The 213,159-nt window shown below is 69.2% G+C and carries 205 protein-coding genes, 1 tRNA gene and 1 pseudogene (1 of these 207 running past the window's edge); 111 read left to right on the top strand and 96 right to left on the bottom strand.

The genetic code is table 11. The features are described 5' to 3' along the window. Window positions 1-143 (bottom strand): transposase (locus ACT53Q_RS06130; protein ID WP_476185785.1); only part of this gene is annotated, 143 nt, incomplete at its 3' end. 91 nt (window positions 144-234) lie between these two features. Here ACT53Q_RS06130 and ACT53Q_RS06125 point away from each other — a divergent pair. After that, window positions 235-990, top strand: coding sequence for a hypothetical protein (locus ACT53Q_RS06125; protein WP_476185773.1), 756 nt, complete (start codon window positions 235-237; stop codon window positions 988-990). A 419-nt stretch (window positions 991-1,409) separates the two neighbouring features. On the opposite strand, the gene ACT53Q_RS06120 is transcribed toward ACT53Q_RS06125, so the two are convergent. Then, window positions 1,410-3,395 (bottom strand): multicopper oxidase family protein, encoded by a 1,986-nt coding sequence (locus ACT53Q_RS06120; RefSeq protein ID WP_476185772.1) that lies wholly within the window; start codon window positions 3,393-3,395, stop codon window positions 1,410-1,412. Window positions 3,396-3,729: 334 nt separating this feature from the next. Between ACT53Q_RS06120 and ACT53Q_RS06115 the strand changes: the two genes are divergently transcribed. From ACT53Q_RS06115 to ACT53Q_RS06095, 5 genes are read left to right on the top strand one after another with little or no spacing between them, the layout of a single operon-like run. Next, a complete protein-coding gene (locus tag ACT53Q_RS06115) occupies window positions 3,730-5,271 on the top strand; it encodes a GH3 family acyl-acid amido synthetase (RefSeq protein WP_476185771.1) in 1,542 nt (513 codons plus the stop codon). Next, complete coding sequence (locus tag ACT53Q_RS06110) at window positions 5,268-5,912, top strand: hypothetical protein (RefSeq protein ID WP_476185770.1); 645 nt, start codon at window positions 5,268-5,270, stop codon at window positions 5,910-5,912. The genes ACT53Q_RS06115 and ACT53Q_RS06110 overlap by 4 nt, the downstream gene beginning before the upstream one ends. Before the next feature lie 7 nt (window positions 5,913-5,919). Next, entirely contained in the window at window positions 5,920-6,492 is a 573-nt protein-coding gene (locus ACT53Q_RS06105; protein WP_476185769.1) for a hypothetical protein, read from the top strand. Then, window positions 6,489-7,595 (top strand): hypothetical protein, encoded by a 1,107-nt coding sequence (locus tag ACT53Q_RS06100; RefSeq protein WP_476185768.1) that lies wholly within the window; start codon window positions 6,489-6,491, stop codon window positions 7,593-7,595. Before ACT53Q_RS06105 ends, ACT53Q_RS06100 begins: the two co-directional genes overlap by 4 nt. Further along, the gene (locus tag ACT53Q_RS06095; protein ID WP_476185767.1) at window positions 7,592-8,251 is read left to right on the top strand and encodes a DUF6182 family protein; all 660 of its coding nucleotides are present in this window, start codon (window positions 7,592-7,594) and stop codon (window positions 8,249-8,251) included. Before ACT53Q_RS06100 ends, ACT53Q_RS06095 begins: the two co-directional genes overlap by 4 nt. Window positions 8,252-8,287: 36 nt before the next feature. On the opposite strand, the gene ACT53Q_RS06090 is transcribed toward ACT53Q_RS06095, so the two are convergent. The 3 genes from ACT53Q_RS06090 to ACT53Q_RS06080 form a co-directional block, all read right to left on the bottom strand. Continuing rightward, window positions 8,288-9,538 (bottom strand): hypothetical protein, encoded by a 1,251-nt coding sequence (locus ACT53Q_RS06090; protein WP_476185766.1) that lies wholly within the window; start codon window positions 9,536-9,538, stop codon window positions 8,288-8,290. Window positions 9,539-9,601: 63 nt separating this feature from the next. After that, window positions 9,602-13,108 (bottom strand): Dyp-type peroxidase, encoded by a 3,507-nt coding sequence (locus tag ACT53Q_RS06085; RefSeq protein WP_476185765.1) that lies wholly within the window; start codon window positions 13,106-13,108, stop codon window positions 9,602-9,604. A 250-nt stretch (window positions 13,109-13,358) separates the two neighbouring features. After that, on the bottom strand, window positions 13,359-13,820 hold the full coding sequence (locus ACT53Q_RS06080) for a metallophosphoesterase family protein (RefSeq protein ID WP_476185764.1): 462 nt from the start codon (window positions 13,818-13,820) through the stop codon (window positions 13,359-13,361). A 312-nt stretch (window positions 13,821-14,132) separates the two neighbouring features. Between ACT53Q_RS06080 and ACT53Q_RS06075 the strand changes: the two genes are divergently transcribed. The 5 genes from ACT53Q_RS06075 to ACT53Q_RS06055 all read left to right on the top strand — a co-directional run bounded on the left by ACT53Q_RS06075 (window position 14,133) and on the right by ACT53Q_RS06055 (window position 21,164). Further along, the gene (locus tag ACT53Q_RS06075; RefSeq protein WP_476185763.1) at window positions 14,133-15,224 is read left to right on the top strand and encodes a DUF4238 domain-containing protein; all 1,092 of its coding nucleotides are present in this window, start codon (window positions 14,133-14,135) and stop codon (window positions 15,222-15,224) included. A gap of 597 nt (window positions 15,225-15,821) precedes the next feature. Continuing rightward, entirely contained in the window at window positions 15,822-16,076 is a 255-nt protein-coding gene (locus ACT53Q_RS06070; protein WP_476185762.1) for a SymE family type I addiction module toxin, read from the top strand. Window positions 16,077-16,412: 336 nt separating this feature from the next. Then, complete coding sequence (locus tag ACT53Q_RS06065) at window positions 16,413-16,718, top strand: hypothetical protein (RefSeq protein ID WP_476185761.1); 306 nt, start codon at window positions 16,413-16,415, stop codon at window positions 16,716-16,718. Between the two features lie 652 nt (window positions 16,719-17,370). After that, complete coding sequence (locus tag ACT53Q_RS06060) at window positions 17,371-19,458, top strand: alkaline phosphatase D family protein (protein WP_476185760.1); 2,088 nt, start codon at window positions 17,371-17,373, stop codon at window positions 19,456-19,458. A gap of 455 nt (window positions 19,459-19,913) precedes the next feature. Next, window positions 19,914-21,164, top strand: coding sequence for a cation:proton antiporter (locus ACT53Q_RS06055; protein ID WP_476185759.1), 1,251 nt, complete (start codon window positions 19,914-19,916; stop codon window positions 21,162-21,164). A gap of 640 nt (window positions 21,165-21,804) precedes the next feature. On the opposite strand, the gene gap is transcribed toward ACT53Q_RS06055, so the two are convergent. After that, the gene (gap, locus tag ACT53Q_RS06050) at window positions 21,805-22,809 is read right to left on the bottom strand and encodes a type I glyceraldehyde-3-phosphate dehydrogenase (protein WP_476185758.1); all 1,005 of its coding nucleotides are present in this window, start codon (window positions 22,807-22,809) and stop codon (window positions 21,805-21,807) included. Window positions 22,810-23,056: 247 nt separating this feature from the next. On the opposite strand from gap, the gene ACT53Q_RS06045 reads away from it, so the two are divergent. From ACT53Q_RS06045 to ACT53Q_RS06035, 3 genes are all read left to right on the top strand, one after another. Then, window positions 23,057-23,677 (top strand): OmpW/AlkL family protein, encoded by a 621-nt coding sequence (locus tag ACT53Q_RS06045; RefSeq protein ID WP_476185757.1) that lies wholly within the window; start codon window positions 23,057-23,059, stop codon window positions 23,675-23,677. Window positions 23,678-23,835: 158 nt separating this feature from the next. Next, on the top strand, window positions 23,836-24,648 hold the full coding sequence (locus tag ACT53Q_RS06040; RefSeq protein ID WP_476185756.1) for a S1/P1 nuclease: 813 nt from the start codon (window positions 23,836-23,838) through the stop codon (window positions 24,646-24,648). A 44-nt stretch (window positions 24,649-24,692) separates the two neighbouring features. Beyond that, window positions 24,693-24,833: a hypothetical protein gene (locus ACT53Q_RS06035; protein ID WP_476185755.1), complete on the top strand. Its 141-nt coding sequence runs from the start codon at window positions 24,693-24,695 to the stop codon at window positions 24,831-24,833. Window positions 24,834-24,936: 103 nt separating this feature from the next. Here the strand turns inward: ACT53Q_RS06035 and ACT53Q_RS06030 are convergent, their stop codons facing one another. Together ACT53Q_RS06030 and ACT53Q_RS06025 are read right to left on the bottom strand one after the other, a co-directional pair. Then, window positions 24,937-26,424 (bottom strand): M56 family metallopeptidase, encoded by a 1,488-nt coding sequence (locus ACT53Q_RS06030; protein WP_476185754.1) that lies wholly within the window; start codon window positions 26,422-26,424, stop codon window positions 24,937-24,939. Continuing rightward, on the bottom strand, window positions 26,411-26,827 hold the full coding sequence (locus tag ACT53Q_RS06025; RefSeq protein ID WP_476185753.1) for a BlaI/MecI/CopY family transcriptional regulator: 417 nt from the start codon (window positions 26,825-26,827) through the stop codon (window positions 26,411-26,413). The genes ACT53Q_RS06030 and ACT53Q_RS06025 overlap by 14 nt, the downstream gene beginning before the upstream one ends. Window positions 26,828-27,340: 513 nt before the next feature. Here ACT53Q_RS06025 and ACT53Q_RS06020 point away from each other — a divergent pair. After that, entirely contained in the window at window positions 27,341-29,311 is a 1,971-nt protein-coding gene (locus tag ACT53Q_RS06020) for an acetyl-CoA hydrolase/transferase C-terminal domain-containing protein (protein WP_476185752.1), read from the top strand. A gap of 15 nt (window positions 29,312-29,326) precedes the next feature. Here ACT53Q_RS06020 and ACT53Q_RS06015 read toward each other — a convergent pair whose 3' ends face one another. Both ACT53Q_RS06015 and ACT53Q_RS06010 read right to left on the bottom strand, forming a co-directional pair. Then, complete coding sequence (locus ACT53Q_RS06015) at window positions 29,327-29,779, bottom strand: hypothetical protein (RefSeq protein WP_476185751.1); 453 nt, start codon at window positions 29,777-29,779, stop codon at window positions 29,327-29,329. 158 nt (window positions 29,780-29,937) lie between these two features. Then, window positions 29,938-30,651 carry a hypothetical protein gene (locus ACT53Q_RS06010; protein ID WP_476185750.1) on the bottom strand — a complete coding sequence of 238 codons (714 nt, stop codon included), beginning with the start codon at window positions 30,649-30,651 and terminating at the stop codon, window positions 29,938-29,940. A 277-nt stretch (window positions 30,652-30,928) separates the two neighbouring features. Between ACT53Q_RS06010 and ACT53Q_RS06005 the strand changes: the two genes are divergently transcribed. Continuing rightward, a complete protein-coding gene (locus tag ACT53Q_RS06005; protein ID WP_476185749.1) occupies window positions 30,929-31,561 on the top strand; it encodes a hypothetical protein in 633 nt (210 codons plus the stop codon). Between the two features lie 13 nt (window positions 31,562-31,574). Here ACT53Q_RS06005 and ACT53Q_RS06000 read toward each other — a convergent pair whose 3' ends face one another. The 5 genes from ACT53Q_RS06000 to ACT53Q_RS05980 all read right to left on the bottom strand — a co-directional run bounded on the left by ACT53Q_RS06000 (window position 31,575) and on the right by ACT53Q_RS05980 (window position 35,714). Further along, window positions 31,575-33,683: a tetratricopeptide repeat protein gene (locus ACT53Q_RS06000; protein WP_476185748.1), complete on the bottom strand. Its 2,109-nt coding sequence runs from the start codon at window positions 33,681-33,683 to the stop codon at window positions 31,575-31,577. 112 nt (window positions 33,684-33,795) lie between these two features. Then, entirely contained in the window at window positions 33,796-34,131 is a 336-nt protein-coding gene (locus tag ACT53Q_RS05995; protein ID WP_476185747.1) for a hypothetical protein, read from the bottom strand. A gap of 139 nt (window positions 34,132-34,270) precedes the next feature. Next, window positions 34,271-34,672 (bottom strand): hypothetical protein, encoded by a 402-nt coding sequence (locus tag ACT53Q_RS05990; RefSeq protein ID WP_476185746.1) that lies wholly within the window; start codon window positions 34,670-34,672, stop codon window positions 34,271-34,273. A gap of 146 nt (window positions 34,673-34,818) precedes the next feature. Then, the gene (locus ACT53Q_RS05985; protein ID WP_476185745.1) at window positions 34,819-35,124 is read right to left on the bottom strand and encodes a hypothetical protein; all 306 of its coding nucleotides are present in this window, start codon (window positions 35,122-35,124) and stop codon (window positions 34,819-34,821) included. A gap of 107 nt (window positions 35,125-35,231) precedes the next feature. Beyond that, entirely contained in the window at window positions 35,232-35,714 is a 483-nt protein-coding gene (locus ACT53Q_RS05980) for a hypothetical protein (RefSeq protein ID WP_476185744.1), read from the bottom strand. Between the two features lie 318 nt (window positions 35,715-36,032). On the opposite strand from ACT53Q_RS05980, the gene ACT53Q_RS05975 reads away from it, so the two are divergent. Beyond that, window positions 36,033-36,506, top strand: a complete 474-nt coding sequence (locus tag ACT53Q_RS05975) for a hypothetical protein (RefSeq protein ID WP_476185743.1) — start codon at window positions 36,033-36,035, stop codon at window positions 36,504-36,506. A 22-nt stretch (window positions 36,507-36,528) separates the two neighbouring features. On the opposite strand, the gene ACT53Q_RS05970 is transcribed toward ACT53Q_RS05975, so the two are convergent. Both ACT53Q_RS05970 and tkt read right to left on the bottom strand, forming a co-directional pair. Further along, complete coding sequence (locus tag ACT53Q_RS05970) at window positions 36,529-38,712, bottom strand: tetratricopeptide repeat protein (RefSeq protein ID WP_476185742.1); 2,184 nt, start codon at window positions 38,710-38,712, stop codon at window positions 36,529-36,531. 23 nt (window positions 38,713-38,735) lie between these two features. Continuing rightward, on the bottom strand, window positions 38,736-40,727 hold the full coding sequence (gene tkt / locus ACT53Q_RS05965) for a transketolase (RefSeq protein WP_476185741.1): 1,992 nt from the start codon (window positions 40,725-40,727) through the stop codon (window positions 38,736-38,738). Between the two features lie 162 nt (window positions 40,728-40,889). On the opposite strand from tkt, the gene ACT53Q_RS05960 reads away from it, so the two are divergent. Continuing rightward, window positions 40,890-41,546: a phosphatase PAP2 family protein gene (locus ACT53Q_RS05960; RefSeq protein WP_476185740.1), complete on the top strand. Its 657-nt coding sequence runs from the start codon at window positions 40,890-40,892 to the stop codon at window positions 41,544-41,546. A gap of 95 nt (window positions 41,547-41,641) precedes the next feature. On the opposite strand, the gene ACT53Q_RS05955 is transcribed toward ACT53Q_RS05960, so the two are convergent. The 13 genes from ACT53Q_RS05955 to ACT53Q_RS05895 all read right to left on the bottom strand — a co-directional run bounded on the left by ACT53Q_RS05955 (window position 41,642) and on the right by ACT53Q_RS05895 (window position 56,181). Next, window positions 41,642-42,091: a hypothetical protein gene (locus ACT53Q_RS05955; RefSeq protein WP_476185739.1), complete on the bottom strand. Its 450-nt coding sequence runs from the start codon at window positions 42,089-42,091 to the stop codon at window positions 41,642-41,644. A 124-nt stretch (window positions 42,092-42,215) separates the two neighbouring features. After that, window positions 42,216-43,583, bottom strand: coding sequence for a dicarboxylate/amino acid:cation symporter (locus ACT53Q_RS05950; protein ID WP_476185738.1), 1,368 nt, complete (start codon window positions 43,581-43,583; stop codon window positions 42,216-42,218). Between the two features lie 126 nt (window positions 43,584-43,709). Further along, the gene (locus ACT53Q_RS05945) at window positions 43,710-45,452 is read right to left on the bottom strand and encodes a BatD family protein (RefSeq protein WP_476185737.1); all 1,743 of its coding nucleotides are present in this window, start codon (window positions 45,450-45,452) and stop codon (window positions 43,710-43,712) included. Continuing rightward, window positions 45,452-47,281, bottom strand: coding sequence for a vWA domain-containing protein (locus ACT53Q_RS05940; RefSeq protein ID WP_476185736.1), 1,830 nt, complete (start codon window positions 47,279-47,281; stop codon window positions 45,452-45,454). The genes ACT53Q_RS05945 and ACT53Q_RS05940 overlap by 1 nt, the downstream gene beginning before the upstream one ends. Continuing rightward, the gene (locus ACT53Q_RS05935; RefSeq protein WP_476185735.1) at window positions 47,278-48,297 is read right to left on the bottom strand and encodes a VWA domain-containing protein; all 1,020 of its coding nucleotides are present in this window, start codon (window positions 48,295-48,297) and stop codon (window positions 47,278-47,280) included. The genes ACT53Q_RS05940 and ACT53Q_RS05935 overlap by 4 nt, the downstream gene beginning before the upstream one ends. After that, complete coding sequence (locus tag ACT53Q_RS05930; RefSeq protein WP_476185734.1) at window positions 48,294-48,824, bottom strand: DUF4381 family protein; 531 nt, start codon at window positions 48,822-48,824, stop codon at window positions 48,294-48,296. Before ACT53Q_RS05930 ends, ACT53Q_RS05935 begins: the two co-directional genes overlap by 4 nt. Beyond that, window positions 48,821-49,732: a DUF58 domain-containing protein gene (locus ACT53Q_RS05925; protein ID WP_476185733.1), complete on the bottom strand. Its 912-nt coding sequence runs from the start codon at window positions 49,730-49,732 to the stop codon at window positions 48,821-48,823. Before ACT53Q_RS05925 ends, ACT53Q_RS05930 begins: the two co-directional genes overlap by 4 nt. 28 nt (window positions 49,733-49,760) lie before the next feature. Beyond that, window positions 49,761-50,762 carry an AAA family ATPase gene (locus ACT53Q_RS05920; RefSeq protein ID WP_476185732.1) on the bottom strand — a complete coding sequence of 334 codons (1,002 nt, stop codon included), beginning with the start codon at window positions 50,760-50,762 and terminating at the stop codon, window positions 49,761-49,763. 215 nt (window positions 50,763-50,977) lie between these two features. Beyond that, the gene (locus ACT53Q_RS05915; RefSeq protein WP_476185731.1) at window positions 50,978-52,972 is read right to left on the bottom strand and encodes a type IV pilus secretin PilQ; all 1,995 of its coding nucleotides are present in this window, start codon (window positions 52,970-52,972) and stop codon (window positions 50,978-50,980) included. A gap of 17 nt (window positions 52,973-52,989) precedes the next feature. Beyond that, window positions 52,990-53,532 carry a pilus assembly protein PilP gene (locus tag ACT53Q_RS05910; RefSeq protein ID WP_476185730.1) on the bottom strand — a complete coding sequence of 181 codons (543 nt, stop codon included), beginning with the start codon at window positions 53,530-53,532 and terminating at the stop codon, window positions 52,990-52,992. Next, entirely contained in the window at window positions 53,532-54,308 is a 777-nt protein-coding gene (locus ACT53Q_RS05905) for a type IV pilus inner membrane component PilO (RefSeq protein WP_476185729.1), read from the bottom strand. Before ACT53Q_RS05905 ends, ACT53Q_RS05910 begins: the two co-directional genes overlap by 1 nt. Next, complete coding sequence (locus tag ACT53Q_RS05900; protein WP_476185728.1) at window positions 54,305-55,123, bottom strand: PilN domain-containing protein; 819 nt, start codon at window positions 55,121-55,123, stop codon at window positions 54,305-54,307. Before ACT53Q_RS05900 ends, ACT53Q_RS05905 begins: the two co-directional genes overlap by 4 nt. Next, complete coding sequence (locus ACT53Q_RS05895) at window positions 55,123-56,181, bottom strand: pilus assembly protein PilM (RefSeq protein ID WP_476185727.1); 1,059 nt, start codon at window positions 56,179-56,181, stop codon at window positions 55,123-55,125. Before ACT53Q_RS05895 ends, ACT53Q_RS05900 begins: the two co-directional genes overlap by 1 nt. A gap of 239 nt (window positions 56,182-56,420) precedes the next feature. On the opposite strand from ACT53Q_RS05895, the gene ACT53Q_RS05890 reads away from it, so the two are divergent. The 7 genes from ACT53Q_RS05890 to ACT53Q_RS05860 all read left to right on the top strand — a co-directional run bounded on the left by ACT53Q_RS05890 (window position 56,421) and on the right by ACT53Q_RS05860 (window position 63,429). Further along, window positions 56,421-58,967: a penicillin-binding protein 1A gene (locus tag ACT53Q_RS05890; RefSeq protein WP_476185726.1), complete on the top strand. Its 2,547-nt coding sequence runs from the start codon at window positions 56,421-56,423 to the stop codon at window positions 58,965-58,967. Between the two features lie 121 nt (window positions 58,968-59,088). Then, on the top strand, window positions 59,089-59,739 hold the full coding sequence (locus ACT53Q_RS05885; protein WP_476185725.1) for a hypothetical protein: 651 nt from the start codon (window positions 59,089-59,091) through the stop codon (window positions 59,737-59,739). A 125-nt stretch (window positions 59,740-59,864) separates the two neighbouring features. Further along, complete coding sequence (locus ACT53Q_RS05880; protein WP_476185724.1) at window positions 59,865-60,293, top strand: hypothetical protein; 429 nt, start codon at window positions 59,865-59,867, stop codon at window positions 60,291-60,293. A 171-nt stretch (window positions 60,294-60,464) separates the two neighbouring features. Further along, the gene (locus ACT53Q_RS05875; protein WP_476185784.1) at window positions 60,465-60,683 is read left to right on the top strand and encodes an ATP-grasp domain-containing protein; all 219 of its coding nucleotides are present in this window, start codon (window positions 60,465-60,467) and stop codon (window positions 60,681-60,683) included. A gap of 209 nt (window positions 60,684-60,892) precedes the next feature. Next, complete coding sequence (locus ACT53Q_RS05870) at window positions 60,893-62,233, top strand: PQQ-dependent sugar dehydrogenase (protein ID WP_476185723.1); 1,341 nt, start codon at window positions 60,893-60,895, stop codon at window positions 62,231-62,233. 84 nt (window positions 62,234-62,317) lie between these two features. Beyond that, complete coding sequence (locus ACT53Q_RS05865; protein WP_476185722.1) at window positions 62,318-63,013, top strand: DUF1294 domain-containing protein; 696 nt, start codon at window positions 62,318-62,320, stop codon at window positions 63,011-63,013. 149 nt (window positions 63,014-63,162) lie between these two features. Then, complete coding sequence (locus ACT53Q_RS05860) at window positions 63,163-63,429, top strand: hypothetical protein (RefSeq protein WP_476185721.1); 267 nt, start codon at window positions 63,163-63,165, stop codon at window positions 63,427-63,429. Between the two features lie 55 nt (window positions 63,430-63,484). Here ACT53Q_RS05860 and pip read toward each other — a convergent pair whose 3' ends face one another. The 3 genes from pip to prmC are packed head-to-tail and all read right to left on the bottom strand — an operon-like array spanning window position 63,485 to window position 65,704. Further along, on the bottom strand, window positions 63,485-64,429 hold the full coding sequence (gene pip / locus ACT53Q_RS05855) for a prolyl aminopeptidase (RefSeq protein WP_476185720.1): 945 nt from the start codon (window positions 64,427-64,429) through the stop codon (window positions 63,485-63,487). A gap of 56 nt (window positions 64,430-64,485) precedes the next feature. Continuing rightward, the gene (locus ACT53Q_RS05850; protein ID WP_476185719.1) at window positions 64,486-64,824 is read right to left on the bottom strand and encodes a DUF5713 family protein; all 339 of its coding nucleotides are present in this window, start codon (window positions 64,822-64,824) and stop codon (window positions 64,486-64,488) included. Window positions 64,825-64,870: 46 nt separating this feature from the next. Beyond that, the gene (gene prmC, locus ACT53Q_RS05845; protein WP_476185718.1) at window positions 64,871-65,704 is read right to left on the bottom strand and encodes a peptide chain release factor N(5)-glutamine methyltransferase; all 834 of its coding nucleotides are present in this window, start codon (window positions 65,702-65,704) and stop codon (window positions 64,871-64,873) included. A 224-nt stretch (window positions 65,705-65,928) separates the two neighbouring features. Here prmC and ahpC point away from each other — a divergent pair, with 224 nt between their 5' ends. The 7 genes from ahpC (at window position 65,929) to ACT53Q_RS05810 (ending at window position 71,747) form a co-directional block, all read left to right on the top strand. Next, entirely contained in the window at window positions 65,929-66,492 is a 564-nt protein-coding gene (gene ahpC, locus ACT53Q_RS05840) for an alkyl hydroperoxide reductase subunit C (protein WP_476185717.1), read from the top strand. A 386-nt stretch (window positions 66,493-66,878) separates the two neighbouring features. Next, a complete protein-coding gene (ahpF, locus tag ACT53Q_RS05835) occupies window positions 66,879-68,483 on the top strand; it encodes an alkyl hydroperoxide reductase subunit F (protein WP_476185716.1) in 1,605 nt (534 codons plus the stop codon). 254 nt (window positions 68,484-68,737) lie between these two features. Beyond that, on the top strand, window positions 68,738-69,658 hold the full coding sequence (gene oxyR / locus ACT53Q_RS05830; protein ID WP_476185715.1) for a DNA-binding transcriptional regulator OxyR: 921 nt from the start codon (window positions 68,738-68,740) through the stop codon (window positions 69,656-69,658). A 167-nt stretch (window positions 69,659-69,825) separates the two neighbouring features. Then, window positions 69,826-70,260, top strand: coding sequence for a rubrerythrin family protein (locus ACT53Q_RS05825; RefSeq protein ID WP_476185714.1), 435 nt, complete (start codon window positions 69,826-69,828; stop codon window positions 70,258-70,260). Continuing rightward, window positions 70,257-70,838: a DUF3501 family protein gene (locus ACT53Q_RS05820; RefSeq protein WP_476185713.1), complete on the top strand. Its 582-nt coding sequence runs from the start codon at window positions 70,257-70,259 to the stop codon at window positions 70,836-70,838. The genes ACT53Q_RS05825 and ACT53Q_RS05820 overlap by 4 nt, the downstream gene beginning before the upstream one ends. Next, on the top strand, window positions 70,835-71,053 hold the full coding sequence (locus tag ACT53Q_RS05815) for a hypothetical protein (protein WP_476185712.1): 219 nt from the start codon (window positions 70,835-70,837) through the stop codon (window positions 71,051-71,053). Before ACT53Q_RS05820 ends, ACT53Q_RS05815 begins: the two co-directional genes overlap by 4 nt. A 46-nt stretch (window positions 71,054-71,099) precedes the next feature. After that, window positions 71,100-71,747, top strand: coding sequence for a hypothetical protein (locus ACT53Q_RS05810; protein WP_476185711.1), 648 nt, complete (start codon window positions 71,100-71,102; stop codon window positions 71,745-71,747). 188 nt (window positions 71,748-71,935) lie between these two features. On the opposite strand, the gene msrA is transcribed toward ACT53Q_RS05810, so the two are convergent. Next, window positions 71,936-72,592 (bottom strand): peptide-methionine (S)-S-oxide reductase MsrA, encoded by a 657-nt coding sequence (gene msrA / locus ACT53Q_RS05805; RefSeq protein WP_476185783.1) that lies wholly within the window; start codon window positions 72,590-72,592, stop codon window positions 71,936-71,938. A 145-nt stretch (window positions 72,593-72,737) separates the two neighbouring features. Beyond that, window positions 72,738-74,921 (bottom strand): diguanylate cyclase, encoded by a 2,184-nt coding sequence (locus ACT53Q_RS05800; protein WP_476185710.1) that lies wholly within the window; start codon window positions 74,919-74,921, stop codon window positions 72,738-72,740. A 512-nt stretch (window positions 74,922-75,433) separates the two neighbouring features. Between ACT53Q_RS05800 and ACT53Q_RS05795 the strand changes: the two genes are divergently transcribed. The 12 genes from ACT53Q_RS05795 to ACT53Q_RS05740 all read left to right on the top strand — a co-directional run bounded on the left by ACT53Q_RS05795 (window position 75,434) and on the right by ACT53Q_RS05740 (window position 85,603). After that, entirely contained in the window at window positions 75,434-77,185 is a 1,752-nt protein-coding gene (locus ACT53Q_RS05795; protein ID WP_476185709.1) for a glutamine--tRNA ligase/YqeY domain fusion protein, read from the top strand. Between the two features lie 31 nt (window positions 77,186-77,216). Further along, the gene (locus ACT53Q_RS05790; RefSeq protein ID WP_476185708.1) at window positions 77,217-77,648 is read left to right on the top strand and encodes a hypothetical protein; all 432 of its coding nucleotides are present in this window, start codon (window positions 77,217-77,219) and stop codon (window positions 77,646-77,648) included. Further along, window positions 77,648-78,223: a nucleoside deaminase gene (locus ACT53Q_RS05785; RefSeq protein WP_476185707.1), complete on the top strand. Its 576-nt coding sequence runs from the start codon at window positions 77,648-77,650 to the stop codon at window positions 78,221-78,223. The genes ACT53Q_RS05790 and ACT53Q_RS05785 overlap by 1 nt, the downstream gene beginning before the upstream one ends. Window positions 78,224-78,361: 138 nt before the next feature. Further along, on the top strand, window positions 78,362-78,640 hold the full coding sequence (locus ACT53Q_RS05780) for a hypothetical protein (protein ID WP_476185706.1): 279 nt from the start codon (window positions 78,362-78,364) through the stop codon (window positions 78,638-78,640). Between the two features lie 118 nt (window positions 78,641-78,758). Beyond that, a complete protein-coding gene (gene rlmM, locus ACT53Q_RS05775; protein ID WP_476185705.1) occupies window positions 78,759-79,955 on the top strand; it encodes a 23S rRNA (cytidine(2498)-2'-O)-methyltransferase RlmM in 1,197 nt (398 codons plus the stop codon). Window positions 79,956-80,039: 84 nt separating this feature from the next. After that, complete coding sequence (locus ACT53Q_RS05770) at window positions 80,040-80,999, top strand: hypothetical protein (RefSeq protein ID WP_476185704.1); 960 nt, start codon at window positions 80,040-80,042, stop codon at window positions 80,997-80,999. 2 nt (window positions 81,000-81,001) lie between these two features. Continuing rightward, window positions 81,002-81,763 (top strand): endonuclease/exonuclease/phosphatase family protein, encoded by a 762-nt coding sequence (locus ACT53Q_RS05765; protein ID WP_476185703.1) that lies wholly within the window; start codon window positions 81,002-81,004, stop codon window positions 81,761-81,763. Window positions 81,764-81,932: 169 nt separating this feature from the next. Then, entirely contained in the window at window positions 81,933-82,325 is a 393-nt protein-coding gene (locus ACT53Q_RS05760) for a PTS sugar transporter subunit IIA (protein WP_476185702.1), read from the top strand. A 27-nt stretch (window positions 82,326-82,352) separates the two neighbouring features. Further along, window positions 82,353-82,622 carry an HPr family phosphocarrier protein gene (locus ACT53Q_RS05755; RefSeq protein ID WP_476172101.1) on the top strand — a complete coding sequence of 90 codons (270 nt, stop codon included), beginning with the start codon at window positions 82,353-82,355 and terminating at the stop codon, window positions 82,620-82,622. Window positions 82,623-82,627: 5 nt separating this feature from the next. Beyond that, window positions 82,628-84,361: a phosphoenolpyruvate--protein phosphotransferase gene (gene ptsP / locus ACT53Q_RS05750; protein WP_476185701.1), complete on the top strand. Its 1,734-nt coding sequence runs from the start codon at window positions 82,628-82,630 to the stop codon at window positions 84,359-84,361. Further along, window positions 84,358-84,720 (top strand): hypothetical protein, encoded by a 363-nt coding sequence (locus tag ACT53Q_RS05745; RefSeq protein ID WP_476185700.1) that lies wholly within the window; start codon window positions 84,358-84,360, stop codon window positions 84,718-84,720. Before ptsP ends, ACT53Q_RS05745 begins: the two co-directional genes overlap by 4 nt. 178 nt (window positions 84,721-84,898) lie before the next feature. Beyond that, entirely contained in the window at window positions 84,899-85,603 is a 705-nt protein-coding gene (locus ACT53Q_RS05740; RefSeq protein WP_476185699.1) for a class I SAM-dependent methyltransferase, read from the top strand. A 42-nt stretch (window positions 85,604-85,645) separates the two neighbouring features. Here ACT53Q_RS05740 and purL read toward each other — a convergent pair whose 3' ends face one another. The 3 genes from purL to xerD form a co-directional block, all read right to left on the bottom strand. Then, window positions 85,646-89,638: a phosphoribosylformylglycinamidine synthase gene (gene purL, locus ACT53Q_RS05735; protein WP_476185698.1), complete on the bottom strand. Its 3,993-nt coding sequence runs from the start codon at window positions 89,636-89,638 to the stop codon at window positions 85,646-85,648. Window positions 89,639-89,746: 108 nt separating this feature from the next. Further along, window positions 89,747-90,568, bottom strand: coding sequence for a thioredoxin fold domain-containing protein (locus ACT53Q_RS05730; RefSeq protein WP_476185697.1), 822 nt, complete (start codon window positions 90,566-90,568; stop codon window positions 89,747-89,749). Between the two features lie 183 nt (window positions 90,569-90,751). After that, complete coding sequence (xerD, locus tag ACT53Q_RS05725) at window positions 90,752-91,705, bottom strand: site-specific tyrosine recombinase XerD (RefSeq protein ID WP_476185696.1); 954 nt, start codon at window positions 91,703-91,705, stop codon at window positions 90,752-90,754. Between the two features lie 42 nt (window positions 91,706-91,747). Between xerD and ACT53Q_RS05720 the strand changes: the two genes are divergently transcribed. Further along, a complete protein-coding gene (locus ACT53Q_RS05720; protein ID WP_476185695.1) occupies window positions 91,748-92,221 on the top strand; it encodes an RDD family protein in 474 nt (157 codons plus the stop codon). Window positions 92,222-92,251: 30 nt separating this feature from the next. Here ACT53Q_RS05720 and lptG read toward each other — a convergent pair whose 3' ends face one another. Further along, window positions 92,252-93,364, bottom strand: coding sequence for an LPS export ABC transporter permease LptG (lptG, locus tag ACT53Q_RS05715; RefSeq protein ID WP_476185694.1), 1,113 nt, complete (start codon window positions 93,362-93,364; stop codon window positions 92,252-92,254). Further along, complete coding sequence (gene lptF / locus ACT53Q_RS05710; protein ID WP_476185693.1) at window positions 93,361-94,464, bottom strand: LPS export ABC transporter permease LptF; 1,104 nt, start codon at window positions 94,462-94,464, stop codon at window positions 93,361-93,363. The genes lptG and lptF overlap by 4 nt, the downstream gene beginning before the upstream one ends. 256 nt (window positions 94,465-94,720) lie before the next feature. On the opposite strand from lptF, the gene ACT53Q_RS05705 reads away from it, so the two are divergent. The 5 genes from ACT53Q_RS05705 (at window position 94,721) to ACT53Q_RS05685 (ending at window position 100,900) form a co-directional block, all read left to right on the top strand. Continuing rightward, entirely contained in the window at window positions 94,721-96,226 is a 1,506-nt protein-coding gene (locus ACT53Q_RS05705) for a leucyl aminopeptidase (RefSeq protein WP_476185692.1), read from the top strand. A 2-nt stretch (window positions 96,227-96,228) separates the two neighbouring features. After that, window positions 96,229-96,654: a DNA polymerase III subunit chi gene (locus ACT53Q_RS05700; protein ID WP_476185691.1), complete on the top strand. Its 426-nt coding sequence runs from the start codon at window positions 96,229-96,231 to the stop codon at window positions 96,652-96,654. Window positions 96,655-96,778: 124 nt separating this feature from the next. Continuing rightward, the gene (locus ACT53Q_RS05695) at window positions 96,779-99,865 is read left to right on the top strand and encodes a valine--tRNA ligase (protein WP_476185690.1); all 3,087 of its coding nucleotides are present in this window, start codon (window positions 96,779-96,781) and stop codon (window positions 99,863-99,865) included. Next, on the top strand, window positions 99,862-100,227 hold the full coding sequence (locus ACT53Q_RS05690) for a hypothetical protein (RefSeq protein ID WP_476185689.1): 366 nt from the start codon (window positions 99,862-99,864) through the stop codon (window positions 100,225-100,227). The genes ACT53Q_RS05695 and ACT53Q_RS05690 overlap by 4 nt, the downstream gene beginning before the upstream one ends. A 400-nt stretch (window positions 100,228-100,627) precedes the next feature. Further along, on the top strand, window positions 100,628-100,900 hold the full coding sequence (locus ACT53Q_RS05685) for a hypothetical protein (protein ID WP_476185688.1): 273 nt from the start codon (window positions 100,628-100,630) through the stop codon (window positions 100,898-100,900). Between the two features lie 35 nt (window positions 100,901-100,935). On the opposite strand, the gene rimI is transcribed toward ACT53Q_RS05685, so the two are convergent. The 3 genes from rimI to pssA are packed head-to-tail and all read right to left on the bottom strand — an operon-like array spanning window position 100,936 to window position 102,526. Further along, window positions 100,936-101,367: a ribosomal protein S18-alanine N-acetyltransferase gene (rimI, locus tag ACT53Q_RS05680; protein ID WP_476185687.1), complete on the bottom strand. Its 432-nt coding sequence runs from the start codon at window positions 101,365-101,367 to the stop codon at window positions 100,936-100,938. Between the two features lie 56 nt (window positions 101,368-101,423). Next, window positions 101,424-101,756: a hypothetical protein gene (locus ACT53Q_RS05675; RefSeq protein WP_476185686.1), complete on the bottom strand. Its 333-nt coding sequence runs from the start codon at window positions 101,754-101,756 to the stop codon at window positions 101,424-101,426. Then, window positions 101,753-102,526: a CDP-diacylglycerol--serine O-phosphatidyltransferase gene (pssA, locus tag ACT53Q_RS05670; protein WP_476185685.1), complete on the bottom strand. Its 774-nt coding sequence runs from the start codon at window positions 102,524-102,526 to the stop codon at window positions 101,753-101,755. The genes ACT53Q_RS05675 and pssA overlap by 4 nt, the downstream gene beginning before the upstream one ends. A gap of 148 nt (window positions 102,527-102,674) precedes the next feature. On the opposite strand from pssA, the gene ACT53Q_RS05665 reads away from it, so the two are divergent. The 3 genes and pseudogenes from ACT53Q_RS05665 to ACT53Q_RS05655 form a co-directional block, all read left to right on the top strand. Then, complete coding sequence (locus ACT53Q_RS05665) at window positions 102,675-103,070, top strand: DUF4124 domain-containing protein (protein ID WP_476185684.1); 396 nt, start codon at window positions 102,675-102,677, stop codon at window positions 103,068-103,070. A gap of 88 nt (window positions 103,071-103,158) precedes the next feature. After that, window positions 103,159-104,898, top strand: coding sequence for a proline--tRNA ligase (locus ACT53Q_RS05660; RefSeq protein WP_476185683.1), 1,740 nt, complete (start codon window positions 103,159-103,161; stop codon window positions 104,896-104,898). A 170-nt stretch (window positions 104,899-105,068) separates the two neighbouring features. Beyond that, a pseudogene (locus tag ACT53Q_RS05655) lies at window positions 105,069-105,422 on the top strand (H-NS histone family protein); the annotation flags it as partial. A gap of 135 nt (window positions 105,423-105,557) precedes the next feature. Here the strand turns inward: ACT53Q_RS05655 and ACT53Q_RS05650 are convergent. Both ACT53Q_RS05650 and ACT53Q_RS05645 read right to left on the bottom strand, forming a co-directional pair. After that, window positions 105,558-106,796, bottom strand: a complete 1,239-nt coding sequence (locus tag ACT53Q_RS05650; RefSeq protein ID WP_476185682.1) for a threonine/serine exporter family protein — start codon at window positions 106,794-106,796, stop codon at window positions 105,558-105,560. Window positions 106,797-106,868: 72 nt separating this feature from the next. Then, complete coding sequence (locus ACT53Q_RS05645; protein WP_476185681.1) at window positions 106,869-107,780, bottom strand: ATP-grasp domain-containing protein; 912 nt, start codon at window positions 107,778-107,780, stop codon at window positions 106,869-106,871. 209 nt (window positions 107,781-107,989) lie between these two features. Between ACT53Q_RS05645 and ACT53Q_RS05640 the strand changes: the two genes are divergently transcribed. From ACT53Q_RS05640 to ACT53Q_RS05620, 5 genes are all read left to right on the top strand, one after another. Further along, entirely contained in the window at window positions 107,990-108,703 is a 714-nt protein-coding gene (locus ACT53Q_RS05640) for a CoA transferase subunit A (protein ID WP_476185680.1), read from the top strand. Next, window positions 108,703-109,332 carry a CoA transferase subunit B gene (locus ACT53Q_RS05635; protein ID WP_476185679.1) on the top strand — a complete coding sequence of 210 codons (630 nt, stop codon included), beginning with the start codon at window positions 108,703-108,705 and terminating at the stop codon, window positions 109,330-109,332. The genes ACT53Q_RS05640 and ACT53Q_RS05635 overlap by 1 nt, the downstream gene beginning before the upstream one ends. A gap of 108 nt (window positions 109,333-109,440) precedes the next feature. Beyond that, window positions 109,441-110,007 carry a YqgE/AlgH family protein gene (locus ACT53Q_RS05630; RefSeq protein ID WP_476185678.1) on the top strand — a complete coding sequence of 189 codons (567 nt, stop codon included), beginning with the start codon at window positions 109,441-109,443 and terminating at the stop codon, window positions 110,005-110,007. Then, on the top strand, window positions 110,000-110,464 hold the full coding sequence (gene ruvX, locus ACT53Q_RS05625; RefSeq protein WP_476185677.1) for a Holliday junction resolvase RuvX: 465 nt from the start codon (window positions 110,000-110,002) through the stop codon (window positions 110,462-110,464). Before ACT53Q_RS05630 ends, ruvX begins: the two co-directional genes overlap by 8 nt. 5 nt (window positions 110,465-110,469) lie before the next feature. After that, window positions 110,470-111,477: an aspartate carbamoyltransferase catalytic subunit gene (locus tag ACT53Q_RS05620; RefSeq protein WP_476185676.1), complete on the top strand. Its 1,008-nt coding sequence runs from the start codon at window positions 110,470-110,472 to the stop codon at window positions 111,475-111,477. A gap of 37 nt (window positions 111,478-111,514) precedes the next feature. On the opposite strand, the gene ACT53Q_RS05615 is transcribed toward ACT53Q_RS05620, so the two are convergent. Next, complete coding sequence (locus ACT53Q_RS05615; RefSeq protein WP_476185675.1) at window positions 111,515-112,657, bottom strand: fatty acid desaturase family protein; 1,143 nt, start codon at window positions 112,655-112,657, stop codon at window positions 111,515-111,517. Window positions 112,658-112,680: 23 nt separating this feature from the next. Next, window positions 112,681-113,796, bottom strand: coding sequence for a ferredoxin reductase (locus ACT53Q_RS05610; RefSeq protein WP_476185674.1), 1,116 nt, complete (start codon window positions 113,794-113,796; stop codon window positions 112,681-112,683). 95 nt (window positions 113,797-113,891) lie between these two features. On the opposite strand from ACT53Q_RS05610, the gene fabR reads away from it, so the two are divergent. Next, window positions 113,892-114,572 (top strand): HTH-type transcriptional repressor FabR, encoded by a 681-nt coding sequence (gene fabR / locus ACT53Q_RS05605; RefSeq protein WP_476185673.1) that lies wholly within the window; start codon window positions 113,892-113,894, stop codon window positions 114,570-114,572. Window positions 114,573-114,675: 103 nt separating this feature from the next. Here the strand turns inward: fabR and ACT53Q_RS05600 are convergent, their stop codons facing one another. The 5 genes from ACT53Q_RS05600 to mgtE form a co-directional block, all read right to left on the bottom strand. Beyond that, window positions 114,676-115,950: a hypothetical protein gene (locus ACT53Q_RS05600; RefSeq protein ID WP_476185672.1), complete on the bottom strand. Its 1,275-nt coding sequence runs from the start codon at window positions 115,948-115,950 to the stop codon at window positions 114,676-114,678. 43 nt (window positions 115,951-115,993) lie between these two features. Then, window positions 115,994-116,824 (bottom strand): carboxylesterase family protein, encoded by an 831-nt coding sequence (locus tag ACT53Q_RS05595; RefSeq protein WP_476185671.1) that lies wholly within the window; start codon window positions 116,822-116,824, stop codon window positions 115,994-115,996. Then, window positions 116,770-118,224 carry an alpha-amylase family glycosyl hydrolase gene (locus ACT53Q_RS05590; RefSeq protein WP_476185670.1) on the bottom strand — a complete coding sequence of 485 codons (1,455 nt, stop codon included), beginning with the start codon at window positions 118,222-118,224 and terminating at the stop codon, window positions 116,770-116,772. Before ACT53Q_RS05590 ends, ACT53Q_RS05595 begins: the two co-directional genes overlap by 55 nt. Before the next feature lie 109 nt (window positions 118,225-118,333). After that, the gene (locus tag ACT53Q_RS05585) at window positions 118,334-118,786 is read right to left on the bottom strand and encodes a hypothetical protein (RefSeq protein ID WP_476185669.1); all 453 of its coding nucleotides are present in this window, start codon (window positions 118,784-118,786) and stop codon (window positions 118,334-118,336) included. Window positions 118,787-118,790: 4 nt separating this feature from the next. Beyond that, window positions 118,791-120,152 (bottom strand): magnesium transporter, encoded by a 1,362-nt coding sequence (gene mgtE / locus ACT53Q_RS05580; RefSeq protein WP_476185668.1) that lies wholly within the window; start codon window positions 120,150-120,152, stop codon window positions 118,791-118,793. A gap of 321 nt (window positions 120,153-120,473) precedes the next feature. Here mgtE and ACT53Q_RS05575 point away from each other — a divergent pair, with 321 nt between their 5' ends. Continuing rightward, window positions 120,474-121,571, top strand: coding sequence for a DUF4238 domain-containing protein (locus ACT53Q_RS05575; protein ID WP_476185667.1), 1,098 nt, complete (start codon window positions 120,474-120,476; stop codon window positions 121,569-121,571). A gap of 166 nt (window positions 121,572-121,737) precedes the next feature. Here the strand turns inward: ACT53Q_RS05575 and ACT53Q_RS05570 are convergent, their stop codons facing one another. From ACT53Q_RS05570 to ACT53Q_RS05545, 6 genes are all read right to left on the bottom strand, one after another. Further along, window positions 121,738-122,466, bottom strand: a complete 729-nt coding sequence (locus ACT53Q_RS05570; protein ID WP_476185666.1) for a haloacid dehalogenase-like hydrolase — start codon at window positions 122,464-122,466, stop codon at window positions 121,738-121,740. Next, window positions 122,463-123,311 (bottom strand): indole-3-glycerol phosphate synthase TrpC, encoded by an 849-nt coding sequence (trpC, locus tag ACT53Q_RS05565; RefSeq protein WP_476185665.1) that lies wholly within the window; start codon window positions 123,309-123,311, stop codon window positions 122,463-122,465. The genes ACT53Q_RS05570 and trpC overlap by 4 nt, the downstream gene beginning before the upstream one ends. Further along, entirely contained in the window at window positions 123,308-123,658 is a 351-nt protein-coding gene (locus ACT53Q_RS05560; RefSeq protein WP_476185664.1) for an antibiotic biosynthesis monooxygenase family protein, read from the bottom strand. The genes trpC and ACT53Q_RS05560 overlap by 4 nt, the downstream gene beginning before the upstream one ends. A 9-nt stretch (window positions 123,659-123,667) precedes the next feature. After that, the gene (gene trpD / locus ACT53Q_RS05555) at window positions 123,668-124,699 is read right to left on the bottom strand and encodes an anthranilate phosphoribosyltransferase (protein ID WP_476185663.1); all 1,032 of its coding nucleotides are present in this window, start codon (window positions 124,697-124,699) and stop codon (window positions 123,668-123,670) included. 37 nt (window positions 124,700-124,736) lie between these two features. Continuing rightward, complete coding sequence (locus ACT53Q_RS05550; protein ID WP_476185662.1) at window positions 124,737-125,321, bottom strand: anthranilate synthase component II; 585 nt, start codon at window positions 125,319-125,321, stop codon at window positions 124,737-124,739. A 98-nt stretch (window positions 125,322-125,419) separates the two neighbouring features. Next, window positions 125,420-127,009 (bottom strand): metallopeptidase domain-containing protein, encoded by a 1,590-nt coding sequence (locus ACT53Q_RS05545; protein ID WP_476185661.1) that lies wholly within the window; start codon window positions 127,007-127,009, stop codon window positions 125,420-125,422. A 124-nt stretch (window positions 127,010-127,133) separates the two neighbouring features. On the opposite strand from ACT53Q_RS05545, the gene prmA reads away from it, so the two are divergent. From prmA to purD, 8 genes are all read left to right on the top strand, one after another. Continuing rightward, window positions 127,134-128,060, top strand: coding sequence for a 50S ribosomal protein L11 methyltransferase (prmA, locus tag ACT53Q_RS05540; protein ID WP_476185660.1), 927 nt, complete (start codon window positions 127,134-127,136; stop codon window positions 128,058-128,060). Between the two features lie 24 nt (window positions 128,061-128,084). Then, entirely contained in the window at window positions 128,085-128,927 is an 843-nt protein-coding gene (locus tag ACT53Q_RS05535) for a DUF3426 domain-containing protein (protein WP_476185659.1), read from the top strand. Window positions 128,928-129,258: 331 nt separating this feature from the next. Continuing rightward, entirely contained in the window at window positions 129,259-129,528 is a 270-nt protein-coding gene (gene fis, locus ACT53Q_RS05530) for a DNA-binding transcriptional regulator Fis (protein ID WP_476172061.1), read from the top strand. A 77-nt stretch (window positions 129,529-129,605) separates the two neighbouring features. Continuing rightward, window positions 129,606-131,195: a bifunctional phosphoribosylaminoimidazolecarboxamide formyltransferase/IMP cyclohydrolase gene (gene purH / locus ACT53Q_RS05525; RefSeq protein WP_476185658.1), complete on the top strand. Its 1,590-nt coding sequence runs from the start codon at window positions 129,606-129,608 to the stop codon at window positions 131,193-131,195. 85 nt (window positions 131,196-131,280) lie between these two features. Beyond that, a complete protein-coding gene (locus ACT53Q_RS05520) occupies window positions 131,281-131,826 on the top strand; it encodes a hypothetical protein (protein WP_476185657.1) in 546 nt (181 codons plus the stop codon). Between the two features lie 112 nt (window positions 131,827-131,938). Then, on the top strand, window positions 131,939-132,787 hold the full coding sequence (locus ACT53Q_RS05515) for a hypothetical protein (RefSeq protein WP_476185656.1): 849 nt from the start codon (window positions 131,939-131,941) through the stop codon (window positions 132,785-132,787). 222 nt (window positions 132,788-133,009) lie between these two features. Continuing rightward, the gene (locus ACT53Q_RS05510; RefSeq protein ID WP_476185655.1) at window positions 133,010-133,165 is read left to right on the top strand and encodes a hypothetical protein; all 156 of its coding nucleotides are present in this window, start codon (window positions 133,010-133,012) and stop codon (window positions 133,163-133,165) included. Window positions 133,166-133,178: 13 nt separating this feature from the next. After that, window positions 133,179-134,468 (top strand): phosphoribosylamine--glycine ligase, encoded by a 1,290-nt coding sequence (gene purD / locus ACT53Q_RS05505; RefSeq protein ID WP_476185654.1) that lies wholly within the window; start codon window positions 133,179-133,181, stop codon window positions 134,466-134,468. 1 nt (window position 134,469) lies between these two features. On the opposite strand, the gene ACT53Q_RS05500 is transcribed toward purD, so the two are convergent. From ACT53Q_RS05500 to ACT53Q_RS05490, 3 genes are all read right to left on the bottom strand, one after another. Beyond that, entirely contained in the window at window positions 134,470-134,946 is a 477-nt protein-coding gene (locus ACT53Q_RS05500) for a macro domain-containing protein (RefSeq protein ID WP_476185653.1), read from the bottom strand. Window positions 134,947-134,954: 8 nt separating this feature from the next. Beyond that, window positions 134,955-135,356 (bottom strand): helix-turn-helix domain-containing protein, encoded by a 402-nt coding sequence (locus ACT53Q_RS05495; RefSeq protein ID WP_476172056.1) that lies wholly within the window; start codon window positions 135,354-135,356, stop codon window positions 134,955-134,957. A gap of 131 nt (window positions 135,357-135,487) precedes the next feature. After that, window positions 135,488-135,880, bottom strand: a complete 393-nt coding sequence (locus ACT53Q_RS05490; RefSeq protein ID WP_476185652.1) for a helix-turn-helix domain-containing protein — start codon at window positions 135,878-135,880, stop codon at window positions 135,488-135,490. 105 nt (window positions 135,881-135,985) lie between these two features. Between ACT53Q_RS05490 and ACT53Q_RS05485 the strand changes: the two genes are divergently transcribed. From ACT53Q_RS05485 to ACT53Q_RS05445, 9 genes are all read left to right on the top strand, one after another. Then, entirely contained in the window at window positions 135,986-138,127 is a 2,142-nt protein-coding gene (locus ACT53Q_RS05485; protein ID WP_476185651.1) for a hypothetical protein, read from the top strand. A gap of 67 nt (window positions 138,128-138,194) precedes the next feature. Further along, window positions 138,195-140,120 (top strand): MFS transporter, encoded by a 1,926-nt coding sequence (locus ACT53Q_RS05480; protein ID WP_476185650.1) that lies wholly within the window; start codon window positions 138,195-138,197, stop codon window positions 140,118-140,120. A gap of 134 nt (window positions 140,121-140,254) precedes the next feature. After that, window positions 140,255-140,569 (top strand): CD225/dispanin family protein, encoded by a 315-nt coding sequence (locus ACT53Q_RS05475; RefSeq protein WP_476185649.1) that lies wholly within the window; start codon window positions 140,255-140,257, stop codon window positions 140,567-140,569. 7 nt (window positions 140,570-140,576) lie between these two features. Beyond that, window positions 140,577-140,990 (top strand): DUF2752 domain-containing protein, encoded by a 414-nt coding sequence (locus ACT53Q_RS05470; RefSeq protein WP_476185648.1) that lies wholly within the window; start codon window positions 140,577-140,579, stop codon window positions 140,988-140,990. 34 nt (window positions 140,991-141,024) lie between these two features. Next, entirely contained in the window at window positions 141,025-141,315 is a 291-nt protein-coding gene (locus tag ACT53Q_RS05465; RefSeq protein ID WP_476185647.1) for a CD225/dispanin family protein, read from the top strand. Window positions 141,316-141,391: 76 nt separating this feature from the next. Continuing rightward, the gene (locus ACT53Q_RS05460) at window positions 141,392-142,057 is read left to right on the top strand and encodes a hypothetical protein (protein WP_476185646.1); all 666 of its coding nucleotides are present in this window, start codon (window positions 141,392-141,394) and stop codon (window positions 142,055-142,057) included. Between the two features lie 223 nt (window positions 142,058-142,280). Continuing rightward, complete coding sequence (locus tag ACT53Q_RS05455; protein ID WP_476185645.1) at window positions 142,281-143,558, top strand: M12 family metallo-peptidase; 1,278 nt, start codon at window positions 142,281-142,283, stop codon at window positions 143,556-143,558. Window positions 143,559-143,802: 244 nt separating this feature from the next. After that, entirely contained in the window at window positions 143,803-144,720 is a 918-nt protein-coding gene (locus tag ACT53Q_RS05450) for a branched-chain amino acid transaminase (RefSeq protein ID WP_476185644.1), read from the top strand. Between the two features lie 22 nt (window positions 144,721-144,742). Next, complete coding sequence (locus ACT53Q_RS05445; RefSeq protein WP_476185643.1) at window positions 144,743-146,044, top strand: C40 family peptidase; 1,302 nt, start codon at window positions 144,743-144,745, stop codon at window positions 146,042-146,044. Window positions 146,045-146,144: 100 nt separating this feature from the next. Here the strand turns inward: ACT53Q_RS05445 and ACT53Q_RS05440 are convergent, their stop codons facing one another. The 11 genes from ACT53Q_RS05440 to ACT53Q_RS05390 all read right to left on the bottom strand — a co-directional run bounded on the left by ACT53Q_RS05440 (window position 146,145) and on the right by ACT53Q_RS05390 (window position 159,169). Beyond that, a complete protein-coding gene (locus tag ACT53Q_RS05440) occupies window positions 146,145-147,461 on the bottom strand; it encodes a sensor histidine kinase (protein WP_476185642.1) in 1,317 nt (438 codons plus the stop codon). After that, the gene (locus tag ACT53Q_RS05435) at window positions 147,448-148,131 is read right to left on the bottom strand and encodes a response regulator transcription factor (RefSeq protein WP_476185641.1); all 684 of its coding nucleotides are present in this window, start codon (window positions 148,129-148,131) and stop codon (window positions 147,448-147,450) included. Before ACT53Q_RS05435 ends, ACT53Q_RS05440 begins: the two co-directional genes overlap by 14 nt. 294 nt (window positions 148,132-148,425) lie before the next feature. Then, window positions 148,426-149,367, bottom strand: a complete 942-nt coding sequence (gene rimK, locus ACT53Q_RS05430) for a 30S ribosomal protein S6--L-glutamate ligase (RefSeq protein WP_476185640.1) — start codon at window positions 149,365-149,367, stop codon at window positions 148,426-148,428. 528 nt (window positions 149,368-149,895) lie between these two features. Next, complete coding sequence (gene hxsA, locus ACT53Q_RS05425) at window positions 149,896-150,558, bottom strand: His-Xaa-Ser repeat protein HxsA (protein WP_476185639.1); 663 nt, start codon at window positions 150,556-150,558, stop codon at window positions 149,896-149,898. After that, window positions 150,543-151,730, bottom strand: a complete 1,188-nt coding sequence (gene hxsC, locus ACT53Q_RS05420; protein WP_476185638.1) for a His-Xaa-Ser system radical SAM maturase HxsC — start codon at window positions 151,728-151,730, stop codon at window positions 150,543-150,545. Before hxsC ends, hxsA begins: the two co-directional genes overlap by 16 nt. After that, window positions 151,730-153,229 carry a His-Xaa-Ser system radical SAM maturase HxsB gene (gene hxsB / locus ACT53Q_RS05415; RefSeq protein WP_476185637.1) on the bottom strand — a complete coding sequence of 500 codons (1,500 nt, stop codon included), beginning with the start codon at window positions 153,227-153,229 and terminating at the stop codon, window positions 151,730-151,732. Before hxsB ends, hxsC begins: the two co-directional genes overlap by 1 nt. Continuing rightward, window positions 153,226-153,528, bottom strand: coding sequence for a hypothetical protein (locus ACT53Q_RS05410; protein ID WP_476185636.1), 303 nt, complete (start codon window positions 153,526-153,528; stop codon window positions 153,226-153,228). The genes hxsB and ACT53Q_RS05410 overlap by 4 nt, the downstream gene beginning before the upstream one ends. Window positions 153,529-153,730: 202 nt before the next feature. Continuing rightward, complete coding sequence (locus ACT53Q_RS05405; RefSeq protein WP_476185635.1) at window positions 153,731-156,430, bottom strand: XVIPCD domain-containing protein; 2,700 nt, start codon at window positions 156,428-156,430, stop codon at window positions 153,731-153,733. A gap of 74 nt (window positions 156,431-156,504) precedes the next feature. Next, the gene (locus tag ACT53Q_RS05400; protein WP_476185634.1) at window positions 156,505-156,963 is read right to left on the bottom strand and encodes a hypothetical protein; all 459 of its coding nucleotides are present in this window, start codon (window positions 156,961-156,963) and stop codon (window positions 156,505-156,507) included. Window positions 156,964-157,225: 262 nt separating this feature from the next. Further along, window positions 157,226-157,299, bottom strand: a tRNA-Gly gene (locus ACT53Q_RS05395). Between the two features lie 70 nt (window positions 157,300-157,369). Further along, the gene (locus ACT53Q_RS05390) at window positions 157,370-159,169 is read right to left on the bottom strand and encodes an autotransporter domain-containing protein (protein WP_476185782.1); all 1,800 of its coding nucleotides are present in this window, start codon (window positions 159,167-159,169) and stop codon (window positions 157,370-157,372) included. A gap of 228 nt (window positions 159,170-159,397) precedes the next feature. Between ACT53Q_RS05390 and thiS the strand changes: the two genes are divergently transcribed. From thiS to ACT53Q_RS05325, 13 genes are all read left to right on the top strand, one after another. Then, window positions 159,398-159,598 carry a sulfur carrier protein ThiS gene (gene thiS, locus ACT53Q_RS05385; protein WP_476185633.1) on the top strand — a complete coding sequence of 67 codons (201 nt, stop codon included), beginning with the start codon at window positions 159,398-159,400 and terminating at the stop codon, window positions 159,596-159,598. A 72-nt stretch (window positions 159,599-159,670) separates the two neighbouring features. Beyond that, entirely contained in the window at window positions 159,671-160,468 is a 798-nt protein-coding gene (locus tag ACT53Q_RS05380) for a thiazole synthase (protein ID WP_476185632.1), read from the top strand. After that, window positions 160,465-161,280 carry a tRNA (guanosine(46)-N7)-methyltransferase TrmB gene (gene trmB, locus ACT53Q_RS05375; protein WP_476185631.1) on the top strand — a complete coding sequence of 272 codons (816 nt, stop codon included), beginning with the start codon at window positions 160,465-160,467 and terminating at the stop codon, window positions 161,278-161,280. The genes ACT53Q_RS05380 and trmB overlap by 4 nt, the downstream gene beginning before the upstream one ends. Beyond that, window positions 161,277-161,735 carry a hypothetical protein gene (locus tag ACT53Q_RS05370; RefSeq protein ID WP_476185630.1) on the top strand — a complete coding sequence of 153 codons (459 nt, stop codon included), beginning with the start codon at window positions 161,277-161,279 and terminating at the stop codon, window positions 161,733-161,735. The genes trmB and ACT53Q_RS05370 overlap by 4 nt, the downstream gene beginning before the upstream one ends. A gap of 2 nt (window positions 161,736-161,737) precedes the next feature. Further along, window positions 161,738-163,579, top strand: coding sequence for an SLC13 family permease (locus ACT53Q_RS05365; protein ID WP_476185629.1), 1,842 nt, complete (start codon window positions 161,738-161,740; stop codon window positions 163,577-163,579). Window positions 163,580-163,750: 171 nt separating this feature from the next. Continuing rightward, window positions 163,751-164,287: a hypothetical protein gene (locus ACT53Q_RS05360; protein WP_476185628.1), complete on the top strand. Its 537-nt coding sequence runs from the start codon at window positions 163,751-163,753 to the stop codon at window positions 164,285-164,287. After that, window positions 164,280-165,710: an XVIPCD domain-containing protein gene (locus ACT53Q_RS05355; protein WP_476185627.1), complete on the top strand. Its 1,431-nt coding sequence runs from the start codon at window positions 164,280-164,282 to the stop codon at window positions 165,708-165,710. Before ACT53Q_RS05360 ends, ACT53Q_RS05355 begins: the two co-directional genes overlap by 8 nt. Window positions 165,711-165,857: 147 nt before the next feature. After that, window positions 165,858-166,346, top strand: a complete 489-nt coding sequence (locus ACT53Q_RS05350; protein ID WP_476185626.1) for a hypothetical protein — start codon at window positions 165,858-165,860, stop codon at window positions 166,344-166,346. Window positions 166,347-166,357: 11 nt separating this feature from the next. Beyond that, window positions 166,358-167,689: an XVIPCD domain-containing protein gene (locus ACT53Q_RS05345; protein ID WP_476185625.1), complete on the top strand. Its 1,332-nt coding sequence runs from the start codon at window positions 166,358-166,360 to the stop codon at window positions 167,687-167,689. Window positions 167,690-167,749: 60 nt separating this feature from the next. Beyond that, the gene (locus ACT53Q_RS05340; RefSeq protein ID WP_476185624.1) at window positions 167,750-168,259 is read left to right on the top strand and encodes an ArsR/SmtB family transcription factor; all 510 of its coding nucleotides are present in this window, start codon (window positions 167,750-167,752) and stop codon (window positions 168,257-168,259) included. Then, window positions 168,256-168,786 carry an SRPBCC family protein gene (locus tag ACT53Q_RS05335; protein ID WP_476185623.1) on the top strand — a complete coding sequence of 177 codons (531 nt, stop codon included), beginning with the start codon at window positions 168,256-168,258 and terminating at the stop codon, window positions 168,784-168,786. Before ACT53Q_RS05340 ends, ACT53Q_RS05335 begins: the two co-directional genes overlap by 4 nt. A gap of 244 nt (window positions 168,787-169,030) precedes the next feature. Continuing rightward, entirely contained in the window at window positions 169,031-170,506 is a 1,476-nt protein-coding gene (locus ACT53Q_RS05330; protein ID WP_476185622.1) for a hypothetical protein, read from the top strand. 329 nt (window positions 170,507-170,835) lie between these two features. Continuing rightward, window positions 170,836-171,315, top strand: a complete 480-nt coding sequence (locus tag ACT53Q_RS05325; RefSeq protein ID WP_476185621.1) for a VOC family protein — start codon at window positions 170,836-170,838, stop codon at window positions 171,313-171,315. Between the two features lie 28 nt (window positions 171,316-171,343). Here the strand turns inward: ACT53Q_RS05325 and ACT53Q_RS05320 are convergent, their stop codons facing one another. Further along, on the bottom strand, window positions 171,344-171,916 hold the full coding sequence (locus ACT53Q_RS05320) for a hypothetical protein (protein ID WP_476185620.1): 573 nt from the start codon (window positions 171,914-171,916) through the stop codon (window positions 171,344-171,346). A gap of 164 nt (window positions 171,917-172,080) precedes the next feature. Between ACT53Q_RS05320 and ACT53Q_RS05315 the strand changes: the two genes are divergently transcribed. Beyond that, entirely contained in the window at window positions 172,081-172,473 is a 393-nt protein-coding gene (locus ACT53Q_RS05315) for an H-NS histone family protein (RefSeq protein WP_476185619.1), read from the top strand. 96 nt (window positions 172,474-172,569) lie between these two features. Here ACT53Q_RS05315 and ACT53Q_RS05310 read toward each other — a convergent pair whose 3' ends face one another. Both ACT53Q_RS05310 and ACT53Q_RS05305 read right to left on the bottom strand, forming a co-directional pair. Then, the gene (locus tag ACT53Q_RS05310; protein ID WP_476185618.1) at window positions 172,570-172,953 is read right to left on the bottom strand and encodes a hypothetical protein; all 384 of its coding nucleotides are present in this window, start codon (window positions 172,951-172,953) and stop codon (window positions 172,570-172,572) included. A 648-nt stretch (window positions 172,954-173,601) separates the two neighbouring features. Beyond that, entirely contained in the window at window positions 173,602-174,117 is a 516-nt protein-coding gene (locus ACT53Q_RS05305) for an REP-associated tyrosine transposase (protein ID WP_476185617.1), read from the bottom strand. A 437-nt stretch (window positions 174,118-174,554) separates the two neighbouring features. Here ACT53Q_RS05305 and ACT53Q_RS05300 point away from each other — a divergent pair, with 437 nt between their 5' ends. Then, entirely contained in the window at window positions 174,555-175,670 is a 1,116-nt protein-coding gene (locus tag ACT53Q_RS05300; protein ID WP_476185616.1) for a ligand-binding sensor domain-containing protein, read from the top strand. A 115-nt stretch (window positions 175,671-175,785) separates the two neighbouring features. Here the strand turns inward: ACT53Q_RS05300 and ACT53Q_RS05295 are convergent, their stop codons facing one another. From ACT53Q_RS05295 to ACT53Q_RS05255, 9 genes are all read right to left on the bottom strand, one after another. Beyond that, a complete protein-coding gene (locus ACT53Q_RS05295; RefSeq protein ID WP_476185615.1) occupies window positions 175,786-175,989 on the bottom strand; it encodes a hypothetical protein in 204 nt (67 codons plus the stop codon). A gap of 490 nt (window positions 175,990-176,479) precedes the next feature. Then, window positions 176,480-176,836 carry a hypothetical protein gene (locus ACT53Q_RS05290; RefSeq protein ID WP_476185614.1) on the bottom strand — a complete coding sequence of 119 codons (357 nt, stop codon included), beginning with the start codon at window positions 176,834-176,836 and terminating at the stop codon, window positions 176,480-176,482. 70 nt (window positions 176,837-176,906) lie between these two features. Further along, window positions 176,907-177,287 carry a hypothetical protein gene (locus ACT53Q_RS05285; protein WP_476185613.1) on the bottom strand — a complete coding sequence of 127 codons (381 nt, stop codon included), beginning with the start codon at window positions 177,285-177,287 and terminating at the stop codon, window positions 176,907-176,909. A gap of 57 nt (window positions 177,288-177,344) precedes the next feature. Continuing rightward, a complete protein-coding gene (locus ACT53Q_RS05280) occupies window positions 177,345-177,629 on the bottom strand; it encodes a hypothetical protein (protein WP_476185612.1) in 285 nt (94 codons plus the stop codon). 67 nt (window positions 177,630-177,696) lie between these two features. Further along, on the bottom strand, window positions 177,697-178,080 hold the full coding sequence (locus ACT53Q_RS05275) for a hypothetical protein (RefSeq protein WP_476185611.1): 384 nt from the start codon (window positions 178,078-178,080) through the stop codon (window positions 177,697-177,699). A gap of 198 nt (window positions 178,081-178,278) precedes the next feature. Next, window positions 178,279-179,784, bottom strand: a complete 1,506-nt coding sequence (gene trpE, locus ACT53Q_RS05270) for an anthranilate synthase component I (protein ID WP_476185610.1) — start codon at window positions 179,782-179,784, stop codon at window positions 178,279-178,281. Window positions 179,785-180,240: 456 nt separating this feature from the next. Continuing rightward, window positions 180,241-180,624: a YggL 50S ribosome-binding family protein gene (locus tag ACT53Q_RS05265; RefSeq protein WP_476185609.1), complete on the bottom strand. Its 384-nt coding sequence runs from the start codon at window positions 180,622-180,624 to the stop codon at window positions 180,241-180,243. A gap of 330 nt (window positions 180,625-180,954) precedes the next feature. After that, entirely contained in the window at window positions 180,955-181,638 is a 684-nt protein-coding gene (gene rpe / locus ACT53Q_RS05260; protein ID WP_476185608.1) for a ribulose-phosphate 3-epimerase, read from the bottom strand. A 38-nt stretch (window positions 181,639-181,676) separates the two neighbouring features. Then, a complete protein-coding gene (locus tag ACT53Q_RS05255) occupies window positions 181,677-182,018 on the bottom strand; it encodes a J domain-containing protein (protein WP_476185607.1) in 342 nt (113 codons plus the stop codon). Window positions 182,019-182,105: 87 nt separating this feature from the next. Here ACT53Q_RS05255 and ACT53Q_RS05250 point away from each other — a divergent pair, with 87 nt between their 5' ends. From ACT53Q_RS05250 to ACT53Q_RS05205, 10 genes are all read left to right on the top strand, one after another. Further along, window positions 182,106-183,035 (top strand): phosphoribosylaminoimidazolesuccinocarboxamide synthase, encoded by a 930-nt coding sequence (locus tag ACT53Q_RS05250; RefSeq protein WP_476185606.1) that lies wholly within the window; start codon window positions 182,106-182,108, stop codon window positions 183,033-183,035. A 51-nt stretch (window positions 183,036-183,086) separates the two neighbouring features. Next, window positions 183,087-183,623 (top strand): hypothetical protein, encoded by a 537-nt coding sequence (locus tag ACT53Q_RS05245; RefSeq protein WP_476185605.1) that lies wholly within the window; start codon window positions 183,087-183,089, stop codon window positions 183,621-183,623. Window positions 183,624-183,731: 108 nt separating this feature from the next. After that, window positions 183,732-184,223 carry a hypothetical protein gene (locus ACT53Q_RS05240; RefSeq protein ID WP_476185604.1) on the top strand — a complete coding sequence of 164 codons (492 nt, stop codon included), beginning with the start codon at window positions 183,732-183,734 and terminating at the stop codon, window positions 184,221-184,223. A gap of 32 nt (window positions 184,224-184,255) precedes the next feature. Continuing rightward, on the top strand, window positions 184,256-184,738 hold the full coding sequence (locus tag ACT53Q_RS05235) for an Mpo1 family 2-hydroxy fatty acid dioxygenase (RefSeq protein ID WP_476185603.1): 483 nt from the start codon (window positions 184,256-184,258) through the stop codon (window positions 184,736-184,738). A 31-nt stretch (window positions 184,739-184,769) separates the two neighbouring features. Next, window positions 184,770-185,684 (top strand): DMT family transporter, encoded by a 915-nt coding sequence (locus ACT53Q_RS05230; RefSeq protein ID WP_476185602.1) that lies wholly within the window; start codon window positions 184,770-184,772, stop codon window positions 185,682-185,684. Window positions 185,685-185,803: 119 nt separating this feature from the next. After that, window positions 185,804-186,619 carry a hypothetical protein gene (locus ACT53Q_RS05225; RefSeq protein WP_476185601.1) on the top strand — a complete coding sequence of 272 codons (816 nt, stop codon included), beginning with the start codon at window positions 185,804-185,806 and terminating at the stop codon, window positions 186,617-186,619. Window positions 186,620-186,679: 60 nt separating this feature from the next. Then, a complete protein-coding gene (locus tag ACT53Q_RS05220) occupies window positions 186,680-187,483 on the top strand; it encodes a hypothetical protein (protein ID WP_476185600.1) in 804 nt (267 codons plus the stop codon). Window positions 187,484-187,560: 77 nt separating this feature from the next. Further along, the gene (locus tag ACT53Q_RS05215; RefSeq protein ID WP_476185599.1) at window positions 187,561-188,196 is read left to right on the top strand and encodes a hypothetical protein; all 636 of its coding nucleotides are present in this window, start codon (window positions 187,561-187,563) and stop codon (window positions 188,194-188,196) included. A gap of 219 nt (window positions 188,197-188,415) precedes the next feature. Beyond that, entirely contained in the window at window positions 188,416-189,231 is an 816-nt protein-coding gene (locus ACT53Q_RS05210; RefSeq protein ID WP_476185598.1) for a hypothetical protein, read from the top strand. A gap of 34 nt (window positions 189,232-189,265) precedes the next feature. Next, entirely contained in the window at window positions 189,266-189,901 is a 636-nt protein-coding gene (locus tag ACT53Q_RS05205; RefSeq protein WP_476185597.1) for a hypothetical protein, read from the top strand. Between the two features lie 28 nt (window positions 189,902-189,929). On the opposite strand, the gene ACT53Q_RS05200 is transcribed toward ACT53Q_RS05205, so the two are convergent. The 8 genes from ACT53Q_RS05200 to hppD form a co-directional block, all read right to left on the bottom strand. Beyond that, complete coding sequence (locus tag ACT53Q_RS05200; RefSeq protein ID WP_476185596.1) at window positions 189,930-190,793, bottom strand: NAD-dependent epimerase/dehydratase family protein; 864 nt, start codon at window positions 190,791-190,793, stop codon at window positions 189,930-189,932. A 17-nt stretch (window positions 190,794-190,810) separates the two neighbouring features. Then, window positions 190,811-192,169, bottom strand: coding sequence for a sodium:proton antiporter NhaD (gene nhaD, locus ACT53Q_RS05195; RefSeq protein WP_476185595.1), 1,359 nt, complete (start codon window positions 192,167-192,169; stop codon window positions 190,811-190,813). Then, window positions 192,169-193,437: a Na+/H+ antiporter NhaA gene (nhaA, locus tag ACT53Q_RS05190; protein WP_476185594.1), complete on the bottom strand. Its 1,269-nt coding sequence runs from the start codon at window positions 193,435-193,437 to the stop codon at window positions 192,169-192,171. Before nhaA ends, nhaD begins: the two co-directional genes overlap by 1 nt. 7 nt (window positions 193,438-193,444) lie before the next feature. Next, complete coding sequence (locus tag ACT53Q_RS05185; RefSeq protein ID WP_476185593.1) at window positions 193,445-194,395, bottom strand: sodium:calcium antiporter; 951 nt, start codon at window positions 194,393-194,395, stop codon at window positions 193,445-193,447. Window positions 194,396-194,525: 130 nt separating this feature from the next. Then, complete coding sequence (locus tag ACT53Q_RS05180) at window positions 194,526-195,155, bottom strand: lectin (RefSeq protein ID WP_476185592.1); 630 nt, start codon at window positions 195,153-195,155, stop codon at window positions 194,526-194,528. A gap of 159 nt (window positions 195,156-195,314) precedes the next feature. Next, a complete protein-coding gene (hmgA, locus tag ACT53Q_RS05175; RefSeq protein WP_476185591.1) occupies window positions 195,315-196,619 on the bottom strand; it encodes a homogentisate 1,2-dioxygenase in 1,305 nt (434 codons plus the stop codon). A 72-nt stretch (window positions 196,620-196,691) separates the two neighbouring features. Beyond that, entirely contained in the window at window positions 196,692-197,186 is a 495-nt protein-coding gene (locus ACT53Q_RS05170) for a hypothetical protein (protein WP_476185590.1), read from the bottom strand. After that, a complete protein-coding gene (gene hppD, locus ACT53Q_RS05165; protein ID WP_476185589.1) occupies window positions 197,183-198,277 on the bottom strand; it encodes a 4-hydroxyphenylpyruvate dioxygenase in 1,095 nt (364 codons plus the stop codon). Before hppD ends, ACT53Q_RS05170 begins: the two co-directional genes overlap by 4 nt. A 100-nt stretch (window positions 198,278-198,377) precedes the next feature. On the opposite strand from hppD, the gene ACT53Q_RS05160 reads away from it, so the two are divergent. Next, complete coding sequence (locus ACT53Q_RS05160; protein ID WP_476185588.1) at window positions 198,378-198,845, top strand: MarR family winged helix-turn-helix transcriptional regulator; 468 nt, start codon at window positions 198,378-198,380, stop codon at window positions 198,843-198,845. A gap of 6 nt (window positions 198,846-198,851) precedes the next feature. Here the strand turns inward: ACT53Q_RS05160 and ACT53Q_RS05155 are convergent, their stop codons facing one another. The 4 genes from ACT53Q_RS05155 to ACT53Q_RS05140 form a co-directional block, all read right to left on the bottom strand. Further along, a complete protein-coding gene (locus ACT53Q_RS05155; RefSeq protein WP_476185587.1) occupies window positions 198,852-199,283 on the bottom strand; it encodes a hypothetical protein in 432 nt (143 codons plus the stop codon). Between the two features lie 175 nt (window positions 199,284-199,458). Then, complete coding sequence (locus ACT53Q_RS05150) at window positions 199,459-200,988, bottom strand: peptide MFS transporter (RefSeq protein WP_476185586.1); 1,530 nt, start codon at window positions 200,986-200,988, stop codon at window positions 199,459-199,461. A gap of 255 nt (window positions 200,989-201,243) precedes the next feature. After that, entirely contained in the window at window positions 201,244-201,891 is a 648-nt protein-coding gene (locus ACT53Q_RS05145; RefSeq protein ID WP_476171992.1) for an energy-coupling factor ABC transporter permease, read from the bottom strand. Window positions 201,892-201,898: 7 nt separating this feature from the next. Then, window positions 201,899-202,759: a tryptophan 2,3-dioxygenase gene (locus ACT53Q_RS05140; protein WP_476185585.1), complete on the bottom strand. Its 861-nt coding sequence runs from the start codon at window positions 202,757-202,759 to the stop codon at window positions 201,899-201,901. 282 nt (window positions 202,760-203,041) lie between these two features. Between ACT53Q_RS05140 and ACT53Q_RS05135 the strand changes: the two genes are divergently transcribed. The 8 genes from ACT53Q_RS05135 to ACT53Q_RS05100 form a co-directional block, all read left to right on the top strand. Next, window positions 203,042-207,868: a Calx-beta domain-containing protein gene (locus ACT53Q_RS05135; protein WP_476185584.1), complete on the top strand. Its 4,827-nt coding sequence runs from the start codon at window positions 203,042-203,044 to the stop codon at window positions 207,866-207,868. 189 nt (window positions 207,869-208,057) lie between these two features. Then, window positions 208,058-209,140, top strand: a complete 1,083-nt coding sequence (gene pdhA, locus ACT53Q_RS05130) for a pyruvate dehydrogenase (acetyl-transferring) E1 component subunit alpha (RefSeq protein ID WP_476185583.1) — start codon at window positions 208,058-208,060, stop codon at window positions 209,138-209,140. Further along, window positions 209,103-210,122 carry an alpha-ketoacid dehydrogenase subunit beta gene (locus ACT53Q_RS05125; RefSeq protein ID WP_476185582.1) on the top strand — a complete coding sequence of 340 codons (1,020 nt, stop codon included), beginning with the start codon at window positions 209,103-209,105 and terminating at the stop codon, window positions 210,120-210,122. Before pdhA ends, ACT53Q_RS05125 begins: the two co-directional genes overlap by 38 nt. Window positions 210,123-210,129: 7 nt before the next feature. Continuing rightward, window positions 210,130-210,477, top strand: coding sequence for an SH3 domain-containing protein (locus tag ACT53Q_RS05120; RefSeq protein WP_476185581.1), 348 nt, complete (start codon window positions 210,130-210,132; stop codon window positions 210,475-210,477). Continuing rightward, complete coding sequence (locus tag ACT53Q_RS05115; RefSeq protein WP_476185580.1) at window positions 210,474-210,839, top strand: DUF1801 domain-containing protein; 366 nt, start codon at window positions 210,474-210,476, stop codon at window positions 210,837-210,839. The genes ACT53Q_RS05120 and ACT53Q_RS05115 overlap by 4 nt, the downstream gene beginning before the upstream one ends. A gap of 37 nt (window positions 210,840-210,876) precedes the next feature. Continuing rightward, window positions 210,877-212,343, top strand: coding sequence for a dihydrolipoamide acetyltransferase family protein (locus ACT53Q_RS05110; RefSeq protein ID WP_476185579.1), 1,467 nt, complete (start codon window positions 210,877-210,879; stop codon window positions 212,341-212,343). Between the two features lie 7 nt (window positions 212,344-212,350). After that, window positions 212,351-212,791 carry a hypothetical protein gene (locus ACT53Q_RS05105; protein ID WP_476185578.1) on the top strand — a complete coding sequence of 147 codons (441 nt, stop codon included), beginning with the start codon at window positions 212,351-212,353 and terminating at the stop codon, window positions 212,789-212,791. Between the two features lie 24 nt (window positions 212,792-212,815). Next, window positions 212,816-213,159, top strand: partial view of a hypothetical protein gene (locus ACT53Q_RS05100; protein WP_476185577.1) — the 5' portion only. The gene runs 10 nt beyond the window's last position; the window shows 344 of its 354 coding nt (coding positions 1-344); it begins with the start codon at window positions 212,816-212,818; its stop codon lies off the right edge, out of view.

Genomic DNA, 213,159 nt, shown 5'->3' with positions numbered 1-213,159 from the left:
ATCCCGCCGAAGCGGTTGCGCCAGCGGAAGAACGTCTGCTCGCTGATGTTGTGCTTCTTGCACAGCGCCTTGATCGGTGCCGCGCCCGCTTCGGCTTCGCGCAGGATCGCGATGACCTGCTCGTCGGTGAAACGCTTCTTCATGAGTTCTCCTTGGTCTGTCGAGGGTAGAGAACTCACCTGCCGATCGGCTACATGATTCGTCTCAGGTCACGTGCTCGACGGCGGATTCTCGATGCGATGGCAGGTCGACACCCAGAACTTCAAGATCGGCCTGCTAAAGATTGCCTACGAGTTCGCAGTCGATTCGATCGAAGACTACTTCGAGACGCCCGACGCGATCGAAATCTCGCGGATCCTGCGCGAAGCCGACTACGAAGCGGTCAATCGCTTCGTAACCGTGGGATCAGGACTCCAACCCGAAGTCCTCGAGCCATTCAAAGACTATCTGGACCTCGACAGCAAGAAGCATTACCTCGTGCTGATCAACGCCGGCATGGATCTGATGGGCTGCGTCAAGCTGCATGGGCTGTTCTGCATTGGCGTCAAGCTTTCATCCAAACGACACATGGACAAAGGAGAAGCCATCTTCGGCATTAACGACATTGCGAATCACTCATTCCGTAAGCTCAGCCTCCAAGAACTCGTCGCCGAGTGCATGGGCCCCGTGCATAGTCGGCTCGGTTACTTTTTCGCCACAGAGGAGGAAGCTCGGTCCGCGGCCGCCGAGATCAACGCGCCAGGCTATCGGTATGTGTTCGACGGCAATGGCGACCCGCTATTCTTCCAAGGCGATGGTGGGCTTGATCCGCGGACACTTTCCGACATTGTTGCCCGCGGGCGAGCTGCAGATCGTCGGGAGGGCGGCTGGTTCAACACTCAAGTCGAGTTTCATCCAGCGGACGAGGTGTTCGTCCGGTCTGAGAGGACTGGCTGTCTGTATCGCGTAGTGGGTGTCGAGATCAGTCGGGAGCATCTGCGAAGGGTCTGATGGGCCGCGAGCGCGAGGCCGGTGTGGGAGCTAGCGCGACTGCTCCGGGTCGAAAGCAGCCACCACCTAATTGAACACGCTTTAAGGCTCTGCTCCCCTGTCATTTCAGACAGCAAGCCCTCTCAGCCTCACACACATGCAATCTTGCGGAGACTTATGCTCATCTCCCACCGACACGTGAAGCCAATAACTGGATCCCGGCGTACGCCGGGATGACGCCAGTGAGGGCGGAAAGCAGGTCCCTCGCCTTCGGCTCGGGATGACACACAGGGGAGGCGGCTTTTCGAAAAGAGAAATCTCCTACCGTCGCCTTCCAAAGCACGAAAGCGCCCGAAGGCGCTCCCATGCCACGACATTCCGCGAAAGCGCCGACACTCGTTCGCCGGCGCTCCCGCATGAGTACATCGTTCGCGATGCACTCAATGACTCCCATGCCCCCCATGCCCACCCGCCATCGCGCCACCCTGCCCATCCGGCAGCAGCACGCGGACGTTCTGCATCATGCCCTGGTCTTCGTGGTCGAGGATGTGGCAGTGGAGGACGTACTCGCCGATGTAGCGTTCGTAGCGGGTGCGCAGGATCACGCGCAGGCCTTTCTTGACGAAGATCGTGTCCTTCCACGTGCCCTGCATCGCGGCGTAGTCGGGGTCCGGGCTGCCGGGCAGACTGAGGTCGTTGCCCTGTGCGTCGAGCACTTTCACGATCTCGAACGGGTTGACGTGGATGTGGAACGGGTGACTGCCGGCGGCCGAGGTGATCGTCCATTCCTCGACGTTGCCCAGCACCAGGTCGCGATACGCCGCCGGGTCGTAGGGCTTGCCGTTGACCATGAAGACCGACGGTGAGCCGGAGATGTCGAACTCGACCTTCTGGCCGGTGCCGGGCGTGAGTTCGCCGTCGGTGATCTGCGCGTGAGGCACGAATGCGCCCGTGCGCAGGTCGGCCGTCAGGTCCGCGATCACGCGCGCCTTCACGTCGTCGGGCATCCAGCGCTCGGCGGCGGCGACGAGCTGGCGCTGCAGGTACGCGCCGATGTCACCGGTCACCGCGTCGCCCGGCGCCACGCGCACCGTGCCGAGCAGGCGGCGGCTTTCGGCGTCGCTCGACACCGAGCCGCTGGCCGGCACACTGTTGTCGATCACGCAGTAGTCGCCGGCGGACGGGAACACCATCAGCGAGTCGCTGCGGTAGCCGGGCTGCAGCACGACCTCGGTCTTGCGGATGACCTGCGCGTGGGTCAGGCCATCGGTGGCGATCTCCCACTGCGGCAGCGGGTCGCCGACGCAGTTCCGGCCGATCCACTTCGCATGGTCGTCGGCCTCGCGCAGCGACAGCGGATTCGCGTTCGCGCGCATCGGCACGAACTGCAGGCGGATGGAGTCGCGGATGCCCGCGTGCAGGTTGCGCCAGCGCTCGATGCGACCCGCCACCGCGCCATCGAAGCGCGGCAGGATGTCGCCGTTGATGCTGGTGTAGCGCCCGGACGGCGCCCACGTGCCGAAGCCGAGCTGGTCGGCGTAATCGGTGATCTCGCCGACGTCGTCCGGGCCGCAGGCCCAGGTGCCGTCGGGATTCGTCTTGATCTTGCCGTTCGCGTCGCGGCAGGCATACGGCACCTGCTGGAACAGCACCACGCGTTCGCGGAACGGCTGTCCGTCGTCGGCGCGCAGCAGCGTGTCGATGTCGCCGTTGCGCTGCGGCGTCGGCGCGCGCGCGCCGCGCACGATCAGCGCGCCGGCCATGCCGCTCGCGACCTGCAGCGCGGTCGAGCCGTGCAGGTGCGGGTGGTACCAGAACGTGCCGGCAGGATGCGTCGCGGGCAGGTTGTATTCGTACTCGAACGACACCTTCGGGCGGATCGTCAGCAGCACGTTGTCGCTGTTGCCGGCGGGGCTCACCCACAGGCCGTGCGAATGCAGGTTGGTGGAATTGAAGCAGTGCGGCGTGTTGATGTTCGGCGGCGTGCAGCCCGGCTGCGGGTCGAGGCGGTTGTTGAGCTTGATGCGCACGGTCTCGCCCGGCCGCACGGCGATCGTCGGTGCCACGAACGGCGTGTCCGGATCGGCCGCCTGGCCTTCGGGCACGTAGCTGCGCAGGCGCACGTGGTCGTAGCGGCCGGTCGCGGGGTTGTAGATGCGGCCGTCGGTGAGCCGGATGTCCAGCGACAGCGAGGCGTCGTGGTCGGGCACCGGCGCCAGCACCGCGGGCGGGGCCGCTTCGAGCATGCCCGACGGCGGCGGCGGCGCTCCGCGCAGGATCGGCACCAGCCGCGGACTCTCGACCACCTGGACGGCGGGCGGCGCCGCCGGCGTCGCGAACGACGGCAGCAGCAGGGCGACGGCGAGCGGCGCCACCAGGCGTCGACGCGGCGACGGGCGGCAGGTGGAAGACGAACGAACGCGCATGACGATCTCCTTGTCGGGCGGACACACGATGCGCACGTGTCGGGGCCTTCCCGGTCCCGCGGACGCGATGGCATCGTCGCCGTCGTCGCCGCCCTCCGACCAGCCGTCCCCTGCCACGTGTCGGTCACGGGGCTCGCGGCCCCGGTCCACACGTTACGCCAAAACCGCGCACCGGATGCATGCACGACGAAAAGCCGCGGCCGATCCCGCATCCGTCGCGCGATCCGACACGCGCCGCGCCGCTGTGTATAGTGCCCACGGCGCCACGCGCCGCCACGGCCTGGAACACCAGGGGGGAACCGGGCGACTCGTCCACTCAGCAGGGAAGCACGTCATGCATGACGCCGCCCGTCCGTCTCCGTATGCGCGTTTCGTCGAGGGCCTCGACGACGCGGTCCGCACCCAGCAGTCCCTGCTGTTCCGCTTCGTCGCGCTCGGCCGCGACACCGCGTTCGGCCGCGAACACGGCTTCGACCGCATCGACGGCCTCGATGCCTTCCGTCGCCGGGTGCCGCTGCGCAACTACGAAGCCTTCCGGCCCTACGTCGACCGCATCGTCGCCGGCGAACAGGACGTCCTCTTCTCCGGCGAGGTGTTCCGCTACATCTCCAGCAGCGGCAGCACGTCCGGCCGCGCGAAGGTGTTGCCGCTGCCGCGCGTGTATTTCGCGGAGACGTTCAACCCGTTCTACATGACGTACCTCGAAGGCACGATGCGCGCGCATCCGGGGCTGGCGGCCACGCGCGACCGCACGATCAACTTCAAGTGGGACCCGCTGCGCGACACCTCGACGCTCGCCAGCGGCGTGCCGCACGTCGGCCTGAGCCAGGTGAACCTCGCCAACGAATTCAGCAGCGAGGCGCTGATGGAGCCCGGCACGCAGGGGCCGTGGGCCTCGGTGCCGGCGGACATCCCCGCCGATCTCGATCGCCTCTACTTCCGCCTGCGGATGGCCGCGGCGCACGACATCCGCCAGTTCGTCGGCATCAATCCGGCGATCCTCGCGTCGATCCCGCACTTGCTCGAAGCATGCGCCGACCAGCTCTGCGCCGACCTCGCCGCCGGCACGTTCGCCGGCCGCCCCGTGGCCGAGCCCGATCCGGTGCTGGCCGACCACATCGCCGCGCGCCGCGCCGCACGCGGCCACCTGCTGCCGCGCGACGTGTGGCCGAACGTCGAGCGCCTGATCTGCTGGGACGAAGGCATCGCCGGCGTCTACCTGCCGCAGGTGCTCACCGATTACGGCGAACACGCCGTGATCGTGCCTGCGCCGCTGGCCGCGTCAGAAGCGCCGCTGGCGCTGCACCTGCTACCGCACGGACTGCGCGGCGTGATGGCCTACAACGCCGCGTTCTTCGAATTCCTCGACGTGCAGGCCGGCGACGACCAGGTGCCGCTGACCCTCGGCGAACTGCGCGCAGGCGCCAGCTACGCCGTGGTGGTCACGCAGGCCGGCGGCTTCTCGCGCTACGTGCTGGGCGACCTGCTCGAAGTCACCGGCCACGCCGGCCCGGTGCCACAGGTCGCCTATGCCGGGCGACTCGCGCCGGCGTCCGCAGCGCCGGAATCGTCGCTGCTCGCGTTCATGCGCCGCCTCGACGCCGCGCACAACCTGCGCCTGCGCAACTTCACCTTCGTGCCGGACGGGAACGGCGCGCTCGACCTGCTGTTCGCCGGCGATGGCGAAGGCGACGACACGTTCTCGGAAGCCGCGCTGCGCGACGCGTACGCCGCCGATCCGGCGCTGGCGACTGCACCGCTGGGCCGCGTGCAGCGCGTACCGCCCGACCACTTCACGCAACGATGGTGCGAGCGCGTGGCGAGCGGCCTGCGTCCGCCGCAGGTCAAGGACCGGATCGTGAGCCCCGCGCCGTGATCGCGTTCGTGCTGGGCATCCTCGCCTGCTTCGTGGTCGGCGATCTCCTGCACCGGTTCGGCACCACGGCGGAAGTCTCGCGCAAGTCGGTGCATGTCTGCAGTTGCCTGCTCATCGCCGCGTTCCCGCTGTTCGGCATCGGCGACCGCGAGCTGCTGCTCATCGCGATCGGCAGCGTCGTCGCGATCGCGCTGCTGCGCCGCACGGTGGTGATGCGCGCGATCATGTCGGTGGAACGCGCGTCGTGGGGCGACCTGATGCTGCCGCTGTCGGTCGCGATCATCGCGCCGATGCACGTGGCGTATCCGGTGTTCCTCGGCGCCTATCTCGTGCTCGGCATTTCCGACGCGCTGGCGAGCCTCGTCGGCCGCGCGTACGGCAAACACCGCTACACGCTGCTGGGCCACGCCAAGTCGTACATCGGCAGCAGCGCGTTCCTGTTATCGGCGTGGGCGATCCTCGCGCCCGTCGCGCACTTCGGCGGCCTGCCGCCAGCGACGGCGCTGCTCGTCGGCGGTATCGCCGCCGGCGCCCTGACCCTGGTCGAAGCGCTCTCGCACAAGGGCGTGGACAACCTGTCCATCCCGGTGGCCGCGGCGCTGCTCCTGCCGCCGCTGCTGCACATCCCGTTCCCCGCGTGAGGTCGTGATGCCCAAGATCCTGGTCGTGATCGGTCCCTCCGGCGTCGGCAAGAGCACGCTGTTCGCCCCGCTGCGGCAGGAAGGCGTGGTGCGCCTCGTGCCGACATGGACCACGCGCAAGCCGCGCCACTACGAAGACCCGGCGAACGCCGACCACGTCTTCGTCGACGACGCCGAATTCGACGCGCGCGAGGCGTCCGGCTTCTTCCTCGAAACCGTGCAGCTGTTCGGCCTGCAGGCGCGCTACGGCCTGCCGCGCGAGGCACTGGAAGCCGGCGACGGCAGCATCCGCGTGCTGATGCTGCGCGCGATGCTGCTGCAGAAGCTGCCGCGCTATTTCCCGTCGCACGTGGTCTACCAGATCGAGGCGCCGCACGCGCGGGTGGAGGCGCATCTGCAGACACGCGTCGCGCTGGACGGCGACATCGGCACGCGACTGGCGAACTTCGAGGACGAACTGCAGCTCGGGCGCCGCCTCGCGCACCGCATCATCGACAACGGCGTCGCACCGGAGCAGGCGCAGGCGCAGCTGCGCGCCTTCCTGCGTGAGGACTTCGCCCGCGTGGGCAACCCCGCATGAGCACGCTGTACGCCCCTGTCGGCATCACACCGACCAAGCCGCTCACGCCCTCGCACCTCAAGGGCGTGCTGATGCTCGACTTCATGCATCGCTTCGAAAGCCATTTCTCGCCCGGCACGCTCTGGCACAACCGCCGGCCGTGGGACATCTCGCTGCAGACGATCCGGTTCTGGGACTACCTCGACCGCACATGCGCCGGCACCGATTTCTCGGCGATGGGCGAAGGCGACATCGGCGCGCTCTACATCGCCTGCCACCGCGCCGGCGCGCTGCCGACCGCCGAGCGCGTGGCTGCGTACGCGCAGCGCATCGAGGCCGACGGCTACGTGCATCCGGCGTCGCAGCGCATCCTCGACCTGTGGGGCGACGTGTTCGACACGCTCGGCCTGCCGCGCGACGCGCTGGTCCACTCGACGCCCTTAGGCCTCGATGCGCCGACCGTGCTCGCGCGGCTCGACGCGCAGGGCCTGCTGCTGGACCAGCGCGGTTTCGGCGGCGGCGTGTATCTCGACCTCACCGACGAAGCGCGTCCGCTGCGCGTGCTGATGTCCGAACACGGGCTGCCGAACTACCTGCTGGCGATCCTGCGCGACCTGCTCGACGAAGCGCCGCGGCACGACACGCTCTGCCTGTACCACGATGCCGGCATCCAGCGCGATTACGAGGCGCTGACGCGCGTGTTCGAGCGGCTCGGCGTGCGCTGCCGCCGCGTCGCCTTCACCCGCGTGCCGGTCGAAGGCCTGGTGCTCAGCGCCAAGCAGGGCGGCTGGGAGCAGTACACCGGCGCGCGATTGCTGTCGCGCGTGGCGGGCGGCGCGACCACCGCCGAGATCCGCCTCGGCTTCCGCCTGTATTTCCTCCACGCGCTGGGACTGCGCCAGCCCGACGATTATTCCGACGCCGGTCTCGCCGCCTGCCTCGAACGCGCGCGCCGCATCCTCGCGACGCACGAGCCCGCCGCGCCGTCCGACGCCGACCGCAAGGTGCTGCAGGGGCTGATCAAGCGCGACGGCGGCGCGAACGTCTACGGCGCCCTCGCGGTGCTCGAACAGAAGAAGGCCTCCGCCGGCCTTCGCCACGCGATACTGCATTGCCTGCTATGACCACGTCCCTGCATGAAAGCCTGATGGCCCGTCGCCTCGACGCGGTGGCCCGCGCCGCCGACGTGGCCGGAGCGGAACGCCGCACGCTGTTCGTCGTCGTGCGAGAGCCCGACCTGCCCGCGCTCGCGCGCGGCCTCGCACGCACGATCGCGGACATGCCCGACCGCGAGCGCGTCGCGTGGCTCGCCAACTTCACCAAGGTGCGCCTGTTCGCCGGTCGACCGACGTCGGCCGGCATCGCGCCGCTGCTGACGCAGGTCGAAGGCGACGCGGTCGGCTTCGCGCTGCTGGATGCCGAGGCGCGGCATCCGCGCATCGCCGACCTGCTGGTGCCGCTGCGCAGCCGCGCCGGTCCCGCCGCGGGCGACACGATCGCGCTGCAGTGGGGCGATGGCGATGGCGACGGCAATCGCGAACTGGTGATCGACGTGCGCGACCTCGACTGGACGCGCTACCTCGTGCACGTGCTGCACTTGCTGGCCGAAGCCGCGATCTGCGACGCGGCGTTCGGCGGCCGCATCACGCTGCGACACATCGCCGAAGCACCGGTGTGCCGCGACGGCGTCGAGCAGCTGCGTCTCGACCTCGACGCGACGCCGCCGACATGCCGCGCGTTCCTGCGGCCCGCCCGCGCTGCCGTTACCGGCGGCGCGTGAGGCCGTTCCGCGTCGTCGCGATCGACGGCGCGAAAGTCACGGGAAGAACGCGGGGCAGGTGCTCGGCAGCGTGTCGGTGGCGATGCCTTCGCAGCTGTTGCGGAAGGTCAGCGTGCCGTCCCGGTCGGTCGACAGTTCCCACACCGTGTCGTAGTCGGTGTAGCTCCACGACGGCAGCTTCGCGGCGGCGGCGGGCTCGCGGTAGACCTCCGCGAGCAGGTATTTCACCGCCTTCTCGATGTGGTCGTGCTCCCAGCCGACCAGCAGCGTCTGCCCCGATGCGGGCCGCTTGAGATACGGCGAACTGCGATCGAACAGCGCCATCGCCAGATCGGACGCGTCCTCCCACTGGAACGGCGCCAGCGTCAGCGGCAGATCGTGCTGGATCGCGAACGGCGCGACGGTCAGCGACGGGCGGATGTACGAACACGCCTCGCCGCAATCGATAATGTCGACCGGGTCGGAAGTGTAGACGTAATCCGGACGGCGGCCGAGCTTCTCCAGCAGGATGCGGTTCGCGCCCAGCGCGCGCCACTGGCCCTGGCAGACGTAGTTGCCGTTCTCGAAGTTGCCGCCGGGATGCGCTTCGACGTGACGCACCAGCAGCGCCTTCTGCGACGTGTACGGCACCAGCCCGGCGGGCGGCCGCACGCGGATCGTCACCGGCGCCTGCGGACACGTCGCCGCACGCCGCGGCAGCGCAATGTCGGGATACTTCCCGTCGGGCACCACGCCGTCGCCGTAGGCCGCGACCTTCAGCGCGCCGGCCTGGCCGGACACGACGTAGTAGCGATGCTCCTCGATGCGCGGCTTCGTGCCGGTCAGGCCTTCGACGACGCCCGCGAGGATGTCGCGCGGCATCGCCATCACGTAGATCCCGCGCGGCTGGTTCGCCAGCAACTGCTGCATGAAATACGCCGGCGAGTTGTAGTCCGACGGGCCGCCCGGATTCAGATGCGCGACCTTCACCGCCTGGTAGTTCAGCAGCGCGTACGGCTGGATGCTTTCCAGCGGCGCCATGTCCGCGCTCTTCTCCGGCGAACTCATGGTGAACGCGTACACCTGCTGCAGCTGCGGCAGCTTGCCGGCGGTCAGCGACGTCAGCGTCTGGCCGAAACGCAGCGACGCGTTGAGCCCACCGACCGAGAGATTGTTGGCGCGGCCCTGCTCGAACGCCGGCACCAGCACGAAGTTCCAGTCGTTGGTGTTGAGCGGCGGATCGTCGGCCATCGCGACGGAACTGATCAGCAGGCCGAGCACGGCCCACAGGCTTGCGAAGCGTTTCATCGAACTCCCCTCCGTGGATGGGACGCGCGCTCCGCATCGGGGCGCGCGTCGTGGCGTGGCGGTTTACGGCGTGAAGAACTGCCGGCGCTGGTGCTGTTCCTGGTGCATCGGGAACATCACCGAATAGAACTCGGTCCAGCCGCCCATGCGCACGCGCACCAGGTTGTAGCGTTCGGGATCCTGCCCGGCCGCGGCATACGTCGCGGGGTCGGCGCAGGTCAGCGTGATCAGGTTCGAGCCGGTCTCGCCTTCGGCATACGCGCGGACGAAACGCTTGAGGTCGTCCAGCGGGAAGCCCTCGGTGATGTTCATGTCCACCGGCGACGCATTCGACAAGCCGTACTCGATCGCGTCCACGCGCCAGCTGCGCAGCGACTGGTAGATGTTGCGGAACGCGGGCGCCGATGGCAGGTCCTGCGGCGCAGGCACGGGCGAGAGGTCGGAGGCGATTGGCATGCCGTTGCGGCGGCCGTCGGCGCTGGCGCCGAACGACAGGCCGTCGCCGACGTAGCCCTCGAACGTGCCGATGCCGGGCGTCACCACGAACTCGAATTCGCCGTAGGTCTGCGCGATGCCGGCGAGCACGCCCTTCAGCGCCGGATGCGGCTGGCGGATCACGTCGACGCACAGGCCGACCAGCGCATCCATCAGCCATTGGCCCAGCGCGTCGACGTCGGGATCGCCGCTGCCCCACTTCGGCAACGCCAGCGCGGTCTGCCGCCATTCCTGGTACTTCAGCGTGCGCGCCGCGGCATCGGCCGGGCCCATCAGGTCGTTCTGGTAGGGCTCGATCAGCGTGTAGCCCCAGTCGTTGATCAGGCAGTCCAGCAGTTCCGGCAGCGTGGCGACGGCGGTCTCGCGGTCGTACACCAGCTTCTTGATCGCGTACAGCGAATCGATGGTGTTCGACACGCCCACGCACAGCGGCGCGAGCATGTGGAAGCGCGCACCCGCGGCGGTGAGATCGCGCCCGGATTCGACGCAGCCGTCGATCACCGTCGACAGCAGCGGGCTGGGGCAGATGCCGCCGAGGTTGCCGTAGTTGGCCAGCAGCACGTTGTAGGTCTGCACCACCAGCCATTCGAGCTGGTGCAGGAACTGCTGCTGCAGCGCCTCGAACGTGTCCAGCGTGGCCGCGTGCGGCGAGCGGAACGTCTGCTTCAGGCCACGGAGGTACACCGGTCCCGCCGAACCATACGTCGCGCCCTGGTTCAACGCCTGCTCCAGCGCGGCCAGCGGCGTGACGTTCGCGAACGCGAACTCGGTGGCGCCGGCCAGCATCGGCTCGTAGCAGCCGTCGGCCGCGTAGTCGCGCGCCCAGCACAGGCTGACCTCTTTTCCGGAGCGATGCAGCGCTTCGCACAACCTGTCGTCCTGGTAGAGGATCGGATGCGCACCGCCTGCAAGCAGCGATTCGGCCGCGGCGTCCAGCACCTCCTGCGGCATGTCCTTGTAGACGCGCAGCGACAGCGTGGGCGCGTTCACCGGGATGCGGCGCGCGGACTTCAGGCACAGCAGCGTGACCGGATTGACGCCGCCGGTCGGCGTCGCGTCGTCGTTGGCGACGTAGCCGCCGACGGTGATCTGCTGCACCCACTGGTTGATGCCGCCGCCCTGAGGGAAGTTGCCGCCCAGCCCGCACACGGCCGTCGTGCCGTAGTTGACGTAGTCGGTGATGTTCGCGCGGTTGACGAAGGCGTTCTCGCCGATCTTCACCCACAGGCAGTCGACGATCTCCTGCGCGCGGCGCTCGTCCATCGGATGGTCGCGCAGCAGCGGCCACAGGATCTGGTCGAGCCGGCCCAGCGACGTGAGTTCGCCCAGCAGGTGCAGGCAGCAGTGGAACGAGTAGATCAGCTGCACGCCGTCGTGGAAGTCGGCGGGCTTGTCGGTGACGAGGCGACGCAGGCGCTGCGCGACCTCGCGCATGTTCGCGGCGTCGTCCGCATCGCCGGCGCGTTCGGCCGCGGCATCGGCCAGCGTCGCCCAGTTCTGCAGGTAGGCCTGCACGCCTTCCAGCGACCACACCGTCGACTGGTAGAAATCGCGCTGCGCGTCGGTCAGCCCGGGCTGCGCGAGGCGCGCGCGCACGTCGTCGAGCAGTGCGCCCAGGCCACGCTCCACCAGTCGCTGGTAGTGCGGCACGATGTGGCCCATCGCCGACCATTCGTTGAGTTCGCCCTTCAGCCACGCGGAGACGGATTCGTCCTCGCCGAGGTACGGCACCACTTCCTTGCCGCGGCCCAGCGTGAAGTCGGGGATGATGCCGACCAGCAGTTCCTTCGCATGGATGCGCAGCAGCTGGCCCTGCTTCGCATACGCCGAATGCGGCGACGACAGCAGCGCGGCCAGCGTCTTCTTGTTCGCCAAGCCCTTGCGCTGCTGCGCGGAGGCCTGCAGCACCGGTCGTTCGTCGGGCGTGACCAGCGTCGACAGGTGCGGCAGGCGCGGGAACGGCTTGCGCTTCAGCCAGCCGTCGTTCCAGTGCGAGAACGCGCGGCTGAGCAGCGACAGCAGGCGCTCGCTCGGCGGATCGCCGGGGCGGTAGCGCCCGTCCGCCATCTGGTGCAGGTAGTCCTGCGAGTTGTAGAACATGTAGCCGTTCGCGCTGCGCACCTGCCAGTGCGGGTCTTCCTGCACCGCCGCGTCGTCGTCGACGGCGGGCACGTCCAGTTCGGCCGCCGCGGGCACGTACCAGTAACCGCCGGACACGCCCTGCACCAGCGACATCATCCGGTCGACCGGGCGATCGGGCATGTCGCCCATCAACCGGTGGAGGATCTTCTCGAAACGTTCCTGCTCGTTGCAGAACGCGACGAACATCAGCCCCTGCTCGCGCGCCGGATGTCCGGCCTGCTCGCCGAACGGCAGCGCCTGCCGCAGCAGTTTGCGGTTGTCGCCGTCCTCGTCCAGCAGGTGCGCGCGATGGATGTGCGCATCATTCGGCGCCTGCGGCAGCACCGCGCCGGCGGGATTGCGGCCCAGCGTCGCGTCCTCGGCATCCGGCGCCAGCGCCGCGATCGCCTTCCAGTCGAACAGGAACTGCTGGGTGAAGCCGAACGCCGCGCCGCGATACGGCCCGTCGATCAGGATGTCCTCGGCCATGCTCACCGGATCGGACGGATTGGTGATGCCGTCGAGATAGCGGCCGCCGATCACGCGGCCGTCCTCGCGCTTGCCGACGGACACGTACTCCACGCGCTCGGCCAACGCGTCGATCTGCGCGCGCACCGCATCGAAGATGCGCTCGGCTGTCGCGATGTCCGGCGTCTTCAGGTACAGGAACACGTCACCGTGCGTGTCGCGCAGTTTCGGCGAACCGTCCAGCACGCGCCGGCTCACCGGGATCTCGCGATGCTCCCAGCGGCCCCACAGTTCCGGCGAGAACGCCGCGACCAGCCCGCTCGGCTGCGGCGCGTCCGCGGCGGCACGCGTCAGCGCACGCACCAGCGCCAGCACCGCGTCGCGCGCGGCGTCATCGTGCGATTTCAGATGCAGCGTGGCGGTGCGGCCGAACAGCGCCCGCAGCGGAAGCCCGTACTGCGCGCCCTTGATGATGTCGATGAACATGTCGCGTCCTTCCCCTGGATGCCGATGTCGAGGCAGTGGACTCGACCGGCGCGCGCCCCGTGGCCGCGAACCCGGCTTCCCTGCCGCCTGCATGGACACGATGCATGGAAGGACGGCCGTCGTCGCGGCCGGATCATGCGCGTCACCGGGACGATCGATCGCCCCCGTCGCATGCCGCCGCAGCAGCCCCCTGCCCTGCCTCCGTCACCGGCGAAGCGTGCGCCCGCGGGCGGCGGTTTGTCCACTCCCGTCAGCGCGGGAACTCGACGATGCGCGCGTGCGCCTCGCCGCCTTCGATCACGAGTTCGGCAGCCGCGATCGGCAGGCTGAATCGACGCGGCCCGACGCTGCCCGGGTTCACGTACAGCACGCCGTCCCGGCGCTCGATGCGCGGCTTGTGCGAATGCCCGGACACCACGACGCCGATGCCCGCCGCAGCGGGATCGAGATCGAGCGTGGCGAGATCGTGCAGCACGTGGATGACGACATCGTCGACTGTGAAGGTGTCGGTCTCCGCCAGCGCCTCCGCCCACGGTCCGCGATCGTTGTTGCCCCGCACCACCGTCAACGGCGCGAGCGCGGACAACGCATCGAGGATCGCGGGATCGCCGATGTCGCCCGCATGCACGATCCGCGCACTGCCGCGTGCGAAGTCGACGACCTCCGGACGCAGCAGGCCGTGGGTGTCGGAGATGAGGGTGAGGCGGGGCATGGGGGGATGCGGGAGTTCGTGGACTGGGTGCTTTGCTCCCAGCTTCGGGGCGTGTTGGTGCTGGGTCAATGACCCCGCTTACGGCACTTTGCGTTTTGCGCTGGGTGTTGCGTGACAACGGCTTTCGGCCAGGAGCGGACCTAGAGCTTCGAAGTATCGGTATCTCCAAAGATGACAGATGACTCGACTATCTGCCCGGGGACGCGACTTCGACCGCTATCAGTTGCCTCCATGGTTTCTCTCTGGCACGTGCCGCTACTCGTCGGCCAAGCATTGCCCCGAAGAACCCGCGAACTGCATACTTCAGGTCCCATGCCTGCACTCAAGAATCAACATTTCGTGCCGCGCTGCCACCTGCGCCCCTTCACGCTCGACGGGGAAGGCTTGGCGATCAATCTGTTCAATCTCGCGCGCCACCGCGCCGTGCCTAATGCGCCGGTGAAGAATCAGTGTTCGGCCGATTACTTCTACGGCAAGGATCTTCACTACGAAAAGAAAATGCAGGTCATCGAAGGGCTGTATTCCACGGCCATTTCGCGGATCTCCGTGCCGGGTTACGCCTTGACCGAAGATGTCCGTGAGGTCTTTCGTGCGTTCTGGGCACTGCAGCACTTGAGAACCGAAGCTGCTTCGCGCGCGTTCGCGGCGATGTACGACGAAATAGTCGAAACGACAGGAGCGCCCGGGGAATCCCGGATGTCGATCGCGGAGACCGTGCAGTTGGTGATGCCTATGGTCCCCGAAATTGTTTCTGCTGTGAAGGATCTAAAGGTGTGCCTGGTGCGCAATCGGTCGCCCGTCAATTTCTTCACGAGTGACGACCCGGCTATTTACACGAACCGCTGGCACCTGCAGCCAGGACACGAACGACTCGGTGCGCCAGGCCTGGCAAACTCCGGGGCTATCTGCTTACTGCCAATCACACCGCGGTTCCTTTTTCTGGCATACGACGGGGATGCCTACTCGCTGCCAGTGACCAACGGTTGGGTCGACGCAAAGAGCGACAACGACGTGCGCATGCTCAACGAGCAACAACTGCTCGCCGCGATGGCGAACGTCTATTATCGCGAAATGTCTGAGGCCGCCTCGATCAGTCGCGAATACCACGAAGTAACGGCTAGGCGCCTCCCCTCCAAGCACCGCATTAACCACGCAGTCCTAGATTGGGATGACGGAGTGACAAAGCGATTTCGCGTCACGACCGCTGAAGAAGCTCGTGACCAGAATGCGCTCGTCCACTCGGAGAGGCTGTACCCGCGGCCGAGCGGCTGGCCTGACTTCATCCGATGGCGCGCCAGCGCCGCGACTTACTTCAACGGAACGGCCGTCGGCTACGTTCGCCGCGCGCATGCGGACTCGACGTTGTCGAAGCCATTCAGAAAGATCCGCCTCGATAGGATTTAGTTCTGAGCGCGCGTCGAATTCCCTCGAAGGGTGGACCTGAGTGGACATCGATAGTGATGGGAGTGCGGTGTGCCCTCGCCGCTTCCAAAACGTTGGAGGGCTGCGGCTGCGATCGTCGCGACTTCCGTCGCTCCCACAGGATGGGTTTTCCGCAGCGGTGGTCGCGCCTCCCGGCGCTCCTACAGGAACGCCTGCCGCCAGGTTAAGTCTGCCGCGGCGTTGTCGCGGCTCACGCCGCTCCCACAGGGACAGGGTTGCCGTCATGGTGGGTGGGGCGGGTTTACTCCCTCCCTTTCAAGGGGAAGGTCGGGGTGGGGATGGGGTGCGCATTGACCGGTCGCAGGGGCGGGACTAGAGTCGCGGCAGGTGCTGAACACACCTAGCTACTAGCGGTCGCCGCACTCGTGAGCCCTGCGGTTTTTTTGTGCCCGTCATTCGCCGTGCTGGCGAAGGGCACGCTTCTTCCGTGGCCGGGTGTCCGCAGCCATACAACACCCGCAAGGGGAAATCTGCGGGCCGTCTAGTAGCGGTGTTCAAGCACCCGGCCGCCCTCTCTGAACAAGGGGGCGAAGTGAACACTTCTACTAGGACATCGTCATGACCATCACCTCCCGTTCCACCGGCCGGCCGTCGCGCCGGTCGTCCGTGCCGTCGCCGCAGCACGACACGCGGCAGCTCACGCTCACCTATTCCAGTTACCAGCACCGTCGCGACGGGTTCTGGACGGGCAGTCGTCGTTTCCCGGTGCTGCGCCTGGGCGGCGTGTGGCTGGAGCGGGCGGGCTTCGCCCCGGGCCAGCGCGTGCAGGTGCGCGTGGATGCGGGGCGGCTGGTGATCGAACCGGCGGGCTGAGGGCACCCGGCGGTCGCCCTCGTTGTTTGTGGGAGCGGCGTATGCCGCGACAACGCCGCGGCAAGCCTTCCCTGCAGGAGCGCCGGGAGGCGCGATCACCGCCCCGGCAGGCGTCTCCTGTGGGAGCGACGGGAGTCGCGACGAACGCAGCGGCCGGTCTGTCTGGTTCCAACCCTCGACCCCATCCCCACCCAAACCCTCCCCTTGAAGGGGAGGGCTTCAACGCGGGGCTTCGGGAACGAGCCCGGCGGCTGGGGTGCCCGCGAGGGCAGCGTTGCCGCTCGAAGGGCCGCTGATGGCGAGAAAGCGGCATCGCTGGCGGTCGAAGGGGCAGCGTTGACCCTCGAAGCGTCATCGATGGCGGAAAAAGCGGCATCGGTGGCGATCGAAGGAGCAGCGTTGACCCTCAAAGGGGCGTCGATGGCGAAAAAAGCGGCAGCGATGACGGTCAAAGCGTCGGCGTTGACGCTCGAAGGGTCGGCGTTGCACCAAAAAGGGGCGTGCGTGCGGCTTCGAGGGCCGACGTTGCGGGTCCGAGGGGCATGCGTGGCGAAAAAAGCGGCAGAAGCTGAGTCGCGATCGGGGAACGTTGCCACTTCGAGGGGCAGCGGTGGCGAAAAAAGCGGCAACGGTGACCGTTGAAGGGGCAGCGTCGGCGCATCGAGGGGCAGCGTTGCACCAAATCGGTGCAACGGTGGGGATTGGCGGGGCGAGGGGTTGGCGGGAGGTCTGCCGGGGCGGCGGTCGCGCCTCCCGGCGCTCCTACAGGGGAGACCTGCCGCGACGGCTGTCGCGACTCCCGTCGCTCCCACAGGTATAGGGCTGCCGTCACGTTGGGCGACGCAGCTTTGCTCCCTCCCCTTCAAGGGGAGGGTCAGGGTGGGGATGGGGTTGCGGGGCGCTCGGCGACGGCGGGCACAAGGCCGTCATCCTCGCGCATGCGAGGACCCAAGCCTGACTGGCGCGGAAAGAGGGGTCCTCGCTTGCGCGAGGATGACGGTGAAGCATTGACCCGGTGCGGGTGACGGGAAGGTCTGCCGACTCGGTTGTCGCGACTCCCGTCGCTCCCACAGGAGGGGCTGGCCGCGGTTCGGGTCGCGCCTCCCGGCGCTCCCACAGGGGAGGTCTGCCGCGGCGGGGCGCGGCCATGGCAGGTGGGGCGGTGCATGCTGCTGTTTGCCGATTCGGGCGGGTTCGAAGGCGGCCGGTGATGCGCGGGACTTCCGGCACGTCCTGCGGTCGGAGGGCGGGTCTAGCGTGGCGGGCACATCGACTACGCATACGGTGGGTCGCGATGCCGACACTCCATCGCCGTCATTTCCTGAAACTCGCCGCGGGTCTGGGCGCGACGCTGGCCTGGGGGTGCGCGACGGTCCGGCCGTCGTCCAGCGGTTGGCGCGAGCGGCGCGATCTGTTCCCGCAGGGCGTCGCCTCGGGCGATCCTGATGCGCACAGCGTGCTGTTATGGACCCGGCGGCCCTTCAGCGATGGCCGCGCGCGCGCCACGCTGCTGGTCGAGGTGGCGGAGGATCAGGACTTCCGTCGCGTGATCGCGAGCACGGCGGCGCCGGTGCTGGCCGAGGCGGACTGGACCTGTCGCGTGCTGGTCGGCGATCTGCCGCCGGCCGGCGAGTTCTGGTATCGCTTCGTCGACGAGGACGGCAACGGCAGCCGCATCGGCCGCACGATGACGGCGCCTGCGCCGGACGATCCGCGCCCGGCGCGCTTCGCCTTCGTCAGCTGCCAGAGCCTGCCCGAGGGCGCGATGAACGCGTACCGCAGGATGATCTTCGAGGACGAACGCGCGGCGCCGGAGGACCGGCTCGGCTTCGTGCTGCACCTCGGCGATTTCATCTACGAGGTGATCCAGACCCCGGCGCAGGTGAAGGGCGGCAAGCGCTACGACCGCGTCATCACGTTCCCGGTGAAGTTCGAGCACGGCAGGGCCGTCGCCAACGATCGCTTCACGGTGCCCGGCTCGCTGGACGACTACCGCGCGCTCTACCGCGCCTATCTGCTCGACCCCGACCTGCAGGATGCGCGGGCGCGCTTCCCGTTCGTGGCGATGTGGGACAACCATGAATTCTCGTGGCAGGGCTGGCAGTCGATCCAGGAATTCCCGGGCGAAGGCCGCGTGCACGCGCAGACGCTGAAGGTCGCGGCGAACCAGGCGTGGTTCGAGTTCCAGCCGGCGCGGGTGATGGCGCCGGGCCGCTCGCTGGCGCGCTTCGAGGCGCCGCACGTGGTGGACGCGCCGGTGACGACGTTCGACGAGACCGGTCTGGGACGCGAACCCAACAACATCGCGGCGATCGAGAGCTTGATCGCCTACCGCGCGCTGCGCTGGGGCCGGCACATCGACCTGATCATCACCGACCAGCGCAGTTTCCGCGGGCCGGATCCGTCCAATCGCGACGAACTCGGTCCGCTGTTCGACAAGGTGCCGTACAGCTTCTTTCCCGAGGCCCTGTCGATGCAGTTGGACAGCGGCCGCGAGGTCGCCGGTGGTCATCCGCCGGAGAAGCTGGTGTTCGGCGACAAGGCCATCGCCAACTTCCGCGCCGGCGAACCCGCGCAGACGATGCTGGGCGCCAAGCAGAAGGCGTGGTTCCTCGACCGCCTGCGCGGCGCGACCGCGACCTGGAAGATCTGGGGCAATTCGCTGGGCACGCCCGACTGGCGCATCGATCCGCAGCACCTGCCGGCCGGGATGCTGCCCGCCGACTGGATGCCATGGACCGACGGCTACGCGGTGCTGGGCAACGGCGACTGGGGCGGTGTCTACCACGAACGCGCCGAGATCTTCGACGCGGTGCGCGACGCCGGCATCACCGGCTTCGCGATCGTGTCCGGCGATCGCCACAGTTTCTGGGCGGGCTACGCCGCGAAATCGCTGCCGCCCATGGCATTCGAGCCGGTGGGCGTCACGTTCGTGGGCGGCTCGATCATCTCGCCCGGCATGCAGGAAGCGTACGAGCACGGCAAGAAGGAGGGACCGCTGCGCCCACTGTTCATCGCCGATCGCGCCGGCGGCTCGATGGCGCCGACGATGAACCTGCTGCTCCGCCACGGCGTGCGTTCGGCGCTGGAATATGCGCGCAGCGGCGACCTCGCGAAGGCGCGCGCACTGCGCAATCCCGAGATGGCGCCGCACCTGGATTTCGTCGACATGGGCGGCCACGGCTACGCCACGGTGCGCGTCGACGCCACGACGATGGCCACCGACTTCGTCTGCATCCCGCGGCCGATCCAGCGCAGCCCCGGCGTGGACGGTGGCCCGCTGCGGTATCGCATCCGCCACACCGTGCCGCTGTGGCAGCCGGGCGAAGCGCCGCGCCTGCAGCAGATCGTGCTGGAAGGCGATCCGGGATTGTCGGTGTGAGGTGAACGGCCGCCATCGAGGGATGGCGCGGCATGCAGCAAGCGATGCAAGTCGATGCGCGGGCCGCTGCGGGTGTCGCGGCTCACGCCGCTCCCGCAGAAGGGATGGCGAGGGTCTGGCGTAGCAGTCGGCATGGTCGTCGGCGCTCCGCTTTGCTCCCTCCCCTTCAAGGGGAGGGCCGGGGTGGGGATGGGGTTGCCGAGTGCCTTGCCGGAGAGGCTGGCCGCCTCGTTTGTCGCGACTTGACCAGCCTTCGGCTGTTGAAAGCCGTCGCTCCCACAGGTGAGGCATGCCGCGGTTTTGGGTCGCGCCTCCCGGCGCTCCTACAAGGCGGGCTTGCCGCGATGGGTGTCGCGGCTCACGCCGCTCCCGCAGGCGGGCGTGCGGGCGGTGGCGATGTCGGGGGCGGGTACCATGCGGGAATGGCGCCCTGCGGTCGGGCGCGGGGACGGTCGATGTTCGAGATTGCAGTGGTATGTCTGGTGCTGACGGCGCTGTTCGCGTACGTGAACCACCGGTTCGTGGGGTTGCCGACGACGATCGGGGTGATGGCGGTGGCGCTGTTGCTGTCGCTGGGCTTGATCGCGCTGGATCGGCTGGGGTTCGGGGCGCTGCGCGACTACGAGGCGGCGATGCTGCGCTCGATCGATTTCTCGCAGGTGCTGATGGAGGGGATGCTGTCGCTGCTGCTGTTCGCCGGCGCGCTGCACATCGACCTGAGCGAGTTGCGGACGCATCGCTGGCAGGTCGGGTTGCTGGCGGTGGCGGGCACGGCGCTGTCGACGGCGATCGTGGGCTTCGGGCTGCATGCGCTGCTGCCGACGGTGGGGTTGTCGCTGTCGCTGGGCTACTGCCTGGTGTTCGGCGCGCTGATCTCGCCGACCGATCCGATCGCGGTGATCGGCATCCTGAAGTCCGCGGGCGCGCCGCGCAGCGTGAACCTGGTGGTGTCGGGCGAGTCGCTGTTCAACGACGGCGTGGGCGTGGTGCTGTTCTCGCTGCTGCTGGCGATGGCGACGCGCGGCGAGGCGCCGGGCGTGGGCGAAGGCGCGATGCTGTTGCTGCACGAGGCCGGCGGCGGGCTGCTGCTGGGCGCGGCGCTGGGCGGGGTGCTGTTCTACCTGCTGCGCAGCATCGACAACTACCAGGTCGAGGTGCTGCTGACACTGGCAGGCGTGCTGGGCGGCTACGAGCTGGCGAGCCTATGGCATGTGTCGGGCCCGCTGGCGATGGTGGTCGCGGGGCTGATCGTGGGCAACCAGGGCCGTGCGTATGCGATGTCGGACACGACGCGGCACCACGTCGACCTGTTCTGGGAACTGCTGGACGAGATCCTCAACGCGGTGCTGTTCGTGCTGCTGGGGCTGGAGATCGTGCTGATCGTGTTCGACGTGCAGACGCTGGCCGCCGCGGCGATGGCGATCGCGATCGCGCTGCTGGCGCGACTGCTGGCGGTGGGCGTGCCGGTGGCGGCGCTGCCGCGGGTGTTCCGGCTGCCGGCGGGCGCGTGGAAGGTGCTGACCTGGGGCGGCCTGCGCGGCGGCATCTCGGTGGCGCTGGTGCTGTCGCTGCCGGCCGGTCCGCAGCGCGAGCTGCTGCTGGCGCTGACCTACGCGGTGGTGGTGTTCTCGATCCTGGTGCAGGGGCTGACGATCAAGCGCGTGGTGATGCGCGGGTTGGCGGGCGGCGAGGCGGCGGAGGGGTAGGCGTTCGCGGCTGCGGCGGGATTTGCTGCGGCGCTGCTTTGCGCCCTCCCCTTCAAGGGAAAGGCTGGGGTGGGGATGGGGTTGCCGGGAGGCGGCGACGGCAGGCACGAGGCCATCATCCTCGCGCAGGCGAGGCCCCCTCTTTCCGCGCCAGTCCGGCTTGGGTCCTCGCGTGCGCGAGGATGACGGTGAAGCATTGCCCCGGTGCGGGTGACGGGAAGGTCTGCCGATTCGGTTGTCGCGACTTGACCAGCCTTCGGCTGTTGAAAGCCGGCGCTCCTACAAGGAGGCTTGCTGCGGCGGTGTCGCGGCTCACGCCGCTCCCACAAACAGCTCGGCGCGAGTTTGCTCCCTCCCCTTCAAGGGGAGGGTTGGGGTGGGGATGGGGTGAAGGTCGACCGCTTCGGTCGTCGCGACTTCCGTCGCTCCCACAGGAGAGGCATGCCGCGGCTGGGGTCGCGCCTCCCGGCGCTCCTACAGGCGGTTCGGGTCGCGGCTCGCACCGCTCCTACAAAGCGAAGCCTGCCGCGGCGTTGGTCGCGGCTTACGCCGCTCCCACAGGTAAGGGATCGCGGGCGCCGGAAAGCACGAAAGCGCCCGGAGGCGCTTTCGCGGGTGTCGCGGTGTGGTGCGTCGGCGCTTACTTGCCGGCGACGACCTTCACCATGTCGAGGCACTTGGTGGAGTAGCCCCATTCGTTGTCGTACCACGACACGATCTTGACGAAGGTGCCGTCGAGGGCGATGCCGGCGTCGGCGTCGAAGATCGAGGTGCGGGTGTCGCCGCGGAAGTCGGTGGCGACGACCTTGTCCTCGGTGTAGCCGAGCACGCCCTTGAGCGCGCCTTCGGACTGGGCCTTCATTTCGGCGCAGATCTCGGCATACGTGGCGCTGTTGTCGAGTTCGACGGTGAGGTCGACCACGGAGACGTCGGAGGTCGGCACGCGGAAGGCCATGCCGGTGAGCTTGCCCTTGAGCTGCGGCAGCACCACGCCCACGGCCTTCGCGGCGCCGGTGCTGGACGGGATGATGTTCTCGAGGATGCCGCGGCCGCCGCGCCAGTCCTTGTTGGACGGGCCGTCGACGGTCTTCTGGGTGGCGGTGGCGGCGTGCACGGTGGTCATCAGGCCGCGCTTGATGCCCCACTTGTCGTCCAGCACCTTGGCGATCGGCGCGAGGCAGTTCGTGGTGCAGGACGCGTTGGAGATGATGGCCTGGCCGGCGTAGGTGGCGTGGTTCACGCCGTAGACGAACATCGGCGTGTCGTCCTTCGACGGGGCCGACATGATGACCTTCTTCGCGCCGGCGGCGAGGTGCTTCTCGGCGCTGGCCTTGTCGAGGAACAGGCCGGTGGATTCGATGACGACTTCGGCACCGACTTCGTCCCACTTGAGGTTGGCGGGATCGCGTTCCTGGGTGAGGCGGATGCGCTTGCCGTTGACGATCAGGGTGTTGCCGTCGACCGAGACCTCGCCCTTGAAGCGGCCGTGGACCGAGTCGTAGCGGAGCATGTAGGCCAGGTACTCCGGCTCCAGCAGATCGTTGATGCCGACGATCTCGATGTCGTCGCCGAAGTTCTGGACCGCGGAACGCAGGACATTGCGGCCGATGCGGCCGAAACCATTGATGCCAACCTTGATCGCCATGGGCGGATCGCTCCTGAGCGGGGGATGAGGACGGGGAAGCCGCCCATTCTACTGGACCATCGGGCCGCCCCGGGCCGGGCGGAGGGTGCCGGGGCTCCGGGAACGGGACGTCGATCCCGGACCACACGGTACCGTCTGGTCATTCGTTAAAAAATTGATCATCCTCAAACGGCGCCCGGAAAGGCGCGCAGATACTGTCGCCCAACAAAGCGGCAATCCAACTTCAATGCCCAAGGAGGCAAATCCAATGATCCGTCGTTTCGCCCCGCTCGCCATCGCCCTCGCTTTCGGCGGCCTCGCCGCCCCGGCCTTCGCCCAGCAGGCTGGCGAGTGGACCTTCAGCGTCGGTGCCCACCAGGTCAACCCGAAGTCCGACAACGGCAGCCTGGCCGGCAACACGCTCGACGTCGAAGTCGGCAGCAACGTCCGTCCGACCGTCACCGCCGAATACTTCGTGCGCGACAACCTGGGCATCGAAGTCCTGGCCGCGCTTCCGTTCCAGCATGACGTCGACATCAAGGGCCTCGGCACCGTCGGCTCGGTCAAGCACCTGCCGCCGGTCGTGTCGCTGCAGTACCACTTCGGCGACGGCAAGGTGAAGCCGTTCATCGGCGCGGGCCTGAACTACACCTACATCTTCAGCGAAAGCACCACGGGCGCGCTCCGCGGCAGCAAGCTGCGTCTGGACAACTCGTGGGGCCTGGCCGCGCACGCCGGCGTCGACTTCAAGGTCAGCGACAAGGGTTCGATCCGCGTCGACGCCCGCTGGATCGACATCGACAGCGACGTGAAGCTCAACGGCGCCAACCTCGGCACCGTGAACATCGACCCGCTGGTCTACGGCGCCGCGTACGTCTTCCAGTTCTGATCGAGTCGTCCTGATCGAATCGTCCTGATCGAGTCATCCCGAGCAAGTCGCTTCATGCAACACCCGTCGCCGGCCGCAACGGCCGGCGATGGTCGCGTCGACGAGGACGCGAACAACACGTCTGCACCTTGCGGGTCATGTCGGCTACTCTCCTCCGCATGACCCGTTTTTGTTGCCTGATCGTCTGCGGTGCGCTCGCCGCACTGCCTGCCGCCGATGCATTCGCCTGGGGCGCCGTCGGGCACCGCATGGTCGGTGCGCTCGCCGCTCCCGAACTCGTGCCCGCCGCCCGCGCCGAAGTCGCGCGGCTGCTGCAGGGCGAAGCCGATCCCACGCTCGCCGGCGTCGCCAACTGGGCCGACGACCTGCGCGACCATCCGCCCGCGGACGATCCCGGCATCGGCAAGCGCACCTCGCACTGGCACTACGTCAACCTGCCCGATGAGGATTGCGGCTACGTGCCGCCGAAGCACTGCCCGGACGGCGACTGCGTGATCGAGGCGATCCGCCGCCAGCGCGACGTGCTGGCCGACAAAGGCCAACCCGATGCGGCACGCGCGCGGGCGCTGAAGTTCCTGGTGCATTTCGTCGGCGACGTGCACCAGCCGCTGCACGCCACCACGCGCGATCGCGGCGGCAACCTGTTCCAGCTGCAGGTCGGCGGCCGCGGCACCAACCTGCATTCGCTGTGGGACAGCGGACTGTTCGCGGGCATCGACGAACGCCCGCTGCTGGAGACCGTGCAGCACCTGCCGCTGCCGAAGGACGCCACGGGCGTCGGCGATGCACAGGCGTGGGCCGAGGCCTCGTGCCGGATCGTGCTGCGCGACGGCTTCTATCCGCCGGGCGCGAAACTGGCGCCGACCTACGTGCCGCAGTGGCGGCCGGTGGCGGAGGAACAACTGCGCATCGCCGGGCACCACCTCGCGGCATTGCTCAACGACGCGCTGAAGGCGCCGCCCGCGCGCTGACCCCGACGGCGTCCGCTGGGGCCTGCGCAACGACTCACCGCTTCGTGGCGGTGGCCGGTGCCGGTTCGGCGGCCGGTGCACTGATCGGCACCCAGTTGGGTCTGAAATGGCTGCTGGTGCGTGCGTTGCGCTACGCGCTGGGGGTGGTGCTGTTGATCACGGCGGGAAAGTTGCTGCTCGGTTGACGGGCCGACCGGCGCACGGGTTGATCGCGCGACTCTGGATCGTCGACTCGTTCTGATCAGCCGGCAACTCGCGTCGTCCGGCATGCCGGACGACGCGGGTCGATCAGCATTCGTCCTGAACCGGCTTGACGCCTTCAACGATCTGCCTCAACTCCATCAGACGCGGCATCGGAATCGTCTGAGAGGACAAGGCGGATGGCGCACGTGGCGCAGGAGCCGACGCCGTCGCTGGCGCGGGTGGGACAGGCGGGGGCACCGGTGCCGCCAAAGCGGGCGGCGGCGGAGGTGCAGGCGGCGAAGGCGGCGCCGGGGGCGCGGGCGGAGCCGGCGGCAGTGGGGTGTCGTCGACGCGCATCGCCAGTTCGATGCCGTCGAAATGGCCGTCGGCCTTCTGCTCGCCAACTTTGACCACGCCCGGCGTGTCGCGGGCGACGATCAGCCGCGGCCGGCTGACCACGACGTCGTTGCGGGTCAGCACGAGCGCGACATCGAACCGGTCCTTGCCGGCCTGGCGCACGGTGCCGTCGACGCCGATGTGGCTGCCGCGGCCGTCCTGGTACTTCAGGTCGAACTTCGAACCATAGCGGCCGCCGGCCTCGAAGTGCGCGGGCGGCTGGCCGTCGGACTTGAGATCAAGGGCGATGTGGTAGTCGCGGCCTTGGCCGGTGATGGCGGACGCGGATCGCGCGGGTTGCGCCGACCACACCGCGAAGCCGGCGCCGAACAGCAGCGTCGCGACCAGCGCGGCGCCGAATCGCCGGACCCGGGGGCGCGGCGGGGGAGTGACGAGATGCATGACTCTCTCCTTCAGGGGATGTGAGACGCCCCAGTGACAGCCCAGCGGCGCCTGCCGGTCGGCCATGAGGGTCTTGAGCATCGCTTCGCCGTACGCGCGTCGCGAATCGGGATGGGCCGCGACCACGGCCCGGTCGCAGGCCAGCTCCTGGTCGTGGCGGAAGCGGGCCGCGGCCAGCGGCAGCAGCGGGTGGAACCAGAACAGGCAGCGGAACACCGCGGCGGCGAGGTTCGCGAGATGGTCGCCGCGACGGCGATGCAGGCGTTCGTGCGCGAGCATCAGCCCGCGTTCGCGCGCGTCGTAGCGATGCTCGAAATCCTCGGGCAGCACGATGCGCGGACGCAGCGCGCCGACCAGCGCCGGCAGGCCCGCGCTCGCCTGCGCGCGCCACAGGCCGTCGTCATCGGGGGCGAGCGCACCAAGGCCGCGCTCGAACCGGCGCTGCGCGCGCCACAGCCACATCGCCGTCAGCAGCGCACCGGCCAGCCAGGCGAGCAGCCACCACGCCGAGTGATCCGCGGCCTGCGCGGGCGCCGCCAGTACCGGCTGCACGAGCGTGTGCAATGCGGGCGCGGGCGTCGTCGGCAGCGTCGGCAGCACCGTGCGCGCAGGCAACGCCAGCGCGACCAGCGACACCGGCAGCAGCCACCACGCGGCGTAGCCAACGTCGGCACCGAAGCGCGTGCGCAGCCAGCGCGGCAGCACCAGCAGCACGGCCAGCGCGAGGGTCGCGACCAGCGACATGCGCCACAACAGCGCCAGCAGATCGGGCGCGCCCAGCTCAGGGATGTCCATCGCGCGCCTCCGGGTTGGAGTCCGACTCCATCGCGTCATCGTGCGCATCGAGCGCGGCCACCAGCCGGCGCAGTTCGGCCACGTCGTCCGCACTCAGTTTGCGATGCCGGCTGAAGTGCGCCACCAGCGGCGCGACGCGGCCGTCGAACAGCCGCGCCAGCAGGCTCTCGCTTTCGTCCAGCACCCAGTCCTCGCGCCGCAGCAGCGGGCGGTAGAGGTAGCGGCGGCCGTCCTTGTCGGCGGCGATCGCGCCCTTGTTGAGCAGGCGGTTGAGCAGCGTCTTCACCGTCGCCTCCTGCCAGTCCTGGCGCGACGCCAGCGCGGCCACCACCTCTTCCGCGGCCAGCGGGCTGCGCTGCCAGAGGACGTCCATCACCACGGATTCCGCTTCGCTGATCTGCATGTCGCGCGCACTCGTTTACGTCCGTAATCGGATTTGAGATTACACCCGTAAACAATCGTGTCAAGTGCCCGATGGCCCGGCTACGAACCGCGGCCCTGCGGGGGGACCGACCCCATCCCCACCCCGGCCCTCCCCTTGAAGGGGAGGGAGAAAAACGCGGCGCTTTGAGGCCTCCCCTTCAAGGCAAGGGAGACAGGCGCGGCGCCTTGCAGCGCGAACGGGCGAACGGGCCAAGGGGCAAGAACGCGTTGCTTTGAAGCCCTCCCCTTCAAGGAGAGGGAGACAGGCGCGGCGCCTTGAAGCCCTCCCCTTCAAGGGGAGGGTTTGGGTGGGGATGGGGTCGATGAGACGGGATCGATACGGATGAGGCCGATGCGAGATGCCTTCGACTGCGCCTCGCCGATGCCGGGCCATCCCGCCCCGCCCTGCCCGCCCCGCCCTGCCCGCCCCGGACGCGCCGCCGAATTGCGTCGGGGCAAGACGCCAGCGGCCAAACTCCGCGATCATGCGCGCATGACCGAACCGACACGCCCGCACCGCCTCACACGTCTCGACGACGCGGTCGAGACCATCCTCGCCACCCTCGACGGCCCGCTGCACGTCGCCGCACCGCTGGGCATCGGCAAACCGCACCGGCTGCTCAACGCGCTCTACGCCCGGATCGAGCGCGAACCGTCGCGGCCGTTCCACCTCTACACCGCGCTGTCGCTGGACACGCCGACGGCGACCAGCGACCTGCAGCGACGCTTCCTCGATCCGTTCCTGTCGCGCCACTTCGGCGACGACTTCCCGCGCCTGGCCTACGTGCAGGCGGAGAAGCGCGACGCACTGCCGGCGCACGTGGAGATCGAGGAGTTCTACATGCAGTCCGGCGCGCTGCTGCGCTCGCGCCACGCGCAGCGCCGCTACGCCAGCCTCAACTACACCCACGTCGCGCGCACCGTCGCCGAGCGCGGCGTGAACTGCGTGGTGCAGAAGGTGGCCGCGAACGCCGACGGCACGCGGCTGTCGCTGTCGTCGAACACCGACCTCACCTTCGACCTGCTCGACGCCATCGCGCTGCGCGGCGCGCCGCGGCCGCTGCTGATCGCCGAGGTCGATCCGGAACTGCCGTGGATCGAGAGCGGCGCCGCGGTGGACGCGGATTTCTTCGACGTGGTGGTGACGCCGCCGGGGCCGCATCCGAAGCTGTTCGCGCTGCCGCGCCAACCGGTGGCCGACGCCGAATTCGCGATCGGCTTCTACGCCAGCGCGCTGGTGCGCGACGGCGGCACGCTGCAGATCGGCATCGGCGCGCTCGCCGACGCGCTGTGCCACGCGCTGGTGCTGCGCCACACGGACAACGCCGCGTACCGGCGCGTGCTGCACGCGCTGGATCCGGAGATCGAACGCCATCCGGCGGTGATCGCCAGCGGCGGACTCGGGCCGTTCGAGATCGGCCTGTACGGCTGCAGCGAAATGATCAACGAAGGCTTCCGCGCGCTGGTGCAGGCCGGCGTGCTGCGGCGTCGCGTGGTCGACGACGAAGCGCTGATGCGGCGCATCGCCGACGGCAGCGCCAGCGACGCCGACCATGCGCGCGTCGCGCGCGAGGGCGAGTTCCTGCACGGCGCGTTCTATCTCGGTTCGCACGAATTCTACGACTGGCTGCGCACGCTCGACGACGACGCGCGCAGCGGCATCGGCATGCGCCGCGTCGGCGAAGTCAACGAGCTTTACGGCGGTCGCGAATCGCTGGAGCGCGTGCAGCGCCGTGAGGCGCGCTTCTTCAACACCTGCATGATGGCGACGGTGCTGGGCGCCGCGGTCTCGGATGGATTGGAAGACGGCCGCGTGGTGTCCGGCGTGGGCGGGCAGTACAACTTCGTGGCGATGGCGCACGCGCTGCACGACGCGCGCTCGGTGCTGATGCTGCGCGCGGTGCGCGAGGAGCCGGGCCAGCCGGCGATCTCCAGCGTGGTGTCGAACTATGGCCACACCACGATCCCGCGCCACCTGCGCGACGTGTACGTCACCGAGTACGGCATCGCCGACCTGCGCGGTGCCTGCGACGAGGACTGCATCGCGGCGATGGCGGCGGTGGCCGACAGCCGCTTCCAGCACGCGCTGCTGTCGCGCGCGAACGCGGCCGGCAAGCTCGGCGACGGGCTGCTGCGCCTGCGCCTGTCGGGCCACAACACGCCCGAACGCCTGGCCGCGGCGCTGGCACCGTTCCGCGCCGACGGCACCCTGCCCGACTATCCGCTGGGCAGCGATTTCACGCCGGTCGAACAGCGCCTGGCGAAGGCGCTGCTGTGGCTGAAGGCGCACACCGCGACGAGTGGCGCGAAGCTGATGACGATCGCGCAGGCGCTGACGGCCGGTGCCGCCACGAACGACGACGAACGCGAAGCGCTGGCGCGGATGGGCTACGACGCGCCGGCCGGCTTCGCGGACAAGGTGTCCGCGAAGCTGGTGCTGCTGGGGCTGCGGCGCAGCGCTTGACGCGATCCGGCGGCGTTACTTCGCCGCCGGATCGAGGATCGCCCGCAAGCCTTCCTCGTAGGCATCGACCCGGTAGGTCTTGCGCAGTTGGCGGATCTGTTCCAGCACCTTCGAGGACAATACTGCCGAGTCGCGCGGCGTTGCGGCCCGGATCGGCAGGGCGTAATCCTGCCGATGGTCGTAGGCGTCCTGGCCACTCAGCGGCCCGCCGGTGTAGTGGCAGGGCACCACCTTCACCACGATGTAGCCGCGCTGGGTCGTGTCGTACTGGATCGTCGCGTTCAACTGCTGGTTGCATTCGTTCCAGGTCGGCCGCGGATAGATCCCGGCGGCACGGCCATCGGTGTAGAACACCTGGGCGTGGTAGCCGGCGCCGCCACCGTTGGGGACCGGGACCGCATCGGCGCGGCCGGACAGGACAGCCGCGGCGGCCATCAGGCCGAGCGCCAGCGTGGATTTCATGTTCATCGCGATTCCTTTTTTTCGAGAGAGGACGCCCGCCTCGGGACGGGCGGGGACACGCCGGGACACCGACGGGAGCGCAGCGGAACGGAACCAGGCCCCGCCCCCGTGCGGCATGCGTGCCCGGCGGCGTGCGAAGCCGGACACGCGGATGCGCGGGGGATTCAGGGGGCCTGTTCGCCCTTCTCCGGCTTGACCGGTTCCTTCGTGCAGCGGCCTTCGAGCACGGCGTTGAGGAACATGCCGGTGGGGCCGCTGATGTTGGTGACGTCGACGTTCAGCGTGTACACGCCGGGCAGCGTCACCGGCCAGGCGGCGAAGTTGTTCAACTGGTTGGCGGCGGTGAAGCAGTAGCCGCCAGCGGCGGTGCACGCCACCGGGCCGCCGCCGACCGGGCCGGTCAGGTACACCTTCTCGTAGTTGTCGCCGGCCGCCGCGAAGCCTTTCAGCACGATCGACTGCGGGATCGTGCATTTCTCGACCCGGAACTGCAGCGTGTAGTGGTACGTGGTGCCGTTGCCGCCGCTGCCCGCCGCATTCAGCGAGACCCACTTGGCGCCATGGGTGTTGGTGCTCCAGGCCGCGTTCACCGGCGACACCGGCACGGCGGGCTGGCCGTTGACCCGCCACGGGACGCCGGCGACGGTGCTCAGGTCGAGCTTGTTCTCGCCGCCGAGGCAATGGCAGCAGCCCAGCGTCGGCATCCGCCCGACGACCGCGGCGATGGGCAGCTCGCCGCGCGGTGGGCCGACCACGCGATCCTGCGCGCGGGCCGGCAGCGCGGCGGTGGACGACAGGCCGGCAACGATGGCGAGCGCGGCGGCGAGGACGGCGCGACGGGGGAAGACAGCGGGGAACAGCGGGGAAGACGACGACATGGCGAAGCTCCTGGCAAGGCCGCGGACGCGGCGCATGGGTGGGCCGGAGCACCGTCGTGCGGGAGGCAGGATGCGGTGCGATCCGGTCGGATCACCGTAGGCAGCGGCCCGCCGCGGGGTAAGGACGAGGCCGGGAACAAATCGCCGTCGCCATGACCCGCATCGATACGAATCAAGAGGTTGCCGGTTTTGTTCCCGGCTTCTGCCCGGCGTTCCGCTGGCGGGCGACGATCGTCTTCCCGAGACTGGCCCGACCCGACCACAAGGAGTGACTGCCATGAACACCGTGTTCCGACTGCTGCTGCCGTTGGCGCTGGGCCTGTCGATCGTCTTCCCGGCGCTGGCAGATCCGCCGGTCGCGCCGGCGGCCTGCAAGACGCCCGGCGCCCGGCGGATCACCATCGCCCACTTCCAGTTCAGTCCGGAAGATCTGAAGACCTTCGAGACGGAACATCCGCAGCCGCATGCCGTCAACGCGCGTCGCGGCCCGGTGCGGCGCGCGACGCTGGGCGAGGCGATCGCTGCGCTCCTGCCCGCCAGGCAGCAGGCAGCGCACGTGCCGACGTCCTCGGCCCGGCTCTCGGTCGGCGCGACCCACGCCACCATCGGCCCGCCGCGCGATCTCGGCGGCGATGCCACGTGCGGCGTGGTCGACTTCTGGCTGTACGCCGCCGTCGACGCCTATTCGTATTGCAACGCCGCGGACAAGGGGAACGGACAGGCGTACTTCCAGGTGACGTCCCCGACCTCGTTCAACGCCGTCGACCATCACGCGCAGTACGCCAGCTACGCGCAGGGGCTGGAAGGCACCTGCTACGTCTGCGTGCCGCCGCCGAGACTGAAGTCGGTTGAGCCGGCGGCAGCGCGCCGCGACGCCGTGCGCACCGTCCAGCCCGCGACCGGTCCGTGATCGCGCCGCGCGATCACACCAATGCACTGCGCCGGGTGTACGCGAGCACGCCGTCCACCCGGCGCTGCAGGTCGTCGCGCTCGGCGGCTTCGAGGCGGCATTCGCCCAGCACGTAGTAGGCCAGCCGCAGGACGTCGCGCCAGCGCGGGTTCTGCGGCAGGCGCGACAGGCTGAGGTAGCGTTCCATCGCCCGCGCACGCAGGCGGCCGTCGTCGATGTTGATGCGCCAGATGCGGCTGCGTTCGGCCAGTTCGATGCGGTTCCGGCCGGTGCTGCGTTCCCAGGCTTCGACCACCGCCAGCATCAGCTCGACCAGCGCGAGCCGGAAGGCGGCACGCGCCGCGTCTTCGTCGAGGACCGGTTCGGCGTCCGCCGCCACGGGCGACGGCATCGTGCCGGCCTCCGCCGCGGATGCTTCCGCGGGCGTCGACAGCCGCATCACCACGAGACCGTCGCCCTGTTCCCACGGCGTCAGTTCGACATGCAGCGCAGGGCGCGCATCGCCCGCGGCAAAGGCCAGCGTCTGCGAGGCGCTGTCTTCCATGCGTTCCAGCGCCGTCGCCAGCGCCGCGGCGTCTTCGGCGGACAGCCGGTCGGACAAGGGCTGCCCGGTCAGGCCATCGCGTGCAGCGCCCAGCAGCGGGCAGGCCGCGCGGTTGGCCGCGAGCACCGTGCCGTCGGCGTCGAGCAGGCACAGCGCATCGCCGCGACTGTCCAGCAGGCCCTGCAGCAGGTCGCGATCGTTGCCGAGCGCATCGGCCTCGCGCCGGTAGCGCGCCAGCATTTCCTCGTAGCGCGCGCGGTTCGCGGCTTCGACCAGACGCGCGCGCTGCTGGCGACGCAGGAACACGATCGACACCGCGAACAGCGCGGCCAGCGCGGACACCGCGATGAGCCACAGCACCAGCGTGCGCTGGCGCAGTTGGGCGATGGTGCGTCCGCGCTCGGAAATCACGCGCTCGCGCTCGGACACCTCGAAACGCGCGCGCAGCCAGCCGAACTGGCGATCGCTCTCGGCATCGCGTTGTTTGCGCTCGTCGTCGCGCGCCTTGCGCAGCATGACGAGGGCCTCCGCATCGCGCCCCGCCTTCTCCAGCGTGATCGCCAGTTCGTCCTCGAGCTTGGCGGCATCGAGCGCGCTGATCGGCGGTGACTTGAGCGCTTTGCGCAGGCGCGCCTCCGCCGCTGCGATCAGGCCACTCTCCCGGTCGACGCGCGCCGCCGCGCGTTGCAGTTCGGGCGGAAGCGGCAGATGGTGCTCATCGGCCAGCGACAGTCCGGCGGCGGCGTATCGGCGCGCGCGCTCGAACTCGCGTTCTTCGACGGCCGCCAGCGCCAGATCGGCGTGGATCCGCAGCTGATAGGGGACGTTGCCGAGCTCGTGAAAGGCGTCGCGCGCAGCTTCGAGGTCGGCGGTCGCGGTCTTCGTGTCGTGGCCGTCCAGCGCCAGCCTGCCCAGCCCGTGCAGCATGTGCGCGGCCTCGTCCTGGTTGCCGCGGCGACGGAATGCGGCCAGTGCCTGCCGGTAGTAGTCCGCGGCCTGCGCCGGATGGTCGGTCTCGCGGTACAACTCGGCGAGGTTGGCCAGCGCACCGCCGACATCGGGATCGCCATCGGCACGCTGCATGTCCAGCCCGCGCTGCAGCGTGCGCAGGGCGCCGTCGTAGTCCCCCATCCGGCGCAGCGCGCCGCCGACGTTCTTGAGCTGCTTCGCGATGGCGGCGCGATCGTGGCGGGCTTGCGCGATCGACAGCGCGCATTCGAAGTGCCCGAGCGCGATGTCGACTTTCTCGTCGCGATACGCGAGCACGCCGAGGCGCCGCACCCAGTCGTAGCGCGCCGCGGCATCGTGGCCGGACACAAGCCGCGCCGCGGCGCAGCCCAGCGCCGCCTTCGCCGTTTCGAGGTTGCCTTGCTTGATCCGTTCGTCGGCTTGCGCGTACAGCGCCTGCACGTCGGCCGACGCGAACAGGCGTTCGCAGGTCGCCGGCGCGGGCAGCGTGTGTACGTCGATCGCGGCGCAGGCGGGGATCGACGCGGCATCGGCGGTGGCCACGACGCAGGCCAGCGCGGTCGCCGGCAGCAGGCAGCTCCATCGCGTCCGCGTGCGTGTCCCTCGCAACGCCCCTCTCCCCTGCCGGTGCCCCGCACCGGCCCGGGGTCAATCTATCACCGGCGACGCAGCCGGGATGCGCCAGCGCACCTGGCGCTGGCGCAGTGCCGCATCGATGGCATCAGGGATGCCAGGTGCAGTAGAGGTCGTAGTCGACCTGCGCGGTGGGTTCGGCGGCGATCGCCGCGCTCAGGGCCGCGCTCAGGGCGGTGTTGCACGCCGCCTGCGTGCTGCCGCCGGCGGACTGGTAGGTGGTGTAGTCCGGCAGGAGGTCGTAGTAGTGGTGGACGATGCGGATGCGGCCTTCCCAGGTGCCGCGACCGACCGGCGGGACGATCTGGATGCCGCCGCTGCCGACCGAGGCCGCGGTGGCGATGACAGGGAACGCGACCGGGGCCGCGAGCGTGGCGGCCAGCAGTGCGGCGGAGAGGACGGACCGTGCGATGCCATGGGGCATGGTGGAACTCCTTGTGGAGGCGACCGGGACGGTCGCCGACGGGTGGCTGCGCGCAAGGCGCAGGAACGGCCCGGACGCCCGCTGCGGCGCAGCGACGTCCGGACGAAGTGCCTCCGATGCCTGTCCGACCCGGCGCGGCTCACCAGCCGCCGCCACTCCCGCCACCGGCACCACCGCCACTGCTGCCGGAGCCGGTGTCGCCACTGCTGCCGGAGCCGGTGTCGCCGCCGTTGCCGGAGCCGCTGCCGCTTACGGGCGAAGGCCGTTTGTGCCGGCTTCGCCCGGTGGACGGGTTGGCGTCATTCGGATCGGTGATGGCGGAGGCCGTCGGCTGGCAGGCTTCGATCACCTCGGCGCCGCGATACGGCGACAGTTGGGCGTAGCACTCGTCTTCCGTGGCGGCGACGATGCGGACGACCTGAAGTCCGCTGCCGTCGTCGACCGACAGGACGGCGGTCCAATCGGCGGCGAGCGCGGAGGAAGAGGCGGACAGCACGCCGAGCGCGAACGCGACGGCGGCGAATCGGGTGAAGTGGCGCATGGGGTGAACCTGCGTTTGGCGGTGAGGTTGGAAAGACGGCGCGCGGAAGCGGGCCGTTCGGAAGGAAGCGGACGCGTGTTCGACGTTCGGTCGAGGACACGACCGGCCGCGCAGTCGCGGCCGGTCGTCGTGCAGGACGGCGCGGATCAGTCGTAGGCGGCGTCGAACCAGCAGAAGGTCACGACCGAGACGCCGGGCGAGTTGGTCAGGCTGGCGAGCTGGCCTTCGCAGTACGCCTGCGTGTCGGCGGTGATGTCGATGTAGCTGAAGGTCGACACGGTGCCGTTGGGGTGCTTGACCGGATTGACGTAGCGGACCTTCGCGCGCCACACGCCGGGCACGTAGGGCGTCGGGCCGACGGGGCCGATGCCGCCGATCTGGGCAGCGGACGCGGGCGAGGAGGCGGCGGCGATGAGCAGGGCGAGGACGAAGGTGGACAGCAGGGACTTCATGGAGACTCCGGAATGGACGGGACGGATGGGGATCGATGGAACGGAGGCCGCCCGGACGGGAGGGCGGGCGGCATCGCGGGACACCGCGTCCGTGCGGACGGGGCGGATCAGCGGTCCTTCTGGTCCTTCTTGCGCAGCGGATCGGTGATGGCCGCGCGGGCGATGGCTTGCAGCGTGGCCTCGTACTGGTCGATGCCGAACGTCTTGCGCGCCGCGGCCACTTCGTCCAGCAGGACGTGGGCGATGCCGCCGGATTCCCCGGGCGAGTCCGCCAGCACGGCGAGCGTGTACGGCGCGGCTTCCATCTCCGGCACGCCGCCGCCGCTGAAGGCCCAATGGCCGATGCACGGCGAGACGCTCTCGATCTGGTAGCCCTGGTTGTTCACGGCGTTGTCGATCGCGGCGTTCAGGGCGGCCTGACATTCGGCGGCGTTCGCGTAGGGACCGACGGTCAACCCCGCCGAGCTGCCGGCGAACTCGGCGCTGCCGTAGTAGACGAACGTGCCCGTCGGCACCGCCGCGGCGCGGGCATGGCCCATGACGGACAGCGCCAGCAGCGCACCGAGGGACAGGGTCGGGATCAGTTTCATGCGGGTCAATCTCCGGATGGCGAGGCTCGTCCCCGCCGGACGACGGGGTGCGATCACGCTAGGCAGCGCCCCCGCGGGCGGCCAGTACGAAACCGGGACACGCCGGGACGATCCGGGACGAAACGGCGCCGCGCCCGGGCATCGGGACGGCCGCCACGACGCGCGCCGGCCTCCCCGGATGTCGCGGATGCGGCGACGCAGCACGGCCGTTCAATGGCTTGCGCGCGCTTTCGCCCGTTTTCTTCCCGCATGCACGATGGCCGCGGCAGGGCATCCGTCCCTAGACTGTCGACTGCTCCGTCTTCCGAAGTCATGCCCATGCGGACCACCGTCGCCCTGCCCCTCAGCCTCTGCCTGCTGGCCGTCGCGCCGGCGTTCGCCCACGACACCCGGCCGGCCAACTGGTGCCCCGCGGGTTACCAGCAGCAGGTGGTGGCGTCCTTCGATCTGTCGACGTCGGCCCTCATCGCCTATCGCGCCGAGCACGCCGACGACGACATGGTGCTGGGCAGCACCTGCAACACGCCCAAGTCCTGCGGCATCGTCGACGAGTGGTTCTGGGCCAACCAGGCGGCCACCGAGTCCTGCATCGGCCAGCAGGTCCGCAGCGGCAGCGGCCTGGTCGCGGTGCCGCACGTCGTGTCCCCGGATGCGTTCAACCACGACGAGGATGCGAACGGCGACGGCATCAGCGACCACCACCGCGACTATCGCTTCAAGTCCGGCCTCCACGGGGTCTGCGTGGTCTGCACCCCGCCGGCGAAGCCGGTGTCGAACGACCCGAGTTCGTGACGCGGGCGCCGGCAGTGGCGCCTCAGACCAGCGCGTCGCGGCGGGTGTAGGCCAGCACCGCGTCGACCCGGGCCTGGAGCGCGGCGCGGGCTTCGGGTTCCAGCGCGCACTGCCCCAGCACGTGGTAGGCGGTGCGCAGCACGTCGCGCCAGCGCGGATTGCGCGGCAGTTTCGACAGCGAGAGGTAGCGCTCCATCGCCCGCGTGCGCAGGCGGCCGTCGTCGATGGTGACGCGCCAGAGGCGGCTCTTCTCCGCCAGTTCCAGCCGCGACGTGCCGGTGCTGCGTTCCCAGGTGTCGACCGCGGCCAGCATCAGCTCGACCAGCGCCCGGCGGAAGTCGCCGAGGAGGTCTTCCGACCCGCCGTCGGCAGGCGGTGGCTCGCCGGCCTCCGGCGCGGGCGCGGTGTCCGTCGCCGCCGGCACGTCGGGCGCGTCATCCGCCGCGTCCCGCGGCGCCAGCGCCAGCACGACCAGGCCGTCGCCGCGTTCCCACGGCGACAGCTGCGCCTGCCACCGCCGGCCGTCGGCCGCGGTGACGGACAGCGTCTGCGCGACGGCGTCCTCCATGCGTTCCAGCGCCGCGGCCAGGGCGGCACGATCGTCCGCGGCCAGCCGGTCCGCCAGCGCCGGTCCGGCCGGATGCGCCGCGTCGACGCCGAGCAGCGCGCAGGCCGCGCGGTTCGCCGCCAGCAGGTGACCGTCGGCATCGAGCAGGCAGACGGCGTCGCTGCGGCTGTCCAGCAGCCCCTGCAGCAGGCTGCGGTCCTCGGCCAGCGCCTCGGCCTCGCGCCGGTAGCGCGCCAGTTCGGCCTCGTGCCGCACCTGCCGGGTCGCCGCCAGCAGGCGCTCGCGCTGCCGTCGCCGCTGCAGCCCGGTCCAGGCCAGCAGCGCGACGCTCGCCGCCACCGCCACCGTCAGCCACAGCAGCAGCGTGCGCTGGCGCAGCTCGGCGCGCCGCAGGCGGTTCTCGGTCGCCAGCGCGGCGATGGTGCGATCGCGCTCGGCGGTCTCGAAGTGCGTGCGCAGCCAGTCCAGCTGGCGGTCGTGCCGCGCCTGCGACAGGCGTTCGGCCTGCGCATGCGCCTCGCGCAGCGTGGCGAACGCGGCCGCATGCCGGCCCTGCGCATCCTCGGCTTCGGCCAGTGCCTCCAGCAGCGAGGCGCGGTCGGCGTCGTCCTCGGGCAGCGCCGCCAGCGCCTGCCGCAGCCGCGTTTCGGCCTCCGCGGGCCGTCCCAGCGCGCGATCGACGCGCGCGGCCTCGCGCTGCAGGTCCGCCGGCAGCGGCAGGCGCTGCGCATCGGCCACCGCGAGCGCGTCCGCGGCGAAGCGCTGCGCGGCGGCGGTGTCGCCTTCCAGCAGCGCGGTGCGGATCAGGCCCGCGTAGGTGCGCAGCATGTACGTGCGCGCATCGGCCGCGCGGTACGCGCGCAGCGCGGCTTCCAGCAGCGGTCGCGCGGTGCGCGCATCGTCGTGGTCCAGCGCGAGTTCCGCCAGCGTCTCGCGCACGTGCGCGGCGCCCTTCGGATCGCCGCGCTTTTCCATCAGCGCCAGCGTCTCGCGGTAATAGCCTTCCGCCTTGTCGCGCTCGCCGATCGCGCGGTAGACGTCGCCGAGGTTGTTGAGCACCGCGGGCTGCACCTCGCCGCCGGCCGCGCGCTGCATCTCCAGGCTGCGGGTCAGCGCCGCCAGCGCGCCGCGGTAATCGCCGAGGCGGCGCAGTGCGCTGCCCACGTTCTTGAGGTCGCGGGCGATGGCGGCGCGGTCCTCGCGCGCGGTCGAGCGCTGCAGGCCGCATTCGAAGCGCGACAGCGCCTGCGGGATGCGCTCGCGGTGGTAGTCCAGCACGCCGCGCTGGCGCAGCAGTTCCTCGCGGGCGAGCGCGTCGAGGCCGGGCTGCGCATCGAGGCAGTCGAGGACGGCCTCGGCTTCGTCGAAACGACCGGCCGCGTCGGCCGCCTTGGCGGCCTTCAGCAGGGCATCGGTCGTCGTCCGCCGCGCGGCGGCGGTGTCGTCGGCCGGCGCCGCGCCGAAGCGCGCCGCACACACCGCGGGCGCCGGCAACGGCCGGTGGCTGGCGTGTTCGAGCGCATCGCAACGGGGCGCGGCCGACGCGGCGGCGCCCGTCCCCGGCAGCGTCGCCAGCACCAGCGTCGCCAGCGCACGGGCGACGCGACGCGGGGCGTGCACGACACGAGGTGCGTGCATCGCCATGCCGGCGGGTCGGCGGATCAATCCAGCCCGTTCGCCGCCGCGACCACCGCGTCGACGGTGATGCCGAAATGCGGATACAGCTGCTCGGCCGGGGCCGAGGCGCCGTAGCCGTCCATGCCGATCACCGCGCCGTCGAGGCCGACGTACTTGCGCCAGAAATCGCGGGTCGCCGCTTCGATCGCGACGCGCTTGCGGCAGGCCTTCGGCAGCACGGACTCGCGGTACGCGGCGTCCTGGCGGTCGAACACGTCGGTCGAGGGCATCGACACCACGCGCACGCCGTCGCCGAGCTGCGCGGCGGCCTGCATCGCGAGGCCGACTTCCGAGCCGGTGGCGATCAGGATCAGCGTCGGCGCGCCGACGCTGTCCTTCAGCACGTAGCCGCCACGCGCAATCGCCGCGACCTGCGCGGCATCGCGCGCCTGGTGCGGCAGGTTCTGGCGCGAGAACACGAGGCAGCTCGGGCCGTCGCGGCGTTCGATCGCCGCGCGCCACGCCACCGCCGATTCCACCGCGTCGCACGGGCGCCACACGTCGTTGTCGGGGATGTAGCGCAGCGAGGCGAGATGCTCGACCGGCTGGTGGGTCGGGCCGTCTTCGCCGAGGCCGATCGAATCGTGCGTGTAGACGTGGATCGCGCGCGCGCCCATCAGCGCGCTCATGCGCACGGCGTTGCGCGCGTAGTCGCTGAACACCAGGAAGGTCGCGTCGTACGGCACGAAGCCACCATGCAGCGACAGGCCGTTCGAGATCGCGGTCATCGCGAACTCGCGCACGCCGTAGTAGACGTAGTTGGCGTCGGGATCGGTGCCCGCGACGCTCTTGCTGCCCTTCCACAGGGTGAGGTTGGAATGCGCGAGGTCGGCGGAGCCGCCGACCAGTTCCGGCAGCTGCGGCGCGAACGTCTCGATCGCCATCTGCGAGGCCTTGCGCGAGGCGACCACCGGGCCTTCGGCCTGCAGCTTCGCGATGTAGCCGTCGGCGTGCGCGGCGAAGTCCGCCGGCAGGTCGCCGCGCAGGCGGCGCTCGAACTCGGCGGCGAGGTCCGGATACTGCGCCGCATACGATTCCCACACGTGGGTCCAGCGCGTTTCCGCGGCGTGGCCCTTGCTGCGCGCATCCCACGCGGCGGCGACGTCGGCGGGGACCTCGAACGGGCCGTGTTCCCAGCCCAGCGCGGCGCGCGTGGCGGCGACTTCGTCCTTGCCCAGCGGCGCGCCGTGCGAGGACTCCTTGCCGGCCTTCGCGGGCGAGCCAAAACCGATCGTGGTGCGGCAGCAGATCAGCACCGGGCGGTCCTCGGACTTCAGCGCGGTGTCGATCGCGGTGCGGATCTCGTCGGGATCGTGGCCGTTCACGCCGCGGATCACCTGCCAACCGTAGGCCTCGAAGCGCGCCGGCGTGTCGTCGGTGAACCAGCCCTGCACTTGGCCGTCGATCGAGATGCTGTTGTCGTCCCAGAACGCGACCAGCTTGTTGAGCTTCCACGTGCCGGCCAGCGAGCAGGCCTCGTGCGAGATGCCTTCCATCAGGCAGCCGTCGCCCAGGAACACCCAGGTGCGGTGGTCGACGACGGCGTGGCCGTCGCGGTTGAAGCGCTGCGCCAGCAGCTTCTCGGCCAGCGCGAAACCGACCGCGTTGGCGACGCCCTGCCCCAGCGGGCCGGTGGTGGTCTCGATGCCGCCGGTGACGAAGTTCTCGGGGTGGCCGGGAGTCTTCGAGCCGAGCTGGCGGAAGCGCTTCAGCTCGTCGATCGACAGGTCGTAGCCGGCGAGGTGCAGCAGGCCGTACTGCAGCATCGAGCCATGGCCGTTCGACAGCACGAAGCGGTCGCGGTCGGCCCAGCCCGGGTTGGCCGGGTTGTGCTTGAGGTAGTCGTTCCACAGCACTTCGGCGATGTCGGCCATGCCCATGGGCATGCCCGGATGGCCGGAGTTGGCGGCCTGGACGGCGTCGATGGCGAGGAAACGGAGGGCGTTGGCGAGCGTGCGGCGGCTGGGCGTCGTCATGGGGCGGGGAAGGTCGGCGGCGCCCGGCGGACTGCGGGCCGCCCATTGTCCCATCCGTCCGCCGCTTTGTCCCGGACGCCTGCCCGGCCCGGCCGCGGCCGGCCTTCATGCAGTCCTAATCCGACGGGCGGAGGGTGGGGCCTCCCGGTCCCGGAGAAGCCCATGAACGCGTTCCCTCCGGCGCGGCGGGCCGGCCCCTGCAGCCTGCTGCTGATCGGACTCCTGGCCGGAGGCCTGCCGGCCGGCAGCGCCCTCGCCGGCGGCCCGCTCGGCATCGACCACCCCGTGGCCTACGACGACCGCGGGATCTGGAACCGCAACGTCCAGAAGGGCCTCGCCGCGGGCGTGGCCCTGACCACCGTCGGCGGCGCGGTCTTCGCCGACAGCGACACCCGCCTGGGCCGCACCTTCGACCAGTCCTTCGACGCGATGATGCTCAGCGCCGGCACCAGCCTGGTGCTGAAGCGCGCCTTCTCGCGCAGTCGCCCCAGCCAGAGCGACGACCCGAACGATTTCTTCCAAGGCGGCGGCGCGCAGAGCTTCCCCAGCGGCGAAGTGGCGGAGATGGCGTCGGTGGTGACGCCCTTCATCCTCGAATACCGCCAGGACCACCCCGCGGTCTACGCGCTGGCGCTGCTGCCGGCCTACGACGCGGTGGCGCGGGTGAAGACCCACGGCCACTGGCAGAGCGACGTGCTGGCCGGCGCGGCGGTGGGCATCGCCTTCGGCGTGTACGCGCACCACCACAAGCGGCCGATCTTCCTCGGCTTCACGCCCGACGGCAGCGGCGTGATGGTCGGCTACGCGAAGACGTTCTGACCGGCGCATCGCCGTCGGATGCAGGCCCGGAAACGCGAAACCCCGGCCGCTGCGGCGACCGGGGCTTCGTCATGGTGCGGAACGACGGCGACGACTCAGGGATTGCGCGCCGCGTCGATCACCGCGCAGATCGATTCGATCTGGAACTTGGTGCTGGTCGAATAACCGCCCGGCGTGGTCTTGGTGACGGTGATCTTCACGTCCTTCTTGCCCGCGGACTCGATGACGACGTTCCACGGCAGGTCGGCCGAGGTGCCACCCAGCGTGGAGCCGGCGTTCGGCTGCTCGAACGAGATCACGCCCGCCTTCTCGTCGCTGGAGGCGACGCGCAGGCCCGACTTGGTGCCTTCGGCGTAGATGCGCTTGAACGCGGTCGACACGCTCACGCCGGTCACCGTGTCGAAGCTGCTGAAGCGGCGACCGGTGATGAAGCGGCCCTCTTCCTTGAAGTTGGTCTTGCACGGCGGGTCGCCGGCCATCGCCGTCCCCGCGGCGGCCAGCAGCGTGACGGCCAGCAGCGCCGGCGTCGCGAACATCATGCGCATCTTGCGTTCTCCTTGTCTGCGTGACGCCCGGTGCGGGCGACTCGCGGCGATTCTGCCAGCCGCACGGCGACGGCCACAAGCGAAGCCGTCGCGGATCCGGCGGCGACGGGGCTCAGCGCACGATTCAGCGCACGATCTCGTCGAGATCGTCCGGCAGCGTGCCGCCGGGCGCGTCGCGCTCGCCGCTGCGGTGCGAGACCACGACCGCGGTCGCGAGATCGCCAGTCACGTTCAGCGACGTGCGGCACATGTCGAGGAAGGTGTTCACGCCGATGATGATGCCGATGCCCTGCGGCGGGATGTGCACGATGGTGCAGATCATCGCGATCACCGGCAGCGAGCCCGACGGGATGCCCGCGGTGCCGATGCCGCCGAGGATGCACAGCGCCAGCACCAGCACCTGCTGGTCGATCGGCATGTGCAGGCCGTAGACCTGCGCCAGGAACAGCACGGTGATGCCTTCGAACAGCGCGGTGCCGTGGTGGTTGGCCGAGGCACCGACGGTCAGCACGAAGCGCGAGACCTTGCGCGGCAGCTTCAGGTTTTCCTCGGCCACGCGCAGCGTCACCGGCAGCGTGGCCGTGGAGGAAGCGGTGGCGAACGCGGTGAGCATCGCCTCCTGCGCGCCGCGGAAGAACGCCAGCGGCGACATGCCGCCCATGAAGCGCACCCACAGCGGCAGCACCACGAAGCCGTGGATGAAGATCGCGATCAGCACCGTCGCCACGAACCAGAACAGGCTGACGATCACGTCCCAGCCGAGCTTCGCGCACAGGTTGAACATGAAGCAGGCCACCGCGTACGGCGCCAGCTTCACGAACATGCCGATCAGGTGCATGCAGATCTCGAACAGGCCGTGCAGCGCGTGCTTGAACGCCTGCGTGCCGGGCGTGGGCTTCATCACCAGGCCGATGCCGATCATCAGCGAGAAGAACACGATGCCCAGCTTCTTGCTGTCGTCGCCCATGGCGCCGACGATGTTGTGCGGCACGATGTTGACGATCAGGTCGCGGAAGCTCAGCGCCTCGCCCTTGGTGACGATGTCGCCGGCCTTCTGCAGGTTGCTCGACAGCGCGCTGTCCACCAGCTCGCGCGTGATGTGCAGGCCGGGCTGCAGCAGGTTCACCATCACCAGGCCGATCAGCACCGCGGCACCGGTGACGATCGCGGTGTAGAGCAGCGTCTTCCAGCCGAGGCGGCCGAGGCTGGCGATGTCGCCCAGTTCGGCCACGCCCAGCACCAGCGCCGAGAACATCAGCGGCACCACCAGCATGAACAGCAGGTTGAGGAAGATCTCGCCGAAGGGCTTGGTGGCGTTGTCGATGACCGACTGCAGCGTGGCCTCGTCCAGCGTGCCGGCCCACGCGCCCTTGGTCGCCACGTAGGCCAGCACGCCCAGCGCCACGCCGACCAGGAAACCGATCATCACCTTGACGTGCAGCGGGATGCCGCCGGGCTTCGCGGGCGACGGGGTGACGACGGCGTGGGCCATGGCGCGGCTCCTCTCGGACGAAAGGCGAGAGCGTACACCATGCCCCGCGGCGCCCTGCCCGCGGACGGGCGCGACGAACGAACGGGCGATCCCCCGGCCGCGGGCAGGCGAACCGGGCCGCGCGGCTCAGCGTTCTGGATACAGCGGCGGCAGCAGCGAAGGCGGCGCGCGGCGCGGGCGCGGCCACCAGCGCGGGCCCTGCGCGAACGCGGCACGCATCGCGGCCATCGCCGCGGCCGGATCGCCGCGGCCCCAGCGGGCGCGCTGCAAGGCGGCGACGGCCTCGCGCTGGGCCGGATCGGCCAGGCGCATGCGCACGCCGTCGAGATCGCGCACGCCCGCCATCGCGCACAGCGCGCGCTCCACCGCGGCGCGGTCGCCGCGCGCGAGCGCGGTCGCCAGCGCCTGGGGATCGGGCAGCACGGTCGCGGTCGCTGCAGCCCGACCCGGGGCCGCGGGCGGCGCCTTCGCGACCTGCCGTCGCTGCGACCAGAACCGGACACCCACGACCAGCGAGACCAGCCAGATCGCGCCGATCGGCAGCAGCGCGATCGCCCAGAGGTTGCCGGGCATCCAGTCACGCCACGAGAAACCGTCGTCGTCGCTGTCGTCCGCGCCGTCGCCGTCGCCGGCCAGCGGCTGCGTGCCGGGTCGCGCGGCTGCCACCGGCAGCACCAGGTCCGGCAGCGTGGCGGTGCGGGCGACCCCGGCCGCGGCGTCCCACCACGTGATCCGCGGCGCATGCACGCGCAGCGTGCCCGCGCGCGTCGGCAGCAGCGCGAACCGCCGCGTCGTCGTCGCCTGCGGGCGGCCGCCGACGAAATCCGCCGAGGTCTGCGCCGATTCCGGGAACACCTGCGCGCCGCCGTCCACCTGCAGGGAAAGGTCGGGCAACTGCGCGAGCACCGCGCCGTCGGCCACGACCTGCACGGTGACCAGCGCGGTCTCGCCGGCGCGCGCGCTGCGCGGCGTGTCGAGGTAGCGCAGCTGCAGCCCCGCCAGCGGCAGCCACGGCTGCGGCGCATCGGCCGGAATCGCCTTCACCTGGAGTTCGGGCGACGGCCCGAGGATGCGCATGTCGTCGCCGCCGCCCAGCGTGCCGAACGCGCCGCCGAAGCCGGTCGAGATGCGGCCGAGGAAACGCGGCGCCGGCATCGTCACCCGACCCGCGCGTTCGGGGATCAGCAGGAAGTGGCGCTCGACCACGTTGTACTGCGCGCCGCCGACCTGTTCGAGCGTTTCCTTGTCGTCGCCGACCTTCTGCAGGCTGGCGCCATCGGGCAGGTCCTGGTCCAGGCGGCCTTCCAGCAGTGTGCCGAGCTGGTAGTGGAGCCGCACGGTGTAACCGACGGTCTGCTGCACGTACGGCGCGAGGGTGTCGAGCTTGGTCTCGATGAACACCGGCCCGTTGCCGGCCCCGCGCTCGACGTCGGCGCCGGGCGCGGGCGTGTCCGCCGATACGCGCGGCGGCAGCACGGTCAGGTGCAGCGGCGGCGTGCGCGCGCCGCCGAACGACAAAGGCGGGATGTCGATCTCGCCCGGATGCGTCGGCGCCAGCTCCAGCTGGAGGCGGAACGTCATCTGGATGCTGCCGCCGTTCATCGACACCTGCTGCGACGTGGCCTGGTTCACGATCCGGAAGTCGTGGACCAGGCCGGTGAAATCGGGCATGCCGCCGCGGGCGACGGCGGAATCGATGTCGATGGTCAAGGTGACCGTTTCGCCCATCTCGATCCGCTGGCGGTCCAGCGTGGCGGGCAGCCGCTGCGCCAGCGCGGGCGGGGCGACGACGGCAAGCGCCACGACCAGCGCGAACCAGCGGAACAGGCGCGTGATCGCGCTCGGCGCGAGGCGCGGCACGGCGCGCATCAGCGGTCGCCCTCGCGCTTGCGGCGCTTCTGCTCCAGCCGGAATTTCTCGCGCAGCAGCTCGCCCGGATCGTCGGGCACGCGGCGCAGCCAGGCCTCGTTGGCCAGCCGCCGCTCACGCACCTCGCGGGTTTCCTTCGGCGGCGTGCCGGACTGCGGCGTGGTGCCGCCCGCGCGGGCGCGCGCCATGCGCTCGCGCTCGGCGCGATCGGCCGCGGCCTGTTCGGCCGCCTGTACCGGATCGACCGGTTTCGGCGGCTCGCCCGGCATCGGGCGTCCCTGCTGCTGCTTCTGCTGTCGTTCCTTCTCCTGCTGCTCGCGCCGCTGCCGTTCCTTCTCTTCCTGCTCCTTCTGCTGCTGTTGTTTCTGCTGCTGCTCGCGCTGCTGCCGCTCCTTCTCTTCCTGTTCCTTCTGCTGCTGGCCCTGCGACGGGTTCTGCTGCCCGTCCTTCTGTTGCTGGTCCTGCTGCTGGTTCTTCTGCTGCTGTTGCTGTTGCTTCTGTTCCTGCTGTTGCTGCTCTTTCTGCTGCTGCCGCTGGCGGGCCTGCTCCACCTTGCGGCGGTTCTCGATCGCGTCGGCCATGCCCGGCTGCTGGCGCAGCGCGCGGTCGTATTCGGCGATGGCCTCGTCGTAACGCTGCTGGCGCGCGAACGCGTTGCCGCGGTTGTAGGCAGCCTCGGCGCCGGGCAACCCGGCCCAGGCCGATTCGGCCGCCTTGAAATCGCCGCGACGGTAGGCCTCGACGCCCTGCGCCATCGCCTCGTGCTGGCGCTGGTCCTTGCGCTCCCACAGATCCGCGGCCGCGGCCGGTCGCCACGGCAGCCACAGCGCGATCACCAGCACCGCCAGCACGCCGCGGCGGAACGCCAGCAGGCCCAGCAGCAGCAGCGGCGGCAACAGCCAGAAACCTTCGTCGAGTGCGGCGGTGCCGCGCTTGTCCTGCGCCGTCGCCTGGTCGATGCGGCCGGCCCGCAGCACGCCCAGCGCGCGCAGGTCGGCGTCGCCCGGCGCGAACGCCGCGTAGCTGCCGCCGCCGGCCACCGCCAGCGCACGCAGCTCCGCGCCGTGCAGCCGCGCGGTATGCACCTCGCCGCGGGCATTGCGGTACTGCCCGCCGGTGAGCCCGCCCAGGCCCAGCACCGAGACGCGATAGCCGGCACCGCGCGCATCCAGCGCCGCGCTGTCGGCGCTGCCGCCGGCGCGATCGGTGACCAGCAGGATGTCGCCCTTGTGGAACCCGGCGCGCTTGAGCAGGCGCACCGACTCCTCGATCCCGCGATCGGCGCGGCTGCCGTCGCGCGGCATCACGTCCGGCGACAGCGCGTCGAGGAACAGCGCGACGTTGTTGCCGTCGTCGGTGAGCGGCGAGACGGTGAAGGCATCTTCGGCGAACGCCACCAGCGCGGTCTGCCCGCCGCCGCGTTCGCGCAGGATCTGCGCGATCTTCGCCCGCGCCTGCAGCAGCCGCGACGGCGGCACGTCGGCGGCGTTGGCGGCCGAGGACATGTCGACCGCGATCACCAGCGGCATGCGGTCCTGCCACAGCGGCTGCGGCAGCTCGCGCCAGCTCGGGCCGGCCAGCGCCAGCACCGCGAGCAGGCCCGCGCCCACGAACACGCCCTGCGCCAGGTGCGCGCGCCAGCCGGCGCGGCGGCCGCCCTCGGCCTCCAGCAGGTGCGGCAGCAGGTGCGCGTCGACCACGCCGCGCCAGATCTCGCCGCGCTGGCGGTGGCGGCGCATCCACAGCAGCAGCGGCGGCAGCGCCAGCAGGCCCAGCAGCCACAGCGGGCGCAGGAAGTGGAACGTGCCCATCACCGGCAGCTCGTTCATCGCACCGCTCCCGCCACGCGTCGCCGCAGCAGCAGCGCCAGCAGCGCGCAGGCGATGGCGCCGCCCAGCGGCCACGGATAGCGCTCGATCCGCGGCCGCAGCCGTTGGCCGGGCAGCTTCACCGGTTCCAGCCGGTCGATCTCGGCATAGATGCCGGCCAGCTGGTCGGCATCGCGCGCGGCATAGGCGCGGCCGCCGGTCAGTTCGGCGATCTTGCGCAGGCCGTCCTCGTCGGTGGTGTCGGCGGCGCTGGGCATGCGGATCGGCAGGCCGAACACCGACAGCCCCGCGCCGTAGCCGCCGAAGGCGATGGTGTGCACGCGCACGCCGGCATCGCGGGCGATGGCCGCGGCCTTCAGCGGATCCAGCGCGCCGGCGTTGCTCATGCCGTCGGTGAGCAGGATCAGCAGGCGCTGCTCCGCCGGCTGCGCCTGCAGGCGCTTGGTCGACAGCGCGATGGCGTCGCCGATCGCGGTGGCGCGGCCGGCGATGCCGGACACGGTGCCGTCGAGCTGCTCGCGCACGGTGTCGAGGTCGCGGGTCAGCGGCGTCAGCGCGAAGGCGCGCTCGCCGAAGATGATCAGGCCGACGCGGTCGCCGCGCCGGCGTTCGAGGAAGTCGGAAATCACCGCCTTCGCCGCGGTGAGGCGGGTGACGGTGCGCCCGCCCAGTTCGATGTCGCGCTCGTCCATGCTGCCGGAGAGGTCGAGCGCCAGCATCAGGTTGCGTGAGGCCTGCGGCGGCTGCACCACTTCGCCCAGTTGCTGCGGCCGCGCCGCGGCCACGCACAGCAGCGCCCACGCCAGCCACGGCAGCAGGCCGATCGGCGTCGCCCGCGCGGGGCCGACGCGGCCGCCGATCGCGGCCAGGCGGTCGCCCCACGGCACCCGCAGCGCCGCGGCCGCACCCGACGCCGGCGGCGTCAGCCGGCGCACCAGCCACGGCAGCGGTAGCGCCAGCAGCCACCACGGCCAGGCGAAGGTCTGCAGCAGCAGCTGGCGCAGGCTTTCGATCATGCGCGACGCCTCCGCAGCGTGCGCCACCACGGCCGCGGCCGCATCAGCTGCACGAACCGCGCCCGTGCCGCGATGCGCAGCGCCTCGCAGTCCGCGGCCGCCGTGTCCGGGCGGAACGGGCCGTCGAGCAGCGTGCGCGCGACCGCGCCGGTGAACGCGGGCGAGCGTTCGCCGGCATCGAGGAAGCGCAGCCAGGCCTCGCCGGCCAGGCGGTCGGCCGCGGGATCGCGCAGCCGCGAGGCGCGCCGCAACAGTTCGGAGATCGCGGCCACACGGGCCGTGGTCGACGGCGCGGCCTCGACGGTGGCGTCGAACAGCGCCTCAATGCCGCGCTGCCACTGGCGCCGCCGGTGCAGGCGCCAGGCGATGACGCCCAGCACCGCCAGCACCACGGCCAGCACCAGCCACCAGCCCGGGGCCGGCGGCCACAGCGGCGGCGCAGGCGGCAGGTGCACGTCGCGCAGCTGCAGCGGATCGGGCTCCGACGCCGCCGGGGTCTGCGCGAGCAGGGACAGGGGAAGCCTCATGCCGCGCGCGTGCCCTGGAACAGGTCGAGCCAGCTTTCGCTGGGCATGTCGGTCGACAGCGCGCGCGTGCGGATGCCGCTGCGTGCGAGCGTCTTCATCGCTTCGGCGATCGGCGCGGAGAACGCCGCCTGCCAGCGCGCGCGCTGCACGCTGCCGGCGAGGTCGAGTTCGATCCGCGTCGACGCGGTGGAGGTGGCGGGACGTTCGACGCGGAACGGCAGATTGGCCCGCGGCGGGTCGCGTTCGATCGGATCGCACAGCAGCAGAACGATCACCTCGCGGTGCTGCGCCAGCGTGGGCCAGCGCGACGGCGCCTGCGCCAGCACGCTGGCCGCATCGGCCAGCACCACCAGCCGCGAACCCGGGCGCAGCAGGCGGTCGGCGTGATCCAGCGCCACGCCCAGGCCGCCGTCTTCCTCGGGCGGTCGCGTGTACCAGCGCACCATCGCGTCGAGCACGCGCAGCGCGCCGCGCACGCCCGAGGCGGGGATCACCGGCGGCTCGCGCACGCTGCCGCGCAGCGCGGCGAGGCGGTCGCCGTCGCGCACCGCGGCCCACGCCGCGACCGCGCCGGCGCGCGCGGCCTGCACCGACTTGAAGCGCACGCGGGTGCCGAAATACAGCGCCGGTGCGGTGTCGGCGACGATCAGCGTCAACCGCTCGCGTTCGGCCTGGAACAGCTTGGTGTGCGGCTTGCCGGTGCGCGCGGTGAGCCGCCAGTCGATGTGGCGGGCGTCGTCGCCCTGGGTGTATTCGCGCGATTCGGCGTATTCCATGCCGCGGCCGCGCATCGGCGACGGCGCCTGGCCGCTCATGCCGTGGCGCCCGCGACGCGGCGGACGCCGGCCCGTGGCGGCGCGTCGCAGCGCCACCAGTTCGTCCAGTCCGGGAACGATGCCTTCGCTCATGTCGCCCTCGCGCGCTGCCGAGCCTCGCTCAGGGCAGCGGCACCTTGTCGATCAGCGCCTGCACCAGGCGCTCGCCGTCCCAGCCTTCGGCCACGGCCTCGTAGCTGGGCAGCACGCGATGGCGCAGCACGTCGTGGGCGATCGCGCGCACGTCCTCGGGCGTGACGAAATCGCGTCCCGCCAGCCAGGCGCGGGCGCGGGCGCAGCGTTCCAGCGCGATCGAGCCGCGCGGGCTGGCGCCCCAGCCGATCCGGCGCGCCAGCGCGGCGTCGTAGCGGCGCGCATCGCGCGAGGCCAGCACGAGTTCGATCATGTAGCGCTCGACCGGCGGCGCGAGGTGCAGGTCCAGCACGGCGTCGCGCGCGGCGAACACGTCCGCCTGCGACAGCCGCACCTGCGGCGAGGCCTCGAACGGCGTCGTCGGGGCGTCGCCTGCCCGTGCGCGCTCGCGCGCCAGGCGCAGGATCTCGGCTTCCATCGCCGCTTCGGGATACCCGATGCGCACGTACATCAGGAAGCGGTCGAGCTGCGCCTCGGGCAGCGGGAAGGTGCCTTCCTGCTCGATCGGGTTCTGCGTGGCCATCACCAGGAACAGCCGCGGCAGCGGATAGGTGCGGCGGCCCACGGTGACCTGGCGTTCGCCCATGGCCTCCAGCAGCGCCGACTGCACCTTCGCCGGCGCGCGGTTGATCTCGTCGGCCAGCAGCAGCGAATGGAAGATCGGCCCGGGCTGGAATTCGAAATGCCCGTCCTGCGGACGCCAGACCTCGGTGCCGGTGAGGTCCGCGGGCAGCAGGTCGGGCGTGAACTGGACGCGGGCGAAATCGGCTTCCAGGCGCGAGGCCAGCGCGCGGATCGCGGTGGTCTTGGCCAGGCCCGGCGCGCCTTCCACCAGCAGGTGGCCGTCGGCGAGCAGCGCGATGAGCAGGCGCTCGATCAGCGCGGACTGGCCGACGATCTCGGCGGAAAGCCGATCCCGCAACTGCGTGAACGCGGCGTGGAGTCGGGCGTTGGAAGCGGTGTCCGTCATGTGCGGCGGGCGTCCTTGAGGCGGGAGGCGACCCGCAGTTTGACCGATGTCCGGTCGAAATGTTCAGCCGGAAGATTCAGGAGGCGTCAGCGACCGAGCCGGGCGCCGCGCGGCCGTCATGCCGCCGTCCCCGGTGTCCGGCAGCGGTCGGCCGGACACGAAAACGGGGGCCGAAGCCCCCGTGTCCGCGGATCGATGTCCCGTGCGGGCCGCGCTCAGACGCGCGGGGCGACGGTCATCACCTTCGGCGTGACGAAGATCAGCAGCTCGGCCTTGCTCTTGCTGCGGCCCTTCTTCTTGAACAGGTTGCCCAGCACCGGCAGGTCGGCCAGGAACGGCACCTTCGCGGCCTGGCTGCGGTCGGAGAACTCGTACACGCCGCCGATCACGACGGTGTTGCCGTCCTCGACCAGCACCGCGGTGTTCACTTCGCGCTTGGCGATCAGCGGCACCGCGCCGCTCACCGTGTCGACGAAGTCCTCGAGCTCGTCCTTCTTCACCGCCATGTTCAGGAACACGCGGCCGTCGTTGGTGATGGTCGGGGTGACCTTCAGTTCCAGCACCACGTCCTTGAAGTTCACCGTCTGGGTGACGATGCCGCCCGAGGAGTTGGTGGTGACGTAGCCGATTTCCTTGCCCTGCTTGATCACCGCCTCGCGCTGGTTGCTGGTGACCACGCGCGGGTTGGAGATCACTTCGCCGCGGCCTTCTTCCTGCATCGCCGACAGCTCGATGTCGAGGTAGTAGCCGGCGTTGAGGATGGTGAAGGCGAGGCTGGCCGGGGTGTTGGTGATCAGGCTGCCGACGGTCGCGGGCAGGCTGACGTTCGGCCCCTTGGTGACGGTGTATGTTCCGGGCACTGGCTTGACACCAACGCGGCCTGCGGCCTCCCATTCGTTGAGCGCCTTCAGGTAATCCTGCTCCGCCTTGATCTGCGAATTGCGGGTCGCCGTCGTGCTGGAGATGCTGTCACCGAAGTTCACGTTGTTGCGCGAACCGTTGATGCCGAACTTGGCGCCCAGTTCGCGGGCGAAGTCTTCGGTCGCGATCACGATCTTGGCTTCGATCAGCACCTGGTCGACCGGCTTGTCGAGCTGGTTGACGAGGCGGCGGATCTCGGCGACGCGCGGCGGGATGTCGATCACCAGCAGGGTGTTGGTGCGACGGTCGAAGCTGAGGCTGCCGCGCTGCGACAGGAAGCCGCGGCTCTGCTGCTGGGTGCTGCCGCCACCGGCGGCGCCACCACCACCACCGGAGCTGTTGCCCTTGCTGTCGTCGGTGAGCAGCTTGGCGATGTCCTCGGCGTTGCCGTAGCTGACCGGGATGTACTCGGTGACGGTCTCGGTGCGGTTCTCGATCGCGATGCGGGCGTCTTCCTTGTCCTGCTCGAACTTCGCGATCTCGGACTGCGGGGCGACCCACACCACGTTGCCGCTGCGGCGCTTGTCGAGCTGCTTGGCCTGCAGGACGATGTCCAGCGCCTGGTCCCACGGCACGTTGATCAGGCGCAGGGTGACGTTGCCCTGGGTGGTGTCGCTGGCGACGATGTTGAGGTTGGACTCCTCGGCGATCAGCTGCAGCACCGTGCGGACCGGCACGTCCTGGAAGTTGAACGTCACCGGACGGCCGCTGTAGCGGGCGCCCGCCGCATTCGAGGCGGGCGTGGCCGCCGCCGTGGTGGTCGCGCGGGACGAGGCGGCGCCGACGGCGCGATCCGGCGCGGCGGCGCGCGGGACGAGTTCGACGATGTAGTCGCGGCCGGTCTGGTAGGCCAGCGACTCGAAGCCGCCCTTCGCGCTCACCGTGACCCGGGACTTGTCGCCCGAGGCACTGGACTGGACCTGCTGCGCCGGCGTGGCGAAGTCGGTGACGTCCAGCGTGCGCTGGAGGTTGGCGGCCATCGTGGCGTTGCCGATGTCCACGACCACGCCGTTGTCGCTGGTGCGCAGGTCGGGGATGGCGCCGTCGCCGTCGAAGTGCAGAATCAGCTTGCCGGAGCCGCCGTCGCCGCGCTTGAAGTCGATGCTGGTGACGGAGGCGATCGCCGGTGCCTGCTGGACCGCGGTCGCAGCCGGTGCGGGTGCGGGCGGCGGAGCGGCACCGACGGCGCTGAGCGCCGCGAGCAGCCCGGCAGCCAGGCCGAGAAGCGCGACTTTCACGGGTTTGGTGCGACGGCCCTGCTGCTGGCTATGCGCGTTGAGTACGATCATTTCGCTATCCCCTCGTCTTATTCGTCATCGAGCGAAACCGTCGCCGGCCGCTCCAGCCAACCGCCTGCACCATCGGACACCAGCTCGACGAGTTCGATGCGATCCTCGTAGACCCCGGTCACCCGTCCGTCGGACTGGCCCATGTAATTGCCCGGTACCACGCGCTGCGTCACCTTGTCGGGGCCCATCACCAGGGCCACCAGGGAACCGCGCGTACCGATCGTGCCCACCATCTTCAGCGAGTCGAGCGGGAACTGTTCCAGCGCCTGCTTCGGACGGCCGTCGTCGGGCCGCGGACCCGCGGCCGAGGAGCCCGGCGCGAACGCGGTGCTGAACGGGTCGCGCAGCGTCTGCGCGGAATATTCGAAGGTCTCGAACTGCTGCATCACCGGCAGCGGATCGAGCGGCGGCGCGGGCTTGGCCTTGATGCCAGCGACCCACTCCTGCAGGTTCGGCGCATCGCCTGGGGTGCTGGTGATGCTGCGCCCGCAGCCGGCGGCGGCCAGCGCGAGCGGCACCATCAGCGCGAAACGGGCGGCGTTGGGAATGGATCTGCGCATCAGCGGCTCCCTCCGGCCTGGTTGGCGGCAGCCTGGGTCTTCTGCATGCCCGAGGTGACGGCGGCGGCGCCCGGCACCGGCGGCGTGCCCGGCGCAGCGGCCGGCTTGCCGTTGGCCGTCGTCGAGTCACCGCCCTCGCTGTCCTCGTTGGGATCGCGGTAGCGGTAGGTCTTCACCGTGCCCTTGAGTTCGAGCACCGTGCCCGGGCCGATACTGGCGGGCTTCTTGCCCTTGTCGCCGCCCGACGCTTCGCGCGGCTTCAGCGAGATGTCGTGCATGGTCATGATGACCACGCGCGGCAGCGAGGCCACGCCGCTGACGAAGGCGCCGAACTGGTGGTACGTGCCCAGCATCTTCAGCTCGATCGGCTTCTCGGCGTAGAACTCCTGCGCGGTCTCGGCGCCCGGCTGGAACAGCTCGTTGGCGATGCCGGTGGCGAGCGCGGTCTGCGAGATGTCGACGATCAGGTCGGGCATCTCGGTCTTGCTCGGCAGCTGGCGCAGCATCTGCTGGAGCTGCTGCTCCATCTGCGCGAGCTGCTGCTTCAGCGGTTCGAGATTGGCGGCCTGGCCCTGCAGCTTCTCGAACTCGGCGCGCTTGGTGCTCTCTTCCCCTTCCAGTGCTTCCAGCGCCGCGCCCTTCGGACGCGTCAGGAAGTTCCAGAGCAGGAACAGGATCAGCAGGCCGAGGGCAAAGCAGAAGCCGAGCTGCCACTCGCGCGGCCAGGAGCCGGCGTTGTTGAAGTCGAGCTCCTTGAGCGACATCTTCTTTTTCATCGCGCGGCTCCTCCCGCAGACGGCTTGCCGCTGTTCGGGCTCGGGGGTGTCTTGGCCGGGGCCGGCGCGGCCGCAGGCGCGGCGGCCGAGGGCGCAGGCGCCGCGGCAGGCGCGGTCACGGCACCGCCGGCGGGCGCCGGGGCGGCACCGGCGGCACCGGCGGCAGGTGCGGGCTGGCCGGCGGGCACCAGCGGCTGCAGCGTCGTGGTCTGCGGCGCGGTCCCCGCGGCGGGCGCGGCACCGGCCGGCGTGCTGCCGTCTTCGGCCTTGGCGTTCGGGTTGGACAGCGTGACCGTCAGCTTGAAGGTGTGCGGCAGGCCGGTGATGTCGTCCTGCGCCTGGATCACCGACAGGTCAGGCTTCGTCATCCAGCCGGACGCGGCCAGGTTGTCCATGTAATTACTGACCCGCGCATACGACTGCGAGCGGCCTTCGAGCGTGAGCTTGTCGCCTTCCTGGTTCAGGCCGGTGAGGATCACGCCGTCGGGGATCGTGCGGACCAGCGCGTCGAACAGATGGACCATCTGCGAGCGGTTGGCCTGCAGTTCCTCGATCACCTGCTTGCGGCTGAGGAGGTTGCTCTTCTTCTTCTCGAGCTCCTCGATCTCGGTGATCTTCTGCTTGACCTCGGTGATCTGGCCGTCGAGGAACGCGTTGCGCTCCTGCTGGCCGGACACCTGCATGTCGTAATAGGTGTCCACGCCGAACCAGAGCGCGAACCCGGCGGCCGCGGAGAACGCCAGCATGATCAGGAACTGCTTCTTGCGCTCTTTCTGCCGTTCGGCGCGCCACGGGAGGAGGTTGATCCGTGCCATCAGTCGAAACTCCTCAGGGCGAGGCCGCAGGCGATCATCAGCGCGGGCGCGTCCTGCGCGAGCGCGTGGGCCTGCACGCGGGGGCCGAGCGTCATCTGGGCCAGCGGATTGGCGACCACGGTCTGCACGCCGAGCTGCTCCTCGACCATCGCGGCGATGCCGGCGATGGAGGCGCAGCCGCCGGCCAGCACGATCTGGTCGACCCGGTTGTACTCGCTGCCCGCGTAGAAGAACTGCAGCAGGCGGCCGATCTGCTGGGCCATGGCTTCCTTGAAGGGCTCCAGCACCTCGATTTCATAGCTTTCCGGCAGGCCGCCCTGGCGCTTGGCCAGGCCCGCCTCCTCGTAGCTCAGGCCGTAGCGGCGCATCACCTCGTCGGTGAGCTGCTTGCCGCCGAAGACCTGCTCGCGGCTGTAGATGTTGCGGCCGTTGCGCAGGATGCTGAGCGTGGTCATCGTGGCGCCGACGTCGACCAGCGCGACGATGCCGTCGTGCGGGACGTTCAGGCTGCCGGCGATGAGCGCGTAGGCGTTCTCGATCGCGAACGCCTCGACATCCATGACCTTCGCGGTCAGGCCGCCGATCTCCAGCGCCGAGGCCCGCATCTCCACGTTCTCGGAACGCGAGGCGGCCAGCAGCACCTGGTTCATCTCCGGGTTGCCGGGCATGGTGCCCAGCACCTCGAAGTCGAGGTTCACTTCCTCGATCGGGTACGGGATGTAGTTGACCGCCTCCAGCTCGATCTGCGACTCCATGTCGTCTTCGTCGAGCTCGGCGGGCATCGGGATGACCTTGGTGATCACCGCCGAGCCGGCCACCGCGGCGGCCGCGAACTTGGCCTTGCTGCCGGACCGGTTGAGCGCGCGCCGGATGGCCTCGCCCACCGCCTCGACCTCGACGATGTTCTTCTCGGCCACGGCGTTCGGCGGCAACGGCTCGACCGCGTAGTGTTCCACCCGATAGCGGTCGCCGGCCCGAGACAGCTGCAGGAGCTTGACGGCGGTCGAACTGATGTCGACACCCACCAGAGGTGACTGGTTTTTTGCGAACAGTCCCACTTTTTCCCCTTCCCACGCGCGCTTACGCGCGTTACGTGTCCCAATACATTAAATAACGGACTTTGCATCCCAAGGCAACTACCCCTTTGCTCGGGATCGCATGAGAGTGACCTCTGTCACGACCTGGAGGGGGGCCGGCCGACCCTGCCGGGGGCGCTCCGGGGGCCCCGGCCGCGGGGGCGGGCCGCCTATAATCCCTTCCCCGCCCGTCCGCCTCCGAAGCCAGGATCGCCCTGCCCATGTCCCGTCTCCGCCGCCTGCTGCGCTGGGCGCTGCTGCTTTCCGTCCTCGGCCTGCTGGCCGGCGGCGCCGCCTTCGGCCTTCTCTATGTGTCGGTGTCCTCGAAACTGCCCGACGTCGACACCCTGCGCCACGTCGAGCTGCAGGAACCTTTATATGTGTATGCCGCCGACGGCCGCCTGATGGGCCTGTTCGGCGAGACCCGGCGCTACCCGGTGAAGATCGCGCAGGTGCCCCGGCACGTGAAGGACGCCTTCATGGCGATCGAGGACGCCCGCTTCTACGAGCACGGCGGCGTGGACTACAAGGGCGTGGGCCGCGCGGTCTGGCAGCTGCTGACCTCGGACAAGGGCCGCGTGGCCGGCGGTTCGACCATCACCCAGCAGGTCGCGCGCCAGTTCTTCCTCAGCTCCGAGTACAGCTACAGCCGCAAATTCGCGGAAATGCTGCTGGCGCGGAAGATGGAGCAGGAACTGACCAAGGACCAGATCTTCGAGCTGTACCTCAACAAGAGCTTCTTCGGCAATCGCGCCTACGGCGTGGGCGCCGCGGCCGAGTTCTACTACGGCAAGCCGCTGGACCAGCTGACCCTCGACGAGATGGCCTCGCTGGCGGCGATCCCCAAGTTCCCGTCCACCGGCAACCCGCTCAACAACCCGGAACGCGCGAAGATCCGCCGCGACTACGTGCTGCAGCGCATGCGCGAGCTGAAGATGATCTCGCCGGCCGAGGAACAGGCCGCGCAGGCCGCGCCGATGCACGCCACCCCGCACGAGCGCCCGGTCGAGGTCTACGCGCCCTACGTGGCCGAGATGGTCCGCCAGGAGATGGTCGAGCGCTACGGCAAGGAAGCGCTGACCAAGGGCTACCACGTCACCACCACCATCGACCCGGTGCTGCAGGCCGCCGCCGATGCCGCGGTGCGCGACGGCCTGGGCACCTACGACCACCGCCACGGCTGGAACCCCAAGTCGATGCCGCACCTGGACCTGGCCGCCGGCGAGGACGCCAACGCCGCGTCCGTGCGCCTGCGCGCCTTCCCGAGCCAGGGCGAACTGCGCGCGGCGCTGGTGCTGGGCACCACCGCCACCAACGCCCAGGTGGTGCTGGCCGACGGCACCGTGCTGGACCTCGGCCCCGACGCCTCGCGCTGGACCGGCAAGCCGCCGGGCGCCCTGCTCAAGCGCGGCGACGTGACCCGGGTGCGCAAGATCGTGCCCGAGGCGAAGACCGCCGACGCCAAGCCGGGCGCGCCCGCCGCCGAGCCCGCCGGCCCGGTGACCTGGCGCCTCGACCAGATCCCGCGCGCCGAATCCGCGCTGGTCTCGCTGGACGCCGACACCGGCGCGCTGCGCGCCATCGTCGGCGGCTACAGCTTCGCCGGCAGCAAGTTCAACAACGCCACCCAGGCGCGCCGCCAGCCGGGCTCGTCGTTCAAGCCGTTCGTGTACGCCGCGGCATTCGAGCGCGGCTACAACCCGGCCTCCATCGTGCTGGACGCCCCGGTGGTGTTCCGCATGCGCGGCGGCAAGGTCTGGCGCCCGCAGAACGACGGCGGCGGCTTCGCCGGCCCGATCCGTGTGCGCCAGGCGCTGGTGCAGTCGCGCAACCTCGTCTCGGTGCGCATGCTCGATGCCATCGGCGTGGACTACGCCCGCAAATACATCACCCAGTTCGGCTTCAAGGAAGAGGAACTGCCGCCGAACCTGTCGATCGCGCTGGGCACGCCTTCGCTGACGCCGCTGTCGATCGCCCGAGGCTACGCCGCCTTCGCCAACGGCGGCTTCCGCATCGACCCGTGGTTCATCCGCGAAGTGAAGGACCGCGAGGGCAAGGTCATCTTCACGATGAAGCCCGCCATCGCCTGCCGCACCTGCGGCCAGGGCGCGGCCGGCCAGCCGCTGGCGCCGACCTCCACCGTGGTCGACGGCTTCGACCTGGGCCCCGCCGGCGCCGGCGCCGACAAGCCCGACCCCAAGGACAAGAAGGGCCCGAAGGTCACCACCGCCAAGCCCGCCGAAACGCCCGCGACGCTGCCGGCCGACGCCGTGCTGGCGCCGCGCGCCATCGACGAGCGCATCGCCTACCAGCTGATCTCGATGATGCGCGACGTGGTGCTGCACGGCACCGCCACCGACGCCCGCGTGATCGGCCGCGAGGACATCGCCGGCAAGACCGGCTCGACCAACGACCACCGCGACGCGTGGTTCTCCGGCACCGGCGGCAACCTCATCACCACGGTGTGGGTGGGCAAGAGCGACAACTCGTCGCTGGGCTACCGCGAATACGGCGGCAAGGCCGCGCTGCCGATCTGGATCGCCTACATGCAGAAGGCGCTGAAGGACGTGCCGATCGCGCCGAACGACCCGCCGCCGGGCATGGTCAAGGTCGCGGTCACCGCCGGCGGCCAGCTGCTGCCCACCAACGGCACCGGCGGCATCACCGAATACGTGAAGGTCGAAGACCTCGAGAAGATGGAGACCTACGTCGAGGACTACGGCGCCGAAGACGCCGTGCCCAGCGAGGAATCGTTCGACATCTTCTGATGCCGCACCCGCCCGCGCCGCTCCCGGCAGGAAGCGCGCGGGCACGGGCCGCCGGAGGCGACGCTTCTGGCGGTCACCGCTTTCCGTTACAGTCGAGCTTGGCCACGCCGGGACGCTGCCCATGCACCACGCCCGCCAGCACGCCGAAACGAAAGTCCGCGAGCGCCGCTACCGGCTCGCCCGCGAGGCCGCCCGGCTGATCGCCGAATCCGGCATCCACGATTTCCACCAGGCCAAGCTCAAGGCCGCCGCCCGCCTCGGCATCCACGACGACGCCTCGCTGCCGCGCAACCGCGAGATCGAGGAAGCCCTGCGCGAATACCAGCGCCTGTTCCAGGGCGACGCGCAGGCGTCCGAACTGCGCCGCCGCCGTGACGCCGCGCTGCGCGCGATGGAGTTCTTCGCCGGCTTCGACCCGCGCCTCGTCGGCCCCGTGCTGGACGGCACCGCCGACGCCAACGCGCCGGTGCACCTGCATCTCTACACCGACGACGCCGAGAGCGTGCCGCGCTTCCTCGACGACCACCGCATCCCCGCCGAACCGCGCAGCCGCCGCATCCGCCTCGACCGCGAACGCCCGCTCGACGCCCCGACCTGGCTGTTCTCCGCCGAAGACCTGAGCTTCGACCTCACCGTCCTGCCCCACGCCGCCCTGCGCCAGGCCCCGCTGTCGAACATCGACGAGAAGCCGATGCGGCGTGCGTCCGCAGCGCAATTGCGGGCGCTGCTGTTGGAGGAGGAGGTGGCGGGGTTTGAAGGCACCCAAGGATAAGTCTGGGCTTCCGTGGCAAGGCGCTTGTCGTCCCGCGCCACCGGCACTTCGACGCACGCGAGTCATGCCCGACCAGAAACCAACCCTGCACGCGCGATTTAATATTCAAAGCAGCAGAAAACACCGTGAACATCGAGAGTATTCAAGATATCGCGAGAAAAATGAGAAGCGCGATCGAGAAAACCGACAAGAAACTACTCCCGATAAGCTTCGAGCAGTTCCCACGGGGAAGCTGCGGAGACACAGCACTCATACTTGGAAGGCATCTGATAGAGAATGGAATCAACGGCTTTGATTACATTCTAGGCACCCGATGGGATCCAACCAATCATTCAGAAATTTCTCACGCCTGGCTTAAAAATGAAGAAACATTGATCGACATCACAGCCGATCAATTTGATGAATTTGAAGAAAGCGTATCTGTAGGTACCGCATCGAGTTTTCACTTGAGTTTTGAAATTGAAGATCAATTTGAGGCCGACTACATATCCTACGATACAAGCACCGTGACCACATTGGATCGAGCTTACAGAGAAATACTCAAGAACTACTGAAAACGCAGCACATCCAACCCACACGCCACAAGCGTCGCAGGGTGGCCCCAAGCCCACTATCGCGCCGCTTCCATGTGCGTCGCGCGCATGTCGGAGCGACTCGGCTCATCGTTGTTGGGTTGGTTCGGTCATGACGGTGGGCCAAGGGCCCACCCTACGCACTGGCATTAACTGGCGCCGTATCGCAGCGACCGTCTCGATGACGGGCTCGCCCTGGCCGCCAGCGTTGCGGCGCGCGTGCCGGTGCCGTTCCTCGTCGTCGACATCGCGATGACCGCGGACGGCCGCTGGATCATCATCGAATGCAACGACGCGCAGGAATCCGGACACGCCGGCATCCCGCCGCAGCGGCTGTGGCGCGCCATCCTCGATCACCTCCCCGCCGCGTAGGGTGGGCCCCAGGCCCACCGCCTTGACCGATCCGATGCGACGACAAGCATCGGCATCGCACCGCCATGCAAGCAACCACGCCAGCTCCGCGCATCGTGCGCAATCCCCTGCGCGGCATGCATCCTGCGGCGCGGCAACGCCGGCAACGGCATTCATCGACGCGCGCGTATACCTGCCCATCTCGACATGCGGAGGTCACGACGATGGACATGCGTTCGCCACATGGCGCCCTGCGTCGTCGTGCAGTCCAGTTGCTGGCGATCGCATCGATGGCGTCGCTGGCCGCCTGCAGCGAACACGCGAACCTCGCGGTCGCCGCAGGCACCGGGCCGACGCCGCAACTGCCCGAGCCGAACCCGACGCTCATTCCCACGATCGACATCGCACCGGCCGTCGGCTGGCCTGCGGGCACCACGCCGACGCCGGCGACAGGATTCCGGGTCGGTGCGTTCGCAACGGGGCTCGATCATCCGCGCTGGCTGTACGTCCTCCCGAACGGCGACGTGCTCGTCGCAGAGACCAACGCGCCGCCGAAGCCGGACGACGGCCGCGGCCTCAAGGGCGCGGTGATGAAGGCGGTGATGAAGCAGGCCGGCGCGGGCGTGCCCAGCGCGAACCGGATCAGCCTGCTGCGCGATGGCGACGGCGACGGCGTGGCCGAGCTGCGCACCATGCTGCTGGAAGGCCTGCATTCGCCGTTCGGCATGGCGCTGGTCGGCGACAAGCTCTACATCGCGGACACCGATGCGCTGCGCGTGGTGACCTACCGTGCGGGTGACACCCGGATCACCGCGACGCCCGCGCGCCTTGCGGCGCTGCCGGCCGGCCCGATCAACCATCACTGGACCAAGAACGTGCTGGCGAGCCGCGACGGCACGCGCCTCTACGTGACCGTCGGCTCCAACAGCAATGTCGGCGAGAACGGCATGGCGGTCGAGGAAGACCGCGCGCGGATCCTGGAAATCGATGCCCGCACCGGCCGTGCGCGCACGTTCGCGTCGGGGCTGCGCAATCCGAACGGGCTCGCGTGGCAGCCGGAGACGGGCGTGCTGTGGACCGTGGTCAACGAGCGCGACGAGATCGGCAGCGACCTCGTTCCGGATTACCTGACCTCGGTGCGCGACGGCGCGTTCTACGGCTGGCCGTACAGCTATTACGGGCCGCACGTCGACACCCGCGTCCGACCGCAGCGCCCCGATCTGGTCGCCCGCGCCGTCAAGCCCGACTACGCGCTGGGCCCGCACGTCGCCGCGCTCGGACTGGCCTTCTACGACGGCACGACCTTCCCCGCGCGCTACCGCGGCGGCGCGTTCATCGGCGAACACGGTTCGTGGAACCGCAAGCCGCGCAGCGGCTACAAGGTCGTGTTCGTGCCGTTCGCCGCGGGCAGACCGGCGGGCGATCCGGAAGACATCCTGACCGGCTTCGTCGACGACGACGGCAACGCACGCGGCCGACCCGTGGGCGTCGCGGTGGACGGTCGCGGCGCGCTGCTCGTGGCGGACGACGTCGGCAACACGGTGTGGCGGGTGATGCCGGCGCCGCGGTGATCCGGCGCGCGGGCCGGCCTGCACGCCCGCCATGTCGACGCACGATGCGGCACAATCGCGGCAACGCCACGCTTCACGCTCGCCATGCGCCTACAGGGACGGCTTTCGCACTGGAACGACGACAAGGGCTTCGGGTTCGTCACGCCGAACGGCGGCGGCGACCGCGCCTTCGTCCACATCAAGGCGTTCGAGCGCGCGGGACGGCGGCCGGTCGATGGCGACGTGCTGACCTACGCCACCGCGCGCGATGCGCGGGGCCGGCTGCAGGCGACGGCGATCCGTTTCGCGGATGAACCGATGCGACTGGAACCCGCGCCATCCCGCTCCGTGCGGCCACCACCGCCGGCACGCCCGACGGCGGCGAGAGCGACGCCCGCACGATCCACCGCGATGCGACGCGGCTCCACATCCGAAGCACCGTCGCGCGGCACGTTCGGCTACGTGCTCGTGGGCATATTCGCGCTGGCGCTCGCGGCATTGATCGCCACCGGGCGCCTGCCCGTGCATGCGGGGACGCTGTACGGCGTGATGAGTCTCGGCGCGCTGTGGGCCTACCGCAGCGACAAGCGCGCCGCCGCCGAAGACCGCTGGCGCACGCCGGAAAGCACGCTGCACCTGATCGCGCTATGCGGCGGCTGGCCCGGTGCGCTGCTCGCGCAGCGCTGGTTCCGGCACAAGTCGAAGAAGACCGAGTTCCTGTGGACGTTCTGGTTCACGGTGCTCGCGAACGTCGTCGTGCTGGCATGGTACGCGGGCACGCTGTCGAAGGACGCCGGCTGACGGCGCCGACGACCGGCGATGGACAACCCGCGGGATTCGCGGAACAGTAGGCATCGCGACGTCAATACCACTCCCGAGGGGCATGGAAGCACCCGCCGCGGTTCCATGCGCGAAGCCCTCCAATGGCGGCTCCTGCAAGGACGACCACGATGACACGCACGTTTTTCACCGGCCTGCTGGCGACCACGTTCGCGGTGCTGATGTCCGCGAGCACGCCGGCCAGCGCACAGCCCGATCCCGCCACCTGCACGGTCGATTCGCTCGGCGGTTTCACCTACGAGCTGGAACGCGCCTCGGTCAATTCGTTCTACAAGTACGTCTACCACTGCGAATGGACGTCGGACGGCGCGCAGTGGCTGTTCTACGACACGCAGTACTGCTACGGCAACAACACGACCAACTGCTACAGCCTGTGAGGCCGCGACCGCTTCCGGTGGCCCGCGCCACCCACCGGAAGCGGCGATCGCGTGATCAACCCGCGAACAGATCCGTCGCGCGCACCAGCGCGTCGGTGTTCTCGGCCTCGAAGGCGGAGTGACCGGCGGCGGGGCTGATGTGCAGGTCGGCCTTCGGCCAGGCCTTGTGCAGGTCCCAGGCGTTCTGGATCGGGCAGACCACGTCGTAGCGGCCGTGCACGATCACGCCGGGGATGTCGGCGATGCGGTGCGCGTCGCGCAGCAGCTGGTCATCGACCTCGAAGAAGCCGCCGTTGACGAAGTAGTGGTTCTCGATGCGCGCGAACGCCAGCGCGAAGTGCGCGTCCTCGTGGCCGGCGACGAAATCGTCGTCGACGTGCAGGAAGCTGGTCGCGCCTTCCCACACGCTCCAGGCGCGCGCGGCGGCGAGCCGGGTGGCTTCGTCGTCGCTGGTGAGGCGGCGGTGGAACGCGGAGATCAGGTCGTGGCGTTCGACCACCGGGATCGCGGCGAGGTAGTGGTCCCACGCATCCGGGAACAGGCGCGAGGCGCCTTCCTGGTAGAACCATTCCAGCTCCCAGCGTCGCAGCATGAAGATGCCGCGCAGCAGCAGTTCGGTCACGCGCTCGGGATGCGTCTCGGCGTAGGCGAGCGCGAGCGTGGAGCCCCACGAACCGCCGAACACCTGCCAGCGTTCGATGCCCAGCGTTTCGCGCAGCTTCTCGATGTCGGCGACGAGGTCCCAGGTGGTGTTGCCGACGAGATCGGCATGCGGCGTCGAGCGACCGGCGCCGCGCTGGTCGAACAACACGATGCGGTACTTCGCGGGATCGTGGAAACGCCGCATCTTCTCGCCGCAGCCGGCGCCGGGGCCGCCGTGCAGCATCACCACCGGCTTGCCGTGCGGGTTACCGCACTGTTCGTAGTACAGCACGTGACGATCGTCGACCCGCAGCGTGCCGGTGTCGAAGGGCGTGATCTCTGGATACAGCGTACGCATGCGGAAAACCCCGGGGGATGGTGTCGTGGGAGGCGGCGTCGGCCGCCGGTGCGGCATTACCAGTCGCGCGGTGCGATCAGTGCCTCGATGTCGGCGTCGAAGCCGTAGCGGGCGGCGATGAAGTCGAAGTCGCCGGCGATGTTCTCGCGCGCTGCGGTCTCGATCTCGCTGCCGGCGTCCTGCAAGGCGTCGTCCAGCGCGTTGAATTCCACGGTGGCGGCGTGCGTCAGCGCGTACAGCGCATCGAGGCTCGCGGGGACTTCCGCTTCGATCCGCGCGCACAGCCGCAGCAGGATGTCGCGGCCGCGATCGACCAGCGCATCGGGGAAGTAGTCGTCCTCGCCCATGTCTTCGAGGAAGGCATGCGCGAGGATCTTCGGATTCGTCACGGGCATCGGCCCTGCGCTCCGGCAGCGGGACGGGCGTCCAGTGTGCCAGAGCTCACAGGACCCGACGACCCAGCGTCACCCGGTCGCGGTCTTCGAGATCGCGATGCGTGGCGACATCGACGAACCCCGCGTCGCCCAGCAGCGCGCGCACCGCGTCGCCCTGCGTCCAGCCGTGCTCGAACAGCAGCCAGCCGCCGGGCACGAGATGCCGCGGCGCGTCGGCGACGATGCGGCGGATCGCCTCCAGGCCATCGACGCCGCAGGACAGCGCGGTCGCGGGCTCGAAGCGCAGGTCGCCTTCGTCGAGGTGCGGGTCGTCGTCGGCGAGGTACGGCGGATTGCTGGCGATGAGATCGAAGCGTTCGCCGGCGAGCGGCGCGCACCAGTCGCCGGCGCGGAAGTCGACGTTCGCCAGCCCCAGCGCCTGCGCGTTGCCGCGCGCGACCGCCAGCGCGTCGGTGCTGGCGTCGGTCGCGACCACCCGCGCCCGCGGGCGCTCGTGCGCCAGCGCGAGGGCGATCGCGCCGCTGCCGGTGCCGAGATCGGCGACCGCCAGCGGCGCGCCGGCGGGCAGGCGGTCGAGGGCGAGCTCGACCAGCAATTCGGTCTCCGGCCGCGGGATCAGCGTCGCCGGCGTCACCGCCAGGTCGAAGGACCAGAACCCGCGGCGGCCGGTCAGGTAGGCCACCGGCTCGCCGGCGGCCCGGCGGGCGACCAGCGCCCGGAAGCGTTCGGCGTCGGCGGGGGCAACGGCATCGTCGCGGTGGGCGTACAGCCAGCTGCGCGACCGGCCCAGGGCGTGGACGAGCAGCCATTCGGCGTCGATGGCGTCGATCCGGGCCGCGGCGTCCCGCAGCAGCGTCTGCACGGTAGGGGCGTCGGTCATCGGGAGGCGGTACCGTGCGGGGACATCGGCATGGGACGGGAGGCGGCCGGGCGGGACAGAATAGAAGCAAAGTCCGACGGCCTCATTTCGATAGTTGATGACTATCAAAACGATCCAATGGATTCATTGGACCGATCCAAGTCCCCTCCGTAGACTGTGCCCTGTCGCGAAGGCCGGGTCCGCCCGGCATCGCCCACCGACCACCACCCACAAGGAGCTTCCCCATGTCCCTGATCAACACCCAGGTCCAACCCTTCAAGGCCAACGCCTACCGCAACGGCGAATTCATCCAGGTCACCGACGAGACCCTCAAGGGCAAGTGGTCGGTCCTGATCTTCATGCCGGCCGCCTTCACCTTCAACTGCCCGACCGAAGTCGAGGACGCGGCGAACAACTACGCCGAGTTCCAGAAGGCCAACGCAGAGGTCTACATCGTCACCACCGACACGCATTTCGCGCACAAGATCTGGCACGACACCTCGCCGGCGGTCGGCAAGGCGCAGTTCCCGCTGGTCGGCGACCCGACCCACCAGCTGACCCGCGCGTTCGGCGTGCACATCGATGCGGAAGGCCTGGCGCTGCGCGGCACCTTCATCATCAACCCGGAAGGCGTGATCAAGACCCTCGAGATCCACGACAACGCGATCGCCCGCGACGTCAGCGAGACCCTGCGCAAGCTGAAGGCCGCGCAGTTCGTCGCCAGCCACCCGGGCGAAGTCTGCCCGGCCAAGTGGAAGGAAGGCGCCGAGACGCTGAAGCCGTCGCTCGACCTCGTCGGCAAGATCTGATCGAAGCGACCTGATCGAACTGATCGAACCCACGTCGACCGGCGACCGCGCCGGTCGACCGCAACACGAACAGGACCCCGGAGCGCGCGTGCACGCCCTCCGACGGTCGCGGCGGACCTCCGCACCGCAAGACCCTCCTGCGCGTCCCCTCGCGCATGCTCCACCGATCGCCGGCGTCGCGGGACGCGCCGCCGGCCTCGTCTCCGGTCGCCGTTCGCGACCGACGCTCCGTTCGCCGCAGCGGCCACGCTTCGACCGCATGCGCCGCGCATCGCGGATCGCCCTCACCCCCGATGCGCGACCGGCACGCCGTCCGGCGCCTGGCCGCTGCGGCGAACGACGCGAGTCCCTTCCCTCCCCTTTTCCTTCCCCGCGAGGACACGGCCATGCTCGATGCCGACCTGAAAGCCCAGTTGCAGGCCTATCTCCAGAAGCTCGTGCGCCCGGTGGAGCTGGTCGCCGCGCTCGATGACGGCGAAAAGTCGCGCGAGCTGCGCGAACTGCTGGTCGAACTGACCCAGCTGTCGTCGCAGGTCACGCTGCGCGAAGCGCGCGAGCCGGGCGACCGCGTGCCGTCGTTCGCCATCACGAGCCCGGGCCAGAGCATCGCGCTGCGCTTCGCCGGCATCCCGATGGGCCATGAATTCACCTCGCTGGTGCTGGCGCTGCTGCAGGTCGGCGGTCATCCGTCGAAGCTGGCGCAGGACGTCATCGACCGCATCCGCGAGCTCGAAGGCACCGGCCCCGACAGCGCGCTGCGCTTCGAGACCTACTTCTCGCTGAGCTGCCAGAACTGCCCCGACGTGGTGCAGGCGCTGAACCTGATGGCGGTGCTGAACCCGCGCATCGAGCACGTCGCCATCGACGGCGCGCTGTTCCAGGCCGAAGTCGAGGCGCGCGAGATCCTGTCGGTGCCGGCGGTGTTCCTCAACGGCGAATCGTTCGGTGCCGGGCGCATGGGCGTGGAAGAAATCCTCGCGAAGCTCGACACCGGCGCGCAGGCGCGCGAAGCCGAGAAGCTGGCGGCGAAGGACCCGTTCGACATGCTGATCGTCGGCGGCGGCCCGGCCGGCGCCGCGGCGGCGATCTACGCCGCGCGCAAGGGCATCCGCACGGGTCTGGCGGCGGAACGCTTCGGCGGCCAGGTGCTGGACACGATGGCGATCGAGAACTTCATCTCGGTGCCCGAGACCGAAGGCCCGAAGCTGGCCGCGGCGATGGAGCGCCACGTGCGCGAGTACGACGTCGACGTGATGCACCTGCAGCGCGCGGAGCAACTGCGCCCCGCAGGCGCCGACGGCCTGATCGAAGTGCAGCTGGCCAGCGGCGCGACGCTGAAGTCGAAGACCGTGATCCTCTCGACCGGCGCGCGCTGGCGGCAGATGAACGTGCCCGGCGAGCAGGAGTACCGCAACAAAGGCGTGGCCTATTGCCCGCACTGCGACGGCCCGCTGTTCAAGGGCAAGCGCGTGGCGGTGATCGGCGGCGGCAACTCGGGCGTGGAGGCGGCGATCGACCTCGCCGGCATCGTCGCCCACGTCACTTTGATCGAATTCGACGGCAAGCTGCGCGCCGACGAAGTGCTGCAGCGCAAGCTGCGCAGCCTGCCGAACGTGGACGTGGTCGTCTCGGCGCAGACCACCGAGGTGCAGGGCGACGGCCGCAAGGTCATCGGTCTGGTCTATCAGGATCGCGCGACGAAGGCGTCGCACACGCTGGCGCTGGACGGCGTGTTCGTGCAGATCGGCCTGCTGCCCAACACCGAGTGGCTGAAGGGCACGGTCGACCTGTCGCCGCGCGGCGAGATCGTCATCGACGACCGCGGCCAGACCTCGCTGCCGGGCGTGTTCGCCGCCGGCGACGCGACCACGGTGCCGTACAAGCAGATCGTGATCGCGATGAGCGAGGGCGCGAAGGCGGCGCTGGGCGCCTTCGACCATCTGATCCGGACCTCCGCGCCTGCCGAAGACGCGACCGTGCAAGCTGCATGAAGGCCACCGCGACCGGTCGTGAATGCCGGTCGCACCATGAATTCGACTGGCGGTTTTCGAGGATCGATCGCTTTTCGAAGCGAAACCTGTCAGAAGAGACAGGCAGCGTGAATCGTCCTATTCGCTGCATTTCGCGCTAAGTTCTCCCCGCAATCGTTGCGACATGTCGCCATCGTCGTCGTGATAGGTCATACATCACGACGCCACGGTGGCTCGGCGCTGCAACGCCATCCGTCGGGACAGGGAGCCTCGCCATGAATCTGCGCGATCTGAAATACCTCGTCGCCCTCGCCGACCACAGGCACTTCGGTCGCGCGGCAGCGGCCTGCTTCGTCAGCCAGCCCACGCTGTCGACCCAGATCCGCAAGCTGGAAGAGGAACTCGGCGTTGCGCTGGTGGAACGCGCACCGCGGCGCGTGATGCTGACGCCGGCCGGCCGCGATGCGGCCGAACGCGCGCGCCGGATCGTCGCCGACGTCGAGGAGATGCGCGAGGCGGCGCGGCGCAGCCGCAATCCGGAGGCCGGCACCGTGCGGCTGGGCATCTTCCCCACGCTCGGGCCCTATCTGCTGCCGCACGTGGTGCCGGGCGTGCGCGAGCGCTTCCCGGACCTGGAATTGCTGCTGTTCGAGGAAAAGACCGAGACCATCCTGCGCCAGCTGCGCGAGGGCCGGCTCGACGCCGGCGTGCTGGCGCTGCCGCTGCACGACGACCAGCTGCACCTGGAATTCCTGTTCGAGGAGCCGTTCGTGCTGGCGGTGCCGCACGGCCACGCGCTGGCGTCGGTGAATGCGCTGACGATGAGCGATCTCGCCGACCAGAGCCTGCTGCTGCTGGAGGACGGGCACTGCCTGCGCGACCAGGCGCTGGATGTCTGCCATCTGGCGGGCGCGAGCGAGAAATCCGGCTTCCGCGCGACGTCGCTGGAGACGCTGCGGCAGATGGTGGCGGCGAACGTCGGCATCACCCTGCTGCCGGTGCTGGCAGTGAAGCCGCCGGTGGCGTCGTCGCGCGAAGTGCGGCTCGTGCCGTTCCGCGCGCCGGCACCGAGCCGCCGCATCGCGCTGGTCTGGCGCCGCAGCTCGGCGATGTCGGAGTTCCTGGCCCGCTTCGCCGAGGTCTTCCGCGAACTGCCGCCGGGGCTGCTGTCCACCGCGGACCTGCCCGCCGGTTGATGCGGTCGCGGTGATGCGCGGCGCGTCACCGTGCCGCGCCGACGCGCGATCTTTCATCGGGGCCATCGATCGATCCGGCCGCGACGATCGATGATCGCCGGCATCGCATCGGCGTATGCTCGCGGCGGGACGCGCACCGCGCGTCGCCGCAGACCGGAGCGCACTGCATGGACCTGAAAGGGTCGAAGACCGAGCAACACCTGCGCGAGGCCTTCGCCGGCGAGTCGCAGGCGAACCGCCGCTACCTCTACTTCGCGCTGAAGGCCGACGTCGAAGGCCGCAGCGACATCGCCGCGGTGTTCCGCTCCACCGCCGAGGGCGAGACCGGCCACGCGCACGGGCATCTGGAATACCTGGAGTCGTGTGGCGACCCGGTCACCGGCCTGCCGTTCGGCGCCACCGCGGACAATCTCCGGTCCGCCATCGCCGGCGAAACCTTCGAGTACGCCGACCTCTATCCGGGCATGGCGAAGACCGCGCGCGAGGAAGGCTTCGACGAAATCGCCGACTGGTTCGAGACGCTGGCCAAGGCCGAGCGTTCGCACGCCAACCGCTTCCGGAAGGCGCTGGACGAACTCGACGCCACGCCGCCGGCGCTGTGACGTCCCTGACCCGCGCCGATCTGCTCACGCTGGAGGCCTACGCCGTCGAACGGCCGGCGTTCCGCGCCCGCGTCCTCGCGCACAAGCGCGCGCGCCGGGTCGCGCTGGGCGCGCATGCGACGCTGCTGTTCGAGGACCGCCTGACCGTGCAGTACCAGGTGCAGGAGATGCTGCGGATCGAGCGGATCTTCGAGCCGGCGGCGATCCAGGCCGAGCTGGACGCCTACACGCCGCTGATCCCCAGCGGCGACGATCTGCGCGCCACGCTGCTGCTGGAATATCCCGACGCCGCGCAACGGCGGGCCGCGCTGGCGGCGCTGGGCGGGATCGAACGCGCGGTGTACGCCGAAGTCGCCGGCCACGGCCGCGCGGCCACGCATGCCGACGAGGACCGCCCGCGCGGCAACGACACGCGGACGTCGGCGGTGCACTTCCTGCGTTTCGTCTTTTCGCCGGCGCAGATCGCCGCGCTGCGCGGCGGTGCCACGCTGGCCTTCGGCATCGACGACGCGCGGATGCCGGCGCGGGTCGACGCCTCGCCGGAGACGCACGCGGCACTGCTGGCGGACTTCGCATGAGGCGGCGACGCCTCGCCACGCTGATGGCCACGGCGGCAGTGGCCTACGTCGTCGCGTACGCCGGTTACCGGCAGACGCACGCCGAGCGCTGGTCGAAGGATGGTCGGACCTACGTGCTGTTCGGCTCGCGGGCGAGCTATCTGGCCTTCCGGCCGCTGAGCTACGTGGATCAGGCGCTCACCGGCACCGGCGCGCACCTCGGCCCGCATCGCTGAACCCGCCCCGGGTACACTGGCCCCGGTTCGCCGGGGGGCTCGTCGCATGCTGCGCTGGTTGCTGATCTTCATCGTCATCGCAGCCGCGGCCTGGTGGCTGGCGACGCCGTCGCGGCCGCCAGCGGGCGCCTATACCGGGCCGTCCACGCCCTCGCTCATCGCCAGCAACTGCACGCCGCCCGTGCAGCTGGCGGGCGACGACGGCACGGTGCAGACCGACACGCCGTCCGGCATGTCCCCGTTCGCGCTGGAAGGCGCGCAGGCGCAGCCGCTGGCCGGCTTCAGCGTGGCCGCGCGCGTGCTGTCGCGCGAGGACTACCGCATGGGCCGCGAGGCCGATTTCTCGCCGGTCGACCTCGCCCTGGGCTGGGGCCCGATGCGCGACGACGCGGTGCTGTCGCGGCTGGACATCTCGCAGTCCGGGCGCTGGTACCACTACGCCTGGAGCGGCGATCCGCCGCTGCCGGTGGACCAGATCGCGCGCAACAGCGCGAACATGCACATGATCCCGTCGGGCGCGTCGGTGGCGGCGGCGCTGGACAAGATCGACGCCGGCGACCGCGTGCGCATCGACGGCTGGCTGGTCGAAGTGAACACACCCGAAGGCTGGCACTGGCGCAGCTCGCTCAGCCGCGACGACACCGGCGGCGGCGCCTGCGAAGTGATCTACGTCTGCGCCGTGCGGAAGTTCTGACGGCCGCGCCCGCGTTGGTCGGTCGCGCAGGCGGTCGACGGAACGAGCGTTTGGTAGAGCGGCCTGACCCGCCATTCGGCGGTTGAACACCAGGCCGCTGCTCTTTGACGTTGCGCCGTTGATCCCGACAAAAGCAGCGGCCTGAAGGCCGCTCTACCGAGCCAACGGCGACGGCAGCGGTCGGGCGCTCAGCCGCCCACGCCCAGCCCCACCGGGCAGCTCACGCCGGTGCCGGCGAGGCCGCAGTAGCCGTCGGGGTGCTTCGACAGGTACTGCTGGTGCTCGTTCTCGGCGAAGTAGAAGTCCGGCGCGGACGGGGGGATGTCGGTGGTGATCGCCCCCAGCCCGGCGGCCGTCAGCCGCGCCTGGTAGGCGTCGCGGCTGGCCAGCGCGATCGCCAGCTGCGCCGGCGTGGTGCAGTGGATCGCCGAACGGTACTGGGTGCCGACGTCGTTGCCCTGGCGCATGCCCTGGGTGGGGTCGTGGCTTTCCCAGAACACCGCGAGCAGCTGTTCGAAGCCCACCTGCGCCGGGTCGAACACGACCTGCACCACTTCGGCGTGGCCGGTCTGGCCGCTGCAGACTTCGCGGTAGGTCGGGTTCGGCGTGTAGCCGCCGGCGTAGCCGGCCGCGGTGGTGAACACGCCCGGGATCGACCAGAACCGGCGCTCGGCGCCCCAGAAGCAGCCCATGCCGAAGCGCACCGTTTCCAGCCCCGGGAAGGCGTCGCGCAGCGGGCGGCCGTGGACGTGGTGGATGTTGCGCAGCGGCAGCGGCTCGGTGCGGCCGGGCAGCGCGCGTTCGGGGGTGGGCAGGCGCTGCTTCCAGGCCCCGATGCCGAGCAGGGATTCGAACATGACGGACTCCATGGCGGACGTGACGACTCCAGGACAGAGGCGCGCGGGGCTTCCGGCGGTGCGCGCCAGCGCAGGATATGCGGCGCGGCGGCGAAACGTTCAAGCCACCGTTCAGGCGGACATCAGACCGGCGTCAGGCCGTGGCGGGCCGCGCCACGAACACCGCCGGGGCCACGCTCACGCGGTTGCGGCCGGCGCGCTTGGCCGCGTACAGCGCCTTGTCGGCGCGTTCCACCGCCGGCTGCGGCATGGATTCCTGCGCCAGTTGCGTGGCGACGCCGATGCTGACGGTCAGGCGCAGGCTGCGGTCCTGGTAGTGCAGCTCGGCGGTCTCGATCGCCGCCCGGATCTGCTCGGCGATGGCCCGCGCCATCTCGGTCTGGCGGCCGGGCAGGATCACCAGGAATTCCTCGCCACCGTAGCGGCCGAACTGGTCTTCCTCGACCAGCTGGGCGCCGATCAGGCGGGCGATCTCGCGCAGGCACTGGTCGCCGGCGGCGTGGCCGAGGCGGTCGTTCACTGCCTTGAAGTGGTCGATGTCGACGAACAGCACCGACAGCGGCAGGCCCTTGCGGTGCGCGTGCTGGAAGGTCCGCGCCAGCGCCTGGTCGATGCTGCGGCGGTTGAGCGCGCCGGTGAGCCCATCGACCTCGGCGGTGTGGCGCAGGTGCAGCGCGGTGAACGCCTCGTCGATCTGCATCACCGCGATCCGCGCCAGTTCGCGCGCGATCGACAGTTCGTCCGGGTGGAACACGGTGGCGCCGTTGCGTTCGAGCACCAGCGCGCCCCACGACGGCGCGCGCACCGGCAGCGAGACCGCGGCCTCGACCGCCACCGGCACTTCCTCGCCGCTGCGCGAAACCGGCTGCTGCACGTCGATGTTGATCGCCAGTTGCTGGCGCAGGGCCGGCAGCCGCGGGGTGATGCGCTCCACCAGCGCGTCGAGCGCCGTGCCGGGGTGCGCGGCCAGGGTGTCGCGGCCGTGATAGCCGCGCAGCACCGCCAGCACGTTGTCCGCGGGGACGATCCGGCGCAGGTGGTCCAGCAGCAGGCGCATCGCCAGCGGCTGGATCTCCTCCTCGCTCACGCCGCGCAGCGCCATCTGCAGTGCGGTCAGCAGTTCGGTGCGCACCGCCTCGCGGTACATGCGGCGCTCGGAATCGGCGCGCGCGCGCTGTTCGCGGTCGCGCTGTTCGCGGTATTTGCTGATCCGGCTGATCAGGCCCACGCTGATCGCGGCCGTGGCGACCATCATCGCCACCTGGTGGCCGAAGCGCACCCACAGGCTGTCCGGCAGCAGGCCGTGCGCGCCCAGTTCCCACGCCGTGGCCGCGGCCGCCATGCCGACCACCGACAGCGTGACCAGCGACGAGAACGGCACCCGCCGCGCCCAGGCGTCCTTCATCAGGTACAGCGCGACGCTGCAGCCGCCCAGCCACAGCGCGGGCACCAGCCACGCGGTGATGGCATCGCCGTGCCGGCCCCAGGCGGCGATGGCGGCCGCCAGCGGCAGCAGGCCCACCGCCGCGCGGTGCACGCCCTGCGCCAGTTTCGGCCGGCTCTGCGCGGTGTCGGCATAGCGCAGCAGGATGACCAGCGACGAGGCCTCGAACACCAGCGACACCAGGTGCAGCCCGGCGCCGCCCAGCCGGCGGAACAGGCCGAAGGGATCGACCGCGTACAGGTGGCCGTTGGAGGCCAGCAGCAGCAGCGTCGAGGCGAGGCAGAACATGAACAGCGACAGGAAGCTCAGGTCGCGCGAGGCGACGAACAGCGCCAGCATCAGGCCGGCGACCGTCAGCAGGCTGGCGTAGGCCAGCGTGACCAGGATGGTCGCGCGCTGGGTTTCGTGCTCGGCCAGCGTGTCCGGCAGCAGTTCCGGGCGCAGGGTGGTGTCGCGCAGGGCGGTGGCGGCCAGCTCCAGCTGGATGTCGCCTTCCCAGGTCGAGGGCAGGCGGAACAGGAAACCGACCGGCATCGCGCCTTCCTCGGGTCCCGGCGCGAGGAAACTGCGCGGCCCGCTGTCCCAGGCCTCGCCCGCCCGCAACCGCACCGAGGCCACCGGCACCCGCGGCATCCAGATCACCCACTGCGGCGACTCGGGCGTGCGCGGCGGCAGCGAGAAGCGCAGCTCGGCCCGGGTTTCGTGGGCGGCCGAGGCCCGCACCGGCAGGGATCGGTTGTCCACGCCAAGCGCGGGCGCGATGCCGTCGATGTCCTCCAGCGGGACCAGCCGCATCGGCAGCGGCTTCGCCGTCGGCGCGGCGGCACGGCCGGGCGACAGGGCGTACAGACCCAGCAACAGGACGGCCACCATGCCGAGGACACGGAGCCAGACCTGGGGATCGTCCCGACGCGAAAACGCCATGATCAACCGCGCATCGTGGTCACTCGGATCTTCCTGATCCCGACCGGATGCAGGCAACGGGCGGCCGTGGCGCGATGCCGCACCCGTCCGCTCACGGCCGGGCGGACTGCCCCCGTGGTGGTTCCGTTTTCCGTCATCGCCGTTCGCACCCGCATGTCCCCGTGGGCGGCCTTTTTTTCTCGGTTGCCACACTACCATCCGCCACGGCTCCAGACACCGGCGCCCGGCCCGGCCCGGACGGACGGCATCGCCCCGGCCGGTCGGCGGCCGCACCCGGCCGGCGCCCGGCAGGCGCCCGGCAGGCCGTCCGCGAGCGCGAGCCGAGGCGCGCGCCGGAGCCAGAGCGGCCGCCCCGACAACATGCACCACGCCGGATCGCGCCCGCGGACAGTCTTCACGGCGCATGAAAAAGGCCATCACACGCTCTAGACTGGCGGTTTTCGCCGTTCCCGACCCCCTCGATGACCCCGGACCCCACCTCCGACGCCCTGCCCGCCGACGCCGAACGCCGCCAGGACTTCATCCGCCAGATCGTCCGCGACGACCTCGCCAGCGGCAAGCACGCGCAGATCCGCACCCGCTTCCCGCCGGAGCCCAACGGCTACCTGCACCTGGGGCACACCCGCGCGATCTGGACCGACTTCGGCATCGCCCGCGAGTTCGGCGGTCGCTGCAACCTGCGCCTGGACGACACCAACCCGGCGAAGGAAGACCCCGAGTACGTCCGCGCCATCCAGGACGACGTGCGCTGGCTGGGCTACGAGTGGGCGTCGTTGCGCCACGCGTCGGACTACTTCGAGGTGTTCTACCTCGCCGGCGAGCAGCTGATCCGCCAGGGCGACGCCTTCGTCTGCGACCTCACCGCCGACGAAGTGCGCGCCTACCGCGGCTCGCTGACCGAACCCGGCCGCCCCTCGCCGTACCGCGACCGCAGCGTCGAGGAGAACCTCGACCTGTTCCGGCGCATGCGCGCGGGCGAGTTCCCGGACGGCGCGCGCACGCTGCGCGCGAAGATCGACATGGCCAGCGGCAACATCAACCTGCGCGACCCGGCGCTGTACCGCATCAAGCACGTCGAGCACCAGAACACCGGCAACGCGTGGCCGATCTATCCGATGTACGACTACGCGCATTCGCTCAGCGACTCGGTGGAAGGCATCACCCACTCGCTGTGCACGCTGGAGTTCGAGGACCATCGCCCGCTGTACGACTGGTGCGTGCAGAAGGTCGACCTGCCGAAGCATCCCGAGCTGCTGGCGCCGCTGGCCGCGAAGGGCCTGCCGATCGAAGCCGCGATCCCGCGCCAGATCGAGTTCTCGCGGCTCAACCTCAACTACACGGTGATGAGCAAGCGCAAGCTGATGACGCTGGTCGAGGAAGGCCTGGTCGACGGCTGGGGCGACCCGCGCATGCCGACGCTGCAGGGCATCCGCCGCCGCGGCTACACGCCCGAGGCGCTGAAGCTGTTCGTCTCGCGCCTGGGCCTGTCGAAGCAGAACTCGCTGATCGACTACTCGGTGCTGGAGAACACGCTGCGCGAGGACCTCGACGCGCGTACGCCACGGCGCATGGCGGTGCTCGATCCGCTGAAGTTCGTGCTGACCAACCTGCCGGAAGGCCACGAGGAAACGCTCACGTTCTCCAACCACCCGAAGGACGAATCCTTCGGCACCCGCAGCGTGCCGTTCTCGCGCGAGTTGTGGATCGACCGCGACGACTTCGCCGAAGTGCCGCCGAAGGGCTGGAAGCGCCTCGTCCCCGGCGGTGAAGTGCGCCTGCGCGGCGCCGGCATCGTGAAGTGCGACGAGGTGGTGAAGAACGACGCCGGCGAGATCGTCGAACTGCGCGGCACGCTCGATCCCGAATCGCGCCCCGGCATGGCCGGCGCCGACCGCAAGATCAAGGGGACCATCCACTGGGTCAGCGCGGCGCACGCGGTCGAAGCCGAAGTGCGGCTGTACGACCGCCTCTTCACCGTGGCGAATCCCGACACCGACGAGGACGGCAAGAGCTACCGCGACTACCTCAACCCGGACTCGCGCCGCAGCGTCCGCGGCTACGTCGAACCCGCCGCCGCCGCGGCCGCGCCGGAGCAGGGCTTCCAGTTCGAGCGCACCGGCTACTTCGTCGCCGACCGCTTCGACCACACGCCCGAAGCGCCGGTGTTCAACCGCAGCGTCACGCTGCGCGACACGTGGGCGGCGGGCGGCTGATCCTGCCGCCACCGACCGCAAGGAGACCGCCATGCGCCTGCCTCGTTCGTTCGCCGCCCTGCTCGTCGCGCTGTCGCTGACCGCGTGCAGTGCGCCCGCACCCGCGCCGGAAACGCCGCAGGCCGCGACCTCGGCGCCTGCACCGGCCGCATCGACGACACCCGCATCGGCGGCGCCCGCCGCGCCGGCACCGGCACCGGTCGAACACGCAGGCAACGCGAATCCGATGTCGCCCGACCGCACCTGCAGGACCGACGCCGACTGCGCGGTGAAGGACGTCGGCAGCTGCTGCGGCACCTTCCCGCTGTGCGTGAACAAGGACGCGAAGGTCGATCCCGCCGCCGTGCGCGCGCAGTGCGCGAAGGACGGCATGGCCTCGATCTGCGGCTTCCAGCCGGTGAGCGGCTGCACCTGCACGAAAGGCCGCTGCGAGAACGTCGCCGGCGGCGCGCAGGTGATGTGATGCTGCTCGCCCAGGTCCACCTCACCCTGCCCGTCTGGGTCCACGACGCCGTCGATGCCTCGCGCGCCTACGCGAGCGACGCCGACAAGGTCGCGCTGGCGATCGCGCTCTCGCGCGGCAACGTCGAACACGGCAGCGGCGGCCCGTTCGGCGCCGTCGTCTTCGGCGCGGACGACCGCATCATCGCGGTCGGCGTGAACCGCGTGCTGCCGCAGACCTGCTCGGTCGCACACGCCGAGATGATGGCCTACATGCTCGCGCAGCAGCGCACCCAGCGCGCGCGGCTCAACCTCGACGACGCCGGCCGCGCCGTCGGCCCGATCACCCTCGCCACGTCCTCGCAGCCCTGCTGCCAGTGCTACGGCGCCACGATCTGGGCCGGCATCGACCGCCTGCTCATCGGCGCCCGCGCCGAGGACGTGATGGCGCTGACCCCCTTCGACGAAGGCCCGCTGCCCGCGGACTGGATCGGCGAACTGGAGAAACGCGGCATCGCGGTGACCCGCGACATCGAGCGCGATGCGGCCTGCGATGTACTGCGCGCGTATGGCAGCGGTGGTGGCGGGAAATACTGACGCTACCCGCCGTCATCCTCGCGCAAGCGAGGACCCCGCTTTGTCGTCGCGGAAACGTGGATCCCCGCTTGCGCGGGGATGACGGCCACTTCGGCAGGCAGGCATGATGTCCCGCCTTCATCGAACCTCGCCACTGCCATGGAACGGCTGCTCAGACTGTCGCTCGCGCTGATCGGGGCCCTCTTCGGGTTCGTCCTGGGCCTGTTTCTTGCGTTCCTCTGCGGCGCCCATGCGCATGCACCGGTCTTCACGTCTGCGGCGATTGTCGGTGCCCTGTGTTCGATGGGCGGCTTGAGCGTTGGTCGTCGTCTGACGCAGACCACCGGATACAGGAAGCACCTGCTTCTGTTGACGATCCTGTGCTGGCTCATCGCCGTCGTCGGATTCGTGGCGTTCGTGAACTTGGTTGCGCACTGATGCGTGGTGACGAACGGTAGGGCGGGCTCCCGGCTTGCGCCGGGACAGGCCTGTCCCGCCATTCCGACCGCTCTGGTCGGCTCGGACCATCATCGGAAACGTTTCGATCATTTCCACCATGCCCGGACAGGGTGCGATGGTGGGCCGGAGCCCACCCTACAATGGCGGCATGACTTCAGGCCTCCTCTGCTACTGCCGCGCCGGTTTCGAGCCCGAGCTCGCCGGTGAACTCACCGATCGCGCCGCGGAGGCGGGGCTCGCGGGCTACGCGCGCACCGAGCGCAACGCCGGCTACGCGCTGTTCCTGACAGGCGATGATCTCGGCGAAAGCGGTCAAGCGCTGTCGCAGGCGCTGCCCTTCGCCGAGCTGATCTTCGCGCGGCAGAAGCTGGTGCTGATCGCCGAGCTGCGCGACCTCGACCCGAAGGACCGCATCGCGCCGATGCTGGAGGCGCTGACCGCTTTTCGTAGGAGCGACGTGAGTCGCGACCCCGCGAGTGCCGGATCGGTGCCGGTGTCGCGACTCACGTCGCTCCTACAAACAGGGCGGTTCGGCACGCTCGTCGTCGAACACCCCGACTCCGACGACGCCAAGCCGCTCGCCGGCCTCGCGCGCAGCTTCGGCAACGCGCTGCGGCCGGCGCTGCGCAAGGCGGGGCTGCTGGCCGCGCAGGACGACGACCGCCTGCCGCGCCTGCACGTGTGCTTCGTCGCCGGCGACCACGCCTTCCTCGCCGCCGGCGACCCACGCGACAGCGCGCCGTGGCCGATGGGCGTGCCGCGGCTGAAGATGCACGCCGACGCGCCGTCGCGCTCGGCGCTCAAGCTCGAAGAGGCGCTGCTGACGCTGCTCACCGCCGACGAACGCACGCGCCTGCTGCGCGAGGGCATGCGCGCGGCCGACCTCGGTGCCGCGCCCGGCGGCTGGACGTGGGTGCTCACGCGCCACAAGCTGCATGTCACCGCCATCGACAACGGCCCGCTGCGTCCGCACGTGATGGAGACCGGCCTCGTCCAGCACCTGCGCGCCGACGGTTTCGCCTGGCATCCCGCGAAGCCGCTGGACTGGATGGTCTGCGACATGGTCGAGCAGCCGTCGCGCGTCGCCGCGCGCATGGCCGAGTGGTTCCGCGAAGGCTGGTGCCGGCACGCCGTGTTCAACCTCAAGCTGCCGATGAAGAAGCGCTGGCACGAGACCCGCCTCTGCCTCGACCGCTTCGCCTCCCAGGCCGGCAAACCGTTGACGATCCGCGCGAAGCAGCTGTACCACGACCGCGAGGAGATCACGGTGGCGGCGATCGGGGACGCCCGCTGACCAGCCAGGCGGGGTTGTCCAACCTTCGCGGCAGCAACTAGGATTCCCGCAGGGACGCACCCGGATCGCTTCAGGAGGAAGCCGATGAAAGCACTCTATCGCGCGCTGCTGGATGGCAGCTTCAGGGCCGAGATCGACTTCGAACGCCGGATCGAACGCATCGTCGTCCGCAACAACACCAACATCCCGGTCCAGCCGAAATTCTGGATGGAGGTGTTCTTCCGCGGGGCGACGCACCTGCCGGTGATGCCGCCCTACACCGACTTGACGCTGTCCACGGGGACGCACGGATGGCTCGGCACGTGTCCGGGCGACGTCGTCATCTTCACGTCCGCCAGCACCGGCGGCTTCATCGCGGCGCACGAGATCAGTCCGCTGCTGACCGCCGCCGCAGACGCGCCGCCCACGCTCCACGTGCTGCCGCGCCGGGAACGCACCTTCGAGCAGATCCTCGCGGAATTGCCGCACGCCGGCGCCGACTGGCGCGACCTTGTCGCCCCGAACGACATCGGTCCGCCCCCCGTCCCGACGGACGACATCCTGATTCCGCAGGACGGGCCGCGCATCGTGGTCGGCCTCGCGGCACGCACCCCCGACCAGGCGGGCACCTGGGACAACCTGATCCACGAGCAGTACTGGAAGCGCAGCGCATCGAGCTACAGCCTGGCACCGGGGGCGTCGCGCGTCATCACGGTCTCGCATGCCTCCGGCCGCGTGGACACCAGCAGCAGCGTCGAGAACGTCTCCGAGAGCCTCGGCACCAGCGTGAGCGCCGGCTGGGGCCCGATCTCCGCCAGCATCTCCGCGAACCTGTCGAAGTCGGAAACCACCTCGCGCTCGGTCACCCTGACCGAGAACAGCGAGAACACGTCGCAGGAATCCTTCGACAACGAGACCGGCTCGGACGAAACGATCCTCTACTGGCTGTTGATGGACGTGTACACCTGGATCAGCAACACCGGGATCACCACGGCGCAGCGTGCGGTCGTGGAAATGGCGCAGACGCCGCCGCTGACCCGGCGCTACTCCCGCAAGGCGGACTAGCGATGCCGTTGTTCACGGTGGCCACGTGGAACGCCCAGGGCAACGGGCTGGCGAAGAACAAGAAGGAAATCGGCGAGATCCTCGACGCGGGCCTCGTCGACCTCTTCTGCATCCAGGAAGTCAGCCAGGCCTACCAGGCCAGCGCGAAACAGCTCAAGGCCTACGCCGTCGAACAGCAGGACGCACAGGTCGTCCACGCAGGCACCGGCGCGACCGGAGGCCGCGGCTACTGCGTGATCTACAGGAAGTCGGTATTCGACAAGTTCTCGGCGAAGTACATGCCGCCCTTCCAGATCTCGCTGGGCACCGACGCAGCGAAACCCCAGAACGTCCACGCACCGCTGATCTGCAGGATGCGCCTGCAGCAAAGCCACCGCATCCGGCTGCTGAACTACCATGCCCCGAACGGTACCCAGAAGCTGGCGAGCTCCAAGAGCCTCTATGCCGCGGACGCGGCGCTGAGAGTGGTGAAGCTCGCAGAGATCACGGACATCACGGCCGCCGCGGCCCGCGACAGCAAGCAGGCGTGGTTCCTGATCGGGGACCTCAACGTCACGAGCAAGACGCTGGGCGACATCTTCCTCTCGAAGAAGCACTGGGCGAGGTCGCGTGCCCGTGAAGGCGTCCTCGACCACCTGGTCGGCCTGTATCGCGCGGACGCCGGGGAGATGCCGGAAATCCGCGCCGCGGGCGGGAAATTGGCGGAAAAGCTGAAGGCGCTGACCAGCGACCACGACGCGCGCGGTTTCTCGGTGCTGCTCTGAATCGCATGCCGGGGGTCGCGGCGGGGTGTCGCCATGGCCTGCACCGGCCGGGCAGCATCGGCTGCCGGCCGGGCATCGCGTCACGCGCCCGCGCGCAGCCGGTGACAGGACGCGCGGAAACACGACGGATCGCTTCCGGCCCCTCGCATCCGTCTGCTAAGTTGGGGGCATGGCCGTCGGCATCCTGCTCATCACCCATCCCGGCATCGGGACCGCGCTGGTCGCGGTCGCGACCCGGCTGCTGCGCCAGTTGCCGCTGAAGACCGAGGCGTTCGAGGTCCCGTTCGACCTCGACCTCGACGCCGCCCTGCCGCAGGCCAGCGCCGCGCTGCGCCGGGTGGACGGGGGCGACGGGGTGCTGGTGCTGACCGACCTGTACGGCGCCTCGCCCAGCAACCTGGCGGCGAAAGTGTCGCGGCTGGGCACGCCGGTGCGGCGGGTGGCCTCGCTCAACCTGCCGATGCTGCTGAGGGTGATGAACTACGCCGAGCTGCCGCTCGACGAACTGCCGGCGGTCGCGGCCGCCGGCGCGCGCAACGGGGCGATCTTCGATGACGCCTGACACCACGGGCCCCGGGGAGGCCACGCCATGATCGAACGCGAACTGCCGGTGCTCAACCGCCTCGGGTTGCATGCCCGCGCCACCGCCAAGCTGGTGCAGACGGTCTCGCCGTTCCGCTGCGGCGCCACCATCTCGGCCAAGGGCCGCGAGGTCAACGCCAAGAGCATCATGGGCGTGATGCTGCTGGCCGCCGGCCAGGGCAGCACGGTGATCGTGCGCACCGACGGCGACGACGAAGCCGCGGCGATGGACGCCATCGCGGCGCTGTTCGAACGCCGCTTCGACGAGGACAGCTGAGGCGCATGAGACGGGTCCTCTCCGGCCACGGCGCATCGCGCGGCGGCGCACTCGGACGGGCGCGCGTGCGCCTGCCGCATGCGCTGGAGGTCATCGAGGACCGGATCGAACCCGAACTGGTCGAGGCCGAGGTCGCGCGCATGCACGACGCAGTCGACGCGGTGCGCGCGGACATGCACCTGCTGCGCGACCGCCTGCACGGCGCGCTGGCGCACGAGGTCGGCGAGTTCCTCGACCTGCATGCGCTGCTGCTGGACGACCCCGAACTGCTGGCCGGCCTGGACGACATGATCCGCACCGGCCGCTACACCGCCGACTACGCCCTGCGCCTGCAGCGCGACCGCATCGCCGCGGTGTTCTCGGCCATGGACGACGCCTACCTGCGCAGCCGCATCGACGACATCGACCAGGTCGTCGGCCGCCTGCACGCCGCGCTGCACAAGCGCGAGGCCGACCTGCAGGGCATCGCCGGCGACATCCTCGTCACCGACACGGTCGCGCCCACCGAGCTGGCGCAACTGCATGCGCAGGGCGTGCTGGCGGTGGTCACCGCCGGCGGCAGCCCGCTGTCGCACACCGCCATCCTCGCCCGCAGCCTGCACGTGCCGCTGGTGATCGGCGCGGCGCAGGCGCTGCAGAAGATCAACGACGGCGACGTGCTGGCGGTCGACGGCGGCAGCGGCCTGGTCATCCTGGAGCCGAACGCCGACGACCTGCGCGAGCACCAGGCGCGGGTGCGCGAGTACGCGCGCGAGCGCAAGCAATTGCACCGCCTGCGGCGCGAGCCCACGCGCACGCTCGACGGCGTCGACGTCAGGCTCTGGGCCAACGCCGAATCGCGCGAGGACGTGGCCGAGGCGCATGCGCTCGGCGCCGCCGGCGTCGGCCTGTACCGCACCGAATTCCTGTTCATGCACCGCCCCGCCGAGCTGCGCCGCACGCTGCCCGACGAGGAGGAGCAGTTCCGCGCCTACCGCGATCTGGTGCTGGGCATGACCGGCCGCACCGTCACCATCCGCACGCTGGACATCGGCGCCGACAAGGCCGACGAGAGCGGGCTGGCGCTGACCGGCGAGCCGAATCCCGCGCTGGGCCTGCGCGGCGTGCGCCTGTCGCTGTCGCGCATCGACCTGTTCCGCACCCAGCTGCGCGCGATCCTGCGCGCCACCGGCTACGGCCCGGTGCGCATCCTCGTGCCGATGGTCAGCGGCCGCGAGGAAATGCTGGCCGTGCGCGCGCTGGTGCGCGACGTGCAGCGCGAACTGCGCGCCGAAGGCCAGGCGATCGCCGACCAGGTGCCGGTGGGCGCGATGATCGAAGTGCCGTCGGCCGCGATCGCGCTGCAGACCTTCATCGCCGACACCGATTTCCTGTCGATCGGCACCAACGACCTGGTGCAGTACCTGCTCGCCGCCGACCGCACCAACGAGGCGCTGGGCGAACTGTATTCGCCGCTGCACCCGGCGGTGCTGCGGCTGCTGTTCGAGGTCATCCGCGCCGCGCGCACGCACAAGAAACCGGTGGCGGTGTGCGGCGAGATCGCCGGCGACCCGCTGTTCGCGCCGGTGCTGCTGGCGCTGGGGCTGGAGGAATTCAGCCTGCACCCCGGCACGCTGCTGGAAGTGCGCCGCGCGATCCGCGCGCTCGACCTCTCTGCCCTGCGCGCCCGCGCCGCCGTGCTGCTGCGCGCCCGCGACCGCGCCGGCATCGAACGCTGGCTGGCGCGGGTGGCGACGTGATCGACGGCCGGCCACCGCCGACGCCCGAACGCATCGCACGCTGGGAAGAACACGCGGTACGCCTGCTCGCGGTGCGCACCGCGCCGGACCGCGTGATCGATGCGCTGCGCCACATCGGCTGTCCGAAGGAGCTCGCGCAGGAGATCGTCGCGCGCAGCCAGGCGCCGGCGACGTCGGCGCTGCGACGCAAGGGCGTGGGCATCCTGCTGACCGGGCTGGGCATGATCGCCGCGAGCGTGATCATCATGGCGATCGAAGCCGCGACCGACGTGCACGCCTTCGGCCGCCGCCTGCTGGCACTGCTGATCGTCGGCATCGGCACCGCGTTCTACGGCCTCTTCCAGATCGTCTTCGGCTGAGCCTGCCGCCGCGTGCATGGCGTGCGCATCGGCGCGGACGCTGGAGCGTGTCATGCCATTTTTCATGCGCCGCGTCGCACCCCCGGGTCGCCGAGGCAAGGTCCGTGGCGCTGCCTTGGCTGGTGGCCAAGGCATGACACGCTCTAGACTCGCGCACGCCCTTCCGCAGACACCCGCCATGACCGAAGCCCCGATCCGCATGCCGCAGTTCACCCAGAACTGGTTCGACGGCAACATCCCCAGCCTGCAGCGCTGGCTGGGCGAGTTCAGCGGCCGGCCCGGCCTGCGCGCACTGGAGATCGGCAGCTTCGAAGGCCGCTCCACGCTGTGGCTGTGCGAGAACATCCTCACCACCGAGGACGCGCGCATCGACTGCCTCGATCTGTTCGCGACCGACCCGGTCCACGGCGACTACCTCTCGCGCTTCCGCCACAACACCTCCGAGCACACGTGGAAGGTGCGCGAAGTGCACGGCCCGAGCTTCGAGGGGCTGAGGCAGGTCGAAGGCCCGTACGACATCGTCTACGTCGATGGCTGGCACTCGGCGTTCGGCGCGCTCGCCGACGGGGTGATGAGCTGGCCGATGCTCAAGGTCGGCGGCGTGATGGTGTTCGACGACTACCTGTGGGTGCCGCCGAAGTACGGCGAACCGCCGAAGCCCGGCGCGCTGGCGCGCTTCTGGGCGACGCTGCGCGGCCGCAACGCGGCGCACGAGGCGATGGAAAAGCACATCGCCGCCTGCGCCACCGAATGCCCCAAGCGCGGCGTCGACGGCCTGCTGGCCACGCTCGAAGGCCACTACGAAGTGGTCGGCGTCGACCGCCAGATCGCGGTGCGCAAGACCCGCGAGTTCGGCCACGCGCAGGTCGGGCTGGACACCTGATCCGCGCCGCGCCCGATCGGCGCGGCGGCGGTCCGCCGCGGGTTATCCGACCGCCACCCGCGCATTGCGGAACATGCGCAGCCACGGCGAATCCTCGGGCCAGTCGGCCGGGTGCCAGCTGAGGTTGGCGCTGCGAGGGGTGCGTTCGGGATGCGGCATCAGGATCGTGGCGCGGCCGTCGCGGCTGGTGACGCCGGCGATGGCGTCTTCCGAACCGTTCGGGTTGGCCGGGTAGTGCGTCGCCGGGCTGCCGTCGCCGGCGACGTAGCGCAGGGCCACGGTCGCGGCCATGCGGTCCGCTGGCACGTCGAACGTCGCCCGGCCCTCGCCGTGCGCGATCGCCACCGGCAGGCGCGCGCCGGTCATGCCGCGGAAGAACAGCGACGGCGAGTCGGCGATCTCCAGCATCCCGAAACGCGCCTCGAACTGCTCGCTGCGGTTGCGCAGGAAACGCGGCCAGTGCTCGGCGCCGGGGATGATGTCCTTGAGTTGCGACAGCATCTGGCAGCCGTTGCACACGCCCAGCGCGAAGCTGTCGGGGCGGGCGAAGAACGCGGCGAAGGCGTCGCGCAGCGCCGGGCGTTCCAGGATCGACGTCGCCCAGCCGCGGCCCGCGCCCAGCACGTCGCCGTAGCTGAAACCGCCGCAGGCGGCGAGGCCGGCGAAGCCGTCCAGCGTGACGCGGCCGGCGACGAGGTCGCTCATGTGCACGTCGACCGCAACGAAGCCGGCGCGATCGAACGCCGACGCCATCTCGATCTGGCCGTTGACGCCCTGCTCACGCAGGATCGCCACGCGCGGCCGCGCGCCGGTCGCGATGTACGGCGCGGCGACGTCCTCAGCCGCATCGAAGGTCAGCTTCGGCTGCAGGCCCGGCGCGTCGAAGCGGCGCACCGCGGCGCGCTCCTCGTCGGCGGATTCGGGGTTGTCGCGCAGGCGCTGCATCGCGTGGGTGGTCGCCCACCACGCGTCGAACAGCGCCTCCCAGCGCCATTCGGCCAGCACCGCGCCGTCTTCCAGCACGCGCACGGCGGCGGCAGTGGTCGGCCGCGCGATGCGCTGCGCGCATTCGATCAGGCCGTGCTCGGCGACGAGGTCCGCGAACTCGGCGCGGTCCTCCTCGGCGATCTGCACGATCGCGCCCAGTTCCTCGCAGAACAGCGTGCGCAGCACATCGCCGCCCCACTCGTCGAGGCTGATGTCCAAGCCGAGGTGCGAGGCGAACGCCATCTCGCACAGCGCGGCGAAGGCGCCGCCGTCGGAACGGTCGTGGTAGGCGCGGACGAGGCCGCGCTCGCGGGCGTCGCGCATCAGGTCGAACAGGCCGCGCAGGCGTTCGGGGTCGTCGAGGTCGGGCACGCCGTCCTCGCCGTGGCGGCCACCGAAGCCGTCGAACACCTGGGCGAGGATCGAGCCGCCCAGGCGCTTGCGGCCGGCGCCGAGGCCGATCAGCCACAGCTCGGTGCCGGGCTCGCGCGACAGCAGCGGCGTGGACTGGCCGCGCACGTCCTCGACCGGCGCGAACGCGCTGACGATCAGCGACACCGGCGACACCGACTTGTGCGCCTCGCCGGCCTGCGTCCACTGCGCCTGCATCGACAGCGAGTCCTTGCCGACCGGGATGCTGAGGTCGAGCGCCGGGCACAGCGCCATGCCGACCGCCTTCACCGCGTCGAACAGGCGCGCGTCCTCGCCGGCGTGGCCGGCGGCGGCCATCCAGTTCGCGGACAGCTTGACCCGGTCGAGCGACGCGACCGGCGCGGCCAGCAGGTTGGTGATCGCCTCGCCCACCGCCATGCGCGCGGCGGCGGCGGCGTCGATCAGCGCCAGCGGCGTGCGCTCGCCGATCGCCATCGCCTCGCCGGCGAAGGTGTCGAAGCCCGACAGCGTGATCGCGCAGTCGGCCACCGGCATCTGCCACGGGCCGACCATCTGGTCGCGCGCGGTCAGGCCGCCGACGCTGCGGTCGCCGATCGTGATCAGGAACTGCTTCGCGGCCACGGCCGGATGCGCGAGCACGCGCAGGCCGGCCTCGTGCAGGTCGATGCCGGCACCGTCCAGCGACGGCCACGGCGTCGCCGCGGGGCGGCGCGCATCGCGATGCATCTTCGGCGCCTTGCCGAACAGCACGTCCATCGGCAGGTCGATGGCGGGGCTTTCAGCCCCTCTCCCCGCGGGAGAGGGGTTGGGGAGAGGGCCGGCGGAAGAGTGACCTTCGTCGTGCTCCGCACCCTCACCCGACGCTTCGCGTCGACCTCTCCCGGGGGGAGAGGTGAAATGCCCCACCACCAGCCGCTCCTCCGCCGTCGCCGTGCCGACCGCGGCGAACGGGCAGCGTTCGCGCTCGCAGATCGCGGCGAAGTCGGCGAGGCGGTGCGGGGCGACGCCCAGCACGTAGCGTTCCTGCGATTCGTTGCACCACAACTGCATCGGCGACAGCGACGGATCGTCGCTGGGCACCTTCGCGAGGTCGATCACGCCGCCGACCGACGAGTCGTGCAACAGTTCGGGGATCGCGTTCGACAGGCCGCCCGCGCCCACGTCGTGGATGCAGAGGATCGGGTTGTCCGCGCCCAGCGCCACGCAGCGGTCGATCACTTCCTGGCAGCGGCGCTCCATCTCGGGGTTGTCGCGCTGCACGCTGGCGAAGTCGAGGTCCTCGGCGCTTTCGCCGGAGGCCACCGAACTCGCGGCGCCGCCGCCGAGGCCGATCAGCATCGCCGGGCCGCCGAGCACGATCACCGCGTCGCCGGGCGACAGCGGTTGCTTGGCGACCATCGGCCGGTCGACGGCACCGAGGCCGCCGGCCAGCATGATCGGCTTGTCGTAGGCGCGGACGAGGCCGGTGTCGGGCTCGCGCGCTTCGAAGGTGCGGAAATAACCGGTCAGGTTCGGCCGGCCGAATTCGTTGTTGAACGCCGCGGCGCCGAGCGGGCCGTCGAGCATGATCTCCAGCGCCGGCGCCATGCGCGGGTTGAGTGCGCGGTCGCCTTCCCACGGCTGCGGCAGCGTGGGGATGCGCAGGTGCGAGACGCTGAAGCCGGCGAGGCCGGCCTTCGGCTTGCCGCCGCGGCCGGTCGCGCCCTCGTCGCGGATCTCGCCGCCGGCGCCGGTGGACGCGCCCGGGAACGGCGAGATCGCGGTCGGATGATTGTGGGTCTCGACCTTGATGCAGAACGCGCTGGGCGTTTCGGCCTCGGCGCGGTATTCCAGCGTGGCGGGATCGGGCCGGAACCGCTTCGCCGGGTAACCTTCCACCACCGCCGCGTTGTCGCTGTACGCCGACAGCGTGTACTCCGGCGTCTGCGCGTGGGTGTGCTTGATCATCCGGAACAGCGACTGCGGGCCGCCGTTGTGCAGCGCCTCGCGGCCGTCGACGGTCCACGACGCGTTGAAGATCTTGTGCCGGCAGTGCTCGGAGTTCGCCTGCGCGAACATCATCAGCTCGACGTCGTGCGGGTCGCGGCCCAGCGCGGCGTAACGCTCGCGCAGGTAGGCGATCTCGTCGTCGGCCAGCGCCAGGCCGAGGCGGGCGTTGGCGGCTTCGAGGTCGGCCAGCGGCACGACTTCGAGCGCACCGCGCGCCGGCACCGAGAACAGCGCCGCGGCCTCGCCGGGATCGGCGAGCAGCGACTGGGTCATCGGGTCGTGCAATACCTTCGCCAGCGCCGCGCGGGTGGCGGCATCGTCCGGGAAGCCGACGAGGTCGATGCGCATGCCGCGCTCGACGCGGAGCACCGGCTGGCCGGCGCCGCGCAGCAGTTCGGTGGCCTTGCTGGCCCAGGGCGAGATGGTGCCCAGACGCGGCGCGACGTAGCGCGGGACTGCGCCACCGGCCGGCGGCGTGACCGCGGCGCGGGCTTCGAGGATGCGGTCGAGGGCGCCGGCGTCGGGCGTGCGGCCCGGTTCGGGCCGGACCCAGTAGACCCACCAGGCGCCGGAGACGCGGATGTCGGGGACGATCGCCCGGAGGCGGGTTTCGAGCCGTTCGCGGCGGAACGGCGACAGGGCCGGGAGGCCCTCGAGGACGATCATGTCCGGTACACGTCAGCGCGGGGCCGCGATTGTACCGGAAGCGGCTGTGCCGGGCCGTCCCGCCGTCCCGCCGGGCCTCGGGGGCCGGCGGGACGGGATGGCGACGGCTCAGCGACCGCCGGCCGGGGTGCCGGAGCCCGGCTTGCGCTCGGCAGCCAGCTTGTCCAGCGCGGCCATCATGGTCGGCGGGTCCATGTAGCCCGGCAGCACCTCGCCCTCGATGTCGACGATCATCGGGGTGCCCTGCAGGCCCAGGCGCTGGCCGAGCTGGTACTCGGCGGCCACCGGGTTCTCGCAGCGCTTGGGCGGCACGGCCTGGCCGTTCTTGGCGTCGGTCAGGGCCTTGCGGCGGTCGGCCGAGCACCACACCGACTCCATCACCAGCGCGTCGGGGCTGCCCAGGCCGGCGCGCGGGAAGGCCAGGTATTCGACCGCGATGCCCAGCTTGTTGTACTCGGCGATCTGCGAGTGCAGCTTGCGGCAGTAGCCGCATTCGATGTCGGTGAACACCGCGACGGTGTGCTTGCGCGGGCCGACCGGCGCGAAGACGATGCGGTCGGACACCGGGATCTTCGCCAGCGCCTCGCGGCGGACCGCGGCCAGGCCGTCGCGGCCGACGTCGCGCTTGGCCTTCAGGTCGTACAGCGAGCCCTGCAGCATGTAGCGGCCGTCATCGCTGAAATACAGGGTCTGGCCGTTGACGATGGCTTCCTGGAAGCCGGCGATGGCGGCCGGCGCCACGCGGTCCGGCACCAGGCGCGGATCCAGCTTCTTCAGCTCGGCGCGGACCATGGCGTCCGGCGTGCCCTTCGCAGGCTCGGCAGCAGGCTGTCCGGGTCCGGCGGCGGCCTCTCCGGCGGCAGCGGGTTTGGACTGCGCGCAGGCGGACAGGCTCAGGGCGCACAACAGGGCGAACACCGGGAATTTCATGCAGGTCGGTTCCATCGAAGGGCGGAAGGGCGTGGACGTCGGACCGCGAAACGGCGGCCGGGTTCAGCGGTTTCGGCCGATTGTCGCATGCGACGCGCGCCCGCGGCCGTGCCGGAAGCGCCCCCTTCTTCACGGTTTCGGCGGCGCGGAACGGCCGCCTCCGGCGCGGGGGGACCGGCCGCGTCAGGCCCGCGGATGATGCTGCGCGTGCAGGCGCTTGAGCTGTTCGCGGGCGACCAGCGTGTAGATCTGGGTGGTCGACAGGCTGGCGTGGCCCAGCAGCATCTGCAGCGCGCGCAGGTCGGCGCCGTGGTTCAGCAGATGGGTGGCGAAGCTGTGGCGCAGGCCGTGCGGGCTGATCCGCCGCGGGTCGATGCCCGCCACCGCGGCCAACCGCTTCACCAGCGACCAGAACGCCTGCCGGGTCGGCGGCTCGCCGTCGGGGGTGAGGAACAGCGCCGCCGGCGCGCGCTTGCCGGCCAGCGCCGGGCGGGCTTCGGCGAGGTAGCGCTGCAGCCAGTGCTGCGCCTCCTCGCCCAGCGGCACCAGCCGCTCGCGGCCGCCCTTGCCGGTCACCCGCAGCGCGCCCTGGCGCAGGTTGACCGCCGTCGCCGGCAGTCCGACCAGTTCGCTCACGCGCAGGCCGGCGGCGTACATCAGTTCGAGCATCGCCCGGTCGCGCAGGCCTTCGGGCACGGACACGTCCGGCGCCGCCAGCAGCGACTCGATCTCGCGCTCGGTCAGCGCCTTGGGCAGCGAACGCGGCAGCTTCGGCGGATCGAGCAGCGCGGTCGGGTCGTCGGCGCGGGCGCCGTGGCGCAGCTGCAGCGCGAAGAACGCGCGCAGCGTCGACAGCAGGCGCGCGTTGCTGCGCGGCGAATAATTCTCCCGCGTGCGCCACGCGAGGTAGTCGAACAGCGCCGCGCGATCGGCACCGCACAACCCGCCGCCGGCACCGTCGCGCCAGCGCGCGAAGCCTTCCAGATCGCGCCGGTAGCTGGCCTGCGTCTGCTTCGCCAGCCCGTGTTCGGCCCACATCGCCTCGATGAAGGCGTGGATGGCGGCCGCGTCGGCATCGCGCAGCGGCGGCAGCGCGTGGGCGAGCATGCGACGGTCGGCGGGCGTGCGGCTGGGCATGCGCGCAAGGGTAGCGCGGGCACGATCCCGTATCCTGTCGCGATGACCGCGACCGCCTCCGACGCGCCCGCCCCGGCGCCTTCCGACGCCCCCGCCCGCCCGAAACCGCTCGTCGGCTGGCGCCTGCTGGCGCTGGTGTACGACTTCTTTCCGGTGCTGGCGCTGTGGTTCGTGGTCGGCCTGATCGCCGTCGCGCTGCACGGCGGCGAGACCATCCGCGCCGGCACCCTCGCCGGCTGGCTCGAACTGCTCGCGCTGTGGGCGATCACCGGCCTCTACGGCGTGCTCAGCTGGCGTCGCGGCGGCCAGACCCTCGGCATGCGCCCGTGGCGCCTGCGCGTGACCGCCGCGGACGGCACCGCACCCGCCTGGCGCGCGCTGTGGCTGCGCTTCACCGTCGCCACGCCCTCGCTGCTGCTGGGCGGCCTCGGCTTCTGGTGGGCCTGGCTGGATCGCGACCGCCTGACCTGGCACGACCGCGCCAGCGGGACGCGGATGGTGCGGGTGGCGAAGTAGGTTCAGTCGCTCGACCGCAGGGCGGCAGCCCTACTCCGTCCTGCGCTGGAACATCCACACCGACAGACCGACCATCACCAGCGCGGGGATGGCGTAGGCGATGCGGTAGTCGAACTTGAACACGCCGGCGAGGCGGACGAACTGGGTCTGCACCAGCCAGAAGCCCAGCGAGAAGATGATGCCGGTGAACAGGCGCCGGCCCAGGCCGCCGCTGCGCAGCGAGCCGAACGCGAACGGGATCGCCAGCAGGCACAGCACCAGCACGTTCACCGGGTAGAACCACATGCCCCAGTAGAACTCCTGGTATTCGCTGGAATCCAGGCCGTTGCGCTCGCGGTATTCGATGCCGGCCTTGAGCTGGTCGCTGGTCATGTAGCGCGGGCGCCAGATGTCGCGGGTGGTGGCGGCCAGCGCCGAGGCATCGAGCCGCGAGGTCCAGCGTTCTTCGGCGGTGCTGGTGCGGGTGGCGGCGCGGGCGTCGAAGCGGGTGCGTTCGACCTTGCGCAGGATCCACTGGCCCTTTTCGTGCTCGGCGCTGTCGGCGTGGACGATCGCGGCGAGGCGGCCGTCCTGCCCCAGTTCGAACAGGCGCACGTCGTTGAGTTGCAGCCACTGGCGGCCGTTCTCGCTGCGCTCCTCGCCGGTCTGCGCGTTGAGGAAGACGTCGCCCTCGCGCGCCCACAGGCCGGAGTACTGCGCCACGATCACGTCGTTGGACTTGGCCGCGGCCTTCAGCGTGTCGGCGCGGCGCTGCGCCCACGGGCCGAGGGTGTCGCCGTTCACCACCATCAGCGCGGTGAGCACGCCGAGGGTGAGGATCACCGACAGGCTGATGCGCCGCCGCGACAGGCCCAGCGCGCGCAGCACGGTGAGTTCGGAGCTGGCCGACAGCTGGCCGAGGCCGATGGTGGCGCCGATCACCGCCGAGTACGGGAACAGCATGTACATGCGCCGCGGCAGGCTGTACGCCACGTTGGTGGCGGCGGCGAGGAAGTCGTAGCGGCCGGTGCCGACGTCGTTCATCTCCACCAGCAGGCCGCTGATCAGCGCATCCAGGCCGACCAGCACGCCCCAGGTCAGCAGCACCGTCGACAGCACCACGCGGCCGAGGTACAGGTCGTGGATCTTCGGGAACGGCCTCATGCGCGGGCCGCCTTCGGCCGCCGGACGGCGCCGTCGCGGGCATACAGCCAGACGCCCGCCGCCAGCACCGGCAGCACCAGCCACCACAGGCCGACCGCGGTCGGCAGCTTGCCGTCCTGCAGCCACTGGGTGCCGAGCATCATCAGGAACACGCCGAACAGGTAGATGAGGAACCCGACCGCCAGATTGCCGTAGCGCGCCTGCCGCGGGCTGCTGCGCGACAGCGGGATCGCCAGCAGCGCGAAGCCCAGGGTCAGCAGCGGCGGCGCCAGCCGCGAATGCACCTGCGCGGCGGCGGCGGCGCCGGGCGTGCCCAGCAGCGCGAACGTGGATTTCAGCGCCACGTCGTCGGTGCGGCGGTGGGGGTTGGCGTCGTCGGGCAGTAGCACTTCATTGGCGCCGTAGCGCACCAGCCGGTAGTCGCGGCCCGGCCCGGTCAGCGGCCCCTCGACCTCGAACCCCTGCTCCAGCCGCAGGTAGCGGTCGCGCTGGGCCGGGGTGGCGGCCTGCACCGACAGCCGCCCGGTGCGGGAGGTGGTCACGTCGAAACGGTCGCGCTTCTGGCGGTAGATGAAGACCCGCTGCAGTTCGCGGTTGTCGGGCGACATGCCGCCGACGTAGATCACGCCGCCGCCGCCCGGGAGTTCGTTGAAGCGGCCCGGCTCCATGCCCGCGATCAGCAGGTTGCGGCCGGCCTCCTCGATCATCCGCGCCGACTGGCGGTCGGCCCACGGGCCCAGCCACAGCGAGCACAGCGCCACGATCGCCACCACCGGCACCGCCATCAGCGCCAGCGGGCGCAGCATGCGCTTCGGGCCCACGCCGATCGACACCAGCACCGGCATCTCGGCGTCGCGGTACAGCCGGCCCATGGCGAGCATCAGCCCCAGCATCACCGCCAGCGGCAGGATCAGCGGCAGCCACTTCAGGAACACCAGCCCCAGCTGGATCAGCAGCATCCCCGGCGGCACCTTGCCGCGGGCCACGTCGCCCAGCACGTCCGCGAAGGCACCGCCCAGCAGCACGATCAGCAGGATCGTCAGCACCGCGAAGGTACTCTGCGCGAACTCGCGGCTCAGGTAGCGATCCAGCTTCGACATCGGGACGGGGGCTCCGGTCGCCGGGCATCCGGCGGGGGCTTTCGATTAAACTTCCGGGATTCTGCGCGCGCCGCGGCCGGTTGAGGCCGGCGCCGGGCGCCGCCGGCACGTCTCCGGGCCCGCAGGGCGCCGGGCGATTGTACGGAGGCCCCCCTCGGAAAGGCACGCCACCTGAACGCCGCCGCCCGTGGCGGTTCAGGCAGCCCCGCCCGCGCCCGTCGTGCAGCCCCCTTCACCGTCCGCACGGAACCGATCCATGGCCCTCGTCTTCACCCTCCACGGCGCGCCCGCCGCCGATGCCCCCCGCCACGCCGTCGACTGCCTGGTGATCGGCGTCTTCGCCGACCAGTCGCTGACCGCGACCGGGCAGGCGGTCGACGCCGCCACCGGCGGCCGCCTCGCCGCGCTGGTCGCCCGCGGCGACGTCTCCGGCAAGACCGGCCGCACCGCGCTGCTGCTGGACCTGCCCGGCGTGGCCGCACCGCGGGTGCTGGCGATCGGGCTGGGCGAGGTCGCCAAGTTCGGCGTGCCGCAGTACCTCAAGGCCGCCGCCGACGCCGCCCGCGCGCTGAAGGACGGCGCCGCCGCCAACGCCCTGTTCACCCTGAGCGAAGTGCCGGTGGCCGGCCGCGACGCCGCCTGGGCCGTGCGCCAGGCCGTGGTCGCCATCAACCACGCCAGCTACCGCTACAGCGCCACCCTCGGCGAGAAGAACCGCGACAAGGGCGCCAGCAAGCTGGCCGCCGTCGCCATCGCCGGCACCGACGCCCACGCGCTGGCGCAGGGCATCGCCATCGCCGACGGCGTGGCCTTCACCCGCGAGCTGGGCAACCTGCCGCCGAACATCTGCAACCCGGCCTACCTCGCCGAGCAGGCGCAGGCGTTCGCCGCGCAGTACGCGAAAGCCGAATGCGACGTGCTGGACCGCGCGCAGATGGAGGCCCTCGGCATGGGCTCGCTGCTGGCCGTGTCCCGCGGCTCCGCCAACCCGCCGAAGCTCATCGTGCTGAAGTGGAATGGTGCGCCCGGCACCGGCGGCGCCAGCGCCAGACCCTTCGTGCTGGTCGGCAAGGGCATCACCTTCGACACCGGCGGCATCAACCTCAAGACCCAGGGCGGCATCGAGGAGATGAAGTACGACATGTGCGGCGCCGCCACGGTGCTGGGCACGTTCGTCGCCGCCGCGAAGATGAACCTCCCGGTCAACCTGATCAGCATCGTCCCCGCGGTGGAGAACATGCCCGACGGCATGAGCTACCGCCCGTCCGACGTGCTGACCAGCATGTCCGGCAGGACGATCGAGGTCGGCAACACCGACGCCGAAGGCCGCCTGATCCTCTGCGACGCCCTGACCTACGCCCAGCGCTTCGAGCCGCAGGCGCTGCTGGACGTCGCCACCCTCACCGGCGCCTGCGTGACCGCGCTGGGCAAGTACGCCGCCGGCCTGATGAGCAAGCACGACGACCTCGCGAACGAACTGCTGGCCGCCGGCGAGCAGGTCTTCGACCGCGCGTGGCGCCTGCCGCTGTGGGACGAGTACCAGAGCCAGCTCACCTCGGCCTTCGCCGACGTCTACAACATCGGCGGCCGCAACGCCGGCGCCATCACCGCCGGCTGCTTCCTCTCCCGCTTCGCCGAAGGCCAGCGCTGGGCGCACCTGGACATCGCCGGCGTCGCCAACGACGACGGCAAGCTCGGCATGGCCACCGGCCGCCCGGTGGGCCTGCTGACGCAGTGGCTGCTGGACCGGGTGCAGGGCTGACGATGCCCCGCGCCGACTTCTACCTGATCCAGAAGCCGCGTTTCCGCGAGGAGCCGCTGCGGCTGGTGTGCGAGCTGGCGCGCAAGGCGTACGACGCGAACCTGTGGACGCTGGTGCTGGCGCGCGACGCCGCGCAGGCGGAGGCGCTGGACGAGCTGCTGTGGGCGTTCGACGAGGACGCCTACATCCCGCACCAGATCGCCGGCACCGACGACGAGGACGACCTCACGCCGGTGCTGATCGCCGCGCCCGACGACGACGTGCCGCTGCGCGCGCTGGTGATCAACCTGCGCGACGCGCCGGTGGACGGCAGCTTCGAGCGCGTGCTGGAGGTCGTGCCCGCCGACGAATCCGCGCGCGGCCCGCTGCGCGAACGCTGGAAGCAGTACCAGGCGCGCGGGCTGGAAGTGAAGAAATACGACATGTAAGCCCACTCCTGTCATCCCGAGCGCAGCGAGGGACCTGCTTCTTCCTCTTCAACGGTTGAAAAGCAGGTCCCTCGCGATGCTCGGGATGACAAAGAAAAAGAACACGACTCAGAGTTAAGACATCATGACCACGCTCGCCTCCGGCTACGAACCCAGGGATTTCGAATCGCGCCTCTACGCCGAATGGGAGGCGAGCGGCATCTTCGCGCCGCAGGGCGATGGCCCGGCGTACACCATCCTGCTGCCGCCGCCGAACGTCACCGGCACGCTGCACATGGGCCACGCGTTCCAGCACACGCTGCAGGACGCGCTGATCCGCTACCACCGCATGCGCGGCTGCCGCACGCTGTGGCAGATGGGCACCGACCACGCCGGCATCGCGACCGAAATGGTCGTCTCGCGCAACCTCGCGCTGGAAGGCAAGGGCGAGACCCGCGATTCGCTGGGCCGCGACGCCTTCATCGACCGCGTGTGGGAATGGAAGCAGCAGTCCGGCGGCACCATCGAACGCCAGATGCGCCGCCTCGGCGCGTCCGGCGATTGGTCGCGCAGCGTATTCACGATGGACCCGATCGCGTCCGACGCGGTGATCGAAGCGTTCGTGAAGCTGCACGCCGAAGGCCTGATCTACCGCGGCCAGAAGCTGGTGAACTGGGACCCGGTGCTGAAGACCGCGATCTCCGACCTCGAAGTGGTCAGCGAGGAAGAGAACGGCTTCCTGTGGTCGATCGCCTATCCGCTGGCCGACGGCGAAACCTACGAACACGTCGAGCATGACGCCGACGGCAACGAGACCCTGCGCGAGACGCGCGACCGGCTGATCGTGGCCACCACGCGCCCCGAGACGATGCTGGGCGACGTCGCGGTGATGGTGCATCCGGAAGACCCGCGCTACGCGCACCTGATCGGCAAGGACGTCGTCCTGCCGCTGTGCGACCGCCGCATCCCGATCATCGCCGACGACTACGTCGACCGCGCTTTTGGCACCGGCGTGGTGAAGGTGACACCGGCGCACGACTTCAACGACAACGCGGTTTGGCAGCGGCACGTCGGTAGTGGCGTTTTCGATGGACAGCTAAATCGCGGGCTAATCAATATCTTCACGCCTGACGCGAAGATTAAATCCAGCACTTTTGATGACTTTACTTGGCGTGCCAGAGCAGAATCGCCTGAAGGTTTTGGCGTTTCTGACCCCCGAGTTATTACGGGCATCACTACTGACAACATCCCGGATAAGTATCGCGGCCTCGATCGCTTCGATGCCCGCAAAGTCATCGTCGCCGACCTCGAAGCCGCCGAGCTTCTGGTCGAGACGAAACCGCACAAGCTGCAGGTGCCACGCGGCGACCGCACCGGCCAGGTGATCGAGCCGTATCTCACCGATCAGTGGTTCGTGAAGATGGATGAGTTCGCGCGCCGTGGCCTGGAACTGGTCGAGAACGGCAGCGTGAAATTCGTGCCGTCGAACTGGATCAACACCTACCGCCACTGGCTGGAGAACATCCAGGACTGGTGCATCAGCCGCCAGCTGTGGTGGGGTCATCGCATTCCGGCGTGGTACGACGATGCCGGCAACGTGCACGTGGGTCGCACCGAGGCCGAGGTGCGCGCGAAGGTCGGCGACATCCCGCTGCGTCAGGACAGCGATGTCCTCGAAACCTGGTTCTCCTCCGCACTGTGGCCGATCAGCACCATGGGCTGGCCGAATCCCGAGGCGATGCGCGCGCGCGGCTTCGACGCGTTCGTGCCCAGCAGCGTGCTCGTCACCGGCTTCGACATCCTGTTCTTCTGGGTGGCGCGCATGGTGATGATGACCGACCACTTCATGCCGGAAGCCGCCTCCGACGCCGAGCGCGTGCCGTTCCGCGACGTGTACATCACCGGCCTCGTCCGCGACAAGGACGGGCAGAAGATGTCGAAGTCGAAAGGCAACATCCTCGACCCGCTGGACATCATCGACGGCATCACCGAGGCGGAGTTGGTGGCGAAGCGCACCACAGGCCTGATGAACCCGAAGATGGCCGAGAAGATCGAGACCACCACCCGGAAGGATTTCAAGGGCGGCATCGCGCCGCACGGCGCCGACGCGCTGCGCTTCACCATGGCCGCCCTCGCCGGCCCCGGCCGCGACATCAAGTTCGACATGGCCCGCTGCGAGGGCTACAAGAACTTCTGCAACAAGCTGTGGAACGCCACTCGCTTCGCGCTGATGAACACCGAAGGATTTTCGCTCCCCTCTCCCACCGGGAGAGGGGCCGGGGGAGAGGGTCCGATTGCCGGCGAAGGCTCCCCTGCCGTCGGACCCTCATCCGGCGCTTCGCGCCACCTTCTCCCGCAGGGAGAAGGAAGTGCACTCGTGCCGAAAACCGACGCCGAACGCTGGATCCTCTCGCGCCTGGCGAAGGTGTCGGCCGAGGCCGCGACCCATTTCGCCGACTACCGTTTCGACCTGCTCTCACAGGCGCTGTACGAGTTCGCATGGAACGAGTTCTGCGACTGGTTCGTGGAACTGGCGAAGCCGGCGCTGAACGGCGACGATGCGGAAGCGGCCGCCAGCACGCGCCACACGCTGCTGCACGTGCTCGAAGCGCTGCTGCGCCTGCTGCATCCGCTGACCCCGTTCGTGACCGAGGAACTGTGGCGCCACGTCGCGCCGAAGCTCGGCATCGAAGACGCGAGCATCTGCGCCCGCGCCTACCCGCAGGCCGCGGACTTCGACGCCGCAGGCTACGCCTCGGCCGAAGCCGACATCGAGTGGTTCAAGGCCGTGGTGTCGGCGGTGCGCAGCATCCGCAGCACGCTGGGCATCTCGCCGTCGAAGAAAATCGTGATGCTGCTTGACGGCGGTGATGCAGGCGATCGCGAGCGAATCAACAAATTTGCCGATCCGCTCGCTTTCTTGACGAAACTCGAAAACGCATTCTGGCTTGATGAAACCAATCGCGGCGCAAGCGGATCTTGTGCGTCAGGCGTCGTAGGTTCGCTCGTACTCTTGGTGCCGTTGGAAGGCCTGGTCGATCTCGACGCCGAACGCACGCGCCTCGACAAGGAGATCGCCAAGGTGTCCGGCGAGAAGGACAAGAGCGAGGCCAAGCTCGCGAAGTTCGGCGGCAACGTGCCGCCGGCGGTGGTCGAGCAGGAACGCCAGCGCCTCGCCGACTGGACGACCAAGCTCGCCGCGTTGCAGGAACAACGCGGGCGGCTGGGATGAGCCGCGTGATGCGCCGCTTCGCGCACACGATCGCGTTCGCGCTGGCGTGCTCGGCGACGTGCGCGCTCGCGGGTGCACCGCGCGCGGACGACGCCGCGATCGCGCGCCTGCGCCAGGCGATGGCGCAGGACGCGCGCTACACCGCGACCTGGCCGAAACTGCGCTGCCTCGATTTCATGGTCGAGGCCACCACGCAGGCCGGCCGCGACATCGCCGTGATGGAACGCCACGGCGGCGACTGCGCGGGCGATCCGGCGACCGCACCGGTGGTGGACCGCTTCCGCGTCCCAGCCGGCAAGGCGCCGGTGCTGCTCTACGATCCCGCCGAAGACACGTACGCGCCGTATCACCCGGCGCACTGAATCTTTGGCTCGGTAGAGCGGCCTTCAGGCCGCTGCTCTTGCTTTCCGTCGAGAGATTTACGGAAAAAGCAGCGGCCTGAAGGCCGCTCTACCGATATCGATCGGAGCCGCCAGAGGAACGGCATCGCCTTGGCGCGCCGAAACACCCTACCCCTCCAGCAACTCCATCGCCATCACGATCGCGTCCTCGCTGCCATGCGCGCGAGGCAATCACGCAGGCGTATTTTTTCCGCATTTCCGGACATGCGGCCGGCGTCGTGTCAGGCCCGGTTCAATGTGTAAATTTTTTGTAAATCCGAGGGTTTCACCCTATGGACGGGCATGCAGTGCATCCGTCTAATCCACTGCGTCGTGGCCACGGCATCCGAACAAATCGAATCCATCAACGAAAGGAAACAAGATGAGCCACATCATGAAAACCGCATTAGTGCTGGCATTGGCGCTGGGTGGTGCGATGTCGACCGGCAGCGCATCGGCCCGCCCGATCTACGGACCGATCACGCCGCGACCGCCGACCCTCGCCCTGGTCTGGTATTGCAACTATCTGAATACCGTGACCGGCTACACCTACATCATCGAGATGCCGTACGGCCAGGCCTGCCACAGCAACGATCCGGATGACGATCTCGTCAATTCGTGGCTCGCGCCCCCCGGTGGCGTCCTCATTCCCTGAGCCATGGCTGACGCCGCCTCATGCGGCGTCGGCTTTCAATCCGTCAGCAACTCCATCGCCATCACGATCGCGTCCTCGCGACCCATGTTCGCCGGGTAATAGCGCGGGCGGCGGCCGATCTCGTTGAAGCCTTCGTCGTGGTACAGCGCGATGGCCTTCGGGTTCGACGGCCGCACTTCGAGGAAGATGCGCGCGGCATGCTGCTGGCGCGACAGGCGGATCAGCGCGCGCAGCAGGCGCCGGCCGTGGCCGTGGCCCTGCGCTTCGGGCGCGATGCAGATGTTGAGGATGTGCGCCTCGCCGGCGGCCACGCTCAGGATGCCGTAACCGATCACCACCTCGCCGTCGACCAGCAGCCATGCCGGATAGCAGGCGTTGAGGCAGTCGCGGAAGATGCCGACGGTCCACGGGAAGGCGTAGGCGCGGGTCTCGATCGCCATGACCATGTCGAGGTCGCTCTCGCGCATCGCGCGGAGCGTGGTCGACGGTGGCCCGTCCGCCTTCCCTGGAGAGCGCTCGGCGTTCACGCGGTCGTGCGCCTCAGCGCGCGCAGGTGCGGCCACAGCGCGCGCTTGGCCGCGGGATCGCGCCGCAGTGCCTGCGGCGACGGCCAATCACGTGCGAGCATTGCGGCGTCCACCGCATGACGGGCGCGCCCGGCGGCGCGCAGCAGGGCGAGCAGCAGCGGATCGTCGAACGACATCGCAGGCGTGGAAGGCGTGTCGGCAGCGGACACGGCGGTCGGCGGAACGGCCTGCGTCGTCGCGACCGGCGCGGCCGCGGCCATGCGCTGCACCGGCAGCCCCAGCGCCGCCAGCATCTCGCACTGCAACGGATCCCAGAGCGCCGCGTTCACGCCGCCTCCGCACCCGCGCCGCGACGCGCCATGCGTCGGGCGATCAGCGGCCCGAACAGGGCGAAGGTGGTGAACACCGCCAGCAGCACCTTCGGCGCGTCGATCACCAGGCCGATGATCGCCAGGATCACCAGCAGCGGCACGATGAACGGCACGCGGTCGGCCTGCGGGCCCTTGCCGCCCTTGAAGCTCGGGTAACGGAAGCGACTGACCATCAGCAGGCCGGCGAATACCGTCACCGCCAGCGCCGGGTAGCGCAGTTGTTCGCCGGTCCAGCCGAGGTCGTGCAGGGTCCAGACGAAGCTGGCCATCAGCCCCGCGGCCGACGGCGACGGCATGCCGATGAACCAGCGCTTGTCGACCGTGCCGACCTGGCTGTTGAAGCGCGCCAGCCGCAGCGCGGCGCAGGCGGCGTAGAGGAACGCGCCCAGCCAGCCGATCTTGCCCAGCGTCGGGCCGTCGAGCTTCATCGACTCCAGCGCCCAGTGGTACATCACCAGCGACGGCGCCATGCCGAAACTGATCAGGTCGGCCAGCGAGTCGTACTGCACCCCGAACTCGGTCTGGGTGTTGGTCATCCGCGCCACGCGGCCGTCCAGGCCGTCCAGCACCGCGGAGACGAAGATCGCCACGCAGGCGGCCCCGAAGCGGCCCTGCGAGGCGGCGATGATCGCGAAGAACCCCGAGAACAGCGCGCCGGTGGTGAACAGGTTCGGCAGCAGGTAGATGCCGCGGCTGCGGCGGGGCGGGGGGGTGTCGACGGCGCTCATGGGCGCAGTGTAACCGGAGCGCGCGGCGCCCGAACCGGGGCCGAATCACGAACCGGCATCGGCGCCGCCCGTGCTTGCGCCGGTCGTCCCGGGGTGTTGCAATCGCGCCGTTGCAGGGGGTTCCATCCGCCATTCCACAGGTAACGCCATGATCCGCGCGCTCCGCTTCGCCCTCCTCGCCGCTTCCGTCCTGGCCGCACCGGCCGCCTTCGCCGGCGATGTCTACCAGTGGAAGGACGCGAACGGCGTGACCCACTACTCGCAGACCCCGCCGGCGCAGGGCAAGTACCAGATGCGGTCGATCAGCCAGCGCGAGGGCACCGCGCCGGCGCAGGCCGCCCCGGCCAGCCAGCAGCAATCGCCCCAGTGCGCCACGGCCCTGCGCAACATCGAACTGCTGCAGAGCGGCAGCCGGCTGCAGATGGACAGCAACGGCGACGGCCAGGCCGACCACGACCTCAGCGACGACGACCGCCAGAAGCAGCTCGACATCGCCCAGACCGTCGCCCGCGTGAACTGCGGCCAGGCCAAGCCCGCGCCCTGACCCGCGGCGGCCACGGCCGGCCCGCCCCGGAGCGCGGGCCGGCGACATCGGGCAAAATGGGGAATTCGACCCCCCGCGAGCCCGTCCGATGCGCCTGTCGCAGTTCCATCTCCGCACCGAAAAGGAAACTCCCGCCGACGCCGAAGTCGTCAGCCACCAGCTGATGCTCCGCGCGGGCATGCTGCGCAAGCTGGCCGCCGGCCTCTACACCTGGAGCCCGCTGGGCCTGCGCGTGCTGCGCAAGGTCGAGGCAGTGGTGCGCGAGGAAATGGATCGCGCCGGCGCGATCGAACTGCTGATGCCGACCATCCAGCCGCGCGAGCTGTGGGAGGAAACCGGGCGCTGGCAGAAATTCGGCGGCCAGCTGCTGAAGATCAAGGATCGCAAGGAGGCCGAATACTGCTACGGCCCCACCGCCGAGGAAGTGATCACCGATTTCGCGCGCCAGGAACTGAGCAGCTACAAGCAGCTGCCGGTGAACTTCTACAACATCCAGACCAAGTTCCGCGACGAGATCCGCCCGCGCTTCGGCGTGATGCGCGCGCGCGAGTTCCTGATGAAGGACGCGTATTCGTTCCACATCGACGATGAGTCGCTGCACGCCGAATACCGCAACATGTACGACACCTACGGCCGCATCTTCACGCGGCTGGGGCTGAAGTTCCGCGCGGTCTTCGCCGACACCGGCGCGATCGGCGGCAGCGCGTCGCACGAATTCCAGGTGCTGGCCGAATCCGGCGAGGACGCGATCGCCTACGCTGTCGACGGGAATGGTTCGGACGGCTCCGATTACGCCGCGAACATCGAACTGGCCGAAGCGGTGTCGCCGGGCGAGCGCGGCGCCGCCACCGAAACACTGCGCAAGGTCGAAACCCCGACGCAGAAAACCTGCGAGGACGTCGCCGCGCTGCTCGGCATCCCGCTGCAGCGCACGGTGAAGTCCGTGGCGATCATGGGCAGCGACGCCGACGGCGTGCCGCAGTTCGTGCTCGCGCTGGTGCGCGGCGACCACGTCGTCAACGAAATCAAACTGGCGAAACTGCCCGGCCTCGGCGAATACCGCCTCGCGACCGAAGCGGAAATCCTCGAACACCTCGGCAGCGAACCCGGTTTCCTCGGCCCGATCGCGCCGAAGAAATCGATCCGCGTGGTCGCCGACCGCACCGTCGCCGCGATGCACGATTTCGTGGTCGGCGCGAACGAAGCGGGTTATCACATCGCCGGCGTGAACTGGGGCCGCGACGTGCCGGAACCGGACCATGTCGATGATATCCGTAACATCGTCGCCGGCGATCCCTCGCCCGACGGCAAGGGCACATTGGCCATCGCGCGCGGCATCGAGGTCGGCCACGTGTTCGCACTCGGCCGCCGTTATTCCGAGGCGATGGGCATGACCGTGCTCGACGCCGCCGGCAAGGCCGCGATTCCCGCGATGGGCTGCTACGGCATCGGCGTGAGCCGCATCGTCGCGGCCGCGATCGAGCAGAGCCACGACGCCGCGGGCATCGTCTGGCCCGAGCCGATGGCGCCGTGGCAGGTTGCCATTTGCATGATCAACCCGAAGAACGACGCGGCCGTCACCGCCGCCGCGCAGGCGCTGTACGACGAATTGAATGCCGCCGGCGTGGAAACGGTGCTCGACGATCGCGGCCTGCGTCCGGGGCCGATGTTCGCGGACATCGAACTGATCGGCATTCCGCACCGCGTAGTAGTGTCGGAACGCGGCCTCGCCACCGGCACGTTCGAATATCGCGCGCGCCGTGCGAGCGAAGCCGAATCGCTGAACCGTGACGCGCTGCTGCATCGATTGCTGCCGCACCACGATTGATTCGCGGCTCGCCCGGCGCGAGAATCCGCAAACACGTCGAGCATTATTCCGAGACACGACGCCGGTTTTCATGAATCGACCGGTTTTGATAGGCCTCGCGAATGGATTATGATCGGCGTCCTCCCCGCGGTTTCTCCGCCCGGAGATTCCCACCGTCATCCGGAGTCACAATGGCATTCGATCTCAAAGGGTTCTCGCAGAAGGATCTGGATTCGCTGATCAACCAGGCCCAGAAGCAGAAGACCGCGCTCACCAAGCGCAAGCCCGTCGCCGGCGTCCGCAAGAAGCTCGCCGCGCTGGCGAAGGCCGAGGGATACACCATCGCCGAACTGTTCGGTGGCGCGAAGGCTGCCACGGGCGGCAAGGCGGCCAAGGCGTCGAAGACTGCGGGCAGGAAGGTCGCGCCGAAATACCGCAATCCGGCCAATCCCAAGGAAACCTGGACCGGCCGCGGCAAGCAGCCGCGCTGGCTGGCCGAGCAGGTCAAGAAGGGCAAGAAGGTCGAAGAGTTCCTGATCAAGAAGTGAGTCGTCGATCCGTCGCGAAACACCTTCGCGACCTTCGATCGGAAACGCCGGCGCATGCCGGCGTTTTTCGTTCATGGCATCGGGAAATCGGCGAGACCGGATAATCGGGAACGGATGCGCGCCGGGCGACGCTCAGAGATTCCGTCGCGTGGGAATCAGGATGTTGCCGAACAACAGGCCGGCGACCAGCGCCAGCAGGATGTTGAGCGCGGCCAGTACCGCGGTCTGTCCCGCTTCCATGCTGCCGCCCTGCACCAGCGCCAGCAGGCCGCGCAGGCTCGCGCTGCCGGGCACCAGCATGATGATCCCGGGCAGGCGCACCAGCGCGCCGGGACGATTCGACCAGCGCGAGAAGGCGTTGCCGGCGGCGGTCATCGCCAGCGCCGCGACGAACACGCCGACCGTGGTGCCCCAGGCGCCGCCGACGAATCGCGAGATGAGATAACCCGTGACCGCGGCCAGCATCACCACCGGATAATCGCGGCGACGGGTGCGGAACAGCACCGAGAACGCATAGGCGCCCAGCACCAGCGCGAGGCCTTCCACCCAGTCGGGCTGCGGCCGCAGCGCGCGCACCTCGGGCACGAGGCCGATCATCTCGGCCGCCGTGAGCGCCACCATCATGCCGATGGCGAGCTTGAGGATGGTGGTCATCGCGCCGGCGAAACGCGCGGTGCCGGAGACGAGATTCTGGTTGGTCAGTTCGTTGACGGCGTTGGTCAGCGACATGCCGGGCATCAGCACGATCAGCGACGAGATGATGACGGTGTTGAGGTTGAGCGGGCCGACGAACGTGGCGACCAGCACCGCCACCGTGCCGGCGACCATCGCGGCGATGGCATCGCTGGCTTCCTTCAGGCGCGGCCGGTTCTGCGTGGCCCATTCGAGCAGGCCGATCAGCAGGCCGGTCAGCCCGGCGACGGCGATGTCCAGCCACGGCAGGCGCCACAGCCCCGCCACCGCGGCCGCCGACAGACCGAACGCGGACACCGCGATCATCTGCCCGCGCCAGCCGGGCGGACGATCCAGCGCGCGCAGCGCGGCGTGTCCGGCTTCCAGGTCCAGCGCGCCGCCCATGACCGCCTCGGCGATGCGGTCTGCTTCGCAGAGTTTGTAGAGGTCGGTCTCGCCGGGCGGCAGCCGCACCACGCGCACGGTGTCGCGACGGCCGCGGCCGGCTTCGCCGAAGGACAGGATCATGCCGGTGGGGTTGGACCACACGCCGCACTCCAGGCCCAGCCGCGACGACACCGCCATCACCGCGCCTTCGAGGCGGTGCGCGGTGGTGCCGTAGGCGTGCAGGCGGCCGGCGAGTTCGACCACGAAATCGACGCGCGTGGCGTGGTCGTGGCGCTCGAGGGCGACGTTCATGGCGAAGGGCGGTTCCTGCGGGACAGCAGTCCGGCATGGTACCCGATCACCTCCCCCGCCCCGGACGTGCGCTCAGGGCAGCGGTTCAGCCGCCGTCCACCGCTGCAGCACCGCGGCGAAGCGGTCCGCGGCCTCCGGCGCGTGCGCGAAGAACAGCGACGGTTCGGTGAGTTCGAGTTCGAGCAGCCGCGGCGCGCCGTCGGCGTCGCGGATCAGGTCGATGCGCACGTACGGCAGCGGCCCGCCGGTGCGGGCGTGCAGCGCGGCGAGCACCGCCTCGCCCGTGCGCAGTTCGTCGGCGTCGGGCGTGCGCGCGGCGATCGCCTCGGGCACGGCGGTGTGGTCGAGCCCCGTCGCGTCCGGCCGCAGCAGTGCGGCCTTGCGGATCGCGTGACTGAAGACGCCGTCGAAATACAGCAGCGCGGTTTCGCCGCGGACGTCGACCGCGTCGAGATACGGCTGCAGCATCGCGTCGCGGCCGGCATCGAGCAGCGTGCCGACGTGGTTGGCGGCGGCCAGCGCCTGGTCGCGGCGGTAGCGCTGGGTGTCGCGCGAGCCGGCGCTGACAGTCGGCTTCACCACGATCTCGGCGGCGTCGGGAAACGCGGCGAGGCAGGCGTCGATCGCCGGCAGCGGTTCGGCGTCGGGCGCGACGAACCGCGTCGGCACCACCGGCACGCCGGCGGCCTCGAGATCGGCGAGGTAGCGCTTGTCGGTGTTCCAGCGCACGACCTCGATCGGATTCAGCAGCCGGGTCGTGCAGGCGATCTGCGCGGCCCAGTGCAGGAAGGCGTCGCGCCGCAGGTGGTAGTCCCACGGCGAGCGCAGCACCACGGCGTCGTAGCGGGCCCAGGAGACGGTGGCATCGTCCCAGGCGCGGACTTCGGCCAAGAGCCCGGCGCGGGCGCAGGCGTCGAGCAGCGGCGGCAGGTCGTCGTCCAGTGCGGCGGAGACGATGGCGGTGACGAGGGCGATGCGGGGCATGGGCCGATTCTAGCCGGCTTGCCCTGGCCGGCCCGCGGTGCCGATGCCCGGCATGCCCCCTGCCCCAAAGTACGGTGTCGTCGGTCCGGACCCCGGCGCTACACTGCACGGCCCGTGGATCGCCCCCACCCGATCTTCCCTGTCCGATCCGCTCACCGAGGAGCCCCGATGACCCGCCCGCAACACGCGCCGTGCCGCAAGGTGCCGGCATGAGCACCCGGAAAGTCTTCCCGAGCGCCGCCGCCGCGCTCGACGGCCTCGTCGCCGACGGCCAGACCCTCGCGGTCGGCGGTTTCGGCCTCTGCGGCATCCCCGAAGCGCTGATCGCCGCCCTGCGCGATTCCGGCGTGACCGGCCTGACCGCGATCTCCAACAACGCCGGCGTCGACGGCTTCGGCCTGGGCCAGCTGCTGACGACCCGGCAGATCAAGAGGATGATTTCGTCGTACGTCGGCGAGAACAAGGAATTCGAGCGCCAGTTCCTCTCCGGCGAACTCGAACTGGAATTCAACCCGCAGGGCACGCTGGCCGAGCGCCTGCGCGCCGGCGGCGCCGGCATCCCGGCGTTCTTCACCCGCACCGGCTACGGCACCGTGGTCGCCGACGGCAAGGAGACCCGCCAGTTCCCCGACGGCCACTGGTACGTGCTGGAGACCGCGCTGAAGGCCGACGTCTCGCTGGTGAAGGCGTGGAAGGCCGACAAGGCCGGCAACCTGGTGTTCCGCAAGACCGCGCGCAACTTCAACCCGGCCTGCGCGATGGCCGGCAAGGTCTGCGTGGCCGAAGTCGAGGAACTGGTCGAGATCGGCGGCATCGATCCGGACCACGTGCACCTGCCCGGCATCTACGTCGACCGCATCGTGGTCAATGCCACGCCCGAGAAACGCATCGAACAGCGCACCGTGCGCCAGGGAGAGAAGTGATGGCCTGGACCCGCGATGAAATGGCGCAGCGCGCCGCGCAGGAACTCACCGACGGTGCCTACGTGAACCTCGGCATCGGCCTGCCGACGCTGGTGGCGAACCACATCCCCGACGGCATGGACGTGTGGCTGCAGAGCGAGAACGGCCTGCTGGGCATCGGCCCGTTCCCGACCGAGGACGAGGTCGACGCCGACCTCATCAACGCCGGCAAGCAGACCGTCACCGCCCGCCCCGGCGCCAGCTACTTCGGCAGCCACGATTCGTTCGCGATGATCCGCGGCGGCCACATCGACCTCGCCATCCTCGGCGCCATGCAGGTCACCCACCAGGGCGACCTCGCCAACTGGATGGTGCCCGGCAAGATGGTCAAGGGCATGGGCGGCGCGATGGACCTCGTGGCCGGCGTGCGCCGCGTGGTGGTGCTGATGGAGCACACCGCGAAGAACGGCGAGCACAAGATCCTGCCGCAGTGCACGCTGCCGCTGACCGGCGTGGGCGTGGTCGACCGGGTCATCACCGACCTGGCGGTGTTCGACGTGACCGCCGACGGCCTGAAGCTGCTGGAAGCCGCGCCGGGCGTCACCGTCGACGAACTGCGCGAGAAGACCGGCGTGCCGTTCGCCGCCTGAGCGGCCCGGTCCGCAGGCGTTCCCCCGGAAGCCGGCCCTGCGCCGGCTTCCGTCGTTTCCGGGGTCGGATCAAGGCGGCGGGCCGGCGGCGTCCCGTACAATGGCCGCATGCTGCCCGAGTCGACCTTCCTCGCCAACCAGCTGCTGATCGCCGTCCCGTCGCTGGCCGACCCGACCTTTTCGCGCACCGTCGCCCTGATCTGCCGGCACGATGCCGACGGCGCGATGGGCCTGGTGCTCAACCGCCCTTCCGAATACACGCTCGGCGACGTCCTCGACCAGATGGGCATCGCCGACGGCGACCTGCGCCTGCGCAGCGAGCGGGTGCTGGCCGGCGGGCCCGTGCACGGCGAGCGCGGCTTCGTGCTGCACGACGGCGACGGCCGCTGGGATTCCAGCCTGCAGGTCACCGACGGCCTGCACGTGACCACCTCGCGCGACGTGCTCAACGCCCTCGCCCGCGGCGAAGGCCCGCGCCGCGCCACCGTGGTGCTGGGCTGCGCCGGCTGGGGCGCGGGGCAGCTCGAACAGGAGCTGGCCGACAACAGCTGGATCACCGCCGACTACGACCCCGCGCTGCTGTTCTCGCTGCCGCTGGAGGCGCGCTGGGAAGCCGCCGCCGGCCACATCGGCGTCGACATCCGGCGGATGACCGACTACAGCGGCCATGCCTGAGCCGCTGCGCGCCGACGCCACCCTCCTCGGCTTCGACGTCGGCGCCCGCCGCATCGGCGTGGCGGTCAGCAGCGGCTTCGGCTTGGGCGCGCGCGCGCTGGCCGTGGTCGACGTGCACGACGACCAGATCGACTGGAAGGCGGTCGAGAAACTGCATCGCGAATGGCGCCCGGCCGGCTTCATCGTCGGCGACCCGATGACGCTGGACGGCGGCGACCAGCCGATCCGCCAGCGCGCCCGCGCCTTCGCCCGCGAGCTGCGCACGCGCTTCGCGCTGCCGGTCGTGATGATGGACGAGCGCAACAGTTCCCAGGAGGCCGCCCGGCGCTTCGCCGCCGAGCGCGCCGACGGCAGGCGCAGGCGCCGCGACGCCGATCTCCTCGACGCGGTGGCCGCGGCGGTGATCGTCGAACGCTGGCTGGCCTCGCCGCACGACGCCATCCCGATCGAGGAGTGAGCCCGATGACCCCGAACAGCCTCTTTCCGAATACGCTCGGCTACAAATCCGAGCTGCAGACCGACGCCGAGGGCGTGCTGCACCACCTGCTCACGCTCGACGGCATGAGCCGCGCGACGATGTCGCGCCTGCTCGACCGCGCCCAGGAATTCGCCAGCGGCCAGGCCGCGCCCGACGCGCTGCGCGGCACCGCGGTCTGCACGCTGTTCTTCGAGCCATCCACGCGCACCCGACTGAGCTTCCAGCGCGCCGCGCAGAACCTCGGCGCGGACGTGCTGAACTTCGACGCGGCCACGTCGTCCACCACCAAGGGCGAGACCGCGCGCGACACGCTGAAGAACATCGAGGCGATGGGCGTGCGCGGCTTCGTGATCCGCCACCACGAGGACGGCGTGCTCAACGAACTCGCGCGCCACATCGATCCGGAGACGCGCCTGATCAACGCCGGCGACGGCCGCAGCGCGCATCCCACCCAGGGCCTGCTCGACATGCTGACCCTGCGCCAGCGCTTCGGGAAGGACTTCTCGCGGCTGAAGGTCGCGATCGTCGGCGACGTGCTGCACTCGCGCGTCGCGCGCTCGGACCTGCACGCGCTGCGCACCTTCGGCGCGGGCGAGATCCGCATCTGCGGCCCGGCCGCGCTACTGCCGCCGGTGGACGACAGCGGCGGCATGCTCCACGGCTGCACCGTCACCGACGACTTCGACGAAGCCGTCGAAGGTGTCGACGTGCTGATGATGCTGCGGCTGCAGCGCGAGCGCATGGAGCAGGGCCTCGTCGCCTCGCTCGACGACTACCACCGAGACTACGGCCTGACCGCGGCCCGCCTGCAGCGCGCCGCCGCTGGCGCCGCGGTGATGCATCCCGGCCCGATCAACCGCGGCGTGGAGATCGACGACGTGGTCGCCGACGGCCCGCAGTCGCTGATCCTGAAGCAGGTGGCGAACGGCGTCGCCGTGCGCATGGCGGTGCTGGAATCGCTGCTGTTCAAGCCGAAGCCCGAAGCGGGCTGATCGCCTTTCGTTCCGCGGTGCCGACCGCCGGGCGCGCTCAGCCCGGCGCGCCTTCCAGGCGGCGTGCGACGCGCACCGCCGGCCGGCTCGGCAAGGAATGGCGCAGGATCCGCCAGATCACCTGCCCGAACTGCTTCGGCAGCGAGCCGGTGTTGTAGTGCTGACCATAGCGCGCGCAGATCTCGCGCACCTCGACCGCCATCGCCGCGTAACGGTTCGCCGGCACGTCGGGATAGAAGTGGTGCTCGACCTGATGGCTGAGGTTGCCCGACATGAGGTCCATCCAGCGCCCGCCGGTGAGGTTCGACGAGCCGCGCAACTGGCGCAGGTACCAGTGGCCGCGGGTTTCGTTGATCACCGACTGCTTGGAGAACGTCTCCACGTCCGCGGTGAAATGGCCGCAGAAGATGATCACGTACGTCCACACGTTGCGGATGACGTTGGCGACGACGTTGCCCAGCAGCACCGGCAGGAAGAACGGGCCGGCCAGCAGCGGATAGAAGACATAGTCCTTCACGATCTGCCGCGCCATCTTGCGGCCCACCGGACGGAACTGCGCGCGCATCTTCGCGAACGGCACCTTGCCCGTGAACCAGCGGCCGATGCGCAGGTCCTGGATCGCCACGCCCCACTCGAATAGCAGCGCGAAGATGATCGCGACCACCGGCTGCGCGAGGTGGAACGGCTTCCAGCGCTGCTCGGGGAAGATGCGCAGCAGGCCGTAGCCGATGTCGTCGTCCATGCCGCGGACATTCGTCCACGTGTGATGGCGGTAGTTGTGGGTCTTGCGCCAGTTGTCACCGGTGCCGGCGATGTCCCACTCGTAGGTCTTGCCGTCGAGGTTGGGGTCGCGCATCCAGTCGTACTGGCCGTGGATGACGTTGTGGCCCAGTTCCATGTTCTCGAGGATCTTCGACAGCCCCAGCAGCAGCGTGCCGACGATGCAGGCCGTGAGCGGGCCCGCCAGCGTGTAACCGCCGAGCAGGCCGCCGGCGATCGCGCCGCCCCACAGCGACAGGCGCCCGAGCAGGCCGGTCCAGCGCACCGCGGCGTAGATCCGACGGATGTAGTCGGCGTCGCGCTGGCCCAGCGTCGCGACGGTGCGCGCGCGGAGGGCGTCGAGTTCCTGGCCGAAGCGTTCGAGTTCCTCGGCACCGAGGGGGCGATTGGAGACGGTCATGAGAGGGCCACGGGAAAAGTGATTCAGAGATCGAGCACGAGGTCCGTGCGCGCGCTGTTCGTGCACAGGCGCAGCGCGGAGACCGGCTCGTGTTCGACGTCGCCGGTATGCAGATGACGGGTGACGCCCGCCTGCTTGCCGCAGGCGCAGGTGTTGCAGATGCCCATGCGGCAGCCCGAGGCGGGCTTCAGGCCGGCGTCTTCCAGCGCGGACAGCAGCGACACGCCGCGCGGCACGTCGAGCGTGCGCCCGCTGCGCGCGAGGGTCAGCGTGACCTGGCCAATGTCCTCGGCCTCGGCGGCGATGCGCGCCGGCGGCGTGAAGGCTTCGGCATGGAACGTCTTCGCCCGCGTGCCGGCCAGCGCCCGCGCCGCGGCGACGAAGCCGTCGGGGCCGCAGGCGAACACCCGGCGCGTGGCGAGATCGGGGCAGATCGCGTCGAGCAGCGCGGCGTCGATGCGCGCCTGGCGCGCGGTGTCGTCGGCCACGGCATCACGGGTCAGCACCGGCGCGAATGTGAAGTTCGGATGGCGTGCGGCCAGCGCGCGCAGTTCGTCGACGAAGCACTGCTCCTCGCGGCTGCGGGCCCAATACGCCAGCGTGATCGGCACCGGCATGCCCGCGGCGGCCTGCGCGCGCAGCATCGCCATGAACGGGGTGATGCCGCTGCCCGCGGCGAGGAACAGCCAGGCGCCGTCGGGATTCGCCGGCAGCGTCATGTCGCCGAACGCCGGCCCGAGGTCGAGCACGTCGCCGATCCGCGCCGTTTCGCACAGGTGCCGGCCGAGCTTGCCGCCGGGGATCGCCTTCACCGTGATCGCGATGCGGCCGTCGGCGCGGGGCGCGTCGCTGAGGCTGTAACTGCGGGTGACGCGGGTGCCGTCGATCTCGGCGGAAACGTTCAGGTGCTGCCCCGGCAGGAACCCGCGCCAGTGGCGGTTGGGCTGGAGCACGAGGGTACAGGTGTCGCGCGATTCGGCCCGGCGCTCGACGATCCGCGCCAGCGGGCGCGACCACGCCCAGGTCGGATGCAGGCGCGAGGCCCAGAAGTCGAAGGCCTGGGGGGCCAACATGACACCGGCCAGGCGCCCGAGCAGGCGCGGGCGGGACGGGGGGACGAAGGGAGAGACGGCGGCCATGGCCCATCAATATACAGACGGAAATACAGTTGTCTATACATTTGTGCATTCAGGAACGGGGCTATGATGCGAAGCCGTCCGTCCGGCCGCCACCCGTGACCTCTCCGCCCTCCGCCGAACCCATCGAATCCGCCGATTCCGGCGCGCCGTCCGGGCGCAAGGCCTCCATCTCGCGCGACGACCTGCTCGCGGCGGCCCTGCGCCTGATCGGCCCGCACCGCAGCGTCTCCAGCCTGAGCCTGCGCGAGATCGCCCGCGAGGCCGGCATCGCCCCGAACAGCTTCTACCGCCAGTTCCGCGACATGGACGAACTGACGGTGGCGCTGATCGACCTCTCCGGCCGCTCGCTGCGCACGATCATCGGTTCGGCGCGGCATCGCGTGACCACGCAGCGCGGCATCGTGCGCACGTCGATCGAAACCTTCATGCAGCAGCTGCGCGCCGACGACAAGCTGCTGCACGTGCTGCTGCGCGAGGGCATGGTCGGCTCGGACGCGTTCAAGCAGGCGGTCGACCGCGAACTGACGTTCTTCGAGGAAGAACTGCGCCACGACCTGGTGCGGCTGGCCGCAGTCGAGGGCAAGGTCCTCTACGAACCGGCGCTGGTGTCGAAGGCGATCACCCGGCTGGTGTTCGCGATGGGCGCGACCGCGATGGACCTGCCGCGCGAACGCGACCCCGAACTCGTCGACCAGATCAGCACGATGGTGCGGATGATCATCTCCGGATCGGGCGCGATCTCCGAAGGCAGGAAAGCGGCGAAGTCGAAGAGTTAGGCCGACCCACGTCGATCAACAGTGCCGGAATCAGTTAGATGGCAGTCTTCGACATGGCAGAGAGGCGCCTGCTTTGAAGCAGGCACCTCCGCGCAGCTTCACCCTATTCTCCAAGCCGCTGCACCGCTTTTCTGTCGAAGTTCAACTCATTCTCTCCGAGTCTGACCTTGGCGGACGTCGCGGCTCCAAAGAGCGCTTCAGCGAGATGAGATGCCGGCGTTTTCGGCCCGTCCGCATCCGCGCCGGAGGACTGGAACAGACCTGCGGAGAGCCGCGCAGCCAGCAATTCGGGGAAAGGCTCCTCGGAACTCGACTTCCACTCCAGCACTGTCTCCGCGAGCCAGGAAGCCCGCTCGATATCGAGGCGGAACTGCTGCAACTTGAACTCCGAGTCGGCAATCCTCTGTAGCCAGCGATTGAGCCAGCCGAGATACCAAGATCCCAAGGCGATCGCAGCAGCCGCATAAGAGCCGGACTTGATGATGAGCGCGATGGCTTCTTGCGTGTACTTGTGCGTGTCAGGATCGACGGATATCTTGCTGCCGTAATAGAACGAAGCCCCGGCGAGTAAAATAAAACCAGCAGCCGAGGCCGCATTCACTATCAGATATTGCTTTCTTGTTGTTCCAGACAAATTGAAGTTTTCAAGACGCTCTTTGGCCAACTGGAGAAGACTGGATCTTATCTCGCGCCTGACATGTGTATTGTTTCTATCATCGAGGGACTTTTTTAAATCATTTATGGCGACTTCCTTTTCATCAAGGGCCGCACGCCTTTTCGCACTTTCAGATTCCGCTCTTGCACGCTCGTCATCGATGCTTTTTCTCGCATCAGCGAGAAGACTGTCATAATGCTCCTGCCTACGGCGCTCGTTTTCGGAATGCTCAAGATCCAATTTCTTCCTATGACGATCAGTGTCTTCGATTAAATGTGCAGCAACGCTCTCCATTTTTTCAAGAATCAAACCCCGATCGCTATCGATATCAAAGCTAGAAGATAGAGACCCAGTAGTCAGCGGCCCCATCAAAACACGAGAAAAAAGCGCATCTGCTTTCAGAAACTTAGCTTTGTCTCTCGGAGACCCGTTCCGATACCCTTCTGTATTTGGAAAAGATATTGTAACTTTATCTAATCCTGTTTTCCCCTGATCCTCAAGCCTCGCAAGATTCCAACTGGTGTCATCTATATTTAACTTGGCAAACCGTATTCCATACCCAACCAGCCCAATTACCTCATTCAAAAGCTGCCCATCAATGGGGTGAGAAAACTGATCTTTAAATTCTATCGAACACTCGTCATTAGCATACGCATCTCTTATCTGCTCGAACGCTCGAACAAGATCTCTATCATTGAGCTTCCGCACATATCTTTCAATCATCTCAGAACCTCATCCTTAGATTTCCAAGAAAATCCTATCAGCATTAATGACGCTTCTGCGCCAACAACCACGGCCACAGCGCCGGCGTGCCCGAGTACGCCGGGTCCCAGCTGTTGTGGTTGGCGTCGGGGAATTCGGTGTAGCGCACGTCGCCGCCGGCGGCCTTGAACGCGGCTTCGATCAGGCGATCCTCGCGCGGCGGGACCAGGTCGTCCTTCGCGCCGTGGAAGATCCACACCGGCATGTGTTTCAGGCGCTGCGCCAGCGCGGCGGCGGGATCGGGCTCGTCGCGCAGCGGCGTGACGTACAGATCACGCTCGTCGCGCGGCGCAGTGAGTGCGCCGCAGACCGGCACCAGCGCGGCGAAACGATGCGGCTGCATCAACGCCAGTTCCCAAGTGCCGTAGCCGCCCATCGACAGGCCGGTGAGGTACGTGCGTTTCGGATCGCCGTGGAACTCGCGCGTCGCGGCATCGAGCGCGGCGAAGGCAATGTCCGCGGCGGTGCCTTTCCAGTCGTTGTCGTCCGGCGCCTGCGGGAACACCACCACCGCCGGGAAGTCGTCCGCATGCGCGCGCAGGTACGGACCCACGCCCACGCGCGTTTGCTTGTCGCCGTCGCTGCCGCGCTCGCCGGTGCCGTGCAGGAACATCACCACCGGCACGCGCCCGTGGCGGAAGCGCGCGGCCGGCACGAACACCTGGTAGCGCCGATCGGCGCCATCGACGTGCACGGTGCGTTCGACGAACGCACCGCCGGCATCGCCCACGACGGGCGCGGTGGCGCAGCCTGCGAGCGTCATCAGCGCCGCGAGGGCGATCAGTGCGAGGCCGCGGACGATGCGGTGTGTTGCACGTAGACGCGATAGGCCCATGGCGCCAGCTCCAGCGAAGTCGAGGCGTCGAGTGTCGCCGATCCTCCGCTGAAATGCTCGGTGTAAACGCCATGGAACAGCGTCTGTTCGAAGCGCACCGTCTGCGGCTTCGCCGACAGGTTGAACACCGCGAACACCTTCGCCTGCGCGTCCTGGCGCACGAAGCTCAGCACTTCGGCGGGACGATCGTTGGGCACGTGCTGCATCAGCGCGCCCCAGCGGCCGTTCCACAGCGGCGAGGTCGATTTCTTCAGGCGAATGAGATCGGCGTACAGCGCGCCGTTGGGATGCGTGCGCCAGACGATCGGGTCCTTCTCGAAGAATTCGAGCCGCTTCGTGTTGCCCGCTTCCTGGCCGTTGTAGAGCATCGGGATGCCGTCGGCCACGAACGACAGCACCATCGCCGCCGGCAGCGCCTCGCCGAACTGCTCGAACTCGGTGCCTTCCCAGCTGTTCTTGTCGTGGTTGCTGACGAAGGTCATGCGCATGCCGCCGCGCGGATAGTAGGCCTCGTTCCACGAGTAGTAGACGCGGAACGTGCCCACGTCCGCCTGTCCCTTCGCGACGTGCAGCATCGCGTCGTACCAGCTCCACGCATAGGTCGCATCGAACGCCTTCGCGTGCAGGTCGCGCGATTCCCATTCGGCGAGCATGAAGACGGGCTTGACCGCATCCAGCTCGGCGCGGACGTTGTTCCAGAAATCCAGCGGCACGAAGCCCGCCACGTCGCAACGGTAACCGTCGACGCCGATCTCGCGCACCCAATAGGTCATCGCGTCGGTCATGTACTTGCGCAGGTCCGGGTGGCTGTAGTCGAGGTTGACGATGTCGGTCCAGTCCCACCACGGCGTCGAATGGAAATCGCCCTTCCAGTCGCGCGCGTACCAGTCGGGATGCTGCGTCATCAGCGGGTTGTCCCACGCGGTGTGGTTCGCCACCCAGTCGAGGATCACGTGCATGCCCTGCGCGTGCGCGGCGTCGACGAAATGCTTGAGGTCCGCCTTGGTGCCGAACTCGGGGTTCACGCCGTAGTAGTCGCGCACCGAATACGGGCTGCCCAGCGTGCCCTTGCGGTTCTTCTCGCCGATCGGATGCACCGGCATCAGCCACAGGATGTCGACGCCCAGCGCCTTCAGCCGCGGCAGTTCGCGCTCGGCGGCACGGAACGTGCCTTCCGGCGTGAACTGGCGGGTGTTGATCTGGTACAGCACCGCGTCCTTCGTCCACTCGGGATTCCTGAGCGTGATGTAGGGCTGCGGGCGGTAGCGCGGGTCCTGCTCGGCGGCACGGTCGTCCACGTCGGGCCTCGGGGCGGATGCAGTGGGAGCGGCGGCGAAGGCGGTGCCGGCCATGGCGGCGAGCGCGAGGCACGCGGTCGCGAGGAAGGTCGTCGGGCGCATGGGCGGGCTCCGGAAAGGTGCGTCCGGTGTACGCAGCCGGCGCCGCGCGGTCAACCCGAAAACGTATGCAGACCCGCCGCGGTCGCTGCTGCAACGCAGCACGATGCGGTCACGCCGCGGGCCAGCGCTCCGGCAGCGACAGCCCGTCGCGCGCGTCGTCCCACGCCAGCGACGCGATGCGCCAGCCGTCGGGCGTCGACACGCACTGCAGGCTCTTCACGCCGCGCACGTCGAAGGCGACGCCGTCGTGGCGACCGACCTTGCGATACAGGCTCCAGCGATGCACGACATGGCCCGTGCGCCGGGTCCGTGCATCGAGTTCCCATTCGTCGAAATCGACGAGCGCGCCGCCGGTGAGGATCGCGCGCCGGGTCTCGATGAAGCGGGTGACATCGAATACCTCGGGCACCGGCCCGACCGCCTTCATGATGAGCGCTTCGGGCAGGAACACCTCGCGCAGCGTGTCCACGGGCGGCAGCGCGCCATCGCGCGTGCGGAACGCCGCGTAGAGACGCGCGACGAGCGTGTCGATGGCGACATCGTCGACGTCTGGCGTACCCATGCCGTCAGTGCAGCAGGATCAAGGTCGCGAGGCCGAGGAAGGACAGGAAGCCCATCACGTCGGTCACGGTGGTCAGGATCACGCCGCCGGCGAGTGCGGGATCGAAGCCCAGCCGCTTCACCGTCACCGGCACGAACACGCCGCCCAGCGCGGCCGCGGTGAAGTTGATCGTCAGCGCGAGGCCGATCACCAGCGACAGTTTCCAGTCGCCGAACCACAGCAGCACGATCAGCGCCAGCAGCAGGCCGATGCCGACGCCGTTGATGATCGCGATGCGCACTTCCTTCCACACCAGCGCGCCGACGTTCGTCGCACCGATCTGCCCGAGCGCGAGGCCGCGCACCATCAGTGCCAGCACCTGCGTGCCCGCGTTGCCGCCCATGCCGGCGACGATCGGCATCAGCACCGCCAGCGAGACGAGGTGCGCGATCGTGGCCTGGAACTGGCTGACCACCGATGCGGCGAGGAATGCCGTCGCGAGGTTGATCGTCAGCCACAGCATGCGCCGGCGGAACGCGCGCCGCACCGGCGAGAACAGGTCTTCCTCTTCGTTCAGGCCGGCCGCGGACATCACCTGGTGCTCGGCCTGGTAGCGGATGATGTCCACCACGTCGTCGATGGTGATGCGGCCGAGCAGCACGTTGTTGTCGTCGACCACCGGCGCGCTGATCCAGTCGTGGTCGGAGAACATCCGCGCGACTTCGTCGGCGGTCTCGTCCACGCCGATCGCCGGCTGCTCGTCGTCGACCAGCTGGTTCACCGGCGTGTTGGCGTCGCGGGTCAACAGCGACTGCAGCGCGATGCGGCCGAGGTACTGGTGGCGGCGGCTGACGACGTACAGGTGGTCGGTGTGCTCGGGCAGCTCGCCGCGCAGGCGCAGGTAGCGCAGAACGACATCCACGGTGGTGTCGGCGCGCACCGTCACCACGTCGGGATTCATCAGGCGGCCCGCGGTGTCCTCGTCGTAGGACAGCACCTGCTCCAGGCGCTCGCGGTTCTCGCGGTCCATCGACTTCAGGACCTCGTCGATCACCGTGTCCGGCAGGTCCTCGACCAGGTCCGCGAGGTCGTCGATGTCGAGATCCTCGACCGCGGCGACCAGTTCGTCCGGGTCCATCTCCGCGATCAGGCCCTCGCGGACCTCCTCGCCGACGTGGACCAGCACCTCGCCGTCGTCCTCGGGATCGACGAGGCCCCAGACGACTTCGCGCTTGCCCGGCGGCAGCGATTCGAGGAGGTTGCCGATCTCGGCCGGCGACAGCGTGTTGACCAGCCGCCGCACGGGGCCCAGGCGCCCGCTGTCGAGCGCGTCCGAAAGCAGACGCAGCTGACGCGCGGTCTTGTCGTGGCGGATGGTCTCGGCCATGCGAAGGGTTCCGGAGGCGGAAGGCGCACCCTTCGAGGCGGGGCCACGACGGCGCGACGGGCTATCTGTCCATGGCGCGCATTATCCCCCCTGATCGCGGCCCTGCCCACCCCCTGGCCCGTCAGCAAGCCGGAGACGCCCATATCGAGGCACGGCGCTAGGCCATCTATGAACGCGGCCGAGGGAATCATGCACGCTGATCGCGTCGTTTTCGGCCAACCAGCTGTCATAGCAGGACACCGCCGGCGGCATTGACTATCACACAGGAGCATCGACAGACTCTTTGCATCCGCGAGAGTGCGGCGCTGATCGGAGCGTGATGTGAGCGCGGTGACGAAGAACCAGCACTACGTTCCCCAGTTCCTGCTGAGGAATTTCGCAACCCGCCGAGGACGAACGTATCGTATTCACGTCTTCGACCCGATGCGTGATGTCCTGCGCTGCAATCAGAACGTATCGGACGTATGCGCCCAAAACTATTTCTACGACGATGACAACTGGGTAGAGAAGTTTCTCGAAGCCAATGTGGAAACACCAGCAGCTACAGAGATCCTTGCCATACGCTCGGATGAGTGCCTGACATCTCCTTTCCCGAGCAGATCCATAACTCGCTTCATCGCAGTGCAATTAGCAAGAACGGCGGTGGCGGCAAAGCAGTCGCTGGCAACGGCAAATGCGCTTATCGGGACCATGTCGAAGGAGCTGCTCCGACTGAACGGCTTCGACGAGGCCACTCCTCCGAAAGTCCGAATGGTGCTGGCCGATCCGAAAGTGCATCACTCGCGATTAGCACTCTCTGGTTGTGCCGCGTGGATCCTTATCAAGGATCTGCGCCAGCATCTTGTGATAAACGAGACGGAGCGCGACTTCCTGATCTCCGACAATCCTGTTGTGCAGAGCAACTTATATCTAGGTGCACAACCCATTCCTCATGCGGCATCCATGTCTGCCGCCGGGGCGCAGTTATTTCTACCACTATCCACTCGTCATTTGCTTTGCCTTTACGACGGCAGCGTCTACAAGTACGGCAACAAACATTCCCACGTCTCCAAAATCATGCAGGAAGAAACAGTCTTAGCCATCAATCTTCTTCAAGCGCGAAACCAGCCGGGGGCGCTTATGTTTAATGACAAAAACGACGGCGAAGCGGTGCACCGAATGGCAAAAGCGTGGAGCCACAGACCCTTGTGGACGCAGCAAAGCTTCATATCTCCGACCATGCCGATCGGAAACGGGCAATTAAGAAGCGTCCATATGGTCGCAAAAATGCAAGCGGCGCCGCATATCCAACTGCCATTTTTTAAAATCAAAAAAAGTGCCCGTCGTCGCGCTGTAGTGCTGGAGGACCGCAATCCGGAAGCCATTGCAGCCTTCGACAGGCTGATGGCGGAAAGCAACGGCGGTCAGCTGCAGGAATGACACGTCATGCCGAAAGGTGGCTCGATGACGAAAATCAAGTCTTCACGAGGCCCTGCACAGGCATCATGCTTACGCTGATCTCACGATGAGCGGACTTCATGATCCATGGCTGCTCCTGACCGCAGCCAGCTAAATAAGGGCATCTGCGGCTCCCGGCTTTGAACGATCAGCCCATTGGGTCATCCCCGCCCCGCCCCGGGCAGCCCCAGTTGAGGATCTGGGTGCCGGGCGGCAGCACGCGGCGGAACATCGCGACGCGCTGCGGTTTCGGATTGACGACGACGGGCTGCTTCGCGGCCTGCAGCAGCGGCAGGTCGGCGCTGCTGTCGGTGTAGGCGGCGGCGACGGGCGCGGTGAAGCCGGCCTCGCGCAGCATCGTCATCTTCATGCGGTAGTGGCAATGACGCAGCGCGCCGATCGCACCGAACTTCGGGCCTACGATCGTGCCGATGACCGGCAGATCCTCGTGCGCGACGAAGGCGAGGATCGCGCGGGCCAGTTCGGGCGGCGCGCCGGTGGCGACGACGACATGGTCGCCGGCTTCGCGATGCAGGCGCAGCACTTCGAGCGCAATCGGCAACAGCCGCGCGCGGATGGCATCGGCATGCGCGGCGACGTAGCGGTCGGTCGCGAGGTTGAAGTCCGCCGTGGTGCGCATGCCCAGCGTGCCGACCCAGACGAACGCGGAGATGCCGCGGCGGCGCGTGGGCATCCACGCGACCATCGGCCCGGCGATCGGCGCGATCAGCAGCGCCAGCGCCTTGCGCCACCAGTCGCGCTCGATCAGCCACTTGAACAGGTGGCTGCCGGAATCGCCGTCGTACAGCGTGTGGTCGAAGTCGAAGACCACCAGCGGCGCGTCGGCCGCCGGTGTCGCGTAGGCCGATGTGTTCATGCCGGGAAGAACAGTTTCTTCAGCGCCGCACCCGGGTCCGTCTCGCGCATGAAGGATTCGCCGACGAGATAGGCCTCGATGCCCGCGGCCAGCAGCCAGTCGACGTCGTCGCGCGTGCCGATGCCGCTCTCGGTGACGAGGATGCGGTCCGCGGGCACGGCGTACTTCAGCGACAGCGTGGTCGCCAGTGACACCTCGAACGTGCGAAGGTTGCGGTTGTTCACGCCGATCAGCGGCACGCGGCCGCGGATCGGGGGCAGGCGCAGCGCGCGCTGCAGTTCGGCGGCGTCGTGCACTTCGACCAGCACGTCGAGGCCGACGCCGACCGCTTCGCGATACAGCGCATCGAGCTGCGCGTCGTCGAGCGCGGAGACGATCAGCAGGATGCAGTCGGCGCCGAGCACGCGCGCCTCGACGACCTGGTACGGATCGATCGTGAAGTCCTTGCGCAACACCGGCAGCGTGCACGCGGCGCGCGCCTGCTGCAGGTAGGCGTCTGCGCCCTGGAAGAAGTCGATGTCGGTCAGCACCGACAGGCAGGCGGCGCCACCGGCTTCGTAGCTGGCGGCGATCGCGGCGGGGTCGAAATCCTCGCGGATCACGCCCTTCGACGGGCTGGCCTTCTTCACCTCGGCGATGACCGCGGGCAGGCCGGCGTCGCGCTTCGCGATGATCGCGGCCACGAACCCGCGCACGGGCGGCGCATCGGCCAGGCGCGCGCGCAGCGCGTCCAGCGGCACGCGCGCGCTGCGCTCGGCGACTTCCTCGGCCTTGCGGTCGAGGATGCGTTGCAGGATGTCCGCGCGTCGCGTGTCGGCGGTGGGGGCGGTGGCGTCGTTGCTCATGGCGTTGTCTTCGCGAACCAGTCGTAGGCGCGTTCGACCTTGGCGACGCGCGTGATGTAGCGGGTGTACCAGTCGCTGCGGCCGCGGTTGCGGGTCGCCGCGTGTTCGGCCTGGTGCTTCCAGGCAAGGATGTCGTGCTCGCTGCGCCAGTAGCTGATCGTGATGCCGACGCCGTCGGCGCCGCGCACCGATTCCACGCCGAGATAGCCCGGCTGCTGCGCGGCAAGCTCCAGCATGCGCTCGGCGGCCTCGGCATAGCCGTCGGCATCGGCACCGTTGCGCAGCGAGGTGAACATCACCGCGTAGTACGGCGGTTCTGGCGTGTTCGCGAACGAGGTGGACGACATGGCGACGCCTCAGCCAGCCAGCTGCTGCGTGGCGGCGATGAAGTGTTCGAGCTTGGCACGGGCATCGCCGCTGGCGATCGCCGCGCGCGCGGCCTCGATGCCGTGCGCGATGCTGTCGGCGACGCCGGCCACGAACAGCGCGGCGCCGGCGTTGAGGCAGACGATGTCGCGCGGCAGGCCGGGCTTGTTTTCCAGCGCCTGCAGCAGCATCGCCTTCGACTCGACCGCGTCCTCCACCCGCAGGTTGCGGCTGGCGGCCATCGCGATGCCGTAGTCCTCGGGATGCACTTCGTATTCGCGGACGACACCGTCGCGCAGTTCGCCGACCAGCGTGGCCGCGCCCAGCGAGAGTTCGTCCATGCCGTCACGGCCCCACACCACCAGCGCGCGCTTCGCGCCCAGTTCCTGCAGCACGCGCGCCTGGATGCCGACGAGGTCGGGATGGAACACGCCCATCAGGATGTTCGGCGCGCCAGCGGGGTTGGTCAGCGGGCCGAGGATGTTGAAGATCGTGCGCACGCCCATTTCGCGACGCACCGGTGCCACGACCTTCATCGCCGGGTGGTGCACCGGCGCGAACATGAAGCCGATCCCGGTGGTCTCGATGCAGGCTGCGACCTGTTCGGGCTGGAGTTCGATCCGCGCGCCCAGGGCTTCGAGCACGTCGGCGCTGCCGGACTTCGACGACACGCTGCGGTTGCCGTGCTTGGCGACCTTCGCGCCCGCGGCGGCGACCACGAACATGCTGGCGGTGGAGATGTTGAACGTGTGCGCGCCGTCGCCGCCGGTGCCGACGATGTCGACCAGCCGGTCGCGTTCGCGCACGTCGACGCGGTGGGAGAATTCTCGGAGTACCGACGCCGCGGCGGCGATCTCGCCCACCGTTTCCTTCTTCACGCGCAGGCCGGTGAGGATCGCCGCGACCATCGACGGCGAGACTTCGCCGCGCATGATCTGGCGCATCAGGTCGACCATTTCGTCGTGGAAGATCTCGCGGTGCTCGATGGTCCGCTGCAGGGCTTGCTGGGGCGTGATCGACATGGGGATTCGGAAGATCGGAAGGCGGCGCGGACCGCGCTCAGGCGGCGCGCGCGAGGAAGTTCTTCAGCAGCGCGTGGCCGTGCTCGGTGAGGATGGACTCGGGATGGAACTGCACGCCTTCGACCGGGTGGTCGCGATGGCGCAGGCCCATGATCTCCTCGACGCTGCCGTCGTCGTTCTCGGTCCAGGCGGTGACTTCCAGCGCCTCGGGCAGGGTGTGGCGGTCGACGACGAGCGAGTGGTAGCGCGTGGCCTCGTAACCGTCGGGCAGGCCGGCGAACACGCCCTTGCCTTCGTGATGGATGCGCGAGGTCTTGCCGTGCATGATCCGGCCGGCGCGGATGACGTCGCCGCCGTAGGCCTGGCCGATGCTCTGGTGGCCGAGGCACACGCCGAGGATGGGGATGCGGTCGCCGAGACGGCGGATCACGTCCACCGACACGCCGGCTTCGTTCGGCGTGCACGGGCCGGGCGAGATGACGATACCCGACGGCGCGAGCGCCTCGATCTCGTCGACCGTCAGCTCGTCGTTGCGGACCACCTTCACGTCGGCGCCCAGCGACTGGAAATACTGGACGAGGTTCCAGGTGAAACTGTCGTAGTTGTCGATCATCAGCAGCACGACAGCGTTCCTGCGTCGTCGGGGGGGATCGCCAATGTAGCAGGCCGCGGGCCGCGACGGGCCGCCTGCGCGGCCGCGCGCCCGGTGCCGGCGCGGGCTCAGCGCCGGTCGCGGGCGTCGTTCCCGGGATCCGAGGGGTCCGTCGTGTCAGCGTCGCGCAGGCGCGGCGCCTGCCGCACCGGAGGCGCATCCGAGGCCGGCAGCAACTGGCCCGGGGCCTTGCGCGGCAGCCGGCGCACGGTGACGTTGAAGCCCTCGGCGGTGGCGGCGTTCACCGTCACCCGGAACGAGTAGTCGGGCGCGGTCCAGGACTCGCCGACCTTGAACATGCTGCCTTCGTTGTTGGCGCGGTTGGCCGGCGGCGTGTCGGCATCGACGCTCCACGCCGGTTCGCCGCGCGAGGTGTCGACCGAATGGATGATCACGGCGTCGCCGGCCAGCTTGTTCTCGTAGTCGCCCCAGCGCTTGCGCACTTCGACGACGTAGTAGCGCGAGGGCGCGGCGGGATTGTTGAGCACCAGCATCTGCACGTTCTGCGAGCCGGTCAGGCTGGCGCGGTCGATCGCCACGGACGGGATCGCGCTGCCGACCGCCAGCGTGCGCTTGCGCGCGGCGACCACCCAGCCGAGGCGATCGCGGGAATACATGCCGATGTGCTTGGGCAGCGTGCCGTAGGTGGCGTTGGCGACCCCGTTGTTCCAGGTGTCGCTCATGTTGTCCCACGGGTTGTCGTAGGGATCGCTGTCCTTGTCGGAGTTGTTGGCGTGCGGCAGGCCGTAACCGTGGCCCATCTCGTGGCACAGCGGCGCGAGGTTGCCGAACGACCACGGCGGATTCCACGTCGTGCTCCAGCACTTGCTCACGCCGTCGAGCGCGGCGCACTGGCCACCGCCCCAGGCGTAGCCGTCGAGGTCGCCGTTGAACATCATGTTGATGCCCTGCACCCCGCCGTTCGCCGCGAAATTGACGTTGGCGTCGTGCGCGGCCACGCAGTCGGTGAAGAGTTGATTGAGGTTGGCCTTGTCCTTGCCGTTCGCGTCCTTGGTGACGTAGTAGCTGCGCGGCTGCGGCAGCGTGGCCCAGCCGTAGGCGCCGCTGCCGGTCAGGTTGATCTGGCCGTAGGAGACTTCCTGCCAGTAGTGGCCGAGCTGGCCCGGCGCGGTGCCGTACTGGCCGAGGAAGAAATCGCGGGTCTTCTGTTCGGTGGCGATGTCGCTGAACTTGCACATCAGCGTCACCCACACGGTGGTGCCGGTGATCTTGGACGGGAATTCGGCGCCTTTCGCCGGCGACAGGTCGCCCACCGGCACGATCGCGTCGATCACGCGCGCACCCGGCGCGCCGCCCTTGGTCGCGGCCGGCGCGGTGGACACCGCGACGCGCTTGCCGAACAGCGACGCCAGGTCGCCCGCGGCGCGTTGCGCCTGTGCGGCGTCCAGCGGATGGCGTACGCCGGCGTCGTCGACCAGCGCGACCTCGAACTTCGGCGCGGCGCCTGGCTTGCCGGAGGCCGGCGCGGCATCGCCCCAGACCAGCTCCAGCCGGCCGATCAGCGGCCCGGTGTCCGCCGCGGCGGCAGGCGCCCGGGTCCCGCGGCCGTCGAGCAGGCTGCCACGGGGCCCGGCCGAAACCTGGACGGACGCGAGCAGAACGAAGGCGATCGCGGCAAATGCGCGCAGACTGGGCATGGCGGGACTCCGCGTCGACGGTCGGCGGGATCGTAGCACCGGGGCGCGCGCGGGGCCGCGACGGAAGTCCCGTTCGCCGTCCGGTAAGCTGTCGGGAACCGCCGTTCGTCGACCTGCCGCCCCCATGCCCCATCTCGAACTGACCCTGCGCTGCCGCGAGGCGGACCAGCCACGCTACGAACACGCGCTGGAGGACGTGGGCGCGCTGGCGGTCACGCTGCTGGACGCCGAGGCCGAGACTCCAAACGAGCGCGCCATCCTCGAACCCGGCGTCGGCGAGATGCCGATCTGGGACGCGGTGTCGCTGTCGGCGCTGTTCGACGCCGACGCCGACCCGCTGGTGTTGCTGGCCGCCCTCGAATCGTTCGATCCCGCGCTGGACTGGACGAACGCCTCGTTCCGCAAGGTCGAGGACCAGGACTGGGTGCGGGCGTGGATGGACCAGTACGTGCCGCTGCACTTCGGCGAGCGCACCTGGATCGTGCCGTGGAACCATGCCCTGCCCGAAGGCGCCGACACGCCCGACGCGGCCGTGGTGCGGCTGGACCCCGGCCTCGCCTTCGGCTCCGGCACCCACCCGACCACCGCGCTGTGCCTGCGCTGGCTGGACGCGCTGGCGGCCGACGGCCTGCTGCCGGGCCGCACGGTGCTGGATTTCGGCTGCGGCAGCGGCATCCTCGCGCTCGCGGCGCTGAAGCTGGGCGCGGCGCAGGCGATCGGCGTCGACAACGATCCGCAGGCCATCCTCGCCACCGCCGACAACGCCGAGCGCAACGGCGTCGACGACCGCCTCGCGGTGCATCTGCCGCAGGACGCGCCGGCGGACACGTATCCGATCGTCGTCGCCAACATCCTCGCGTCCGCGCTCGATGCGCTGGCCGACCTGCTCGCCTCGCGGGTCGCACCGGGCGGACGGATCGCGCTGTCGGGCATCCTCGTCGGCCAGGAAGACGCGCTGCTGGTGCGCTACGGCGCGTGGTTCGACGATCTGCACGTCGCGCAGGACGGCGACTGGGTGCGCATCGACGGCGTGCGTCGCGCCGCGGCCTGACGGACGAACGGACAGGCAGGCGCGATGTTCATCAATTGCCCCTATTGCAAGGCGCTGGTGGCGACCGATCCGGTGACCGACCTCGCGCCGGTGCGCTGCCCGCACTGCGAAAGCCTGCTGCGACGCGATCCCGACGCGCCGGACGACGACGACGCGCAGCCGCCGCTCGACGTCGCCGCACTGCTGCGCGCGCCGATCGCGACGACGCCCGCCGAGCACACGACCGCAGGCATGGCAACGGCCACGAACACAACCGACGACGTGCCGGCCGAAGCGATCATCGTTCAGGCGCAAGCGCAAGCGCAGGCGCCGGCGCTCGCTGCGCCGACGCCCGTCGCACCGCCGGTGCGCGGCACGCGCCGCACGCCCAGCTTCGCGCACGGCCCCGCGCCGCGCACGGGCCCGCACGAACGCTGGCTGCCGGTCGCGATCGTCGCGCTGAGCCTCACCCTCGTGCTGCAGCTGCTGCTCGCCGATCGCGCGCGTCTCGCCGCCGACGCGCGCTGGCGGCCGCTGCTGGAAACGCTGTGCGGTGCGCTGCGCTGCGATCTTCCGCCGTGGCACGAACCGTCGGCGTTCACGCTGGTGCAGCGCGACATCCGCCAGGATTCCCGCCGGCCCGGCGCGCTGCGCGTGACCGCCACCTTCCGCAACGACGCGCGCTGGGCGCAGCCCTGGCCGCAGTTGCGACTGACCCTGACCGACGCCAACGGCCGCGCGTCCGGCGAACGCAGTTTCCGGGCCGAGGAATACCTCGGCGGGCCGCCCGAACAGGCGGCACTCGCCAGCGGCGAATCCGCGTCGGTGGCGATGGACATCCTCGAACCCGCGTCCGACATCGTCGGCTACGATTTCGCCTTCCGCTGAAACACCGCGCGCGATCGCACCGTCGCCGGCACGATTCCGGAACGATGCCGATGCGATCCCGCGCGCCGGCATCGACATCGCCTATACATGGATCGGACGTCGTGACGGACACGCCGCAAATCCCCGGCCGGAACGCGAAAACGTCCCGTTCGCGGACATGGCATCCGGCGCGCGCCATTCATCGGGAAGTCGTGCCGCCATCGGCCGATTCCGCCGTATTCACCATGGCGGCGCCCGGACGCCCACGCTAGACTCTGCGCCCCCTCCGCCCCGTGCGGGCGGGCCGGCCAGGGACGGGGCCGGCGCGCACCTCCTTTTCCGGATACCGTGCTTGAACGCCGAACGTCTCGACGCCGCCCATCGTCCCGCTCCGCAGCCGACGCTCCGTGACCACGTCGCGAAGGCGGTGCGCCGCTATCTCGGCGATCTCGACGGCGCGGACACCGAGAACCTGTACGAAGTCACGCTGCGCGAGTTCGAGATCCCGCTGTTCGCCGAAGTGCTGCGCCACTGCGACGGCAACCAGAGCCGCGCCGCGGCAATGCTGGGGATTCACCGCGGCACCCTGCGCAAGAAGCTGAAGGATTACGGGCTGGCCTGAACGGCCTGCCGGTCGGCCCCGGGGCCCGGGGTGGCACCCCGGTATAATCGCGGCCTCCCCGCCGCTCCTCCCCGCCCATGACCCGCCATCTCCCCGGCGCCCCGGTGACGCTCCGCCGCGCGCTGCTGTCCGTGTCCGACAAGACCGGCCTGATCGACCTCGCCCGTGCCCTCGCCGCCCGCGGCATCGAACTGATCTCCACCGGCGGCACCGCCAAGGCGATCCGCGACGCCGGCCTGCCGGTGCGCGACGTCAGCGACGTCACCGGCTTCCCGGAAATGATGGACGGCCGCGTGAAGACGCTGCATCCGATGGTGCACGGCGGCCTGCTCGGCCGCGCCGGCACCGACGACGCGGTGATGGCCGAACACGGCATCGGCGCGATCGACCTGCTGGTGCTCAACCTCTATCCGTTCGAGCGCGTCTGCGCGAATCCGGACAGCTCGATCGAAGAGATCATCGAGAACATCGACATCGGCGGCCCGGCGATGCTGCGCTCCGCGGCCAAGAACTACGCCCGCGTCGCCGTCGTCACCGATCCCGCGCAGTACGACGCGCTGCTCGCCGAACTCGACGCGAACGAAGGCGCGGTCACCGGCCGCACCCGCTTCGCGCTGTCGGTCGCCGCGTTCAACCGCGTCGCGCAGTACGACGCGTTCATCGGCAATTACCTGTCCGCGCTGCAGGACGATGGCGATCTCGCGCTGTTCCCGGCGCAGCAGAACAGCAACTTCGTGAAGGTGATGGACCTGCGCTACGGCGAGAACCCGCACCAGCACGCCGCGTTCTACCGCGACCTGTGGCCGGTGCCGGGCACGCTGGCGACGTTCGCGCAGCTGCAGGGCAAGGAGCTGAGCTACAACAACCTCGCCGACGCCGACGCCGCGTGGGAATGCGTGCGCCAGTTCGGCACCGCGACGCCGGCCTGCGTGATCGTCAAGCATGCGAATCCGTGCGGCGTGTCGGTCTCGGCCACCGCGCTCGAGGCGTACGAACACGCCTACGCCACCGACCCGACCTCGGCCTTCGGCGGCATCCTCGCGTTCAACGTGCCGGTCGACGGCGCGACGATGAAGACCATCCTCGACCGCCAGTTCGTCGAGGTGCTGATCGCGCCCGACTACGCCGACGAGGCGCTGGCGTACGCGAAGAAGAAGGCCAACGTGCGCGTGCTGCGCATCGCGCACGGCGACGGCCGCAACAACATGGACGTCAAGCGCGTCGGCTCCGGCCTGCTGATGCAGACCGCCGATATCCGCGAAGTGACCGCGGACGAACTGAAGGTGGTGACGAAGCGCGCGCCGACCGAGGCGCAGCTCGCCGACCTGCTGTTCGCCTGGCGCGTGGCGAAATTCGTGAAGTCGAACGCGATCGTCTATGCGAAGGACCTGCACACCGTCGGCGTCGGCGCCGGCCAGATGAGCCGCGTGTATTCCGCGCGCATCGCCGGCATCAAGGCCGACGACGCCGGCCTCGTCGTGCCCGGCTCGGTGATGGCCAGCGACGCCTTCTTCCCGTTCCGCGACGGCATCGACGCCGCGGCGCAGGCCGGCATCGCCGCCGTCATCCAGCCCGGCGGCTCGATGCGCGACCAGGAAGTGATCGACGCCGCCGACGCGCACGGCCTCGCCATGGTGTTCACCGGCGTGCGGCATTTCCGGCACTGAGCCGGCCGCCGCATCGCCCGCAACCAGCAAGCCAGCAGCAAGCCAGAAACCAGGAAGTTCCCCTTACCCCCACAGGAGTTCCCGCATGTCCAGCTTCCGCACCGTCGTCCTCGCCCTGCTCATGGCCTCCAGCGTCTGCACCGCGCATGCGCGGGACACCGCAAGCGCCGAAGACAAGGCGCAGCAGAAAAACGAGAAGTTCCTCGTCATGTTCGAAGGCATGTGCCCCCGGATGCTCAAGTCGCAGTTCGCGAAGAATCCGGACTTCGCCGAGCTGGGCACCGGGGTGGTCCAGAGCATCAGCGGCGACACCTGCGGCTGCTTCCTCGACGAGCTGCGCGCGCGCTCCCCGGCGGACGTCGACGCGCTGTTCAAGGAAAAGGCGCGGACCGCCGAGATCGAGACGATGGTCAGCCGCTGCGCCTTCCGCAGCATGAAGCCGCATGTCGCCAGCATGTGCCAGGAGCACGTGCGCGCATCCGGGATGGACGCCGCCGAGAGCGGGCCGGTATGCGACTGCGTGCAGACGCGCATCGGCGACGCCGACGACGCCACCGTGGCGCAGCTGATCGCCAAGGACGACGAGAGCGGTTTCGAAGCGCTGGTGAGCGCGTGCAAATCCACGAAATGATCCATGCAGGCCGGCGACAGCGCGCATGCCGTGACCGGCCATGCACGCTGTCGCGCGGTCCACGATGGCATCGATGCCGCGGCGCCGATCCACGATTCACGGGAGATCCCGCATGAAGCGACTGACCCTTTGCCTCGCCGTCGTCGCCACGACGACCTCCTTCGCCGCCGCATCCGCCACGCCGGCACCGCCCGCGCCGCGCCCGCCCTCCAGCCCGCTGACCACGCCGGCCGCCGGCATCGTCACCGACGCCGAAGTCCTGCGCCTGCTGCGCACGGTCTATCCCGGCGAAGCGGTGTCGCTGAAAAGCGAATGGCGGGCGAAGGACGAACATCGCCCCGAGGACGTGCCCTCGCCATCGGTGCGCACGGTGTGCGCGGACTCCGGCGTGCAGGTGCGCGGCCCGCGGCTGGTCGCGGTGTGCGCCAGCTTCGAGGACGCCGGCCACGCGCAGGCGGGCGAAGTCGATCTGTTCCAGTTGCTCGACCCGCGCGGTGGACAGACGCAGGCGCGCATCGGCGCACGCGAACGCAGTGTGCCCAGCGGCGGCTGGGGCTCGCCCGGCGACGTCAAACTGCTGGAAATCGGCAGCGGCCGCACCGCGTTCGCGCTCTCCAGCGCGTTCTCCAACATGGGCTGGACGACGGAAAGCGTGTCGCTGCACCAGGCCGACAGCGACCGCTTCGTCGAACGCCTGTCGTTCGGGACCCACCTCGACAACAGCGGCGACTGCGATCCCGACGGCGACCGCGGCTGCCGCGCCCGCTCGGTGTCGCTCGACTGCACCCTGCGCGTCGATCCGGCGAAGGCCGACCGCGGCTTCTACGCGCTCAGCATCGACGTGGCCGGCGAACGCGCGGGCCGCAAAGTCAAGCGCAACATCCCGACCACGTTCGACGGCACGCGGTATCGCACGGCCCCGCGCGTGCTGGTGCGGGACGGGTGCGATCAGGACGGGTGATGGTTTGCACGCGCAGGTTTCGCCTCCACCCTAACCGCCAGCAATCAAGACAAATGTTTCCACAAAATCTGATAAAGCACTGATAAAAATGACTTTTCTTTAAAATTTTGATTCCGGTACCGCCGCATCCCAAGCACAGCACAGTTATCCACAGGTTGTCCCATCTCGGGTCCACAGACAGTATCTGTATCGTGCTCGCAACTTTTTCGGCGAGCCATTTGCATGACCGAGAACCGCAAACTGATCAAGTCGAACTTTCGTGGCTTTCGTTCTGAGACGACCGAAAGCAACGAACGCCTGAAAATCTGGCTCAGATTCATCGGCGGACTTATCAGCGGACTCATCAGCATTTTGTCGGCCCTCATCTATTTCCACTGAAAAGAAAACGCCCATGAAACTCCTCGTCATCGGTTCCGGCGGCCGTGAACACGCCCTCGCCTGGAAGCTCGCGCAGTCGTCGCGGGTGGACGAAGTCCTGGTCGCGCCGGGCAACGCCGGCACGGCGACGGAGGCGAAGTGCCGCAACGTCGCGGTGAAGGCGACGGACCTCGACGGCCTCGTCGCGCTGGTGCGCGCCGAAGGCGTGGCGGTGACGGTGGTCGGGCCCGAGGCGCCGCTGGTCGCGGGCGTGGTCGATCGCTTCCGCGCCGAAGGCCTGCGCGTGTTCGGACCGACCGCGGCCGCGGCGCAGCTCGAAGGCAGCAAGGCGTTCGCGAAGGATTTCCTCGCGCGCCACGGCATCCCGACCGCGTACTACGCCGTGCATACCGACGTCGACGCCGCGCTCGCCTACATCCGCGAGAAAGGCGCACCGATCGTCGTGAAGGCCGACGGCCTGGCCGCGGGCAAGGGCGTGATCGTGGCGATGACGCAGGACGAAGCCGAGACCGCGGTGCGCGACATGCTGTCGGGCAACGCCTTCGGCGCCGCCGGCGCGCGCGTGGTGATTGAGGAATTCCTCGACGGCGAGGAAGCCAGCTTCATCTCGATGGTCGACGGCGTCACCGCGCTGCCGATGGCGACCTCGCAGGACCACAAGCGCGTGGGCGACGGCGACACCGGCCCCAACACCGGCGGCATGGGCGCGTATTCGCCCGCGCCGGTGGTCACGCCCGAGGTGCATGCGCGCGTGATGTGCGAGGTGGTCGAACCGACCGTGCGCGGCATGGCCGCCGACGGCGTGCCGTTCACCGGCTTCCTCTACGCGGGCCTGATGATCGACGCGGCCGGCGCGCCGAAGGTGATCGAATTCAACGTGCGTTTCGGCGACCCGGAAACGCAGCCGGTGATGCTGCGCCTCGACAGCGACCTGCTGGATCTGGTCGAAGCCGCGATCGACGGCCGCCTGCACGAGGTCGAGGCACGCTGGAGCCCGCAACCGTCCCTGGGCGTGGTGATGGCCGCGTCGCCCTATCCCGAGACGCCGCGCACCGGCGACGTCATCCACGGCCTCGACGCGCCGCAGCCGGTACACGCCAAGGTCTTCCACGCCGGCACCGCGCTGGACGACGCCGGCCGCGTGATCACCGCCGGCGGCCGCGTGCTGTGCGTCTGCGCCCGCGGCGACACCGTGGCCGACGCGCAGCGCGAGGCCTACGCCGCGCTGGCGAAGATCGGCTGGGACGGGGAATTCCACCGCAGCGACATCGGCTGGCGGGCGGTGGCGCGGGAACGGGGCTGAGTCACTTCGACGGACGGTAGCGGACAATGCGCGCGTCCGCTGTCGTGTCCACCGACGCGAATGCATCTTGCATCGTCGCCAGGGCGTCCGCTTCGCGGAATCCGCCGGAGCCTGCGCCGATGACGGGAAACGCGACCGACGCGAAACGCTGGGCCGCGACGATGTCCATTGCGGATCGCACCGAATCGCGGATCGAGCGTTCCGACGCGCGCCACAGCAGATCGATGCCGGCCACGTGGATGACGGCCTTGAACGGCAGCCGGCCGGCGGATGTCAGCCGGGCCTGTCCGAGCGGCAGCGGCCCGGTGCGGCCGATCTCGATGAAAGGCCTCAGGCCGCCGCGGCGCTTGATCGCCCCGGACACGCCCTGCGGCAGCAGCAGCCACCACGGGATGACGTTCCGGTTCCAGGCGTTGACGATGACCTCGACCGGCTGGTCGAGCAGATCGCCCTCGACGACCACCGGCACCGTCGGCACGGCGCGGCTCAGCGCTTCTTCGCCGCCTTCGCCGGCGCGTGCTGCTTCGACAGTTCCTCGATCAGGCTGCGCACGAGTTTGCGCTGCGAGGCCGGCAGCTTGAGGAAGGATTCGATGGCCAGCTGGTCGTGCGGGTTCATCCGCCACTCGCCGCGGGCCTCGCGGACGTGCTTGTCGTTGCCGTACTGCAGTTGCTGCGGCTCGATCGACAGCATCCGGGCCAGCGCGCGCATGTTGCCCTGCCGCGGCATGGCGCGTCCGTTGAGCCAGCCGGAAATGGCCTGCTGGGACACGGGTTCGCCGCCGAACCGGGCGAGCAGGCGCACCAGTTCGGCCGGGCTTTCGCTCATCCCGGCCTGACGCAGGGCGGCGCGCAGGCGTTCGCTGAAGGCGTCTTGTTCGGTTTTCATCCGCCGACCATAGGCCGGCGCGGCGCCCGGTGTGAAAAACGCGCTTGTCGATCAAATCCACAATATGTTGACGCAGCAACGCCACGCGCGCACGGAACCGCGTCCGCGCGCGCCGCGTGTCGGGCCGCGACTCAGGGCTTGCGCCCGCCGCCGGACCGGACGAATTCGTCGATGACCTGGCGCAGCAGCCGTCGCTGGGCCGGCGGCAACTGCAGGTAGGACTCGATGGCGAGCCGGTCGCGGGGATCGAGGCCACCTTCGCCCCGGCCCTCGCGCCCGCGCCTGCCGTCGTCTCCGTACTGCAATTGCTGCGGTTCCAGCGACAGCATCTTCGCCAGTGCCCTCAGATTGGCCTGCCTTGGCATCGCGCGACCCCTCAACCAGCCGGAGACGGCTTGCTGCGAGACCGGCTCGCCGCCGAAGCGGGCGAGCAGGCGGACCAGTTCGACGGGGCTCTCGCCGAGCCCCGCCCGTTGCAACGCAGCGCGCAGCCGTTCGCTGAACGCGATCTGTTCATTGTTCATCACCCGACGTCGGGCCGGTGCACGCCGGCAGTGGAAAGATGTGGTTTGTACCTTATCAAACTTTTTGTTAGCGTGCGCCACCATCAGGACCACGGAGGGAAGCGGATGCGCACGATCGACGACGCCACGGCCGCGACCTCGTCCACGACACCCTGCTCCGCGACGGCACGCCCCGCGACGCCCTGCCCGACACCGCCGGCCGCCGTCGAAACATCGCCGCCGCTGGCCGCCACGCTGGAATACGCCGCACGCACGCTGGTCGCCGAACTGGAGCTGCCGTCGACGCGGCCGTCCACGCCGCGCGCGTGCATGCGGCTGTCGCCCGCTGGCGCGGAGCTGCTGCGCTGGTGGTGCGCGGACGCGGTGTGTCGCGCGCGCGCGGCGAACTTCAACACCGCGCAGCGGCAGGCGCTGGTGCATCTGCTGCTGGCGCACGAGATCCTGCGCAGCGACGACGCCGACACGTTGCGCGATCGCGCCTGCGGTCCGGCGGCGACGGCACCCGCACCGCCGCCGCTGCAGGCCGCGCATCACGTGCTGCGGCTGGCGCCGGGCTGCGGGCTGCGCTGGGTGGCGCAGGCGCTGGTGGTCTGGCGCTGGGCCTGCGCCGCCGACGAGGACGACGCCCGCGTCCGCATCGTCCTGACCGCGGCCACGCCGGGCATCTCGCGGCGCCTGCGTGCCGCGCTGTCGGCCGACGCGGACGCGAGCCTGCGCCGCCATGCGCGGCTGTTCCTGCCGCCGGGCCGGCGCGCAGCATTCTTCGACTGGCTGGCGCGCGCCTTCGGCGGCCGCGATCCGGCGCTGCGGGTGCAGGACGCATCGGCCACGAAGACGCCTCCGTCGCCCGGGCTGCTGAGCGTCGTCGCGGAGACGCGCGGCGCATCGGGCCATCTCCGCTCGCGCGTGCGCGTGGACCTGTGCACGACCGCGTGCGCGGGGCCCGAGCCGCTGACCGACATCGACGCCGCCCGCACCATCCGCCGCGGCGCCTGCAAGCTGCCGGTGCTGGTCGCGGTGCCGGTGTCGGGATCGCCGCTGCCGGAGACGCCGCCGCGGCATCCCGGGCGGCGTCCGCGGCTCGGTCGCGTGCATCGCGCGCAACTCGACGCCGGCCTGCGCGAACTGGCGGCGCGCGACGCCGCGTTCGTCGCGCTGGATCCCGCGCGGCGACCGCGGATCGCCATCCTCTGCGATGCGGAGATCGTCCGGCGGGCAGTCCGGTGCCGGTTGCGCGAGGCCGGATTCACCGACGAGGCCCTCGCGATCGCCGGCGACGCCCCCGTGGCCGACGGCGTGCGCGCGGTGTTCGACACCCTGCCGCCGCGGGCCACACTGGCCGATGCGCGGATCTGCGTCGTCGTGGCGCTGCGGACGCAGCGCGGCGAAGCGACGCTCGCCGCCGTCCTGCCGTCGGTGGGCGCGCCGCTGCTGTGGCCGGAACCCGACTTCGCCGAACTGCGCGCCGACAGCCTCGAACGGGCGGCGCGCGGGCGGCCGCCGCGGCACCGGATGGACGTGCTGGCGCTCGTCGACGATCCGCGCTGCCGCAGCGATCACGACGCCCTGCCCCATGCGCCGCCGCCCGAGGCGGACACGCCATCCACCGACGACGTCTTCGTCGCCGGCCTGCGCGACGGCGCGGGGCGGGATCCGGCATTGCCGCCGGACTGCGACGCGGGCCCGGACGCGGTGCCGGAACGCCTCGGCGACGTGCCGTTCCGGCTGCTGCGGGCGCGGCGTTCGATGCCGGTGACGAAGGCCGTGCACACCCACGCGCCCTGCGACGACCGCGACGGCGGCCTGCGCGCGGCCTTCCTGGCCTGCGCCGAGGCCGATCCGGCGATCGAACGCCACGATCTGATCGACCCGCGTCGCCACGCGGTGCATGCGCACGAGGCGCTGCTGGCGCGCACGCTGGCCGCGGGCGGCTGGCCGGATGCGCTGGTGCGCACGGCGACGCACGTGTACCTCGTGACCTTCCTGCCGTTCTGCCCGGCCGCCCCGCTGACGCCGACGGCGGCGGAACGGGCACTGGCGCGCTGGCTGCGCCACGTCGACGCCCTGCCGCCGATGCGTCGCGACGCACGCCGCTGGCGGCGTGCGGTGGTGCCGGCGCCGCTGTTCTGGTCGTGGAAACGCAGCGGCGGCCGGCTGTCCGAGCTACTGGCGACGCTGGCGGACACCGCCGGTACACCCGCGATGCCGGTGCCGGCCCGCAGCGCGATACCCGCGCCAGCCCCCTGAACCCCGTCGCGCATCTCTGCTAGGCTCGGCCGACCTTGCCGGCTGCGGCCGGCCCCGCGGAGCGCGCATGGCCCACCATCAGTTCGACCTGCTGCGGCAGCGCCGTTTCCTGCCGTTCTTCTCGGTGCAGTCGCTGGGCGCGTTCCTCGACAACGTGTACCGCCAGGGCATCATCGGCCTGCTGATCTGGCTGGGCGTGAGCACCGAGGAGAAGACGCTCTACGCCAACCTCGCACCGGCGCTGTTCATCCTGCCGTTCTTCCTGTTCTCGGCCATCGCCGGGCAGATCGCGGAAAAGCTGGAGAAATCGCGGCTGATCCGCATCACCACGGTCATGGGCATCGCGGTGATGGCGGTCGCGGCGGTGGGCTTCCTGCTCAAGAGCCTGCCGCTGCTGCTGGTGGCGCTGTTCTTCCTCGGCGTGCATTCCACGCTGTTCGGGCCGGTGAAGTACTCGATCCTGCCGTCGGTGCTCAAACCCGAGGAACTGACCGGCGGCAACGGCCTGGTCGAGATGGGCACCTCGCTGTCGATCCTGGTCGGCATGATCGTGGGCGGGCTGATCTTCCAGCTGGCCGACACCCACGGCCCGCAGGTCGCGGCCACGGCGGTGCTGCTGATCGCGTTCGCGGCCTATTTCGCCAGCCGCGCGGTGCCGCCCTGCGATGCCGGCGCGCCGGACCTGAAGATCCAGTGGAACCCGATCCCCGAGTCGCTGCGGATGCTCGCGCTCACCCGCAAGCAGCTGGCGGTGCGCAACTCGGTGCTGGGCGTGTCGTGGTTCTGGTTCGTGGGCACGGTGCTGACGTCGCAGCTGCCGGCGTACGCCGAACTGCACCTCGGCGGCGGCAACCACCAGTCGCTGTACATCTTCGCGCTGGCGCTGTTCTCCATCGGCACCGGCGTGGGCTCGGTGCTGTGCGAGCGGCTGTCGGGCCGCGTGGTCGAGATCGGCCTGGTGCCGCTGGGCGCGTTCGGCATGAGCGCGTTCCTGTTCGACCTGTACTTCGCGCGCAGCGGGCTGTCGCCGGTGACGGACCTCGGCGTGGCCGAGTTCCTGCGCCAGCCGGGCAGTTGGCGGATCGCGATGGACCTCACCGGCGTGGGCCTGTTCACCGGCCTGTTCGTGGTGCCGCTGTTCGCGCTGATCCAGAGCCGCACGCCGCGCAGCGAGCTGTCGCGGGTGATTGCCGGCGTCAACATCCAGAACGCGATCTTCATCGTGATGGCCGCTGGCGTCGGCGTGGCGCTGCAGATGAAGTCGCTGGCGATCGGCGGCACGGTGCTGCCGATGCCGGGGCTGAGCATCCCGCAAGTGTTCCTCGGGCTGGCGATCGCCAACACGCTGGTGGCGCTGTGGATCTTCACGATCGTGCCCGAGTTCTTCATGCGCTTCCTCAGCTGGGTGCTGGTGCGCACGCTGTACCGGCTGCGGCTGCACGGCATCGAAAGGCACATCCCCGACGAGGGCCCGGCGCTGATCGTGTGCAACCACGTGACCTACATGGATGCGCTGGTGCTGTCGGCCAGCATCCCGCGGCCGATCCGCTTCGTCATGTACTACAAGATCTTCAACATCCCGGTGATGCGCTGGATCTTCCGCACCGCGAAGGCGATCCCGATCGCCGGCGCGAAGGAGGACCTGGAGCTGATGCGGCGGGCGTTCGACGAGATCGACGCCGCGCTGGCCGACGGCCAGCTGGTGGGCATCTTCCCCGAGGGCGGGCTGACGCGCGATGGCGGCATCGCGCCGTTCAAGGCCGGCGTGGAGAAGGTGCTGGCGCGGCGCCCGGTGCCGGTGGTGCCGATGGCGCTGAAGAACATGTGGACCAGCATGTGGAGCAAGCGCGACGGCCGCCTCGCGCGCATGCGCGTGCCGCGCCGCTTCCGCGCCCACGTCGAAGTGGTGGCCAGCGAACCGGTCGACGGCCGCGAGGCCGGCGCCGCGATGCTGGAAGCCCGGGTGCGCGCGCTGCGCGGCGACGCCGCCTGAGGTCCTGCGGCCACGGGGCCGGCGATCGGCCGATTGCGCCCCGCGGCGGAATCGGCACAATGCAGGGAGCGACACGCGGCGACCGCCCCGGGGAAACGGGCGGCGCCCTCCCACCATCCCCGAGGAGCTCCCGCATGAACATTTCCGCCGCCCCCGGCAGCGTGCCCAACCATCTGGCCTGGGCGATCATCGCGACCGTGCTGGCGACCTGCCTGTGCTGCCCGCTGGGTCTGCTGGGCATCGTCGCCATCGTCCAGTCCAACAAGGTCAACACGCTGCTGAACCAGGGCGACCTGGAAGGCGCCCGCCGCGCTTCCGATTCCGCCAAGACGTGGTGCATCGTCGCCAGCGCGCTGGCCGGCATCGGCCTGCTGTTCAACATCGGCTGGTTCGCGATGGGCGGCGTGGCGTCGTACATGGACACGATGCAGAAGCTGCAGGGCGGCTGAGCCTGCGATGCAGTCGCTGAGATCCGGCGACCGGTATGTCCTGGCGGCGGCCGCCTTCGCGGCCGCCGTCGGCGTCTGGCTGCTGCTGCGCTACGACCCCAACGCCGTCGGGAATTTCTTCCCGAAGTGCATCTTCCACGAGACGACGGGCTACTGGTGCATCGGCTGCGGCCTGACCCGCGCGCTGCATGCGCTGGTGCACGGTGACGTCGCCCGTGCCTTCTCGATGAATCCGCTGGCGATGCTGGTGCTGCCGCTGATGCCGCTGATGCTGCTGCACGAGCGCGGCGTGCGTCCGGCGCTGCTGCAACCGCTGATGTCGGTGGTGATGACGCCGAAGCTGTGGCTGATCCTGCTGCCGGCCTACTGGATCGCCCGCAACCTGCCGTGGTGGCCGTTCACGCTGCTCGCGCCGGGCTGAGGCCCCGTCACCCGCATTTCCGACGAGAACCGCCATGTCCACGCCCCGCATCCCGCCTCGCGGCGAATACATCCCCAACCAGATGGCGTGGGCGATCCTGACCACGCTGTTCTGCTGCCTGCCGCTGGGGATCGTGTCGATCGTGTATGCGGCGCAGGTCGACGGCAAGCGCGCGGCGGGCGACATCGAAGGCGCGCGGAGCGCGTCGGACAAGGCGCGTTTCTGGGCCATCGCGTCGGCCGTGTCGGTGTTCATCCTGATCGCGCTGTGGATCCTGTTGTTCGGCGGCCTGGCGATGCTGGGCGCGCTGTCCGCCGATCGCTGAGCGGTCGCCCGCGCACATCCGACGGCAGACGATGGCCTCGGCGTTCCGTTCATCGGGCGGCTGCCACACTCCGGCGATGCCGTCCCTCGCCCGTCGCCTCGCCCTCCCCGCCGCGCTCGTGTTCGTGTTCGTCGGCGGACTGTCGGTCCCCGTCTGGACGCCCCCGGCGCAGGCCCAGGAGACGCGCCTCAACCGCTGCGAAGGCCCCGCGGGCAACACCATCTACACCGACCGCCCCTGCGACAGCCTGGGCGCGACCGCGCGCGTGGTCCGCGGCGTGCCGGCCCCCGCGGGTGCGGGCCCGTATCGCAGCGGCTGCGCACGCACGCTGCCCGCGCTGACGGCCGCGATCACCGCCGCGATCGACGCCCACGACGTCAACGGCCTGGCCTCGGTGTACCACTGGGTCGGCCAGAACGCCGAAAGCGGCGATCGCATCCTCGCCCAGTTGCAGGCGATCGCGGACCGTCCGCTGATCGACATCGCGGTGCTGCGCGCGCTGCCGCGCCCCGCGGAGCAGGACGGCAGCCCCGGCGGTCCGCCTGCGGACGGCGCCGGACCGCTCCCGCCCGTGGCCGTGCCCGCGGCGGAAGCCACTCCGGGCGATGCGCCGGCGCCTGCCCCCCGCCGCGCCGTCGCCACCGGCCTGCGCCTGGAGCAGACGCTGAAGAACGGCAGCACGCCGTCGCGCACGGTCTTCGGCCTGCGCCGCTACCTCGAATGCTGGTGGATCGTGCTCTGAGCACGGCGACAGGCACACCGGGCCGGCCCTGTCCGCAAACGCACTGAGACGGCGTTAGCGATATACGCAGGCGCATGTCGCGGCGCAGCTTGCGCGCGCGGTCGCGACATGCCCACGATGCCGATGGCACATCGTCCGGGCGTTTCCACACATCCCAAGCACCCGACGCCGCAAGCCGCCCGGACGTGGCGGTCGTCGGGAAGACACCAAGGAGAGGTTGCTCATGAAGCGTTCCACCAAGCATGCCGCGCTCGGCGCGATGACCGTGCTCGCCACCGCGTTCGGCGCCCAAGCCGCGCCGCTGTTCACCTCGCTCAAGGCCGCCCCGGCCGGGCTCGTGGCCGACGCCAGCTACCGCGCGCTGGTCACCGATCGCGCCACGGTCTCGGTGCAGCTCGTGCAGGCCGATGCCAGCCAGATCGACGCCAAGCGCAGCACGCTGCAGCTGGGCCTCGGCGATGCCGGCACCGTCTACCTGCAGAACGGCTATCGCAATCCGGATGGCACCCAGGTGTGGTACGGCACGATCGGCCACGACTTCGGCGGCATCGGCGCGATCGCGGCCAAGGCCACCGGCGAGATCGCCAACGATCCGAACAATTCGGTGATGATCGTCCGCAACGGCGACAAGCTCACCGGCACGATCCGCAAGAACGGCGAGCTGTACTCGCTGCAGCCGCTGAGCTCCGGCGGCCACGCCATCGTCCGCATCGACGAGTCGAAGATGCCGGTGGACCATCCGGCCGCCGCCTACGCGAAGATCTACCGCGAGTCGCAGTACAGCGGCCGCCTGCTGCGCCGCCAGATCGCCGCCTCCGACGCCAACGGCTCGATCGCGAAGGCCAACGCCATCATCCGCGTGCTGGTCGCCTACACGCCGTCCGCCGCGGCCGCCAGCGGCGACATCGTCGGCAAGATCACCCTCGCCGTCGCCGAGACCAACCAGGGTTACGTCAACAGCGGCGTCGCGATCACGATGCAGCTCGCGGGCACGGTGGCGACCACGTACACCGAGTCGGGCAACTTCACCACCGACCTGACCCGCTTCCGCGGCACCGCCGACGGCTACATGGACTCGATCCACACCACCCGCAACAGCACCGCCGCGGACGTGGGCGTGCTGATCATCAACAACAGCTCCGCCTGCGGCCTGGCGTCGGGCATCGGTTCCACCGCCACCACCGCGTTCGCGGCCGTGCACTACAGCTGCGCGACGGGCTACTTCTCGTTCGGGCACGAGATCGGCCACCTGCAGTCGGCGCGCCACGATCCCGCCACCGACCCGACCACCACGCCGTACGCCTACGGCCACGGCTACCGTTCGCCGACCAACGCCTGGCGCACGATCATGGCCTACGACTGCCCGGTCAGCTGCACCCGCATCAACTACTGGTCCAACCCCGCCAAGACCTACGGCGGCCAGGCCATGGGCACCACCGCGGTCAGCCACAACCAGCGCGTGCTGAACAACACCGCGGCCACGGTCGCGGCCTTCCGCTGAGGCGGAACGCACCACCCGCGCCAGGAAACGGGGCCTTCGGGCCCCGTTTCCGTTCGAGCCCCCGCGCCCCCGCTGCCAGAGCGTGTCATGCACTTTTCCATGTACCGCGTTGCGCCCCCGGGCCACCGCATCGGCGGCCCGGGGGCGCAACCCTCCGGGAAGCCCGTCCACGGGCTTCGCGGCGCATGAAAAAGTGCATGACACGCTCTAGAATCGCGGTCTTTCCCGCGCACGGAACCCGGTCATGGCCCAGCAATACCCCGAGTGGATCTGGCACAACGGCACGATCAAGCCCTGGGCCGAAGCCACCACGCACGTGATGGCGCACGTGGTCCACTACGGTTCGTCGGTGTTCGAGGGCATCCGCTGCTACGACACGCCCGACGGCCCGGTCATCTTCCGCCTGACCGACCACAACCGCCGCCTGTACGCCTCGGCCAAGATCTACGACATGCCGCTGCCCTACGGCCTGGACGCGATCAACGCCGCCTGCCGCGACGTGATCAAGGCCAACGGCAACACCACCGATTACCTGCGCCCCGTCGCCTATCGCGGCCTGGGCGGTTTCGGCCTGTCCGCGGAAACGCCGGTCGACATGGCCGTCGCCACCTGGAAGATGGGCCAGTACCTCGGCGCCACCGTGCTGGAGGAAGGCATCGACGCCTGCGTGTCGAGCTGGCAGCGCTTCGCGCCGAACACCCTCCCGGCCGGCGCCAAGGCCGGCGGCAACTATCTCTCCGGCCAGCTGGTCGCGCGCGAAGCGCGCCGCCTCGGCTTCGGCGAAGGCATCGCACTGGCGTCCACCGGCCTGCTCAGCGAGGGCGCCGGCGAGAACCTGTTCCTCGTGTTCGACGGCGCGCTGCACACCACGCCGGTCAGCGCCGCACTGCTCAACGGCATCACCCGCAACACGATCATCACCCTCGCCCGCAACGCCGGCATCGACGTGATCGAACGCGACCTGCCGCGCGAATACCTCTACCTCTGCGACGAACTCTTCATGTGCGGCACCGCCGCCGAGATCACCCCGATCCGCTCCGTCGACGGCCGCCAGGTCGGCGCCGGCAAGCCGGGCCCGGTGACGCGTCGCCTGCAGGAGCTGTTCTTCGGCCTGTTCAACGGCAGCACGGCGGACAAGTACGGGTGGCTGGAACGGGTGTGACACCGGCGACGCGCAGAGGCGGGTGACGCCGCCCGCCCGATCGTTCGGCCACCGCACGCCATCGTCCTGCGCGCCCGCGACCTGCGGGCGCGCGCTCCCTGCGCATCCGCATTCGCCGGTCGTCGATGATCGATCCGATCGCGCGCACGGCCGCGCCGTCATTCTGGTTCACGTCAAAAAAGCGCTGACCGGCGATTGCGCCACCGCGATCGTCGATGCACATTCGTTGGCGCGTACCGGCACGAGGGAAGCCGTGTACGACCGTCGCAACGCAAGCCCGGCAGGCCATGCCGGGCGTCGCGTCGCGTCCACGGCGCAGGGAACGGGCCGCATGCGCGCGCCATCCGCGTCGCTCACCACGCATGTCATCGACGACAGGGAGTTTGCAAAGATGAACCACAGGAGCCTCATCATCGGCGTCGTTCTGGCGATCTTCTTCGCGGCATTCGCCAGACCCGCCTCCGCGGACTGGTATTTCGCGAACGCCAATCCGGCCGTGATCTTCTGCTACGAAAAGGTCGACGCCTACGGCGGCCTGTACATGATCCGCACCGGCGTGCTCAACGGCACCACCACCACCCAGACCGGCGTCGCCGAATTCCATCGCCGCAACAGCGACGGCACGTTCACGCCGCAGTTCTCGACCACGATCAGCTCGCCGCCCGGCGTGTGGAAACTGGGCGAACCGGGTTATCTGTCGCTGTACTTCAACGACCGCTTCAAGTTCAGGCTCAACGGCACCCAGATCTTCCAGATCGACGCTTCGGCCGTTCCGTATTACCAATATCACTGCAAGGTGAAATACACCGGCGTCGTCGCGATCGATTCGGCGCTGGGTTACGGCCTCGCGCAACTGGATGCGCCTTACGTCGGGGCCAACAACCCGTTCCGATTCGGATCTCCGGGCGATGGCAGAACCCACCAGGCGCTGCCGCAGAAAAAGTACCTGGCCCCGCTGGGGGTGAGTGGCTTCGACTGTTCGGGCCTGGTGACGATGATGTACCAGCACGCCGGCATCGCATTCAAGCCGGAGTGGAAATCGTCGGCAGGCATGGAGACCTATTTCACGCCCATCACCGCGGCACAGTTGCGCCCGGGCGATCTGATCGTCAATGGCGGCACGCACGTCGCGATCTATCTCGGCGACGGCGACAACGACGGCATGGCGTCGGTGCTGGAAGCGACGCCGTCCTCGCCGAACGTGCCGGAGGGCCAGGTCTACGTGAAAGGCGTGGTGATCAACGACGCCAGCAAGTATCTGCAGGCCAACGGCACGCCGATCCCGGGCAACGGTTACGTGCTGCGTCGCGTTCCGGGCCTGTAAGCGCGACCCGGCCTGCCATCGGGCATGCCGCCCGAATGCGTGCGACGGCACGATGCCCACATCCTGCAGTGGCGGGATGTGGGCTGCGGCAAGTGCGGACTCACGCCCCGAACGTCAGCGTCGCGATGACGCCCTTCTCCGCCCCCGGCACCACGCGCACGCGCCAGCCGTAGAGCGCGCACAGGCGGCGCACGATCGACAGGCCGATGCCGCCACCCTGCGTGTGCTCGGCGTGGCTGCCGCGATAGCCGCGTTCGAACAGGCGCGCGGCGTCTTCGGCGCTGAGGCCCGGGCCGCTGTCGATCACGTCGACCGCGGCGTCGCCCAGGCGCACCACGACCTCGCCCTGCGGCGTGTACTTCACCGCGTTGCCGATGAGGTTGCTCAACGCCACCGTCACCGCAGCCTCGGGCGCATCGACGACGAGCTGCCCCGGTGCGCCGTCGAGGCGGAGTTCGAGCGGCTTGCCGGCGAGCTGGCCGCGATGCGCATCCAGCAGTTGTTCGGCGATGCGGCCGACGTCGGCGGCGCCGTGGCCGCGTTCGTTGCGCGACAGCAGCAGCAGCGCGCCGATCAGGTCGGTGCACTGCTGTTCGGCGCGCTGGATGCGGCGCAGGCGCGTGCGCGTCTTGTCGTCGAGATCGGAACGCGCGAGCAGCAGTTCGGCCGCGCCGCGGATCACCGCCAGCGGCGTGCGCAGTTCGTGGCTGACGTCGGCGTTGAACTCGCGGTCGCGGCGCACGACGTCGGTCAGGCGTTCGGCATAGTCGTCCAGCGCCTTCGCCAGTTCGCCGACCTCGTCCTCGGCGAAATGCGAGGCCAGCGCTTCGGGCTCCGCACTGCGGCCGGAACGACGCAGGCGCTGCGCGAGTTCGGTCACGGGGCTCATCACGCGAGACGCGGCCCAGAGGCCGACCAGCAGGGAAATCAGGGTGAAGACGCCAACGCTGAGCATCAGCGCGCGGATCATGCGGCTGCGGATATCGTCCGCCCGCGTCAGATTCTGGGCGAGGAAAAACCAGTACTGCTTGTCCTTCTTCACCACGAGTCGATAAACGAAAGCCTCGCCGCCTTCTTCACCGTTGATCTTGTAGACGCCAGTGGGAAGTTCGGCCCATTCCGGCGGCACGTTGGCGCGTTTGTCAGGGCCATAGACGATCGCGCGGAAGTCATTCAGCGGCGCCCATTCGGCGTCGTGATCCTTCATGAATCGCGCCGCATATTCATCGACGTTGCGCTTCAACGCTTGGCCGACCGTCTGTTCCTCGACCTTGTCGGACAGGTACACGGCCGCGAACGCGAACAACGACGTCAGCCCGAACCCCAGCAGCAGGAACGAGAGCACGATGCGGCTGCGCAGCCGCCGGCGGTAGGCCGGGCGTCGGCGCCGGGGAGGGACGCCGTCAGCTGGAGGCATCGGGTGCGGCGATGCGGTAGCCGATGCCGTGGCGGGTCTGGATCAGCGGCACGCCGAACGGCTTGTCGACCATCGCGCGCAGGCCGTGGATGTGCACGCGCAGGCTGTCGGAATCCGGCAGTTCCTCGCCCCAGACGCGGGTCTCGAGCTCCTGCCGGGTGACGACGGCCGGCGAGGCCTCCATCAGCGCCTGCAGGATCTTCAGCGCGGTCGGGTTGAGCTGCAGCAGCTTGCCCTGCCGACGCACTTCCAGCGTGTCGAGGTTGTATTCGAGGTCGCCCGTTTCCAGCACCCGGGTCTGGGTGCCCTTGCCGCGGCGGGCCAGCGCGTTGAGGCGCACTTCCACTTCCTGCAGCGCGAACGGCTTGATCAGGTAGTCGTCGGCGCCGGAATCGAAGCCGGCGATCTTGTTGTCGAGGCTGTCGCGGGCGGTGAGCATCAGCACCGGCGTCTGCTTGCGGGCCTCGCCGCGCAGCTTGCGGCAGACCTCCAGCCCGTCCATGCCCGGCAGGTTGAGGTCGAGCACGATCGCGTCGAAGTCGTGCACCACGGCCAGGTGCAGCCCGGTGATGCCGTCGGCGGCGAAATCGACGGTATGGCCGCGGTCTTCCAGGTAGTCGCCGAGGTTGGCGGCGATGTCCTGGTTGTCTTCGATCACGAGAATGCGCATGCGGAAAATCCTTCGGAGGTCTAGCTCGGACCGGTCGCTCCGCGGGCAGTTCCCGCGGGCGCCGGAGACCGCGTGCGGACATTCTGTCACACGCGTCGCGGCACGCCGGCGGGTGCGCGGGACGCCGTGCACGGGCGCACGCGTCATGCAAAAAAGGGCCCGGGCGACGCGTGCCGCCCGGGCCGAAGGTTGGGTGTCACCCCGATGTGCCGGTTCTGCACCTGCCCTGACGAGGATGGGTGGAATCACAGGAATCGGCCCGGACACGCTACGCCCGGCGCGATTAAAGGGGTGTTAAAGCGGCGTGACAGCCGCCCGCTGGCGGGTTGACGCGCGTTTCCGTTTCGCGGCTTTTGCCTTCTCTTTCGTCGAACTTTCGATGTGTTCGACGATCTTTCCCGCCACATCCACCCCGGTCGCGGCCTCGATGCCCTCCAGCCCGGGCGAGGAATTGACCTCCAGCACGAGGGGCCCACGACGGGAGCGGATGAGGTCCACGCCGGCCACGCCCAGCCCCAGTGCCCGCGCGGCGCGCACAGCGACCGCGCATTCGTCGGGCTCGGCGACCACCGCCTCGGCCGAGCCGCCGCGGTGCAGGTTCGAGCGGAAGTCGCCCGGCGGCGCCTGCCGGCGCATCGCCGCCACCACCTCGTCGCCGACCACGAAGCAGCGGAGGTCGGCGCCCTCGGCCTCGGCGATGAACTCCTGCACCAGGAAGTTGGCGTACAGCCCGCGCAGGGCCTCGACCACGCTGCGCGAGGCGGACGGCTTCTCGGTCAGGATCACGCCCGCGCCCTGGGTGCCCTCGTTGAGCTTGATGACATGCGGCGGCGGGCCGAGCATCGACAGCAGGTCGGTAGTGTCGTCCGGGTTGTCGCCGAACACCGTCATCGGCATGCCGATGCCCTCCGCCGCCAGCCGCTGGTGCGCCTGCAGCTTGTCCCGCGCGCGGACGATGGCCTCCGCCCCGTTCGGGGTGACGCTGCCCATCAACTCGAACTGGCGCAGCACCGCGCAGCCGTAGCGGGTGATCGACGCCCCGATCCGCGGCAGCACCGCTTCGTAGCCGGAGATCGACCGCCCCTTGTAGTGCATGTCGAAGCCGTCGCTGGCGATGCGCATGTAGCAGCGCAGCGGATCGAGCACGCGCGCACTGTGCCCGCGCGCGCGCGCGGCCTCGACCAGACGACGCGTCGAGTACAGCTTGGCGTTGCGGGACAGGATGGCGAGTTTCATGCGGACGCTCCGTCGGGGCGGGCGATGCCAGCCTGCCGCGGAATGATGACAGTTCCCGCCGCGGCCGTCCGCGCGGGCATTGCCGATGACGGCGGCCCGCCAGCCTGCGACCGAGGCACGCTCGATCGACCGGGCTGGAGCGGACACAGACGGCGTCCAGGGCACTGGCCATGGACGCCGGCACCCGGCTGCGCAGGCGGGCTGTGAAATCGCCGGAACCGATGCGCCGCGGCAGGCGACCCGAACGATGCGAGCCGTGGAAACCATGCGAGCCATCGCTCGCACGCAAGCGATGCCGTTTCGACAGCCGCATACGCAAACGGCGATCTTCGGGGAGATCGCCGTTGCGGAAAATCTGGAGCGGGTGATGGGAATCGACTCCTCAGCCGACAAACCCAACTCACTCAATCACTTACCAACTACGGCGGGCGCAGAAAATGGCCCCCAAGGTGGTTCCCGGGGAAGCTGGAGCGTAGCGGAGACTTCGTGTCTGCATCAACGTACGCACGCGCGACCCTCGTCTTCCTCTTACGGCACCAAGGCCACCCCCAACGCATTGAGGGTCTCGGTCGTCATCAGGCCCGAAGCCTTCAATCCATGCGCCGCCTGGAACTTCCGCAGCGCAGCCTTGGTGGACGCATCGAATTCGCCGCTGATCGCGCCCGGGTCGTATCCCTTCGAGAACAGCGCCGCCTGCACCCGCATGACCATTAGCGCAAGCTGATCCGAGCCTGCGCGTGGCGCGGCGCCCCTAAGGGTTGGCTCCATGGCCGTCGATGAGCCATCGTCGCTCGTCCAGCCGTTGCCTTGTGTCGAGCTTGGCTGCAAGGTCGATGTGCTGCTGGCTCCGGTCGACGATCGCGTGGTCCTGGGCTTCGGCGGCACATAGGGTGCGGGCGCCGGAGGTGGCGGCACGTAGGTCGACGGAGCCGTCGAGCGATAGCCGCCACCGCTGCTCGAATAGTGCGAGCTGTGCGAACTGTGTGAGCTATGGCTGCTGTGCGAGCGGTGTCCGGCGTAGAGATTGTCGATGCCGACGTTCAACGGCGCTGTCAGCGTCGTCGCATGTTCGGCGTCATGGACTGCGAGCGCCGCCAATGCAGTAGAACGCGCATCCGGTGCATCGGCGTCGTGCAGGCTTCCTTGCAGCGCCGCCAATGCCGAACCCGTCAAGCTCAATGCCTTGCGCATGCTCCTTCCTCCATTGTCACGGGAACGATCGATCGGCTGGTCCACTCGGGCGTGATCCAGCCAAAAAAGCCCGCACACCGTGGTTTCAGCGCGCAACCATCGCATGCCGGCAGGTAGTGCTGTTTCCAATCGGAGATGCTGCGCTGCGCGAACGGTCGCAGTGGCTCAGGCAGCGTGCACAGCGGCAGGTTGTAGAGCGACACCCGCATGCCTCGTCGCGCCAGGAAGCCCACGGCGTCCAGCAGCGGCGGCCCCGCATCCACCGGGTCGACCCAGAGGGCATCGCGGTGCGCCTTCGCGAACCCGACGGGCTCGGTGCCCATCAGGGCGACATGCTCGACGAACGGCAAATTCCGGTAGAGATAGCGGGCGATGTCGGGTAGTCGCTCGACTGTCGGCTTCACCAGCACGACGCGCACCTCGATCTTCTGGCCGGCCTCGTGCAGGGCATACAACCCCCGCATCGTCTGAGCGAAGGCACCAGGGCGCTGAACGACGTAGTCGTGTAGTCCGTAGTGGTCGCCGTAGAGCGGCACGCCCCAGCTCAGCGAAGGATGCCGATCGCGGAACGACTGCGTATAACGGCGGTCCTCCAGCAGGCGGCCATTGGACAGGATGTGGACATGCGTATCGGGGAGCGTGCTCGCACAATGCTCGATCAGCCGCACCAGACCGTCGCCCAGCAACGTTGGCTCACCGCCGCTCACGGCGAGCGACGGCTCCTCCTTGTCGACGAGGTCCACCAAGTCGATGAGTTGCTGCACGCGCCAACCGTCGTCGACGTCCCGCGGCGGCTGCGAGCACATCAGGCAGTAGCTGTTGCAGCGTTCGGTCGCGAACAGCACGTTGCCATTACCGCCGCGCCGGTAGCGCACTGAAACTTTCGAACTGCCGGGGCGGACTTCGACGACATCGCCCGGCCGGACGATGTCCTGATTGTCGAGCAGCGCGACCTGCGCCATTCCCTCGTCGCACGGCGCCTCGGGCGCCGTCACGAAGCCTGCCCAGGGCAGATGGAGCAATGCATCGATGCCTCGCGTCGCACGCAGGTCCAGCACCATACGTTCGAGTGGGAACCTGCCGGATGCGAATTCGGCCAGGCCGGCCACCTTGAACAGTCCGGCGCGCGACCAGCGACCCGACCACCGAACCCTGGCGTCCAGAGGCAGCATCAGGCGGCCTCCTCGAACATCGGCGGGGCAATTCCGCCCGCCTGACGCAGGCCCCATCGTTCGAGCACCGCGCGATCGTGGTCGCTGCCCTCCTCCCAGCGTTGCAGGAGCAGGTCGAACAGCCCCATGTGCTTCGCGCAGAAATCACTGCTCGGCCGATGACCGACCGTGTCGCCCTGTCGCGCGTAATGGTCGATCGGGTCCGCGCCGCAGAGTGGGACATAGGCACAATCGGCGCAGGTCGGCAGCGCCTCGGCGACGCCGGCTTCCAGCACGCGCTGCATCGCAGGCGAGGCAAGCAGTTCGGACACCGGTTGATCCACGTGCCCCATCGCGAAAGTGTGGTCGCCCATCGCCGCGAGCATGCGCGCTTCGTCGGAGGGATAGACCTGACTGTCGTAGTCGTAGACGACCGCGCCGAGCCCGGCACCGGTCGGCGAGCGCAGATCGACATACCCGTGCGAAAAGGGCGTGAGCAGCTGCGACATCAGCAGCGCGCCATGGACCTCTTCGAGCGCATATCCCTCTCGGTTGACGGCCATGATGTGATCCATGGCCGTGGCGTAGAAACGCAGGAAGTCGTGGATCGAATATCCGCTTCTCGCCTGTGTCCTGCGCGCGAACCCGTAGGGGCTCAGCGGGCGCAGGAAGATCGCGTGCAGACCCTGCTTCCGATATTCGTCGATGATCTCCTTCGGCACGGCTAGGCTGCGCGCCGTCAACGTGGTCAGCGCCGACACGGCATCCGCACCCAGCACTTTGCGTCCGCGCTCGATGCCTTCGATCGTGCGTCGATAGCTGTCGCGTTCCGGGCGCGGCCGATTCGCGTTGTGCAGCCACTCCGGACCGTCCAGCGATGTCGACAGCTGGAACCCGTGGTCTTTCATGAAGGCCAGTTGGTCTTCGGTCAGGTCGTGCAAGGTCGAGGCGATGACGAAACGGATGTCGCGCCCTTCCGATCGATTCCGGTGCGCGATGGCCTCGGTCAACGCCCGGACCCGCTCGAAGTGGAGCAGCGGCTCGCCTCCCTGGAATTCCACGGTCAAGGTCTTCGACGGCCACTCGAACAACCGGTCCACCGCATGAGCGGCCGCTTCACCGGCCATGTCGAATCGGGTCTCGGATGTCGGTTGGCGCGAGACTTGGCAATACGAGCACGTGTGGTGGCAACGCAACGAAACCACGAAAATGTGCAACGCCGGGCCCGCGCGAAGGCAGGACTTACGGGTGCGGTATTGGGACAGCAGCGGCACCAAGGTCGTGCGCGAGGGATCGGCCGCAATCAGGTGCCGGGCCTCCATCGAAGCGTAGAGCGGCTCGTCGGGGTCCAACTCGCCCGCAACCGCCCGATCCAGATCCGACCGGGACAGGATCAGCCAATCGCCCGCGAGCGAGGTTGCCAGGACACGACTCTGGTCCCACGGCAGCCGGCGAAAGCGCATCGGCAGCAGGCGATATGTCGCATCGCCCGCCAGCGCCTCGCGCGATGCAAACTTCACGCGGCGGGCTCCACAGCAGGGTTTGCCTCTCGCAGAGCTGTCTTCACCAATATGGCGTGAAGCGTCGCGGTTTCGGCGCGAATCCTGGCGCGAAGGCGCTCGTCCAGCAGGTCGTTCGCGAAACGTCGTGCGAGATCGGCGGTTTCGATCTCCGCCCGCATCGGCGTCAGCCTCACCTCGACACCCGTCCCCGAGCGCGCCAGCTCCGCATAGAACTCGCCGGTGTAGCGATGCATCGCCCTGGCGATTGTGTCGTCGTCGAACAACGCGGTGTCGACTTCTACGCGGACTGTGTCCATCCCGCTCTATGCCTCCCCATGGCAATGGCCAATGCTGCCCCGAGGCGATATTTCATGCAACTTTTCGCGGCGAATTACCCTCTCGCAACGCCGAAATCAATAGAACACGCCTATTGTCGTATAGCCCCAGCCTGATATCGACGACATGCGCTCGGCTGCGTCACCACGGACGACAGATTGCCTTGCCACATATCCGCAGGCGTCACGCCAACCGCGGACCCTTCGGCGCTGGTCCGTCCGGCCCGTCAATCCCTTGCGTTTGCGTCGGCGGTTGCAGGTTCTGCGCCAGCGCTTGCTTCTGGTTGATGGCTGCGACGTTCTCGCTGCTGTGCTCAAGCCTCTGACCCGCCAACAGCCCGACATCGCCGGCGGCGGTCTTCGCCCACGGCGCTGACAAGTCGGCCGTGTCGCTCATCCCAACTCTGGTGCCATCCGGCGTGAACTTCGCCGCGCCGATCGTCTCCAAGCCGCGTTCGCGGGCTTTCTCGACCAAGCCGCCCGCCAGCTGGCGGCTGAACTCGTCGGGCTCCCGACCAAGCTCCTTGTCGCGTTCGTTAACAGTGCGAAACAACGTGGCGAACATGGCGTGGTTCTGATGGGCCGGGTTGTCGAGCAGCAACGTGTCAGTCCGCCCAGGCTTCGCCTCTTCCTTGACCGCTGGTTCGAGGTCGTCCGTCTTGCCGCTGCGCCCGCCGGGCGTGGCCGCCGTCGATGCCGCCATGCGGATGGCTGCCTGCGTCTCGTCCTGCGACAACCCGGCCCGGTTCGCTTCGCGCTGTGCTTGGGCCTGTCCCTCACGCGCCTGCGCAGTGGGCGCCTCGATCGCATGCGGCGCGCCCTTCAGAGCCGACTCGGTGCGATGGATGTCGGCGGCGGTGGTCGTGGCCGCCACGCGCACCACCCCGTCGCCCTCGATCTGGAGGTGCTGGATCGGCGTGTTGATGTCGTAGCCGCTGGCAGGCCGGGGCTCCAGGGCCAGCGACGTCGCCGCGGGGTTGATGCCCTGTGCTTCGCGCGTCTCCCTCACCGCCTGATAAGCCGCCTCGAACCGCTCGGGGTTCGGGTTCACGCCATTATCGCTGTATAGCTGGCGCAAGTTCGCGCGGTCCTGCTGTTCCGGTGTCGGCGGCTGCCACGGCTCGATCCTCGCCAACGCCTCTTGGTGCTGCGTGAGCGCCGGCAGCAGACGCTCGCGCGTCGCTTCCAGCTCGACAGCGGTGTTGCCGCGCGCCGGCTCGCCGTCGTGCGACCACTGCCCTTGTGCATCGCGCACATACTGGCGTTGGTCGGACGCTTGCAGCGTGTCCGGGTTGAGCGCGGTGCGAACGACGTCCGGTTCCGGGCCAAAGCTGTCCCACCCGTTTCGCCGGTGGGCGATCTCGTAGCGGGCTGCCAACGCCGCCGGGCCTTCGGTGAGGTTGCGGTCGATGACCTGCGCCGCCTGCCGGTCAAGCTCGGCCGCACGCGCGGGCGAAGCGAATTCCGGCTCGGCTTTCCAGATCGGCGCGTCGTTGCGGTCCAGCTCGTCCGCCACGGAACGCGACCATGCTCCAGTCTCCGGGCTGCGCGTCCAGTCGCGGTGGTGGAGATGCGCCGGATCGCGCTCGTTCGCCGGCTGGACGAAAGGGTTCTCGGGATGCGCCTTGTGGATGGCCTGCCCGACCGCCTCGGCACTCGCGAGCCGGCTCAACTCGCGCGCCTTGTCCGACTGCGCGGCAAACGCCTGCGAATGGACCTGGTCCACGCCGTCGTCGCGCAGATCGGCCTTGAGGTCGTCGCGGATCCACTGCCTGCCGTTGAATTCCCAACCGACGCCATCCCGGTCTTTCTGGTGGCTGATCTTGCTGGCGTCCAGATAGCGCGCGCCGCGGTCGAAGGCTTCCGTCAGCAGATAGCCGTCCGCAACCACCAACGCGAGCGCCGGCCCACCGCTGACGCCGACCGCCGCGGGCGTGAACATCGCGGCTGCACCGCCGACACCGCGGGCGACATAGTGCGTGGCTTCGGACTGCGCGCCGGCCGGGTTGTCCTGTGCGAACGCCGTGCTGATGCGATCGCCCGTTTGCTTCGCGTCGTAGGCGGCCGCCGCGACCCCGAGGCCGGCGAGGCCGGCGGTCGTGCCGGCGCGGCTGAGGTTGGGGAACAACGGCTCCGACAACGCTTGCGGTCCGGTGGTATGCCACTCCGCCCATCGAGCTTGCCCCGCCTGCGCATGCTCGGTCGGTGGGTTCATCCGCTCGGCGAGACGGTGCGTGGGCTCGGTAAACCTCGGTTGTTGCCCGTCGATTCCCGTTTCTGCCAAGTAGTCGCGGCTGTCGAGGCGCAGAACCCGATTTTCGGTGCGCAGCACGTCGTCGCTGAGCGGGACGCGCAGGTCGGATGCGTGTTCGCGCGCTCTGCTCACGATGAGGTCGAACGCGGCTTGCTGGCCTTCCCGTTGACTCAGGCCCGCCAAGGCTTCGCGGGGGAGACCCTCAACAACGGTCACGTTGGGGTTCGCGAGGATGTGCGGGACTTCGACGGCGCCGAACACACGGCTCGGATTGGCGTCGTGAACGATGGCGCGCACTTCGCCGTGAGTGGCGTCGGCGAATCGACCCGAGGCATCGGCCCAAGGACCCTCGGTCGGGTGATACAGCCACTCGGTCGCAGGACCTCGGTAGGATCCATCGACCAGTTTGTCGACATCGACGTCGTATGCATCGGCGAGCGCGTTGTAGAACTCCCTCGATTCGAGGAACTTGGCCGCTTCGCTCTTGTTGATGACGCGGATGTCTTCGCCCGCGTCCACCATCGCGGTGATCACGTCGGTCGACCAAATGTCCTTGGCCGCCGGTCCGCTGTAGAGAACCGTCAAGCGTCCAGGGGCGTCGGCATCGACCTGTGCCGCGAGTTCTCTCAACTGCGCCGAAGTCCGATATCCGTCCGGTTGCTCCCTCAGCAGTTCCCTCGCCTGCTCCGACGTCAGAGGCTGTGTCACAGGATGCATCCCTCGGACACGTCCACTTCAGCCTTGTATTCGGTGTGCTTCGAATAGGCACCGCCGAAACCGTGGTGCACGCTCAAGGCCTCAGTCAGATCCTTCAGGAACTCTTCTCTGAACGGCTTCAGTTCCGCCGGCAGTCCTTCGCCACCATTGACCCACACGAGGCTCCAGCGGGACCAGCCCGCTCCGCGACGCTCGCCGCCGCTTTCCAGGAGGTCCAGGCGCAGCGTCAGCAAAGAGCCCCGCCATCGGAAGGACCACGTCGTTCGATTTCGAAGCTCCGGTTCCGCTCCGCCACCGTGCGCGATGTTTCGCAGGTAGCTGTCGCGATCACGGTCGATCACCCAGTCCCGCGCTTGGGTGCCGCCCACGATCTGGGCTTCGTCGATCTTCCGGAGCCCGTAATTTTCAACGTCGGTCGTCGAGATGAATTCGCTAGTGAAAGGCATGCCCTTCTCCAATGCTGTTCGAAAGGACTGGCTGGTCCGGCTTCCACATACTCGCCGGCAAGGAAGCAATCAAAGTGCCGGATGTGGTTTCGCGTTGTTCTACGGCGAAAAACCGCCCATCGGGGCCCGACATGCAAACAAGCGCATCACGTACGGCCTCGACGAGGAGCTCGCTCCTGTCCGCGAGCCCACGCAGTTTGCACGGGGTTCGCCCCCAAAACGACAACGGCGACCTCCGGGGAGGTCGCCGTTGCGGAAAAACTGGAGCGGGTGATGGGAATCGAACCCACGCTAGCAGCTTGGGAAGCTGCAGTTCTACCATTGAACTACACCCGCGGAGCGTCTTCAGTGTAGCGCCTCCGTCGTGGGCCGCAAGTTGCGGGCCACGACGAGGATGGACGCTGGATCAGAACGACTTGCCGACGGTGGCGAAGACGCTGGCGTCGTGGCCGACGCCCTGTTCGGTGGTGACGCTGGCGCCGATGTTGGCGTCGAGGCCGAACAGTTCGGTGCGGGCGCCCATCTGCAGGGTCATGTAGCTGTCGTCGAACTGCACGCCGGGCACCGAGTACGGCAGGCTGCCGGTGATGCTCTGCGAGCGGGCCTGGGCGTCGCGCGGCGCGTCTTCGTGCTGCGTGTCCCAGGTGAGGCGCGCGTAGGGCACGAGGTGGTCGTCGATGCGGTAGCTGGCCTGCCAGCCGAGGCTGGTGATCAGCGAGTCGTAGCTCTGGTCCGGGTAGGCCAGCGAGGTCGACTCGGTCGGCCGGTTTTCGGCGTAACCGTCGACGTCGATGTTCTGCGACAGCACGCTGAGCACCGGGCCGTGGGTGAGCTTGTCGCCCTTGAAGTCGTAGCCGGCGTTGATCGCGAGGGTGAGGTTGGTGCCGTCGGGCGAACCGGTGTGGGTGCGCTTGACCGGGCCGATCCACACCGAGCGGTTCACGTCGTAGCTGCTCTGGGTGTAGCTGAGCTGGCCGGTGGCCCAGAAGCGTTCGCCGTACCAGCCGCCGAAGCCGCCGAGGGTGACGTCGGTCTGGTCGAAGTCGCCGTTGCGGTGGCCGAAGTCGTAGCCGTTGCGGCCGAGGCCGCCGAACGCGCCGTAGACGAAGTTGCCGCGGTTCCAGTCGACGCCGCCGGTGAGCGACGGGCCCATGCCGTCGTACAGCTTGCCGTCGTCGTAGCGCTGGAAGTCGCCGCGGGTGTCGACCCACCAGCGGCGGCCGTCGCCGTCGGGCTTGCCGCCGACGTGCGCGGACACGCGGTCGGCGCGAGCGCGGCCGATCACGCCTTCGGTGTGCGGCAGCAGGCCGATCAGGCGCGGCGCTTCGAGCACGGAGATCGCGTACTCGGAGAGCATCTGGTGCGCGCGGCTGGTCGGGTGCACGCCGTCGGCGAACAGGTAGGTGTTCGGCGCGTCGGGCGAGACCAGGCTGGTCGGGTTGCAGGTCAGCGAGTTGGCGGTGATCTGCGGCTGGCAGGCGGTACCGGTGATGTTGCCGAAGCCGTAGGCCGCCGGGTTCGCGGTGATCTCGCGGATCAGCGTGAAGGTGTCGACCGGGATCACGTGCAGGTTGTTGCTGGCCAGGCCGCCGAACAGCGCGCTGTTGTAGCTCTGGGTCAGCGCGGTGCCGGACGCCTGGGCGGCGGGGCCCTGGGCGCGGAAGCCCGGGGTCACGCCGAGGTCGGGAATGGTCGGCACCAGGATGTAGCGGGCGCCGGCGTTCTGCAGCGTGCCGACGATGCCGATCTGCGCGGTGACGGCATTGGCGATCGTGGTGGTCGGATCGGCGCCGGCGTTGGTGATCGCGAACAGGTCGTTCGCCCCGCCCCAGACGGTGTACAGCGCATGGCTGTCGGCACGGCCGCCGTTGGCGGTGAGGTAGTTGTTGACCTGGGTGGCCAGCGACGGGATCGGGCCGAGCGCACCGGTGCTGTTCACGCCGACGCGGGCGCCGCCGGCGGCGTAGTTGGTGCCGGTCTGGCCGTTGCCGTTGGGCGCGGCGCTGGTGCCGTAGAAATCGGCGAGGTACTGCGACCAGACGAAGCCCGGGTTGGTGGTGAACTGGCCGGTGACGGCGCGGACACTGGCCGGCAGCAGCGGGCGGAAGAAGCCGCTGTCCGTCAGGCTGTCGCCGAAGAACACGGTCTGGCTGTACGGACCGGCCGCGGCGGCCGGCAGGGCCAGCGCGGCGCTCGCGGTGAGCACCGCGACCGACAGGGCATTGCGGATGGGCCGGACGGCCCGATGCTTGGACGACATGAATCCCACTCCCGAACTGATGGAAAAAAGAAAAGCGTGTCGCAGGGCTCCGGCCTTTGTGGGGATACGCTGCCGGATGGTGGCCGCATCGTTTCACGAAGGCCTGTATGACTCAAGTGTGACAAGGGCCCCGGACGACTGGGCAGGTGGGCGGGTACGGGCGACAATCCGGGCATGGACATCCGGCTCAACGGCACCCCCCTCGCCCTCCCCGCCCCCTGCACCCTGGCCGAGCTGCTGGCCGCCCAGGGCCTGGCCGGACGCCGGGTCGCGGTGGAGGTCAACGGCGACATCGTCCCCCGCGGTCGCCACCCCGAGCACGTCCTCGACGACGGCGACGTGGTCGAGATCGTGCATGCCCTCGGCGGCGGCTGACCGGCCCCGCAGCATGCGCACCGCGGGCGTCGTGCCGCCCCCATCGCTGCGGCGATGGGCGATAATTGCGCGATGACCGCGCATACCCCCTACGACGACCCGCTCGTCATCGCCGGCACGACGTATCGCTCGCGCCTGCTCACCGGCACCGGCAAGTTCAGGGATCTCGACGAGACCCGCCGTGCCACCGACGCCGCCGGCGCCGAGATCGTCACCGTCGCGATCCGCCGCACCAACATCGGCCAGACCCCCGGCGAGCCCAACCTGCTCGACGTGCTGCCGCCGGACCGCTACACCATCCTGCCCAACACCGCCGGCTGCTACACCGCCGAGGACGCCGTGCGCACCTGCCGGCTCGCGCGCGAGCTGCTCGACGGCCACAAGCTGGTGAAGCTCGAAGTGCTGGGCGACCAGCGCACGCTGTTCCCCGACGTGGTGCAGACGCTGAAGGCCGCCGAGCAGCTGGTCGCCGACGGCTTCGACGTGATGGTCTACACCAGCGACGACCCGATCCTCGCCAAGCGCCTCGAAGAGATCGGCTGCTGCGCGGTGATGCCGCTGGCCGCACCGATCGGCTCGGGCCTGGGCATCCAGAACCGCTGGAACCTGCTGGAAATCATCGAAAGCGCCAAGGTGCCGATCCTGGTCGACGCCGGCGTCGGCACCGCGTCCGACGCGGCGATCGCGATGGAACTCGGCTGCGACGGCGTGCTGATGAACACCGCCATCGCCGGCGCGAAGGACCCGGTGCGCATGGCGCTGGCGATGAAGCTCGCGATCGAGGCCGGCCGCCACGCCTTCCTGTCGGGCCGCATCCCGCGCAAGCGCTTCGCCTCGGCCTCGTCGCCGGTCGACGGGCTGATCGGATGACCGACACGATCCACGCGCCCGAAGACGACGCGTCGGACGACGACTCGCTGCATGACGGCCGGCCGGACGACGGCCTCGACGCGCAGGGCCTGCACAAGCCGTTCACGATCACGCCCGGCCAGCGCCAGATCCGCAGCTTCGTGCTGCGGCAAGGGCGCTTCACGGAAGCGCAGCAGCGCGCGTTCGACATCCTGTGGCCACGGTTCGGTCTCGACTACACCGGGACGTTGCGCGATTTCGACGCCGCGTTCGGCCGCCATGCACCGCGGGTGGTGGAGATCGGCTTCGGCAACGGCGAAGCGCTGCGCTTCGCCGCGCAGCACGACGCGGCGCGCGACTACATCGGCATCGAAGTGCATGCGCCCGGCGTCGGCCGGCTGCTGAACTGGCTGGACGACGACGGCAGCGACCACGTCCGCGTCTACCGTCACGACGCGGTGGAAGTGCTGGAGCACGAGATCGCCGACGGCGCGCTCGACGAGATCCGCATCTACTTCCCCGACCCGTGGCACAAGAAGCGCCACAACAAGCGTCGCATCGTGCAGCCCGCATTCGCCGCCCTGCTCGTGCGCAAGCTGCGCATCGGCGGACGCCTGCACCTGGCCACCGACTGGGAAGCCTACGCCGAGCACATGTGGGACGTGCTCGATGTCGTGCCCGGCCTGCGCAACGTCGCCGGCCCGCGTGGCGCGGTGCCGCGGCCCGAGTGGCGGCCGCAGACGCATTTCGAGACCCGCGGTCAGAAACTCGGCCACGGGGTGTGGGACCTTCTCTACACACGGACCGAAGGCGACGAGGCGACGGGCGGATGACGACGCTCACGGCAACGACGACGCGCAGCGCGGACACCTTCATCGGTGCGCTGGCGTTCGGGTTGCTGGCGCCGGTCATCGCCGGCCCCGTGTCCGCGCTGTGCTTCTTCGCGGACCGCATCGACGGTGCGGAAAGCGTGCTCGCCCTCGTCTTCGTGGCGGCGATCGTGGCCTATCCGATCGGTGTCGTGCCCGCGGTCCTCGTCGGCCTGGTCGCGGGCCGCTGGCGGCGACGACTGCACCATTTGCGTTTCCGGATCGGATTGATCCTGCTGTCCGGGCTCGCGGCCGCGCTGTGGGTGGCAGCACTCGATCGATGGTGGCCGGCCTTGCCGCCCCATGATCCCGCCTTCGCCGCGTGGTCGGCCGCGCTGGGCGCGGCGGTCGCCTGCACGGTGCTCGTCGCGCTCGCGGATCGCGACACGTCCGCCCCTCGCCGGCCCATGCGCGACTGACGATGGAGAACCAGCTCACCCTCACCAGCGACATGCAGCTCGTGCTCGGGCTGACGGTGCTGACGATGGTGCTGTTCCTGTTCGAGCGCCTGCGCGCGGACGTGGTCGCGCTGGTGGTGCTGGTGTTGCTGGGCCTGACCGGGCTGGTCGAGCCGGGCGACCTGTTCAACGGTTTCGCAAGTAACGCGGTGATGAGCGTCATCGCGACGATGATCCTCGGCGCGGGCCTGGACCGCACCGGCGCGCTCAATCGCCTCGCCGGCTGGCTGCTGCGGCGCGCGCGCGGCGCGGAGACGCGGCTGCTGCTGTTCACCTCCGCCATCGCCGGGCTCAACTCGTCGGTGATGCAGAACCCGTCGGTGATGGCGCTGTACCTGCCGGTGGCCTCGCGGCTGTCCTCGCGCACCGGCATCCCGCTGTCGCGCATGCTGCTGCCGATCGGCGCGGCGATCGTGATGGGCGGTGGCCTGACGATGGTCGGCAACTCGCCGCTGATCCTGCTCAACGACCTTCTGCGCACCGCGAACGACAGCCTGCCGTCCGGCCTGATGACGCTGAAGCCGCTGCCGATGTTCGCGCCGATGCCGATCGGCGCCGCGCTGCTCGCCGCGGGGCTCGCGTACTTCCATTTCTTCGGCGTGCGCCGGCTGCGCGACGACGACAGCGACTCGGGCGTCACCCCCGCGCTGACCCAGAGCTACTTCGCCAGCGCCTACGGCATCGACGGCGAGGTATACGAGCTGACCGTCGGCGCCGACAGCCCGCTGGTGGGCATGTCGCTGCGCGAGACCGAGGACCTGCACGACGCGCCGACGATCCTCGCGCTGAAGACCGGCAACGAATCGCGCCTGGCGCCGCCCGGCGACGCGCGCATCTGGGTCGGCAGCGTGCTCGGCGTGATGGGGCCGCGGCAGGCGATCGTCGACTTCGCGCAGAACCGCTTCCTGCGCATGAGCGGCCGCCTGCGCGAGTTCGCCGACCTGTTCAACCCGGCGCGCGCCGGCATCTCCGAGGCGGTGATCCCGCCGACCTCGACCTGGATCGGCAAGACCGCCACGCAACTGCAGCTGCGCAGGCGCCTCAACCTGCGCCTGCTTGCGATCAACCGCGACAAGCAGGTGCTGCGCGAGGACGTGCGCGAGATCCCGCTGCGCGCCGGCGACCTGCTGGTGCTGCACAGCATCTGGACCGACCTCGCGCAGTCCGCGGGCAACCGCGATTTCGTGCCGGTCACCGACTACCCGAAGGCCGAGCAGCGCCCGCACAAGTTCAAGATGGCGATGACGATCTTCGGCATCACCATGGCGATCGCGCTGTCCTCGCGCATCCCGGCGTCGGTGGCGCTGATGACCGGCGTCGCCGGCATGCTGATCACCGGCGTGCTGAAGATGGACGAGGCCTACGCCGCCATCAACTGGAAGACCGTGTTCCTGATGGCCTGCCTCATTCCTCTTGGCTGGGCGATGGACTCCAGCGGCGCCGCGGCGTGGGTGGCGGCGCACACGCTGGACCGCCTGCCGCAGGGCACGCCCACGTGGCTGCTGGAAATCGCGGTGGGCCTGCTGACGACCGCGTTCTCGCTGGTGATCAGCCATGTCGGCGCGACGATCGTGATGGTGCCGGTGGCGATCAACATCGCGCTCGCCGCGGGCGGCAATCCGACCTCCGCGGCGCTGATCGTCGCGCTGTCGGCGTCGAACAATTTCATGACCGCATCCAATCCGGTGATGTCGATGATCGTCGGTCCCGCCGGTTATTCGGCGAAGGAACTGTGGCGCGTGGGCGGGCCGCTGAGTCTGATCTACACCGTGGTCGTGGTGCTGATGGTGAACCTGCTGTTCTGAGCCGGCTGTTCCGGGCCGGCTGTTCCGGGCGTGGCTCCGGGCCGGCCGGCCCCTCCCGCGTCCGCCTGTAACCGTTTTTTCCGTATGCAGGCACGTGCGGCGGCGCCCCGCTGCGCACGCCCGCCCGGCGAAGGGCCATCCCCGTTCACGCAGTCCAAGGAATGCACTGTCATGACGACACCCGCCACGCCTTCCGGCCACGCCCTCGCCCAGAATGGCGATCTGGGCACCCGCCTCCTGCACCTGATCGATGGCCTCTATGGCCCGGACGACCTCTCGCCGGCCAAGGTCGAATACCTCACCGGCCTGCCGATCGGCCGCGACCCCGAAGACCCGCACCGCTACGGGTTCGGCGCGATGCTCGACGACACCTGGGCCTGCAACCTCACCTCGATCCCCGACCGCCGCGGCGGGCCGCCGAAGCGGCTGGTGGTCTCGGTCGACAACATCGCCCGCCGCGCCGATGCGCGGCTGCCGGCCGCCACGCCGGAGTTCTCCGGCTTCGCCAGCGAACTGCGCACCTGCGGCTACGCGCAGAGCGCGATCGCCGGCCCCCGCGGCGCCCTGTACGGCCATCGCTTCGTGCGCGGCAACGTGGCCGTGGACGTGCAGACCGAACGCGAGGACGCGCAGGCGATGCCGGTCCGCTTCCGGGTGATGCAGCTGGTGGTCACGGCCGGCGCCGCGGCGGAGGTGGGCCATGGCTGAGTTCTTCAAGGGCGTGAGGGATTTCTTCGATCGCCGTTCCGAAGACGAGAAGCGCTTCGACCAGATGCTCGACGACTACCGCAAGGGCGATACCCGGGGCCACAAGGACATGGCCAAGGGCATCGAGCAGATCATGTCGCTGTCGCCGGACCTCAAGGCGCGGACGCTCGAAACCATCCACGACGGCCACCTGCGCAGCTACAGCGACCGGGCCGTCAACGGCGCGGGCTCGGCGTCGTACCAGGTCAGCGACGGCTCGATCCGCGTGGCGCCGCGCTTCGACGGCTACGACCACACCTACATGGAAACCATGTTCATGCTCGGCCACGAGACCGAGCATGCGCGTTCGATGAAGGGCGAGAACTACGGCGTGACCCGGCTGGCGCCCGAGATCGAACGCATCGCGCGCAGCGACGGCCCGGGACCGCGCGACTACACCGACGCCATCAACGCCTTCGCCGAACGCACGCGTGCCGAAGAAGGCCGCGCCCACATCGGCGGCTTCAACGCCATCGCCTCGTACGTCATCAACGACCGCCATCCGAAACCCGAGCACCTGCTGCGCGAGCTGTACGAAACGCATCCGGCGCGGATGGGCGACTTCATCGCGAAGACCTCGGTCGGCGTGCCCGCCACCTACGCGCTGAAGGACGGACTGACGCTGGGCCGGGACGGGCTGATGCCCTACTCGCCGGAGAACATCGAGGCGATGAAGGGCTACTACGCCGACAAGGCGCAGCTCGGCGCGCCGCACATGAACTACCGGCAGGATTCGATCCAGTTCGCCGCGGGCATGGTCAAGGACACCGAACGCGCGTTCGCCGAGTCGGGCATGGTCAATCGCGACTACGTCATCGACCCGGTCCGGCTGCAGGCGCACCCGGCGCTGGGCCTGCCCGAGAACGGCCGCCTGCAGGCCAGGGGCGAGATCGAAGTGGTGAAGCTCGACCTCGGCGACCTCGGGCCGCTGGTGGTCGGCAAGCCGCTCGTCGAGCCGCCGGTGCCGGTGGCGTCCTCGTCGTCGGCCCCGGTGTCGCTGGTGCCCGGCGCCGACGACCACCCGCTGTTCCGGCAGGCGCTGACCCAGGTCGGGGAGCTGCACGCCCGCGACAACCTCGGCACGCCGCAGGAAGTCCGCAACCTCGCCGCGGCGCTGGCGGTCTCGGCGCAGGAACACGGCCTGCGCCAGATCGACAGCGTCGCGCACAGCATGGACGGCAAGGGCCTGATCGCCACCCAGGGCGTGGGCGACGTCTCGGTGAGCGCGCGGGTCGAAGGCCTCGCCGCGATCGGCACGCCCGAGGGACAGAGCCTCGGCAGGCTGACACCGGTCGAACCGCCAACGCAGGTCGCCGTGGGCCAGCCCGCCGCGTCGCTGCAGCCGCCCTCCGAGCCGCAGGGACACAAGCCGCAGCACGTTTGACCCGCGCCGGCGCAGCCCCCTCCCAAGCCCGCCGCTGGCCTGCCCGCGGCGGGCTTCGCGTTCCATACTGGGCCCGCACGACCGTCCCCGCGACGTGCGCCCGGTCCGCCCGACGGACCGCCACCCTCCGTCATCACAGGTTTTCGCATGGATCAGTCCACATCCCCCAGCAGCGCCGAGGACATCGGCCGGCGCGTGCTCCGCCTCGTCGAGAACGTCCGCAGCCCGGACGATCTCGCCCCCGCCCGCATCGAACAGCTCACCGGGCTGAAGATCGAGTTCAACCCCGACGACGCCCGCGAATACGGCACCGGCGGCCAGCTCACCGACGCCTGGGCCTACAACCTCGTCTCGCTGCCGCAGATCGGCGAAGCCAGGCCCTCGCGGCTGATGTTCTCGTTCGACGACGAGAGCCACGCCAACGCCGACATGGCGCCGATCGCGGTCGACTTCGACGACTACGCCGCCGCGCTCGCCGCCGCCGGCTATCGCCCGACGCCCGCCCACGGCAAGCTCGGCAACATCCTCCATTGGGACTTCGCCCGCGATGACGTGACCGTCGAGGTCTACGTCCGCGGCGAGAACGACGACAAGGCCGACCGCGCCTGCGTCTCCCGCCTCATCATCAACGCCTGAGGGACCCCGCCATGGCCGTTGTTCCCGAAGACGTCCTGAAAGCCAGGAAAGCCGCCGAAACGAAACTCGACAAGATGCTGTCGGATTTCGAGAAGGCCCACGACACCGCCACCGACAAGCCCGGCAAGAACCTGCGCCAGCTGCTCGACAATTCGCCCGACCTGAAGGCGCGCATCGTCGAATCGGTGCAGAAGGGCCACCTCGAGAAGTTCGACATGCTGCCGGCCGGCGCCAATGCCGGCGGCACGTACAACAGCGACAACAAGACGATCGAGCTGCCGCCGGGTTACCTGAAGAAGGCCGGCACCGACAAGTCCGCCGCGTCCGAACTCGTGTTCGTGATGGGCCACGAAATCCAGCACTCGTTCAACAGCACGGTCAGCGACAAGGCGGTCGACGCCTACGTCAAGGACGTCGACAAGATCGCCAAGGGCCCGGGCCCGCACGACTACACCGGCTCGGTGAAGACGCTGATCGACAGCTACCGCAAGGACGAGGCCGGCGCGCACATCGGCGGCTACAACGCCATCGTGTCGCAGGTCGCCAAGCAGAAGCACGACGCCGGCGACAACACCGCGCCGACGCTGAAGGAGCTCTACAACGCCCAGCCGGGCCGCATGGGCGACTTCATCGAGCGCGGCGGCAAGGCGCCGAACTTCACCTACGCGATGAAGCCGGGCCTGACCATCGAAGCGGACATGACCCTGAAGTCCACCGACAAGAACGTCGAGGCGATGGGCAAGCACTACTTCGACCAGCCGCCCAGCTCGGCGCGCCTCGGCACCAAGGGCAACCAGGACTACCCGAACTACTACGGCGAATGGGCGCTGGGCGTGATCGCCGATGCCGAGAAGAAGTCGCTCGCCGAAGCGAAGAAGCACGACCCGAAGGCCACCGCGCCGGAAGTGAAGCTCGACCTGCACGAGCTGCACCTGAAGAAGAACCTGATGGACACGGGCCTGCACTACACCGACAGCAGCCCGAAGAAGCCGTCGGTCGAGGCGCCCGCGATCGAACCGGCGCTGTATCGCCAGGCCGAGAGCGCGCTGAAGAAGGTCGACGGCCTCGGCCTGCAGGGCGAGGAACTGCGCAACGTCGCCGCCGCCACCGCCCTGCACGCGCAGAACTCCGGCATGGAGCGGATCGACGGCGCGCTGCTCGGCAAGAACGGCCAGGTCTTCGCCTACCAGGGCGACCCCGCCAGCGAATCCGCCGACCGCGTCGCCATCAACGTCGCCCAGGCCAAGCAACAGCCGGCCAACCAGTCGCTGGCGACGATGGCCGTGCCGGATCCGGCGCAGGCCCCGTCGCAGCAGCAGGCGCCGCGCAGCATGGGCATGTAAGCCCGCGAACGTCGCGGCAGGAAACGCCGAACGCCCCGCAGTGATGCGGGGCGTTTGTCGTTGCGGACGTCTCTGCGGCATCGTCTCCGCGGCACCGCCACGGCCGGCGTTCCGGCCTCGCGCCAGAAATTCAACCTGATGGTTGACTTTCTGATCGACCGACCTATCATCAACCACATGGTTGATAATCAAGCCCCCCTCGACGACCTCTTTCGCGCACTGGCCGACCCCACGCGGCGGGCGATGCTGCGCGATCTCGCGGCCGGCCCGCGCACGGTCGGTGAACTCGCCGCACCGTTCGACATCAGCCTCGCCGGTGCCTCCAAGCACATCCAGGTGCTGGAGCGCGCCGGCCTGCTGCGCCGCGAAGTGAGCGGCCGCGTGCACACCTGCCGCCTCGACGCCGCCCCGCTCCACCTCGGCGCGGAATGGCTGAGGCACTACGAACGCTTCTGGAACCAGCGCCTGGATGCCCTCGAAGCCCTGCTCGCGACGGAGGACGCTGCCGCCGCCGCAGCGCCTCCGGCTCCCCGGACCCGCAAGTCCGCCAAGACACGAAGGACGCCATGAACACCCTCGCCGCCGACTCCGGCTACGCCACCCTCCTCGCCCCCGACACCGTCCGCCTCGAACGCCTGCTGCCCGGCCCGATCGAACGCGTCTGGGCCCATCTCGCCGACGGCGACCTGCGCCGTCGCTGGCTGGCCTCGGGCGACATGCCCGCGCACGCAGGCGGCACGTTCGAGCTGACCTGGCGCAACGATGAACTGACCACGCCCCCCGGCCACCGGCCCGACGGTTTCGACGCGGAACATCGCATGGCGAGCACGGTGACGGTCTTCGATCCGCCGCATCGCCTCGCCTTCACCTGGGGCCCGGGCGAGGTGACCTTCATGCTCGAACCGCGCGACGGGAAGGTATTGCTCACCATCGTCCATCGCGGTATCAGCGACCATCGCAACGTGCTGATGATCGGCCCCGGCTGGCACGCGCATGCGGACGTGCTGGCGGCGCGCCTCGAAGGCGAAACGCCGGCGCCGTTCTGGGACCACTGGACGCAGCTGCGCGAGGAATACCGGCAGCGGCTCGGCGACTGATCCACGGCCCATCGTCGTGGCCCGGAACGGAAATGCCCCGCAGCAATGCGGGGCATTTCCATGTCCGTGCACGATGAAGGCGGGGCGCGGTCATCCCTCCGGGCCGGAAGCCGCGGCCGCATGCGCGCGATCCGCCGCCGCGATGCGAGCGCTACACTCACGCCGGCAAGGCGCGGGCCCGGCATGGCCGGGTTGCCTGCGCGGCCCAGGCCATGCGTCGCCCCGCACACGGAAGGAATCGACCATGCACATGCCCGAACCATCGCTGGACAACCTCCTCGACCAATTCGAGAAGGACCACGACGACGGCAGCGGTTGGACGCGCAATCTGCGCCGTGCGATCGAGGCGTCGCCGGTGCTCCGGGAGAACCTGGAGCGCGCCGTCCACGAAAAATACCTCGTCGCATTCGCACTGTCCGATCCGGCCGCAGTGGAGAACAACGCCTATTCGCTGCGGAAGCAGAAGATCCTGCTGAACGAGGCGACCATCCGCGCGGCAGTGCCGGGCAGCGCCGAAGTCGGTGAACTGGTCTTCGCGGTGGGGCACGAAACCGACCACGCGCTCCGATACGAAGAAAACCTGGCGGCATCGGTGGCCTTCGACACGGCCGTCCGCCGGATCGGCGAGAGCAGGGGCGTCCGGTTCCACGACTACACGCAGCCGCTGCAGGACATGCTCGACGCACGGCGCACCGACGAGGCCAAGGCGCATCTCGGGGGCTTCAATGCGTATCTCTCGTGGGTGGAAAGGAACTTTCCGGACATGTCGATCGAAAAGGTCCAGGCGCTTTGTCCCGATCGCATGGACGACTTCCTGACGGCACCCGCGCGAGACGGCTCGTCGGAGATCTGGTTCAAGCCCGGCCTTGAATTGGACGACGTCCACGGCCTCCCGCAGAACCCGTCGAACGTCGAAGCCATGAAGTGGTACTACTACGACAAACCCGGCAGCGAGGCGGGGCTGGGTCGCTCGGGGACACTCGATTACCGCCATCACGACGCATCGGGACTGCTCGATGTCATCCACGGCAAGGACGAGACCCTCAACTACTCGCGCAACAACGAGACGCGCAAGCTCTATCGAAGGCCCGGGACACCGCACATCGTGGTCGATCTCGACGCGCTCGGGCTGGAACGGTCGCAGTTGGACACCAAGCTTTCCTTCGCCGTGCTGCAGTCCAACCGTGAGCGGGACATCGCGACGGAGACCGACGGGCAGGACAGGAAGCGCAAGCGCGAACCCGTCGAACGCGCCGAACCGGGACGCGACGGAACGCGGCCACCCGATCCCGTCGACACCAAGCGCGCGAGGATCACGCCCGGCGGGCACGCCGCCACGCCCGAGCTTTCCGCGGGCACGTTCCCGGGCGCCGACCATCCGCTCTATCGCATGGCATTCGCATTGCTCAGGCCCCATGCGAGCGCGCTGCACCTCGATGCCACGGCCCTGCAGAATGTCGCCGCGGGTATCGCCCACGAAATGCAGAGCCAGGCACCGAAGACGCCTCCGCCGATGATCGCGGGGGTCTCTCCGAGTGCTGACGGACAAATCGTGTTCGCGACGGACCGCCCGCTGGATGACCCGAGCCAGCGTGTCATCCGCATCGTGACCGAGGAATGGAGAACGCGGCCTGCCAGCGATGTGCTGGCGAAGATGCCGCACGACGGCGCCGACACGCAGTCACCGACGCATCCCCACCTGCATGCGCACCCGCACTAGCGGGCAAGCGGGACGCGCGCAGCGCGCGGGATCAACGGAATGCCGGATGTCGCGGCCAGCGCCGTGAACGTCGAGGTTCGCTGCGCTCGACGCCGCGGCGCAGCGACGGCGTCGGAACGGAACCGGACGACGCGGAGGCATGACAGCGGGATCCTGGCGCCAGCCTCCATCGCATGGCGTCCCGCTTGCGGCGATGCATCCTGCACGACGCACGGTCGCGCTGGACGTCGTGCCTCGCTGTTCCATAATCGCGGCAGCCGCGCACGCGTGATCGCGCGGCGCGGCCGTCGTGGTGGCCGCCGCACACATTCGGACACGGGAGCATCGACATGGCCAGCAAGAACCGCATCTGCCTCTGGTACGACGGCACCGCGCTCGACGCGGCGCGCTTCTACGCGGCGACCTTCGCCGACAGCTCGGTGGACGCGGTGCACCGCGCGCCCGGCGACTTCCCGTCGGGCAAGGCCGGCGACGTGCTCACCGTCGAGTTCACGGTGCTGGGCATCCCGTGCCTCGGGCTCAACGGCGGTCCGGCGTTCCCGCAGACCGAGGCGTTCTCGTTCCAGGTCGCGACCGATGACCAGGCCGAGACCGACCGGCTGTGGGACGCGATCATCGGCAACGGCGGGCAGGCCAGCGCCTGCGGCTGGTGCAAGGACCGGTGGGGCCTGTCGTGGCAGATCACCCCGCGCGTGCTGAGCGACGCCGTCGCCAGCGCCGACCCGGCCGTCGCGAAGCGCGCGTTCGCGGCGATGATGACGATGACGAAGATCGACATCGCAACGATCGAGGCGGCGATCCGCGGCTGACGGTGGAGGCCGGCTCGCCCGGCCCTGTTCAGCGGCCGCGCAATCGCCGCAGAGTCTCCGCCGCGTCGGCCCTCGGCGCGGAGTTGCCGCAGCTGTCGATCGTCAGATGGCGCCCGATCGGTGCGTCGAACAGTCCTTCGCTGACGAACAGCAGATAGTCCTTCCCGGGTTCCAGCCGGAAGCGCGACGTGGTGTTCTCGCTGAACACGGTGAAGACGGCCGGCGGCTTGCCCTTGAACACACGCAGGACCTTCACGCGGTACATCGCGCCCGCGTAGGGATCGAAGCCGTTGGGCGTCGCCGCACCGCCCTGGAACGGGGGCACGAGCGGTCTGGGCCGGCCGTCTTCGCCCAGCCACGTCTCGCGGACACTGCGCGCGATCACCACGTACCGGGCGCGCGCACGCTCTTTGCCGACGCTGTAGTAATCCGGGCTGCTCCCCGCCAACTGCGGATCGGTCCCGCTGCAATACGCCTGCGCCGCACCGACGGGCAGACAGGCCAGCAGGGACATCAGTACCAGCATCGACGCGCATCGTTTCGTTTTGATCATGGCCGGGATGCCTCGTGGTCGTCGGCGACGATACAGCATGGGATGCACGCGGCGATCCGCGGCTGACCTTCGCAGGCGAAGGGCCGGGCCATGCCCGGGGCCCGGGCATCGGGGCGCATCGGGGCGCCCCGGGACGCCCCGGGACGCCCCGCATGCCGGCCGGAGGAGCCCCGCGGCTATACTGCGGGATTGCACAACCATCGGTGTCGACCATGAAGCCAACCCTCGATTCGATCGCCTCGGCCAAGGCCAAGCTCGCCGAAGAACTGCGCCAGCTTGAGCAACAGGAGGAGGATCTGCGGAAGGAACAGACAGGCGGCGCGTTCTCCAAGGTCATCGAATTGCTGGGCGAGTTCGGACCGCACTTCGATGCCAAGCAGAAGGCCGAGATCGCCGCGCTCGTCGCGCCGAAGGCGCCGGCCGTGAAGAAGGCGGCCCCGGCGAAAACCGAAGTCGCACCCAAGTATTGGCTGCCGCACACGGGCGAAACCTGGACCGGTCGCGGCCGCCCGCCGCGCGCGTTCACCGCGTGGGAAGGCACGGTCTCCCACCGCGAATGGAAGGCCAAGCACCCGGACGAGAAGTTTCCGAAGTTCCCGGGATGACCGCGTCCCGGCAGCGCTCGCCGCTGTCGGCAAGGTGAGTCGGCAGCTGCGTAGGGCGGGCTCAAGCCCGCCTTGCGTGTTGCACGCGCCCGGCGATCAGGCGTCCGTGCGCGCGGGCTCGACGTTGCGGCCGTCGAGCCGCAATCCGCAGTGCATGCATTTGCGCGTGAAGCCGTTCTGGATCGCGCCGAAACGGCGGGACGTACCGACATGGAAGCGGTTCGCGCAGCGCGGACAGCGGGTTTCGCCGATCGCCCAGCCCAGCGGGATCGCTGCCACGAAGCCGAACAGCGCGAGCGGCCAGCAGACGACGAACGTCGCGAACACGTAACTGCGCAACGGGAACGCATCGAACATGGCGACCGGCAAACCGCACAGCACGATGCCGGCCAACGGCGCCATCAGGAATGCCTGCCGGAAGCGCAGCCGGCGGATCTCGGCGAGGGCGGCATGGACGTCGGAGGGCCGGGGTGTGGGCATGCGGTGTGGCGGCGTTGAGTGAACGCCCCGCCACCTTACCGCCGCGGCGCAGCGTGGTCGCCCGGACAAGCGCAACGCCCGCACCCGGGAAGCACGCATGCAGGCGCCCCCGCGATCCCGGGCGCGGCTTTGGCCTTGCCCGGGCGATGCGTTGCCACTCGAAGGGCCGCCGCTGGCGGAAAAAGCGCCATCGATGCTGCTCCGAGGGCCATCGCCGGCCCTTCTCGGGCCAACGATGCCCCGGAAAGGGGCACGCATGCCGGTGAAAGCGCCGACGTTGCCGCTTTCAGCGCCGGCGTTGCACCAAAATGGGGCATGCCTGCCGCTCCAAGCGGCAACGCTGCCCCGAAAAGGGGCATGCGTGGCGAAAAAAGCGGCATCGATGGCCCTCAAAGTGCCGACGATGCCCCTTCGAGGGGCATCGATGGCGAGAAAAAGCGGCATCGTTGCCGGTGAAAGGGGCAACGTCGGCCGTTCGAGGCGCACTGTTGCACCAAAATGGGGCAAAGGTGGGGGTCCGAGGGGCAACGCCGCGATCGGGCGGCAAGCCTCCGGGGGCGTCAGATTTCTTGTGTGACCGGGGCGGATATGCCCGGCGGCCCGAGGCTCGTAGGCGTTCGTAGGGCGGGCTCAAGCCCGCCGCAAGGATCAAGGCAGGCCCGACGGAGACATCGCCCAATCCAGCGGATACACACCCGCCTTCACCCATCTGCGGAAAGACGAATACGGCCAATCGGCCGCATGCAAAGCGTGTCCATGCTTCACAGGGTTGTAGTGGATGTAATCGACATGCCGCCGCAGATCGTCATCGTCGCGAACCAGACGCTCCCAGTAGCGACGTTGCCAGATACCGCGTTCACGACAAACAACGCGTCGCTCGCTCCGCCATTCATCACAAGGCAATCGGCGCGAGAACCCCGCCTTGATCTGCGCCCAGCGATTGGTGTTGTCGGCATCCCCGGCAGGCAAACGCCAGAGGCAATGCAGGTGGTCGGGCAACACCACGATGGCCAACACCTCGAACGGCCTCACCGCATGCGTCGCACGGAACGACGCCCGCAGCTCGTCCACGTGCTCCACCAGCAAACGGCGACGACGCTCCAGAAGATTGACCGTGAAGAAATAGGTGCCACCCGGCACACGGACACGACGATAGTTCGGCATGCCCCAGCGTCGCGCCGATGCCGGCGGGCCGCCATCGGTACACGCCCCGCATGGGCGTCGGAAAATCCTTCAACGCCGTTGCACCGGATACGTCGTCCGATTCGTCATCGGCGGGCCCAGGGCCCGCCCTACGAGAAACAACTTTTCGGGTGGCGTAGGGCGGGCTCAAGCCCGCCTTACGCGTTTGACGCGCCGAGCACGATGCGATACCGGGACGACAACGGTGGGCACATCACGGGAAAGCCTTACAGCCTCGTATGCTGGGTGCTTCGCACCCAGCATGAGCCGATCAAACGAATCGCAGGGTCGATGACCCGGCCTGCGTTACTTTCGATATTCCAGAAATTTCCCGGATTGACCTGTGAGCAGGCATTTGCCAGCCTGCGTACCACTCCCCGATCCGGGGTCCACTTGCAGTCAGGCAGACCGAGGCAATCGTGAAAGAAACCAGAAGAATTCATGCCAATTGGACGATCCTGCTGGCGATTGCGCTGCTCGGCTCCTGCTCGTATCAGCGCTCTTCAACAGGAGATAGAGACCAAGTATCGGCAGGCCGTTCGCTGGAAACGAGTGCCAGGGCATGCGAGGCGAAGTCGCGCCTCAAGTTCACCTCCGGTGTCAGAGCCATTTTCGAGGACAGCAGAGGGCGATTCTGGTTCGGAAGCCACCAGGAAGGAGTGGCGCTGTGTGATGGCAGAGAGTTCACCTACTACACGGTGAAAGACGGGCTCAGCGACAACCAGGTCAGGACCATTCAAGAAGATCAGGCCGGAGTCATCTGGTTCGAGACAGGAAACGGAATCACCAGCTTCGACGGAAACACGTTCAAGATTCATGCCGGGAAAAGCAACGGGCTTCTTCGCCCTGACCAGGTGGATACTTGGCGCTCGGCGGCCGGCGATCTCTGGTTTCACGGCGATGGCGGGATGCGTCGAGGCTTCGATGGACAGGGGGTGTATCGATATGACGGCCGGTCGCTTTCGTATCTGGCCTTGCCCTTGCCGGAAACAGTCGACAAAGAGAACCCCTACTTGGTCACCGACATCGTGAAAGGTCGGAACGGAACGGTCTGGATCGCGACCTTTCCAGCCGTATTCAAGTATGACGGACATTCGTTCACGGTGATCAGCGACGAGACCGTGGGAATCGAACCTGGAAGCGAACGGTTGCACGTGCGCAGCATATTCGAAGACAGCCGGGGAAATCTCTGGATCGGCAACAATGGGCTCGGGGTTCTGCGCTACAACGGCCAGACTGTCTCCAACTTCACCCACGAGCACGCACCGAGCATCAGGGAGAAAGGGCCGAGTCATTCTCTTGACCGGATATTCTCGATTGCGGAAGACGCCACTGGCAACATCTGGTTTGGAACACGCGACAACGGTGCGTGGCGCTTCGATGGCAAGTCGCTGACGAACTTCACCACCGAGGACGGGCTGACCAGCCAGATGGTGTGGACCATCTATCGTGACAAGCGTGGTGCCCTGTGGTTCGGCATGGGCGACGGCAGCGTGTCTCGATTCAACGGCGATTCGTTCCACAGGGTCTACTGACAGGCCCGGGTTGGCTCGACGAACCCGCTGCGCAGGGCGGGCTCAAGTCCGCCTTGCGAGTTCACCGCCACTCTGTGAAATTCCGGGCGCAGGTAACGCCTGCGCCCGGCGAAGCTCATGCGGCTTCGGCGTCCAGCGGCACCAGGCGGTTGTCGTCGTCGTAGCGCAGGCCGCAGACCATAGCGGCCATGCCGCGCAGCGCGGCTTGTGGGCAGGTGCCGCTGGCTTCGCACAGGGCGATGAACTGGGGCGGGACTTCGACCAGCAGGACGTTCGACGCCGCGGCGCGGGACGCAGGCGGCGACTTGGGCTTGGACATGACGGCACTCCGTTTCGCCCGACGCCCGGAGTGGACGCCGTTGGCGAGTCCAACCCGCATCGCGCGCAGGCGCGTCAAGGTTTGCGCAGCAATTCACCTCGACCTTGACGCGCCGAGCACGATGCGATGCTGGGACGACAACGGTGGGTACCTCTCAGATAAGCCTTCACGACTCGTAGGCTGGGTGCTTTGTACCCAGCATGGGCGGAACAAGCAAATCGCTGGGTCGATGACCCAGCCTACGGTACTTCGGCGCATGAAGACGCTCCAGTCGACTGAATTGAGCCCTCTACAGAAGAAAGCAAACGATAACCATGGCAAGAAGCGCAACAGAGATCGATGCGGGTAGTGCTTCAGGTTGCACAAAATTCTCCACAGCGGTCTAACGTTTGACATGAGAGGCGCTGACCGGCTTGCTGGACAGCGTCCTCTCAATGGGAGGGTTAGGCGGGGCCACCGTTAAGCCGCGAACTTGATTAATCGTGGACATTCATCTAAACCATTTCACATCGACTTCACCGGGACGAGCCACTGACTCTTTAATGTAAATGACCTCCGCAAGCTTGCCATCCACTGAGCGAAGGTATATCGCTTGTCGGTACAGAAGCTCCGTAACTTCATCGATCTCTTCAAACACGACAGCAGCCTCATTTCCATTAAGAACGATTTTCTGCGGCACTAGCCCGACAGCATCTTCTCCTGATGGACCTCGTGTACCGCCCGCAGGGATTAGTCCCGGTCCTATGCAGTCGGTATACAAAGCGTCTGAGTGGAAGATCTTATCGGCGATGCTGGGGCTTCGGCTGACCCACCAGCGCAGAAAATCGTCAATCAAGGACTTGTTCATCTGCGATGCCTAACGCTTGAATTAAGCCGAGCCGCGAAGCGGCTTCGGCTTGAATGAATTTTTAGGCCCATCAGAGGTCGATGCGTGAGCACTCGAACTCCACGTGACCCGTGCACGGAACATCTCCGAGGTCCAACACAAAGCCAAATACCTCAATCAGCCCGGCAGCTTGATCAAAGACGATCCCGCAGCCGCGATACCCAAGCGGCCCAACCTTCTCTAGACGTTCAACACTCAATGCCTCTTTGAGTGACTCCGGCCAATCAACGAGGTAGGCCGCGCGCACGTCCTCAGCTAGGCCTCGGAGGAGATTGGGTACGACTTGCCCTTCCGAAAGGTTGCAAGGGTGGCAGAAGGCAACAATCTCGCTCTTGGCGCTCGCCAGGGTCACCTCGGCAGACTCATCGCCCGGGGAAAAGCGCTCGACTTTCGTTACCAGGAGAGTGTCCATGGGGCCTATCGCCTGAATTAATCTGACCCGCGAAGCGGGTTCGGCTTGAATGAATTGTTAGGTTGCGATCACCTTGACCTCGGGCATCTGCCACGGATCAAGATGCACGCCTTTGAAATGCGTCAAATCCTCGCGAAGGCGCTCCAAAAGAGCGCCCAGGCGATCGGCATCTCCGAACTCGTCGGACGTGATGCCAGAGAGATTAAGCAAACTGGTGTTTGAGTCATCCACGACGTTGAGCCGAACAGCATTGTCATAGTCATGGACCTCGGCGCCGCAGTGAAGTGGCGCGAAGGCATTGCGGATGATCTGGACGGCTAGTTCACTGGAAATTGCAGTCATAGGACTCTCTCATAGCAACCTAACGCCCGAATTGAGCCGCGCCGAAGGCGTCGGCTTGAATGAATTGTTAGGCGCGTGGGGCCGATGGGTAGATTGGCTTGAAGTCTTGGCGTTTCGCTGCTGCAGCGAGAAAGTCGGTGATGGTGAAACCCAACAGATCGACCTCTCCCAGTTCGCGCTGAAATACGTTTAATTCAGGGTCGTGCAGATCAACCAACATTTCCGAACCTTCCGTGGTGATTGCAACAACGAACTGCTGCTGAGAGACATCCCCGGAACTTTGTTTTTCAGCGCCAACGTAGCACTGAACTTCGATGATGAAGCGCTTTCCGGGCATGGCGAACCAATGCGGAACGCTCGCCAGCAAATCCCGGTCTTCAAGCAGCGCCTCGATCGAAGGCGGCATGGCTCGACCATACGCTTGGGTGAAGGATCGAAGGTCAATTGACACGTGAAACTCCGTCTGTCGCCTAACTACAAGTAGTCCACAAATCGGGGGGGGTTAGCGCAAAGACTGCCTCGAGCAACCGACGACGGTCAATCAGAGAAATCCTGCAAGAATCAGCGGCATATTCGGATACTGCGGGCCGGTAGCGGATGCCATCTTGCCTGGATACACGGCATGGGCACCCCGATATGGGTAATCCCCCTACAACCCCTTAGCCGCCTGCTCCACCGCCCGGAACAACGCCCGTCCCTTGTTCATCGTCTCCTCCCACTCGGTCTGGGGGTCGGAGTCGTAGACGATGCCTGCGCCGGCCTGCACGTAGAGGCGGCCGTCCTGGATGACGGCGGTGCGGATGGCGATGGCGGTGTCGGCGTCGCCGTGCCAGCTGATGTAGCCGATGCTGCCGGCGTACACGTTCCGCTTCACGGGTTCGAGTTCGCGGATCACTTCCAGCGCGCGGATCTTGGGGGCGCCGCTGACGGTGCCGGCGGGGAAGGTGGCGCGCAGCACGTCGGCGTAGCTCAGGCCCTGCTTCAGGGTGCCGGTGACTTCGCTGACGATGTGCATGACGTGGCTGTAGCGTTCGATCACGAAGCGCTCGCCGACTTCCACCGTGCCCGGTTCGCTGACGCGGCCGACGTCGTTGCGACCGAGGTCGATCAGCATCAGATGCTCGGCGCGTTCCTTGGGATCGGCCAGCAGTTCGGCTTCCAGCGCGAGGTCTTCCTCGTGCGTGCGGCCGCGCGGGCGGGTGCCGGCGATCGGGCGCACGGTGACGGTGCCCGGGCCGTCGCCCTCGTGTTCGAGGCGCACCAGGATCTCCGGCGACGAGCCGACCACCTGGGTGCCGCCGACGTCGAGGAAATACATGTACGGCGACGGGTTCAGCGCACGCAGCGCGCGGTACACATCGACCGGGCGCGCCTTGAACGGCACCGACATGCGCTGGCTCAGCACGACCTGGAAGATGTCGCCGGCGCGGATGTACTCCTTCGACTTCTGCACCGCGGCGATGAAGCCTTCGCGGGTGAAGCCGGAAACGAAATCGTCCTCGACGAGGGCGTTCGAATCGCGCGCCTCGGGATAGCCCGGGCCGCCCTGGCGCAGGCGATGGGTGAGTTCGTCGAGGCGGCGGTTGGCGCGCGCCCACGCCTGCGGTTCGCGCGGGTCGGCGTGGACGATGAGGTACAGCCGGCCCTTGAGATTGTCGAACACCGCGACGTCGCGGCTGTCCATCAGCAGGATGTCGGGCGTGCCCAGTTCGTCGTGGTAATCGCGATGCAGGCCGTCGCTGCCGCGCAGGCGCGGTTCGATGTACTGGATGCACTCGAAGCCGAACCAGCCGACAAGGCCGCCGGTGAAGCCTGGCAGGCCCGGCAGGCGCGGGATCTTCTGCGCGGTGCGCAGGCGTTCGACCTCGGCCAGCGGGTCGTCGACGGTGCGGCTTTCGACCAGTTCGCCCAGTTCGGTGACGAACAGCGTGTGCCCGGCGAAGGCGTACACGCGGTGCGCGGGCAGGCCGATGATCGAATAGCGGCCGAAGCGTTCGCCGCCCTCGACCGATTCGAAGAGATAGGTGTGCGGGCCGTCGGCCAGCTTGAGATAGACCGACAGCGGGGTGTCGAGGTCGGACAGCACTTCGCGCACCACGGGCACGAGGGTGTGGCCGTCGGCGGCATGCTGCTGGAATTGTTCGAACGAGATCACGCGGGATTCCTCGGGAGCGCACGCAGGCGCGGACAGGCGGAACGGGACGGAAGGCGGCTCAGCCGCGCCATCGCCCCTGCACGGCCATGGCGGCCGCCTGCTGCGGGCGCGGGGCCCGGATGTCGTCGTGGATCATGTGCATGCCGCCATGCTAACGGCTTCCGCGGCCTGCCGCACCCGCGCCCTGACTCCGACGCGCCATGCCGCCGTCACGGAACCGTCACCGCCCACCCGGACCATGGGAGGCCATCGCAGGGACGACGGACGGAAGCGGGATTGCTTCCAATCTCTCCGGGCGGCGCCGCAAGGCGCCGCTCTTTTTTCGTCCGACGCCGGGCTTGCCCTGCTTTTTGTAGGAGCGACGTGAGTCGCGACCTTCCGACGCTTCCGGGTCGCGACTCACGTCGCTCCTACAAGAGCGGGGCGTCGTGCCCGCGGTCGCGCCTCCCGGCGCTCCTACAAAGGCGGGGCGTCGTCGTGCCACGCATCGACCAGTGGGCCGACGTCCACGGACGCCACTTCCGGACGCGCCGCCAGCCATGCACGGACCGCCTCGCGATGCGTCTCCGTGGCCGAACCACGGGCCGCCGCCACGAAGCCCTGCTCGGTACCGCCGTACGTCAGCCCACGTGCTTCGATCGCCTCGGCGAGGAAATCGTCCCAGAAGCGATCGGCCTCCGCCGACGACGAAGCACGCAGCACGAGGCGCACGTGGAAGCCGTCCTCGCGGAATTCGTCGACGTGGAGCTTCTTGCGCAGGCGGCGGCTGCGCGTCGGGGGTTTGCTTTTCGTAGGAGCGACGTGAGTCGCGATTTGGGGGCGCATCGGGTCGCGACTCACGTCGCTCCTACAAGAGCGGGGCGTCGCGGTTCATGCGCGCCCGAAAAGGCTGTCATCCCGAGCGCAGCGAGGGACCTGCTTCTCGATGCGGACGGGATCAAGCAGGTCCCTCGCTGCGCTCGGGATGACAGGATGATTGAACGCACCGCCGCCACCGCAGTCTTCATCGTGGTCGGAACGCGCCTGCTGTTCCCTTCTCCCACCGGGAGAAGGTGGCCCGAAGGGCCGGATGAGGGTCGGCGTGCGACGTGCGCGTTGCAGGCATCGCGATGCGATCGACCCTCTCCCCAACCCCTCTCCCGCGGGGAGAGGGGCTGCGTGCGTCGCGGTTCAACGCACCGCCGCCACCGCGGCCTTCATCGCCGACACGACGCCCGCGTAGTCGGGCTGGCCGAAGATCGCCGAGCCGGCGACGAAGGTATCGGCGCCGGCCTTCGCGATCTCGGCGATGTTGTCGACCTTCACGCCGCCGTCGATCTCCAGCCGGATCGCCTTGCCGGTGCGCGCGGTCGCGGCGTCGATGCGCTGGCGCACCACGCGCAGCTTGTCCAGCGCCGACGGGATGAAGCTCTGCCCGCCGAAGCCCGGGTTCACCGACATCAGCAGCACCAGGTCGAGTTCGTCCAGCACGTAGTCCAGCACCTCGACCGGCGTCGCCGGGTTCAGCACGAGGCCGGCCTGGCAGCCCTGCGCCTTGATCAGCTGGATCGTGCGATGCACGTGGCGGCTGGCCTCGGGATGGAAGCTGATCAGCGACGCGCCGGCCTTCGCGAAGTCGGGCACGATGCGGTCCACGGGCTCGACCATCAGGTGCACGTCGATCGGCGCGGTCACGCCATGCTTGCGCAGCGCCTCGCAGACCAGCGGCCCGATGGTGAGGTTCGGCACGTAATGGTTGTCCATCACGTCGAAATGCACCCAGTCCGCCCCCGCGGCGAGGACGGCGTCGACCTCCTCCCCGAGCTTCGCGAAATTGGCGGACAGGATGGAGGGGGCGATGACGGTGGGGTGCATGGCGGAAGCCTGATCGTGTGAAGGAGGACGGCGACGGTTCAGCGCGTCCTGCGCTGCTTCTGGATCCTGTCGTACGCGGCGTTGATCTCGCCGGCCTTGTCCTCGGCCTGGCGGCGGAGGTCTTCGGCGACGCCGACGAGGCGGTCGGGGTGGTACTGGGCGATGAGGCGGCGGTAGGCCTGTTCGACTTCGGCGTCGGTGGCGTCGGGGTCGAGGCCGAGGACGCGGTAGGGGCCATCCTGCACGGGCGCGGGGGCGCGGCGGAACCAGCCGGCGTCCCAGGCGTGGCCCAGCAGCAGACCCAGCAGGATGCCGTCCGGATGGCGCGTCAGCAGCCAGCCGGCGGCGAGGCCGAGGACTTTTCCGTACCAGCGCGTCATGGGGCACAGTTTACAGGCCCGGCGGCCCTCCTCGCGGGCACGGCGGGCCGTACACTAGGCGGCCCGAACGCTTCCGACGGACTGCGCGTGGCGACCACCCTGCTCGACTCCGATCTCCCCGGCCTGCCCCTGCGGCATCGCGGCAAGGTCCGCGACGTGTTCGACCTGCCGCCGGATCGATTGCCCGCCGGGGCGCGCGACCGGGGCCCGCTGCTGCTGATGGTCGCCACCGACCGGCTCAGCGCGTTCGACGTGGTGCTGCCCGACCCGATCCCCGGCAAGGGCGAGATGCTCTGCCAGATCAGCAATTTCTGGTTCGAGCAGACCGCGCGCATCCTGCCGAACCATCTCACCGGGATCGACGTGGCGTCGGTGCTGCCGGAAGGCGTCGACGCCGCGCTGTATGCGAAGCGCGCGGTGGTGACGAAGAAGCTCAAGCCGGTGCCGGTGGAGGCCATCGCCCGCGGGTATCTCATCGGCAGCGGCTGGAAGGATTACCAGCGCACCGGCCGCGTCAGCGGCATCACGTTGCCGAACGGCCTGCGCCAGGCCGAGCAGTTGCCCGAGCCGATCTTCACGCCGTCGACCAAGGCCGCCGTCGGCGACCACGACGAGAACATCGACTTCGACACGATGGTGCGCACGGTCGGCGCCGAACTGGCCGAACAGGTGCGCGACGCCACGCTGCGCCTGTACCGCCACGCCGCCGACTACGCCGCGCAGCGCGGCATCCTGCTGGCCGACACCAAGTTCGAGTTCGGCACCGACGCCGACGGCCGGCTGTACGTGATGGACGAGATGCTGACGCCGGATTCGTCGCGCTACTGGCCGGCCGACGAGTACGAAGTCGGCATCAGCCCGCCGAGCTACGACAAGCAGTTCGTGCGCGACTATCTGGAAACGCTGGACTGGAACAAGACCGCGCCCGGCCCGCGCCTGCCGCAGGACGTGATCGACCGCACCCGCGCGAAGTACGCCGAGGCGTTGCAGCGGCTGGCGGGGATCAGCGTCGACTGAAAATCTCTTGAGGGCGAGGAGACAATGTATACATTTCCAGATCGCTCGGATGTGAGCGACACACTTATTCACCTGACTGGTGACAGAAACGGGACACGATCTAAAGACGCGCTCTATTCCATTATTTTGAATCTCGAAATACGGGGGTCTGGAAATGATGGCTTCGTAAAAGGAAATCGCATAGCCGCCTGTCTTACGGAGTCACCATTTTCTGAAGTTCAGAATATAATTAGACAAAGAAGAAATTCAAACAGACCTTATGGCCCATATGGAGTCATGCTAAATAAGGCAGACGCATGGGCGCAGGGCGCAAGACCCGTGATGTACCTTCCCGATGAAGAAGGACAATGGATACCACAAGACGAGCGCTGGCGTCACGTGAGATTCGAATATCCAAACATCGATTTCACCCATGAAAGAGAATGGAGATGCCCGGGCGGCATCAATCTTGCGCTTACAAGATTTGAAGTACTTGTCCGTAATACAAGGGAAATAGATGAATTCGCTCGTGAAATCAGCATGGCGCCGGACGCTGAATTAATATTCTCCCGCATTCGAACATTTCATTCCATATACGAAGATTTTTAAATTTTTTAGTTTTCAGAAAATAGGTGCGCCCAGCAGATGTTTCATATACGCGCAACGGCCTGCACTAACACGTTTGAATGATTCCTGCACTACGATAGTCGACCGCCAATGCCCGCCACGTCCCTGCTCATCACCTCCGGTTTCTCGAAGTTCCGCTACGCCGCGGCCGTGGCGTCCGGGACGGCGAAGGGCGAGCTGCGGCTGAAGACGCTGCCGAAGGATCCGATCGTGATCGACTTCGACGGCCGCAGCCATCGCATCGACTACGAACGCACACGCGACGGCGTGATCGCCAGCGATTTCCGCTTCTCGCTGGTCGACGGCAACGGCGAGACACTCGCCTTCGCCGACAAGGTAGACGGCAAGCGCGATTACGTCGCGAATCTCCGCGGCACGACATTTCGTTTCGAGAAGCGCCCCGGCGTGTTCTCGCTGCACTACGCACTGCTCGACGACGGCGGCCGCACCGTGGGCACGCTCGCCGAGACCACCGGCTTCACGCTGTGGAAGCGCAGCTTCCGTTTCGACCTTCCCGAATCCGTCGACGGCCCGACCGGGCTGTTCCTGTTCTTCCTCGCGGTCAACCTGCATTACCGTTGATTGCGCCCCGCCCCTTTCCGCCGGAGTCCGCCATGACGACCGCCACCGCCGAACGCCCCATCGATGCCTGGTTCGCCAAGTATTCGGCCGACCACCAGAACGAGACCAACCAGACGATCCACTTCATCGCCGTGCCGACCATCCTGTGGACGGTGACGGCGCTGCTGTGGTGCATCCCGGTGCCGGGCACGCTGTTCGGTGCCGGCGCATGGGCCGCGTTCGCGTCGTTCGCCGCGTGGATGTTCTACTACCGCGCCTCGCGCACGCTGGGCTTCGGCATGCTGGCGGTGCTGGTGGTGATGCTCGGCATCGATCGTTACCTGCAGGAGCGCATCGGCCTGTCGATGCTGCTGAAGGTCGCGATCGCGGTGTTCGTGGTCGCATGGATCGCGCAGTTCGTCGGCCACAAGCTCGAAGGCAAGAAGCCGAGCTTCCTCACCGATCTGGTGTACCTGCTGATCGGGCCCGCGTGGGTGCTGGCGAAGGTGATGCGCCGCTTCGGCATCGCGTACTGATGCGCGGGCTTCGCGCGCGCGGCCCGCGCGCATGAGCGATCGCGCCACCGCGGTGCCCGCATCGATCCCCGCTTTTGGCGCGCGCGACTTCGCGCTGGCGCTGATCGTCTGCCTGGCGTGGGCGGGCAACTTCCTCACCTCCGCGTTCGCGCTGCGCGAGGTGCCGCCGTTCCTGTTCAGCGCGGTGCGGCTGGCGCTGCTCGGGGCGATGCTGGTCGCGTTCTTGCGGCCGCCGCCGCGCGACCAGTGGCCGCGGCTGGTGGCGGTGGCGCTGCTCAACGGCGCGCTGCATTTCGGCACCAGCCTGTGGGCGCTGCGCCTCGCGGGCGATGTGTCGTCGCCGGCGATCGTGCTGCAGAGCTACATCCCGATGTCGGTGCTGCTGGCGTGGATGCTGCGCGGCGAACGCTTCGCGTGGCGCACCGGCACGGCGATCGCGGTCAGCTTCGCCGGCGTGCTGGTGCTGGGCTTCGATCCGCTGGTGCTCGATCATCCGGCCGCGCTCGGCATGATGCTGTTCTCGGCGCTGCTGATCGCGCTGGGCACGGTGCTGATGCGCGGACTCTCCGGCGTGGACGCCGTCGGCCTGCAGGGCTGGACCGCGCTGATCGGCGTGCTGCCGCTGCTGGCGATCAGCGCTGCGATCGAGCCCGGCGCTGTCGACGCGCTGCGCGCCGCGAGCCCGGTGGTGTGGGGCGCGGCCGCCTATTCGGCGATCGTCGCGTCGCTGGTCGGGCACACGCTGTTCTTCCGGCTGGTGCAGCGGCACCCCGTGGCGCAGGTGATGCCCTACCTGCTGCTGGTGCCGGTGTTCGCGGTGGCGCTGGGGATCGTGGTGTGGGGTGACCGCCCGGGGCCGCGGCTGTGGCTGGGCGGGGCGATGGTGCTGGGCGGCGTGATGGCGATCGCGCTGCGCGCCCGGGCGAAGGCGCTGGGCCGCGACTGAACGTCCCGGCCGGGGACGTCCGCGGGCGGTTGTCCGATCGCCGCGGCCAATGACGTGAATCCGGGGTACGACACCTTCACCCCGCCGAACGGATCGGCAGCGAACGCCCGGAGCCCGCCATGTCCCGTCTCTTCCTGCGCAAGTTGGTCCGCTTCTGCACGATCGCCGCCTGCGCCGCGGCGGTGGCCACCGGCTGCCAGCTCGATCGCCGCCCGATCAACGCGCCCTACACCCTGCAGCCCGAGCAGTACTGCAGCGGCGACACGCTCACCGCCGGCTTCGACTACCTCGGCGAAGCGAGCTGTCCCGCCGGCGACGACTGCTCCGCGTATTTCCCGACACTCACGCTGTCGAGCCCCACCGGCTCGTTCACGACCACGACCATCCGCGACTACCGCGGCAGCGTGTCGTTCCCGGCCAGCGGCGACACCGTCAGCGTGCACTACGACATCAACAACGACGGCGGCAACGTGCTGATCCCGACCCGCAATCCCGACGGCAGCCCGGGCACGCCGATCGGGCGCACCAACGTGCGCGACGGCGACAAGACCGCGCGCCGCATCACCGGCCCGTTCGAGATCGAACTGACCCACGAGGGCCTGTGCGCCGGCAACACGCCGACCCACGCGCCTGCAAACGTGCCCGGCGCGCCGCGGATCTCGCCCAACGCGCACCTGGTGGGCCTGTGCAACCGCAGCGGCGTGCCGATGGAAGTCACGCTCAGCGGCGGCGTGCCCGGCGCGGTCTACACGCAGACGCTGTCGACCGGCGATTGCATCGATCCGTCGATGCCGGGCGTGCCCACCGGCGTCGACATCTCCACGGTGGTGTCGGTGCGTCCGCTGATCGCCGATCCCGCCGCGCGCTGCAGCGCCGTGGGCCCGAACAATCCGCCGGCGGCGCTGCGCACCGTCGCGCGCATCGCCTGCCGCTGAGGCCACGCGCCTCCGCGCCGCGTCGCCGCCGTCCCGTCCCGTCCACCCAAGGAGTTCCGCATGCGTCCGTCGTACCGTACCGCGTTCCGCTGCACCGTCATCGCCCTGTGCAGTGCGATCGTGGCGACCGGCTGCATCATCAACCGCGGCAACCTGCATCCCGCCTACACCGCCATCGTGCCGCGGCAGTACTGCCCGAGCGACACGATCACGGCGTCGTTCGATTTCCAGGGCACCGACGTCTGCCCGCCGGACGCGAGCTGCGCGAGCTTCTTCCCGGTCGTGGCCATCAGCAGCACGCCGATGGCGTTCACGCCGCAGTCGATCACGAACTTCGTCGGCAGCGTCTCGTTCCCGGCACCGGCGGCGCCCAATGTCAGCGTCCTGTTCAATCCGGATCGCGACAGCGTGCTGGTCCCCACCGCCGAAGTCAGGCCCGAAGGTCGTGTCTTCGTGCAGCGCGAGAGCTTCGACCAGACCCAGGTCGCGACGCGGATCTCCGGCGTCAACCAGGAGCTGGCGCACGACGGCATGTGCGCCGGCGCCACGCCGGTCAACAGCCCGCAGACGCTGCCCGGCCTGCCGCAGTTCTCGGCCAACATGCGCCTGACCGACCTGTGCAACATCAACGCCGTCGCGGTGGTCGTGACCCTGTCCGGCGGCCCCGACGGCAGCACGTACACGCAGACGCTGTCGCCCGGCGCGTGCCTGGGCTCGATGCCCGGCGTGCCGAGCAGCACGGCCGACGCCCGCGTGGTCGACGTGCGCCCGGCCGTCGTCGATCCCGCCACGCGCTGCACCGCGACCGGCCCGAACGTGCCGCCGCCGTCGCTGCGCACGCTCGCGCGGATGAGCTGCCGTTGAACGCGACCGCGCCCCCGTCGCTGCATTCATCGCCCCATGCCCCCGGTCTTCCTTCGACCCCTTCTTCGAGAACGCCCATGACGCTCTTCCGTCCGCTCCTCACGACCGCCCTCGCCGCTTCGCTGTGCGTGCTCGTCGCCCCGACGCGGGTCGAGGCAGTCAACACCGCCACCGCCGACCTGATCGCGCTGGACAAGGCCACCACCACCGGTTATCTCGACGCGCGCGTCTCGCTGTACGCACCACCGAACACCAAGGGCCAGTACGCGGCGCCGACGGTGTATCCGGCGCAGTTGCTGTTCGCGCGACCGGGCCAGTTCCGCTTCGTGCTGCGTCCCGGCGCGAAGAACGAATACCGCGCGGCCGCCAGCGGCGGCGTGGTGAGCTGGATCGACCTCGGCACCGGCCTGTCCGGGCAGGGCAAGACCGTGGATGTCGTCGATCCCGCCGCGCAGGCGCTGCTCGGCACCATCGGCGGACTGCTGCAGTTCGCGCCGGCGAAGGAAGTCGCGGTCAGCACCAAGAACCCCGTGCGCGGTGTCAATCTCGCGCCCCGCAGCTTCGGCACCAGCGTGATCGCCGCGACGGCGTGGTTCGGCAACGACCAGCCCGTCGGGTTCGAGTTCGTCTTCAGCGACCGCAGCCGCGTGTTCATCTCGGTGCTGTCGTTCAAGCAGAACGTGCCGACGAAGCCCGGCGACTTCACGCTCTGATCAACGCCCGCTGACCGCCGCGCCCTGACGCTCTCCACCGCTTCACGGCGGCGCGCCCGTCGCGACGCCCCCGACCAGGATGCCCCTGCATGGATCGCACGCACCTTCGCCGTAGCCACGCGCCCGTGAACCGCACCGGGCCGCCTCCGACCTGCGGCGACACCCGTCGCTGACATCGTCCATCCCGCACCACGCCATTTCCCGACGGAGATCTTCCGCATGTCTTCGATCCGCCTCCTCGTCCGCGGCGGGCTGTCCGTGCTCGCTGCCGGCGTCCTGCTCACCAATGGCTGCGCCCTGCCGCATGCGCCTGTGCCGCCCGGTCAGGACATCGGCCGCGTGTCGCCGGCGCTGTATTGCCCGGGCGACACCGTCAGCGCGAGCTACAACCTCACCCAGGAACAGGCCTGCGTGTCGCGCCCGGGCTTCAGCTGCCCGGATTTGGCGCCGACCATCACCATGACCAGCACGCCCGCCGACTTCGCACCGCAGACGACGACCGGCTTCACCGGCAACGTCGACTTCATGCCGTCGACGGACAGCACCGCCGTGACGTTCACCGCGGCCTCGCCCTCGCTGTTCTATCCGATCACGACCCTGTCGGGCATGCCGGGCTTCCGCTCGCGCTGGCTGGTCAACAACACCGCCACCGCACAGCGCCTCACCGGCACGGTGATGCGGACCGTCGAACACGGCGGCATGTGCGCCGGTGGCCAGCCGGTGAACGCGGACGGCGTGATCCCCGGTCCGCCGGAGCTGTCGTCGAACCTGCGCATCCGCACGATCTGCAACAGCAGCACGCGGCGAATCCGCATCACCGTGCCGGGCGCGCCGGGCAGCATGCTGGAACGCGACCTCGATCCCGGGCAATGCTTCGACACCTCGGAACCGGGCGTGCCCGCGGAAGTCGCCGCGCTGCGCACCTACGCCGTGCGTGCAGTCGTCGTGGATCCCGCCGCGCAGTGCAGCGTGCTGCAGGGCATGACGCCGCCCGCCTCGCTGCGCACCACCGTCACCCTCGGCTGCGGCCAGTGACGCGCCGCCACCGCCCGATTCCAGGAGCCTCGACATGATTCCGCGATCCTTCCTTCGCATCGCCTTCGCGCTGGCGCTCGCGTTCGGCGCCGGCGGCCTGCCGGCCGCACACGCGGCCTCCGCCTCCGCCGACCTCGCCACGCTCGACAAGACGCTCTACAGCGGCCTCGTCGAGGCCAGCGTCGATCGCTATCCCGCGCCCGCCAAGAACGGCAAGCGCGATGCGCCGGAACGCTCTCCGGCCGAGCTGCTGTTCGAACGCCCCGACCGCCTGCGCCTGCGCCTGCGTCCCGGCGCATGGAACGAGTTCGTCGCCGTCGCCGAGGCCGGCACCGTGCGCTGGCAGGACAAGGCCACCGGCCTGTCCGGCAAGGACAGCACCGACGCCGCGCTCGATCCGCTCGCGGTGTGGCTGCTCGGCACCGCCGGCGAACTCTTCCGTTTCGGCAAGGCGTTCGACCTGCCGCCGGGCACGCCCAAGTCCGGCGTGTACGGCGCACGGCTCGCGCCCGACACTTACGGCACCAGCGTCGCCGACGCGATGGTCTGGTTCGCGAACGGCCATCCGACCGGGCTGGACGTGCGCTTTGTTGATGGCACGTCGGTGTTCGTGGCGATACTGCGCTTCGACCGCAACGTGAAGACGTCGCCGGGCGATTTCGACCTGTGAGTCACCCGCGTCCTCCGCAGGAGGACGCTCACTCCGCCGCGGCGAACATCGCCGCGGTCGGGCGGAAGCGGCGCGGCGCGTAGGCGAAATCGCGGCGCGCGTCGGCATCGTCGAACACCAGGTCGTTGCGCATCCGCCGCACCGCGGCTTCGTTGAAATCCAGCGCGAAGCCCGCCGCGTGCGCCGCCGCCAGCAGCGCGTTGAAGAACGGCGACGGCAGTTCGTGCAGCCGCGCCGGCGGTTGGAGCGCGGCGCACACCCGCGTCACCATCTCGCGATACGGCAACGTCTCGCCGCCGGGCAGCGCGTAGGCGCGGCCGTGCGCGGCGCGCGCGTCGTGCGCGAGGAACGCGGCGCGCGCGAGATCGTCCGCGTGCACGGGCTGGCGCAGGCCGTTGGCGTCGCGCGGCAGCGCGATGCGCCCGAAGCGGCGCGCGATCGCCGCGATCCGGCTCAGGTTCCTGTCGCGGCCGCGGCCGTAGACCAGCGTCGGCCGCAGCACCGTGGCGCCTTCGCCGCGCGCGGCCGCGGTCTCGAACAGCCGCTGTTCGGCGGTGCGCAGGCGCTCGGCGAGTTCGCGCTCGCCGGCATCGGCCGAGCCGCGCTTGGCATCGATGCTGGTCGAACCGAACGCGACCACGCGCGGCGTGCGCACGGCGGTGCGCGCATGCCACGCGGCGAACAGGTCGAGCGGCCCGCAGCAGAACACCGCGTCGGGTCGCGACGGCAGGCCGTCGTCGCGCGACAGATCGGCGCGCCGCCATTCCAGGCCCGGACGATCGGGATACATCTCGCGCGACACGGCGACCACGCGCCAGCCGTCGTCGCGGAGCAGGTCGAGCAGCGGCAGGCCGATCTGCCCGCTGGCGCCGAACACGAGCGCGGTTTTCATGCAGAAGGCGCCATCGTTCAGAAGTACCGCGCGTTGACCGCGAAGTGGACGGCGATCGACGCGGCGTAGCCCAGCGCCACCGCCCACGTCCATTTCAGGTGTCCGAAGAACGTGTACTGCCCGCGCGCCTGCCCCATCAGCGCCACGCCCGCGGCCGAGCCCACCGACAGCAGGCTGCCGCCGACGCCGGCGGTGAGCGTGACCAGCAGCCACTGCCCGGTGCTCATGTCCGGCGCCATCTGCAAGACCGCGACCATCATCGGGATGTTGTCGAGCACCGCCGAGAGCAGGCCGACGAGGATGTTCGCCTGCGTCGCGCCGAGGTCGCCGTAGAACACCTGCGAGCCCAGCGCCAGCCAGCCGCAATAACCGAGCGCGCCGACGCAGAGGATCACGCCGAAGAAGAACAGCAGCGTGTCCCACTCCGCGCGCGCCACCTGCTCGTAACTGTCGAAGGCGTCGACGTCGCCGGGCGCGCCCTGGCGGTCGAAGTCGGCCAGCTCCTGTGCGTCCGCGCCCTGCGCATCGCGCGCCGCGACCGTGCGCGACAGCCGCCAACCGTAGAGCTTCAGCAGCGCCAGCCCGGCCATCATCCCGAGGAATGGCGGCAGGTGCAGGAACTGGTGGAAGCCCACCGCCAGCACGATGGTCAGCGCGAACAGCGCGACGATGACCAGCGCGCCGCGGCGCAGCGACACGGCTTCGTCGGACGGTGCCGGCGCGCCCGCCGGCACGGCCGGATGCATGCACAGCGCCGGCACCAGCCAGTTCACCAGCGCCGGCAGGAACAGCGCGAAGAACGTCCAGAAGCCGACGTGCCCGTGCTGCCACACCATCAGCGTGGTGATGTCGCCGAACGGCGTGAACGCGCCGCCGGCATTCGCGGACACGACGATGTTCACGCACGCCAGCGCGACGAACTTCGGGCTGTCGCGGCCCACCGCCAGCACCACGGCGCACATCACCAGCGCGGTGGTGAGGTTGTCGATCAGCGCCGACATCGGGAACGCCAATGCGCCGGTGGCCCAGAACAATCGCCGGTAACCCCAACCGCGACGCAGCAAGCGCACGCGCAACGCTTCGAACAGGCGCCGCTCGCTCATCGCGTTGACGTAGGTCATCGCCGCGAGCAGGAACAACAGCAATTCCGCGTATTCGACGAGGTAGTGGCGCACCGCTTCGGCGAGCTGTTCGGACGCGCCCAGCGGCGCCGACACCACCGCCAGCACGGCCCAGATCACCGCCGCGGCCAGCATCATCGGCTGCGACTTGCGCAGCTGCGTGGATTCCTCGGCGATCACCAGCGCGTAGGCCGCGACGAACAGCACGATCGCCGCGATCCCGGCCCAGTGCGCGGTGAAATCGACGCCGGCCATCAGGACGCGGACGCAGGATCGGGCGCGTCATCCGCCACGCGATCCCGCGCCGGCGGCAGCGCCACGCGCAGCCAGGCGTAGCCCGCGGTCGCGGCCAGCACCGACGCAGCGAGCACGCCGAGCACACTGTCGCGGGCCAGTCCGGGCGTGGCCTCGAACGCCAGCGAGGCGATGAACAGGCTCATCGTGAAGCCGATGCCGCACAGCAGGCCCAGCCCGACCACCGCGCGAAAGGTCATGCCCTCGCCGAAGCGCGCGAGCCCGGTGACATGCGCGAGCACCGCGGCAGTGACAATCCCGATCGGCTTGCCCAGCAGCAGCCCCAGCGCGATGCCCAGCGGCACCGGCGCCAGCGCATCGGCCGGCGACAGGCCCGCGAGCGACAGGCCGGCGTTGGCGAACGCGAACAGCGGCAGGATGCCGTACGCCACCCACGGATGCAGCGCGTGTTCGAGATGCTCCAGCGGCGAATGCTCGATCTCGTCGTCGATGGCGTCGTCGCGGCGCACGTGCGGGATCATCAGCCCGGTGACGACGCCGGCCAGCGTGGCGTGCACGCCCGACTTCAGCACGCACACCCAGACCACGACGCCGAGCAGCAGGTAGGGCGTCAACGCGCGCACGCCGAAACGGTTCAACGCGAACATCGCCACGATCGCGACGCCCGCGCCCGCGAGCGCGACGCCGGAGAGTTCGCTGGTGTAGAACAGCGCGATGATGACGATCGCGGCGAGGTCGTCGAGCACCGCGATCGTCGACAGCAGCAGCTTCATCGCCACCGGCGCGCGCGAGCCCAGCAAGGACAGGATGCCGAGCGCGAACGCGATGTCGGTGGCGGCGGGGATCGCCCAGCCGCGCATCGCCAGCGCGTCGCCGCGATTGACCGTTGCGTAGATCAGCGCCGGCAACGCCACGCCGGCCGCGGCGCACAGCAGCGGCTGCAGCAGCTGGCCGACGCTGGACAGCTGCCCGCTGAGCACTTCGCGCTTGATCTCCAGCGCGACCAGCAGGAAGAAGATCGCCATCAGGCCGTCGTTGATCCACAGCAGCAGCGGCTTGGCGAGGTTCAGCGGCCCCACGCGCACCTGCACCGGCAGGTCGCGAAAGGCGTCGTACAGGCCCGACAGCGGCGAGTTCGCCGACAGCATCGCCAGCACCGCGGCGGCGATCAGCAGGATGCCGCCCGCGGCTTCCAGCCGGAAGAATTCCTGCAGGGCGCGCGCCGCGCGCGGCGGCAGGACGCGGGCGAGGCTGCCGCCGGGCGTCATGCGCCGGTCACCGCGTGCCGAACAGTTCGAACGCCAGCCACGCGAGGAAGGCCAGCAACAGCACCCAGCCCTCGGCGCGACTGATCTGCAGGTCGCGGCGCAGCATCGGATACAGCAGCAGTGCCGACGCCAGCGCGGCCGGCAGTTCGAAGCGGACGAACGAATCCGGCACCGGCAGGTCACGGATCGCGGCCATGCCGCCGACCACGATCAGCAGGTTGAACAGGCTGGAGCCGATGACATGGCCGACGACGATGTCGCCCAGCCCGCGCCGCGCCGCGGCGACCGCAGCCGCGGCTTCGGGCACCGCGGTGGCGATCGCGACCACGATCAGGCCGGTGATCAGCGGCGTGAAGCCCCAGGCGAGGCCCACGACCGGCGCGTGCGTCACCAGCAGCTTCGCGCCGAAGAACAGGAACGCCCCGCCCAGCGCGAAGCGCAGCAGGTTGCGGCCGAGGCCGGTGTCGGTGTCGAGATAGCCGGCGAGCGTCGCGTGCAGCTCGGGCGACTCGCGGCCGCTGCGGGTGAGCACGAAGGCCAGCACCGCGATGAACACGACGACCAGGCCGATGCCTTCGATGCGCGTGAGCACGCCGTCGTAGCCCAGCGCGATCACCGCGATGGTCGCGGCGACGAGGCAGGCCAGCAGCGGCCCCAGCGCGCGCCAGCGCACCGCCAGCGGCGCGGCGATGGCCGCGAGACCGAGAGTGAGACCGACGTTGACGATGTTGCTGCCCACGGCATTGCCGAGCGCGAGACTCTGGCTGCCGACGAACAGCGCGCGGAGGTTGACCGCCAGCTCCGGGATCGACGTGCCGAAGGCCACCAGCAACAGGCCGGTGGCGAACGCCGACAGCCCGAAGCGCCGCGCCAGCCCGGACGCGCCCTTGAGCACCGAATCGCCGCCCAGCGCCAGCAACGCGAGCGCCAGCACGCACCAGCCGATGGCCTCGAACATCGCGCGTTCTCCGGAAGGATGAATCGCCCGATTCTATGCCAGATGGCCGGTCAGGCCCATGCAGGTCAGGTCCATGCGGATCGGACCCATGCCGCTCGGGCCCATGCCGGCCAGTCGCATCGAACGCGCGTCAGCCGCAGCCTTCGACGTAATCGATCTGCGGCGGCACGCCGATGCGCCACGCGACGACGACGTCGTGTGCGTCGGTCTCGAACACCAGCGCCGCGCCGCTGCCGGCCGGATCGGCCACGCGCAGCGTGCGCGCGCCTTCGACGTACTTGTGCGGCATCGACTGCGCGCCGGGATGCAGCGCGAGGATCCGCGCCGCGGTCGTGCCGACCGTGCCGCCGCCCGGCGCGACGATGTCCGGCGTGGCGACGTCGATCCGCGCGAACTTGCCGCCCTCGACCATGAAGGCGATGCGCGGCGGGCCGTCGCCGCCCGGCGTCGGCACCAGCCGATGGCAGCCGTCCGGCTCGGACGGCGCACCGGCGAGGTCCTTGCCCCAGGCCATGCGCACCGCTTCCGCATCCGCGCCGAAGGCGGCGGGACCGAAGCCGGCGTAGGTGATCGCGCCGGAGGCCGGCGCCGGCGCGGCCGGCGTCTGCGGCATCGGGGCCGGCGTGTCCGCAGGCGCGGGCGTGGCGGAGGCAGGCGGTGGCGCGGCCCCGGCGGCGGGCTGCGGTGTGCGTTCGCCGCAGCCGGCGATCACGAACGTGGCGACGAACAGGCAGGACAACGACAGGCAACGGGGCGACATGGGGGCGGCTCCGGCAAACGGGAGCACCGAGCATGGCCGCGCGTGGCTGAAGACGCGGGCACCCTGCGTCGCGCAATCGCCCGCCGGGCGTGCTGCACGACGCGACCGGCGACCGGCGCCGGTCGCGCGGATCAGATCGCGCGGATCAAGTCGCGGAGATCAGCCGGTGAAGTGCTTGCGCAGGCCGGTCCAGCACTGCGTGTACTCGCGCTGGCGGTGCGCGGCGTCCAGCGCCTGCCGGGTGGGCCGGATCGTGGCCCGCGTCTCGAACATGAAGGCCATCGTGTCGCGGATGTAGTCCGGCTTCGACGTGTCGCTGTGCGAGGCCTTCTCGAACGTCACCGCATCCGGGCCGTGGCCGGTCATGCAGTTGTGGATCGAGCAGCCGCCGGGCAGGAAGCCGTCGGCCTTGGCGTCGTACACGCCGTGGATCAGGCCCATGAACTCGCTGGCGATGTTGCGGTGGAACCACGGCGGCCGGAAGGTGTTCTCCATCGCCAGGATGCGCGGCGGGAAGATCACGAAGTCCAGGTTGCCCACGCCGGCGGAATCGGTGGGCGAGGTCAGCACGAGGAAGATGCTGGGATCGGGATGGTCGTGGCTGATCGACCCGATCGTGTTGAAGCGGCGCAGATCGTACTTGTACGGCGCGTGGTTGCCGTGCCACGCCACCACGTCGAGCGGCGAATGGTCGATCGGCGCACGCCACAGGTGGCCCTGGAACTTGGCGATCAGCTCGAAGTCGCCCTCGACGTCTTCGTACGCCGCGTTGGGCGTGAGGAAATCGCGTGGATTCGCGAGGCCGTTGCTGCCGATCGGGCCGAGGTCCGGGATGCGCAGGAACGCGCCGAAGTTCTCGCACACGTAGCCGCGCGCGACGCCGTCGGGCAGCGACACGCGGAAGCGGATGCCGCGCGGGATCACCGCGATCTCCTGCGGCTCGACCTCGACCACGCCCAGCTCGGTGTCGATCTTCAGCCGGCCCTGCTGCGGCACGATCAGCATCTCGGCGTCGGCGTTGTAGAAGAAGCGGCCGGTCATGTCGCGGTTCGCCGCGTACAGCAGCATCGCGACGCCCGACATCGCCGCGGGCGAGCCGTTGCCGGCCATCGTGAACAGGCCGTCGATGAAATCGACCGCGGCCGCGGCGGCATCGATGCCCGGCAGTGGCAGCGGGCTCCAGCGCAGCTGGTCCGGCGGCACCGGGCCGTCGCCGAAGTCATTGTGGAATTCCGGCTGCGCGTGCGCGAGGAAACCGCCGTGCATCACGCCCGGCCGGATGCGGTACATCCAGCTGCGGCGGTTCTGGTGCCGCGGCGCGGTGAACGCGGTGCCGTTGATCTGCTCCGCGTACAGCCCGTGCGCGACCTGCTGCGGCGAATTGCGCCCCACCGGCAGCGCGCCGGGCAGCGCCTCGCTGGCGAATTCGTTGCCGAAGCCGGATTGATAACCGTTGGATTTCATCGTGATCACCTAAGCTGTGGCAGGCACGGCCCGCCGTTCCGACGATGACGCGGGCCGCTCGCGCGGCCGGGATCAGGGCGCCGCGGGCGCCATGCGCAATTCCAGTGCCGAGGCCAGCGCGAGGATGCGCGGCAGATCGCACCGCAGCACCACGAACGCGATCAACTCGTCGCTCAACCCCGTTTCGAAGATCAGCAGCCGGTAGCCGCCGCGATCGGTGCCGCGCTCGGCCAGCCGTTCGTCCAGCCAGGCGAAATAGGCGTCGACCGGCTCGCCCCAGAACACTTCCGGGAATGCCGGAAGCGGTTCGGAGAACTGGTCGTCGATCTGCTCGTGCAGCTCATCGATCTTGTCGGAGCAGACCGTGTAATCGGCCAATGCGAACTGCAGCGCGACCGCGCGATACCACGCCGCATCGGCGTCGAGCTCGGCCATGAACGCCAGCTCCGGATCACTCTCGGCGGCCTCGACCTGCACCGCCAGCACCTCGAGCGCTTCCCCGCTCTCATCGCCGCAGGACAACAGCGCGATCAGCTCCCGGAGCGCGGCGCCGGCCATGGCGGTCACAACACCCCGCGCCGCATCTGGTCGCGTTCGATGCTCTCGAACAGCGCCTTGAAGTTGCCTTCGCCGAAGCCTTCGTTGCCCTTGCGCTGGATGATCTCGAAGAAGATCGGGCCGATCGCGTTCTGTGTGAAGATCTGCAGCAACTTGCGCTGCGAATCGTTCGGGTCCGCGTCGATCAGGATCTTGTTCTTCGCCAGCCGCGCGAGGTCCTCGCCGTGGTTCGGCACGCGTTCGTCGACGACGTCGAAGTAGGTGTCGGGCGTGTCGAGGAATTCGATGCCGTTGGCGCGCATCGCCTCGACGGTGACGTAGATGTCGTCGGTGAAGCAGGCGATGTGCTGGATGCCTTCGCCGTTGTACTGCTGCAGGTATTCGTTGATCTGCGACTTCGGATCGCTGGACTGGTTCAGCGGGATGCGCACGATGCCGTCCGGCGCGGTCATCGCCTTCGACAGCAGGCCGGTCTTCGCGCCCTTGATGTCGAAGTAGCGGATCTCGCGGAAGTTGAACAGGCGCTCGTAGTAATCCGCCCACTTCTCCATGTTGCCGAAGTAGAGGTTGTGGGTGAGGTGGTCGATGAAGGTCAGGCCCAGGCCCTTCGGCATCATCTCGGCGCCCGGCAGCCACTCGTAGTCGGGATCATGGATGGTGCCCTTGTCGTCGTAGCGGTCGACGATGTACAGCATGCAGCCGCCGATGCCTTCGATGACCGGCGCGGCCACGGCCTTGGTCAGTTCCTTGTGCGTGATCGGCGTGGCGCCGTTCTTCAGCGCCTGCACCCGCACCCATTCGGCGAGCTTGTTGACGCGGATCGCGAAACCGCAGGCGCAGGGGCCGTGCTTCGCGGCGAAATCGGCGGCGAAGGAATCCGGATCCTCGTTCACCAGGAACGTGCAGTCGCCCTGGCGGTAGGTGCTGATCGCGCGGGTCTTGTGCTTCGCGACCATGACGAAGCCGAGGCGGCGCAGGTAGTCGTGCAGGTGCGCGGCCTGGTCCGCGGGCGCGGCGAATTCGACGAACTCGAAGCCGTCGATGCCCATCGGGTTCTCGAAGGTGACGATCGACATGCCGGGATCGGGCTGTGCATTCATGGCGGGCTTCCTGGAGGCGGACGAGACGAAGCGCGACCGCGCTTGCGGCGGTCGCGTGCCGCGAATATAGTTTCAGATGAAACTATATGCAAGGGATGTCATGACCGCCGACGCCGCCCCGCACGCGCAGCTCGATCTCGAGCATTTCCTGCCCTACCGGCTGAGCGTGGTCAGCAACCGCATCAGCCAGCACATCGCCGAGATCTACATGGCGCGCTTCGGCATCGGCATCACCGAGTGGCGCGTCATCGCGGTGCTGGGGCGCGAGCCGGGACTGTCGGCGAACGGCGTGGCCGAACGCACGGCGATGGACAAGGTCGCCGTGAGCCGCGCGCTGGCGCGGATGCTGGAACGCGGTCTGGTGCAGCGCGACACGCACGGCGACGATCGCCGCCGCTCCGTGCTGGAGCTCAGCGCCGCCGGTTACGGCATCTACGACGAAGTGGTGCCGCTGGCGCTGGCGCGCGAACGCGCGCTGCTGGCGCATTTCGCCGAGGGCGAGAAGGCGCAGCTGGAAACGCTGCTGGAGAAACTGGCACGCGGCCTGCGCGATCTCGACGAGGCATGAGCCGCGTCAGTGCAGCCAGCCGCGCCGCGTCGCGCGGCGGGCGAACCACAACAGGAACGACGCGCCCGCGATCACCAGCGCAGGCATGATCAGCGCGCGCGGACCGTAGGCGACGTAGGCCTTCGCGATCAACACCACGTAGCTCATCTGCGCGAGCACGCCGAGCAGCGACAGCAGCAGCACCAGCGGGGCCCAGCGGCTGCGCACCAGCAGGAGCAGGCAGCCGGCGACGCCGCCGAACACCGCGAATGCGTAGGCGACCGTGACCCAGCCGGGGATCGCGGCGTAGGCCGCGCGTTCGGCCGGCGGCAGCGCCGCCAGCGCCTCGGGCGTCATCGTGGCCTGCGCGATGTAGGCCATCACGCCCATCAGGTTCCAGGCCAGCATCAGGATCGCGACGACCCAATACGTCGTCGATGGCCGGTTCACAGCTTGCATCGCGGATCTCCCCTGCTTCGGGCCGCGCGGCCCGTGGACGACACCCCTCGATCCTTCGTGAACGACTTCCCGCCGGCATCCCCCCGGCGTCCCCTCATCGGAAAACGGGCCCGCGCATGCACGGACCCGTTTCCCTGCACCTCACGCAGCCCGGCAAGCCGGGCGCGACACCAGCTTACTTCACGCCGTGCATCAGTTTGTTGACCAGGCCGCCGACCACGAACAGCAGCACGCCGGCGCCGGCGAGGATGTAGAAGCCCATCGTGTAGGCCGCCAGCGCCGAACCGGTGGTCATGCCGCCCTCGCCGCTGGCGTGGCCGGCGAAGATGCCCGCGAGGTTGTTGCCGATCGCGATCGACAGGAACCACGCGCCCATGGCGAAACCGGCGAGGCGCTGCGGCGCCAGCTTGGTCACCATCGACAGGCCGATCGGCGACAGGCACAGCTCGCCGACGGACTGGATCCAGTACACCGCGAACAGCGTCCAGAACGGGATCTTGCCGTCGTCGCCGATCAGCTTGGTCAGCGCGAACATCAGCAGCAGGAAGGCCAGGCCGTTGAAGATCAGGCCGAGGCTGAACTTGCGCGGGATCGACGGGTTGGCGCGGCCCATCTTCACCCAGATCCACGCGATGATCGGCGCGAGGGTGATGATCGCCACCGAGTTCACGCTCTGGAACCACGACACCGGGAACGCCGGCTCGCCGGCGAAGGTGTTGAACAGCCCGTGCATGCCGATGTCGCGGTTGACGATCTTCTCGGCGAGGAAGTTGAACGAGCTGCCGGCCTGCTCGAAGAAGCACCAGAAGAACACGTTGAAGGCGAGGATGATCAGCATCGCGATCACCTTGTCGCGCGGCACGTTGCCTTCGCGGATGCCTTCGACCAGCAGCATGATGGCCGGGCCGACCAGCAACGCCATCAGGATGTACTGCAGCACCGTGGCGTCGATGGTGAGCAGCGCGTAGAACACCGGGATCGCCGCGGCGGCGCCGATCGCCACCAGCACCACGCGCTTGAGGCTGGTCGCTTCCGGCGGCGGCAGGCCGATGCCCTTGAGCTGGCTGCGGCCGAACCAGAACCACACGAGGCTGACCAGCATGCCGATGCCGGCGGCGATGAACACCACCTTGTAGGCGGGCATCTCGGCGCCGAAGACCTTCTTCGCCAGGTACTGGGTGATCAGCGGCGCGAGGAACGCGCCGAGGTTGATGCCCATGTAGAAGATGGTGAAGCCGGCGTCGCGGCGCGCATCGCCCTGCATGTAGAGCTTGCCGACCATGGTCGAGATGATCGGCTTGAACAGGCCGTTGCCGACGATGATGGTGGCGAGGCCGAGCTTGAAGACCGTCTCGGTGGGCACCGCCAGCATGAACAGGCCGATGGCCATGATCACCGCGCCGAGCAGGATCGAGCGCTGGTAGCCGATCAGCTTGTCGGCGACGTAGCCGCCGAAGATCGCGCCGGCATAGACCAGCGCCAGGTAGGCGCCGTAGAGCTCGCTGGCCGGCTTCTCGCCGGACGCATCGCCGCCGTGGAACTGGGCGACGATGTACAGCGTCATGGCCCAGCGGATGCCGTAGAACGCGAAGCGCTCCCAGAACTCGGACATGAAGAGCATCCACAGCGGCCTGGGATGCCCCAGGACCTGCTGGAAGTCGGGAATGACCTGGGTTCGGTCGTCTGAAACGGACGCTCCGCTCATGCGGTTTCTCTCTGCTGGCGATGGAAACGGGAATCGAAGCCGCGCCGCGGGGCGGGCCGCCGGAGGATGACCGACCGGGTTCCGGGCGTCAAACCGCGGCGCCTGCTGCGCCGCAGCAGGCCGGTCTCGTGCAGGATGCCGGCCGCCCGGCCGCGCGTCCACGCCGGACGGCGGATCGCCACGGTCGGCAAGGCGGCGTCGACAGGCCCGCGTCGACTGGCCGGCTTCGACTGGTCGGGCCGGCGCGCCGCGGCGTCAGCGCGAACGCAGGTAGCGTGCGTCGTCGAAGCTGGCGCACCACTGCGGTCGGTAGACGACGACCAGCGCCATCGTCCCGCCGCAGAAGAAGCCTTCGCCGAACATCATCGGCGGCGTGGCCGCGAGGTACGCCGCGAGCGCGGGATCGTCCAGCCACGCGGACACGCCCGCCTTCAGCAGGTTCGCGGCGGCGATCGCCAGCGCGCCGCCGAGGAAGCCGCGGATCCACACATACACCAGCGGGTTCTGCGGCAGCCGCGATTCGATGAAGCGGCCCACCGCCTCGGTGACGAGCACCGGCACCGCGCCGCAGACCAGGAAATCCGCGGCCCAGCCCTGCCAGTCGCTGCCCATCGCGGTGGCCGCGGCGCTGACCATCGCCAGCGACCACAGCGCGAAGCGCGGGCCGAACATCAGCGTCGCCGCGGTGGCGCCGAGGAAATGCAGCTTCACGCCCTGCAGCGCGTCGGCGTTGAACCAGCGCATGCCGGCCAGCAGCAGCGTGGCGATCGCCAGCACGCGCACGGCTTCGGCGTCGTTGCGCACCTTGTGCCAGGGCAGGCGTCGCGCCGCCCAGGCCAGCACCGCCGCCGCGCCTGCCCAGGCGAGTCCCTGCGCGACCGGCGGCAGCGGCACGGCGTCCATGCGCGGCCTAGCGTCCCGGCCCGACGGACGAACGCACTTCGAACAGTTCCGGGAAGAAGGTCAGGTCCAGCGCCTGCTTGAGGAAGCCGGCGCCACTGGAACCGCCGGTGCCGCGCTTGAAGCCGATCACCCGCATCACCGTGCGCAGGTGGCGGAAGCGCCAGATCTGGAACTGCGTCTCCAGGTCGACCAGGTCCTCGCACAGCGCGTACTCGCGCCAGTAAGTGCCGGTGTCCTCGTAGATGCGCTCGAACACCGGGAGCAGCGCCGGATCGGACACGTGCGCCTTCGTCCAGTCGCGCTCGACGTGCGCCGCCGGCACCGCGTGGCCCCAGCGCGCGAGGTAGCGCAGGAACTCGTCGTACAGGCTGGGCGCTTCCAGCACCGCGCGCAGGTGCGCCTGCACTTCGGCGTCGTACTCGAACACGCGCAGCATGTCGGCGTTCTTGTTGCCCATCAGGAATTCGATGGTGCGGTACTGCAGCGACTGGAACCCCGACGACGGCCCGAGCACGGCGCGGAATTCCATGTATTCCGACGGCGTCAGCGTTTCCAGCACCGCCCACATCGACGTCAGCTGCTCCTGCACGCGCTTGCAGCGCGCGGCGACCTTGCCGAACTGCCAGACGCGATCGTGGCGCAGGTGGTCGACCGCGGCGCTCAGCTCGTGCACCAGCAGCTTCATCCACAGCTCGGCCACCTGGTGCTGGACGATGAACAGCATCTCGTCGTGGTGCGGCGGGTCCGACAGCGGGTGCTGGGACGTCAGCAGGCGATCCAGATGCAGGTAACCGCCGTAGGTCATCCGGCCCGCGAGGTCGGTGTGGATGCCCGCTTCGAGCGGACGTTCGTTGCGTTCCAGGGTCATCCATACAGGGTAGCGCAGGAGCGTATGGAACGGCTGCCGCGCCCGGGGCGATCGTTGCCGGGGAAGCAACAGTGCCGCCGAAAATCGCGCATCACCTCCGATCCAGCCACGATCGCGCGGGGATCGGGCAAGCTGCATCGCCGCCGCCAGTCATCGGAATGCAATCCACATGAGGGAGGATTTCCGTCACAATTGCCGGCCCCGCGCACTGCCGCGGGTCTCATCTGGTATCGGGGGATCACCATGCTTCGTTTCTCGGGCCGCAGACATGCGGCCGGCTCCATGCCGCACCTCATCCGCTGCGGGCTGCCATTGCTGCTGCTCTGCGGATTCGGTGCACCGGCACTCGCGCAGAACGTCAGCCTGACCGGCGGCACGTACTCGCAGAACTTCGACACGCTGTCGAACACCGCCGGCTCCACGACGAACACCGCGCTGCCGCAGGGCTGGCAGTTGAACGAGGCCGGCGGCGGCGCGCGCGACAACGAGCAGTACGCCGTCGACACCGGCGCCAGCAACACCGGCGACACGTTCAGCTACGGCGCCGCCGGCAGCACCGAACGCGCGTTCGGCAGCCTGCGCAGCGGCACGCTGGCCTCGACCATCGGCGCCTGTTTCACCAACAACACCGCCACCACCCTGAGCAGCCTCGACATCGCCTACACCGGCGAAGAGTGGCGCCTGGGCACCGCGGCGCGCGTCGACAACGTCAACTTCCAGTACAGCCTCGACGCCACGTCGATCACGACCGGCACCTGGACCGACTTCGCGGCGCTGAACTTCATCACCCCGAATACCGCCACCACCGGCGCGAAGGACGGCAACGCCGCCGGCAATCGCACCGCGATCACCGCCACCATCGGCAGCCTGGCGATCGCCAACGGCGCGAGCTTCTGCATCCGCTGGGTCGACGCCGACGCCTCCGGCGCCGACGACGGCCTCGCGATCGACGACTTCTCGGTGACCACCACCGGCTCGGCCACGCCCGCGCTGGCGATCAACGACGTCAGCGCCAGCGAAGGCAACAGCGGCACCACCGCGTTCACCTTCGGCTTCGGCCTGAGCCAGCCCGCGGGCGCCGGCGGCGTGACCATCCAGTACGCCACCGCCAACGGCACCGCCACGGCCGGCAGCGACTACGTCGCCGCCAGCGGCACCGCCACCATCCCGCAGGGCGCGACCTCGACCACCGTCACCATCAACGTGAACGGCGACACGACGTCGGAGCCCGACGAGACCTTCTTCGTCAACATCGTCTCCGCGACCGGCGCCAACGTCTCCGACGCGCAGGGCCTGGGCACGATCCTCAACGACGACGTCAACGTCGTGGCGATCCACGACATCCAGGGCAACGGTCTGCTGTCGCCGCTCAACGGCGGCGTGGTCGTCACCGAAGGCATCGTCACCGCGCTGAAGTTCAACAACGGCTTCTTCCTGCAGGCGCCCGACGCGGAAGCCGACGCCGATCCGAACACCTCGGAAGGCATCTTCGTCTTCACCTCGACCGCACCGCCGGCCGCGGCCGCCGTGGGCAACCGCGTGCGCGTCACCGCGACGGTCAGCGAGTTCACCCCGACCACCAACCTCAACCAGCTGTCGATCACCGAACTGGTGACGCCGACGGTCGTGTCGCTGTCCAGCGGCAACCCGCTGCCGGCCCCGGTCGTGCTGACGACGGCCGATTTCGGCCCCGCGTCCACCCCGGGCACGGCCGAGAAGCTCGAAGGCATGCGCGTCACGATGGCCAGCGGCCGCGTGGTGGCGCCCACCGACGGCAACATCACCGAATCCAGTGCCAACGCGAGCACCACGGGCGTCTTCCATGCCGTCCTCGACGGCGTGGCGCGTCCGTTCCGCGAGCCGGGCCTGGACGTGCTCGACCTGTTCCCGGTCCCGGGCGGCAAGACCCCGCCGCGCTTCGACCACAACGCCGAACGCATCATGGTCCGCAGCCGCGGCCAGATCGGCGCCACCTCGCTCACCCCCGAGGTCGACGCCCAGATCGCCAACATGACCGGCGTGCTCGACTACTTCTCCGGCACGTGGGCGCTGCTGCCCGACGCCGGCTCCGGCACGCTCACCGGCGGCAAGACCCCGACCCCGGTGCCGGATGCGCGCTACGAAGACGTCACCATCTCCAGCTTCAACCTCGAACGCTTCTTCGACGAGATCAACGACGGCAACGGCGCCGTCACCCTGACCGCCGCCGCGCTCGACAAGCGCCTGACCAAGGCCAGCCTCGCGATCTGCGGCTACCTCAAGACCCCCGACATCCTGGGTCTGGTGGAAGTCGAGAACCTGCGCGTCATCGGCCTGCTGGCAGACCGCATCAACAGCACCTGCCCCAGCGCGCCGATCTACGTGCCGTACCTGGTGCAGGGCAACGACGTCGGCGGCATCAACGTCGGCTTCCTGGTCAACACCAAGCTCGTCGGCGGCGTGCAGCGCGTCGAAGTGCTCAACGTCACCCAGTACGGCAAGACCACCGTCTTCAACAACCCGGACGGCAGCACCTCCCTGCTCAACGACCGCCCTCCGCTGCTGCTGCGCGCGATCGTGCACCAGGACAACGGCGCGAGCTATCCGGTCACCGCCATCATCAACCACCTGCGTTCGCTGAACGGCCTGGACGACACCACGGCCGGCAGCAGCGGCTGGCCGACCGAAGGCGACCGCGTGCGCAACAAGCGCGGCCAGCAGGCGGTGTTCCTCGCCAACCTGGTCGAGTCGCTGCAGCAGGCCGATCCGAACGAGCACATCGTGCTGCTCGGCGACTTCAACGCCTACCAGTTCAGCGACGGCTACGTCGACGTGCTGGGCATCGTGCGCGGCGACGAAGTGCCGGCCGACCAGGTCATCACCTGGCTGCCCAGCCCGATCACCACCCCGCTGGTCGATGGTTCGCAGCTCACCGCCAACCCGGCCGAGCGCTACTCGTACACGTTCGACGGCAACGCGCAGACGCTGGACCATGCCCTGATCAACGAGGCCATGGTGCTGAATGCCAGCGACATCTCGGTCGAACACGCCCGCATCGACGCCGACTTCAGCGTCCTGAACTACGGCGTCGCCGGCACCCCGACGCGCATCTCCGACCATGACCCGGTCCGAGTGGCGATCACCGTCGCCGCGTTCCGCAGCGCGAATCTCTCGGTCAACGCCTCGGCCACGCCGGCCAGCCTGCACGTGGGCGGCACCGCGACCTACACGGTCAGCGTCGACAACGCCGGCCCGAACGACGCCGCCTCGGCCTCGGTCGCGCTGGTGTTCAACGCCGTGGTCTCGCCGGTGGTCACCGCGCCGGCCGGCTGGACCTGCGCCGCGGCCACGCAGACCGCGACCAGCACCACCGTGACGTGCACCACGCCGTCGCTGGCCAACGGCGACAGCGCCACCTTCACCGCCGACGTCGTCGCCGGCACCGACCTGGCCAACACCGACCTCGTCCTGAACGCCGCTGTTTCGTCGACGACGGCCGATCCGGCCAACGCCGACAACACGGCCACCGCCAGCGTGCAGGTGATCGCAGAAGCCGACCTGTCGGTCACCGCCACCAGCGCCGGCAACGTCGACGTGGGTGGCACCGCCACGTACACCGTCTCGGTCGACAACGCCGGCGTGGACGACGCGCAGTTCGCCAGCCTCGCGCTGGTGTTCGACGCGCTGGTCTCGCCCAGCGTCACCGCCCCGGCGGGCTGGACCTGCGCCGCCCCGGTGCAGGACGCCACCACCACGACCGTCACCTGCACCACGTCGGTCTTCGGCAACGGCGCCAGCGCCGGCTTCACCGCCACCGTGCCGGCCGATGCCGCGCTCGGCGGCCAGTCGCTGGGCCTGGCCGTGGCTGTGGCCTCGCAGACCACCGATCCGGTGAAGGACAACAACACCGCCACCGCCATCGTCTCCGTCCGCGCCGTCGCCGATCTCGCGGTGACGACCTCGGTGTCCGCGAGCGCCGAGCGGGTCGGCCAGCCGGTGACCTTCACCGCGTCGGTCGTCAACAACGGCCCGAGCATCGCCGACAGCGCCACGCTGACCCTGGACTTCGACGCCGCGATCACGCCCAGCGTGACCGTGGCGGCGGGCTGGACCTGCGCCGCCCCGACATCCACCGCCAGCAGCACCCAGGTCGTCTGCACGGCCACGCCGGTCGCCGTCGGCGCTTCGGGCAGCTTCACCGCGACCTTCGTGCCCGCGGCCAGCCTCGCCCTCCGCGACGTCCGCATGGTCGCCACGGTGGCCTCGACCACGTTCGACACCGTGTCCGCGAACAACCAGGCCAGCAGCACGGTCTCGATCCGCGCGTCCTCGGATGGCGCGATCGTGGTCTCCACCTCAACGCCGAACGTCCAGATCGGCGGCACGGCGGTCTACGCCGCCACGGTGTCCAATGCCGGCCCGAACGCCGCGAACGGCGCCAGCGTGATGTTCAGCTTCGACAGCAACGTGACCCCGACGTTCTCCGCGCCGGCCGGCTGGAGCTGCGCCGCCCCGGTGCAGAACACCGGCAGCACCAACGTGCTGTGCTCGGCCACCGCCGATGTCCCGGTCGGCGGCAATGCGACCTTCTCGGCGAGCTTCCCGGCCACGGTCGCGGTCGCCGGGCGCGTCGTGCGGATGACCGGCGTGCTGGCGTCCGCGTCGGATGACCCGGACTTCGGCAACAACAGCGCCAGCGCCGCGGTCACGGTCGCCAACGACAGCGCCGACCTGTCGGTGCGGATGATCGGCCGCAGCGAGCGCGCCGGCGTGTATCTGGTCGCGGTGCACAACGCCGGTCCGACCAGCGCCGCTGCGCCGGTGCTGACGATCACCGGCAACATGCTGCTGCGCAACGTGTCGATCGTGCCGGCCGCCGGCTGGACCTGCACCAGCGCCAGCGTGGGCACCGGCTTCCGCTTCACCTGCACCGCCAGCGCCGCGATGCCCTCGGGCACCGACGCGTTCTTCGGTCTGGCGCTGGCCGGCCGCGGCGTGCGGGCGATCAGCGTCACCTCCACGGTGACTTCGACCACCACGGATCCGAACACGGCCAACAACACGGTGACCCGCGCGATCACCGGTTCGGCCCTGCCGGACATCTGCGAGCACCGCTACTGCCGTCGCTGAACCGCGGCAGACTTGCGTCACCCCAGAAGCGCGGCTCCGGCCGCGCTTCTTTTTTGTCCGGAAATCACGGGGTTTTCCGCGGATGCGCCGCCATACGCCATCGCATGCGGGCCGTCATGACGCGCTGCGCAACGGGTCGCCGCGGCGCTGCGGGTATCATCCGCGCACCGCTCACGGACCGGACGCACGATGACCGTCGCCGCACGCTTCGAAATCGAGTACCTGCAATACCTCGGCCCCGATGGAACGCTCGTCGCCGAGCCCCCCGCCGCCTTCGCCGATCCCGCCACGCTGCTGCCCTGGTTCAAGCAGATGCTGTTCGTGCGCACCTTCGACAGCAAGGCGATCGCCCTGCAGCGCACCGGCAAGCTCGGCACCTACGCCAGTTGCCTCGGCCACGAGGCCACGCACGTCGGCATCGGCGCGTCGATGAAGCGCGAGGACGTGTTCGCGCCCAGCTACCGCGAGTACGGCGCGCAGATCGTGCGCGGCGTGCGCCCGCGCGAGATCCTGCTGTACTGGGGCGGCGACGAGCGCGGCAACGACTTCGCCGAAGCGCCGAAGCACGACTACGCCTGGTGCGTGCCGATCTCCACCCAGTGCCTGCACGCCGCCGGCGCCGCGCTCGCGTTCAAGCTGCGCGGCGAGGCGCGCGTCGGCGTCGCCTGCTGCGGCGACGGCGGCAGCTCGAAGACCGACACCTACGCCGCGATCAATTCCGCCGGCGCCTACGCCCTGCCCTTCGTCCAGTGCATCATCAACAACGGCTGGGCGATCTCGGTGCCGCGCAAGGCGCAGACCGGCGCGCCGACGCTGGCGCAGAAGGGCCTCGCCGGCGGCCTGCACTGCCTACAGGTGGACGGCAACGACCTGATCGCCGTGCTCGAAGGCATGCGCCGCGCGCTCGACCGCGCCCGCAACGGCGAAGGCGGCAGCGTCATCGAGTTCATGACCTACCGCCTGCACGACCACACCACCGCCGACGACGCGCGCCGCTACCGCAACGACGACGAAGTGAAGGCCGCGTGGACCCGCGAACCGGTCGCGCGCCTGCGCACGTACCTGACGCAGGCCGGCCTGTGGGACGAGGCGCAGGAAGCCGCCTGGATCGACGACTGCGGCAAGCGCGTCGACATCGAGATCAATGCCTACCTGGAGACGCCGGTGCAGCCGGTGACCGCGATGTTCGATTACCTCTACGCCGAACTGCCGCAGGACTTCGTCGCCCAGCGCGATGCCGTCATCGCCGCGGAGGGCCGCAAGCATGGCTGACGGCGCACCCATCACCTTGATCGAAGCGATCACCCAGGCGCTCGCGTACGAGATGCGCGCCGACGAACGCGTGCTCGTGCTCGGCGAGGACGTCGGCGTCAACGGCGGCGTGTTCCGCGCCACCGCCGGCCTGCAGCAGATCTTCGGCCCCGACCGCGTGCTCGACACACCGCTGGACGAAACCACCATCGCCGGCCTCACCGTCGGCCTCGCCGCGCAGGGCATGCGCCCGGTGGCGGAGGCGCAGTTCGACGGCTTCGTCTACCCGATGGTCGACCACATCATCTGCCACGCCGCGCGTTTCCGTTACCGCACCCGCGGCCGCCTCACCTGCCCGATGGTGCTGCGCGTGCCGTGGGGCGGCGGCATCCGCGCACCGGAACACCACAGCGAAGCCAACGAGGCGATCTTCACCAACGTGCCCGGCCTGCGCGTGGTGATGCCGTCCTCGCCGCAGCGTGCCTACGGCCTGCTGCTGGCCGCGATCCGCGACCCGGATCCGGTCATCTACATGGAACCCAAGCGCATCTACCGCCAGTACAAGGAACTCGTGCCCGACGACGGCGAAGCGCTGCCGCTGGACGTGTGCTACGTGCTGCGCGACGGCACCGACCTCACGCTGGTGACCTGGGGCGCGCAGGTGAAGGAATGCCTGGAAGCCGCCGACGCGCTCGCGAAGGACGGCATCAGCGCCGAAGTCATCGACGTCGCCACGCTCAAGCCGCTCGACTTCGTCACCATCGCCGAATCCGTGTCGAAGACCGGCCGCTGCGTGATCGTGCACGAAGCGCCGCGGACCGCCGGCTTCGGCGCCGAGATCGCCGCACGCCTCGCGCACGAATCGATGTACGACCTGCGCGCGCCGGTCGAGCGCGTCACCGGCTACGACACCCACATTCCGCTGTTCCGCCTGGAAATGAAGTACCTGCCGAGCGTCGAGAAGATCGTCGCCGCGGCGAAGCGGGCGATGGCGGCGGGGTGAATCGGCGATGCCGCGCGCCCGCGTCGTCCGCGCCTACCGCACGCAGTACGCGAACCCGATCCGGTTCGCGGCCGGCGACGTGGTGACACTCGGCGCGCGCGACACCGAATGGCCCGCGTTCGCATGGACCACGACCGCCGACGGCAACGCCGGCTGGGCGCCCGTCGACTGGCTCAAGCCGCTGGGCGATGGTCGCGCCGAAGCGCTGCGCGACTACTCTGCGCAGGAACTCGATGTCGATGCGGGCGACGAGGTCATGCTGCATTCGGAACTCGGCGGCTGGTGGTGGTGCGAAGCCGCGGACGGACGGTGCGGCCATGTCCCGTCGGAACATCTGGAGATTGCAACGGCATGAGCGACGGGAAAGTCGAACGTCTTCTCGACGACTGGCGATTGACACACGCGTCGCTCCATCCCGTTGCCGAAGCGGCGCGGGCCGCGGTGCACGCGATCGCGCCCGACGCCACGGAGCGGGTGATGTATGGCGGGCTGCTGTTCGGTGCGCCGGACCCGTTCTGCGGCGTCTTCGTGTATACCGCCCACGTGACCATGGAGTTCGGCCGCGGCGCGGAACTCCGCGACCCGCATCGGGTGCTGGAAGGCGGCGGCAAGTTCCGTCGCCACATCAAACTCAGGACGCTCGACGACATCGCGGCCAGACATCTGCGCGACTACATCGAGCAGGCATTGCATCTTCCGGACGCGCCTTCGACATGACGCACGGCGCGCGCCATCGAATCCAAGGAACCGCACCATGAGCCAGACCAAGACCTTCTTCCTCCCCGACCTCGGCGAAGGCCTGCCGGACGCGACCATCGTGGAGTGGTTCGTGAAGCCGGGCGACGTCATCAGACTCGACGCGCCGCTGGTGTCGATGGAGACCGCGAAGGCGGTGGTCGAGGTGCCGTCGCCGGTGTCGGGCAAGGTGCTGAAGCTCGCCGGCAACGCGGGCGACGTCGTCGTCACCGGCCGCATGCTCGCGGAGTTCGAGATCGATCCGTCGCTGCCGCAGCGCGCGGAAGGCCAGGACACCGGGCATCACCATGCGTCGCCCCCCTCTCCCGCCGGGAGAGGGGCCGGGGGAGAGGGTACGTCCGCACGCGACACGTCGTCGGCAGCCGGACCCTCACCCGCCGCGCAGGGCGCGGCGACCTCTCCCGAGGGGAGAGGTGAAAAGCGCGAGGACAGCGGCACCGTCGTCGGTGCGATGCAGAGCTCCGACGCCGTGCACGTCGAGGCCGCGGTCGCGGTCGGCGGCGTGAAGGCGATGCCCGCGGTGCGCGCGATGGCGCGCAAGCTCGGCGTCGACCTCGCACGCGTGCGCGCCAGCGGCGCCGACGGCGTGGTGACGATGGATGACGTGAAGCGCGCGGTGGCGGATGGGTCCGCCCGGCCGGGCGCCCCCCTCCCCAACCCTCCCCCGCATGCGGGGGAGGGAGATTCGCGCATCGCGCGAATGGGTGGGGGCACGCCCCCCGCGCCCGTCGCGGCTCACGCCGCTCCCGCAGGTCCTGCCGCGGGCCGCACCCAGCTCTCCGCCAGCGGCAAACCCATGCGCACGCAGCCGCCGTCGGTGTCGGTCACCGGCCAGCCGGAGCAGCTCAAGGGCGTGCGCCGCAACATGGCACGGGTGATGGCCGATGCGCATGCGAAGGTGGTGCCGACCACGCTGTGCGACGACGCCGACATCCAGGCGTGGACGCCCGGCAACGACGTCACCGTGCGCTTGGTGCGCGCGATCGTCGCCGCGGCAAAGGCCGTGCCCGCGCTCAACGCGTGGTTCGACGGCGACGCGCTGACCCGCACGCTGCATCCGCACGTCGACGTCGGCATCGCGGTCGACACCGACGACGGCCTGTTCGTGCCCGCGCTGCGCAACGCGCACCTGCTCGACGCGCGCGGCGTGCGCGAGAGCGTGAACCGCCTGCGCGCGCAGGTCGAAGAGCGCAGCCTGCCGTCGTCGGAACTCACCGGCTACACCATCTCGCTGTCGAACTTCGGCATGTTCGCCGGCCGCTACGCCACGCCGGTGATCGTGCCGCCGTGCGTCGCGATCGTCGCCGCGGGCCGCGCGCGCCATCAGATCACGCCGGTGATCGGCGGCTTCGAATCGCACAAGGTCATCCCGCTGTCGCTGACCTTCGACCACCGCGCCTGCACCGGCGGCGAGGCCGCGCGCTTCCTGCGCGCGATGCTCGACGATCTGGCGCTGGCAGGCTGAGGCCACGATGTCCCCGATCGCAACCTCGATGCTGGTCTTCGGCGCCTTCGGTGCCGTCTGCGGCATGGGCTTGGTCAACGTGATGGCGCTGGTCGCACGCGGCATGAAACGCCCGTGCGACACCATCGCCTTCAAGCGCGAAGGCGACGTCCGCGGCCTCGTCGCGACCTGGGCGAAAGCGCACGGCTTCCGCCACGTGCGCACCGACGGCACCACGCGGGTCTACAAGCGCGGCCGCAACCTGCTCACCGCACCGGCGTTCGTCGAATACGACACCGCCGGCGACCGCCACACATTGAAGGTCTACGTGCAGATCGACGGCCTGCTGGCGAAGGGCGACATCGCGCTGAGCGGCGGCGGCTTCCTTGTCCGCCTCCCGCGGTCGATGGCGCGGGCGGACGTGAATCGGTTGATGGCGTCGCTGCAGCAGCCGCCGCTGCCGACATGAACACGATGCAGGCCAACTGACGCCATGAAGCCGCCACTCACCCGACGACAGATCCGTCTCGTCGGCTTGTTGCAGTTCGTCGCCGCGGGTCTGATGTTCGCGTGGATCCTGCATTGGCTGCATGGCATGAGCGCGCACAATCCCCAACGACCGCTCCCCGGAGGCACGCTCGCCGCGATCGCCTTCGCTCTCCCGGGCGGGCTCGCGCTCTCGGGCCTGCTGCAACTGATCACCGGCCTGCGCCATTCGGAACTGCAGGCCGCATGGGATGGCTGCGACAGGGTCTTCAGGACCTTCTTCGCCGCTCTTGGCCTGCTCCTGTTCGTGATCATCCTCGTGGTGGGTGTCCAGTCCTACTTCGAGCGTTT

The organism is Lysobacter sp. DMC97 (genome assembly GCF_056313745.1).
The sequence above is the reverse complement of the archived record's forward strand: the minus strand, read 5'-3'. Positions and strand labels throughout refer to the sequence as shown.

Bases quoted from the DNA above. Each gene is read 5' to 3' on its own strand.
- ACT53Q_RS06125 (WP_476185773.1), top strand. From the start codon at position 235: ATGCGATGGCAGGTCGACACCCAGAACTTCAAGATCGGCCTGCTAAAG.
- ACT53Q_RS06120 (WP_476185772.1), bottom strand. From the start codon at position 3,395: ATGCGCGTTCGTTCGTCTTCCACCTGCCGCCCGTCGCCGCGTCGACGC.
- ACT53Q_RS06115 (WP_476185771.1), top strand. From the start codon at position 3,730: ATGCATGACGCCGCCCGTCCGTCTCCGTATGCGCGTTTCGTCGAGGGC.
- ACT53Q_RS06105 (WP_476185769.1), top strand. From the start codon at position 5,920: ATGCCCAAGATCCTGGTCGTGATCGGTCCCTCCGGCGTCGGCAAGAGC.
- ACT53Q_RS06100 (WP_476185768.1), top strand. From the start codon at position 6,489: ATGAGCACGCTGTACGCCCCTGTCGGCATCACACCGACCAAGCCGCTC.
- ACT53Q_RS06095 (WP_476185767.1), top strand. From the start codon at position 7,592: ATGACCACGTCCCTGCATGAAAGCCTGATGGCCCGTCGCCTCGACGCG.
- ACT53Q_RS06090 (WP_476185766.1), bottom strand. From the start codon at position 9,538: ATGAAACGCTTCGCAAGCCTGTGGGCCGTGCTCGGCCTGCTGATCAGT.
- ACT53Q_RS06085 (WP_476185765.1), bottom strand. From the start codon at position 13,108: ATGTTCATCGACATCATCAAGGGCGCGCAGTACGGGCTTCCGCTGCGG.
- ACT53Q_RS06080 (WP_476185764.1), bottom strand. From the start codon at position 13,820: ATGCCCCGCCTCACCCTCATCTCCGACACCCACGGCCTGCTGCGTCCG.
- ACT53Q_RS06075 (WP_476185763.1), top strand. From the start codon at position 14,133: ATGCCTGCACTCAAGAATCAACATTTCGTGCCGCGCTGCCACCTGCGC.
- ACT53Q_RS06070 (WP_476185762.1), top strand. From the start codon at position 15,822: ATGACCATCACCTCCCGTTCCACCGGCCGGCCGTCGCGCCGGTCGTCC.
- ACT53Q_RS06060 (WP_476185760.1), top strand. From the start codon at position 17,371: ATGCCGACACTCCATCGCCGTCATTTCCTGAAACTCGCCGCGGGTCTG.
- ACT53Q_RS06055 (WP_476185759.1), top strand. From the start codon at position 19,914: ATGTTCGAGATTGCAGTGGTATGTCTGGTGCTGACGGCGCTGTTCGCG.
- gap (WP_476185758.1), bottom strand. From the start codon at position 22,809: ATGGCGATCAAGGTTGGCATCAATGGTTTCGGCCGCATCGGCCGCAAT.
- ACT53Q_RS06045 (WP_476185757.1), top strand. From the start codon at position 23,057: ATGATCCGTCGTTTCGCCCCGCTCGCCATCGCCCTCGCTTTCGGCGGC.
- ACT53Q_RS06040 (WP_476185756.1), top strand. From the start codon at position 23,836: ATGACCCGTTTTTGTTGCCTGATCGTCTGCGGTGCGCTCGCCGCACTG.
- ACT53Q_RS06030 (WP_476185754.1), bottom strand. From the start codon at position 26,424: ATGGACATCCCTGAGCTGGGCGCGCCCGATCTGCTGGCGCTGTTGTGG.
- ACT53Q_RS06025 (WP_476185753.1), bottom strand. From the start codon at position 26,827: ATGCAGATCAGCGAAGCGGAATCCGTGGTGATGGACGTCCTCTGGCAG.
- ACT53Q_RS06020 (WP_476185752.1), top strand. From the start codon at position 27,341: ATGACCGAACCGACACGCCCGCACCGCCTCACACGTCTCGACGACGCG.
- ACT53Q_RS06015 (WP_476185751.1), bottom strand. From the start codon at position 29,779: ATGAACATGAAATCCACGCTGGCGCTCGGCCTGATGGCCGCCGCGGCT.
- ACT53Q_RS06010 (WP_476185750.1), bottom strand. From the start codon at position 30,651: ATGTCGTCGTCTTCCCCGCTGTTCCCCGCTGTCTTCCCCCGTCGCGCC.
- ACT53Q_RS06005 (WP_476185749.1), top strand. From the start codon at position 30,929: ATGAACACCGTGTTCCGACTGCTGCTGCCGTTGGCGCTGGGCCTGTCG.
- ACT53Q_RS05995 (WP_476185747.1), bottom strand. From the start codon at position 34,131: ATGCCCCATGGCATCGCACGGTCCGTCCTCTCCGCCGCACTGCTGGCC.
- ACT53Q_RS05990 (WP_476185746.1), bottom strand. From the start codon at position 34,672: ATGCGCCACTTCACCCGATTCGCCGCCGTCGCGTTCGCGCTCGGCGTG.
- ACT53Q_RS05985 (WP_476185745.1), bottom strand. From the start codon at position 35,124: ATGAAGTCCCTGCTGTCCACCTTCGTCCTCGCCCTGCTCATCGCCGCC.
- ACT53Q_RS05980 (WP_476185744.1), bottom strand. From the start codon at position 35,714: ATGAAACTGATCCCGACCCTGTCCCTCGGTGCGCTGCTGGCGCTGTCC.
- ACT53Q_RS05975 (WP_476185743.1), top strand. From the start codon at position 36,033: ATGCGGACCACCGTCGCCCTGCCCCTCAGCCTCTGCCTGCTGGCCGTC.
- ACT53Q_RS05970 (WP_476185742.1), bottom strand. From the start codon at position 38,712: ATGCACGCACCTCGTGTCGTGCACGCCCCGCGTCGCGTCGCCCGTGCG.
- tkt (WP_476185741.1), bottom strand. From the start codon at position 40,727: ATGACGACGCCCAGCCGCCGCACGCTCGCCAACGCCCTCCGTTTCCTC.
- ACT53Q_RS05960 (WP_476185740.1), top strand. From the start codon at position 40,890: ATGAACGCGTTCCCTCCGGCGCGGCGGGCCGGCCCCTGCAGCCTGCTG.
- ACT53Q_RS05955 (WP_476185739.1), bottom strand. From the start codon at position 42,091: ATGCGCATGATGTTCGCGACGCCGGCGCTGCTGGCCGTCACGCTGCTG.
- ACT53Q_RS05950 (WP_476185738.1), bottom strand. From the start codon at position 43,583: ATGGCCCACGCCGTCGTCACCCCGTCGCCCGCGAAGCCCGGCGGCATC.
- ACT53Q_RS05945 (WP_476185737.1), bottom strand. From the start codon at position 45,452: ATGCGCGCCGTGCCGCGCCTCGCGCCGAGCGCGATCACGCGCCTGTTC.
- ACT53Q_RS05940 (WP_476185736.1), bottom strand. From the start codon at position 47,281: ATGAACGAGCTGCCGGTGATGGGCACGTTCCACTTCCTGCGCCCGCTG.
- ACT53Q_RS05935 (WP_476185735.1), bottom strand. From the start codon at position 48,297: ATGATCGAAAGCCTGCGCCAGCTGCTGCTGCAGACCTTCGCCTGGCCG.
- ACT53Q_RS05930 (WP_476185734.1), bottom strand. From the start codon at position 48,824: ATGAGGCTTCCCCTGTCCCTGCTCGCGCAGACCCCGGCGGCGTCGGAG.
- ACT53Q_RS05925 (WP_476185733.1), bottom strand. From the start codon at position 49,732: ATGAGCGAAGGCATCGTTCCCGGACTGGACGAACTGGTGGCGCTGCGA.
- ACT53Q_RS05920 (WP_476185732.1), bottom strand. From the start codon at position 50,762: ATGACGGACACCGCTTCCAACGCCCGACTCCACGCCGCGTTCACGCAG.
- ACT53Q_RS05915 (WP_476185731.1), bottom strand. From the start codon at position 52,972: ATGATCGTACTCAACGCGCATAGCCAGCAGCAGGGCCGTCGCACCAAA.
- ACT53Q_RS05910 (WP_476185730.1), bottom strand. From the start codon at position 53,532: ATGCGCAGATCCATTCCCAACGCCGCCCGTTTCGCGCTGATGGTGCCG.
- ACT53Q_RS05905 (WP_476185729.1), bottom strand. From the start codon at position 54,308: ATGAAAAAGAAGATGTCGCTCAAGGAGCTCGACTTCAACAACGCCGGC.
- ACT53Q_RS05900 (WP_476185728.1), bottom strand. From the start codon at position 55,123: ATGGCACGGATCAACCTCCTCCCGTGGCGCGCCGAACGGCAGAAAGAG.
- ACT53Q_RS05890 (WP_476185726.1), top strand. From the start codon at position 56,421: ATGTCCCGTCTCCGCCGCCTGCTGCGCTGGGCGCTGCTGCTTTCCGTC.
- ACT53Q_RS05885 (WP_476185725.1), top strand. From the start codon at position 59,089: ATGCACCACGCCCGCCAGCACGCCGAAACGAAAGTCCGCGAGCGCCGC.
- ACT53Q_RS05870 (WP_476185723.1), top strand. From the start codon at position 60,893: ATGCGTTCGCCACATGGCGCCCTGCGTCGTCGTGCAGTCCAGTTGCTG.
- ACT53Q_RS05865 (WP_476185722.1), top strand. From the start codon at position 62,318: ATGCGCCTACAGGGACGGCTTTCGCACTGGAACGACGACAAGGGCTTC.
- ACT53Q_RS05860 (WP_476185721.1), top strand. From the start codon at position 63,163: ATGACACGCACGTTTTTCACCGGCCTGCTGGCGACCACGTTCGCGGTG.
- pip (WP_476185720.1), bottom strand. From the start codon at position 64,429: ATGCGTACGCTGTATCCAGAGATCACGCCCTTCGACACCGGCACGCTG.
- ACT53Q_RS05850 (WP_476185719.1), bottom strand. From the start codon at position 64,824: ATGCCCGTGACGAATCCGAAGATCCTCGCGCATGCCTTCCTCGAAGAC.
- prmC (WP_476185718.1), bottom strand. From the start codon at position 65,704: ATGACCGACGCCCCTACCGTGCAGACGCTGCTGCGGGACGCCGCGGCC.
- ahpC (WP_476185717.1), top strand. From the start codon at position 65,929: ATGTCCCTGATCAACACCCAGGTCCAACCCTTCAAGGCCAACGCCTAC.
- ahpF (WP_476185716.1), top strand. From the start codon at position 66,879: ATGCTCGATGCCGACCTGAAAGCCCAGTTGCAGGCCTATCTCCAGAAG.
- oxyR (WP_476185715.1), top strand. From the start codon at position 68,738: ATGAATCTGCGCGATCTGAAATACCTCGTCGCCCTCGCCGACCACAGG.
- ACT53Q_RS05825 (WP_476185714.1), top strand. From the start codon at position 69,826: ATGGACCTGAAAGGGTCGAAGACCGAGCAACACCTGCGCGAGGCCTTC.
- ACT53Q_RS05815 (WP_476185712.1), top strand. From the start codon at position 70,835: ATGAGGCGGCGACGCCTCGCCACGCTGATGGCCACGGCGGCAGTGGCC.
- ACT53Q_RS05810 (WP_476185711.1), top strand. From the start codon at position 71,100: ATGCTGCGCTGGTTGCTGATCTTCATCGTCATCGCAGCCGCGGCCTGG.
- ACT53Q_RS05800 (WP_476185710.1), bottom strand. From the start codon at position 74,921: ATGGTGGCCGTCCTGTTGCTGGGTCTGTACGCCCTGTCGCCCGGCCGT.
- ACT53Q_RS05795 (WP_476185709.1), top strand. From the start codon at position 75,434: ATGACCCCGGACCCCACCTCCGACGCCCTGCCCGCCGACGCCGAACGC.
- ACT53Q_RS05790 (WP_476185708.1), top strand. From the start codon at position 77,217: ATGCGCCTGCCTCGTTCGTTCGCCGCCCTGCTCGTCGCGCTGTCGCTG.
- ACT53Q_RS05785 (WP_476185707.1), top strand. From the start codon at position 77,648: ATGCTGCTCGCCCAGGTCCACCTCACCCTGCCCGTCTGGGTCCACGAC.
- ACT53Q_RS05780 (WP_476185706.1), top strand. From the start codon at position 78,362: ATGGAACGGCTGCTCAGACTGTCGCTCGCGCTGATCGGGGCCCTCTTC.
- rlmM (WP_476185705.1), top strand. From the start codon at position 78,759: ATGCCCGGACAGGGTGCGATGGTGGGCCGGAGCCCACCCTACAATGGC.
- ACT53Q_RS05770 (WP_476185704.1), top strand. From the start codon at position 80,040: ATGAAAGCACTCTATCGCGCGCTGCTGGATGGCAGCTTCAGGGCCGAG.
- ACT53Q_RS05765 (WP_476185703.1), top strand. From the start codon at position 81,002: ATGCCGTTGTTCACGGTGGCCACGTGGAACGCCCAGGGCAACGGGCTG.
- ACT53Q_RS05760 (WP_476185702.1), top strand. From the start codon at position 81,933: ATGGCCGTCGGCATCCTGCTCATCACCCATCCCGGCATCGGGACCGCG.
- ACT53Q_RS05755 (WP_476172101.1), top strand. From the start codon at position 82,353: ATGATCGAACGCGAACTGCCGGTGCTCAACCGCCTCGGGTTGCATGCC.
- ptsP (WP_476185701.1), top strand. From the start codon at position 82,628: ATGAGACGGGTCCTCTCCGGCCACGGCGCATCGCGCGGCGGCGCACTC.
- ACT53Q_RS05740 (WP_476185699.1), top strand. From the start codon at position 84,899: ATGACCGAAGCCCCGATCCGCATGCCGCAGTTCACCCAGAACTGGTTC.
- purL (WP_476185698.1), bottom strand. From the start codon at position 89,638: ATGATCGTCCTCGAGGGCCTCCCGGCCCTGTCGCCGTTCCGCCGCGAA.
- ACT53Q_RS05730 (WP_476185697.1), bottom strand. From the start codon at position 90,568: ATGAAATTCCCGGTGTTCGCCCTGTTGTGCGCCCTGAGCCTGTCCGCC.
- xerD (WP_476185696.1), bottom strand. From the start codon at position 91,705: ATGCCCAGCCGCACGCCCGCCGACCGTCGCATGCTCGCCCACGCGCTG.
- ACT53Q_RS05720 (WP_476185695.1), top strand. From the start codon at position 91,748: ATGACCGCGACCGCCTCCGACGCGCCCGCCCCGGCGCCTTCCGACGCC.
- lptG (WP_476185694.1), bottom strand. From the start codon at position 93,364: ATGAGGCCGTTCCCGAAGATCCACGACCTGTACCTCGGCCGCGTGGTG.
- lptF (WP_476185693.1), bottom strand. From the start codon at position 94,464: ATGTCGAAGCTGGATCGCTACCTGAGCCGCGAGTTCGCGCAGAGTACC.
- ACT53Q_RS05705 (WP_476185692.1), top strand. From the start codon at position 94,721: ATGGCCCTCGTCTTCACCCTCCACGGCGCGCCCGCCGCCGATGCCCCC.
- ACT53Q_RS05700 (WP_476185691.1), top strand. From the start codon at position 96,229: ATGCCCCGCGCCGACTTCTACCTGATCCAGAAGCCGCGTTTCCGCGAG.
- ACT53Q_RS05695 (WP_476185690.1), top strand. From the start codon at position 96,779: ATGACCACGCTCGCCTCCGGCTACGAACCCAGGGATTTCGAATCGCGC.
- ACT53Q_RS05690 (WP_476185689.1), top strand. From the start codon at position 99,862: ATGAGCCGCGTGATGCGCCGCTTCGCGCACACGATCGCGTTCGCGCTG.
- ACT53Q_RS05685 (WP_476185688.1), top strand. From the start codon at position 100,628: ATGAGCCACATCATGAAAACCGCATTAGTGCTGGCATTGGCGCTGGGT.
- rimI (WP_476185687.1), bottom strand. From the start codon at position 101,367: ATGCGCGAGAGCGACCTCGACATGGTCATGGCGATCGAGACCCGCGCC.
- pssA (WP_476185685.1), bottom strand. From the start codon at position 102,526: ATGAGCGCCGTCGACACCCCCCCGCCCCGCCGCAGCCGCGGCATCTAC.
- ACT53Q_RS05665 (WP_476185684.1), top strand. From the start codon at position 102,675: ATGATCCGCGCGCTCCGCTTCGCCCTCCTCGCCGCTTCCGTCCTGGCC.
- ACT53Q_RS05660 (WP_476185683.1), top strand. From the start codon at position 103,159: ATGCGCCTGTCGCAGTTCCATCTCCGCACCGAAAAGGAAACTCCCGCC.
- ACT53Q_RS05650 (WP_476185682.1), bottom strand. From the start codon at position 106,796: ATGAACGTCGCCCTCGAGCGCCACGACCACGCCACGCGCGTCGATTTC.
- ACT53Q_RS05645 (WP_476185681.1), bottom strand. From the start codon at position 107,780: ATGCCCCGCATCGCCCTCGTCACCGCCATCGTCTCCGCCGCACTGGAC.
- ACT53Q_RS05640 (WP_476185680.1), top strand. From the start codon at position 107,990: ATGAGCACCCGGAAAGTCTTCCCGAGCGCCGCCGCCGCGCTCGACGGC.
- ACT53Q_RS05635 (WP_476185679.1), top strand. From the start codon at position 108,703: ATGGCCTGGACCCGCGATGAAATGGCGCAGCGCGCCGCGCAGGAACTC.
- ACT53Q_RS05630 (WP_476185678.1), top strand. From the start codon at position 109,441: ATGCTGCCCGAGTCGACCTTCCTCGCCAACCAGCTGCTGATCGCCGTC.
- ruvX (WP_476185677.1), top strand. From the start codon at position 110,000: ATGCCTGAGCCGCTGCGCGCCGACGCCACCCTCCTCGGCTTCGACGTC.
- ACT53Q_RS05620 (WP_476185676.1), top strand. From the start codon at position 110,470: ATGACCCCGAACAGCCTCTTTCCGAATACGCTCGGCTACAAATCCGAG.
- ACT53Q_RS05615 (WP_476185675.1), bottom strand. From the start codon at position 112,657: ATGACCGTCTCCAATCGCCCCCTCGGTGCCGAGGAACTCGAACGCTTC.
- ACT53Q_RS05610 (WP_476185674.1), bottom strand. From the start codon at position 113,796: ATGGCCGCCGTCTCTCCCTTCGTCCCCCCGTCCCGCCCGCGCCTGCTC.
- ACT53Q_RS05600 (WP_476185672.1), bottom strand. From the start codon at position 115,950: ATGATTGAAAGATATGTGCGGAAGCTCAATGATAGAGATCTTGTTCGA.
- ACT53Q_RS05595 (WP_476185671.1), bottom strand. From the start codon at position 116,824: ATGGGCCTATCGCGTCTACGTGCAACACACCGCATCGTCCGCGGCCTC.
- ACT53Q_RS05590 (WP_476185670.1), bottom strand. From the start codon at position 118,224: ATGCGCCCGACGACCTTCCTCGCGACCGCGTGCCTCGCGCTCGCCGCC.
- ACT53Q_RS05585 (WP_476185669.1), bottom strand. From the start codon at position 118,786: ATGGGTACGCCAGACGTCGACGATGTCGCCATCGACACGCTCGTCGCG.
- mgtE (WP_476185668.1), bottom strand. From the start codon at position 120,152: ATGGCCGAGACCATCCGCCACGACAAGACCGCGCGTCAGCTGCGTCTG.
- ACT53Q_RS05570 (WP_476185666.1), bottom strand. From the start codon at position 122,466: ATGAACACATCGGCCTACGCGACACCGGCGGCCGACGCGCCGCTGGTG.
- trpC (WP_476185665.1), bottom strand. From the start codon at position 123,311: ATGAGCAACGACGCCACCGCCCCCACCGCCGACACGCGACGCGCGGAC.
- ACT53Q_RS05560 (WP_476185664.1), bottom strand. From the start codon at position 123,658: ATGTCGTCCACCTCGTTCGCGAACACGCCAGAACCGCCGTACTACGCG.
- trpD (WP_476185663.1), bottom strand. From the start codon at position 124,699: ATGTCGATCACGCCCCAGCAAGCCCTGCAGCGGACCATCGAGCACCGC.
- ACT53Q_RS05545 (WP_476185661.1), bottom strand. From the start codon at position 127,009: ATGCCCAGTCTGCGCGCATTTGCCGCGATCGCCTTCGTTCTGCTCGCG.
- prmA (WP_476185660.1), top strand. From the start codon at position 127,134: ATGCCCCATCTCGAACTGACCCTGCGCTGCCGCGAGGCGGACCAGCCA.
- ACT53Q_RS05535 (WP_476185659.1), top strand. From the start codon at position 128,085: ATGTTCATCAATTGCCCCTATTGCAAGGCGCTGGTGGCGACCGATCCG.
- purH (WP_476185658.1), top strand. From the start codon at position 129,606: ATGACCCGCCATCTCCCCGGCGCCCCGGTGACGCTCCGCCGCGCGCTG.
- ACT53Q_RS05520 (WP_476185657.1), top strand. From the start codon at position 131,281: ATGTCCAGCTTCCGCACCGTCGTCCTCGCCCTGCTCATGGCCTCCAGC.
- ACT53Q_RS05515 (WP_476185656.1), top strand. From the start codon at position 131,939: ATGAAGCGACTGACCCTTTGCCTCGCCGTCGTCGCCACGACGACCTCC.
- ACT53Q_RS05510 (WP_476185655.1), top strand. From the start codon at position 133,010: ATGACCGAGAACCGCAAACTGATCAAGTCGAACTTTCGTGGCTTTCGT.
- purD (WP_476185654.1), top strand. From the start codon at position 133,179: ATGAAACTCCTCGTCATCGGTTCCGGCGGCCGTGAACACGCCCTCGCC.
- ACT53Q_RS05495 (WP_476172056.1), bottom strand. From the start codon at position 135,356: ATGAAAACCGAACAAGACGCCTTCAGCGAACGCCTGCGCGCCGCCCTG.
- ACT53Q_RS05490 (WP_476185652.1), bottom strand. From the start codon at position 135,880: ATGAACAATGAACAGATCGCGTTCAGCGAACGGCTGCGCGCTGCGTTG.
- ACT53Q_RS05485 (WP_476185651.1), top strand. From the start codon at position 135,986: ATGCGCACGATCGACGACGCCACGGCCGCGACCTCGTCCACGACACCC.
- ACT53Q_RS05480 (WP_476185650.1), top strand. From the start codon at position 138,195: ATGGCCCACCATCAGTTCGACCTGCTGCGGCAGCGCCGTTTCCTGCCG.
- ACT53Q_RS05475 (WP_476185649.1), top strand. From the start codon at position 140,255: ATGAACATTTCCGCCGCCCCCGGCAGCGTGCCCAACCATCTGGCCTGG.
- ACT53Q_RS05470 (WP_476185648.1), top strand. From the start codon at position 140,577: ATGCAGTCGCTGAGATCCGGCGACCGGTATGTCCTGGCGGCGGCCGCC.
- ACT53Q_RS05465 (WP_476185647.1), top strand. From the start codon at position 141,025: ATGTCCACGCCCCGCATCCCGCCTCGCGGCGAATACATCCCCAACCAG.
- ACT53Q_RS05460 (WP_476185646.1), top strand. From the start codon at position 141,392: ATGCCGTCCCTCGCCCGTCGCCTCGCCCTCCCCGCCGCGCTCGTGTTC.
- ACT53Q_RS05455 (WP_476185645.1), top strand. From the start codon at position 142,281: ATGAAGCGTTCCACCAAGCATGCCGCGCTCGGCGCGATGACCGTGCTC.
- ACT53Q_RS05450 (WP_476185644.1), top strand. From the start codon at position 143,803: ATGGCCCAGCAATACCCCGAGTGGATCTGGCACAACGGCACGATCAAG.
- ACT53Q_RS05440 (WP_476185642.1), bottom strand. From the start codon at position 147,461: ATGCCTCCAGCTGACGGCGTCCCTCCCCGGCGCCGACGCCCGGCCTAC.
- ACT53Q_RS05435 (WP_476185641.1), bottom strand. From the start codon at position 148,131: ATGCGCATTCTCGTGATCGAAGACAACCAGGACATCGCCGCCAACCTC.
- rimK (WP_476185640.1), bottom strand. From the start codon at position 149,367: ATGAAACTCGCCATCCTGTCCCGCAACGCCAAGCTGTACTCGACGCGT.
- hxsA (WP_476185639.1), bottom strand. From the start codon at position 150,558: ATGCGCAAGGCATTGAGCTTGACGGGTTCGGCATTGGCGGCGCTGCAA.
- hxsC (WP_476185638.1), bottom strand. From the start codon at position 151,730: ATGCTGCCTCTGGACGCCAGGGTTCGGTGGTCGGGTCGCTGGTCGCGC.
- ACT53Q_RS05410 (WP_476185636.1), bottom strand. From the start codon at position 153,528: ATGGACACAGTCCGCGTAGAAGTCGACACCGCGTTGTTCGACGACGAC.
- ACT53Q_RS05400 (WP_476185634.1), bottom strand. From the start codon at position 156,963: ATGCCTTTCACTAGCGAATTCATCTCGACGACCGACGTTGAAAATTAC.
- thiS (WP_476185633.1), top strand. From the start codon at position 159,398: ATGGACATCCGGCTCAACGGCACCCCCCTCGCCCTCCCCGCCCCCTGC.
- ACT53Q_RS05380 (WP_476185632.1), top strand. From the start codon at position 159,671: ATGACCGCGCATACCCCCTACGACGACCCGCTCGTCATCGCCGGCACG.
- trmB (WP_476185631.1), top strand. From the start codon at position 160,465: ATGACCGACACGATCCACGCGCCCGAAGACGACGCGTCGGACGACGAC.
- ACT53Q_RS05370 (WP_476185630.1), top strand. From the start codon at position 161,277: ATGACGACGCTCACGGCAACGACGACGCGCAGCGCGGACACCTTCATC.
- ACT53Q_RS05365 (WP_476185629.1), top strand. From the start codon at position 161,738: ATGGAGAACCAGCTCACCCTCACCAGCGACATGCAGCTCGTGCTCGGG.
- ACT53Q_RS05360 (WP_476185628.1), top strand. From the start codon at position 163,751: ATGACGACACCCGCCACGCCTTCCGGCCACGCCCTCGCCCAGAATGGC.
- ACT53Q_RS05355 (WP_476185627.1), top strand. From the start codon at position 164,280: ATGGCTGAGTTCTTCAAGGGCGTGAGGGATTTCTTCGATCGCCGTTCC.
- ACT53Q_RS05350 (WP_476185626.1), top strand. From the start codon at position 165,858: ATGGATCAGTCCACATCCCCCAGCAGCGCCGAGGACATCGGCCGGCGC.
- ACT53Q_RS05345 (WP_476185625.1), top strand. From the start codon at position 166,358: ATGGCCGTTGTTCCCGAAGACGTCCTGAAAGCCAGGAAAGCCGCCGAA.
- ACT53Q_RS05335 (WP_476185623.1), top strand. From the start codon at position 168,256: ATGAACACCCTCGCCGCCGACTCCGGCTACGCCACCCTCCTCGCCCCC.
- ACT53Q_RS05330 (WP_476185622.1), top strand. From the start codon at position 169,031: ATGCACATGCCCGAACCATCGCTGGACAACCTCCTCGACCAATTCGAG.
- ACT53Q_RS05325 (WP_476185621.1), top strand. From the start codon at position 170,836: ATGGCCAGCAAGAACCGCATCTGCCTCTGGTACGACGGCACCGCGCTC.
- ACT53Q_RS05315 (WP_476185619.1), top strand. From the start codon at position 172,081: ATGAAGCCAACCCTCGATTCGATCGCCTCGGCCAAGGCCAAGCTCGCC.
- ACT53Q_RS05310 (WP_476185618.1), bottom strand. From the start codon at position 172,953: ATGCCCACACCCCGGCCCTCCGACGTCCATGCCGCCCTCGCCGAGATC.
- ACT53Q_RS05305 (WP_476185617.1), bottom strand. From the start codon at position 174,117: ATGCCGAACTATCGTCGTGTCCGTGTGCCGGGTGGCACCTATTTCTTC.
- ACT53Q_RS05295 (WP_476185615.1), bottom strand. From the start codon at position 175,989: ATGTCCAAGCCCAAGTCGCCGCCTGCGTCCCGCGCCGCGGCGTCGAAC.
- ACT53Q_RS05290 (WP_476185614.1), bottom strand. From the start codon at position 176,836: ATGAACAAGTCCTTGATTGACGATTTTCTGCGCTGGTGGGTCAGCCGA.
- ACT53Q_RS05285 (WP_476185613.1), bottom strand. From the start codon at position 177,287: ATGGACACTCTCCTGGTAACGAAAGTCGAGCGCTTTTCCCCGGGCGAT.
- ACT53Q_RS05280 (WP_476185612.1), bottom strand. From the start codon at position 177,629: ATGACTGCAATTTCCAGTGAACTAGCCGTCCAGATCATCCGCAATGCC.
- rpe (WP_476185608.1), bottom strand. From the start codon at position 181,638: ATGCACCCCACCGTCATCGCCCCCTCCATCCTGTCCGCCAATTTCGCG.
- ACT53Q_RS05255 (WP_476185607.1), bottom strand. From the start codon at position 182,018: ATGACGCGCTGGTACGGAAAAGTCCTCGGCCTCGCCGCCGGCTGGCTG.
- ACT53Q_RS05240 (WP_476185604.1), top strand. From the start codon at position 183,732: ATGCCCGCCACGTCCCTGCTCATCACCTCCGGTTTCTCGAAGTTCCGC.
- ACT53Q_RS05235 (WP_476185603.1), top strand. From the start codon at position 184,256: ATGACGACCGCCACCGCCGAACGCCCCATCGATGCCTGGTTCGCCAAG.
- ACT53Q_RS05230 (WP_476185602.1), top strand. From the start codon at position 184,770: ATGAGCGATCGCGCCACCGCGGTGCCCGCATCGATCCCCGCTTTTGGC.
- ACT53Q_RS05225 (WP_476185601.1), top strand. From the start codon at position 185,804: ATGTCCCGTCTCTTCCTGCGCAAGTTGGTCCGCTTCTGCACGATCGCC.
- ACT53Q_RS05220 (WP_476185600.1), top strand. From the start codon at position 186,680: ATGCGTCCGTCGTACCGTACCGCGTTCCGCTGCACCGTCATCGCCCTG.
- ACT53Q_RS05215 (WP_476185599.1), top strand. From the start codon at position 187,561: ATGACGCTCTTCCGTCCGCTCCTCACGACCGCCCTCGCCGCTTCGCTG.
- ACT53Q_RS05210 (WP_476185598.1), top strand. From the start codon at position 188,416: ATGTCTTCGATCCGCCTCCTCGTCCGCGGCGGGCTGTCCGTGCTCGCT.
- ACT53Q_RS05205 (WP_476185597.1), top strand. From the start codon at position 189,266: ATGATTCCGCGATCCTTCCTTCGCATCGCCTTCGCGCTGGCGCTCGCG.
- ACT53Q_RS05200 (WP_476185596.1), bottom strand. From the start codon at position 190,793: ATGAAAACCGCGCTCGTGTTCGGCGCCAGCGGGCAGATCGGCCTGCCG.
- nhaD (WP_476185595.1), bottom strand. From the start codon at position 192,169: ATGGCCGGCGTCGATTTCACCGCGCACTGGGCCGGGATCGCGGCGATC.
- nhaA (WP_476185594.1), bottom strand. From the start codon at position 193,437: ATGACGCCCGGCGGCAGCCTCGCCCGCGTCCTGCCGCCGCGCGCGGCG.
- ACT53Q_RS05185 (WP_476185593.1), bottom strand. From the start codon at position 194,395: ATGTTCGAGGCCATCGGCTGGTGCGTGCTGGCGCTCGCGTTGCTGGCG.
- ACT53Q_RS05180 (WP_476185592.1), bottom strand. From the start codon at position 195,155: ATGTCGCCCCGTTGCCTGTCGTTGTCCTGCCTGTTCGTCGCCACGTTC.
- hmgA (WP_476185591.1), bottom strand. From the start codon at position 196,619: ATGAAATCCAACGGTTATCAATCCGGCTTCGGCAACGAATTCGCCAGC.
- hppD (WP_476185589.1), bottom strand. From the start codon at position 198,277: ATGAATGCACAGCCCGATCCCGGCATGTCGATCGTCACCTTCGAGAAC.
- ACT53Q_RS05160 (WP_476185588.1), top strand. From the start codon at position 198,378: ATGACCGCCGACGCCGCCCCGCACGCGCAGCTCGATCTCGAGCATTTC.
- ACT53Q_RS05155 (WP_476185587.1), bottom strand. From the start codon at position 199,283: ATGCAAGCTGTGAACCGGCCATCGACGACGTATTGGGTCGTCGCGATC.
- ACT53Q_RS05150 (WP_476185586.1), bottom strand. From the start codon at position 200,988: ATGAGCGGAGCGTCCGTTTCAGACGACCGAACCCAGGTCATTCCCGAC.
- ACT53Q_RS05145 (WP_476171992.1), bottom strand. From the start codon at position 201,891: ATGGACGCCGTGCCGCTGCCGCCGGTCGCGCAGGGACTCGCCTGGGCA.
- ACT53Q_RS05140 (WP_476185585.1), bottom strand. From the start codon at position 202,759: ATGACCCTGGAACGCAACGAACGTCCGCTCGAAGCGGGCATCCACACC.
- ACT53Q_RS05135 (WP_476185584.1), top strand. From the start codon at position 203,042: ATGCCGCACCTCATCCGCTGCGGGCTGCCATTGCTGCTGCTCTGCGGA.
- pdhA (WP_476185583.1), top strand. From the start codon at position 208,058: ATGACCGTCGCCGCACGCTTCGAAATCGAGTACCTGCAATACCTCGGC.
- ACT53Q_RS05125 (WP_476185582.1), top strand. From the start codon at position 209,103: ATGCCGTCATCGCCGCGGAGGGCCGCAAGCATGGCTGACGGCGCACCC.
- ACT53Q_RS05120 (WP_476185581.1), top strand. From the start codon at position 210,130: ATGCCGCGCGCCCGCGTCGTCCGCGCCTACCGCACGCAGTACGCGAAC.
- ACT53Q_RS05115 (WP_476185580.1), top strand. From the start codon at position 210,474: ATGAGCGACGGGAAAGTCGAACGTCTTCTCGACGACTGGCGATTGACA.
- ACT53Q_RS05110 (WP_476185579.1), top strand. From the start codon at position 210,877: ATGAGCCAGACCAAGACCTTCTTCCTCCCCGACCTCGGCGAAGGCCTG.
- ACT53Q_RS05105 (WP_476185578.1), top strand. From the start codon at position 212,351: ATGTCCCCGATCGCAACCTCGATGCTGGTCTTCGGCGCCTTCGGTGCC.